Raw genomic sequence first — 227,270 nt, 5'->3', positions numbered from 1 at the left:
ATGCAATGTTCTCCGGGTTCGCGGCGTTATTGGTGCTGCGTTTGATCTGGGGCTTGTGCTTCGCCGCGCTCAACCTCTCGACCCAAGTCTTGGCGACTGCTGATGCTGGCGGAGCAGCCCACCGCGCCGGGCGCTCACGTGCGCTGATTGCGCTGGGCCCGATGTTGGCATTGCCACTGGGAGCGTTCGCCAGTCAGGAGCTTGGTCCGCGTTCAGTTTTTTGGGTGCTGGCAGTCAGTTGTGCCGTCGGCTTATTGATCGCCCGGGGCCTTCCTGCGTCCGGTCATGACTTGCCCGTGAATAAGCGCCGGTTTCGTCTTCCCGACAGCGTAGCCGCCTGGTCATTCGTAGAGGGTGTGGGACTGGATGGTCTTTTCATCTTCGGTTTATCACTGCAAGCGCAGAAGATGCTGGGCGAAGATGCGTTGCTGGTTGCCGGTACGCTAATGGCGCTGCGTTACCTCTCGGAAGTGCTGCTCAGCCCGCTTGGTGGGCGCGCCGCGCAGGCGTTCGGTGCCACCCCCATGCTTTTGCTGTTTTCCGTACTGAGTGCGCTAGCCTTGACTGCTTTTGGCATGCACTGGGTGGTGGCTGGCGCGGCGTGTGTATTGATACTGCGTGCCCTGCAGTTACCGCTGGTCACGACCCTAGTTGCCGAACGCAATCCGGGGCCAGCTCGGGTCACCGCTCTGGCCTCGAATGCTGTCTGGCGGGATATCGGCGCGGGTCTGGGACCGTTATTAGCAGGCTTGCTTTTGCCTGTGGCCTCGGCGCCTTGGGTTTTCACTGTTGCTGGACTGGCGATTGCTGCCAGCGCGGTGGTCTGCTACTTACGCCGTTAGTGCATTTCCCCCCTGGTTCCAGCTGCGACCGCCCGTATCGGCAGCGTACTGGCTGCATGCCCGGTGCGTCATTGGACCTAGGCTGCATCGGCTTGGGCTATCAGGATCAAAATCACTGCAAATGACTTCGTGCATTTGCCTAGCCAAGTGTTCCAACCCGGAATGCTTTGGCCCGCGATTTCAACCTTAAGTCAGCCTTTGCGTCGGAAGGCTTGGTACCTCTCACCCTGCAAATGGAGGAAAACATGAACTACCATCAACCAACCTGCTTGCAAGCAGCGATACTCGATTGGGCCGGTACCGTCGTTGATTTCGGTTCGTTCGCACCCACGCAGATCTTTGTCGAAGCGTTCGCTGAGTTCGATGTGCAGGTCTCCCTAGAGGAAGCGCGCGGCCCAATGGGCATGGGTAAGTGGGATCACATCCGCACCCTGTGCAACCTGCCGGAAATTGCCGAGCGCTATCGAGCAGCTTTCGGCCGCACGCCGACGGACGCTGATGTGACGGCTATTTATGAGCGCTTTATGCCGCTGCAGATCGAGAAAATTGCCGAGCACTCGGCGTTGATCCCCGGTGCGCTCAAGGTTATCTCAGCGCTGCGCGACCAAGGTTTGAAGATCGGTACCTGCTCAGGTTACCCGGCAGTGGTGATGGCTCGGGTGGTCGAGTTGGCCCGTGACAATGGCTATGTTCCAGACCATGTGGTGGCCACCGATGAAGTGCCCAACGGCCGTCCGCATCCTGCTCAGTCTTTGGCGAATGTTATTGCTTTGGGCATCAGCGACGTAGCGGCTTGCGTGAAAATCGACGACACCTGGCCGGGCATTCTTGAAGGCCGCAGTGCCGGCATGTGGACAGTGGCGTTGACCTGTTCGGGTAACGCCCTGGGTTTGACCTATGAGCAGTTCAAGAACCTGTCCAAAGACAAACTCGAACAAGAGCGTGCCCGTATCGGCCAGATGTTTGAAGGTTCGCGTCCGCATTACTTGATCGACACCATCGCCGATCTGCCAGCGGTGATCGACGACATCAACGCCCGTTTAGCGCGAGGCGAGATGCCGCAGAGCAGTTGAACCGGGAACTCTTAGAGCACTCACTGGACAACGGTAAAGCTGTTTAGCATGCACCACAAAGCGCAACACCGACACAAGGCCGGTGTTGGGTTGGCAGCCAAGGTGGCAAGAAAAGCGCCACCTTGGTACAGCCTTAGAAGCGGTACTTCGCCGATGCGGTTAGGCTGCGTGGTGCGCCGTAAGTCAGCGCACCGTAGGCGTCGAAAATATCGAAGTACTTTTCATCGGTAATGTTATCGGCGTTTAACTGGGCCGAAAGGTTGTCGGTGAACTCGTACCGCGCCATCAGGTTGACCAGCGCGTAAGCATCTTGCTCGATCTTCTCTGAGTTGCCGGCCGGGTTGGTGGCGTAGGTGTAGATGCTGTCCTGCCAGTTCACGCCGCCGCCGATGGTCAATTTGTTGAACACGCCAGGCAGTCGGTAGGTAGTGAAGGTACGCAACAGTTTGGTCGGGTACAGCGTGTTGACGTCATCGCCCTCAGCATCTTCAGCAGTGAATTGAGTGTAGCCAATCGAGGCATTCCAGTCGGTCGCCAACTCGCCGGAAACCTCCAGCTCGAAGCCCTTGCTAGTGGCGCCTTCAGACGCCTCGAATGCGTAGCCACCAATTGGGTTTGTTGGGTCGATCAGATTTCCCGTGCTCTGGCCCAGGTTGTCCTGCTTGATCTGGAAAATGGCGACCGAGGTGTTCAAGCGACCGTCATAGAACTCGCCCTTGAGGCCGATCTCACTGCTCTCGCCGGTAATAGGTTCAAGCTGCTGACCGCGGCTGTCGCGCACAGACTGTGGCAAGAAGATTTCGGTGTAGCTGGCATAGGCTGAAAGGTATTGGTTGAGGTCGTAAACGATGCCCGCGTAAGGGGTCAGTTCATGGTCAACGTCGACCTTGCTGACTTCTGAGTAGATGTCATCACTGGTCTGCTCGTACCAGCTGTCGCGCCCGCCAAGTATTAACTTCAGGTCATCGGCCAGGTTTAAGCGGGTTGCTGCGTACAAGCCTTTTTGGCGGGTTTCGCTGTAGCCGTAGTCAGAGCGTGGGCCCCAAATTGGCTCGGGAAATTCACCGTTGTAGGCGTCAAAGTTCGGCACCCCGCCAAAGCCGGTTTGTGCGTTGAGTGAGTCGGCGTCGAATTCCTGCTTACTGTCGATATAACCGAAGGCCAGGTCGTGCTTACGCCCAAGCAGCGAGAACGGGCCATCAAAACGGATGCTGTAGTCGTCTTGGGTGGTTTCGGTTTTATAGGTCGCCGGGAACGAAGCCATAGGGCTGCTGCCATTGCGGCCTGGATTACCGGAAAGGTAGAGCAGGGCTGAATCACCGCTGCGCTCGCCACGGTTGTAGCTGAGCTGCATTTTCCAATCGTTGGCAAAGGTGTGGTCAAGATTAACGAAGTAGGTTTTGTAGGTCGTGTCCCACTTGCTCCAGTCAGCGGAGGTAGACTTCGAACGACTCCAATTGGTGCGGCTGCCATCGGCGTACCAAACCGGCAGACCGCCCCACATCGGTGAGTCTTCGGTATTTTCCTGATTGCTCAGACCAAACCACACTGTGGTGTCTGGCGTCAGGTCGATGTCCATGGTGCCGTAGACGGTTTCACTACGGGTCGAGTTATTGTCGATCCAGGTGTCGCCATCGGTGACCTCACCAACCAAGCGCGCACGAATAGTACCGGCCTCGTTGAGCGCGGTGGATACATCTGCTTCAGTGCCGAAGGTATCCCAGGTGCCGGCGCTAAACTTTACTGAGCCTTTCAGGTCGCGGCTATTGGCGCGCTTGCGGACAAGGTTAATTGACGCGGAAGGATCGCCAGCACCGGTCATCAGACCGTTGGCACCGCGGACGATTTCGACGCGGTCATACATGGCCAGACTGCTGAAGATCTCCCCCGAACTCCATGGCTGTTCATAAATGGTCGGCACCCCATCAATCATCAGCGAGTTGAGCTCAAAACCACGGGCGTTGAACTGCGCGCGGCTGGTCTCATACCGGTTGACCGATACCCCGGTGGCATTGTTGACCACGTCGAGGATGGTCTCCAAATCTTGGTCTTCGATGCGTTGTTGAGTGACTACGCTGACAGATTGCGGCGTTTCGCGCAGGGACATGCTCAGTGGCGTGGCCGTACGCGCGGCTTCGGTGGTGTAAGAACCCGTGTCCTCTGTCACAGCGCTGGGCACGTACTCGGCGGTGCCGGTGATTTCCATCGGCTTTAAGGTGACCGTGCTTGCCGATTCAGTTCGCTCAACAGGTTCTGCCGCATAGACCGCTGGGGTAACAAAGGCGGCGCCCACTGCCAGCATGTGCACGGCGAGCGCCAAGGGACGTATCGCTGCGTTGGACTGCAGGGCGGAGGTATTTTGTGAACACAGGGAAGGGTGGGCGGACATGTTGGACTCACGTTTAATTATAATGCGGATGAGAATCTATATCATACGCAGTTACGTTTAATTCTGGAATGGGTCCGAGCGTTATGTTTTGAGATTGGCGAGAGGATGGCGGCTTTTAGCAGCGTTTAGCCGCGAAATGGAGCGCAGACGCTTTATCAAGGCAAGTCTGCTGGACGCAACAGGGTGGAAGTCGCTCAGGCGTAGAGGGTGGGAAGAATCGGCAAAGCTACTGTGCTTTGCCGAAGCATCAGCGACCGACTGAGCGCTGCCTTTTGATCCGGTACATATCGCTATCTGCATGGCTGAGCAGGGTATCGGCATCATCACCGTCTGCGGGGTAACAGGCGACACCGATGCTGCAGGACGGCATCTTGATCTCGCCAAATTCAGCGCCCAATGGCTCGGCCATGACGGCCAGGATCTGCTCAACCTTTGCCGAAACGGCGTCCTGCGACTGGATGTCGGTTAACAGCACCGTGAATTCATCACCGCCGATGCGCGCCACGGTATCCGTCTCACGTACGCAGCCTTCCAAGCGCCGGGCAATGTTATAAAGCACGCGGTCGCCCGCTGAATGGCCATGGACATCATTGATGCCCTTGAAGTCATTGATATCCACAAATAGCAAGGCCACGGTGTTTTGACGGCGGTGCGCTGCTCGCAGGGCGGAGTCTAGCCGTTCATTGAACAGCGACCGGTTAGCCAGTTCGGTCAGCGAATCATGGTGGGCTAGGAATTGTAATTCTGCCTCGGCCTGCCACAGCGCTGTCACATTGCGCGCTACCCCGATCCGTGCTCCCACTTCCTCGGACCAAAAGGCTGCCCAGAGGATATGGACGACAGCCCCATCCTTGCGCACATAGCGGTTGCGGAAATCAATATGCGACTGACCATTCATCACGCGGGTGATAGAAGCATGAGTAATCGCAAGGTCGTCAGGGTGCATATAATTGGTGATCAAGGTGCCGGTCAGCTCACTGGCACGGTAGCCAAGCAGAGCCTCACAGGCATCACTGACAAATACAATCTGATTGTCTTTGTCGACCACGAAGACTGTGTCGAGCATCAGATTGATCAGTTTTGGATAGAGTGCTTGCAGGTCGACGGGCATAATTCAGGGAGGTCCGCTTTATATCCCGTGATCATAGCCTGAATGTGACCGGCATCAAAGTTCCTGCCCGAGTCCTGAGAGTCGCTTATTCCCTGCTTGGGCGGCGAGCAGTCAGTCTCGGCAATAGCCTTCACCTGGCTTCACAATCAAGCAATTCTGCTTGTCCATCAGCCACTTTAAGCCCGTTGCTTCGCCATCGCCTGGGCGTAGCAATTGCTTGCCGTCGTCGCGCTCGAAGGCGATGCCATCTGCAGTCGATTCACCTTTGAATGTGCCGCTTTGATCTGCATCGAGGCCATATTGCATCTTCAGTAGGTAATGGCCTGGGCCTGCGGACTCATCTTGGCTTACCGTCAGGTTCAAGCCTTCCACGCCTATCCATCGGCCGACCCATTGATCTGTGAGCTCATGCTTGGCCTGATATTGCTCAATCGCTGCCGATGACACAGGTGCGGTGGGAGATGAAGGTGGCGCAGGTGCCGCGCTGTCGGTGTGGTGCACGCATCCGCTGAGCAGAACGCCTACGCTTAGTGCTAACGCTGTCTTGAGCATGAGCTGTTCTCCTTCGGGACGATGATTAGTGCTCTATTGGTATAGAACCCATGTAAAGAATATAGAGGAGGTGCGTGTGGAGTCGTTCAATGCGGGTTGCCTGTGCGGCAATGTTCGCGTGGTGGCGGTGGGGCAGCCTTACCGCGTCGGGATTTGCCATTGTATGGATTGTCGCAAGCACCATGGTGCTCTGTTTCATGCGTCGGCCATATTCCCTGAGGACGCTGTGACCATCAGCGGTGAAACGGGTGACTACGCCGGGCGATATTTCTGTCCTCGTTGCGGCTCAGCAGTATTTTCCCGCAGCGATGACGAGGTAGAACTTAACCTGGGATCGCTGGATGAGCCCGATCAACTGCGGCCCACCTATGAGTTGTGGATGCTGCGCCGCGAGTCTTGGCTGCCGCCATTTCCCCTTGTGCGCCGCTACCTGCGTGATCGTGACGGGGAGGGGCGTTTTGAGTAAATACCCGGATTCGTCTAAATCACGGCTGCAGACCTGTAACAGCGGCGCGTCATGCAGCCATCTGGTGATGTCTTTTGCTTGTAACTAAATTGTCATCTTTGGCTGGCAACGTGCTCGCGCATACGTCTACGGCTTGGGCCTGGATAAACATGTCCGTTGCAGTGCTGCCACTTTATCCGCGACGGACGCAACAATAAGGTTGCTGCATAAGATGATCGTCGGTTCCGCGCGTAAGCAAATAATAATCAGGTCGGATCAAATGGTCTCCGAAGAATTTGGAGACGTATTTTCGAGAATGTTTGGCAATCTTTATTCAAACCTACCCTCGCTGGACAAGACGACCCACATCGCCGGTGTATATGGTCGCTACGAGGGTGTAAGTTTTCGGCGCATGCGCTATGGGGGCAACTTTACGCTCGCTCTCCCACATTTTGCGGACGAAATCACCTTTGTGATTCCCCTCGCGGGCAGGATCATCTTCAATCAAGGGTCGGGAATCGCCGGTGGGCTGCAGGTGGGGATTGCAGTCGATAAGGTAGACCTGAACTCAGTGAGTTTTATTGATGATCATGAGCAATACGGCTTTTCTATTCGCCATGACTTGTTTGCTGCACGGCTTTCAATCCTGTTGGGCAAGCCGATCATGAGCAGAGTTAAATTCGCCCCGCAGGTGGATTTGAACAATGCGGCGCTCAAGAGCATCAGCGCGCTGCTGGGGTTTTTCACTGGCGCTGAGTCCGACCAGTTGATTAATTCCAGTGCATTGATGCCTGCGCGTTTACAGGAAATGCTAGTGGATGCGGTGCTGGAATCATGGCCGCACAATTACACCCAGGCACTTCAACATCGCACGCCGCTCATAGCCCCGCGTCATGTGAAGCTGGCAATTGACTACATTCAGGCCCATCCGGATATTTTAGTGAGCGGTGCAGAGCTGGCGCAATTGACTAATGTCAGCTTGCGCGCATTGCAGGAAGGGTTTCGTCGTTTTGTCGGCAGCTCAATTGTGACCTACCAACGACAAGTACGCTTGGAGTGGGCACGCAACGCCTTGCGCCAGGATCCTTCGTATTCGATTTCTGAAGTCGCCTTGCGCTTGGGCTTCACCAATGTGGGGAGGTTTAGTCACTATTTCAAAAGCGCGTTCGGGGTCAGTCCGCTTGAGGTGAAAAAGGGCTCGCGGCGTTGATACAGGGCCCAGTTGCTCGGTGCAGATCAAAGAGGCGATCTTGAGATGCGGGCAGGCGCTTGAAGTTCCTGGACCCAGCCCGCGCATAAAAGGGCTGGGTCTGACTGACTGGAGGTTGCGGTTCGCCTAGAAGGCGATGCTCGCACTTAGTTGCCCGGCCAGACCGCTGCTTTCGCCACCGTTTAATAGATTAACATCGGCGCCCAGGGTCAGCGCATGATGCACCGCGCTGATATTCATCCCGGCGTTGAACAGATCGCGGGAGCTGAAGGCCGATACTTGATCAATGCCCAGCCCTAGAACGGTTGCGCTACTGGTAACAGACGGGTCATTGAACATATGTTCATAACCCACGGAAAGCCCTGGTGTTATCAGCCAGTCTGCTGCTGTACGTGATTCAAAACCGAGTTTCACGCCACTTACCAAGCTGTTCAGGGTCTGGTCGATATGGTCGACATTCAGCGCCAACTCACTGCCTTTTTCTTGGAATCCGTCGAGGTTCAGCTGGCTGGTGCGCAGGCCGATTTCAGGCTCGATGCTCAGCGGGCCGCGGCTCAGGCGGTAACCTAAGCTCCCTTTGGCGCCATAGAAGCTACCGTGAGTGTCACCACGTGCCGTTCCCAGATTAGCGTTGAGGTCGCGCTTGCTGCTGTAGTCGATATAACCCGCTTCAACTTGCAAAGCCAGATAGGCACCGCTTTCAAGGCTGTCGAAGGCATATCGGCCGCCAGCGCTTAGGAAGGTCGAATCGGATTTAGCTTCTGCGTCAGCGCTGCGCACGGTGCCTTTGTTGTAGCCGAAGGCAACATTAGCGCTGGTGCGCTCATTGAGGCGGTGGACGCCGCCAACCATTGAGCCTGCGCTGTGTTCGTTGCTGCTGGCAGCCTTGCTGGAGCTATCGGTCCCGAGGTAACCGGCCAAGGCGGTGATCCAGAGTGAGGATTCGCCGGTTTTCAGATTGCTGCCAACTGCATAGGGGCTGAGCGCATCATCGATTTGCGCAGACTGGCGGAGCAAGTAGGCACCAGCGTCTGCATGTACCTGGCCACCCACTTGCGATTGCAGGCCACCGAGGGAACCCGCATCAATAGCGCTTTGCAGGTAGTAGTTGTAGGCGCTGTAGGTGCCTGAAAGACTGGAGTCCTGCAGGGCATTCAAGAGCCCCGCACCTGCGGCGTCGTTGCCGCTCAGGTCTTGCTGGCCGGGGAGAATCGAATAACGGACCAGTTTGCCACGCAGCACATAGATGGTTTCTTGATCCAGGCCTAGGCCCTGCTTGAGGTAGTTGTCCATGCTGCCGTAACTGGCCACGACCTGATCGAGCCCGGCCTGCAAGAAACTCGCCTGTACCCCGAGCAGTGGTTGGTAGGCCGCGGCCATTTCTGGCGACAAGGCGTTGAGTTGGGCGTAGGTGGCCGCGACGCGCTCGGCGGTGTAGGTGTTGGTTGCTAAATAGTCCGCCATTACGGTTGCCTGATCGACGCCCGCCAGCGTCTGCAGAATGGCTGCGGTCCAACCTGTGCGGTCTTTGCCAGCGGTGCAGTGAAACAGGGCAGCGTTTTCACTGCTGGCCAGTTCACGCATCAGCAAGCCAAATTCAGAGCGTATGCCGGGGTCAGTGACGAAGGCACGTTCACCGCCTTCCATCAAGGCAATGCTGGCGGCTGCGGTGGTGAGGCTGAAGTCCGCGTAGGCTGTGCCGGCGACGTTGATATTGGTGTATGCGGCGCCTGTTGGCAGGATATCCGGCGCAGTGGCAATCTCGTCGGGTGTGCGCAGGTCAAAGACATTACTGATGTTCAGCGTGTTGAGCGTAGCCAGATCTCCAGGCGTCACCGTCAACGCATTGGAACGGTAGAGCACCCCGCTGCGAAGTGTCCCGTTGTGGGACGTGGTATAGGCCGTTTGGGTGCCGGCTAGATCACGGAAATTATCTGCATTGGTTAAGCGCGGGGTGTTAAGCGCGTTGGTTTCTGCGGCCTGCGCAGCAGAAATGGACAAACCAAGAAGTGATAGAGAAAACAGGATGCGGTGAAACACGTAGTAGCCTCATTGAGCACGAATTAGGCTGGCTACTATGTGAAATCAAGGATTAAGAATTATGACAAAACAGGTGCAAAGCAAAATGCTCGCGCAATCTGTCCACTGCCTTCGCAATTTGTCCTTTTTTGCTAAAAATCAGCCCGAAAAAGCTCGCCGGATGGCGATCAGAAGCACGCTATCCAGATAGAAATGAGTACAAATTTAGGCAATTGTTTGAGGCACCTCGGCCGAAAGCAGCAGAAGAACTTGGAGCGCTCGAGTGATTGGCAATGACCCTGGAAAAAGTTTGATTGAAAAGGGCCTTGCAGCTATCTCTCGCAGGGTTATTAACAATGCAATGGCGACGAGGCGCAGTGACGCCACTTTTTTTCGGGCATAAAAAAGGCCTTGATAATCAAGGCCTTTCTTCGAGTTTGTGGTGCCCCGGGGGAGACTCGAACTCCCACTTCTTTCGAAAACGGATTTTGAATCCGCCGCGTCTACCGGTTCCGCCACCGGGGCACAATGGCGGCGAAGTATAGGGACGAGTTTCGAGTTGGTCAATGCTCTTTCGTGGTCATTTTAAATATTTTCCGCTAAACTTTGCCGCCCTGCTAGATGACCCTTCTTGTCATGCGTGTTGCCGATTTTCATTTTGATCTACCTGAAACCCTGATTGCTCGTCATCCATTGACCGAGCGGCGCGCGAGTCGCCTGCTGACTGTCGATGGGCCGAGCGGTGCATTGGGCCATCGCCAGTTCAGCGACTTGCTTGAGTTTCTGCGTCCGGGCGACTTGATGGTGTTTAACAACACGCGGGTAATCCCTGCGCGCTTGTTTGGCCAGAAGGCGTCGGGGGGCAAACTTGAAGTGCTGGTTGAGCGTGTGCTCGATACGCATCGGGTGCTGGCACATGTGCGCTCAAGTAAATCGCCAAAGCCGGGCTCGATGATCCTGCTTGAGGGCGGGGGCGAGGCGCAGATGGTTGCCCGTCACGATGCCTTGTTCGAACTGCGCTTTGCTGAAGAAGTGTTGCCGCTGCTTGAGCGCGTCGGCCATATGCCGTTGCCGCCTTATATTGATCGCCCGGATGAAGAAGCCGATCGCGAGCGCTATCAGACGGTTTACGCGCAGCGTGCAGGTGCTGTGGCAGCGCCAACGGCGGGTTTGCATTTCGATCAAGAATTGATGACGGCAATCGCCGAAAAGGGCGTTGAGTCTGCGTTTGTCACCCTGCATGTCGGCGCGGGTACCTTTCAGCCGGTGCGCGTTGAGCGCATCGAAGAGCACCACATGCACAGCGAGTGGCTGGAAGTCGGTCAGGATGTGGTTGATGCCGTAGCAGCCTGCCGGGCGCGCGGAGGTCGGGTGATTGCGGTGGGCACCACCAGCGTGCGTTCGCTGGAGACGGCAGCGCGGGATGGCGAGCTCAAGCCCTTTAGTGGCGACACGGATATTTTTATTTACCCTGGCCGGCCATTTCATGTGGTCGATGCCTTGGTCACCAATTTTCACCTGCCTGAGTCGACCTTGCTGATGCTGGTGTCGGCGTTTGCAGGTTACCCGGAAACCATGGCGGCTTATCAAAGTGCTGTCGCCGAAGGTTACCGCTTTTTTAGTTATGGTGATGCCATGTTCATCACCCGTAATCCCGCGGCGCGCGGGCCTGAGGATCACGTATGACGCGTAATTGCCGTATGTCTTTTGAGTTATTGGCGACCGATGGCAAAGCGCGTCGTGGACGTCTGACCTTTCCGCGTGGCGTTGTCGAAACACCTGCATTCATGCCGGTCGGTACATACGGCACGGTGAAGGGCATGTTGCCGCGTGACATCGAGGCGATTGGTGCGCAGATGATTCTGGGCAACACCTTCCACCTGTGGCTGCGGCCGGGTACCACGGTGATCAAGGAGCACGGCGACCTGCATGACTTTATGCAGTGGAAAGGGCCGATCCTTACCGATTCCGGCGGTTTCCAGGTGTTTAGCCTGGGTGCCATGCGCAAAATCAAGGAGGAGGGCGTGACCTTCGCTTCTCCGGTTGATGGCGCAAAAGTATTCATGGGTCCGGAAGAGTCGATGCAAGTGCAGCGCGATCTGGGTTCTGATGTAGTGATGATATTTGACGAATGCACGCCATACCCGGCCGAGTTCGATGTGGCCAAGACCTCAATGGAACTGTCGTTGCGCTGGGCCAAGCGTTCCAAAGCGGCCCACGGCGACAACACTGCCGCGCTGTTTGGCATCGTTCAGGGCGGCATGCATAAAGAATTGCGCCAGCGCTCGCTCGAAGGCTTGAATGAGCTCGATTTCGATGGCTTGGCCATTGGCGGGCTTTCGGTGGGTGAGCCGAAAGAAGAAATGATCAAGGTGCTCGACTACCTGCCCGAAATGATGCCGGCTGAAAAACCGCGTTACCTCATGGGTGTAGGCAAGCCAGAGGATTTGGTCGAAGGTGTGCGCCGTGGCGTGGATATGTTCGATTGTGTGATGCCGACACGTAACGCGCGCAATGGCCATCTGTTCATCGATACGGGCGTATTGAAGATCCGTAATGCGGTGCATCGTCACGACAATTCACCGCTTGATGCCAACTGCGATTGCTACACCTGTCAGAATTTTTCTCGGGCGTATCTGCACCATTTAGACAAGTGCGGAGAAATGCTGGGCAGTATGCTCAATACAATCCACAACTTACGTCACTACCAGCGCCTCATGGCTGGTTTGCGCGGTGCTATCCAACAGGGTACATTGGCCGCCTTTGTCGATAGCTTCTACACCCAGCGTGGTTTGCCAACACCGCCGCTGGATTAAAAATGAGTTTGTTAAAAACTATTTCAACAGGAGTGATACATGAGCTTTTTTATCCCTGCGGCATTCGCAGACGCCGCTGCACCTGCGGCTGGTCCAGCTGGTAGCGGTTTTGAATGGGTATTTCTGGTCGGCTTTCTGGTCATCTTCTACCTGATGATCTGGCGCCCACAGTCTAAGCGTGCCAAAGAGCACAAGAGTCTGCTCGGCAACCTGCAGAAGGGTGATGAGGTGGTAACAACTGGCGGTATCGCTGGCAAGGTCAACAAAGTCAGTGATGACTTTGTGGTCATTGAAGTATCGGATACTGTTGAGTTGAAAATTCAGAAGGTAGCAATTGCAGCGACCTTGCCTAAAGGCACTCTGAAAGCCATCTAAGTTGCAAACCATTACCATTCGACGGGGCGCTAAATGCGCCCCGCGTTACAACGGGCGGCGTCATGCTCAATAAATTTCCAGTTTGGAAGTACCTGCTGATTGTGGCCGTATTGGCCGTCGGCTTTCTTTATTCTGCACCTAATCTGTACCCGGATGACCCGGCGATTCAGATCAGTGGCAACAGCACCGCCAAGCGCATTGAGCAGTCTGATCTTGATCGCGCAGACCGTGCGCTTAAAGAAGCGGGTATTGCGGTCAAGGGCCTTAGCGTCTCTGATCAAGGCAAGGCAGGCTTGCTGCGCTTGAGTAAGCAGGAAGATCAACTTCCAGCTAAAGACATCGTGCGTAAAGCGCTCGGTGAAGATTTCGTGGTGGCGTTGAACCTTGCGCAAACCACTCCAGACTGGCTGCGTAGCGTTGGTGCAACGCCGATGAAGCTGGGTCTCGACCTTTCCGGTGGTGTCCACTTCTTGCTTGAAGTGGACATGGAAAAAGCCCTGGATGCACGCCGCAAGGTTTACGAAGGTGAAGTGAAAACTTTGCTGCGTAAAGAGCGTGTACGTTATCGCAGCATGCCAGAGCAGGATGGCGCAATTCAGCTGGGCTTCGCCGATGAAGACACGCTGGATAAAGCCAGCAGCTTGGTGCGCAAAGATTTCACTGACTTTGAGCTGACTACCGCTGAGCGTAGCGGCATGCAAGTGCTGCGTTTGACCCTGACCAAGGCCAAGGTTGCCGAGATTCGCGAATACTCGATCAAGCAAAACTTGACCACCGTGCGTAACCGGGTGAACGAGTTGGGTGTGGCGGAGCCTTTGGTTCAGCGTCAGGGCGCCAACCGCATCGTGGTTGAGCTACCGGGTGTCCAGGACACGGCTGAAGCTAAGCGTATTCTGGGTAAGACCGCTAACCTTGAGTTCCGTCTTGAAGCAGCCCCGGATGCTGCAAAAGCTTCGACTGAAGCTTTTGAGTTCCGAGAGCCGGGTCGTCCACCTGTTGATCTTGAGCGTGAGCTGATCATTACCGGCGACCAGGTGACTGACGCTCAGGCCAGCTTCGATGAAAACGGCCGTCCACAAGTGAATATCCGTCTGGATAACCACGGCGGTGATCTGATGAGTCGCGCCACGCGCAGCAACGTCGGGCGCAGCATGGCGGTAATCTTCATCGAGCAAAAGCCAATCACCAAGTTCGTGCGCAAGACCGTCGATGGTGTTGAGCAAGACGTGGCTGTACCGAGCTTTGCCGAAGAAAAGAAGATCATCAGCCTGGCAACTATTCAGTCGCCGTTGGGCAGTCAGTTCCGGATTACCGGCCTGAATGGTCAAGGCGAGTCCTCTGAGCTGGCCTTGCTATTGCGCGCCGGTGGTCTGGCTGCGCCGATGTACTTCGCTGAAGAGCGTACCATCGGTCCTAGCTTGGGTGCCGACAACATCGCTAAGGGTGTAGATGCAGCGCTGTGGGGCATGCTGTTTGTGTCACTGTTTATCATCGCCATCTATCGCTTCTTTGGTGTGCTGGCGACCATCGCGCTGGGCTTCAACATGATCCTGCTGCTGGCATTGATGTCGTTGCTCAGTGCAACGCTGACCTTGCCAGGTATCGCCGGTATCGTATTGACCATGGGTATGGCGGTTGACGCCAACGTGCTGATCTTCTCGCGTATTCGTGAAGAGATCGCCAATGGCATGTCGATTCCGCGGGCTATTCATGAAGGTTTCGACCGTGCAACCTCAGCGATCATCGATGCCAACCTGACCACGTTGCTGGTTGGTGGCATCCTGTTCGCAATGGGCACCGGGCCGGTTAAAGGCTTCGCGGTGACACTGTCGCTTGGCATCCTGACGTCTATGTTCACTGCCATCTGGGTGACCCGCGCTATGGTCAACCTGATATTCGGCGGGCGTGACTTCAAGAAGTTGTGGATTTAAGGGGCTGACATGAATCGTACAATCAACTTCATGGGTGCGCGGAATCTCGCGTTTGCTGTGACTGTTTTCCTGACGCTATTGGCGTTGGGCAGCTGGGCGCTCAAGGGGCTGAACTTCGGTTTGGACTTCACCGGCGGTACCCAGATCGAACTAAGCTACGAGCAGCCTGCTGTTTTGGAGCAGGTGCGTGAGAAGCTTCAAGCTGCCGGTTTTACCGATGCAGTGGTGCAGAGCTTTGGTGCAACGACTGACGTCGTGGTGCGCATGCAAGGTGATGACTCGGACCTGGGTAACAAGGTCGCAGGTGCATTACGCGCCACGGGTGATCAGCTGCAGGTTAAGAAGGTTGAGTTCGTTGGCCCGCAAGTGGGTGAAGAACTGCGTGACCAGGGCGGTATTGGCATGTTGCTGGCGCTGGGTGGGGTGCTGTTGTATCTGGCCTTCCGCTTCCAGTGGAAGTTCGCAGTCGGCGCTATCGTCTCGCTGATCCATGACGTGATCGTGACGCTGGGTATCCTGTCGTTTTTCCAGGTGACCTTCGACCTGACCACGCTGGCTGCCATTCTGGCGATCATCGGTTACTCACTCAACGACACCATCGTTGTGTTTGACCGGGTGCGTGAGAACTTCCGGTTGCTGCGCAAGGCGACCTTGATTGAAAACATCAATATCTCGACCACGCAAACCTTGCTGCGTACCTTGGCCACGTCGATCTCGACCTTGTTAGCCATTGGCGCATTGTTGATTTTCGCGGGCGACAATCTGTTCTCCTTCTCGATCGCGCTGTTCATTGGTGTGTTTGCCGGTACGTATTCTTCGGTTTACATAGCCAACGTGGTGTTGATCTGGCTGAATCTGACGGTGGATGACCTTATTCCGCCGGTGGTTGCCGAGGAAGTCGACGAGCGCCCATAACGTCGCGTCGCAGTCATGCAAAGCCCCCATAAGTTGAACTTCTGGGGGCTTTTTGCTGTCTGATGATCAGGAAAAGGCGAGATTCGCCAGATAAAAGGTCAGGAGTCAGTTATGAATAAGTCTTTGCTTGTAGGTGCGGTATTAGGTGCGGTGGGCGTAACTGCTGGCGGTGCTGTGGCGACTTACAGCTTGGTCGGTGGCCCGGACTACGCTGATGTGGTGGCCGTAGAACCCATTAACAAAACCATTAAAACGCCACGTCAGGAATGCCGTGATGTGACCGTGACGCGTCAGCGTCCGGTACAGGATCAACACAAGATTGCCGGCACGGCTATCGGCGCTGTAGTCGGTGGTTTGCTGGGTAATCAGGTGGGTGGTGGTAACGGTAAGAAAATTGCGACTGCAGCAGGTGCTATTGGCGGTGGATACGCGGGTAACAAGGTGCAAGGCAATATGCAGGCCAATGATACCTACACCACCACTGAAAATCGCTGCAAGACGGTTAACGATACCCACGAGGAAGTGGTCGGTTACAACGTTAAGTACGAGTTGGATGGCAAGGTCAGCCAGGTGCGTATGGCTGAAGATCCAGGTAGTCGTATTCCGGTTAAGGACGGCAAGCTGCAGCTCTCCGAAGCGCAGTAATCCAGCCAGTCAAAGGAGCGCCCTGATTGGGCGCTTTTTTGTGGGCGCCTGATGAATGCGAATAGCGGGATATGTGACTAGCTATGGTCACGCGGCGCGAAGCGAGGCCAGCGCAGGTAGGCAAATAGCTTTGATCTGCGTGGAGAATGGGTGGGGATAAAAGAATCACCAATCCTTGAGGGCTATAGGCTCGCAAGATACGGCGGGCAATAAAAAAGCGCCCGAAGGCGCTTTTTCGCTGCAATAGAGCTTAACGCTTCAGGGATGCTGAAAGGTGAGGCTGAATCGCAGTCAGGACGGCTTTGAAGCACTTGGTGTTGCCTGCAACGATTTGGCCTTTGGCCAGGAAGTCGTGGCCACCGGTGAAGTCGCTGACCAAGCCGCCTGCTTCTTGAATCAGCAGTGCGCCTGCAGCCATGTCCCACTCGGACAGGCCAAACTCCCAGAATGCATCAAAGCGACCGGCTGCTACATAGGCCAAGTCGAGGCTGGCAGCGCCTGCCCGGCGTACGCCGGCAGTTTGACCGACCAGGCTGCGGAACATGCCCAGGTAATTTTCCAGGTTGTCGAGTTGGCTTTCACGGAACGGGAAGCCAGTTCCGAGAAGGGCGCCGTCGAGGCTCTTGCGGTTGCTTACACGCAGGCGACGACCATTTAGGGCAGCGCCACGGCCACGGCTGGCGGTGAATTCTTCCTGGCGAACCGGGTCGATGATCACGGCGTGCTCAAGGCGACCACGGTATTTGCATGCCAGGCTCACTGCGAAGTGCGGTACGCCGCGGATGAAGTTGGTGGTGCCGTCTAGTGGGTCGATAATCCACAGGTAGTCAGCGCCGTCGCCACTGCCTTCGGTCAAGCCACTTTCTTCGCCGTAAAAACCGTGTGTTGGGTAGGCTTTGCGCAGCGCCTGGATAATCAGCTGTTCGGCGGAGCGGTCAATCTCGGTCACATAATCGTTGGCATCTTTCTCGTCTACCGAGATGACGTCCAGGCGTTCAATAGAGCGGAAGATCATTTCACCGGCGCTACGGGCTGCGCGCAGCGCGATATTCAGCATAGGCTGCATGGATGGGTCACCTGGGTCGTTAAAGAAAGCCGAATATTCTATCAGAAAAGTTACATATATGAAGTGCCGCTTAGCCTTGCGTGGCGTAATCAAGGTGGGTTCTGTAAGATTTGCTCCTTTGTGCATTCAATGTGAGCGCTTTCGTTGCTGCAAAATATTCGAGTGGTCTTAGTCAACACCAGTCATCCCGGTAACATCGGTGGCGCGGCGCGGGCAATGAAAAACATGGGGTTGAGCCGGCTGGTGCTGGTCGATCCGGTTGATTTCCCGAGCCATGAAGCGGATGCGCGAGCATCTGGTGCCAGCGATATTCTTCAGGCGGCGCAAATTGTCGGCACTCTTGAGGAGGCGCTGGTGGGTTGCAACCTTGTGCTTGGCACCAGTGCCCGTGACCGGCGTATCCCTTGGCCTCTGCTGGATCCCCGTGAGTGCGGCGTGGCGGCGTGTGAGCAGGCGCTGGAAGGCGCTGATGTGGCATTGGTGTTTGGTCGTGAGTACGCCGGCCTGACCAATGAAGAGCTGCAGCGCTGCCAGTTCCATGTGCACATTCCGTCTGACCCTGAATTCAGCTCGCTGAATCTGGCGGCGGCGGTGCAGGTGCTGGCCTATGAGGTGCGTATGGCGTGGCTGGCTGCGCAAAATCAGCCGACCAAAGTCGCCAAGCTGGAAACCACCGCAATGCTCAATACGCAGATGGTCACGGCTGATGAGCTGGAGTCGTTCTATGCCCATCTGCAGAAGGCGTTGGAGGAAATCGGTTTTCTGGATCCGGAAAATCCGCGTCATTTGATGAGTCGGTTGCGGCGTTTATATGGTCGCAATAACATCAGTCGGGCGGAGATGAATATTTTACGCGGCATTTTGACCGAGACGCTCAAGGCGGCGCGCGGCGAACACCACAAGCAGGGGAAGTCAGATGTTTGAGCTCATCCGGGAAGACATTCGAAGCGTATTTCATCGCGACCCAGCGGCGCGTAATACCTTTGAGGTTGTCACCTGTTACCCCGGCCTGCACGCTGTTTGGTTGCATCGTGTGGCGCATGCCTTGTGGGCGAATGGCTGGAAATGGCTGGCGCGGGTGGTTTCAAACTTTGGTCGCTGGTTGACCGGCATTGAAATTCATCCGGGTGCGAAAATCGGTCGTCGTTTCTTTATTGATCACGGCATGGGCATCGTCATTGGTGAAACCGCTGAGATTGGTAATGACGTCACGCTTTATCAAGGTGTGACGCTTGGTGGCACCAGCTGGAATAAAGGCAAACGTCACCCGACCTTGGAAGATGGTGTGGTTGTCGGTGCTGGCGCCAAGGTTCTCGGTCCCTTTACCGTGGGTGCAGGCGCCAAGATTGGCTCCAATGCGGTGGTCACTAAGGCCGTGCCAGCGGGTGCGACTGCTGTAGGGATTCCGGGTCGAATCATTGTCAAAGACGACAGCGATCAAGAGGCTAAGCGCCAGGCCATGGCTGAGAAGCTCGGGTTTGATGCTTATGGCGTGAGTCAGGATATGCCGGATCCAGTCTCGCGGGCGATTGGTCAGCTGCTTGATCACTTGCAGGCGGTCGATGGTCGGCTTGAGGGCATGTGCCAGGCGCTGACCTCGCTGGGAAGCGATTACTGCGCGAAGGATCTGCCAGTGCTGCGCGATGAAGACTTCATCGGTGTCTGCAAAGAGCAGAGCGACAAGCCCGCACCGGATGCGCAGGCATAGTTAGTTTGCTATGCTTTGCGCCCCTCGCAAGCGCTAATCCCGAGTAAATTAATAGGTCTTATAGTTGACTTAAATACTCGGGAATTGCATAATTTGCAGCATATTGTAATCCCCGGTACCTCTTCGATGAGACTGACAACCAAAGGCCGCTATGCCGTCACCGCCATGCTTGACTTGGCGTTGCATGCGCAGAATGGTCCCGTGTCCCTTGCTGATATTTCTGAGCGTCAGGGAATTTCCCTTTCCTACTTAGAGCAACTATTCGCCAAGTTGCGTCGCGGAAGTCTGGTCTCCAGTGTTCGCGGGCCGGGCGGTGGCTACCAGTTGGCGCGTGAAATGGCCGGTATCCAAGTTGCAGAAGTGATTGATGCGGTGAATGAGTCAGTTGATGCAACGCGCTGCCAGGGGCAGGGCGACTGTCATGCAGGTGACACCTGTCTGACGCATCACCTGTGGTGTGACCTGAGCCAGCAGATCCACACGTTTCTCAGTGGTATCAGCTTGGCGGATCTGGTTACACGTCGCGAAGTTCAAGAAGTTGCTCATCGCCAGGACCAGCGTCGCTGCAACGGTAAAGTGCCGCACTTAGATAAAATCCAAGCATCCGCCGTCGACTGAGTCCAGCCTGCAAAGCCTGATTCCTGATAGGAGAGAATCAATGAAATTGCCTATTTACCTCGATTATTCCGCAACCACGCCAGTTGACCCGCGTGTTGCGCAGAAAATGGTTGAGTGCCTGACAGCTGACGGTAACTTCGGTAACCCAGCTTCGCGCTCCCACTTCTTTGGCTGGAAAGCTGAAGAGGCAGTTGAGAACGCGCGTCGTCAGGTTGCTGAGTTGGTTGGCGCGGACCCGCGTGAAATCGTTTGGACCTCCGGTGCAACCGAGTCCGATAACTTGGCCATCAAAGGCATTGCTGACTTCTATAAGAGCAAGGGCAAGCACCTTGTTACTTCGAAGATCGAGCACAAAGCGGTTCTCGACACCATGCGCCAACTTGAGCGCGAAGGTTTCGAGGTCACTTATATCGAGCCAGGCGAAGATGGTTTGATCACCCCGGCCATGGTTGAAGCCGCGCTGCGTGAAGACACTATTCTGGTGTCGATCATGCACGTGAACAACGAAATTGGCACGGTCAACGACATTGCGGCTATCGGTGAACTGACCCGTTCGCGTGGGGTTATCTTCCACGTTGATGCGGCGCAGTCGACCGGCAAGGTTGAAATCGACCTTGAGAACCTCAAGGTTGATCTTATGTCCTTCTCGGCACACAAGACCTACGGCCCTAAAGGTGTTGGCGCGCTTTATGTACGCCGCAAGCCACGTATTCGTCTGGAAGCTCAGACCCACGGTGGCGGGCATGAGCGCGGTATGCGTTCCGGTACCTTGGCAACGCATCAGTGCGTCGGCATGGGTGAAGCCTTTCGTATTGCCAAAGAAGAAATGGTCGCCGAAAACAAGCGTCTGTTGGCATTGCGCGATCGTTTCTACTCGCACCTTGAGGATATGGAAGAGCTGTACATCAACGGCAGCATGATTGCCCGTGTACCGCACAACCTCAACCTCAGCTTCAACTATGTTGAGGGCGAGTCGCTGATTATGGCGCTTAAAGATCTGGCTGTTTCGTCGGGCTCTGCCTGTACGTCAGCATCGCTTGAGCCTTCATACGTTCTGCGCGCCCTGGGCCGCAACGATGAACTGGCACACAGCTCGATTCGTTTCACCTTCGGCCGTTTCAGCACCGAAGAAGAAATTGATTACGCAGCAGCGAAAGTTCGCGATGCAGTGACCAAACTGCGTGAACTGTCGCCACTGTGGGATATGTTCAAAGAAGGTGTCGATCTGTCCCAGGTTGAATGGGCGGCACACTAAAGCTGCCGATGAGCGGCGCCTGATGATTGAGGATTAAGAGCATGGCTTACAGCGAAAAGGTCATTGACCACTACGAAAACCCGCGCAACGTCGGCAAGATGGATGCGCAGGACCCTGATGTTGGCACCGGCATGGTGGGTGCTCCAGCGTGCGGCGACGTAATGCGCCTGCAGATCAAGGTTAACGGCGAAGGCGTGATTGAAGACGCCAAGTTCAAAACCTACGGTTGCGGTTCAGCTATCGCTTCCAGCTCCCTTGCCACTGAGTGGATGAAGGGTAAGACGCTGGATGAAGCTGAGACGATTAAAAACACTCAGCTCGCTGAAGAGCTGGCGTTGCCGCCGGTTAAAATTCACTGCTCAGTACTCGCCGAGGACGCCATCAAGGCTGCCGTGCGTGACTACAAGCAGAAGAAAGGTTTGCTCTAAGGAGGTTTGTCGATGGCTATCAGCATGACCGAAGCCGCCGCCCGGCACGTACAGCGCTCCCTTGATGGGCGCGGTAAAGGTGAGGGCATTCGTTTGGCTGTTCGCACGACTGGCTGCTCAGGTTTGGCTTATGTGCTGGAGTTTGTCGATGAAACGGCGGGCGAAGACCAAGTCTTTGAGAGTCATGGGGTCAAAGTAATCATTGACCCTAAAAGCCTAGTCTACCTTGACGGCACTGAGCTGGATTTCGTCAAGGAAGGTCTGAACGAAGGTTTCAAGTTCAATAACCCTAACGTGCGCGGTGAATGTGGCTGCGGCGAAAGCTTCAACATCTGAGGCTATTGTGGGTACTCCTTGTCACTTCGCTTTATTTGACCTGCAGCCGAGCTTTCGGTTGGACCTTGATCAGCTGGCTACGCGCTATCGTGAGTTGGCGCGTGCGGTGCATCCGGATCGCTTTGCCGATGCCGAGGCGCGTGAGCAGCGTGTTGCACTGGAGAAGTCTGCGAGCCTTAATGAGGCGTATCAGACGCTGAAAAATGCGCCGCAGCGTGCCCGTTACTTGCTGGCATTGAGTGGCCCAGAGCTGCCGCTGGAAGTAACCGTGCATGACCCCGACTTCCTGATGCAGCAGATTCAGTTGCGTGAAGAGCTGGAAGACCTGCAGGACGCCGCCGATGTTGCCGGCGTGCTGCACTTCAAGCGTCAGCTGAAAATTGCCTCAGATGAGCTGAACGAAAGCTTTGCGGTTTGTTGGGATGACCCTGCCCGACGTGATGAGGCCGAGCGCCTGATGCGTCGCATGCAGTTTCTCGACAAGCTTTCCCACGAGGTTCGCCAGTTGGAAGAGCGCCTCGACGATTAACGCTCGCGCACCTGACCGGGTGCGCCTGATATACAGATAAGCACATATAAACCATGGCCTTACTGCAGATCGCTGAGCCCGGACAGAGCCCCCAGCCACACCAGCGTCGGCTGGCAGTGGGGATCGACCTGGGTACCACCAATTCCCTCGTTGCTGCACTGCGCAGTGGTATTTCCGAGTCATTAGCTGATGCTACCGGCCAGGTCATCCTGCCGTCAGCTGTGCGCTATCACGCCGACCATGTTGAAGTGGGTGAGGGGGCCAAGGCGTCTGCTTCAAGTGACCCGCTCAATACCATTGTCTCGGTTAAGCGTCTGATGGGGCGCGGCCTGGCTGACGTCAAGCAATTGGGCGATCAATTGCCTTATCGCTTTGTCGGCGGCGAGTCGCAGATGCCTTCAATTGAAACCGTGCAGGGTGCGAAAAGCCCAGTCGAAGTGTCTGCTGAAATTCTTAAAGTGTTGCGCGAGCGCGCCGAGTTGACGCTCGGTGGTGAGCTTGTTGGGGCGGTTATTACCGTGCCGGCGTACTTTGATGATGCCCAGCGTCAAGCGACCAAAGATGCCGCACGCCTTGCCGGTTTGAATGTGCTGCGATTGCTCAACGAGCCGACTGCTGCGGCTGTGGCGTATGGCCTTGATCAGAAGGCTGAAGGCATTGTGGCGATTTATGACCTTGGGGGCGGTACCTTCGATATTTCGATACTGCGCCTGACCAGTGGTGTATTCGAGGTCATGGCTACCGGCGGCGACAGTGCGCTGGGCGGCGATGATTTTGATCACGCAATTGCCAGTTGGATTATCGAGCAAGCCGGTTTGTCGGCGGATATCGATCCAAGTGCTCAGCGCAGCTTGCTTGAAGCGGCGTGCGCCGCTAAAGAAGCGCTGACCAGCAGTGAATCGGTTGAAGTGGTCTACCAGCAGTGGCGCGGTGAACTGACCCGCGAGCTGTTTGAATCGCTGATCGAACCCATGGTGGCGCGCAGCCTCAAGGCCTGTCGCCGTGCTGTGCGTGATTCGGGTATTGAGTTGGAAGAAGTCGGCGCCGTGGTGATGGTTGGCGGTTCCACGCGGGTGCCGCGTGTCCGTCAGGCGGTTGCTGACATGTTTGGGCGTCAACCGCTGACGGATATCGATCCGGATCAGGTAGTTGCCATCGGTGCGGCGATTCAAGCTGACACCTTGGCTGGCAATAAGCGGGAAGACGGCGAAGAACTGCTGTTGCTGGATGTGATTCCACTGTCCTTGGGGCTGGAGACCATGGGCGGCCTGATGGAAAAAGTCATCCCGCGCAACACCACGATTCCTGTGGCGCGTGCCCAGGACTTCACTACCTATAAAGATGGCCAGAGCGCGATGATGGTTCACGTGCTGCAAGGCGAGCGTGAATTGATCAGCGACTGCCGCTCACTGGCACGCTTTGAATTGCGCGGCATTCCACCGATGGTGGCGGGCGCTGCAAAAATTCGCGTGACCTTCCAGGTGGACGCGGACGGCCTGCTCAGTGTTGCCGCGCGTGAACTGGGCTCTGGGGTTGAAGCAAGCATTCAGGTGAAGCCGTCTTACGGTTTGACCGATGATCAAGTGGCGAAAATGCTTCAAGACTCATTCAGCAATGCGAGTGGAGACAAGCAGGCGCGCGTCCTGCGCGAGCAGCAAGTTGATGCCCAGCGTTTGCTGGAAGCGGTTGAGGCAGCGCTCGCTGTTGATGGTGAGCGCTTGTTGGATAGCGAAGAGCGGATAGCCATCGATGCACAGGTTGAGCTTTTGCGTGAGCTGATGAATGGCACCGACGGCTTAGCCCTTGAGCAGCAAACTAAACGATTGACCCAAGTGACCGATGCATTTGCCGCGCGCCGCTTGGATTCAACGGTCAAAGCCGCCTTGGCGGGCCGTAGTCTTAATGAGATTGAGGAATAAGCATGACCCAGTTGATTTTCCTGCCGCACGCCGAGCATTGCCCAGAGGGTGCGGTTTTTGAGGCTCAGCCTGGTGAAACTGTGTTGAATGCTGCGCTGCGCAACGGCATCCACATTGAGCATGCCTGCGAGAAATCATGTGCCTGCACCACTTGCCATGTTGTGGTTCGTGAGGGATTTGATTCCCTTGAGGCTTCCGACGAACTGGAAGATGACATGCTCGACAAAGCCTGGGGTTTAGAGCCTAATTCGCGCCTGTCGTGCCAAGTGGTGGTGGGTGAAGAAGACATGGTCATTGAAATCCCGAAATACACCATCAATCAGGTTTCCGAAGGCCATTAAGGAGCGTCACGATGAGCATTAAATGGTCTGATGTGCTGGAAATTGCCATTCAGTTGGCAGACAGCAAGCCTGATGTTGATCCGCGCTACGTTAACTTCGTCGATCTGCACCGTTGGGTCATCGAACTGCCGGAATTTTCGGATGACAGTCAACGTGGCGGCGAGAAGGTGCTTGAAGCCATTCAAGCGGCCTGGATCGAAGAAGCCGATTGATCTGTGACCCAAGGCAGCGCGCCTTCAGGCGCGAGCCCTACGCATTTCCCAAGAACCCGCGTATAATTCGCGGGTTTAATTTTTCGCTTTAATCCTTGTTTTTGGAGTTTCACATGGCTGTTGAACGTACTTTCTCTATTATCAAACCTGACGCAGTAGCTAAAAACGTCGTTGGCGAGATCGTTACCCGCTTTGAAAAAGCCGGTCTGCGCGTTGTTGCATCGAAAATGGTTCAGTTGTCCGAGCGCGAAGCTGGCGGTTTCTACGCTGAGCACAGCGAGCGTGGCTTCTTCAAGGATCTGGTTGCATTTATGACTTCTGGTCCAGTTATCGTTCAGGTTCTGGAAGGCGAAGGCGCCATCCTGAAAAACCGTGAACTGATGGGCGCAACTAACCCTAAAGAAGCTGCTGCCGGCACTATTCGTGCTGATTTCGCTGTTTCTATCGACGAAAACGCTGTGCACGGTTCGGATTCCGAAGCGTCGGCTGCTCGCGAAATCGCTTATTTCTTCGCTTCTACCGAGGTGTGTGCTCGCATTCGCTAAGCGAACCGAGTGAAGGTGAAACCATGACTATTGCGACCGGTAAAACTAATCTTCTGGGTCTGACCCAGCAGGAAATGGAACAATTCTTCGACAGTATCGGGGAGAAGCGTTTCCGTGCCGGTCAGATAATGAAGTGGATTCACCACTTTGGTATCGATGATTTCGACGCCATGAGTAACGTCAGCAAGGTCTTGCGCGAAAAGCTCAAGACCTGTGCTGAAATTCGCGGGCCAGAAGTGGTCACTGAAGATATTTCCACCGATGGCACCCGTAAGTGGGTGGTTCGTGTGGCGTCGGGTAGCTGTGTTGAAACCGTGTATATCCCGCAGGGTTCGCGTGGCACCTTGTGTGTATCGTCGCAAGCCGGCTGTGCGCTGGATTGCAGTTTCTGCTCCACCGGTAAACAAGGCTTCAACAGCGATCTTACTGCCGCTGAAATCATCGGTCAGGTATGGATTGCTAATAAATCATTCGGCACTCAGCCCGCGAAAATTGATCGCGCCGTCACCAACGTGGTGATGATGGGCATGGGTGAGCCGTTACTGAATTTCGACAATGTCGTCGCCTCGATGAAAATCATGATGGACGACCTTGGTTATGGCATCTCCAAGCGGAAGGTGACGTTGTCCACCTCGGGCGTGGTGCCAATGATCGACAAGCTGGGCGAGGTGATCGACGTATCCCTCGCGCTGTCGTTGCACGCACCCAACGATGCGCTGCGCAACACCTTGGTTCCGATCAACAAGAAGTACCCGCTGGAAATGCTACTCGCCGCGTGCAAGCGTTATGTATCGCGTTTGGGTGAGAAGCGGGTGCTGACGATCGAGTACACCTTGCTTAAAGATGTGAACGATAAGACTGAGCACGCTGAAGAAATGATCGCGCTGCTTCAAGATGTGCCATGCAAGATCAACCTGATCCCGTTTAATCCCTTTCCTTTTTCCGGATATGAGCGGCCGAGCAACAATGCGATACGTCGATTCCAAGACCTGCTGCACAAAGCAGGGCACAATGTCACTGTGCGTACAACGCGCGGTGAGGACATTGATGCTGCTTGTGGCCAGTTAGTGGGTCAAGTAATGGACCGTACTCGTCGCAGTGAGCGTTATATCGCCGTGCGTGAATTGAGCAGCGAGGCAGAGTCGCCACGTTCCACCGCTAACCGAAACTAAGAGAGGAAATTCATGACCCTGCGCCCCGCGCTGTTCTTGTTGCTCATCAGCCTGCTTGCTGGCTGTGTTACAACCGGTGATGTTGATCCGATGAGAACCGAGAAGGGTCGTGAAGAGGCTCGTGATGCCTACATTCAATTGGGGCTTGGTTACATTCAGCAGGGCGCCAGTGAGCGCGCCAAGGTGCCACTGAAGAAGGCCCTTGAGCTTGACTCCTCCAGTGCCGATGCCCATGCCGCGTTGGCGCTGGTGTTTCAGCTCGAGATGGAGCCAAAGCTGGCAGATGAACATTACCGCAAAGCCATCTCTGAGCGTCCTACCGACGCACGGCTGCTAAATAACTACGGCAGCTTTCTGTATGAACAGAAGCGATATGACGAAGCACTGGAACAGTACAAGAAAGCCGCGCAAGATAACCTCTATCAAGAGCGTTCAAGGGTCTTCGAGAACCTTGGGGTCACCGCTTTAGCGCTTAACCAGCCAGCGCAGGCCAAAAGCTACTTCGAGCGCACCCTGCGTTTGAATAGTCGCCAACCTCGTGCGCTGCTGGAGATGGCTGAGATTTCGTATAAAGAGTTGGATTATGTGTCGGCAAGGCGCTACTACGATAGCTTTAGTCTGATTAGTGAGCAAAACGCTGCGAGCCTGTTACTGGGTGCGCGTCTTGCCAAGATATTTGACGACCGTGACAAGTCAGCAAGCCTCGGTCTGCAATTAAAACGTTTGTATCCTGGTACGCCGGAATATAAGCAATACCTGTCGGAGCAATGATGAAATCGGCGCCACCTGAAGCTATAGCAGCAAATCGCATCAATCCCGGTGAAACTCTGCGTCTAGCGCGAGAGGCCAAGAGCTGGTCGATTGCTGAAGCTGCGGCACAGCTCAACCTTACCCCCGAACGTCTCGGTCAGATTGAAGCGGGCGAGTTCGATAAACTGCCGGGCACGACATTTGCCCGGGGTTACTTGCGCACCTATGCAAAATTGCTGGGTGTTGATCAGGCCGAGATTGTTAAAGAATTCGATCAATTTACCGGCAGCAGCGTAGCGGCCAGCAATGTTCAGAGCCTGGGGCGCATCGAAGAGCCGGTTAACTACTCGCAGAAAGTTTTACGTTTTGTCAGCTTTGCCATGCTGGTGGTTTTGGGGACCGTAGGTTTCTTCTGGTGGCAAGAGCAAGCTAAGCGTCAATCTGACGAAGCCTCGATGGCTGGCATTGAACACGTTGAAGTTGAGGGCGCCGATGGCTCAACTCAGATTCATGCTTTGGATGAGCCAGAAGATCAGGCCGTGATTGCGGCTCAAAACGAAACGCAGCTGGATTTGCCTGGCACTGGCGACTCACTTACCGAGTCTCCCGAGCCGGAAAGTGACGACGCTACACTTGATCCCGCCAATACTGAGGCTGCGGCCCCTGAGATTGCGGAGTCCACGCCTCCAGCGACGCCAACTGAGGCACCTGCTGCTGCGGCTCAAACGCAACCTGCCGCTACAGAGGCTGCGCCTGCGGCAGTTGCTGGCGAAGGAAACGTCAGCATCAACTTCACCGCTAACTGCTGGCTGCAATTGACAGATGCGAACGGCAAAGTGGTTTACAGCGGTTTGAAGAAAGCAGGCGAGAGCCTCAACGTCAGCGGTAAAGCGCCTTTGCAACTGCGTTTGGGTTTTGCCAGCGGTGCGCAGGTTACTTACAACGGTCAGGCTGTCGATGTCGCTCCCTATACATCTGGCGAAACAGCACGCGTGAAACTGGGGCTTTAACTCATGCATGGCGAATCACCGATCAAACGTCGCTTGTCGCGTAAAATCTGGGTTGGCTCAGTACCGGTAGGTGGAGACGCGCCTATCTCGGTGCAGAGCATGACCAATACCGATACCAATGACGTGGCGGCCACTGTGGCTCAGATCCGTCGGCTGGAAGAAGCCGGTGCCGATATCGTGCGCGTGTCTGTGCCCGATATGGACGCCGCAGAGGCATTTGGCAAGATCAAGAAATTGGTCAATTTACCCTTGGTTGCCGATATTCACTTCGATTACCAGATCGCCCTGCGTGTGGCCGAATTGGGTGTTGATTGCTTGCGGATCAACCCGGGTAATATCGGGCGTGAAGACCGCGTGCGTGCGGTGGTTGAAGCGGCGCGAGACAAAGGCATCCCGATCCGTATCGGCGTGAACGCCGGCTCGCTGGAAAAAGACCTGCAAAAGAAATACGGTGAACCGACCCCGGAAGCATTGGTTGAGTCGGCATTGCGCCACGTTGAACACCTTGATCGACTGAATTTTCCAGACTTCAAAGTCAGTGTTAAAGCATCCGACGTGTTTATGGCGGTAGCGGCATACCGCTTGCTGGCCAAACAAATCGAGCAGCCTTTGCACTTGGGTATTACTGAGGCAGGTGGTTTGCGCTCGGGTACGGTAAAATCAGCCGTGGGCTTAGGCATGCTGCTTGCCGACGGGATTGGCGATACTATCCGCATCTCGTTGGCGGCTGATCCGGTTGAAGAAATCAAAGTCGGTTTTGATATCCTCAAATCATTGCGTCTGCGTTCGCGTGGCATCAACTTCATTGCCTGTCCGAGTTGTTCACGGCAGAACTTTGATGTGGTCAAAACCATGAACGACCTTGAAGGGCGCTTGGATGATCTGCTGGTGCCGCTGGATGTCGCGGTCATTGGCTGTGTGGTCAATGGTCCAGGCGAGGCAAAAGAGGCTCACATCGGTTTGACCGGTGGCTCGCCAAATAACCTGATTTACATTGATGGCAAGCCTGCACAAAAACTGAATAACGAAAACCTTGTGGATAATCTGGAAAGATTGATTCGTGAGAAAGCCGCTGAAAAGCTCGCAGCAGATGCCGCTGTGATTGTTCGCAGCTAAGCGCTTTGAGCCTAAGGAATTGAATTGAGTAAGCCCCTGCAAGCCATTCGTGGCATGAACGACATCCTGCCAGAGCAAACCCCATTGTGGCGCTATTTTGAAGCCACGGTTGCAGGTTTGCTGGATGGCTACGGCTATCGCCAGATTCGCATGCCGATTGTCGAGTTCACCGAACTGTTCAAACGCTCGATTGGTGAAGTCACCGATATCGTCGAAAAAGAGATGTACACCTTCGAAGACCGTAACGGCGACTCGCTGACCTTGCGCCCTGAAGGCACGGCTGCCTGCGTGCGTGCGGTGCTCGAACATGGCTTGGCGGGTGGTGGTCAGACTCAGAAACTGTGGTACATCGGCCCCATGTTTCGCCATGAGCGCCCGCAGAAGGGCCGTTATCGTCAGTTTCACCAGATCGGTCTTGAGGTGTTCAATCTGCCCGGCCCGGATATCGATGCTGAGCTGATCATGCTCACTTGGCGGCTGTGGAAGCTGCTCGGTATTGGTGAGGCGGTCACCCTTGAACTCAATAGCCTTGGTACCAGCGAAGCGCGTGCGGTTTATCGGGGCGAGCTGGTTGAGTACCTGACGGCACGCATTGATCAGTTGGATGAAGACAGCCGTCGCCGTCTGTCGAGTAATCCGTTGCGCATCCTCGATAGCAAATCGCCAGAAACCCAGGCTTTGCTGGTTGATGCGCCGAAGCTTGAAGACTATCTCGATGAAGAGTCTAAGGTGCATTTTGCCGGACTCAAGGCGCGTTTGGACGCGGCTGGCATTTCATATGTCATCAACCCAAAGCTGGTTCGTGGCCTCGATTACTACAGCAAAACTGTATTTGAGTGGGTCACCGATAAACTCGGTGCTCAAGGTACAGTTTGTGCTGGCGGCCGGTATGATGGTCTGGTTGAGCAGATGGGCGGTAAGCCGACCACTGGCGTTGGCTTTGCCATGGGCATCGAACGCCTGTTACTGCTGATTGAGACACTCGACAAAGTACCGGCCGAGATCGCCCGCACTGTTGATGTTTATCTCTGCGCTTTCGGTGAGGCCGCTGAACTCGCAGCGATCCCCCTGGCCGAGCAATTACGTGACAAAATCCCAGGTTTGCGTCTGCAAGTTAATGCTGGTGCTGGCAGTTTCAAAAGCCAGCTGAAGAAGGCAGACAAGAGTGGCGCGTTATACGCGCTGGTCCTGGGGGAAGACGAACTGGGCCAGCAAGTGGTAGGTTGCAAGCCGCTGCGTGGTCAAGGTGAACAAAACAGCATTGCTTGGGATGTCCTTGCCGGACATCTGGCAACCAGCCTCAAACAGGCTTAAGCGAATTAGCGGATAAGGAGTATTGGGGTGGTTTCGCGTAACGACGAAGAAGAATTAGCGGTAATCAAGGACTGGTGGCAGCACAATGGCAAGCCGCTGATGGCGGGCTGTGCGTTGGCGTTGATCGCCGTGCTGGGCTGGCAGGGCTGGCAGAAGTATCAAGCCAATCAGTCGCAAGGCGCCTCAATGCTTTACCAGCAATTGCTGGAAACTGCCCTTGATCCAAGTGGTAAGCCGGATACCGGTAAAGTCGCTGAATTGGCAGGTAAACTGAGCAGTGAGTACGGTGGCACCTATTACGCTCAGTACGGCAGCCTCTTTGTAGCTAAGGTCGCAGTTGAAGCGGGTGAGCTGAAAGATGCGGCCACTCAACTGCAATCAGTGGTTGATAAGCCCGCGGATGACACTCTGGAAGAGTTGGCGCGTCAGCGCCTGGCCCGTGTGCTGGCTGCCCAAGATAAGACTGAAGACGCTTTGAAACTGCTGGATGGCGATGCAGACAAAGCATTTCTGGCGAGCCGTGAAGAGCTTAAAGGTGACTTGCTGGTTAAGTTGGGTCGTGCCGATGATGCTCACGCTGCCTATGAGAAAGCCAAGTCTGCACTGTCTGAAGATGCAGCGGTTGGTGGCTTGCAAATCAAGCTGGATGACCTAGCGAAAGGGGATGCGTGACGTGATTCGGTGGAAGAATATCGCACTACTGAGCCTGGCCTTACTGGCCGTTGGTTGCAGTAGCAACAGCAAGAAGGAACTGCCGCCAGCAGAGTTGCCTGACTTCACTGCAGAAGTTGAGCTCGATGAGCAGTGGGATCGTTCGATTGGCGATGGCCAAGGCGAAACGTTCAACATGCTTCAGCCGGCGATCGAAGGCGAAAAAATCATTGCTGCTGACGTGACCGGTGTGGTCATCGCAATGGACCGTATGACGGGCGATGTTATCTGGAAAGACGACCTCGAACTGCCTGTCTCGGGCGCAGTAGGCGCGGGTTACGGTTTGGTTTTGCTGGGCACTGAGAAAGGCGAAATCATCGCGCTGGACTCTACCAACGGCGAAGAAAAATGGCGTGCTCGTGTCAACAGTGAAGTGTTGGCCGCGCCTGCGACCAATGGTGATATCGTGCTGGTACAAACCCAGGATGACCGTTTGGTAGCCTTTGACGCCGATACCGGTAATCAGCGCTGGAGTTTCGATAACACTCCTGCCGTTCTGACGTTGCGCGGCACAAGCGCGCCGTTGCTTACTAACAAGCTGGCCGTTGCTGCGTTATCCAGCGGTAAAGTGATTGCCCTTGACGCACAGCGCGGTATCCCAGTGTGGGAGCAGCGAGTGGCTGTTCCACAAGGTCGTTCTGAGCTGGACCGTGTGGTTGATATCGACGGTGGCTTGCTGCTCTCCGGCGGCAAACTCTATGTCGTCAGCTATCAAGGTCGTGTTGCCTCTTTGGATCTTGAGTCAGGTCGCGTGCTTTGGCAGCGTGAAGCCTCAAGCTCAGTGGGTGTAGCGCAGGGCTTCGGCACGGTGTATGTCTGCTTGGCCAACGGCACTGTTGAAGGGATCGATGAGCGTTCTTCATCGGCACTGTGGAGCAATGACGCACTGGCTCGTCGCCAGTTGTCGGCTCCGGAAGTATTTTCCAGCTATATCGCCTTTGGTGATTTTGAAGGTTACCTGCACTTGATCAGCCAGGTTGACGGACGCTTTGTCGGCCGTGAGCATGTTGACAGTGATGGCTTGCGGGCACGCCCACTGGTTGATGGTGACTGGCTGTACGCCTTTGGTAATAGCGGCAAATTGGTCGCTTACACCATCAAATAGTTGAGGCTTGGCTAAGCTGCTTTATAGCGTTTAAGCCTGCTGCAAATTCCGGCCGCTGCTTGTGCAGCGGCCTTTGTATTTTCTGAAATAACGAAGTGGAGAGCCTAATGGTTCCCGTAATTGCCCTGGTGGGCCGACCGAACGTCGGTAAGTCCACGCTATTTAACCGCTTGACCAGGACCCGCGATGCCATCGTTGGTGACCTGTCGGGTCTAACCCGTGATCGTCAGTATGGCGAGGCCAAGTGGCAGGGACGCACCTATATTGTCGTCGACACCGGTGGTATTTCCGGCGACGAGGAAGGTATTGACGCAAAGATGGCTGAGCAGTCGCTGCAGGCTATCGAAGAAGCTGATGTGGTGTTGTTCCTGGTCGATGCGCGGGCTGGTTTGTCTGCCTCTGATCAGATGATTGGCGAGCACCTGCGTAAGCGCAACAAGGACAGCCACCTGATCATCAACAAGGTCGATAACCTCGACCCAGACCTGGCCCGTGCCGAATTTTCCTCGATGGGTATGGGCGAGTCCCTGGCCATTGCCGGCGCCCATGGGCGTGGCATTTCGCAGATGCTTGAAGCTGTACTTTCCCGCTTCCCTAAAGATGCTGGCGAGCTGGAAGAAGGCGAAGAAGCAGAAGAGGTTGCCGAAGGCGAAGAAGCTAAACGCATCCCTGGCCCGAGCGAGAAAGACGGCATCAAGCTGGCGATTATCGGTCGACCTAACGTGGGTAAGTCGACACTGGTTAACCGCATGCTCGGTGAAGACCGGGTCATCGTTTATGACCAGGCGGGCACTACGCGTGACAGTATCTACATCCCATTCGAACGTGATGATGAGAAGTACACGCTGATCGACACCGCCGGTGTACGTCGCCGCGGCAAGATTTTCGAGGCTGTCGAGAAGTTTTCGGTGGTTAAAACTCTGCAGGCGATTCAAGACTCCAACGTCGTCGTGTTCGTTATGGATGCGCGTGAAGGGGTGGTCGATCACGACCTGAACTTGCTCGGATTTGTGCTTGAAAGCGGCCGCGCGCTGGTGATAGCACTGAACAAATGGGACGGCATGGAGCCAAGCGAGCGCGACTATGTGAAAACAGAGTTGCAACGTCGCTTGTTCTTCGTTGACTTCGCCGACATTCACTTTATCTCGGCATTGCACGGCACTGGTGTTGGCCATCTGTACAAGTCGGTGCAGGCGTCGTTCCAGTCGGCAATTACCCGCTGGCCAACCAACCGCCTGACTCAGATCCTTGAAGATGCGGTGCGTGAACACCAACCGCCGCTGGTTAACGGTCGCCGGATCAAGCTGCGTTACGCGCACTTGGGTGGGGCTAACCCGCCGTTGATCGTCATCCACGGTAACCAGGTTGAGTCGGTACCGCGTGCCTATTCGCGCTACCTCGAAAACACCTATCGTCGAGTGTTGAAGTTGGTTGGTACGCCAATCCGCATTGAGTACAAAGGCGGTGAGAACCCGTACGAGGGCAATAAAAACACCCTCACGGATCGTCAGGTGAACAAGAAGCGTCGCTTGATGAGTCACCATAAAAAAGCTGAGAAGAAGCGCAAAGACAAACGCTAGACCGGCTATTTTGTTGGTGTTGAAAAAGCCGCTCCTGAGGCGGCTTTTTCATGTCCGGATGATCCGTTATCCTGCAGTTATAAATCGCCAAGTCAGGCGTGTGCAGCAGGAATCTGTGATGATCATCAGCAAATTGCCAAACGTTGGTACCACTATCTTTACCCGCATGTCCCAACTCGCCATGGAAACCGGTGCGCTGAACCTGTCGCAGGGTTTTCCTGACTTCGATGGCCCGCCGGCGCTGCGTGATGCGGTCGGTCGACATATTGCCGCAGGGCACAACCAATACACCGCCATGACCGGTTTGCCGGCCTTACGTGAACAGGTCGCGGCCAAGATTGCGCGTTGCTATGGCAGCACAGTGAATGCTGACACCGAAGTGACCATCACACCTGGCGCCACACAGGGGATCTTCTGCGCGATTCAGGCATTGATCCACCCCGGTGATGAAGTAATAGTCTTTGATCCGAGCTATGACAGCTATGAGCCTTCAGTCGAACTGGCGGGCGGGCGCTGTATCCATGTGCCCTTGGCCTTGCCGGATTTCGCCATCGATTGGCAGGGCTTCACCGATGCGCTGAGTGATAAAACCCGCCTGATCATTATCAACAGCCCGCACAACCCCAGTGGCGCCCTTATCAGTAGGGGTGAGCTGGATCAACTGGCCGCGCTGATTCGCGATCGTGATATTTACCTGATCAGCGATGAAGTTTATGAGCATCTGGTGTTCGACGGCGTTGCCCACACCAGCGTCTTGTCTCATGAAGAGCTGTATCAGCGTGCATTCGTGGTCAGCTCCTTCGGCAAGACCTATCACGTGACGGGGTGGAAAACGGGCTATGTAATTGCACCGCCGGCGCTGACCGCTGAGCTGCGCAAGGTCCACCAATATGTCAGCTTCTGTGGCGTCACTCCACTGCAATGGGCTTTGGCGGATTTTATGGCTGAGCAACCCCAGCACATCGAAGAGTTACCGGGTTTTTATCAAGCAAAGCGGGATTTGTTCTGTGACTTGCTCAAAGACTCGCGATTCAAATTTAGCCCAACCCCGGGTACTTACTTTCAGTTGGCGGATTACTCGGCCATTCGTGAAGACCTTGATGATGTGGCGATGTCGGAGTGGCTGACGCGTGAGCACGGAGTGGCAACTATTCCTGTGTCGGTTTTTTATCAACAGGCACCGAAGGATTTGCGCTTGGTCAGGTTCTGTTTTGCCAAGCGCGAAGATACTTTGCGTCAAGCTGCGGAGAAGTTATGCGCGATCTAAGCACATTGCCAGACCTCAATATTGCTCTGGTCCAAAGCGACTTGGCTTGGCAAGACCCCGCTGCCAACCGTGAGCACTTCGAGCAGTTGCTGGAATCAGTGAAGGGGGCTGATCTGGTTGTACTGCCGGAGATGTTCAGCACTGGATTCTCCATGGAGTCAGCCAAGCTGGCAGAACCTGAAGAGGGTCCAACTAGTCAGTGGATGATCGCGCAGGCTTCGCGTATGAATGCTGTGGTGACGGGTAGCCTGATCATCCAGGCTGCCGATGGCACTTATCGCAATCGCTTGATCTGGGCGCGTCCTGATGGTTCTGTTGCCCATTACGACAAGCGTCATTTATTCCGTATGGCCGGGGAGCATAAGTACTTTGCTGCTGGGGAACAGCAGGCGTTGTTTAATCTTAACGGTTGGAATATTCGGCCGTTGATCTGTTACGACCTGCGCTTCCCGGTATGGAGCCGTGATTCTGCAGAAACCGACTTACTGCTCTACACCGCAAACTGGCCAGCCGCGCGGCGCAACCATTGGAACCGTTTGTTGCCCGCGCGGGCGATTGAAAACTTGTGCTATGTCGCAGCGGTTAACCGTACCGGCAGCGATGGCAAGGGCCATGCCTACAGTGGGGATTCCAAGGTTATTGACTTCCAAGGTGATGTAACACTTGATTGCAAGGACGTAACAGGGGTTCAGTGCGCCACTCTAAAAGGCATTGACCTGGCGGAGTATCGTCAGCGTTTCCCGGCTGACCGCGACGCGGATGGTTTCACGCTTATATGAGGTAAAGGACTGCCATGGATGCCCTCGCGACCGCCAGCAATTCACGACATACACCGCATCGCGCGGGCACCCTTGAGGTCGCTGAGGCCAGGTTGTATTCAGTCACAGCCATTGTCATCGCCACGCTATTGGGCACCTCGCTGGCCGGTGCCTTCCTGTGCCATCACAACCTTAGCGTGCTGGGGCGCGCCAATGAGTTATTCAGGCTTTGGGCTATTGCGATCAGCCTGTTTGCTGCGACCTTTGCTTTAGCCGCGCTGTTGCCTGAGGCGTACGGGAGGCAGTTGCTGGTAGTGCCGGAGGCGTTGGCCATGCTGATGTATGCCAAGTTGAGCTTTGCCGGCTCAGCCCAGCTACACGCCAAGGGGTTTTATTCAAACTGGCGCACTGTGGGTATTTGCTTGCTGCTGTTGTTGGCCATGTTGGCGGCAATCATGGAGCTGGCGTTTTTCTTGAGCCTGTTTTAAGGCTTTCCAGATACAAACAACCCCGCTATTTGGCGGGGTTGTTGGTTACAGCGTGAGGCTGATCAGGCTGCTTCTTGTTCCTGAATCAGCGCTCGGTTCAGGGCGCTAAACAGGGCGCGGAAACTCGCAGTCGTCAGGTTCTCGTCGATGCCTGCGCCGTGCAACGCACGACCGCCATTTACGCGCAGCTCAATGTAAGCAGCTGCTTTGGCGTTAGTACCTGCGCCAATCGCGTGTTCCGAGTAATCCATGATTTCGACATCAAATGGCAGGCCCGCAACCAAGGCTTCTAATGGGCCTTTGCCGATACCACTCCAGTGTTTGCTTTCGCCGCCACTGATCACTTCGACGTCTACCGCGCTGGTGCCGTTTTCTTCCTGCAAGCGGTGGCTCTTGAGTGAATAAGGCGATGCGGCTTGGAGGAACTCGTTTTTGAACAGGCTGTAAATCTGCTCGGCCGTCATCTCAAGGCCCAGACGATCGGTTTCCTTCTGTACGACCTGGCTGAATTCGATCTGCATGCGTCGTGGCAAGCAAACACCGTATTCCTGTTCGAGCAAGAAGGTGATACCGCCTTTGCCAGACTGGCTGTTGACGCGAATCACTGCTTCATAGCTGCGGCCAATGTCAGCCGGGTCAATCGGCAAGTAAGGCACTTCCCAGATAGCATCGGCTTTTTGTTGGGTCAGGCCCTTGCGGATAGCATCTTGGTGCGAGCCAGAGAACGCGGTATGCACCAGATCGCCAACGTAAGGGTGACGAGGGTGAACCGGCAGTTGGTTACATTCTTCGACCACTTTGCGCACGGCATCAATGTCGGAGAAGTCCAAGCCCGGGTGAATGCCTTGGGTGTAGAGGTTCAAAGCGAGGTTGACCAAGTCGACGTTACCGGTACGTTCGCCGTTACCGAACAAGCAACCTTCAACCCGGTCAGCGCCCGCCATCAAGCCCAACTCACTGGCAGCAACACCCGTGCCACGGTCGTTATGGGTGTGCAAGCTGATCAACACACTGTCGCGACGGCTGATGTTGCGGCCAAACCATTCAATCTGGTCGGCATAGACGTTTGGCGTCGCCACTTCAACGGTGGTCGGCAAGTTGAGGATGACTTTGTTGTCTGGGGTGGGCTGCCAGACATCCAGCACTGCGTCGCAGACTTCGACGGCGAAATCCAGCTCGGTTGAGGAGAAGATTTCAGGCGAGTATTGGAAAGTCCACTGTGTATCAGGCTGCTCATCAGCCAGGCGCTTGATGACTTTGGCGGCGTTGGTGGCGATATCCACAACGCCTGCCTTGTCGAGGTTAAACACGATGCGGCGAAACGATGGCGCAGTCGCGTTATACACGTGAACGATGGCTTTCTTGGCGCCCTTGAGTGATTCAAAGGTGCGGGTGATCAAGTCTTCTCGGGCCTGGGTCAACACTTGAATAGTGGTGTCGTCAGGGATATGCCCATCAGTGATCAAGGTACGCACGAAGTCAAAGTCAGTCTGCGAGGCCGAAGGAAAGCCCACTTCAATCTGCTTGACCCCAACCTGAACGAGGGTCTTGAAGAACCGCATCTTCTTCTCGGCATCCATCGGTTCGATCAGCGACTGATTGCCATCACGCAGGTCAGAGCTGCACCAGATCGGCACTTCGGTAATGGTCTTTGACGGCCAAGTGCGGTCAGGCAAATTAATCGGCGTGAACGCACGGTATTTACGTGATGGGTCTTTAAGCATGCTCATGATAAATCCTTGGAAGCGGCGACCTGACAGGTGCAGGTGAAATCAATGGGTAGGGCGGGCGAGGCGAAGCGGTATTAGCTACGCAGTCGCTGGCTTACCAGGCAAAGATTGGCGTGTTGCCGCTGAAGAAACAGGGTGTGAGAAGTATTCATGGGTCTACACTACTGCCCTAGGTTAAAGCTGGCAAGCATGCGTGAAAAATTGGTGATTTTGGTTTCTGTAGAAGATAAGTCGCGAATTAATTGCGCGTTTTGGTGGATTGTTATTTAAATATTGCGTGGTGTTGCCCTCGGTCGGATATTGCACCTAACCAAGGGCTCTTCAGCCCGTTCAGTCTGCTTGGCTGAACGGGAACTGCTGGCGCAGTTCGCGCATATCTGCGCCACTCGGGTGTTGATAAACCCGCAGGCCAAACTCCGGCAGAATTGCCAGCATGTGATCAAAGATATCCGACTGAATGCTCTCGTATCGGCCCCAGGATATGGTCGTGGTAAAGCAATAGATCTCAATCGGAAGTCCTTCAGCAGTAGGCGCCAGTTGGCGGACCAGTTGGGTCATCTGCTGATGGATATCTTGATGATGCTTGAGGTAATTCTCAATGTAGGCGCGCAATGTACCGATATTGGTCAAGCGTCGGGTATTGGCCTGAACCTCTGCGCTACCTGCCAGTTCTTTGTTCCACTTACTGACTTCTGCGGTTTTATCGCTCAGGTACTGACTCAGCAGGGTCATTTGCTGCAAGCGTTCAAGCTGTTCGCTGCTGAGAAAGTGAATGCTCGACTGATCGAGGTAGAGGCTACGTTTGATCCGCCGACCACCGCACTCCTGCATGCCACGCCAGTTCTTGAACGGGTCGGTAATAAAGCGCCGGGTCGGAATGCTGGTGATGGTTTTATCCCAGTTCTGCACCTTAACCATGTGCAATGCGATATCGATAACGTCGCCATCGGCGTTGAGCTGCGGCATCTCGATCCAGTCACCCACACGGACGATATCGTTGGATGAGATCTGAATGCTGGCCACCAGTGACAGGATGGTGTCCTGAAAGATCAGCATCAGCACGGCCGCCATGGCGCCCAAACCCGACAAGAGAATCACCGGTGAGCGGTCGATCAATGCGGCGACAATCAGAATCAGTGCAATCAAGGAAATAATGATTTGCACGACCTGCAGGTAGCCCTTGATCGGACGCAGGTGCGCATCAGGTCGGCGCTGGTACAGGGTATTGATGATGTCGAGCACGGCGTTAATCGCAAGGGCCATGGTCAACACAATAAAGGCACTGCAAACGTTGGTAACAATAGTCACCAGGGTTTCTGGCATGCCTTCAATCACGCGTATGCCATTCGACATAATAAGCGCAGGAACAATATTCGACAGGCGCTTGATTACACCACTTTCTTTGATATTCGATTCGCGCCACAGCCGGGTATTCGATGCAGCTGCGTGCATGCCGCGGATCAGTACGCGCTTAACTAGCCAGTTGCAAACCGCAGCAACAAATACCAATGCCAGGAGGGCAATCGGTGTGTAAAGGTCGGGGTGTTGCTGCAGCCATTCCAGCCCGTTGGCTAGCTCTTGTTGCATAAAAAACTCCAGCTTCCTTGATTAAAAGCCGGAGCACCTTACCAAAGCCCCAAGACGCGTGCAGGGGTTTACTGTTACTCAAGGTTTGAATGCGCCAATGAAAATCGCCGGATCAACCCGGTTGGCGTTAAGACTGACATTCCAGTGCAAATGCGGTCCTGTAGCTCGGCCGGTTGCCCCGACCTTGCCGATAACCCCGCCACGCGGCACTTCATCACCGACTTTTACGCCGATCACCGAGAGGTGACAAAACATACTGATCAAGCCTTGGCCATGATCGATAAACACGGTGTTGCCATTAAAGAACAGGTTGCCGGTGAGCAGCACTTTACCGGCCGCAGGTGCCTTGATCGGCGTGCCGCTGCGGGCGGCAAAGTCGAGCCCTGAGTGCGGGTTGCGCTCCTCGCCATTAAAGAAACGGCGCAGGCCGAACGGGCTTGAAAGCGGGCCGCTGACAGGACGGTCAAACAGCAAGTTACTAGGCTGGCGGGGGCTGAATTGATCGTATGCGGCATTCTGTTCAGCCAGTTCGCGGTTAATACGCTTGAGGTTGGCCGCGTTGGGATTGACCTGCTGAGTGTTCTTGATGGTGATGCGCTGTTCTTTGTACTTCTTCGCATTGACCTTGAATGTCAGGGTTTTATCACCGGCGTCACTGCTGACTTGCAGGCTTTCAGTACCGGCTTTGGTGGTCAACGCGATGCCAACAATTGCGATCCAGCGTTGTTGGTCCTCATGCACCACCAGCACCGGTTTATCGCGATAGCTAGCGCGTGGTGCATTGGCGCCATTGCCCAAATCAACCACAGCAACCCCGCCAGGCACTGGCTGGTTGAGCAGGCGCGTGATAAAGCCTTCAGCATTGGCCGGCAACGCGGCAAAGGCTATGCACAAAAACAAAACAAAACGCAGGCGAGACATAAAAAACTCAATCCAGTGAATACAGCGGCAATGCTTGCATTAAAGCTTGGCTGCTGTGAAGGGCGGAGTGTTATTCCATACCTGTCGCAAGCCCAGCAAGACGGATGCTTAATCCAGCAGCGACAAAGTGGTTGGCGCGATGTGGTTGTCCTCGACGCGGATGGCCAGTTCACCTTCGCCAAGTTTCGCTTTCAAGCGTTGGCCGGGCTGGGTGTCGGCGGCTTTGCTGATCACGCGGTTATGTTCATCGAGCAAGATACTGTAGCCGCGCCCCAGCGTTTCCAGCGGGCTGACGGCGTTGAGGGTTTTCATCTGGCTTTGCAGCTGAAAACGACGCTGTTTAAGCGCATCGTTAATCGCTCGGGGTAGACGCTCAGCAAAGCTATCGAGGCGTTGCCGGAGAAGTTGCAGGTTGCGCCCGGGGTGTTGGGTGATGAGGCGTTTATCGAGATACGCGAGACGATCTTTGCGGCTGTTGAACTGCTGCTGAAATGCGCGCTGCATGCGCATGTCCAGGTCGTCCAGTTGTTGCGCTTGTTGACGTAAACGCTCACCCGGGTGACGCAGGCGGCGGCTGACGCTCTCGAGACGTAGGCGTTCACGCTCCAAGCGGCTTTGCAGGCGTAGCACTAAACGCCGATGCAGGTTGCTCAGGCGTTGCACCAGTTCTGAGCTGTCCGGGGCGAGTAATTCGGCAGCGGCGGAGGGGGTTGGCGCACGAACATCGGCAACAAAATCACTGATCGACACGTCTGTTTCATGGCCAACTGCGCTGACCAGCGGCGTGATGCAAGCATCAATCGCTCGCGCCACAACCTCTTCGTTAAAGCACCAAAGGTCTTCCAGTGAGCCGCCGCCACGGGCCAGGATCAGCGCGTCGAACCCTCGCTTATCGGCAAGCTGCAAGGCGCGGACGATTTGCCCCGTGGCTTCACGACCTTGAACGGCGGTTGGAATCAGTACCAATTCGACCTGCGGCGCACGACGGCGGAACACGCTGATAATGTCGCGAATTACCGCGCCAGTGGGGGAGCTGATAATGCCGATCCGTTTTGGGTGGCTAGGCAGAGCGACTTTGCGCTCTGCTGCAAATAAACCTTCAGCGCTGAGTTTTTCCTTGAGGGCGTCGAATGCTGCGCGTAACGCGCCGTCACCGGCTGGCTCTACGGTGTCGAGAATTAACTGGTAGTCACCACGGCCCTCAAACAGTGACACCTTGCCGCGTACTTTTACCGCCAAGCCATCACGCAGTTCTTGGCGAACCCGCGCCGCACTTTGGCGAAACAACGCGCAGCGCACCTGAGCCTGACGGTCTTTAAGGGTAAAGTAGACGTGGCCCGAGGCAGGCTTGGCCAAGTTGGAGATTTCACCCTCAACCCAAATGCCGCCAAATACGTCCTCAAGCAACAGACGCGCGCGGTTATTCAGCTGGCTGACGCTCAGCACCTCACGGTCAAGGCCCAAACGCTGAAACGGATCTTTAATCATGGGCGCATGATAAAGGCTTTAACGTCTGCGCCATAGCGCGGCATAAATAGATTGTCTTGACCCAGAGGCTGGCGCGATTAAGCTGCGCGGCTTTTACTTAAAGATAACCTCAGCAGAGCTCGTCAGATGAATGATCAAGCCATCATAGTCCCGCAAATATCCAGCTTCCCCGGCCACGAGGGGCGGGCGCGCCTGATTGTGCGGTGGTTGGTGCAGCAGAAGATTATTGAGCAGCAATTAACCACCTGCGGGCGCACCTTCCAAAAGATGGCCTACGGTATTGCTGCCGGTGCGAGTCGAGTCGTGGAGCAACCGGAGTTGCTGCCTTTCGGCCAGCCGGTCAACGGTTTGGAGATTGTCACCCGGCGCTGTATTTTTACCCCACAAAAAGACTTCAAAGAAGAAGCCGGTTGCCCTGAGTGTCGGCAGGAAATTGGCGAGGCACTCTTCGACAGCCTTGAGGGCTGGATGCCCGGGCACACCGATAACTTTATTTGCCCTGAATGTCGTCATGAAGATGACATCAACGGTTTTCTTTATCTGCAGCCCTGCGGCTTTTCCAACCTTGGGTTTATTTTCAACAACTGGGCGGATGCAATTTTCAAACAGAGCTTTGTTGCTGAGTTCGCTGAGCGTTTGGGCTATGAGGTGGCAGTGGTGCGGGTCGATCTTTAGGCAGGTGGCGCTGCACAGTCAGATTAAGCGCTGTGCAGCCTGGCATTAGATTGTCGCTTGCTCGGTTTTTGGCAGCCAGGGCTCGGCCAGCGTCAGGCTGCCATGACCATTGCGCTTGAGGCATTTGATGACCTCCAGCCAAGTCAATTCGGTCAGATGTACATGGGCAGAAGGAACGATTTGTACGGCGCCAGCAGTCAGGCCAGCCGAGCCACCGTCCGGCAGGAATATCGAGGACCAGTCGCGGCCGCTTTCGACAATCAAACAGAACTGCACAATATCGCCATCCAGGTACAAACCAACCTGGGTATTGCTTTCCTCTTCCACCCCAGCCATGCGCGCCATGGTGTCTTTAAGCAGGCGATAGCCCGGCACATTATCGAGCAGTTTGTCCTCAATTGAGTTACGCACGCGTTTTGCTGCACTGGTTTTGGCCAGCAAGCCCGCGAGAAAGCACAGCAGCAGCAATGCAAACAGTGCCGCAAAGGATAATGCAGTGATACCCGCCACGCTGTGGTGATCGAAAACCGGCAGCATTTTACTGATCGGGCCACGCAACAGGTGCACGGCTTTTTGGATCAACACGATGACCAGCACCAGCGGTAAAATGAACAGCACCCCACCCAGGGCCGTGGTTTTCAGAAACTTAAACATTGGACGCTCCATTGTGCCAATTACGCGTTGTCACTAAAGCTAGTTGAAATCCCGGAATCGGGGTTGAAAATTGCGGGTCAATCCGGCAAATAGCGCGTTGGTTTGGCGCAGGCTTTCCCAGCACGTAAGATAACGCTATGGCTGATTATCTAACAGGGTACTCCCTCGACTCCACCGATCTTCTCGATTCATTGGTTGCAACCGAGCGCCTGCTGATCATTCAAGATCTAGATGGCGTCTGCATGGGGCTGGTCCGTGATCCGCTGACTCGCGTGATTGAGCGTCGTTATATTGCAGCGGCTGCACGCCTTGCAGGACGTTTTTATGTGCTTACCAATGGTGAGCACATTGGTCGGCGCGGTGTGAATAGCCTTATTGAAAATGCTTTGGTTGACCCCAGCCATGCGCGTGAGCAGGGCCTGTATTTACCTGGTTTGGCGGCAGGCGGTGTGCAGTTGCAGGACCGTTATGCTGAAGTTTCACATCCCGGCGTGAGTGACGCCGAGTTGCAGTTCCTGTTAGAGGTACCGGCACAAGCTGAGACTTTCTTGCGTCGCAGACTGGCCGCTGCGCCCTATGAGATTGATGAACCCTTGCTCAGCACGCTAGTGTCTTCCGCGGTGCTGGACAACCGGGTTTCGCCCACCCTAAATCTCAATGTGTTTTATCAGCAATTTAAGGCTAGTCCGAGCATCTATTGCCGTTTGCAGCAGGATGTCGCTGAGTTTATGGCGGCTCTGCATCTGCAGGCAGCCGACCGAGCATTGGATGCCAGTTTCTTTACTCACCTTGCACCAAATTCAGGTCGCGATGAGCACGGCCACGAGCGCCTCAAACTCGCTGATGAGAACAATGCCGGCACCACCGATTTTCAATTTATGCTCAGCGGCGCAATCAAAGAAGTAGGCTTGCTGGTGCTACTTAATCACTACTACTTTGGCCAAACCGGAGCCTATCCATTGGGCGCGGATTTCAATCCGCGTCAAGCACCTCATACCCAGGCAGAACTGCTCAAGCTGGCGAGCGATAAGTTTGATCCACAATTTATGCCGCGCATTGTCGGCGTCGGCGATACCCTTAGCTCACATGTGCAACAAGGCTCGGGTGAGGTATTGCGCGGTGGCAGTGATCGTGGTTTTTTGCAGTTGATTCAAGCCTTGGGTGAGTTGTTTGAGCAGGACAATAAGCTGATCTACATCGACAGCAGCGCAGGAGAAGTACGCCGCCCCGGTGTTGATGCCACGTTCTTGCAGCGGCGAAAAGCTGAACCGGCGCTTGAGCCTTGGGCCGCGTTAACAGGGATTACCGATGCCGCCGACCCGTTACGCCTGGACCTGATTTTTAGCGGTGGTCATCAGCAGTACGTCGAGTTCTTCTGCGCGCTGGCGGAGCGGATAGGGAACCCTCGCTAACAGTGCCCTATACCTTTGCCGCCAATAGCCCGGTGGCACCTTGGATTTTTTGCGTGTACCAGAAAACGCGGCTCACCCCGCGTGTTATGGCCACGTAACCGAGGCGTAAGCTTTCGTCACGCATGGTTTGGTCGTAGCTGTTCACAAAGTAACCCGAGTACGCATAGAGCGCATTGCGCAGTGGGTGGCTTTCAGTTGCTTTGCAATCGTCGAGAATAATCGCAACTTGCGCTTGCAGGCCCTTGGCGCGGTGGATGGTGTAGCTTTTGACGGGCAGTTTTTTGTCGAGTTGAGCCTGAATGGTTTGCAGGCTGTGGTTAGCCCTGCTCAGTAATAGAACGGCCGTTTTTTCGGGTTTATCTTGCTCGGCTGCATAGCGGCATTGTTCGCTGATTTGCTTGATTAGTTCAGGCATGCGTTTGTTCAGATCAAAACGGCTGATGACCTTCACCCCGTGCTCAAAGGGCTGTGTCTCACGGGATGCACGGCTGGTTTTGCTCTGCTTGAGGTTGACGCCACTTAACACCTGCTCGCCATCGCGGATGATGGGCTCAATCGAGCGGTAATTGGTGGTCATCAACAAGACCCTGCTTTTATTGGCTTTGCCCTTGCTTGGGAAGTGTTTATCGAAATTCATAAAAAGCTCTGGCGAACTGCCGCGCCACGCATAGATTGACTGCCAGTCATCACCGATGGCCATCAGGCTGACGGGTTGTTTTTGCTTGGCCAGTGAGCGTTGGACTGCCTGCAGCCACTCAACAATCTGCGGTGAGATGTCTTGGAATTCGTCGATCATCAAGTGGGTAAAGGGCTGCAGTGCAGCGTGCGTGGAGGCAGCGCTATCGCTGTTGAAACGTTGAGTAAGCTGCTCGAACGCGAGGTTGAAGGTCAGCAGGCTGTGTTCCTTTAACGTCGCTTCAAAATAACCATTGAATGCCACCAGTGCCTGAATGAACAGGCGCTCGCTGGCGCTGCATTGCAGTTTGCTTGGGTCCAACTGCGCGATGCGGATGCCGATGCTTTGGATAAAATTGGTTTGTGCATAAAAGACCTCAAACAGCGGCGCGGGATTGAACTCGCCATTGAGTTTGAAACCGTCCAGCGGCGCTTTGCCTGCGGATTTTGCTTTTGCGTTGTCGCCTGGCGCTGCGGGCGCCGGCAGATTAAGCAGTTGGTGAACCTGCTGGCGAAACTCGGGCTCGGCGCTGTAGCAGCTTTGATAGGCTTGCTTCAGTAGGCGCTGCTGAGCTGCACCCAACCGAGAGGCAGTCAGTGGGTTATCCAGCTCATTGGGATTGGCGGATTTCTCGTTGAGTTGCTCGAACCAGCTTGGCTTGCCCAACAGTTCTGTGGCCAGCGTGCCCATTGCTGAGTGGAAGGTACGCACGCATTGGCGCGCTTGAGTCTGGTCGAAGGGGTATTGCCAGAAACTCAGCAGGTTTAGCAGTTGCTTGCGCAGTTGCTCGCACGAGGCGCTGGTGAATGAGATCACCGTGAGCTGCTCGGGCTTGACCTGCAAGTGACACAGCATAAACACCACCCGCAGCAGCAAAGTGGTCGATTTGCCCGAGCCCGCACCGGCAAATACGCGGGTGAGGGGGGCGTCGCTGAGAATCATTGCCCACTGCTCGGCAGACGGTTGGCTAACTACACCAGCGCTGGCTGCTTTATTGACCAACTCGCGCATGGCTTGAATGTGCTGCTCGGCAATTGCCATCGGAGTCGGGCCATAAATACCTTCGATGGTTTTCTTCGGTCGATTGCTGGCCGGTTTGCGCGCTGGATTAGCGGCAGCTTTGCGCGCTTGGGTTGCAGTTTTAGTCTGAGGTTTTTGGCGTGCGACGGCTGAAGGGTGGCGGAGCAGTTGGCCATCTTCTGCGCGTAAATAGGCACTGGTGCGGGGGAAATAACGGCTCAGCGCCCCGGATAACAGTAGTTTGTAGCGTTTAACAGTGGACAGCATTCAACGTTTCCAGCGATCGGATCCTATACAGCGCTGAATGATAAGGGTTTTGCGCGCTGGCAGGGGGCCAAGCGCGCAGATTGCCGAGGGTTTTAAAAGTCGACGCTGGCTTGCAGACGAACCTCGCGTGGCGCACCGACATTGACCCGCAGATTACCCCCGCTCGATGGATAGTAGTGTTGGTCAAAAAGATTGCGCACGTTAAGTTGTACCCGGGTTTTCTCACCCAGTAGGGCGCTGTCCCACGCGATGAAGGCATCTGCAACTGTGTAGCTGTCGAGCCAGAAAGAGTTGCTGTTGTCCCCCGCGCGTTCACCGACATATCGGGCACCGCCGCCGATGCGCCAGTTTCCGGTTTGCGGGTTGATATCGAGGTCATGGGACAGGTACAAACTGGCGATGTTCTTGGCTGCGTTGACCAGTTCGTTACCTTGGTTGACCGGGTCATCCTTGATTTCAGTGTCGGTGTAGGCATAGGTGCCGAGTAGATTCCAGCGTTCAGCGATGCGCCCGTTAATGTCCACTTCGACCCCGCGAGAACCCACCTTGCCAGCGGCTTCTGAGCTGCCGTTATTGCTCACCACGACGTTTTCTTTTTCGATATCGAACAAGGCAACGCTACCTGTCAGGCCTTGGTTAAGATCAAATTTTGCACCCACCTCATAGCTGCGGCCTTCTTCTGGGTCGAACGACTCTCCAGTATCAGCATCCGATGAGTTAGGCACGAACGAGCGGCTGTAGTTTGCGTACAAGGAGACCTGCTGGTTGAGCTGATACACCAGTCCGGCGAATGGCAGGAAGGTGTTGTCAGTTCGGTCAGTGGTTTTGACATAGTCATCCCCTCTGCCTTGATCTGCGTATTGGTCAAAGCGCTGAAAGCGGCCACCCAACACCGCAATCCATTGATCGTTCAGGTGCCAGTTGTCTTTGAAGTAAAGCGATTGAGAGTGCAGTTCATCGCGGCGATCGCTTTGTGCGTCGTTGAGTAGTGATGGCTCATCCAGGTTGCCATATTGCGGGTCATAAATATTGAAGCCCGTGCTGTTGCGGCCGCGGTAGGTATCGCCGCGGAAGTTGTCGACGCGCTCTGTGTCAGCGCCGATCAGCAGATCGTGCTGTTGATTGAACAGCTGCGATTGGCCAATCCAGTCCCATGAAAGGTACTGGGTCTGGTTGTTGTGCTCGCTGCCGTCCGCGCGCCGGGTCAGGTCGCCAGTGTTTTCATTGAGCGAGGCCGGGCGCGCCTCGTTGTAATCGTAATCCTCGCGGTTCCAGCCGTAAGTCAGGCGGGTCAGCCAATTCGGGTTGAGTTGGTACTCGGCTTTGGCGGTGACTAATTCATCGGTGCCTTGCGCCTTTGACCAGGACTCACTGAAACGCTTGTTGTAATCCACGTGGGCGGGCTTGCCGTTGACTATTACCGTGCCACGATCGAGAGGGGTTGAATATTCCTTGCGCTCGTACGCCAAACTTAGCGTCAGGTCATTGCCGGTCCAGCTAACAGATGGAGCAATCAAGGTGTGGGTGTCATCACCGGAGTTGCGCCAATAATCCTCGTGCTGACGCTCGGCAATGAAGCGAAAAGCCAAGCCACTGTCGGCTAAGGGACCCGTGACATCGACCATCGCGCTGCCGCCGCCAAAGCTGGAGGTTTCGCCACTGACTTGGCTACTCCAGATATATTCAGGCTGTTTGCTGATGACGTTGATCAGACCGCCGGGTTCGAGGGCGCCATATAGCAGCGAGGCAGGGCCTTTAAGCACCTCGACCCGCTCAGTGGTGGCGCTGAAGTTGCGCGATAAGCTAGAGCGGATGCCGTCGCGTAATATGGATCCGTCGGCATTAGTGCCAAAACCGCGTTTAATAAAGCCATCCTGACTGCCTGCCAGTGTGTTGCTCTGGCTGATGCCGCTGACGAAGTTCATCGCATCATCGAGGCTATTCACTTGGAAATCTTCAATCACCTGCTCAGTCACCACCTGCACTGACTGGGCTTCTTGCATGATCGGAACTGCGCTTTTGCTGGCCGTGCTGGCAGTGTCGCTGGTGTATTGGCGGCTTTGTTGCTGGCCGGTGATCTGCTGACCCGGTAGCTCCAGTGCATCGTTAGCTTTGGCGGCGAGCGGATTGAGGGTGAGCGCTGCGATAGCGGTAATTTTGCTTATGCGAAACAAATGCATTGGTGGTTAATTCTTTGGTGCTATTGATAATCATTATTGTATGTGTTTTTAAGCGTCAAGCGCCATGCTTTGCGATGTTTTAAATTCCGTTGCTAGTTTGCATTGAGTGCAAGGCCAGTGCTGGGTATAATGGCGCGCTTCCTATTTTCCCGTCTGGGAGCCCCCGCCATGCTGCGTATTAGTCAAGAAGCTCTTACCTTCGACGACGTTCTACTTATTCCCGGTTATTCCGATGTTCTGCCGAAGGACGTCAGCCTCAAGACTCGCCTTACCCGTGGTATCGAGCTGAATATTCCTTTGCTTTCAGCTGCGATGGACACTGTTACTGAAGCGCGGTTGGCGATTGCCATGGCGCAAGAAGGCGGCATCGGTATCATCCACAAGAACATGACCATCGAGCAGCAAGCTGCCGAAGTGCGCAAGGTCAAGAAGTTCGAAGCGGGTGTGGTCAAAGACCCCATCACCATCGAGGCTGATGCTACGGTGCGTGATCTGTTCGAACTGACGCGTCAGAACAACATTTCCGGTGTGCCTGTGCTGTCTAACGGCGACCTGGTTGGCATTGTTACTTCACGTGATGTGCGCTTCGAAACCCGCATGGACGCTAAAGTCCATGAAGTGATGACGCCGAAAGAGCGTTTGGTCACGGTTAAAGAAGGCGCCGACAAGAATGTTGTGCGTGATTTGCTGCACAAGCATCGCATCGAAAAAGTCCTGATCGTCAATGATGCCTTCCAACTGAAGGGCATGATGACCGTTAAAGACATCGAAAAAGCTAAAGCTTACCCGCTGGCTAGCAAAGACGATCAAGCGCGTCTGCGTGTTGGTGCGGCAGTCGGTACAGGCCCGGAAACCGGCGATCGGGTTGCTGCATTGGCGGCGGCTGGCGTCGATGTGATTATCGTCGACACCGCTCACGGCCACTCCAAAGGGGTGATCGATCGTGTGCGTTGGGTTAAGCAGACTTTCCCTGATATTCAGGTTATCGGTGGCAACATTGCTACCGGTGCTGCGGCCAAGGCGTTGGTTGAAGCGGGCGCTGACGCGGTTAAAGTCGGTATCGGCCCAGGCTCGATCTGCACCACGCGTATCGTTGCCGGCGTCGGCGTACCGCAAATTTCGGCGGTGGCCAATGTTGCGGCAGCCCTTGAAGGCACTGGCGTTCCATTGATCGCTGACGGCGGCATTCGTTTTTCCGGTGATTTGTCGAAAGCGATCGTGGCCGGTGCATCCTGCGTGATGATTGGTTCGATGCTTGCCGGTACTGAAGAAGCGCCAGGCGAAGTTGAACTGTTCCAGGGCCGTTCTTACAAAGCGTATCGCGGCATGGGTTCGCTGGGCGCTATGTCCCAAGCTCAAGGCTCGTCCGACCGCTACTTCCAGGACTCCTCGGCTGGCGCTGAGAAGCTGGTCCCGGAAGGGATTGAAGGTCGCGTACCTTATAAAGGCTCGATGGCGGCAATCGTTCATCAATTGATGGGCGGCCTGCGTGCTTCGATGGGCTACACCGGTTGCGCAACGGTTGAAGACATGCGCACCAAGCCTGAGTTTGTCCGCATCACTGGCGCCGGTATGGCTGAGTCGCACGTGCATGACGTGCAGATCACCAAGGAAGCACCGAACTATCGCGTCGGCTAAAAATCAGTTTGAAGCAAATTGATTTTTATACAGGTTAAGAAGTACGGGGCCGAATTGATCGGCCCCTTGTCATTTGTGAATTCCGCTACGAGAGACGGCTATGGCTCATCCTGATATTCACGCCCATCGCATCCTTATTTTGGACTTTGGCTCCCAGTACACTCAATTGATCGCCCGCCGCGTGCGTGAGATCGGGGTCTATTGCGAACTGCATCCGTTCGACATGAGCGATGATGAAATTCGCGCATTCGCGCCTCGCGGCATCATTCTCGCGGGCGGTCCTGAGTCGGTTCACGAGCTTAATAGCCCGCGCGCCCCGCAAGCCGTATTCGAGCTGGGTGTGCCGGTTCTGGGTATCTGCTACGGCATGCAAACCATGGCTGAGCAGATGGGCGGTAAAGTGCTCGGCTCTGATGTGCGTGAGTTTGGTTATGCGCGCGTTGATGTAGTCGGCAAGGGCCGCTTGCTCGATGGCATCGAAGACCATGTTGATGACGACGGTGTGTTCGGCCTCGATGTGTGGATGAGCCACGGTGACAAAGTCACCACCATGCCGGAAGGCTTCAGCGTTCTGGCGAGCACGCCGAGCTGCCCGATTGCCGGCATGTTCGATGATGCACGTGGCTACTACGGCGTGCAGTTCCACCCCGAAGTGACGCACACCAAGCAGGGCGGTCGTATCCTCTCGCGCTTCGTGCTCGACATTGCGGGCTGTGAAGCGCTGTGGACCCCGTCCAACATCGTCGATGACGCCATTGCTCAAGTGCGTCAGCAAGTGGGCGATGCCAATGTTCTGCTGGGGTTGTCTGGCGGCGTTGACTCCTCGGTTGTGGCAGCGTTGCTGCACAAGGCAATCGGCGATCAGCTGACCTGCGTATTCGTCGATAACGGCCTGCTGCGCCTGCACGAAGGCGAGCAAGTCATGGCCATGTTTGCGGAAAACATGGGCGTTAAAGTGATTCGCGCCAATGCTGAGAGCCAGTTCCTCGACAATCTGGCTGGCGAAGCCGATCCAGAGAAAAAGCGCAAAATCATCGGTCGCACCTTTATCGACGTGTTCGATGCACAAGCCTCGAAACTGGATAACATCCAGTTCCTCGCCCAGGGCACCATTTACCCCGACGTGATCGAGTCTGCTGGTGCGAAAACTGGCAAGGCCCACGTGATCAAGTCGCACCACAACGTTGGCGGCCTGCCAGAGGAAATGAACCTCAAGCTGGTTGAGCCCCTGCGTGAGCTGTTCAAAGACGAAGTGCGCAAAATCGGCCTTGAGCTGGGCTTGCCGTTCGACATGGTTTACCGCCACCCATTCCCAGGCCCAGGCCTAGGCGTGCGTATCCTTGGTGAAGTGAAAAAGGAATACGCCGACATACTGCGTCGTGCGGATCACATCTTCATTGAAGAGCTGCGTAATTTTGACTGGTACCACAAGACCAGCCAAGCATTCGTGGTGTTCCAGCCCGTTAAATCGGTGGGTGTGGTCGGTGATGGCCGTCGCTACGCATGGGTTGTTGCCTTGCGCGCCGTTGAAACCATCGACTTTATGACCGCACGTTGGGCGCACCTGCCTTACGAGCTGCTGGAAAAAGTCAGCAACCGCATAATCAATGAGATCGAAGGCATCTCACGCGTCACCTACGACGTGTCGAGCAAGCCACCGGCAACCATTGAGTGGGAGTGATCCCGCATCCGGCCTAGGCTGGAGATAGCGACAGAAACAACCAAAAAGCCCGCTTAATTGCGGGTTTTTCTATGCTGTTTTTTGCGTGCTGCCGTACAAAAGCAGGCGATAACATGAACGGAAACTTGATGCTGATATAGCGTCAAAGCGCTTTGACTGCGTGGCTTCTGAAGCCATCCCAAAGCGGGGTATACCGTTTCCACAATCAAATTTCAGGCTTTGTGGCCGCTCTTGCGCTTAGTGGTTTGCGCGTGGCTATGTCAGCTGACGTTGTATATCTTGGCGGCCATGCAATACACGGATGATTTCAACCCTGTTGGCGATTACCCGGTAAAACAGGGTGTGGCTTTCTACAGGAAAGCTTCTGGTGTCAGGCATGAGTTCGGGGCGTTCGGTACCCATAAGGGGCTGTTGGGTTCGTAGGCAGAACTGTTTCTTGACCTTAGCCAGATAGCTTTCGCAATGGGGCCGCCCCCATTGGCGAAGACCGTATTGGTTAATGTCTTTGAGGTCATTTTGGGCGGCAGGCGCGATGACAAGCAGATGAGAGGTCATGCGATTCAGCGTTTGATCTCGTCAAAAAAAGCCTCAAGCGCCACTTTTGATTCGATCGCGATACCGTTGCCATTATCTAGCTGGTTTGTACCGACTTTCAGTTGCTCACGCAGGCGAGCCAGCTTGATCTCGTGAACCCAGTCTTCGTGGGTCTCCATGAACCGTAATGCTTCGCGGATGACTTCGCTGGCGTTGTTGTACATGCCAGTTTTCACCTTGGCTTTAATGCGAGACTCCAGTTCGGGAGTAAGTGATACATGCATAATGACCTCCAAAGAAAAACATTTCCCTAAAGAACCCTGGGTTGGCTTACAAAGATCGTCAATCATTGTACTCGCTCCAGGGGGCGTATCCCGGGCTGAAAAATAGGCATGGGATTTTCAGGTTTAAGATTTCATTTGAATATTTTTTCTATTGATTGTTGCTACGCGTGACACAAGTCCTTTTCAGGCTGCCGGCCTGGCAGTGATTAACCCTTGGGAAAATAATTTATAAACACAGCCTAAGACGAACCGCTTAGGCATTTACTTATAATCTTTCGGTTGATTGCCATATACGGTTAGGGCATTAACCCGGCCCATCGCTGGCGGCGGCCAACAGCGTCACGATCACGTCGCCGATTGGCGTAGCGATGCCATGTGAGCGGGCGCAGCGCTGCAGGACCCCGTTACGGCAATCCCATTCCAGTGGCTGGCCAGCTTGCCGGTCAGCGAGGATAGACGTGCCTTGGTCGGCTGGGTAGCGGCAAAAGACATCGACAATATCTTGCGGCACTTCGTCGCTCAGTACAGCACCTTCCGCGCGAGCAACTTCAAGGCATTCGCGTAAGTAGGCGCGCGCCAGTTCGCTGATGTCGTCACGGATAAACATACCGGCCCTTCGTCCGGTTAGCACCATCAAGCCTGCGGCTGCGTTTTGCAGCAGCTTGCGCCAGGCAACCGAGGTGAAGTCGGGCGCCACTTCGACTGAGCAGAGTGTGTCCGATAACGCATTGACCACTAAGGCAGTCGCCTCGGTGTCCGGCAAGGTGAGGCGGGCCTTGGCGCGCAGCCACACCGAGTTGTCCGGCTCGCGCTGTGCGGGGAACCACACCACTGAAGGCAGCACCGGGCCACCGGAGACATGGGGTGTGATCAGCGCTTTTTGCTCTACGCCGTTTTGCAGTGCACAGACAACAGTCTGCTCGCTGCATAAGGCCGAGAGCCAAGGCGCTATCGCATCGATCTGAGTTGACTTAACCGCGACGAAAACCAAGTCATAGGTCTTTTTGATCGCTGACGGGTCCGCCAGCACAGGAGCCGGCACCACGATATTGCCGCCGTCGTAGCGCAATTCAAGATGCTCGTAGGCTGTTCGACCGCAAATCAATGGTGTGCGCCCGACCGCATGCAGCGCCGCCGCGATGGTCGTGCCTATAGCTCCGGGGCCAATGAGGGCAATGGTTGGATTTTCAGGCGTCATCATTACCATCCTGTCTTGATCGTTATTTTCTGTTCTGACAACCATGCGGTACAGGGCAGGGCTAGATCAAGTCTTTCGATGTTGGGAGCATAGATGTGACTCGAATGGATATGAAAGCCAATCCGATCCAATCCTTTGTTTTGCGGGTGTGACCTTATGTTCACTCGGCTGCGGGGTTGGTGCCGTGATAAAATCAGCGGATTGCCGACTGAAGTGATTTGTGGCAACACCGCATGTTGTTGTAACCGTTAGGGCAAGAGTCGTTTTCCGTAGAGAAAATGCTGTTGCCCGCCGCCTGATGGGCTCGAATTGATTGGCTAATAGGAGCCCATTTGTATGTCGTTTACGCGTAGACAAGTGCTCGCCGGGCTTGCGGGTTTGAGTGTCATTGGCCTTGGCGCCGGTGGTGCGCGGCTGTGGTTGGGTCGTCCGTTCGATCAGAAAACCCACGATTACGAATTGATCGCCGCGCCGGTTGATCTAGAGCTGGTGCCGGGCCATATGACCACTGCATGGGGCTACGGCGGTTTGGCGCCGGGCCAGGAAATCCGCTGTCGGCAGGGCGACCTGTTGCGTGTGCGCTTTATCAACAAGCTGCCTGAGCAGACCACTATCCACTGGCATGGCATTCGGTTGCCACTGGAGATGGACGGCGTGCCTTACGTTTCGCAGATGCCGGTGCTGCCCGGTGAATACTTCGACTATCAGTTTGTGCCGCCAGATGCGGGTAGTTTTTGGTATCACCCCCATCTGTTCAGCTCCGAGCAGATGGGGCAGGGTTTGGTTGGGCCGCTGGTCATTGAAGAGCGTGAGCCTAGCGAGTTCAAACATGAGCGCACGCTGAGCATTAAAAATTGGCACGTTGATGAACAAGGTCAGTACACACCGTTCAGTATTGCGCGCCAAGCTGCGCGTGAAGGCACGCGCGGGCGTTTGTCGACCATCAATGCAGTGCATGTACCGACGCTTGAATTGCCGGCAGGGCAGGTGGTGCGGCTGCGGCTGATCAATCTCGACAACACAGTTACCTACCGTTTGAACTTGCCTGGCGTCGAGTCGCGTATTTATGCCATTGATGGCAATCCGATTGTGCCGCGTGATTTGGGTAAAGAGTATTGGCTGGGTGCTGGCATGCGCCTTGATCTGGCTGTACGTGTGCCTGAGGCCGGTAAAGAGTTGTCGCTGCGAAATGGCTCTGTACGCTTGGCAACGCTCAAGAGTGTGGCCTCAACTGACGCTGCGGCTGATTGGCCTGCGGCATTGCCGGCCAACCCCGTCGCTGAGCCTGACTTGGCCAAGGCCGAAACCATCAAGTTCAACTTTGAATGGGCGGCGTCGCTGGCAGATCCTAATCAGAAAGGGCCAGCCAAGTACTGGCAGATTAATGGTCAGGCTTGGGATATCAACGATAAAACCTGTGCTGATCGGCCCATTGCTACGCTAAAGTTGAATAACAGCTATATTTTTGAACTGCGCAACATGGCGCAGTACCTGCACCCGATTCATTTGCATGGTATGACCTTTAAAGTCCTCAGCTCGAACCGGAAAAAGATTATTCCGTACTTCACCGACACCTATTTGCTGGGCAAAAATGAAACCGCAAAAATCGCCTTGGTTGCCGATAATCCTGGGGTGTGGATGTTCCATTGCCATGTGATTGATCACATGGAAACCGGTCTTATGGCCGCGATTGCGGTGGTCTGATGCGACAGCCGAAAATCATTGATCGCAGTCAGGATCAACACTTTATGCGCGAGGCGCTGCTATTGGCTGAGCACGGCGCCGTGCTGGGTGAAGTGCCGGTAGGCGCGGTGCTGGTGCAGGACGGCAAGATCATTGGGCGTGGCTTTAATTGCCCAATCTCAACCCATGACCCAAGCGCCCATGCCGAGATGATGGCGATTCGGGATGCAGCCCGGCAGCTGGATAATTACCGCCTGCCGGGCAGTACCCTGTATGTGACCTTGGAGCCTTGCAGCATGTGTGCAGGGTTGATCGTCCACGCGCGGGTTGAGCGTGTGGTGTTCGGTGCGACGGAGCCCAAGGCTGGGGTTGCCCTGAGTCGTGGTGAGTTTTTCAATCAGGCATTTCTTAATCATCGGGTGATGATTGAGGGCGGGGTTTTGGCGCAAGAATGCAGTGAAGTGCTGAGTGCTTTTTTTAAAGCGCGCCGCGCCAATCAATCGCGCTAGGCTGGCAGTGGGCGTTTATAAAGGCGGTGATTCAGCTTCGATCGACTCTTTGCTGACGCCCGGCAGGTGCATGCTGCTTTCGACAACCTGATTGCTCTCAAGCTGTGGCTGAGTCACCCAGGTAAGGATGTCGTAGTAGCGGCGAATGTTACGCACGAAGTGCACAGGCTCGCCGCCACGGGCATAACCATAACGGGTTTTGCTGTACCACTTCTTTTGCGCCAGGCGCGGCAGAATCGATTGCACGTCGAGCCACTTGTTTGGGTCCAGCCCTTCGGCTTCGGTGAGTTTGCGCGCATCTTCAAGGTGGCCGCCGCCGACATTGTAGGCGGCGAGAGCGAACCAGGTTCGGTCCGGCTCTGGGATGCTATCGGGCAACAACTCTTTGACGTGAATAATGTACTTGGCACCGCCATCGATACTTTGCTTGGGGTCGAGTCGATTCGAAACGCCCATTGCTTGTGCCGTGCGCAAGGTCAGCATCATAAGTCCGCGGACCCCGGTTTTGGAGGTGGCGGTGGGTTGCCAGAGTGATTCCTGGTAACCCATTGCGGCGAGCAGCCGCCAGTCCATATTATTGCTGCGCCCAGCCTGACGGAAGAATTGCTCGTAGCGCGGCAGGCGTTTTTGCAGGTGTTGGGCAAAGGTGTAAGCCCCCACATAACCGAGTACGTCAACGTGACCGTAATAGCGGTCGGTCAGGCGTTTAAGGCTGCCGTTCTCCTTGGCGCGCCCAATAAAGGTGTTGACCTCATCGAGCAGGCTATGGTCTTCGCCCGGCTTTACTGCCCAGGCGAGATTGAGTGAGTCGCCAAGATCAAATGCAACCCGCACATTGGGAAAGTACACCTGATTCATGGCCAGCTCGTTGGAGTCAACCAGGGTGAGGTCGATCTGGTCTTCATCAACCATGCGCAGCAGGTCGACGATTTCAACGTCGGAGGACTCTTCATACTCAAGTGTCGGCATTTGCACTTTTAGCTGGGCCAGCTGTTCGGCGTGACTGCTGCCTTTAAGCACGACGATGCGTTTGCCGAGCAAGTCTTCCGGGCGAGTAGGGCGGCGCTCGCCGTTGCGGTAGATAACTTGCGGGGTGACTTCGAGATAGGGCTTGGAAAACAGCGCTTGTTGTTTGCGTCCGGCGCTATCGACCAGACCAGCGGCAGCCAATACCGGACCATCAGCCGCATTTAAACGGTTAAATAGATCATCGAGGTTGTCGGCCGTTTCGATTTTTAGCTCGACTTTAAGGTCGGCGGCAAATCGTTTGACCAGTTCATACTCAAAACCGGTCTCACCGTTGCGGTCCTGAAAGTAGGTCGCGGGGCTGTTCCTGGTGATCACCCGCAGTACTCCCTCCGCCTGCACTTGCTCAAGGGTTGTGGGTACTTTTTCTTCGGCACCACAGCCATTTAGCAGCAGAAGGATTCCGATCGCTGACAGCCATTTGGCGTAGCGCGTGCGGATCGCTGATTGGGAATACATCGATGCAGTATACGCAAAGGATTCGCCTTGCAATATCTCGACAGACAGGCGCATCTCTGCTAGCACACAGACTGTCGTTTTGGCGGTGGCAAACGGGTGATGTGTTCGGCGCTTTAGGCTAGAATGCACGGCCTCAAAGCACACCCCCTTCCCAGAGGCTGTCATCGATGTTGATCCTGCGCGGTGCCCCCGCTCTTTCTGCTTTTCGCCACGGCAAGTTGCTTGAGCAACTTACCCGCAAAATACCGGCTGTTACTGGGCTGTACGCCGAATTTGCACACTTCGCCGATGTGGTCGGTGTTCTGACCGCCGACGAAGAGCAAGTTTTGGCTCGTTTGCTGAAATACGGGCCGAGTGTAGAAGTGCAGGAGCCAAGCGGTCGCTTGTTTCTGACGATTCCACGTTTCGGCACGATTTCGCCTTGGTCGAGCAAGGCCAGTGATATCGCCCGTAACTGTGGTTTGGCGAAAATTCAACGCATCGAGCGCGGTATTTCCTACTACGTCAGTGGTGAGCTGGATGCGGCGGCGCGCGAGCAGGTTGCCGTATTGTTGCATGACCGCATGACGCAGCTGGTGTTGGAAGACTTTGCCGGCGCTGCTGCACTGTTCAGCCATGCCACACCTAAACCATTGACCGTGGTTGACGTGCTCGGTGGCGGTCGTGCTGCTTTGGAAAAGGCCAACGTCGAGCTGGGCTTGGCGCTGGCTGAAGATGAAATCGATTATTTGGTCAGCAGTTTTGGCGCCATGGGCCGTAATCCCCATGACATCGAACTGATGATGTTTGCTCAGGCTAACTCTGAGCATTGCCGCCACAAGATTTTCAATGCCAGCTGGGATATCGACGGCCAGTCGCAAGACAAATCCCTGTTCGGCATGATCAAAAACACCTACCAGATGCACAGCGAAGGCGTTCTGTCGGCTTATAAAGACAATGCCGCAGTGATCGTCGGTAGCACCGCTGGACGTTTTTTCCCGAATTCGCAAACCCGTGAGTACGGCGCTGTTACTGAGCCTGTGCACATTTTGATGAAGGTCGAAACCCACAACCACCCAACTGCGATTGCCCCGTTTCCGGGCGCATCGACCGGTTCCGGCGGTGAGATTCGTGATGAAGGCGCAACCGGCCGTGGCGCCAAGCCGAAAGCGGGCCTGACCGGTTTCACCGTGTCCAACCTGCAGATTCCTGGCTTTGAACAGCCGTGGGAAGTGCCATACGGCAAGCCTGAACGCATCGTGACGGCACTGGACATCATGATCGAAGGCCCGCTGGGCGGCGCCGCGTTTAACAACGAATTTGGTCGTCCGGCCCTGACCGGTTATTTCCGTACCTTCGAGCAATTGATCAGCACCCCGCATGGCGATGAAGTGCGCGGCTACCACAAGCCGATCATGCTGGCCGGCGGTATGGGCAACATCCGTGAAGATCATGTACAAAAAGCCGAAATCACCGTCGGCTCCAAGCTCATCGTGCTCGGTGGCCCGGCCATGCTTATTGGCTTGGGTGGCGGGGCGGCTTCTTCGATGGCCACAGGTGCCAGCTCTGCTGATCTCGACTTCGCCTCTGTGCAGCGCGAAAACCCGGAAATGGAGCGCCGCTGTCAGGAGGTTATCGACCGGTGCTGGCAGTTGGGTGACGACAACCCGATCAGCTTTATCCATGACGTCGGCGCGGGCGGTTTGTCCAACGCATTCCCTGAGCTGGTCAATGATGCCGATCGCGGTGGCCGGTTTGATCTGCGTGCAGTGCCGAATGACGAGCCCGGCATGGCGCCACTGGAAATCTGGTGCAACGAATCCCAGGAACGCTATGTAATGGCGGTTGATGCGGCCGACTTCGAGCGTTTCAAGGCAATTTGTGAGCGTGAGCGCTGCCCGTTTGCCGTGGTCGGTGAGGCTACTGCCGAGCAGCACTTGACCGTTGCGGATAGCCATTTTGGCAACAACGCGGTTGATATGCCGCTTAACGTGTTGCTTGGTAAGGCGCCGCGCATGCACCGCAGCGCTGATCGTGAGGCTGAGCTGGGGGATGATTTCGATCCTGCTGGCGTTGATATTAAGGAGGCGGTCACCCGCGTCCTGCATCACCCGGCCGTGGCCAGCAAGAATTTCCTGATCACCATTGGCGACCGCACCATCACCGGTATGGTGGCGCGTGATCAGATGGTCGGTCCATGGCAGGTGCCAGTTGCCGACTGTGCGGTAACCGCCGCCAGCTTCGATACCTACAACGGTGAAGCCATGGCCATGGGTGAGCGTACACCCCTGGCCTTGCTGGACTCCCCGGCCTCGGGTCGTATGGCCGTTGGCGAGACCCTGACCAATATGGCATGCGCACGCATCGACAAAATTTCCGACATTAAACTGTCGGCAAACTGGATGGCGGCTGCTGGCCACCCCGGTGAAGATGCCCGCCTGTTTGACACGGTTAAAGCCGTCGGCATGGAGTTGTGCCCTGAGCTGGGTATCACCATTCCGGTGGGTAAAGACTCGATGTCAATGAAAACCCGGTGGCAAGACGGTGACGCTGACAAGAGCGTGACCTCGCCCATGTCGTTGATTGTCACTGGCTTCGCCCCGGTTAAAGACATTCGTCGCACGCTTACTCCAGAGCTGCGTATGGACAAAGGCGAGACCGACCTGATCCTGATCGATCTTGGCCGTGGCCAGAATCGCATGGGGGCGTCTATTTTGGCGCAGGTTTACGGCAAGCTGGGTAAGCAGGCCCCAGATGTCGATGATGCTGAAGACCTGAAAGCGTTCTTCGCGGTGATTCAGGGCCTGAACGCCGATGGCCGTTTGCTGGCTTACCACGACCGTTCCGACGGCGGCCTGTTGGCGACTGTGGTCGAGATGGCGTTTGCCGGTCACTGCGGCCTTAGCTTGCAACTTGATACCTTGGCCCTAAGCCACGATGAGCTGGCTGGCGTGTTGTTCAACGAAGAGCTGGGCGCGGTGATTCAGGTTAACCAGGACTTCACCGCCGAGGTGCTCTCGCAGTTCTCTGCGGCGGGCTTGGATGACTGCGTTGCCGTGATCGGTAAGCCGGTTAATAACGGTCACGTCGAGATCAGCTATAAAGAGGTGTCTGTGTTCTCTGCAGAGCGCCGTATCCTGCAGCGTCAGTGGTCTGAAACCAGTTACCAGATTCAACGCCTGCGTGATAACGCGCAGTGTGCCGATCAAGAATTCGACGCGCTCCTCGAAGAAGACAACCCAGGCCTGAGCGCCAAGCTCGGCTTCGATGTCAACGAAGACATCGCGGCGCCGTATATCAAAAAAGGTCTGCGTCCTCAGATCGCTGTCCTGCGTGAGCAGGGCGTAAACGGTCAGGTGGAAATGGCTGCAGCCTTCGACCGTGCCGGTTTCAGCGCTGTCGATGTGCACATGAGCGACATCCTTGCAGGTCGAGTTGATCTCGATACCTTCAAAGGTCTGGTTGCGTGTGGCGGCTTCTCCTATGGCGATGTGCTCGGCGCGGGCGAAGGTTGGGCCAAGTCGATTCTGTTCAACAGCCGTGCGCGTGATGCGTTCAGCCGCTTCTTTGAACGTGAAGACAGCTTCTCGCTGGGCGTATGCAATGGTTGCCAGATGCTCTCCAATCTCCATGAGCTGATTCCGGGCAGCGAGTTCTGGCCGCACTTTGTGCGTAACCGTTCTGAGCAGTTCGAAGCGCGCGTGGCGATGGTGCAGGTGCAGGAGTCGGAATCGATATTCTTGCGCGGCATGGCCGGTTCACGTATGCCAATCGCCATTGCACACGGTGAAGGTCATGCCGAGTTCAAGAGCGATCAAGCACTGGTCGAGGCTGACTTGTCAGGCTGTGTGGCGATGCGCTTTGTCGATAACCACGGCAAGGTCAGCGAAACCTATCCAGCTAACCCGAACGGCTCGCCGCGAGGTATCACTGGCCTGACCAGCCGTGATGGCCGTGTGACAATCATGATGCCGCACCCTGAGCGGGTATTCCGTACGGTGCAGAACTCATGGGCACCGGATGAGTGGAATGAAGACGGCGCATGGCTGCGCATGTTCCGCAACGCCCGCGTTTGGGTTGATTGATGGTTTGGCGGGCTCCTAACCGAGCCTGCCAAACGAGTACTGGAGTCTCGTCAGGTAACCCTGGCGAGGCTCACGTGCTGTGCAGTTGTGGGCATTCGTCCACGCTTCCAGATTGAGCAAATTCATGCTCACAAGCGGTTCAGTTTCAGGCACTGCGTCAGCAATGGCTGCTGCCATGTTGCTGTGGGCGCTCGGCACGATTGCCATAATGTGATGGCAGTCATACTTCGTCGATTTCAGGCGTTAGACAGCAATGGCGGCGGTTCTGGGGTTGAACATTATCGCGGTTCTCTAGTCTCTAGTTAGGCATATTCAACCTGTGGCTGGATACATTGATGGCTAAGTGACATTATTGGGTCGCCTGCCGAGATTGCGGAGATCTTGATGTACAAACTGTGCTTTTACGTACCTGAAAGTCACCTTGAAACAGTTAAAACAGCACTTTTTGCCGCCGGTGCCGGGCAGATTGGCAACTACGACAGTTGTTGCTGGCAGGTACCGGGGCAGGGTCAGTTCCGGCCGTTGCCTGGCAGTCAGCCCTACCTGGGTAATGAGGGGGTTGTCGAGCGTCTGTCTGAGTGGAAGGTCGAGTTAGTGGTCGCCGATGAGTTGATCCACGAGACGGTTAAAGCCTTGAAAACCAGTCATCCTTACGAAGCGCCTGCCTATCAAGTGTGGCGGCTTTCGGATTTGCAGTTTTGAGTCAAATTGTTTAACTCGGTCATCAAGGGGCCGCAAATTAGCTCTGTTTCGGTGGCGCAAATGGTGGCCGAAAAAGGCGTCGATCACCCTACGGGCGAATCTCGATTAGGGTGCCGTCTTTTACCAGCGACCAGATCTCGCGCATGTCGGTGTTCTTCATGGCGATGCAGCCATTTGTCCAGTCTAAGCCGCTGAAATACCACTCCGGGTAATCTTCATCGATTGGCGTGCCATGAATCATGATCATGCCGCCCGGTGACAGACCCTTGCTGCGCGCAGTGGCTTGGTCGCGTGCGTTGGGGTAAGAGATGTGCATCGACAACTGATAGTTGTCGCTGGTTTTGCGCCAGTCAATCCAGTAGATGCCTTCAGGTGTGCGCTGATCGCCTTCAAATTCTTTGTGGCCTTTGGGTTTTTTGCCCAGAGAGACGCGGTAGCTTTTGAAGGGCTGACCCTTGCTGATCAGTTGCAGCTTGCGCTCGGACTTCAGAATCAGGATTTTATCGACGCGGTGGAACTGGCTGCTTTTCTGGACGGGAGGTGGGGCGGGTGTATTTGCATACACATTGGTTATCACAGAGAAGCAGATTAAACACAGCAACCAACGCATCAGAACGATATCCATATGATCAAAAAGCTACTTTGTAGTGCGCGCGCAAGGCCGCCAGGGACTCATTGCGAACCGGAAACTGAGCGGTTATACGGTCGGCAAAGTAGCATTCTAAAGTACGGCCGATGGTCGGGAAAGCCAGCTCTGACCAAGGGACGCTCGCTTCATCGAAGAGCGCTACTTCAAGGCTCTCTTCGCCCACCGCAAAATCAAGGTCAGACAACTCGGCGCGGAAGAATACATGCACCTGATTGATATGCGGTAAATCAATCAGGTTGTACAGTGCAAGGTCATGGACGCGGGCACAAGCTTCCTCGGCAGTTTCTCGCGCCGCCGCTTGTTCGATGGTTTCACCGTTTTCCATAAAGCCGGCAGGCAAGGTCCAGAAGCCCTTACGTGGCTCGATTGCCCGGCGGCAAAGAAGAATTTGCTGGTTCCAAACCGGTATGCAGCCCGCAACAATGCGCGGATTTTCGTAATGAATGGTGCTGCACAGCTCGCAGACAAAGCGTAAACGGCTGTCCCCTTCGGGGATGCGATGGCTTACCGGATTGCCACACTGACTGCAGAATTTCATGCCGTTCCCTCACTGCTTATGGCGTATCTTGGCTTGATACACCTGTTTGAATCAATCCTGGCGTCCTCAATAAGGCAATTTCGCCATTGTCTCAAGCTTGGGTGTCGTCGGCTTTCATGCCATTATCCCAGTAAGAAATAGAACACTGAGATTGCCCATGCTCGATGAGCTACTCCAACGTGTACGGTCTCATCAGCCGTTAATTCTGGGAACCGACCATGCTTTCCCTGAAGCTGCGGTGTTGGTTCCTATTACCCGCAGTGATGAACCCGAGGTCGTACTCACATTGCGAGCCAGTGGTTTGTCCACCCATGGCGGTGAAGTCGCGTTTCCGGGTGGTCGGCGCGATCCTGAAGATCAGGATCTGGTGCAAACAGCATTGCGCGAGGCTGAGGAGGAGATTGCCTTACCCCCAGGATTGGTCGAGGTGATTGGGCCGCTCAGCACCTTGGTTTCGCGCCACGGTATTCAAGTCACGCCTTACGTGGGTGTGGTCCCCGACTTTGTTGATTACCGGGCCAATGATGGTGAGATTGCGGCGGTGTTCAGTGTGCCGCTGAAGTTTTTCCGTGAGGATCCGCGCGAGACCACTCACCGGATCGACTACCTTGGCCAGAGTTGGTACGTGCCAAGTTATCGCTACGGCGAATATAAAATATGGGGGTTGACGGCAATCATGTTGGTCGAGCTGATTAATCTGATCTATGACGAGTCGCCGATTGATTTGCACACGCCGCCAAAGCACTTCATTAGCCTGTCGTGAGGAATACCTATTTATGAAATACCGTCTTGGACAATCTGCAGTCGATGCTCACCCTGAAAGCTGGGCCGCGCCGAATGCGACCTTAGTGGGCAAGATTAAACTGGAGCCGGGGGCGAGTGTCTGGTTTAACGCTGTGCTGCGCGGCGACAACGAACTGATTCTGATTGGTGAAAACAGCAACGTGCAGGACGGCACTGTCATGCATACCGACATGGGCTTTCCGCTGACGCTTGGTAAGGGCGTAACCATCGGCCATAACGCTATGTTGCATGGTTGTACCGTGGGTGATTACAGCCTGATTGGCATCAATGCCGTGGTGCTCAATGGTGCCAAAATTGGTAAATACTGCATCATCGGTGCGAACTCGCTGATTGGCGAAGGCAAGGAAATCCCTGATGGATCGCTGGTCATGGGCTCGCCGGGCAAGGTTGTGCGTGAGTTGACCGATGCGCAGAAGAAAATGCTTGAAGCCAGTGCTGCGCACTATGTTCACAACGCCCAACGCTATGCGCGTGATTTAACCGAGCAAGATGATTAAATGAGTGATGAGCGTCCAGTCGCTTCACCCTGCGTACACGTCTGCGCCTTGGATGAAGAAGATATTTGCATTGGCTGTCAGCGCAATGTAGCTGAAATTACCCACTGGAGCCGCATGGATAACCAGGAGCGACGTGCGGTGCTGGTGCAGTGCCATCAGCGAGCCGTGAGCAAAGGTATTATCCTCTGACGCTGCGCTAGCTTGGTGTGGTGCTGTGCGTACCGATGGCCCTGACGCATTCTGCTCGGGCTGTCTTCCTCCATAGTTCTTAGTTTGCCCAAGGAAATGTTATGCCTCGTATTGGAACTCCGTTGTCGCCAAGTGCGACCCGCGTATTGCTGTGTGGCTCGGGCGAGTTGGGCAAAGAAGTGGTGATCGAGTTGCAGCGCCTCGGGGTTGAGGTCATTGCCGTTGATCGCTATGCCGATGCGCCCGCAATGCAGGTCGCGCACCGCAGTCACGTGGTCAATATGCTCGATGGCGCCGAGTTGCGTGCGGTTATCGAGCAGGAAAAGCCGGATTACATCGTCCCCGAAATCGAGGCAATTGCCACTGCAACCCTGGCTGAGCTTGAAGACGAAGGTTACACCGTGATTCCGAGTGCACGCGCCGCTCAATTGACCATGAGTCGTGAAGGTATCCGCCGTTTAGCCGCCGAAGAGCTTGGCTTGCCGACCTCGCCCTATGAATTTGCTGACTCCTTTGAAGCCTTTCAGGCTGCGGTTGAGAAGATCGGTTTTCCATGCGTGGTCAAGCCGATCATGAGCTCTTCTGGCAAAGGCCAGTCGGTACTCAAGACTCAGGCAGATGTGCAGCAGGCCTGGGATTACGCCCAGGACGGTGGGCGTGCTGGCAAAGGCCGGGTGATTGTCGAAGGCTTTATCGACTTTGATTACGAGATTGCGTTGCTGACGGTGCGCCATATCAATGGCACTACCTTCTGCGCCCCTGTAGGTCATCGTCAGGAGCGCGGTGATTACCAGGAGTCATGGCAGCCGCAACCGATGAGTCCAAAGGCCATGGCTGAGGCTGAGCGGATCGCCTTGGCGGTAACTGATTCTCTGGGCGGGCGCGGCCTGTTCGGTGTTGAATTGTTTGTTAAGGGCGATCAGGTCTGGTTCTGTGAAATTTCACCGCGTCCGCACGACACCGGCATGGTCACCTTGATCTCCCAAGACCTTTCCGAGTTTGCGTTGCACGCGCGGGCCATTCTTGGCCTGCCGATTCCGGTGATTCGCCAGTTCGGTCCTTCGGCCTCGGCTGTTGTGCTGGTGGAGGGCGAGTCGAAACAGGTTAGTTTCGGCAATTTAGCGGCGGCGCTGGCTGAGCCCGATACCCTGTTGCGCTTGTTCGGCAAGCCGCAAGTAAGCGGGCAGCGACGCATGGGCGTGGCGCTGGCGCGTGACGAGTCGCTGGAACTGGCACGGGCCAAAGCCACGCGTGCGGCCAAGGCGGTTGACGTCGAGCTGTAAACGATCAGAGCGGGCGGGCGCGGCACTTGATGGTTATCGCGTTGGAGCAAGCCGATTACTCGCTGGCGTCGTCTTCCGATTCGCGGTTGTCCGCTTGCCAGGCTTTAACGCTTTTCACCCGGTTATCAGAGGATTGCAGGATTTCCAGGTGGTAGTCGCCGATTTTTAGGCAGACCGGGCTGTCGGGAATGCTTTCCAGCGCTTCGGTGATCAAGCCGTTCAGGGTTTTGGGTCCTTCACTTGGTAGCTCCCAACCCAGTGCTTTATTGATTTCACGAACGTAGGCGGCGCCGTCAATCACTTGGGTGCCGTCGTCTTGCGGGTGAATGTCGGGGTTGCGCAGGGCGTTTTGGTTGCTGAAGTCGCCCACGATTTCTTCCAGAATATCTTCCAGTGTCACCACGCCAATAACGTCACCGTATTCGTCGACGACGATGCCGATGCGGTGTTTTTGCTTCTGAAAGTTGATCAGTTGGGTCGAAAGCGGTGTGCTTTCAGGCACGAAATAGGGCTCCATGCAGGCGCCCAACAGGCTTTCCTTGGTCAACTGGTTGCTGGTTAACAGGCGGGCAATCTGGCGGATGTGCACCACGCCTTCGATCTGGTTGATGTCTGAGCGAAACACCGGCAAGCGTGTGTGAGTGGTGCTGACCAGCTGGGTAATGATGATTTCGATGTCGTCTTCGAGGTTGATCCCGGTCACCTCGTTGCGCGGAATCATGATGTCGTTGACCGTAACTTTTTCAAGATCAAGGATACCCAGCAGCATGCTCTGCCGGTTTTTCGGCAGTTCATGGCCCGACTCACGCACCACGCTGCGCAGCTCCTCGGTGGTCAGGCTGTCGCTGTTCTTGCTGGTCGGATCAACCCCGACCAGACGCAGAATGCCGTTGCTGATCCAGCCCAGCATGATCACCAGTGGGTAAAACAGCTTGAGCAGTATGCTAAGGGGCATGCTGAACGGGTACGCAACACGCTCTGGATGCAGGGCCGCCAAGGTTTTTGGGGTGATTTCACCGAAAATCAGCAGCGCGATAGTCAGCCCGATGGTGGCAATGGCAATACCGGCTTCGCCCCACAGCTTGATTGCCAGTACCGTGGCGATCGAGGACGCAAGAATATTGACGAAGTTGTTACCAATCAGAATCGTGCCCAGCAGTCGATCAGGACGGCTGAGCAGGGCGCTGACGCGCTTGGCGCCGCGATGGCCTTCTTTGGTCAGATGGCGCAGGCGGTAGCGGTTAAGGCTGAGAATGCCCGTTTCGGAGCTAGAGAAGAATGCTGAGCAAGCCAGCAGGAAAATCAGAACGCCAAGCAGAAAGCCGGGGGGCAATGTGTCCACAGGGTGCGGGCCTACCTATATGTGCAGAATGAATTCGCGAACCAGCTTGCTGCCAAAGTAGGCAAGCATCAGCAGGCAAAAGCCCGCCAAGGTCCAGCGAATTGCCTTGTGTCCGCGCCAGCCAAGTTGATGGCGACCCCAAAGGAGTACGGCGAAGACGATCCAGGCGAAGCAAGAAAGGATGGTTTTGTGCACTAAATGCTGTGCAAACAAGTCATCAATGAACAGTGCGCCCGATAACAGCGACAACGAGAGCATGATCCAGCCAGCCCACAGGAAGCCGAACAGCAAGCTTTCCATGGTCTGCAACGGCGGGAAGTTTTTGGTCAGGCCAGATGGGTGCTTGTGCTTGAGCTGGTAATCCTGCATCGACACAAGCAGGGCCTGAAAGACCGCAATCGTCAGCATGCCATAGGCAATAATCGACAGCAGGATGTGGGCAATGATGCCGGGTGCTTCATTAATGGGGTCGATGGTGCCGACGGGCATAAATTCTGCGAGTAATACCGTTATGCAGCCCAGCGGAAATAAAAACAGCAGCAGGTTTTCAACTGGAATGCGCAAGCAGGCCAGTAATGTGATGGTGATCACGGCGAAGGTAATCAGGCTGGCTGCATTGAAGAAATCCAGCTGCATGCCAATATCGTGATGCATTTGCACGAAAAGACTGCCGCCGTGAAATAGCAGCGCGAGCACGCCAAGCAGGCCTAGCAGGCGTTTGTCAGGGTTGCTGCGCGTGGAAAGGCGCAGGCCTTGGTAGATTGCAGCGCCGCCGTAAAGGCAGGCAGCCGCTAAGCTGGGCAGCAATGGGTGCATAAATCCTAGTAGGGAAAGCCCGAAAGGCGCTGAGTTTGGCACATAAAGCATAAATCACGAAAGACCACTATAGCGGTGTCGGTGTGGCAAACAGTTAGTTATAATCGCGGGCCAGGCCAGTTTTAGCGCGATACTGCGTTTCTCGACACTCATTTGGAACAACCAAATTTCGTGTCTCATGCCTTGCCTCGCACTAAAGCAGACTCCGGCACGGCCGTGAACGAAGCCTCAACAGACCCTAGTTGGTTCAGCTGGACCTGAAAGGAACGAGCATGTTCGAAAATTTAACAGACCGCCTCTCGCAATCGCTGCGAAATGTCACTGGCAAAGCCAAGATGACAGAGGAAAACATCCAGGACACCCTGCGTGAAGTGCGCATGGCTTTGCTCGAGGCCGACGTTGCGTTGCCGGTAGTCAAAGAGTTCGTAAACCGGGTTAAAGATCGCGCGGTGGGTACTGAGGTGTCCAAAAGTCTGACCCCAGGTCAGGCGTTTGTGAAGATCGTACGCGCCGAGCTCGAAGAGCTGATGGGTGCGGCCAACGAAGATTTGGCATTGAACGTCACACCGCCTGCAGTGGTGTTGATGGCAGGTTTGCAGGGCGCGGGTAAAACCACCACCGTCGGCAAACTGGCTAAGTTTTTAAAAGAGCGTAAAAAGAAAACCGTTTTGGTGGTTTCGGCTGACGTATATCGCCCTGCGGCGATCAAGCAGTTGGAAACCCTGGCCAACGATATTGGCGTGACCTTCTTCCCGTCCGACATTACGCAAAAGCCCGTTGCGATCGCACAGGCGGCGATCCAGGAAGCCAAGCTCAAATATATCGATGTAGTGCTGGTCGATACCGCCGGTCGTTTGGCAATTGATGCCGAAATGATGGCTGAGATTCAGGCCCTGCATGCGGCCGTCAATCCGGCGGAAACCCTGTTCGTGGTTGACGCCATGACCGGTCAGGATGCGGCGAACACCGCCAAGGCCTTTGCTGATGCGCTGCCATTGACCGGTGTGGTGCTAACCAAGGTTGACGGCGATGCGCGGGGTGGTGCGGCTCTGTCGGTGCGGCATATCACGGGCAAGCCGATCAAGTTTATCGGTATGGGCGAGAAGAGCGATGCGCTTGAGCCCTTCCACCCGGACCGTATCGCATCACGCATCTTGGGCATGGGTGACGTACTCAGCCTGATCGAGCAAGCGGAACAAACCCTTGACCGTGATAAGGCCGACAAGCTCACCAAGAAACTGAAGAAGGGCAAGGGCTTCGATCTCGAAGACTTCCGTGATCAGTTGCTGCAGATGAAAAACATGGGTGGCTTGGGCGGCCTTATGGATAAGCTGCCGCAAATGGGCGGCATGAACCCTGCCCAGATGGGCAATGCCCAAGGTGCAGCAGAAAAGCAGTTCAAACAAATGGAGGCCATCATTAACTCGATGACTCCAGGCGAGCGCCGTGACCCTGAAGTGATCAGTGGTTCGCGCAAGCGCCGTATTGCCATGGGTTCTGGAACTCAGGTTCAAGACATCGGCCGGCTGATTAAACAGCACAAGCAGATGCAGAAAATGATGAAGAAATTCACCGCCAAGGGCGGCATGGCAAAAATGATGCGCGGTATGGGTGGAATGTTGCCAGGTGGCGGCGGAATGCCCAAGATGTAATTCAGTGCCTCGATTTGCTGCTGCAGCCCACTAAAACGGGCGTTTCAGCGGTTTGATCGAGGCAGTTTGAATGGCTTGGCAGGCATGTTGAGCCGCGACCTCGACCGGCGGGGTCAAAAAGTTATTTGCAAAAAACCGGATTATCCTTAGAATATGCGGCCTTTCGGGCCTAGTGCCCGATGCTTGCATTATCAGTTTTGCAGCACCGACTACAGGAACGAAGTTTAATGGTAACCATCCGTCTAGCCCGTGGCGGCTCTAAAAAGCGCCCATTTTACCACCTCACCGTGACCAACAGCCGCAATGCGCGCGATGGTCGTTTCGTTGAGCGTGTTGGTTTCTTCAACCCAGTTGCATCGGGTAACGAAATCAAGCTGTCCGTTAACGAAGAACGCGTTACTTACTGGCTTGGCCAGGGTGCGCAGCCGTCTGAGCGTGTTGCTCAGCTGCTGAAGGAAAATGCTAAGGCTGCAGCCTAAGTATTTATGAGCACAACGCCAGCTCCCGCTGAAGACTTGGTTGTCCTCGGCAAGATCGTATCGGTGCATGGCGTGAAAGGCGATGTGAAGGTGTATTCCTTTACGGACCCAATCGATAACGTGCTCGATTATCCGCGTTGGACGCTTAGGCGTGACAACGAGGTGAAGCAAGTTGAAGTGGCTAGTGGGCGCTTGCAAGGCAAGGTCCTGGTAGCGAAGTTGAAAGGTCTCGACGATCGCGAAGTTGCGCGTACTTACGCCGGCTTTGAGATTTGCGTGCCTCGCAACCAATTACCGGAACTAACCGATGGCGAGTTCTACTGGTATCAGTTGGAAGGTCTTAAGGTGATTGATCAGGCAGGGCAGTTGCTCGGCAAGATTGACCATCTGTTTGAGACCGGTGCCAACGATGTGATGGTGGTCAAAGCCTGCGCCGACAGCCTTGATGATCGCGAACGCCTGTTGCCCTATACAGAGCAATGTGTGTTGTCGATTGATTTGAGTGCTGGCGAAATGCGGGTTGACTGGGATGCGGACTTCTAAGCGCTATGCCTAGCTTGCGCGTTGAAGTGATTACGTTGTTCCCGGAAATGTTTGCTGCCATCAGCGAATATGGCATTACCAGTCGTGCGGTGAAACAAGCGCTGTTGCAGCTTACTTGTTGGAATCCGCGGAGCTACACCAGCGATCGACATCACACTGTTGATGATCGACCTTTTGGTGGCGGTCCTGGCATGGTGATGAAGATCAAGCCGCTTGAGGATGCTTTGCTCGACGCCAAGCACGCCGCAGGTGAAAAAGCGAAGGTGATTTACCTTTCGCCGCAAGGTCGCCAGCTGACTCAGTCAGCAGTACGCGAACTGGCAAACGAAGAGGCTTTTATCCTCATCGCAGGTCGCTACGAAGGCATCGATGAGCGCTTTATTGAAGCGCATGTAGATGAAGAATGGTCGATTGGGGATTACGTCCTGTCTGGCGGTGAGCTGCCAGCCATGGTTCTGATCGATGCGGTAACGCGCCTTTTGCCTGGAGCATTAGGTCATGCAGGTTCGGCCGAGGAAGACTCCTTTACGGATGGCTTACTTGACTGCCCGCACTACACCCGCCCGGAGGTGTATGCGGATAAGCGTGTTCCTGAGGTGCTGCTTAGCGGCAACCATGAACATATCCGGCGCTGGCGTTTGCAGCAGTCCCTTGGTAGGACGCACGAACGACGCGCTGATCTTCTGGATAGCCGCTCGCTTTCTGGGGAAGAGAACAAGCTGCTGGAGGAATACATCCGCCAGCGGGACGATAGTTAATGTATCGATGACAAGCCAGACCGCTTGTCTTAGGAGCGCAGCATGACCAACAAAATCATTCAGCAGATCGAAGCTGAGCAGATGAGCAAAGAAGTCCCTCCTTTTGCACCGGGCGACACCATTGTCGTTCAGGTAAAAGTTAAGGAAGGCGACCGTCAGCGTCTGCAGGCTTTCGAAGGCGTCGTAATCGCCAAGCGTAACCGTGGTCTGAACAGTGCTTTCACTGTTCGCAAGATCTCCAACGGTGTAGGTGTTGAGCGTACTTTCCAGACTTACAGCCCGCTGGTTGACAGCCTGGCCGTTAAGCGTCGCGGTGACGTTCGTAAAGCTAAGCTTTACTACCTCCGTGACCTGTCGGGTAAAGCAGCACGCATCAAGGAAAAACTGTCGTAAGACGTTTTTCTTTGAAAAAAGGCAGCCTACGGGCTGCCTTTTTCGTTTCAGGATTGCTTATAAGTTGAATGGCGCTTTTACCCCTCAAACTGTTTGAGAGTGAGTATTCGCGCCGAGCCACGGTGCACACGCGTCATGTTGTCTCACCAAGGTCCTATGCTTAATCATGCAACTATTCCCTCAGCACCTAACCACAGGCCGTATTACATGACTGCTCGTGAGCAAGAAATTCAGCGTCGCACCGAACTCTCTACGACTCGCGTCGCCAAAGCCGTGTTTCCGCCGACCACCAATCACCACAACACGCTGTTTGGCGGCACTGCATTGGCGTGGATGGATGAGGTGTCTTTTATTGCTGCGACACGCTTTTGCCGGCGTTCACTGGTTACGGTGTCTACCGATCGCATCGACTTTAATCATGCGATTCCTGCGGGATCGATCGTTGAGTTGGTCGGCCGCGTGATCAAAGTCGGTAATACCAGCCTCAAGGTTGAGGTCGAAGTCTTCGTCGAAAATATGTACCAAGATGGCGTCGAGCGCGCGATCAGTGGCGTGTTCAGCTTCGTTGCGATCGATGACGATAAGCGTCCAGTGCCCGTGTTGCCGGGCTTCCCCCAAGACGCATAAGCGTTGGCTCGACACGAAAAAGGCGCCTGAGTTGGCGCCCTTTTCGTGCCTCCAGACGCGTTAACTGGCGCCGTCGATGGCAATTTCGCTGACGATTTTTTCTGCTTTCTCAGCTCTGGCTGCAGCCGCCTCTGGCGATTCTTCATCAATCAGTGACACCAGCGTCCAGCCTGCTTCAGGTTCAAAGTCCAGCGGGTGCGTGGCGACGTGGATCCAGCCTTTAGGGTCCCTGGCCATCAGCAGCAAGGCGCTGTCGCCGTGTAGCTCTTGATATTCCTGCCAGCCAAATGCTGCTTTCAATGTGGTCGTGCGGATCTCTGCGCCTTTGCTCAGGCGGCTGGCGAACTGCGGAAAGCTGATGGCTTCACTGCCGAGGCAGCGGCCACGCACACCGTCACTGCTGCGGTGCTTGTCTGAGCGTCGACTGTCATTGCCGGAGGGTAGGGTGAAGCGATTCTTCGCCGCAAAGTCGTGGCGGAAATGCATGCAGGCCAGGGCGTTGAGTTCGCTGGATGGCGACAGAGCAATCAAGTGGCCCAATCCGACCAAGTCCATATTGGCTTCGGCATGCTGCGAGGTGGGGTTGCCGAAGTAGGCGGGCAGGTTGGCCATGCGTGCGGCACGGGTGTTTTCCCAGCTGGAATCGGTCAGCAAAACTCTATTGCCAAGGCTCTGCAGGGCTTTACCCATGGCGCGGGCAACAGGGTTGGCACCTACAATCAAGAAGCCGCTTGGCGCGGGTTCAGCGACCTTCAGCAAGCGTGCCAGTGGTCGCGCCGTGGCGCTTTGCAGCACCACGGTGCCGATAATCACTAGAAAGGTCAGGGGGACGAGTAACACTGCTTGTTGATCGCCAGCCTCTTGCAGGCGCAGGGCGAAGATTGCTGAAACCGCTGCCGCCACAATGCCGCGCGGTGCGATCCAGGCGAGCAAGCTGCGTTCACGCCAATTCAGGTTCGAGCCCAGGGTGCAGGCAAATACACTCAGTGGGCGGGCGATAAATTGGATAATCGCCAGCAGCACCAAGGTTACCGGGCCAAGTGCGATCAGAGCTTTGAGGTCCAAGCGCGCCGCGAGCAGGATAAATAGCCCGGAGATCAGCAAGACGCTGAGGTTTTCCTTGAAGTGAAGGATTTGCCGAACATCCACACCGCGCATGTTGGCCAGCCACATACCCATGACCGTCACGGCGAGCAGGCCAGACTCGTGCATTAGTTGGTTGGAGGTAATGAAAATGCCCAGCACTGCGGCCAAAGAGGCGAGGTTGTGCAGGTATTCCGGCAGCCAGTGACGCTTGAGCACTTGGCCAAAAAGCCAGCCACCTATGACGCCGAGCAGAGCGCCGGTTCCTATCACCGCGCCAAATGTTGAGAGGCTGTGGCCCCAAGGGCTGCCATCCTTGACGCTAACGATAAAGCTGAACACCACAACGGCAAGGAGCGCGCCAATGGGGTCAATGGCAATGCCTTCCCAGCGCAGGATGTTGGCAATCGAGGCTTTAGGCCGCACCACGCGCAGCATGGGCACAATAACCGTGGGGCCGGTGACCAGCGTCAGGGTGCCGAACAGCAGCGCCAACTCCCAGCTAAAACCGAGCAGGTAATGAGTGGCGCAGGCGATCACTGCCCAAGTGATAAGCGCGCCCCATGTCACCAGCCGATGAACCACGGTGCCGATCTCTTTCCACTCGGACATGTGCAGGGTCAGGCTGCCTTCAAACAGGATCAGCGCGACCGCCAGTGATACCAGCGGGAAGAGCAGGTCGCCGAACAGGGCTTCAGGGTCAAGAATCCCGGTAATAGGGCCTGCCAGTAGACCACTGAGCAGCAGAAATAGAATTGCCGGCAAGCGCAGGCGCCAGGCTAGCCATTGGCTGGCCAAAGCGGCTGCACCTATGCCTCCGATGGCAAATAAAATTTGTGTTTCGTTCATCAGGACTCCTTGTCACTGGTATAGCGTTACCGGCTATGGAAAACTAAGGAACCTCTGAAAAACTACTGCGCTCGATAGGCTCTCGTCGCTCGCTACTTTTTTCAGGAGATCCCTAAAGCGCCGCCACATTAAAGCAGTTGCATATGTCCACGCTAGAACATCCGCTGATTGATCGATTCCTTGAAGCATTATGGTTCGAAAAAGGCCTTTCCGTGCACACGCGTGACGCTTATCACAGTGATTTGACTCACTTGAATGGCTGGCTTGAGGCGCGTGGCTTGACCCTGGAAGCTGCTGGTCGTGATGTGATTCTAGATCACTTGGCCTGGCGCTTGAATGAAGGTTACAAGGCGCGCTCAACGGCCAGGTTTTTATCCGGCCTGCGGGGGTTTTATCGGTACTTATTGCGCGAGGGCCTGATCACTCAAGACCCGACTCTGCAGATTGACTTGCCGCAGTTGGGCCGCCCGCTGCCCAAGTCGCTGTCTGAGGCCGATGTCGAGGCGTTGTTGGCGGCACCCGAGTTGGATGACCCTATTGGCTTGCGCGACCGTGCCATGCTTGAGGTGCTCTACGCCTGTGGTTTGCGGGTGACCGAATTGATTAGCTTGACGCGTGAGCAGGTTAATCTGCGCCAAGGTGTGATTCGGGTATTTGGTAAAGGCAGCAAAGAGCGCTTGGTGCCGCTCGGCGAAGAAGCGATTGTGTGGATCGAGCGTTACAGCAAGGAAGCGCGACCGTTCTTACTCGATGGCAAGCCCAGTGACGTACTGTTCCCCAGCTCTCGGGGCGAGCAAATGACCCGCCAGACCTTTTGGCACCGAATCAAGCATCAGGCCAAGGTCGCAGGCATCGCCAAGTCGTTGTCGCCACATACCTTGCGCCACGCATTTGCCACCCACTTGCTTAACCATGGCGCTGATCTTCGCGTGGTACAGATGCTCCTGGGTCACAGTGATCTGTCGACTACGCAAATTTACACGCACATCGCTCGTGCTCGTCTGCAAGAGCTGCACGCGGTTCACCATCCCCGTGGATAAGCGCTTATGGCACGGTCCCGCAACCGCTGAATTATGGTAGTCTCCAGCCTCCGAAATTCGCGCTGCTCTGTAGGAGAACACATGCGCTTAACCCGAATTATTGCGACTGCTGCGCTGGCATTATTGAGCAGCATGGCGTTTGCCGACGAAGCTGAACAGGCTATCCGCAAAACCCTAGATACCTTGCAGATTGACGTGCCGGTAGAAAGCATTGCCGCAAGTCCGCTTAAAGGCCTGTATGAAGTCAAGCTGGAAGGCGGCCGGATCATCTATGCCAGCGCCGACGGTCAGTTCGTTATGCAGGGCTATTTGTTCCAGATGCAGAATGGCGCCCCGGTTAACTTGACCGAAAAAGCGGAAAGCCAAGGCATCGCCAAGGTCATCAACGGTATTCCACAAGCGGAAATGGTGGTTTACCCAGCTGTTGGCAAGGCCAAGACCCATGTCACCGTGTTCACCGACACCACCTGCCCGTATTGCCACAAGTTGCACGGCGAAGTGGCAGAGCTGAACAAGCAAGGTATCGAGGTGCGCTACGTTGCTTTCCCACGTCAGGGGCTCGGCTCGGCGGGAGATAAGCAGCTGCAAGCGGTGTGGTGTTCCAAAGATCGCCGCGAGGCCATGGATAAAATGGTTGAAGGCGACAATATTTCGGCTGCAGCCTGCGCCAACCCTGTCTCCAAACAATTCGCGTTGGGGCAGTCCATTGGTGTACGTGGTACGCCAGCCGTGGTGCTTGCCAATGGTCAGTTGATCCCAGGTTATCAGCCTGCTGCTCAGCTGGGTCCGCAGGCACTTGCCGCCCAGTAATTACTGTGGCGGGGCAGATTGACTAATACTCAGCCGCTTCGTAATGTGCGGCTGTCTTTTTTGCGACCGACTTATGAGTCGGTCGTTTTGTGCAGTACAGATGGGAGTTCAGTGTGAAACCGGTCAAAGTAGGCATTTGTGGTTTAGGTACTGTCGGTGGCGGTACATTCAACGTGCTCAAGCGTAACGCCGAAGAAATCGCGCGACGTGCAGGGCGTGGTATTGAAGTGGCGCAAATTGCGCAGCGTTCAGCTAACCCGCAATGCGATACAACCGGCACTGCAATTACCAACGATGTCTTCGAGTTGGTCAGCAACCCCGAAATTGAAGTGGTGGTTGAGCTGATTGGTGGTAGCACTATCGCCCGTGAAGTGGTGCTCAAGGCCATTGAAAACGGCAAGCATGTGGTCACCGCCAACAAGGCGCTGATTGCCGTGCATGGCAATGAGATTTTTGCCAAGGCCCGTGAGAAGGGTGTGATCGTCGCGTTTGAAGCGGCTGTTGCCGGTGGCATTCCGGTAATCAAAGCGATCCGTGAGGGCTTGGCAGCCAATCGTATCAACTGGCTGGCGGGCATTATCAATGGCACTGGCAATTTCATTCTCAGCGAGATGCGTGAGAAGGGCCGTGCATTTGCTGATGTGCTGGCCGAAGCTCAGGAGCTGGGTTATGCCGAAGCCGACCCGACCTTTGACGTTGAAGGCATCGATGCGGCGCACAAACTGACCATTCTGGCGTCGATTGCCTTTGGCATTCCGCTGCAGTTCGACAAGGCGTACACCGAAGGCATCACCAAGCTGACCACGGCTGACGTCAACTACGCAGACGCCTTGGGCTATCGCATCAAGCACCTGGGCGTGGCGCGTCGTACCGAGGCGGGCATCGAACTGCGCGTGCACCCAACGCTGATCCCGGCTGATCGTCTGATCGCCAATGTTAATGGCGTGATGAACGCTGTTATGGTGAATGGCGATGCAGTAGGTTCAACCCTATACTACGGTGCCGGTGCGGGTATGGAGCCTACGGCTTCGTCAGTGGTTGCAGATCTGGTTGACGTGGTTCGCGCTCTGACCACTGATCCGACCAACCATGTACCGCATCTGGCTTTCCAGCCGGACTCGCTGTCTGATCATCCGATCCTGCCGATCAATGCCTGCGAGAGCGCGTATTACCTGCGCATTCAGGCCAAAGACCGTCCGGGTGTCCTGGCGCAAGTGGCCAGTATCCTCTCGGCTCGCGGTATTAATATCGAATCGATCATGCAGAAAGAAGTCGAAGAGCATGACGGTCTGGTGCCCATGATTCTGGTCACCCACCGTGTCGTTGAGTCGCAAATTGATGAAGCCATCACCGCGCTTGAAGCGCTGGATGACATTGCTGGCAACGTTGTGCGTATCCGCGTCGAACAACTGGTCTAAGGGAAATCGTTATGCGTTATATCAGCACCCGTGGCCAGGCACCGGCCTTGAATTTTGAAGATGTATTGCTGGCCGGTCTGGCCAGTGATGGCGGCCTGTATGTGCCGGAGAATCTACCGCGCTTTACTCAGGAAGAAATTGCCTCCTGGGCGGGTTTGCCTTACCACGAACTGGCCTTCCGCGTGATGCGTCCGTTCGTGACGGGCAGCATTCCAGATACAGACTTCAAGAAAATCCTTGAAGAGACTTACGGCGTCTTCGCCCACAATGCCGTTGCACCCCTGCGTCAACTGAACGGCAATGAGTGGGTGTTGGAGCTGTTCCACGGCCCAACCTTGGCATTCAAGGACTTCGCCTTGCAGCTGCTCGGTCGCTTGCTTGATTACGTGCTGGAAAAGCGCGGCGAGCGTGTGGTTATCATGGGGGCAACCTCCGGCGACACAGGCTCTGCAGCGATCGAGGGTTGCCGTCGGTGTGAAAACGTCGATATTTTCATTCTGCACCCGCACAAGCGTGTCTCCGAAGTGCAGCGTCGGCAAATGACCACCATCGCCGGCGATAATATTCACAACATCGCCGTCGAAGGTAACTTCGATGACTGCCAGGAGATGATCAAGGACAGCTTTGCTGACCAGAGCTTTCTCAAAGGCACGCGTCTGGTCGCGGTTAACTCGATCAACTGGGCGCGGATCATGGCGCAGATCGTTTACTACTTCCATGCGTCGCTGCAGCTCGGTGGTCCAGCGCGTTCGGTGGCCTTCTCGGTGCCAACCGGCAACTTCGGGGACATCTTTGCCGGTTACTTGGCGCGCAATATGGGCTTGCCAATCAGCCAGCTGATTGTTGCAACCAACCGCAATGACATCCTGCACCGCTTTATGAGCGGCAATCAGTACGTCAAAGACACTCTGCACCCAACGCTGTCGCCGTCCATGGACATCATGGTGTCGTCGAACTTCGAGCGCCTTTTGTTTGATATGCACGGGCGTAATGGCGCTGCCATTGCCGAGCTAATGGCCAATTTCAAGAAGGGCGGTGGTTTCAGCGTTGAGCAAGACCGCTGGACTGAAACCCGAAAGTTGTTTGATTCACTGGCAGTGGATGATACCGCGACCTGCGAGACCATCGCCGAGGTCTACAAGGAATGCGGTGAGTTGCTTGATCCGCACACGGCAATTGGGGTCAGGGCCGCACGTGAGTGCCGTCGCAGCCTGAGCGTGCCCATGGTTATTCTCGGTACTGCACATCCGGTTAAATTCCCGGAGGCGGTCGAGAAGGCCAATGTTGGCCAGGCTCCGGCATTGCCGCCTCACTTGCTTGATCTGTTTGAGCGTGAAGAGCGCTGCACTGTGCTTGCCAATGACTTGAAAGCGGTGCAGGACTTCGTGACTGCTCACGGCAATCGCGGTAAACCACTGTAAGCGATTTGCACTTTAGCGTTTAAACAAGGTCGGAAACCTTAGGGTCCCGGCCTTTTTTGTGGTCGTCATTTACATTCTTACCCAATTTTTTATCAACTGTCTGGGCGATACTTGCTAGGGTAGAAGACATCGCATCGAAAGCCGTCGCCTGGGGGCGTTTTCGTGTACTGCCCGGAAGGGCTGAACTGGAAGGGGGCTGCCATGTCGCTGCGTAATGCTGTCCAGCTAATTTGTTATCCCAATCGTTTGGGCAACAACCTCGCTGACCTCTACACCGTTATCGATCGCTATGTGGGCGATGCCATTGGCGGTGTGCATATTCTGCCGCTGTATCCATCCAATGCCGACAGCGGTTTCTCTCCGCTGACGCACGCCGAAGTTGATCCTGCATTTGGTACCTGGGCTGATGTTGAACGCATCACCGCGCGCTATGACCTGTGCCTGGACCTGACCATCAACCACATTTCCGATGAGTCGGTCGAGTTCAAGGACTTCCTGAAAAACGGGGCGGCCTCTGCCTATGCAGATTTGTTCGTTCAAGTTGACCGGATGGGCCCTATCAGCGCGGAAGATCTGTCGCTGATCCATATTCGTAAAGAAAAAGAGCCATTTCGCGAGGTGCAATTTGCCAACGGTGAGCGCGGTCGCGTCTGGTGTACCTTCACCGAACAACAAATTGATCTGGATTACACGGCTGCCCACACCTACCAACTGATGGAAGGTTACATTGCCTTTCTCGCCGCACGCGGGGTCAAGTTGTTCCGGCTTGATGCATTCGGCTACACCACCAAGCGCATCGGTAGCAGCTGCTTTTTGGTGGAGCCTGAGGTCTATCGGATTCTCGAATGGTTCCGCGATACCACGCAGAAATACGGCGCCGAAACCCTGCCTGAAGTGCATGATCACACCAGCTATCAGTACGCAATCTCCCGGCGTGGCATGCGCCCTTACGCCTTTGCTTTACCGCCCTTGATGCTGCATTGCCTGCTTGAGGGCAGCAGTCGATACCTAAAGAACTGGCTACGCATGTGTCCGCGTAATCAGGTGACGGTGCTCGACACACACGACGGTATTTGTATTCCCGATGTGGAAGGCGTGCTGCCGGATGATCAGATCAAGGCATTGATCGCCAATGTGTCTGAGCGCAGTGCCGATCCGATCATGCGTCGCTCGGCGGTGAATGTGCACAGCGTCGGCGCCATCTATCAACTGACTTGCACCTTCTATGAAGCCCTGCAATGTGATGACGACGCCTATATCGTCGCCCGTGCCATCCAGTTCTTCACCCCGGGAATCCCGCAGGTGTATTACGTCGGGCTGCTGGCTGGCGCCAATGACTATGAGTTGCTGGAAAGTGAAGGGGAGGCGCGTGATATCAACCGCCACTACTACAGCTTTGCTGAAATCGAGGAGCAGATGCAGCGGCCAGTGGTTCAACGGCTGCTCGAACTGATGCGGTTTCGCAGCCACTATCCGGCATTCGAAGGTCGCTTCGAGCTCAATTCATCAATCGATAGCAGGGTCTTGATGGGCTGGCGCCATGGCGAGTTTTATTGCCGGTTGGACATCGACTTGAAAGCCAAGACAGCAGTGATCAACTACCGCGATGTCGAAGGTTGTTGTGAGATGGAAATGCAGTGCTAAAACAAAAAGGGCTCACTGAATGAGCCCTTTTTGTATGTGCGTGTAGTGAGCTAGGAGAGCATCGATACCACGACGAATGTGCCGCCAATCGCAATGCCAGAAATACCCAGCCAAATGATCAGATACCCCATGATGTCGCGAGCGGAGAGCCCGGCAACACCGAGCAGTGGCAGCGCCCAGAATGGTTGAATTTGGTTGGTCCAACCGTCACCCCAGGTAAAGGCCATAATGGTTTGCGCCGGGTCGGCGCCCAAGGCGTGGGCAGCGTTCATCATAATCGGGCCTTGAATGGCCCACTGACCACCACCGGATGGAATAAAGAAATTGACGATGCCTGCGCAGAGGAATGTCAGCAGCGGAAAGGTTTCCGGCGTGGCGATGTGGATGATCGCCTCTGAGAACTCAGTGACCAAACCAGAGCCCGTCATCATGCCAGCGATGCCGGCGTAGAGCGGAAATTGCACGATAATGCCACTGCCGGCCGTAACGGCCTTGCTTGCCGCCTTCATGTAGGAGGCTGAGTTCTTATGCAAGACTAAACCCGCGGTGAGAAAGATCAGGATGACGGTATTGAGGTTTACGCTGAAGCCTTTTTCGATGCTGTGTCCAACCAGGTACGCCGCCGCGATACAACCCAATAGAAACAAGGGCCAGCGACTGTGTTCAAGACGGTCCGAGGGCACCATGTCCTTTTTACTTGCTGGCATATCGTCTTGCGTTTCTTCGTCAGTATCGTGCAAACGGATGATGTCCTTCGGCTGCTTTTGCAGCAAAAAGAACCCGATCAGCAAGACCAGCAACAACAGGGTGAGAATGATATTCCAGGTCGAATACAGGGTCTGTGAGACCGGAATAATGCCGATTGCATCCTCCATGAAATGGCCCGGCGTCGCGATGACCAGCGGAATCGACGAGGATGGACCGCGCACCAGTTCTCCGCCGTAAGCGGCTGCCACCAGTAGCGGAAAATGAATCGCCACGCGCTTGCCCATCTCCCGGGCAAGAATAGCGCCGACCACCATGCCAAACCCCCAGTTGAGGTAATAGCAAACAAAGCTGACCACAATGGTCAGAACCAGGGCTTGCTTGGGGGTGCTGGCATGCTTGGTCAGCCCACTGAGCATTGCCTGAACCGCGGGGCTCAAGGCAAGCACGTAGCCTGTCATGAGCACCAAGACCATTTGCATGCCGAAGTTGAACAGCTTGGAGAAGCCGTCGCCCCAGTAACGCGCCATCGCCATTGGCGATTGGCTGGTGAGGCCCACGCCCATTAACAGCACAATAAAGGTCAGCAGTACGGCCAGTAGAAAAGCACTGGGTAAGTAGCGTTGTACGATTCTTACAAAAAAATTGGTTATCGCTTCCATCGAGGAGCCCTTTTGTTTTTATTAATGCGCAGTGTATAAGTTCTTGGCTTCAGCCTCCGCTGCCGAGCAGCGGTGGCGGGCAGCGCTGATACCACTGGGTGGCTTGCTCATAGGCATGGGCCAATTGCAGAACTGCCATATCGGCTTGATGCTTGCCGATAATCTGCATGCCCATTGGCAAGCCTTGTTCACTGAAGCCAACCGGCACATTGGCCACTGGGCAGCCGGAGAGCGTTCCGGGGATCACCACCTCCATCCAGCGGTGATAGGTATCCATTGCAACGCCTGCGATATCTTTCGGCCAATCCAGTGTTTTGTCGAATGGGAACACTTGCGCGCTAGGCAGCAGCAGATAGTCGTACGTCTCGAACAGTTTGCTGATTGCGCGGAACCAGTCGGTTCTTGCCGCTGATGCCTGATACACGTCCATAGCCGAAAGTGCCAGCCCGCCTTCAATTTCCCAGCAGGCTTCGGGCTTCAATTGCTCGCGCTGTCTGGGGTCGGCATAACGACCGCTGAGCGAGCCGGCTACCAGCCAATGGCGCAGGGTGCACCATGTTTTCCAGAGTTTCTCAGGTGCATAGTCGGTGCGGGCATCTTCGACATGGCAGCCCAACGCCTCAAAGTCGCCAAGGGCGCGCTTGCACAAATCAAGCACCCCAGCCTGCATTGGCAAATAGCCGTTGAAGTCGCCTAGCCAGCCCAGCCTTGCGCCTTTGAAATCGCATTCAAGTGAGCCAGCGAACTGGGCCCCTGACTCGCTGATTGACAGCGGCGAACGTGGATCGCTGCCAGCCTGTGTTGAAAGCAGCATGGCAACATCGCGCACGCTGCGGCCCATCGGGCCTTCGTAGCCAAGCTGATCGACAAAGTAGTCGGCACTGTCATCGAAGGGCACGCGGCCTTGGGAGGGCCGAAAACCTATGACGTTGTTGAACGCGGCCGGGTTGCGCAGCGAGCCCATCATGTCACTGCCGTCGGCCACAGGCACCAGTTGCAGAGCCAGCGCTGCACCGGCACCGCCACTGCTACCACCGGCAGTGAGGCTCGGGTCATAGGCGCACCCCGTTACCCCGAATACAGTGTTATAGCTGTGTGAGCCGAGGCCAAATTCTGGGGTGTTGGTCTTGCCGATGATAATGGCACCGGCACCACGAATACGCTCGACCATGATGCCGTCGCGTTCAGGAATAAAGTCGCGCAACAAGGGTGAGCCCGCCGTCGTGCGGATGCCCTTGGTCAGTGACAAATCTTTGATCGCATGGGGCAAGCCATGCATCCAGCCGCGGTATTCACCGCGCGCCAGTTCGGCGTCGCATTCATCTGCCTGAGCCAGCAACACATCGGCCGGTTGCAAGCTGATAATGGCATTTACCGCCGGATTAAAACGCTCAATATGCGCCAGGTAATCACTCATCACTTCACGACAGGACACCTGGCGCAAGCGGATACGTTCAGCCAGTTCATGGGCCTGAAGTTGGACGAGTTCGCTGATATTGGGGTTATTGCTCATTAAGGCTCGCTCAAGAAAGTCGTTATGAAGGAGAGCATTCTCACTCAAGCGCGGCGCAGGCCTGAACGGCAGCGCGCCTGAGTGCTTACCCCGGAGTGTCGCCACATTGCAGTTGAGGGAAAAGCTCAATTTGGTTACTGTTGCTGTTAATAAAACTAATAGCTAATCAAAGGCCGTTATGACTACAACCCGCCTGCCACCGCTTAACGCAGTACGTGCTTTTGAGGCGGCGGGGCGCCTGGGTAGCTATGTTGCCGCTTCTAAATCACTGCATGTGACTCAACCAGCAATCGGCCGCCATGTGCGCTTGCTGGAAGATTGGCTTGGCGTGCAATTGCTTGAACGCACATCACGCGGGGTTAGCTTGACCCCTGCTGGGCAGCGTTATTTCGACAAAGTGTCGATCGCCTTGCAGCAAATTGCCGAGGCCAGCCTGGAGCTCACACCTGGAGGTTCTGCGCGTTGGCTGAAGATTTTGGTGGTTCCAGCATTTGCCAAGCGTTGGTTGATGCCGCATTTGGAGTCGTTGCGCCAGGAGCGGCCAGGGCTAAAGGTGGCCATTGAACCGAACCCTACCTTCACTGAAGTCGATGCCAATGTGTTTAGCCTGGGTATTGTCTACGGCATGCCCGGAGAGTTTTCTCAGAGCGAAGTGATGTTGCTGCGACCACAGGTGTTCCCAGTGTGCTCACCTGAATACTTGGACTCCCATGGACCTCTGCGCAGTATTGATGATCTGGTGCAGCATGAATTGATTCACGTCGACGAGGGTGAGTGGTGGAACGCTTGGCTAGAGGCGAATAATCATCAATTGCGAGTCAGTTCGGAGGTGGGTTACGTGAGTAATGACCATGCTTTGTCGATGGCCGAGGCGGGCGCGGGTGTTGCCTTGGCCAATGACGTTCTAGTGCGCAAAGAGCTTGAGTCAGGCCAATTAGTTCGTCCGTTGCCCCAGCAGGTGCGGTTAGAAAGTTATCAGTTATTGATTCCGGCAGGACCCCGCAGCGCGGATATGGAGTGGTTTGAGGGTTGGCTGCAGTCTATCCTGGCCAGAGAATTCCCCGCGGCCGTTCCCAAGGCTTCTGTCTAATCAGGAGGGGCAGCCGGCGACATCGATTTAGCGCCCATGTCGCCGGCATATTGCCGCGCCCAATCAAGAGCCCAGCATTGCGACCAGCGCGGGTACTGTGAGTACGGCGGTGTAAAACCCCATAAACTGCACACCGATATTAAAGCCCAGAAAGCGCGACAGAAATCCGCCGAGCAGGCCGATGGTGACAATCACCAATAACCCCAGCAGGCCGCCTTCCCAAATGCCAATGACCAGAATCAGGCCGACAAAGGTTGCGATCACCGCCTCGTGGCTGATTTTGCGTGACACGTAGGAGGCGGCTTTATGGGCGTAATTCATGGTGAATGGGTAGGCGATCAGGATCGCGATCACCACGGCCAGCATGCCGTAGCCGAGAAATTCCCAAGTCGTCAGCAGGGTGTGCAGGTTTTCCACCTGGCCGCTGGCGTTTTCAACGGTGAAGCGCGGCGGTGCATTAAACAGGGGGGCGGCAGGGCCAGCCGCTACCGGGCTCAGTGGCAGGCCAAAGGCGATCAGCGGGATCAGTGCTTCGGCAATGTAAGTGGCCTCGGTGACACCGTTTCTCGCCGTGATGACTGTGGTTAAGCGGTGGTAAACATGCTTGACGCGTGCGCCGACCACTTCGCCAAGAATGACCGTCATTGCCACGGGGCTGAAGACAAAAGTGGCGCTGGATATTGTCGCGGTCGCGGCGGTCCACCAGCTTTGTTTTTTATCCAGCACCTTGAGTGGATTGGGGAAAAAACCGCCCCAGCTTTTCACATCGGGTGAGAGGGAAAAGGTCCGCACTTCATCGCGGCGCATTTTGTCTCTTTCAGCCGGCGCAAGCATGGAAAACAGCGCGGCGATCAACGGGCCAATGGCGATGCCGAGAAAATAACTGACGCTCAGTTTTACCCCGTATTGCGCGGTAAGCGTTTGCAAGCCGACGATGATCATGACGAACGGAATCAGGGTCAGGACTGCTGCAAGGCGACCTTTCGAAAACCAGGCAATGGCGATTGCGGCAGCCAGAAACACCCAAGGTGCGGCGTGTTTGATGATGTCGCCAAATGGGGTCAGCAACACCGCAAAGAGCACGGCCATGGGCACAGCGAGCAATGCCGCAATCACAGCGCCAGAGATCATTTTGCGCAAAGCAATGTGAGGCACACCCAAGTTGCGCAGAAAATTGGCCTCGCGCATTAACGGGGTTGCCATGGTGTCACCCGGAATGCCCAGCAATGCTGTGGGTACAGCGTGGGTCATGTGCTTGGCTACCGCGCCCGCTAAAAAGAAGGTGAGGACGCCGGGAGCAGGTACACCGAGCAATACAACGAGCAAGGTCAAGGGGGCGAGGGTGGTGGTTTCGTCACTGCCAGAGATCAGTCCGATGCCAGCAAAAATGATGGCGCCGAGAATGCCCATGCCCAGTGCAATCATGATTTGATCGAGTAAAGGCATTATTGTGTCGCTCCAGTGTGGGGCTCGGCGGCGTTTGGCGTGTGCTCTGAAGTGGAAGGCATTGGCGCTGCGCTTGTCAGCGATTTTTCATAGTCGGCGAACAGCTCATAGAGGTCGAGCTCATGCAGCTCCGCCACTGTTTCAGCGGGCAGGTCGCTGATTCGGCCAAGATCACCGAATTCGCTTTGCAGCTCTTTGAGTACTTCCGCTCGCCAGGCAGGATCGGCTTCGTGTTCGACGACATGCCGTTTAGGTTTGAACAGCTTCGCACTGATGGCGCCCCCCACGAGGCAGCCAACAATCCCGATTAGCATGGCGTACGCGCGGGCCATTTGCGGCGAGTCGACCCAGTTGACGAGCAGCGACTGGGCAACAAAGAACGCGCTTAAGCTAACGACCGCGCCAATGGCAATGGCATAGGTCAGGTGGCGACCGTTTACTGTGTCGCCCCAGACTTCGTATAGATCCGGCTTCAATGGAATTCTCCTGTGCCCTTGCGGGCTCTTATTGTTATTAATCAACAGCTGCGGCTGAACTCAGACCCCCATTATCTTTTTAGTGAGTAATGCGCGAGCAACACTGGAGCTTGTTTTGCGGTTTAACGCAGCGTTTATAAAAACGCCGGTTTCAATCAGTGACTCAAGGTTTACACCGTGCTTGAGGCCCAAGCCATCGAGCAGGTAGATCAGGTCTTCGGTGGCGACATTACCGGTTGCACCCGGCGAGTAAGGGCAGCCGCCCAGCCCGGAGACCGAGCTGTCGAAGACCCGAACCCCCGCCTCGATAGCCGCGTAAATATTGGCGATTGCCATGCCATAAGTGTCATGGAAGTGTCCTGCAAGGGCATGCAGCGGAATCTGCTGGCTGCAGGTCGAGATAAGGACTTTGGTTGCTGTCGGAGTGCCGGTGCCAATGGTGTCGCCGAGGCTGATCTCATAGCAGCCCATCTCATAGAGGGATGCGCTAATCGCTGCGACATCTTCGGGCTTTACTTGGCCGGTGAACGGGCAGCCCAATACACAGGAGACATAGCCGCGCACTTGAATCCCGGCTTCGCGCGCACGAACCATGACCGCCTGCACGCGATCCAGGCTCTCGGCAATTGAGCAGTTGGTGTTCTTTTGCGAAAACGCCTCCGAGGCCGCGACGAACACCGCGACCTCTCGGCAACCTGCATCAAGGGCCGCTTCCAGACCTTGCAGATTAGGTACCAAAGCCGTCCACGTGACGCTTGGACGCTCGGGCAGTCGCTTGAACACTTGATCGGAGCCCGCCATCTGCGGCACCCAGCGGGGCGATACAAATGCCCCGGCTTCCAGCGTGCGCAGGCCAGCATCCGCCAAGCGGGTCAGCAGTTGCACGCGCATATCTGCCGAGAGGGTGAGTGCTTCGTTCTGTAAACCGTCCCGCGCACCGACTTCTACCACGCGAACCGAATTGGCCTCGGCCATTGCCATTACTGCGCTCGCTTCTGTTTCAACAGTTCGCTGGCATTATCTGAGCGCACATCCCGCGCCTCGACCATCTGCTTGACCAGCCAGCTGACTTCTTCACCACGGGCACCGGCAGACAGTGCGATATTGCGCGCATGCAGGGCCATGTGACCGCGCTGAATGCCCTCGGTAGACAGCGCGCGTAATGCCCCTAAGTTCTGCGCCAAACCCACTGCGACGGCAATTTCGGCCAGTTCCTGGGCGGTTTTGACGCCGAGGATTTTCAGCGATAACTGGGCCAGCGGATGGGTTTTGGTTGCGCCACCGACCAGGCCAACCGGCATTGGCATTTCCAAGGTGCCGACTAGATGGCCCTTGGCGTCCTTCTCCCACGTGGTTAACGAGCCGTAATGCCCGTTACGACAGGCATAGGCATGTGCGCCAGCCTCAACCGCGCGCCAATCATTGCCGGTGGCCACAATCAGCGGGTCGATGCCATTCATGATGCCTTTGTTGTGTGTGGCGGCGCGGTAAGGGTCAACCACGGCGAAATTGTAGGCATCGAGAATGCCTTCAATCACGTCCTCACCCTTGTACTCCGCTGTTGTCAGCACTTCAGGGGCGATACGGATTTGAGCGCGGGCTAAGCGCAGGTCGGCCAGATTGGAGAGAATCCTCAGGCGAACTTTACCGCCGGTGATTTCTTCCATCAGCGGGGCGACTGCCTCGGCCATGGTATTGACGGTGTTAGCCCCCATGGCATCGCGCACATCGACGATCAGGTGCGCAACCAGCATCGGGCCACGCGGGCTCTGGGCAAAGGTATGCACTTCGATATCGCGGCAACCGCCGCCCAGGCTATTGAGCAGTTGGTCCTTGCGGTTGGCCAGTTCAATAATCTCGTCTTTGCGGCGCATCAGGCTGAGGCGGGCATTGAACGGGTCGGAAATTTCGACGATCTGCACCTGCGCGCGCATCAGCGGCAAGCTGCTTGAGGTCATGAAACCGCCCGCTTCACGGGCCAGCTTTGCCATAAAAGAGGCGGCAGCCACGACCGAGGGCTCCTCAACCACTAGTGGCACGATAATGTCTTTGCCATTGAGTTGAAAGTTGCTTGCCAAGGCATAAGGCAGTTCGAACTTGCCTATTACGTTCTCGATCATGCCGTCGGCGATCTCCAGCGGCAGAGCGCCTGCTTCGCTTAACAGCGCAACATCTTCGTTTGGCAGTTGCAGTAATGCTTGCAGGTTGGCCAAGCGCTCGGCCGGGCTCATGTTGCGGAATTTTGGAAGGCGAGAATCAATACGCATGGTCAATCCTGTTGCAGTTATTATTTTCGATTGAATTCACCTTAATTCGGACTGTAACCATAAAAAAGGTACAGTAAGCGCAAACAGTGCATAGCTGTACTCCCGGCGGTAATTTGTGCAGGAACCTACCCCATGCTGCGTCTGACCTTGGCCCAGAAGCTCGCTAACACACTGGCTGAGCAGATCACCAATGGCACCTATCGCGAAGGCGACCGTTTACCCTCGCTGCGTGAAAGCATCAGCCTGTTTGGTTATTCAAAAAACACGGTGATCAACGCCTATGAACAGTTGGCGTCACAGGGCCTGGTTGAAGCGCGCCATGGCCTGGGGTTTTTCGTCAAGCAAGCGCCCGTCAGCAATGAGCCGGAAGAACCGCAGCCCTACGCACGGGCCATGGACACCATTTGGTTGATGCGTCAGCAGTTTGTGCGTGAGCCGAGTCAGTCGCCACTCGGTGAGGGATTCCCGCCTGTCGACTGGCTGATGGATATGCGGCTGGACAAGTTCACCCGGCAAGTCATGCGCACTGAGGTAACGACTCTGTTTCGCTACGGCAACCGCTTGGGCAATGCAAGTTTGCGCCAGCATTTGGCGCAGAAACTGGCAAGCTATTCGATTGCGGTCAAACCGCGGCAGATCGTAACCACCCACGGGGCCAATCACGCACTGGATTTGATCATCCGCCGCTTCATTGCCGCGGGGGACAGTGTGCTGGTTGAAGACCCGGGCTATTACCCTTTGTTTGGCAAATTACAATTGCAAGGCGCGCGGATGTTGCCTGTGCCCCGGCTGCCAGACGGGCCGGATCTTGAAGTGCTGGAACGCTTTCTGCGGCTTGAAAGGCCCAAGTTGTTCTTTCTTCAGTCAGTGGGGCATAACCCGACAGGGTCGGACATCTCACCGAGCAAGGCGCACCGGTTGGTTCAGTTGGCGCAAGAGCACAACTTCATCCTGGTCGATGATGACGCCATGGCTGATTTTAAGCCTGCATCGGCAATAAAGGTTTCCGCTCTGGACCAGCTCGAAAACTCGCTGTATGTCGGCAGTTTTTCCAAGTCAATCTCGGCAGCCTTGCGCGTCGGTTTTATCGCCGGTAGCAAAGAGGTCATTGATGAGTTGGGCGATTTAAAGATGCTGCTGCACACCAGCTCGTCTGAGTTTAGTGAGCGCATTGTCGATGTGATTTTGGCTGAAGGCCACTTTCTAAGGCACTTGATTCGCTTGCAAGAACGGCTCAAAACCGCAACAGAGGCTGGTCTGCAGATGCTCGATGAGATAGGCGCGCAAGTGTTTTTTCGTCCTGAGCAGAGCCTGTACCTTTGGGCCAGAATAGGCCGCATCGATGATGCCCGTGAATTGACCCGTCAATTGCTGCCCAAAGGCTTTATGATCGCCCCCGGGCATATTTTTTCACCTGAGCAGTCAGGGGTTAACCCTTGGACCCGACTCAACGTGGCTTATCTGAATGACCCCTTGCTTAAGGCCGTACTCAGCAATCCATGAGTCAGAGCTGAATCAGGCCAGCCGAACATTGCTTGGGGTTGTAGTTGCCGACATAGGGGTTGCTCCAGCCCATTACGCAGCCGAGTAACTGGTTGCGTTGGCGCTCCCAGTTTTTAACCGGGTAGGTGCGATTCCAGACGTTGTAGAGTTGCCGGTTCTTTTTCGATAAACGCAGTTTGTAGCGGTCGCTCATGTACAGGTAGGTGCGGGCGATCATGCCGCGAACTGATTTGCGCGGCATCGCGACCCGGGCTTTGAAGTCCACCACCATCTGGCAGGCGCCATATTGGCTCGGCGCTTGTGGCAGCCAGCCATAGCGGTAGTTGCTGCGATCACCGTTGATCTCTCCGATGCCGGGAACCAGATTGAACAGGTCAGCCTCCGCGCGCTTGTAGACAGCGTCGCTTTTTGAGCAATTCTTGCGTCCGCCTTTTTGCCAGCATTGGCGCTGGTGGCCGATTTCCCATGCGGGGACAATGTGTTCCCATTCAATGCGTGAAGCGCGGTTGCGGTTTTTCCGTGGGATATAGCCGCAACTCTTCAAGTCGATCTGCTTGCCGCTGAATTTACAGCCGCAATAGAACTCGGTCGATTGCTTGGCGTAGAGCTTCCAGCCGATCTTCTTTGCTTCGCTAAATGTGCGCGGCGGGTTGGCCCAAAGGCTGCTGCACACGAGCAGGCAGGCCAGGCTGATAATCAAGCGAACAAACATACAACGGCGTCCAAATGCGTCGCATCATAACAACCGTTGAGTATTTGCCAAGGCTGGATAAGTATTTGTATCTACTGAAAAAATATTTTTTTGGAGGTGGCTGCCAATGAGGGCTGCGGGTGATTCTGAGCTTCCACCCATCAGCCATTGCTCATGGCCCTAACGTGCGCAGCCTGCATCGGGTAGACTTGCCGCCTATTTGATCAGCCAAGAAGCTCGCCCATGGCCCTGCCTTCCACAACGTACAAAATCGAGTTGAACCTTACCGATATCGATCGCGGGGTTTACCAGAACTTGCGCTTCACGGTTGCCCGGCACCCATCGGAGACAGAAGAACGTTTGGCTGTGCGCCTGATTGCCTATGCCCTGTTTTATGACGAGAAGTTGGCCTTTGGTCGTGGTTTATCAGATGTTGATGAGCCGGCCTTGCGGGAAAAAAGCCTGGATGACCGTGTACTGCACTGGATCGAAGTCGGCCAGCCAGATAGCGATCGCATGACCTGGTGCTCACGACGCACCGAGAAATTCAGTCTGGTGGCTTATGGCAGCTTGCGCGTATGGCAAACCAAGGTGCTGGCGCCAGTGCTGAACTTGAAGAACATCAATGTGGTCGCGCTGGGGCAGGAAGCGTTGGCCGATTTGGCGCTGGATATGCCACGTGCGTTGAACTGGAGCGTGATGATCAGCGACGGTGAGCTGTTTGTCACCGATGAGCGCGGTCAGCACGAGATCCCAATGGAATGGCTCAAAGGCGAGCGCTAACCCATACGTAATGCTGAGGGAGAACAGCGCCTGTTCTCCCTCAGGTGTTTCACCGCTTAGTCACCATGGCGCAATCAAGACATCCAGAACTTGATAAACGAATCAAACGACAGCACCACGCCGACGCAGGTCGCAACGACCGCCAGAATGCCGAAACCGAGCATCCAGTTGGGGTGGTGGTAGTCCTTGCCGACAATATTCGGCTTCTTCGCTGCAATCAGAATGCAACCCAGCGCCAGTGGCAGCACCAAGGCGTTAAGCGTGCCGGCCACCACCAACACTTTCACTGGTTGGCCAACCAAGCTGTAAATCAGGGTTGAGCAGACGATAAAGGCGATCACCACGCGTTGGTTATGACGCTTGATGCCTTCATGCAGGGAGTACATAAAGCTAACGCTGGTGTAGGCCGCACCAATCACCGAGGTGATCGAGGCTGCGAGCAACACAATGCCGAATACTTTATAGCCGATGGTGCCCATTGAGTGAGAGAACACCGAAGCAGCGGGGTTGCCCGGGTCCAGAATCAAGCCCTGACTGACCACGCCCAGTGCGGCAAGGAACAGGCAAACCCGAACCACACCGGTGGTGGCAATACCGATAACGGCCGCGCGGGTGACTGCCTTGACGTTTTCGATACCGGTGATTCCAGCGTCCACCAGACGGTGGCCGCCAGAGAAGGAGATATAACCGCCGACAGTACCGCCGACCAAGGTCACGATGGGCAGCAGCAAGAGCATTGGATCATCCGGGTTGATGCTCTGGGACAAGGCCTCAAGCAACGGCGGATTGGACTGCAGCATGGCGTAGCCGATCATGCACAGCATCACCAGCCCCAGCAGTTGCATGACTTTATCCATGACTCGCGCGGCGTTGCGCATCATGAAAATACCGATAATGGCGACGGCGGCGATGATTGAGCCCAGCACGGGTGGCACGCCAAACAGCACATTCATGGCCAAGCCTGCGCCACCGATGTTGCCGATGTTGAAGGCAATACCGCCGAGCACGATAAACCCGGAAACCAGATGGCCAATGCCTGGCAATACTTTGTTAGCGACGTCCTGGCCACGCAAGTTGGACACGCTGAGCACGCGCCAGATATTCAGTTGGGCGCCGATATCGATCAGCAAGGAAATGAGAATGGCAAACGCAAAGCTGGCCATATATTTGGCGGTAAACAACGAGGTCTGGGTGAGGAATGCTGGCCCAATCGATGAAGTCGCCATGATGAAGATCGCGCCGCGCATAACGCTACGCTGGTGCCCGGGGGCGGTGTCGAGGGTGCTTGCCGTAGGTTGCATGATTACCTTCTTTTTTTTGGAGTTTGGCAGGGCGTTGTTAGAAAACGGGTGCAGTAAAAATTGTTGTTATGCGTCGCTGTACATTTTTTATTGGTTAGATCACACCCAATTGCTCGTTGCGCAGATCGCAAATAAGCATGTGCCCGGGGGCGTGAGTGATTGCCAGCGCCGGTTTGCTGTGCATGGCAACGGCTTGAGGGGTAACGCCACAGGCCCAGAACACCGGCACTTCGCCATTACTCATGCGTGAGGCGTTACCGAAGTCAGGTTGGGCCAGATCGCTGATGCCTAATGCCGCCGGATCACCGATGTGCACGGGGGCACCATGCACACCGGGGAAGCGCGACGTCACTTGCACTGCGCGCACGATTTTGTCCGCTGGCATCGGGCGCATGCTAACCACCATCGGCCCGCTGAACTGGCCCGCAGGGCGGCATTGGCGGTTACTGATGTACATGGGCACGTTGTGGTTATCTTCGATATGCCTGACGGGCACATCATTGGCCAGCAGCGCGCTTTCAAAGCTGAAGCTGCAGCCAATCAAAAAGGCCACCATGTCGTCTTGCCAGTGCTCAGATATATCGCAGACTTCCTCTTCGAGAACGCCGTGGCGATAGATCCGGTATTTAGGCAAGTCCGTGCGAATGTCGGCGCCGGGTGCGGCATAGCGCGAAACAGCTGAGCCAACATCCGTGACATCCAGCAGTGGACAGGCTTGCGGGTTGCGCTGGCAGAACAGCAGAAAGTCATAAGCCTGAGCTTGGTTAACAATCAACAGGTTGGCTTGAGCAAAGCCTGACGCGAGCCCGGCCGTTGGCCCGGTGAATTCCCGCCTGCGGATCAGTTGGCGCAGCTGCTCGGGGCTCAATGCGTTTAATGGCTGCATGTTGGAATATCCTTGAGGCATTAAACCCACTGGGCCAATTGACGCCTATGTAAACGCTGAGCGGACTCTAGCGCTATGGGTTTGAGCTGCAGTTCGGTACCGGGCAAACACTGGGCTAATTGGGCCACCGCTGTGGGTGTTAGCGCGCCAAGGCGCGGATAGCCACCAATGGTTTGACGGTCGTTGAGCAAGACAATTGGCTGGCCGTCGCTGGGGACTTGAATCGCGCCAAGCGGCACGCCCTCAGAGACCATCTGCTGACGCTCACAACGTAATGCCGGGCCAAGCAAGCGCACACCCATGCGGTCAGCGCGTTGATCCACCTGCCAGGTGCTGTTGAAGGCATCGAACAAGCTTTGCCCAGTGAAGTCAGCAATCTGCGCGCCCAGAATTACCGGCAGAATGAGTTGCCCTGAGCGTTGCGGGATATTATCGGCGCTCATTTCCCGGGGTTGCGGCGCATCCCGGCTGTTACGCCATTGCAGCAGGTCATTGCTTTTCAGCGGTTGGCCATCACCTTGCAAGCCGCCGAGTTGATCCCGCTTGACGCTTGAACAACTGCCCAGTACGTGCGGCGCGACAAACCCTCCATGTGCGGCCAGGTAGGCTCGCACACCATCAACCGGGGTTTGGAAGCGCAGGCGCTGCCCCTTGCGAATGTTAAAGCTACGCCACGGGCTGATGGCTTGGTCATCGAGTTGAGCGCCAAGGTCTGCACCGCAAAGCGCCAGGCAGGTATCGGCTTGCGCAACTAACTCAAGATTGCCGAGGGTGATTTCGATCACCGCAGCATCGAGCGAATTGCCGAGCAGCCAATTGGCCCAATTCTGTGCGATCCAGTCTGCGCCACCGCCTTGGGTGACGCCCAAATGGCGTACACCAACACGGCCGCTGTCCTGCAGGTTTGCCAGAGCGCCACTGCGTTCAATTAACAGGCTCATGGTTTAACCTCGAATGCTGTGTCGTCACCGCCCAGCTTGATGAATTCGGCATGATCAATGGCTACAAAGCGCACGCGGTCACCGGGCTGGAGCAAGCTGTAGCCATCCAACTCGCGGTCAAATAAACGTGCAGGGCTGCGCCCGATCAGGTTCCAGCCGCCCGGTGATTGCAGCGGATAAATTGCCGTTTGCCGATCAGCGATACCTAAGCTGCCCGCGGGTACTTGCTGGCGCGGGGTGCTCAGGCGTGGGCTGGTGAGTATTTCATCGACCAATCCCATAAATGCATAGCCAGGGGCAAATCCCAAGGCGAAAACCTGATAGGTGTGTTCACTGTGCAGCTTGATAACACCCGCATCACCGAGGCCTGTGCGCTCGCCGATAATTAGCAGTTCAGGGCCGACTTTGCGGTCATACCAAACGGGAATCTGCAATTCACGCCCGGCGCTGGCAGTTTGAGGTTGCAAGTCAGTCAATGCTTGCTGAATCAGTGCGCGCGCTTGGCGGTCATCGATTTGCTTCAAGTCATATTGCAGTAAGACGGTGGTGTAGGAGGGCACAAGCTCCAGCAGCGCACCGGCGAACGTTTCGCGCAGGCGCTCTGTTGCGGCCAGTAACCACGGCATGTTGTCTTCTGCGATTTCATCAAACAGGCGCAGCATCAAGCTGTCGATGGCCACGACTTCAATGCGTAGCTTCATCCTTGAAGTGCCTTCAATGCGACGCGGATCTGCTGCACGGCAGCGATTGACCCGGCGTTATCGCCATGCACGCAAAGGGTGTCTGCGCGTAGCTGCAAGGCGCTACCATCTTCAGCGATCAGCGCGGTGTTGGTGGCCAGATCGGTGGCTTGCCTGATGATGGTTTCAGCGTCGTGATGAACTGAACCGGGCTTCGATCGAGAGACCAGCATGCCGGCGGCGTCATAGGCACGATCGGCGAAGACTTCGAACCACAGCTTGATTCCAAGCTCATCGGCCAGTTGTTGGCTGGCGCTGTTATCGCGGGTGGACATCAACATCAGCGGCAACTCAGGGTTGTAACGCGCCACCGCCTGCATGACTGCTCGCAGCGAGGCGGGGTTGCGCATCATGTCGTTATACATCGCACCATGGGGTTTGACGTAGCTGACCTGAGTGCCTTCCGCTCGGCACATGCCTTCGAGTGCGCCAATCTGATAGAGCAGCATGTCTTCGATTTCTTGCGGGCTGCAAGCCATCGACCGACGACCAAAACCCACAAGGTCGGGGTAGGCCGGGTGCGCCCCAATTTTCACCTGATGACTGACTGCCAAGGCCACGGTACGACGCATGATGCTCGGGTCTGAGGCGTGAAAGCCGCAGGCGATATTGGCGCAGTCGATAAACGGCATGACCTCGGCATCAAGGCCCATGCGCCATGCGCCGAAGCTCTCACCGATATCACAATTGAGGAGTAAACCACTCATTGAAATCCCCTGGTTATTATTGGTGTTCGGAAAGCGAACTAGAATTTCTTTGACAAAACGATGATATTTTATCGATAAAACGTCAACGTATTTTTTCCAAAGGCACATCCGATCAGCCGGCGGCCAGACAAACGGCTTTGTTGTATGCTTGCCGCCATCCACGCCTTAAAGCCCATAAGAAACACTAGCTCAGTAATGGATTTCAGATGACCGACGGCAACGTTTCACGCACTTCGCGCAGCTCTATTGTGGCCTCCAGCCACCTTGCCGAGCAGTCGCAAGAGCTTTCGCAGATGGAGTTCGGCATGATCATCGCGGGCAACGCTTTTATGCGCTGGATGGAGCGCTGCATGAAGGCCGCAGGCGGCGTTGAAATGAATGCACTCGATGTGATGGTGCTGCACAATCTGGTCAGTCGCGGACGTGCCAAGCGTCAGGCCGATATCTGCCTGCTACTCAACATTGAAGACACCCACACCGTTACCTATGCCCTGAAAAAGCTGAGCAAGCTGGGGTTGGTGATTGGCCAAAAGCAGGGTAAGGAAATGTTCTATCAGGCCACAGCTAAAGGCCTTGAGCTCTGTGCTGAGTACACTGAGATCCGGCAGGAATGCCTGATCTCAGCCTTTGAAAATTTAAATATCAATCCCGAGGACATTCACCGTCTTGCGGGCATGCTGCGGGCGATGTCCGGGCTATACGATCAGGCCGCACGCGCAGCCACCTCGCTGTAACTTTTAATTTTCTGTAAAGCCGCAAATGCCCTTGGTGTTGCGGCCATTTTGGATACTGATTAATGCGTATTGAACCCCGCCCACTGCCAGACACCTTGCCGGATCTGGGCAGCTTGCCCCCTTTGTTGACGCGCCTTTATGCCGCGCGGGGTGTGCAGTCCATCGCTGAATTGGATAAAGGCTTGGCCCGGCTGATTCCTTACCAGCAACTTAAAGGAATGGAGGCCGCGGTTGATTTGTTGGTGACGGGGCTTGAACAACGCCAGCGGATGTTGATTGTCGGTGACTTCGATGCTGATGGCGCGACGGCCAGCACCGTTGGCGTGCTGGGTTTGCGCATGCTGGGTGCGGCGCATGTCGATTATTTGGTGCCGAATCGCTTTGAGTATGGCTACGGCCTGACCCCGGAAATCGTCGCGGTGGCGCTCGAGCGTGAACCGCAATTGTTGATTACCGTCGACAATGGCATCTCCAGCGTTGAGGGCGTGGCAGCAGCTAAAGCGGCAGATTTGAGCGTACTGGTCACCGACCACCACTTGCCTGGCCCTGAGTTGCCAGCGGCGGATGCCATCGTTAACCCCAACCAGCCCGGTTGTGAGTTTCCGAGCAAGGCCTTGGCCGGTGTGGGTGTAATGTTTTATGTATTGCTGGCCTTGCGTGCGCGCTTGCGAGTGATTGGCTGGTTTACCCAGCGCGGCATTCAGGAACCGAATTTAGCTGAACTGCTGGATCTGGTTGCCCTGGGCAGTGTCGCCGACGTAGTGCCTCTGGATGCCAATAATCGCATCCTGGTTCACCAGGGCCTGGCGCGGATTCGTGCAGGGCGGGCACGGCCGGGCTTGCGTGCAGTGCTTGAAGTCGCAGGGCGTCAGCACGGGCGGATTACCTCAACTGATTTGGGTTTTATCCTTGGTCCACGCTTGAATGCAGCCGGGCGCCTGGATGATATGAGTCTCGGCATTGAGTGCTTGCTGTGTGAAGACGAGGCACTTGCCCGCGATATGGCGGTGGCGCTTGATCAACTCAATCAGGACCGCAAAAGCATTGAGCAGGGCATGCAGCGCGAAGCGCTGGCGCAACTCAAGGATTTACCGATTGCAGACATGCCATTTGGCTTGTGCCTGTTCGAACCGGACTGGCACCAAGGCGTAATAGGCATTCTTGCCTCGCGCCTCAAAGAACGTTATCACCGGCCGACCATTGCTTTTGCAAATGCGGGTGATGGCGTGCTCAAGGGCTCGGCGCGTTCGGTGCCAGGTTTTCATATTCGCGATGCGCTGGATGCTGTTGCCGCTAAGCACCCTGGGTTGATCAGCAAGTTCGGCGGCCATGCGATGGCGGCAGGCTTGTCGTTAGCGGAGGCTAATTTCCCGGCGTTTGCCGAGGCGTTTGATAGCGAGGTGCGTCGCCAGTTGGTTGAGGATGACCTGACCGGCCGCTTGTTGTCAGATGGCATCTTGTCGCTCGAGGAATATAACCTTGAACTGGCGCGGGCACTGCGTAATGCAGGGCCTTGGGGCCAGCATTTCCCTGAGCCGCTTTTCCATGGGGCGTTTCAGTTGGTGCAACAACGTCTGGTCGGAGACAAACACCTGAAAATGGTGTTGAAAACTGAGTGTGGCGGCCAAACCTTGGATGCCATTGCCTTTAATATCGACCGTGACCAATGGCCAAACCCTACCGTGCGCTGGGTCGAGCTGGCTTATAAGCTTGATGTCAATGAGTATCGCGGCAATGAGACGGTGCAGTTGCTGGTGGCCCATCTGGCAGCGCGCTAAACAAGCTTGGTGGCGCAAACAAAACGGGGCTGCGCAGGGGTCGACAACGCGAAGCTTGGCCACCATGGGTAAACCAATCTCCCAGGTATCTGCACCGGCTAAGGGTGGATGAAAAAAGCGTCATCCAGCCTACGGACCTGTTCGCGACCTGCTCCGTTGTACTGGCTGTTAGGTCTTTTTTAGCAATATTTCGATGCACTCTGTTTGTAGGCTCGGCGCAACTGATGCGCTTAAATCAGGTCAATTTACTAGACCTTATGATTTATGACGCCTGCAGATCTGGCGCGGAGAATGCAATGAACACACGTGGATTGCTCGATCAATTACTTAAGTCCGGCCAGGACATGATGCAGAAAAAAACATCAGGCCAGCAGGGCGGCTCATCTGCTTCTGGCGGTGGTGGCCTGGGTGACGTTCTCGGCAGCGTTCTGGGCAAGTCGGGTTCATCATCTGGCGGTTTAGGCGGCATGCTCTCTGGCGCTGGAGGTGGGGCGTTGGCCGCAGGCGCAATGGGCTTGTTACTGGGCAATAAGAAAGCCCGTAAGTTTGGTGGCAAAGCGCTGACTTACGGCGGTCTTGCTGCCCTTGGCGTGATTGCTTACAAGGCTTACGGTAACTGGCAGTCGCAGCAGGCAGGTGGTGCTCAGCAAGAGCCGCAAACCATTGACCGCTTGCCCGCACCCGAAGTCGAGATACACAGCCAAGGCATTCTTAAAGCACTGGTCGCAGCGGCCAAGGCCGACGGCCATGTCGATGCCCGTGAACGTCAGTTGATTGAAGGCGAGCTAAGCAAACTGGCTGATGATCAAAGCACACAGCGCTGGCTTGAGGCTGAACTGAACAAACCGCTAGATCCGGCGGATGTGGCTCGCGCTGCAACCACTCCGGAGATGGCCGCAGAAATGTATATCGCCAGCGTGCTTATGGTCGATGAGGAGCACTTTATGGAGCGCGCCTATCTAGAAGAACTGGCGCGCCAACTGAAACTGGATCCTGCCTTGAAGCTGGAGCTGGAAACGCAGGTCAGAGCTGAGTTAGTGGTCGCCTAACCACTGCTCCTCGCCCAACCATTTAAGTTGGAGGAGGAGCAGCTACAAGCTATTTACTCGCTTCAGGCCTGGCTGCTTCATCTGCCACATAAGATGTTTTGCCCTGGGCCAGGAAGACGCGCGACCAGACGCTCATCAGGATCGCGCAATTGGTTATTTCTTCTTTTTCCACAGCGCTGTAACCGACTTTATCCAGTTGCGCGTAGGCCGCTGGCATGGCTGAATTGTCCAGCTTAGCCAGGGCCTCGGCATAGGCCAGTGCCGCCCGCTCCTTGTCGCTGAACAGTTCGCTGCTGCGCCATGTGGCGAGCGCATAGACCTTAGCGGGTGCAATCCCAGACTCCAGCGCATCACGGGTATGAAACACCGTACAGTAATTGCAGTTATCCACTTGGCTCACGCGCAAGCGAACCATTTCTGCAATCTGTGGCGCGAGTTTTAATGAGGTGTTGTTAGAGCCGTAAGCCTTGGCCCATTGAGTAGGCAGTTCAAGAAACTTCGACTCGTTAGTCGTGAGGCGGGTGGTCTTGAACGCGATATCCCCAAAACTTTGGTGAACGATGTCGGCGGCATTGGTAGTGCCTGCGATGCTGGCAAGGACACAGGTGGCCAGGGCCATAATTTTGCTGTTCATTTTTCACAATTCCTTTGTTTAATTTAAGCGCAAAGCGCGACCGCACTAACGTCCATGATGCGGTGCGCCATCATACCCCATGCGCAAAACCGGGTTCCAGACTCAGTAGCCATTGCAAACTGGTGCGTACTCTGTCGCTGGTCTATCGTTGATAGCCTCATATCGTGTTTATCAAGGCAATGGAGGCAAAAATGAACACTAGCGGTTTGCTTGAGCAGTTATTGCGCGCTGGTTTGTCTGGGCAAGGAGGTTCCAGCAGGGGCGCGGGCGGCATGGCAGGGGGGCTTGGCGATGCTTTAGGGGGCGCACTTGGCGGCATGCTGGGTGGGTCGAACAACACATCGGTAGGTGCAGGAGGCTTGGGCGGTCTTGGCGGGTTGCTCGGTGGCTTACTGGGCGGTTCCGGGCAGACGGGCCAGACCTCGCAGCCAGGCAGTACCCAAAGTACCAGCCGCGGTGGTTTGAGTATGAGCGCCTTGGCCAGTCTGGGTATGCTGGCTTATCAAGCTTATAGCGCCTGGCAGAAAAATCAGGCGCAAAATCCCCAAGCCTCTGCGCCAGCTGCTGCGATGGCCATGCCGCAAACGGTAGACATGCTCGCGGGGCCTGAGGTTGAAGCACACAGCCACGCAATATTGCGTGCGCTGATTGCAGCATCCAAGGCCGATGGGCGCATGGATGAGCAAGAGAAAACACTGATATACGCAGAAATAGCCAAGCTGACCTCAGACCCTGAGTTGCAAGACTGGTTGGATCAGGAAGTGCGCACGCCTCTGGATGCCACAGCGGTTGCCGGGGCGGCGAATAGCCCAGAAATGGCGGCTGAAATGTATTTGGCCAGTGCCCTGTTGATTGGTAATCAAGAGGGCGGTGAGCGCCAGTATCTGAATGATTTGGCCGCTGCACTGCAGTTGGAGCCTGGCTTGCAGGCGCAGCTTGAGGCGCACGCCAGCCCACAGGGGTGATTGGTCTCTGCCAGCCCTCAGGCAAATGCCAGCCGCACTCTGCGGCTGGCAACCACCCCGACCAATAGATCATTCTGTTAGCCGCCCCGAGCGGTTAGGCTGGGCCGTGAGCGTATAAGAATTAGAAAGTGAGGCGTCGATGCAGCAATTTCTCGAAAGCTATGACTACCTGATCGTCGGGGCAGGGCCTGCAGGGTGCCTGCTGGCTAATCGCTTGTCTGCTGACCCCAGTGTGCACGTTCTGCTGCTTGAAGCGGGCGGGCGAGATAATTACCCATGGATTCATATTCCAGTCGGTTACCTCTATTGCATTGGCAACCCGCGCACGGACTGGTGTTACGACACCGTCGCCGAAGCGGGCCTTAATGGGCGTTCGCTTAAATACCCGCGGGGGCGCGTGCTCGGTGGCAGCTCCTCAATCAATGGCATGATTTATATGCGAGGTCAGCGTCAGGACTACGATGGCTGGGCGGCCGCAGGTAATTCAGGCTGGGCTTGGGATGATGTATTGCCGATCTTCAAACGCAGTGAAAACCATTACGGTGGCGACACTGAGTTGCACGGCGGCAAGGGTGAGTGGCGTGTCGAGCAGCAGCGTTTGAAGTGGGATGTGCTGGAGTCGTTCAGGCAGGCCGCAGCGCAAACCGGCATCGCCAGCATCGAGGATTTCAACGGGGGCGATAACGAGGGCTGCAGTTATTTCCAGGTTAATCAGCGCCGGGGTGTGCGCTGGAATGCCTCAAAAGCATTTCTGCGTGGCATAGAGCAGCGCGCAAACTTGCATATTGCGACGAATGCAGATGTGCAGCGGCTGACGTTGGCCGATGGCCGCGCCCAAGGCTTGAAGGTACAGGTTCAGGGGCGTGAGCAGACGATCAAGGCACGCCGCGAAGTTATCCTGTGTGCTGGTGCCATTGGCTCACCGGCGTTGTTGCAGCGCTCCGGTATTGGCCCGCGTCCGTTATTGGAGCGCCTGGGCATTGCGGTGCAACATGAATTGCCAGGGGTGGGCGAGAACCTGCAAGACCATCTGCAATTACGCCTTATATATAAAGTCAGCGGGGTCAAAACCCTCAATCAAATTGCCTCCAGGCTGTCGGGCAAAATGGCCATGGGCATTGAGTATTTGCTCAACCGCAGCGGCCCGCTCGCAATGGCACCGAGCCAGTTAGGTGCCTTTGCTCGTTCGAATGCCGAGCAAACCAGCGCTAACTTGCAATATCACGTGCAGCCCTTGTCGCTGGAGCGCTTTGGCGAACCCTTGCATGGTTTTCCAGCCTTCACCGCCTCGGTGTGTAACTTGCGACCCTTTAGTCGCGGCAAGGTCGCGATAAACTCGCTCGATAGCAGTGCAATGCCATTGATTCAGCCTAACTATTTGAGCGATGAACGCGACCTGCAAGTCGCTGCCGATGCCATCCGTCTAACCCGCCGAATCGTTGCCGCACCGGGGTTGGCTGCTTTCAAACCGGAAGAATATAAACCAGGGCCGAGTTATCAGACTGACGAGGATCTGTACCGTGCAGCCGCAGAGATTGGCACCACCATCTTTCATCCGGTCGGCACCTGCAAAATGGGCCAAGGCGCAGATGCCGTGGTTGATGCCCAGTTGCGAGTGCATGGGGTTGCGGGCCTGAGAGTCGCGGATGCCTCTATTATGCCAAGCATCGTTTCGGGGAATACCTGCTCGCCCGTGCTGATGATCGCTGAAAAAGCTGCGCAGATGATAATGCAGAGTCACTCAGCAGCTATGGTTAATGAAGTGCTTACAGATTCGCTGGGGCGAAGTGTTCGTGAGCCGGTTAATAGCGGCTAACTTTCTTCAAAAGTGCGAGCTTGCTTTAGATAAGTCGCTTGCGGCCGATAGGGTGAGTCACTAGAGTCGCCTCATAGCCGCACCTTTGTCGCTGCGGGTCTGTATTGAATCAGGTAATTTAAACCGGGGTAAACTGTGAAGAACTGGACTGTTCGGCTGCGCATTATTGCAAGTTTTGCGGTTGTCATTGCCATTTTGCTGTTACTTGCAGTCTATACATATACCCGACTGACGAGTGTCGACGAGGAAGCAAGGTCCGTACAGGGCGACGCGGTACCGGGCCTGTATCAGATATCCAAGATACGCAGCGTTTGGGTCGACCATATGCTGATGACGCAGCAGGGCTTGCTGGTTGCATTGGTGCAACAGAAAAGTACTGAGTTGATTGAGCAAAATGACTACGCAAAAAACTTTGAGACCAGCGAAAAGCAGCTCGACAAAGAAATTGCGCTTTACAAAACCACCGTGTTCGACAGCGATGACCGCGAGCTTCTTGCCGGTTTTGAACAAGACCGGGTCGACTACCTGAAGCTTCATGCCGAGTATAAGGCGTTTTTGAGTCAAGGTCAGTTGGACCAAGCCTCTGAATTGGTCCGTGGGGCGCTTGCCAGCAAATGGCTGCAGGGGCGCGACCAACTCAACCAGTTGGTTGACCTTAACCGCAGTAACGCAGCATTGGCAGTGGATGGAATTTCTGCTTCAGTACATGCGTTGGAAGTGAGTACCGGTATTGCCGTATTGTTGGCTGTGCTGATTGCAGCCATTTGTGGTTTCTTGCTGCTGCGCGCCATTACTACGCCGATCAAAGCGATAGTGCGCACATTGCGGGTGATGGGCGAGGGCGACTTGTCTGTACGCCTTAATTTGCAGCGCAATGATGAATTCAATGCGATTGAAGTCGGCTTCAACGATATGAGTGAGGCATTGAAGGCGCTGGTTACTCAAGCTCAGCGCTCATCTGTGCAGATGACGACGGCCGTGACTGAAATTGCTGCGACCTCCAAGCAGCAACAAGCCACCGTCACTGAAACCGCGGCAACCACCACCGAAATCGGCGCGACGTCGCGCGAAATTACCGCTACGGCGCGCGACTTGGTGCGGACCATGGATGAAGTCTCCGGCACGGCTGAGCATACTTCAGTTCTGGCAGGGTCCGGTCAGCTGGGTTTGACGCGCATGGAAGACACCATGCATCAGGTAATGGGTGCGGCTGATCTGGTTAATGCCAAGCTGGCGATTCTCAATGAAAAGGCCGGCAATATTAATCACGTAGTGACCACCATCGTTAAGTTTGCAGATCAAACTAACTTGTTATCCCTGAACGCGGCGATCGAGGCTGAAAAAGCGGGTGAATATGGCCGTGGGTTTGCGGTGGTAGCGACTGAAGTGCGTCGCCTTGCCGACCAGACCGCCGTGGCGACTTACGACATCGAACAAATGGTTCGTGAAATACAATCCGCTGTTTCTGCCGGGGTCATGGGCATGGACAAGTTCTCGGAAGAGGTGCGTCGCGGTATTGCCGAAGTTGGCCAAATGGGTGAGCAGCTGTCGCAGATCATTCATCAGGTTCAGGCGTTGGCGCCCCGGGTGCAGATGGTCAATGAGGGCATGCAAGCCCAGGCCACCGGTGCCGAGCAGATCAACCAGGCCTTGGTTCAATTGGGCGAGGCCAGTGGCCAGACCGTCGAATCGCTGCGCCAAACGGGTTCAGCTATTGATGAGTTAAATAAGGTGGCCAGCAGCCTGCGTTCCGGCGTTAGTCGCTTTAAGGTTTAAGGCGCAATGAGCCTGCGCAGTCATCATCAGCAAAGTCTCCGCCAGCGCGGCGAGCTGCATTTGCTCTTTTCGCTGGGCAAGGATCGCTATGCGCTCGATGTGCACGCCATTAGTGCCGTGCTGCCGTTGCAGCGGCTCAAGTCAATTCCTGATGCGCCGAGCTGGGTATCGGGTTTGTTTGTGTTTCGCGGTGAGCCGGTGCCGGTGATTGATCTGAGCCAATTGGCCTTCGCCACGCCTGCGCAGGCAAGGGCCAGCACCCGTTTGGTGGTGGTTAAGTATTTAACCGCCAATGCAGCAACGGTGCAGTTGGGCTTGATCCTTGAACAAGCCACTGACACCCAGCGTCTGCTCGATGAAGCATTTAGCCCAAATCCACTGCAAAACCCAGCGACGCCTTACCTGGGCATGGTTCAACAAACCGCGCAGGGCATGGTCCAGCGGATCAGTGTTGAACAATTATTAACGGATGAGGTGCGGGCGCTGTTGGTGCACGGTGCAGTGGATGATGCGGCTCATGGATAATCGCTTTGAGCAGCTACTCAAGCGCAAAATTGGCTTGGATGTCGAGTCCGTTGGTCAAGTGGTCTTGGAGCGTGCTGTGCGTCAACGCATCAAGGCAACTGCCAGCGCCGATGAGCATGCCTACTGGCAGCACCTGCATCTATCAGCAGCAGAGCAGCATGCACTGGTTGAAGCTGTGGTGGTGCCTGAGACCTGGTTTTTTCGCTATCCAGAATCATTTACCGTGCTTGCCAAATTGGCGCAGGCCCGGCTCAAAGAGTTGGAACATTCCCGGCCTTTGCGAATTATCAGTTTGCCCTGTTCAACGGGTGAAGAACCTTATTCGATTGTTATGGCCTTGCTCGATGCGGGCTTTGCACTGCAGTCATTTGAGGTTGAAGCGCTGGATGTCAGCGAACGCGTGCTGGAAATCGCCAGTGAGGGGTTGTACGGGCGAAATTCATTTCGCGGCGACAACCTGAGCTTTCGTGACCGCCACTTCAGCGCTGAGGGTGATCGTTATCGGCTGGATCAAGCTGTGCGTGAAAAAGTGATTTTGAAGTGCGCCAATTTGCTCGACGCTAATTTGCATAGCCCCCGACAGCCTTTTGATTTTGTGTTTTGTCGCAATTTGCTCATCTATTTTGACCGGCCCACTCAGTTACAAGCCTTGCAGGCATTGAAACGCTTGTTGGCGCAAGGCGGTGCGATGTTTACCGGGCCTGCTGAAACCGGCTTGTTCAGCCAGAACGGCTTGCAGGCGCTGGGTGTGCCATTGAGCTTTGTGTTTAAAACGGCCGCTGCCGGCACGAAGCCAGGCAGCGGTCTCGGGTTTGAGATGCAACCTCTGGCTGCACGAATCAGAACCCCGATGGCACCGCTTGCCAAGATTAAACCGGCGCACGCTCAGCCTGCTGTGATCAGGCCGCGACTGTCTTCGTTAAGCGCGTTGGTAGAAAAAAATGCACCCGCAGCGATCAATGAGGTCGGGGCGCAGTTGGGTGAGATTGAGTCGCTGGCGAACAGTGGGCGTACCCTGGAAGCGCTCCAGGCCTGTGAAGCCCTATTGAAAACCCAAGGGCCGAGCGCCGGACTGTTTTATTGGTTTGGATTGCTCAGTGATGCTGCTGGCGACAGTGACGCCGCGCAAACCTATTACCGCAAAGTGCTGTATCTCGAACCTGAACATATTGAGGCGTTATCCCATTTGGCCATGTTACTGGAAGCGCGGGGTGATAAGGCTGGCGCGCTAAGGCTGCGGCAACGTGCCAGTCGTGGAGTAAATAACAGTGACCGATAGTTCGCCTACGATCATCACCGATGACAGCCTGCCGGTGCTCGACGACTGTTGGAAGCGGATCGGCGTCTACGGCGATAAAACCTGCCCTCGCCTGGTTGAGCACATACACTGCCGTAACTGCGAGGTCTATGCGCAGGCGGCTATCAGTTTGCTTGATCGTTACGGCTCGCAGCAGCTGGATCGGGACGACAGTGTGCAGGACGTCGAGGAAGATCTTGGCGAGTGTCGTTCCACCCTGATTTTTCGCCTTGGCGAGCAGTGGCTAGGTCTCGCCACAACAGGCTTGGTTTCGGTGGTCGGGCAGTCCGCTATTCATTCGTTACCCCATCAGCGCTCACCCAGCTTGCTGGGTGTAACCAATGTCAATGGGGCGCTGGTTGCCTGTATTTCTCTGCAGAGCCTGCTCGGCCTGGAATCTTCTGCACCTGTCAGTTCTGAGCGCAGGGTTGTGCCACGCATGTTGATTCTCGGCAGTGGCAATGGTGTCTTTGTGGCGCCGGTTGATGAGGTGGAAGGTATTCATGCCATCGCGCTGCGCGACATTAGAGAGCCTGCGCGTGGTGCGGGTCAGGCTGCTGGTCAATACGCCAACGGTGTGGTGCGCTGGCGTCAGCACAGCATCACCTTGCTGGATGAGCAATTGCTGGCGCAGGCGATGATCAGGAGTTTGTCATGACCCCCGATCAAATGCGTGATGCCTCACTGCTTGAGCTGTTTCGTATGGAGGCTGAAGCCCAAACCCAGGTACTGGATGCCGGGCTGTTGGTGCTGGAGCGTGATCCGACACATGCCGGGCAACTTGAAGCCTGCATGCGCGCTGCACATTCGCTAAAGGGTGCCGCTCGAATTGTCGGTCTCGATGAGGGCGTTAATGTTGCACACGTCATGGAGGATTTGCTGGTCGCCGCCCAAGAGGGCTCGTTGCGCTTGCAGTCGGATCATGTCGATGCACTATTGCAAGGTTCCGATGCGCTCCTGCGCATCGGTCAGGTTGGCTTGAGTGCCGAGCAGCAAGCCCAACTCAGCGAGCACGTGGTCGCTGTCGTCACGCGGTTGCAGACCGTATTTGGCGCCACTGTTTCGTCACAGGCTAAAGTGCCGACCGTGCCGCCGCCTAAACCTCCAGCGCCAAGCGTTGAAGCCCCATTGCCGGTCACGGAACGATCCCCAACTCATGAGCCTGCTCAGGACATGAATGCCGAGCCGGCTAATGAAGGGCGCGGGCGGGTGTTGCGCGTGTCAGCTCAGCGTCTTGATCATCTGCTGGATATGTCGGGCAAGTCACTGGTTGAATTTCAGCGTATCAAACCCTTGAGTGAGTCATTGGCCCGACTCAAGCGTATGCAGGCTACTACCAGGCGCGCATTGGATGGCCTGCGTGAGGCAACGCTTGAGTCATCCATGGATGTGCAAGCCCAGGCACTTCTGGGTGAAAGCAGGGGGTTGCTGGCTGAGTGTCAACAGATGCTGATGCAACACATGGAAGCCTTCGATGAGTTTGCCTGGCAGGGTGAGAAGCGAACTCAAGCGCTGTACGACGCGGCTCTGACCTCACGCATGCGTCCCTTTGCCGATGTGTTGTCAGGGCAGGTGCGAATGGTGCGCGACCTTGCCCGCTCGCTGGGTAAGCAAGTCCGCCTTGAGGTTGAGGGCGACAGCACCCAAGTCGACCGTTATGTACTGGAGCGCCTTGAGTCACCGCTGACCCACTTACTGCGCAACGCTGTTGATCATGGGATTGAAAACCCTGAGCAACGTATTAATGGGGGTAAGGCCGCCGAAGGCAGCATCAGGCTGAGTGCGCGCCATCATGCCGGAATGCTGGTCCTCGAGTTACGCGACAACGGTGGCGGTGTTGACTTAGAACGACTGAAGCGGAGTGTTCGCGAGCGTAAGCTGTCGACCCCGGAAACCATCGCTCAATTGAGTGAAGAAGAACTTCTGGCATTTTTGTTTTTGCCCGGTTTTAGCATGCGCGAGCAAGTCACCGAGGTCTCAGGTCGAGGCGTCGGGCTCGATGCCGTCATGCATGAGATTCGTCAGTTGCGCGGCAGCGTGCGCATGCAGCAACAGGCCGGGCAGGGCAGCGTATTCATTATCGAAGTGCCGCTGACCTTATCGGTTGTTCGCAGTCTGGTGGTTGAAATTGGCGCCGAGGCTTACGCAATCCCCCTGGCCCACATCGAACGCATGGTGCGCCTTGAGCAAGAGCAAATTGTTCAGCTTGAGGGGCGTCAGCACTTCTGGCATGAAAACCGGCACGTCGGCTTGATCGCCGCCAGCCAGCTACTGCAAAAAGCGGTGGGCAACGACCAGCAAGACGGCATACCTGTGGTGCTAATCAACGACCGTGACATGCTCTATGGGCTGACGGTTGAGCGGTTTGTCGGCGAGCGGACCTTGGTGGTCATGCCGCTCGATTCGCGCCTCGGCAAGGTGCGCGATGTGTCAGCTGGGGCATTACTGGATGACGGAACGCCGGTATTGATTCTCGATGTGGAAGACATCTGCAGCTCAATCGGCAAGCTCCTCGGCAGTGGCAATCTGCAGCGTGTAGACAGTCGTGAAAAGCAAGCGCGCGGGCGAGCGCGCAAGCGGGTGCTGGTGGTCGATGACTCGCTGACCGTACGCGAACTTGAACGTAAGTTATTACTCAGCCGCGGCTATGATGTTGCAGTGGCCGTGGATGGCATGGATGGTTGGAACATGCTGCGGGCTGAGTCCTTTGACCTGCTGATCACCGATATCGATATGCCGCGTATGGACGGTATTGAACTGGTCAGCCTGGTCCGCCGCGACAGTCGCTTGCAATCACTGCCGGTAATGGTGGTGTCATACAAAGACCGTGAAGAAGATCGTCAGCGTGGCCTGGACGCGGGCGCCGATTACTATTTGGCTAAAGCCAGTTTCCATGATGAAGCTTTGCTTGATGCGGTGCAGGTATTGATTGGGGATGCGCAGGAATGAGGATAGGGATTGTCAACGATTTGCCGCTAGCGGTTGAAGCGTTGCGCCGTGTTATTAGTCACGAGCCAGCCCATCAGGTCATCTGGACCGCCAGTGACGGCCTTGAGGCGTTGAAGTTATGCGGCGAACAACGCCCAGATGTGGTGTTGATGGATATGTTGATGCCGCGCATGAGTGGTGTGGAGGCCACCCAACGGATTATGGCCGAGTACCCTTGCGCGATCTTGATCGTCACCTCTGACATCGAGCGCAACATGAATCTGGTTTTTGAGGCCATGGGACATGGCGCTCTGGATGTGGTCAACACACCATCACTGGGCGAGTCGAAGTCTGTCGATGCCGCTGCACTGCTGCGCAAGTTGCATAATATCGGCTGGATGATTGGCCAGCATGGCGTCAAAACAGTCGCCGCGCCCCCACAAACGGAAACCACGCGCAAGCGTGAGCGAATCGTTGCAATTGGCGCATCGGCCGGCGGCCCTGCATCCTTGGTCAGTCTGCTCAATCAGTTGCCAGAAGATTTCAGTGCGGCGGTGGTGTTGGTGCAGCATGTGGACGAGGTATTTGCCTTGGGCATGGCGCAGTGGCTGGCCAGCGAGACAAAATTGCCAGTGCGCCTGGCCCAGCAGGATGACCGACCGCAACCGGGTGAAATACTGCTGGCAGGAACCAACAACCACTTATGTATGCAGGCCAATGGGCTTCTGAGTTATTGCAAGGAACCTGCTGAGCAAATATACCGGCCGTCAATCGATGTGTTTTTTGACAGCTTGGTACGCCATTGGCAAGGCGATGCGGTGGGCGTCTTGCTGACGGGAATGGGACGCGACGGTGCACAAGGATTAAAACATATGCGCGAGCGTGGCTTTTTGACTATTGCCCAGGACCAAGCCTCTTGCGCGGTATACGGCATGCCGAAGGCTGCTGCGGCAATAGAGGCGGCGGTGGAGATTTTGCCGCTCAACCGAATCGCGCCTAAATTGGTTAAATATTATGCGTAACAGTTTGACAGTTGGCTGAGTCGAGTCGTTAAAGGCACAATGCTGTGAGTAGTCTGGAGACTGTATGCACGATTCCACGCAAATAGATGCGCAAGGCTTTGCCGCTGCGGCAAGTGCTGTCATGGTTTTGTTGGTTGATGATCAAGCCATGATTGGCGAGGCGGTACGCCGTGCGCTGGCAGAGGCGGAGGGTATCGACTTTCATTTTTGCTCGGACCCGTTCAAGGCGGTTGATATTGCTCGGCAAATCAAACCCACGGTTATCTTGCAGGACTTGGTCATGCCGGGAGTCGACGGCTTGAGCTTGTTGGGGGATTACCGCGGCGATCCAGCTTTGCAAGATATTCCAATAATCGTGCTCTCGACCAAAGAAGACCCGCAGGTCAAAAGCGCCGCATTCGCCAATGGTGCCAATGACTACCTGGTGAAGCTGCCCGATAGCATCGAGCTGATCGCCCGTATTCGTTACCACTCACGTTCCTATATTGCCCTGCAACAGCGGGACGAAGCGTTTCGCGCCTTACGAGAAAGTCAGCAGCAACTGCTGGAAGCTAATCTGGTGCTGCAACGCATGATGAAATCCGACGGCTTGACCGGTTTGGCCAATCGTCGACATTTCGATGAGTACCTTGAAATTGAATGGAATCGGGCACTGCGCGAACAGAGTCAGCTGTCGCTGGTCATGATCGATGTCGACTATTTCAAGGTGTATAACGACCAGTTCGGCCACGTTGCCGGGGATGATGTGTTGCGCCGCGTGGGTACTGCACTGGCTGAGTCTTGTACTCGCTCATCGGATTTGGCCGCCCGTTACGGCGGAGAAGAGTTCGCCATGGTCTTGCCGGGCACCTCGCCGGGTGGTGCGCGCCTGCAAGCTGAGAAGGTCCGCCGCGCCGTCGAGGCATTGGATATTCCCCATTGTCGGCCCGAGGCAGGATCGCCCGTAACCGTCAGCATTGGTGTGGCAACTATAGTGCCGGCAGCTGGCGGTAATTTATTGGCCTTGGTGGAAAAAGCCGACAACGGGTTATACCTGGCTAAAAACAACGGTCGCAATCAGGTTGGTGTCGAGCAATAAGGCCCGAAAAACTCTGGGCTGTCGATGGCGCGCTACAGCAGGTATAATCGTCGGCTTTTCCAACGTTTTACCTGTGAGTGCCCGCCAGCTATGGAAATCAACCCGATCGTTAACAGCATCAAGGACCTCTCCGAGCGCACCCTGACTATTCGGGGGTATCTTTGACTACGATCAAAAACATGATCGTCTAGTTGAAGTTAACCGTGAGCTTGAAGACCCGAATGTCTGGAACGACCCTGAGTACGCCCAGAATTTGGGGCGCGAACGCGCATCCCTTGCCTTAATCGTCGAGACCTTGGACGATCTTCATAGCGGCTTGGCCGACAGCAGTGACCTGCTGGAAATGGCCGCTGAAGAAGACGACCAGAACGCAGTTGATGACGTAGCCGCCGAAATCGAGCGCCTGCGCGGAATCCTTGAGAAACTTGAATTTCGCCGCATGTTCAGCGGTGAAATGGACCCCAACAACGCTTACTTGGATATCCAGGCCGGCTCCGGTGGCACTGAGGCTCAGGATTGGGCCAACATGCTGCTGCGTATGTACCTGCGTTGGGCTGATAAGCGCGGCTTCGATGCCACGATTATGGAGCTGTCCGCCGGTGAAGTCGCCGGTATCAAAGGCGCGACTGTGCATATCAAGGGCGAATACGCCTTTGGCTGGCTGCGTACTGAAATCGGTGTTCATCGCCTGGTGCGCAAGAGCCCGTTCGACTCAGGCAATCGCCGTCATACGTCGTTCACTGCGGTGTTTGTGTCCCCTGAGATCGATGACAACATCGAAATCGAGATCAACCCAGCCGACTTGCGCATTGATACCTACCGCTCTTCGGGGGCGGGTGGTCAGCACGTAAACACCACCGACTCGGCGGTACGTATTACTCACGTACCGACCAATACGGTGGTGAGCTGTCAGAACGAACGCTCCCAGCACGCCAACAAAGACACCGCCATGAAAATGCTGCGGGCCAGGCTGTACGAGCAGGAAGTGCAAAAACGCAACGCCGCCTCGCAAGAGCTTGAAGATTCCAAGTCCGACATCGGCTGGGGTCATCAGATCCGCTCTTATGTACTCGATCAGTCGCGAATCAAGGATTTGCGTACCAACGTCGAGAACAGCAACTGCGATGCGGTGCTTGATGGTGACCTTGATGGCTTTATTGAGGCCAGTCTCAAGCAAGGGCTGTAAAACAGCGGCGCCTCGCGTGGCTGTGCAACACAACGCAATGTAGGTTGAGCTCAGCTAAGCTGGGCGCAACGAGCGGCGCTGCATTTGCGTAGGATCCCGGCTAAACAGGCCGGATGTTGAGCATCGCTGCGCTCAGCAACACCCTACGAATACAGGAACATACGGAAGACCATGAGCGACGAACAACTCGACCAGCACGATCTGCAACAGGAAGAAAACAAGCTAATTGCCCTGCGCAAAGAAAAGCTTGCCGCCGTGCGTGAGCAGGGCAATGCCTTCCCCAATGATTTCCGTCGCGACAGCTACTGCGCGGACTTGCAGAAACAGTACGTCGATAAGACCAAGGAAGAACTGGCTGAAGCCGCGATTCCAGTCAAAGTTGCCGGTCGCATTATGCTCAACCGTGGCTCGTTCATGGTGCTGCAAGACATGACCGGGCGCATTCAGGTCTACGTCAACCGTAAAACCCTGCCTGAAGAAACCCTCGCCGCAGTTAAAACCTGGGACCTGGGCGATATTATCGCTGCTGAAGGCACCCTGGCGCGTTCGGGCAAAGGCGATCTCTATGTCGAGATGAGCAACGTGCGTTTGCTGACCAAGTCGCTGCGACCGCTGCCGGACAAGCACCACGGCCTGACAGACACTGAGCAGCGTTATCGTCAACGCTATGTTGATCTGATTGTTAATGAAGAAGTGCGTCAGGACTTCCGCGTGCGTTCCCAGGTGATCAGCCACATTCGTAAGTTCCTTGCTGAACGAGACTTCCTCGAAGTTGAAACGCCGATGTTGCAGACTATTCCCGGTGGTGCTGCGGCCAAGCCGTTTGAAACCCACCACAATGCACTGGACATGCCGATGTTCCTGCGTATTGCGCCTGAGCTGTATCTCAAGCGCCTAGTGGTTGGCGGCTTTGAGCGGGTATTCGAGATCAACCGCAACTTCCGTAACGAAGGCGTCTCGACCCGTCACAACCCCGAATTCACCATGCTTGAGTTCTACCAGGCGTACGCCGACTACGAAGACAACATGGACCTCACCGAAGAGCTGTTCCGTGAGTTGGCCCAGTTGGTGTTGGGCACCACTGATGTGCCGTACCAAGGCAAGGTCTTCCACTTTGGCCAGCCATTTATTCGTTTGTCGGTATTTGACTCCATTCTCAAGTACACCGATGTGACTGCCGAGCAACTGCGCAACATTGACACCGCTCGTGATATTGCCAAGAAAGCGGGCGCCAAGGTGCTGGGCTTTGAAGGCTTGGGCAAGTTGCAGGTGATGATTTTCGAGGAGCTGGTTGAGCCAAAACTGGAGCAGCCGCACTTCATCACCCAATACCCGTTTGAAGTGTCACCCCTGGCCCGTCGCAATGATCAGGACCCAACCGTCACCGATCGTTTTGAGCTGTTTATCGGCGGTCGCGAGATTGCCAACGCTTATTCCGAGCTTAATGATGCGGAAGATCAAGCCGAGCGATTTATGGCTCAGGTTGCCGATAAAGACGCAGGCGACGATGAAGCCATGCATTACGATGCAGACTTTGTTCGTGCGCTGGAATATGGCATGCCGCCGACTGCAGGTGAAGGCATCGGGATTGACCGTTTGGTTATGCTGTTGACTGATGCCCCTTCAATTCGCGACGTGATTCTGTTTCCCCATATGCGCCCGCAAGCCTAAGCTGCTCAGCCGAAGCCGCCTTCGGGCGGTTTTTTGTTTCTGGGTGAAGTGTCGCAAGGTGCCATCACTTCGTCGTAACAATGAATCTCAATGGTCTGCGATACTGTGCAGTATGACGTTGTGCCGCGCGCAGCGGTAATTCGCTCAGTTTGATGGACGTCGCAGCAAGCAGTGGTCAAGCTGTTTGCCGCGCAAATCTGAAGGGTTAAGGAGTTTCAAGGAAGATTGTTTATCGGTGTGTTAGAGGGTGTTCTGCTTGTGAAACAACTAAGTACTCAAGACGGTGCTAGCCTTGCGGCCACTGATGTAACCGACACTATTCAGTATCAAGGGCGCAAAGCCAGTCGTGCTGGCAGTGAAAGGCGTCGCCAAGCCATTCTCGAAGCTGCATTGCGTCTTATTGTGCGCGATGGTGTGCGTGCCGTGCGCCACCGAGCGGTGGCGGCTGAAGCGCAGGTGCCGCTTTCCGCGACCACCTATTATTTCAAAGACATTAATGACCTGATAAGCGACAGCTTCACGCTGTTTGTCGAGCACTGCGCGGCTAATCAGAGCCAGCTTTGGGGCAACAACGCCGAAATGCTGCAAGCGCGTGTCAGTAGTTTCGATGGGTCTCCAGCCAAGATGCGCGCCTTTGCCGATGAGGTCGCACAAATCGCGGTGGCTTTCGTTAGGACTCAACTGGTTGATCGTCGCGATCACTTGTTGGCTGAGCAAGCATTTCGCCATGAAGCATTGCTTAATCCACGTCTGCATGATCTGGTACGTGCGCAACAGCAAATCCTTTTGCATGGTGCGACACGTTTCTTCACGCTGATCGGCTCAAAACATCCCCTTGAAGACGCAACACTCTTGACGACTGTGGTCGAGCGCATGGAGTATCAGGGTCTGATCGAAGGTGTTGATGCGCTGGACATTGAAGCAATGTTAGCCATTCTTAAACGCTACATGTATTTGGTTTTGGGCGTCTAACGCGGCCCGTAACCAATAGATTGATGTCGGCCGTACAGTCACATTGTCTAGGCAACAACCGGCAGCGGTCGGTGCAGTACAACAACCTAATTTCACAAGGAGAGCTGAATGAAAGCTTGGCGCGCGCTGGTCGCCTTGTCCTTCCTGTTGTTGAGTGGCTGCCTGGTTACCTTTAAAGATCCGATCCCAGCTAACGAAGCTGCACCGATTCCCCTTCTGGGAGAATGGTCGCGCAAGAATGAATGGGGCGAGTTGCAGTACCTTGATATCACCCGCTCAGGTTCAAATACCTACAAAGCGAGGAGTTTTGAAGGCAGCCCGGATAATATTGAGCAAGCCGAAGAGTACGGTTTCACCGTCGCCCATCACGGCAGTCGCTGGTATTTATCGACGGGCTTACCCAAGCGTTTGGGGGCCAATTTTGTAATCGTTGGTTTTGAGCTGACGCACAATAATGAATTGGTGCTTTACAGTCTTGACGTTGAGCGCATGCTGCAAGAGCTTGAAGACGGCATGTGGCAGGGCAAAATGGTTGAAATGCCGGTGGGCGAGGGCGTATTGATTACCTCACCCATGGAAAAAGTGTTTGATTATTTAAATGACCCGGCCAACTCGGACGTATTTATCGAGGTTGCGCGTTATCAGCGTGAAGCTGAGTAAATCTGGGCTTATGGCCACGAGGGCGTGATGAACAGTCATGTAGGTTTGGATGATTACCAATTAATCGTCCGTGCGTTATCAGACAGGATCGTCGAGGCGCAAACGCCCATCCGCGTTTTGGATGCGGTGAAATGGGATGAGAGCGTGCGCAATGAGTTCCTCAAGCACAAAGGAACCATGCTGCCCAAAGTCGACCGGGCTTATTACGATAGTCGCCCATTGGCCTTTGACGCGACGGCTAAAAAACTCGAATTCCAGAACATCGAGCGTGATATCACCCGCCAACTTGGTCAGTTCAACCCGGTTGGGCAGATCATGCGCCGCATGTGTCGCGAGTACCGCATGGTCATTCGCATGCTTGAGGCGCGGGGCACCGAAGATTTCGGCTTGATCTCGCAAGACTTGTACGGCGCTGCCTCGGATGCATTTCATGCTGGTGATCCAACCCTGGCGGATCTGGGCGTTATGTTCTCCGGCTTCCTCAATAACATCGACAGCCGTGGCGACTTGAAGGATGAGGTCAAGGACCTCAACGCCAAGACCGCCGTAGATATGTTGCAGCATCGGCTGAACAAGGTATTCGGTGAGCATGAGGACACCATTCGCGTGTTCGAGTCTGACGGCATCCTGGCCGATGCCGCCGCAGGTGCTGATTACATCAAGATCCGTACCGACGCGATGTTCAACGAGCGTGATGTCAAAGCCCTTGAAGTCCATGAGGGGCTGGTTCACGTCGCCACCACCTTGAATGGCCAGAACCAGCCGATTTGCACCTTCCTAGCCAAGGGACCACCATCTTCCACCGTCACCCAAGAAGGGCTGGCCATTCTGATGGAAGTGATCAGTTTTGCTTCCTATCCAACCCGCCTACGCAAGCTGACCAACCGTACGCGCGCCATTCACATGGCCGAAGAGGGCGCCGATTTCCTGCAAGTGTTCGAGTTTTACCGTGAGCAGGGCTTCAGCATGGCGGACAGCTACAGCAACGCCAATCGTGCCTTTCGCGGTTCGACACCAACGGGGTTGCCTTTCACCAAGGACCTGTCCTATTTGAAAGGCTTTATCATGATCTACAACTACATCCAGCTCGCAGTGCGTAAAGGCAAGTTGGAGCAGATCCCCCTGCTGTTTTGTGGCAAAACCACCTTGGAAGACATGCGCACGCTGCGCCAGTTGGTCGACGAAGGCCTGGTGGTGCCGCCAAAGTACCTGCCACCGCAGTTCAGTGATTTGAACTCGTTGTCGGCGTGGATGTGTTTCTCTAACTTCCTCAATAACCTGAGTCTGGATCGCATAGAGGCCGACTACGCCAACATTTTGTAGTATTTCTGGACGGGCTACTGCGCTTGGCGATACTGCGTTGCAGCCCTTCTGAAAACTGCTCATTTGCTGGAGTAAACGCCGCTTTGGTATGTTTGACGGACGGGCTACTGCGCTTGGCGATACTGCGTTGCAGCCCTTCTGAAAACTGCTCATTTACTGGAGTAAACTCCGCTTTTTCAGAATGACTGCGCCTTGTCTGGCCTGCGCTCGCTACGCCCTCGATTTGTGGTGTTATTGCTAATGGAACAAGAGCATGTGTAATTGTTTACGTGCATATGGACCTTGTGATTATCGTTTAGCCTTGTTCTTCGTTCTCCCGCCTAAGGATTTTTCATGAACAGCCACGAACTTGAGTACGAAATTCTCGGCAACTCGGCGCAGAGTGTTGAGGTGATTCTAGACCCAGGCGAAACAGTGATTGCCGAGGCGGGGGCGCTCAATTACATGACCGAAGATGTACGCTTTGAAACGCGGATGGGCGATGGCTCATCCTCGGGCGTGCTGGGTAAGTTGTGGAGTGTGGGCAAGCGCATGGTTACCGGTGAGTCGATGTTTATGACTCATTTCTCCAACGGTGGAAAGAAGCAGGCAAGGGTGGCTTTCGCTGCACCGTATCCGGGCAGTGTGGTGCCGGTATCGCTGCCACAGGTGGGTGGCTCGTTGGTCTGCCAGCGTGATGCATTTTTGTGTGCGGCGCATGGAACCTCCATTGGCATTAGTTTTAATAAGCGTCTGGGCGCCGGTTTTTTTGGTGGAGAGGGCTTTATTCTGCAAAAGCTTGAAGGCGATGGTCTGGTGTTCCTGCATGCCGGTGGCACGGTGATTCGCAAAGAACTGAACAATGAAACCCTGCGCCTCGACACAGGCTGTTTGGTCGGTTTCAGTTCGGGCATCGATTACGACATCAAGTTGGCTGGTGGCCTGAAAAGCATGCTCTTTGGCGGCGAAGGTATATTTCTCGCCACCCTCAAGGGCACTGGCACTGTTTGGATTCAAAGCTTGCCGTTCTCACGGCTGGCAGAGCGCATCTACGAAGCCACCTTCAAGGCCCGTGAGGAAGTCCGTGGGGGCGGCGATTAATGCGTTGTCTACTGGTGCTGGCAATTGCCTTGCTGCAAGGCTGCAGTTCGTTGTTGTTTTATCCCGAGAAAGGCTTGCGATTCACGCCGACGCGCGCCGGGCTTGAATTTGGTGATAAATACCTGACCGCCGCCGATGGCACCCAGTTGAATGCATGGTGGTTACCCGCGCAGGCGGGGACCGAGGTCAAAGGTACAATCCTTTATTTGCACGGTAACGGCGGGAACATGGCCATGCATTTGGGGGCGCCGTGGTGGCTACCAGAGCAGGGGTATCAGGTGCTGATGCTTGATTACCGTGGCTATGGGCTTTCGCAAGGCGAGCCGAGCTTGCCGGCCCTGTACCAAGACATTGATGCGGCGTTCACTGAGCTTGATGATAACCCTGACGTGCGCGGAAAACCGCTGTTTGTGCTGGCCCAAAGCTTGGGGGGCGCACTGGCGGTGCATTACTTGGCTGAGCACCCGCAACAAGCCGACAAGCTCGATGCACTGATTATCGATGGCACGCCGGCCAGCTACCGTGATGTCGCTCAATACGTGCTCAGCACGTCATGGTTAACCTGGTTGTTTCAAGTGCCATTAAGCGAGTTTGTGCCGGACAGTGATAGCGCAATTGCTGCAATTCCCAAGCTCAAAGGCTTACCATTACTGATGTATCACAGCATTGATGACGCTGTGGTGCCGGTCGCCAACGCCATAAGCTTGTATCAGGCCGCTCCGGCGCCAAGGGTGTTGCAACTTACCCGTGGCCCGCATGTGCAGACCTTTAATGATCCAACATGGCGGCAAGTGTTGTTGATGTTTATGAGCGATCCGCAGGGTTTTACTGGCCTGCGCCGCTTAGCTGAAGTTCCTAACTCTGAGAGTCCGCAATGACTGAACGTGATCCTGCAATTCCAATGATTCTGACTGCTGTTGCCACTGTCTGCGCCACCGTGGCGATCCTGACTTATTACGGTTATATCCAATTTTCAAAGCCGCAGGATGCCTTGCTCTTGTCTGAGTTCACGATGCTTAAGACGGTACCGGGCGAAGACTATAAAATCTCCCTGCAACCGGCCTCAGAAGTGGCCCAGTGCGTCGACGGTGTAGTGGTGATGTTTGATACCGAGCAAAAAGGCTTAAGTGGCGTTTTGGTCAACAAGCACAAGCAGGCTGTGCACTGCATCGGTGAGAAAACGCCGCAGAAGATCGAGCAATGAGCCAGCGGCTCAAGCTCGCGCAACAGGTATAGAACGACAGCAACTGGCACGCCGGTGTTGCACCAGCGTGCGACTAAATCGATGGGGCTAAGCGCGACGAGGCTCAGTGATCGGTGCTTTGCCGTTGCTGGGTCAGGTCATGCAGGTATTTACGCGACAGCGCTAAAAAGCGCGGTGTTGGGCCGATGTCTTCAAACAAGGGGTCGCCGAGCTCATCGGTGGCTACCACATGGCTGCCTTTGACATAGGGCAGGCTGGCTTCCAGCTCTTCAAGTGCAGCGCCAATCAACTCACCCAGAAGTTCTTCGGGGCTGCGCTTGGGGTACATCTCAGCGAGTGCGGCAACACGTGCGGCGGCTTCGACATCCAAGTGAATATTGTAAGGGCTGCGGGTCAGGCGGCCTTTAGCGTTCTCTTCCCAATGGCCTACAAGTTCGCGAATTCTCATTGTTACCTCATCCTTTGCCCGCTCGTGGCAGGCTTCAGTGCGATCTTGGCTCGGCGTGATTTTCTGAAACACGCCTACTACACAAGACTAGACCCCAATTTGGCCTAATGAGTTCGATGTCGTGCGCTTGTAAGATATTGCCGCAATGGGGCACTCTTGGGTCATGCATCACTCTGTTTTACCCAATGGGGAGCACGGATATGGCTGAAATTGACGCGCGTTTGCGTGAAAACGTCCACCAACTCGGTGAGTTGCTTGGGCAAACCATTTGTTCGCAGTACGGCGATGATTTTCTCGAGAAAATCGAACGGATTCGCAAAGGTGCAAAAGCGGCGCGACGTGGTTCCAAGGAGGGTGCGCAGCAGCTTAGCGAGACCCTTAACGGCCTCAATGACGATGAGCTGTTGCCAGTGGCGCGAGCCTTTAACCAGTTTCTCAATTTGGCCAATATAGCCGAGCAATATCACCGTATTCGTCGGCGCACCCTTGCTGAACCAGAGCCTTTTGAATCGCGGGTGTTGGGCGAATTATTGCAGCGCTTGCTCGGCAGTGGTCACAGCGGCGAGGAACTGGCCCGGCAGCTCAGCCGTCTGGATATTGAATTGGTGCTCACCGCTCACCCCACCGAAGTGGCGCGGCGTACCTTGATTCAAAAGTATGATGCCATTGCTGCTGAATTGGCGTTTCAGGACCACAGTGACTTGACCGACAATGAGCGTAAGCAGGTCACTGATCGCCTGCGCCGGTTGGTTGCCGAAGCTTGGCATACCGAAGAAATTCGCCGTACCCGGCCAACCCCGGTTGATGAAGCCAAATGGGGCTTCGCTGTTATTGAACACTCGCTGTGGCAGGCTGTACCGAATTTTATGCGTCAGGCGGACATTGCCCTGCACGCCGCAACAGGTTTGCACTTGCCGTTAACGGCGGCGCCGGTGCGCTTCGCTTCCTGGATGGGCGGCGACCGTGATGGCAACCCCAATGTCACAGCGCCGGTAACCCGCGAAGTGCTATTGCTCTCGCGTTGGATGGCGGCGGATTTGTACTTGCGTGATATTGATCAGCTCGCTGCCGAGTTATCCATGCAAGCGGCCAGCCCGGAGTTATGTGCCGCAGTGGGTAAAACCGCGGAACCTTATCGGGCACTCCTCAAGCAGTTGCGCGAACGCCTGCGTGCGACTCGTAGCTGGGCGCAAGACGCGCTGCACTGTGATGCGCAAGCCAGTGACGCGGTGTTGGGGGATAATGCTGAGCTGCTAGAGCCACTGCAGCTGTGTTATCGCTCATTGCATGAATGCGGTATGGGCGTGATTGCTGATGGCCCCTTGCTTGATTGCCTGCGTCGTTCGGCTACATTCGGCCTGTTTCTCGTGCGCCTGGATGTGCGTCAAGACGCTTCCCGCCACGCGGCTGCGCTTAACGAAATCACCGATTATCTCGGTGTAGGCAGTTATGCCGAGTGGGATGAAGATCAGCGTCTGCAGTTTCTGCTGACCGAGCTGGAAAATCGTCGCCCATTGTTGCCCGAGCATTTCAAGCCCAGTGCCGACACTGCAGAAGTGCTGGCTACCTGCCGCGAAGTAGCGCGTGCGCCAGCGGCATCCCTGGGCTCTTACGTGATCTCCATGGCTGGCGCCTGTTCGGATGTGTTGGCGGTGCAGCTGCTGCTTAAAGAGTCTGGGTTGCAACGTCCTATGCGCGTGGTTCCCCTGTTTGAGACCTTGGCTGATCTGGACAATGCGGGGCCAGTGATTGGCCGGCTGCTGGGTATTAAAGGTTACCGGGCCCGGTTACATGGCCCGCAAGAAGTCATGATCGGTTATTCCGATTCGTCAAAAGATGCAGGTACTACTGCCGCCGCATGGGCGCAATATCGCGCTCAGGAAGCCTTGGTTGAAATCTGCAAGGCCCATGACGTCGAGTTGTTGTTGTTCCATGGCCGTGGCGGCACGGTCGGTCGTGGCGGTGGTCCAGCCCACGCAGCCATTCTGTCGCAACCGCCGGGCTCGGTTGCCGGGCGTTTCCGCACCACTGAACAGGGCGAGATGATCCGCTTCAAGTTCGGCCTGCCGGACATCGCCGAGCAGAACCTGAATCTGTATCTGGCGGCAGTGCTTGAGGCCACACTATTACCGCCGCCAGCCCCGCAGCCTTCATGGCGCGAGATGATGGATAAACTTGCCGCCGATGGGGTGGCCGGTTATCGCGCAGTGGTACGTGAGACGCCAGAGTTTGTTGAGTATTTCCGCCAAGCAACGCCGGAACAGGAGCTGGGTCGCTTGCCCTTGGGCAGTCGTCCTGCCAAGCGCCGGGCGGGTGGGGTCGAGAGTCTAAGGGCCATTCCGTGGATTTTTGCCTGGACTCAAACACGCCTGATGCTTCCCGCGTGGCTCGGTTGGGACAGTGCTCTGAATAACGCGCTGCAACGTGATGAAGGCGATTTACTGGAGCAGATGCGCGAGCAGTGGCCATTCTTTCGCACCCGTATCGATATGCTTGAAATGGTGCTCAGCAAGGCCGATGAGGCAATTGCCGGGCTTTACGATGAGCGGTTGGTCGACCCGGCGCTTCAGCCCTTAGGGGCACATTTACGCGACCTATTGTCGCAGGCTTGTACGTGCGTGCTAGGTCTGACTCAGCAGTCGCAACTGCTCGGTCACAGCCCTGAGACCTTAGAGTCAATTGCTGTGCGAAATACCTATCTAGACCCGCTTCACTTGTTGCAGGCCGAGTTATTGGCGCGCTCCAGGTTGCGTGAGAATCAGGCAGACAGCCCTCTGGAACAGGCTTTATTGGTGAGTGTGGCGGGTATTGCGGCCGGTTTGCGCAATACCGGTTAACGCGGGCACTTTTTACGAGCTGCCATATCCCTGCGAACAGCGCTGCAGCCCTGTTTCCACTGGGTTGTAGCGCTGGACTGCAGAGTGGCTGTGGCCGGCGCCCGGGTGCGTATCCGACTTTCGGTGGCTTGTGTAGGGGTGGACTGCTGTGTATCTTGATCGGCCTTTGGCAGTTTGTTGCGCGACTGTGCCGCTGCCCTGAATATTCTGAGATTGGCCCCAAGAGGCGAGTCCACTGATTTAATACTTATAAGTTGAGGAGCACATCGATGCGCGTGATTTTGCTAGGGGCGCCCGGTGCCGGAAAAGGTACCCAAGCGGGCTTTATTACCAAGAAGTTCGCTATTCCACAGATTTCGACTGGCGATATGCTGCGTGCAGCAGTCAAAGCTGGCAGTCCACTTGGTCTTAAGGTCAAGGGTGTTATGGACAGCGGTGGTCTGGTCTCTGATGAGATCATCATCGACCTGATCAAAGAACGCATCACCCAACAAGATTGCGCCAATGGCTTTTTGTTTGACGGCTTTCCGCGCACCATTCCGCAAGCTGAAGCACTTCAGCAAGCGGGTGTGACTATCGATTACGTGGTTGAGATCGCTGTTGCCGACGAAGAAATCGTCAGCCGTATCGCTGGCCGTCGTGTTCACCCAGCCTCGGGCCGCGTATACCACACCGAGCACAATCCGCCGAAAGTTGCGGGTGTTGACGATGAAACCGGTGAAGAACTGATTCAGCGTGAAGACGACAAAGAAGAAACCGTGCGTCATCGCCTGTCGGTTTATCATTCGCAAACCAAGCCGCTGGTAGATTTTTACCAGAAGCTGGCCGCAGCCAATGGCACGCCAAAGTACAGCGCCATTGCCGGTGTTGGCTCGGTTGATGAGATCACCACCAAGGTTTTGGCGGCGCTGTCTTAAGGCATCAAGCTAGGTTCGATTTCTCCAGAACCTGATTTAGCATCACGCAACGGCTCGCTTAGGCGGGCCGTTGTTGTTTTTGCAGTAAAGCGCTGAAGCCACCGCCGATTGACAACGCCTACAGCTTCTTGGCTGCAGCGTTTATACTGCGCGGCCATCTGCTTGCTGGAATCTGTCATGACCACCCTGTTGGCCCTCGATACCGCCACTGAAGCCTGTTCGGTTGCTCTGCTGCACGACGGCAAGGTGCTTAGCCATTACGAAGTGATTCCGCGTCAGCATGCGCAACGCTTGTTGCCGATGATCAAAACCCTAATGGCTGAAGCGGGTTTGCCGCTTTCAGCACTCGAGGCAATTGCATTTGGTCGGGGCCCGGGTGCATTTACCGGCATCCGTATCGCTATCGGGGTGGTGCAGGGGCTTGCATTTGCCTTGGATCGCCCAGTGATTCCTGTCTCGAATCTAGCGGTGTTGGCACAACGTGCTTTGCGTGAGCATGGCGCTGAGCAAGTGGCTGCGGCGATTGATGCGCGCATGGATGAGGTCTACTGGGGTTGTTATCAGGCGCAGCAGGGTGAAATGCGTTTGCTCGGACGCGAAGCGGTACTTGCGCCAGAGTTGGCCGCATTGCCCGAAGGCGCGACCGGTGATTGGTTTGCTGCCGGAACAGGGTGGGGCACCTTTGCTGAGCGTATTGCGGTTAAGCCATGCGCCCAAGATCCATCGATGCTGCCCCATGCCCAGGACCTGCTGGCGCTGGCGCAATTTGCCTGGGCCCGTGGTGAGTCGCTGGTCGCAGATGAGGCGCAACCGGTGTACCTGCGAGATCAAGTAGCGACGCCAAAAGCGCCCGCTAATAAGTAGTTCTATAGCCGTTGGTGCAAAAAAGCCTAACGGCTGATCAGTTGTTGATTGCCAAGTGGCCTAGGCACCGCTAAATTGCAGCTGCAAGCACCGTGCTTACTGGATTTCAGAGCTTAATTGATGCGCATTGACGGCTCCATACCCTCATACTCGCCAGATCGTGGCCCTCGCTCGGGGACTGCGGTCACCCCGTATCGCGACGCCCAACGCGAGGTCGAGACGCGCCGTGAACAACCGGCTGCGGTTGGTGCTAGCCAAGGTTTTGAACCCGCCCCGCAGATTCGTCGGGTGCAGGCCTCTAGCGAAGGTGGGCAGAGCCGCGCTGTGCAGGCGCAGGATTTTACCTACCAACAGCCCGCCATCAGTAATCGTGCCTCTCAAGCGATTGCCAGCTATAGCAGCACCGCTGAGTTTATTACCGAGTCTGATGCGCAGCAGGTGCTGGGTCTCGACCTTTACGCCTAGTGCTGCCGTATTTTCTCGGCTGTCCATCGTGGAGCGAGCCGGCTTGGCGCGGCGCGATTTATCCTTCAGGCAGCACCTCCAGCGATTTCCTCAAGCATTATTGCCAACTGTTTAACGCCGTTGAAGGCAACACCACCTTCTATGCGCGCCCAGCGCCTGAGACCATCGCCAAGTGGTCACTGGCAATGCCCGAGCATTTTCGTTTTTGCGCCAAGCTGCCCCGGGATATCAGCCATGCCGGTGATTTACGCGAGCAGCTGCATGCAGTGGATGATTTTCGTAAGTTGCTGGCGCCGCTCGGCCCGCGTGTGGCGCCATACTGGCTGCAGTTACCGGCAAGCTTTGGTCCGCAACGTCTGGGTGAATTGGCGATGTTTATCCAGCACTGGGGCGCTAGTTCGGAGCATTTGGGCGGCCGGGCATTGGCTGTAGAAGTGCGTAACCCGGGTTTTTTTGCCAAAGGCGAGGCCGAGCGAGCGCTAAATCGGTTATTGCTTGACCAAGGCGTAGAGCGCGTTTGTCTGGATTCCCGAGCGCTGTTTAGTTGTCACTCGGCTGACCCTGCGGTTATCCATGCGCAAGATAAAAAACCGCGCCTGCCAACGCGACCGACTGCGTTCAGTAACGCGCCGCAGCTGCGTTTTATTGGTCATCCCGAGCTGCTGGAGAATGACGCCTTTATGACGCCGTGGCTGGATAAGGTCGCCAGTTGGATTGAGCAAGGCTTGAGCCCCTATGTGTTTTTGCACACTTCAGACAACCGCCTGGCGCCGCAACTGGCTCGACGTTTTCATCAGCAGCTCATTGTGCGTCTTCCAGGCATGCCAGTCTTGCCTGAGCTTAACCTAGAAGCCCCAGCTGAGCAGTTGGGGCTTCTATAGTCGGTTTAGGCGTTGATCAGCTCCGCTTCTTTCTATGCATCAACAAATACGCGGCTGGCAGCACGAATAACGACAACAGTGGCGCGGTAATCATGCCGCCCACCATGGGCGCAGCGATTCGGCTCATGACTTCGCTGCCGGTGCCGCTGCCCCACATGATTGGCAGTAATCCGGCGATAATCACCGCCACCGTCATTGCTTTGGGCCGCACGCGCTGCACAGCGCCTTCGCGAATCGCATCAAGCAAGGCCTGTTGGCTGTTGTGACCTCGCTCAAGACGCTCCAGCCAGGCGTTTTTCAGGTACAGCAACATGATCACGCCAAACTCGGCGGCAACTCCAGCCAGTGCGATAAAGCCAACGCCGGTGGCAACCGACAGGTTGTAATCGAGCAGATACAGGAACCAGATGCCGCCCGTCAGGGCGAAGGGCAGCGTTGCCATGATCAGCAGCGCTTCGCTAAAGCGCGAGAAGGTTAAGTAGAGCAGCACCAAGATGATCATCAGGGTTGCTGGTACCACCAACTTCAAGCGCGCATTGGCCCGTTGCAAAAACTCGAACTGCCCGGCATAACTCAAGCTCATGCCGGGTTGCAGGGTGACCTGTTGCTCAATTGCGCTGCGCAGATCAGTCACCACCGATGCCAGATCTCGCCCCCTTACATCCACGTAAACCCAGCCGGAGGGGCGTGCGTTCTCGCTTTTGAGCATAGGTGGGCCATCACTTATCTTCACCTCGGCAACGCTGCCCAAGGTGATTTGACTGCCCTGCGCGGTATAGATGGGCAGGGTTTTCAGGCGGCTTAATGAATCGCGCCATTCACGGGGATAGCGCACGCTGATGGGATAGCGGGCAAGCCCTTCAATGGTCTGGCCAATATTAGCGCCGCCAATAGCGCTGGCGACTATGGCCTGTACGTCAGCGATATTCAGCCCGTAGCGAGCCGCAGCCTCGCGTTTAATGTCAACGTCAATATAGCGCCCTCCGGTGAGTCGTTCAGCCAGTGCTGAGCTGACGCCATCGACCTGTTTTGCGACTTTTTCAACTGCTTGGGTAACCTCATCTATTTGCAGCAAATCAGGCCCAGCAACTTTGACCCCAATCGGACTTTTAATGCCAGTAGCGAGCATGTCGATGCGGTTGCGTATTGGGGCAATCCAAATATTGCTGAGCCCAGGCACCTTCACCACACGGTCGAGTTCTTCGATCAGCTTTTCCGCCGTCATCGCCTTGCGCCACTGATCGCGGGGCTTGAACTGAATGGTGGTTTCAAACATCTCCAACGGCGCCGGGTCGGTGGCACTTTCAGCGCGCCCAGCCTTACCAAATACCCGTGCGACCTCAGGCACGGTTTTGATCAGTCGGTCGGTTTGTTGCAGCAATTCCCCGGCTTTTTGCACAGACAGCCCCGGCAGCGCCGATGGCATGTAGAGCAAGTCACCTTCATCCAACGGCGGTAAAAACTCACCGCCGAGTTGCGACACCGGCCACGCAGCACTGATAAATACCAACACAGCTACCGCTAAGGTGAATTTGGGTTTGCGCAACACTGCGTCCAGTGCCGGTTGGTAGATGTTGATCAGCCAACGATTGATTGGGTTTTTTTGCTCACTGGGAATTTGCCCACGAATCCAATAGCCCATCAACACTGGAATCAAGGTGATCGACAAACCTGCCGCGGCTGCCATGGAATAGGTTTTGGTATATGCCAAAGGGGCAAACAAGCGACCTTCTTGCGCCTGCAGGGTGAACACAGGAATAAACGACAGGGTGATAATCAACAAGCTGAAAAACAGCGCTGGACCAACCTCGACTGCCGCATCACTGATGACCTGCCAATGCTGTTCACCGCGCAACTCCTGATTGGGATGCTTGACATGCCAGGCTTCAATTTTCTTGTGGGCATTTTCGATCATCACCACAGCGGCATCCACCATGGCTCCAATGGCGATGGCGATACCGCCCAACGACATGATATTGGCGTTGATTCCCTGCTGCTGCATGATGATAAAGGCGGTCAAAATCCCCACCGGAAGGGAAACGATGGCGACCATTGAAGAGCGCAAATGCCAAAGAAATATCAAACACACCAGTGCGACCACAAAGAACTCTTCGAGCAGCTTGAAACTGAGATTGTCGATTGCTCGGTCGATCAACTGACTGCGGTCGTAGGTGGTGACTATTTCTACCCCGGGCGGCAGGCTGGCCTTGAGCGAGTCAAGCTTGTTCTGCACCGCCGTCAGGGTTTCGCGGGCATTCTTGCCGCTGCGTAAAATCACCACGCCGCCGGCCACTTCACCTTCACCGTCCAGTTCGGCAATACCGCGGCGCATTTCCGGGCCGATTTGAATGCTGGCAATATCGCCCAGAGTCACCGGGACCGAGTTGGCATCAAGGCGTAACGGGATGGTACGAAAATCATTGAGGTTTTGCAGATAACCCGAGGCTCTGACCATAAACTCGGTTTCAGCCATGTTCATCACTGCGCCGCCGGTTTCCTGGTTCGCCGCGCTAATAGCCTCTGTAACCTGGCGTTGAGTAATGCCCAAGCTGGCCATTTTTACCGGATCTAGCTGGACTTGGTATTGCTTGACCATGCCGCCGATACTGGCCACTTCGGCGACGTTGGCCAGAGTTTTCAACTCGAACTTTAGAAACCAATCCTGCAGCGAGCGCAGTTGATTGAGGTCATGTCTGCCGCTGCGGTCGACCAGCGCGTATTGGTAGATCCAGCCGACGCCTGTGGCATCCGGGCCTAGAGATGGCTTGGCACCCTCAGGCAATTTGCTCTGAACCTGGCTGAGGTATTCAAGGACGCGTGAGCGTGCCCAATACAGGTCTGTGCCATCCTCGAACAGCACATAGACATAGCTGTCACCGAAAAAAGAATACCCCCGCACAGTCTTGGCACCGGGCACAGACAGCATGGTTGTGGTCAGCGGATAGGTGACCTGATTTTCGACGATTTGCGGTGCTTGCCCGAGGTACGGCGTGCGGATAATAACTTGCACATCAGACAGGTCGGGCAGGGCGTCGATTGCGGTGTTCTGTACCGCCCAAACGCCCCAGACAGTAGCAAATACAGTGGCCAGCAATACCAGAAAACGGTTGCCGACGGACCAACGAATCAGAGATGCGATCACGGTTGCGCCTCCATTTTCACTGGTTCTATTTGTTCAATCTGCAGGCCGTGATCGCCTTCGCTGACAGAAACGCGCACGCGCTCCCCAACACGTAAGCCTTCTAGCAGTTGCGGGCTGGCGACGGGGAATTGCATGGTCATGCCTGGCATCGACAAGGTTTTAAATGGACCGTGGGCGAGGGTAATACTGTTGGAGTCAAGGTTAAGGATTTTGCCTTCAGCTGGGTGTAAGGCAGGTTGAAGCAGGGGGCGTGCGGAATCGCCAAGCGCTGTTATTTCGATACCCCGCAGGCTGGCTTCTGAGTCGAGCAGGAACTGTCCCGACGCGACAATTTGTTGGCCTGACTCTAAGCCTTGGATGATCTGGATCTGATCGCCAGACTCTTGGCCGAGCACGACCTCAGTGGCTTGATAGCGATTGTTTTCTGTTACCAACATCACCAATGCACGCCGGCCACTGCGGATCACCGCTTCACTCGGCACCAGTAATGCTGGCGCTGTTGCCGATTGCGCCAAGCGCACGCTGGCTGTTTGCCCCGGGCGAAGCTTGCCGTCACGGTTATCCAGCTCAACGCGTACGCGCACGGTGCGTGATTGCAGGTCAGCCTGGGGCAAAATTGCGCTGATACGGCCCTTGATGACCTTGCTTCCACCACCGGATAAACGTGCTTCGACAGCATGATCGATAGCCAAATCCATGGCTTGTGCTTCAGGTACCGCGATATCTAACCAGACGCTGCTTAAACCGTTGATCCGGGCGAGGGTCATGCCTGTTGTCAAGGTCATGCCCTGACGAACATCGAGTTGTTCAATGACCCCACTTATTGGGCTGGTAACTGTCCATACTGGCTGCAACTTGCCGCTGCGCTCGACCTTGTTAATGAGTGCAGCAGGCATGCCGACTAGGCGCATACGCTGTTTAGCGGCCTTGATAAGACTGCTCACGCCGCTGTTGCGCAGGGCCAAGTAATCTTCTTGGCTGCTGGCCCAATCCGGCACCAATATATCCGCCAAAGGGGTGCCGGCTGGGATGACATCTTGCGGCGCCTGTGCATAAACACGCTCGACGAAGCCTGGGCTGCGGGCTTGTACAATTGCCACATCGCGATCATTGAGGGTTAGAACACCCACCGCTTGAATCTCAGGGTTGAGTGAGCCCAATGTCACAGTCGCCAGGCGCATACCCAGGTTTTGGCTGACGCCTGAATCGATACTGATGCCAGTCGCATCACCACCGGCATCGCCATAGCGGGGTACCAGTTGCATGTCCATAAATGGCGATTTGCCGGGCTGGTCAAACTTTTGCTGCGGATACATCGGGTCATACCAGTACAGGGCTTTTTTCTCCGAGCTGGTGGCTGTACTGGGCATCTGTGCCGACATCGGACTGTTTGTGGATTGCAGAATTGCGAAGGCGTAGCCGCCTGCCGCACTGAGCGCAATCAGAACACTGATGATGATCATTCGATTTCTCACAGGCCAGCCTCCATGTCAGTGAAATACAGGCGTGCGCTGGTCAGTGCTCGCTGTTGTTGGATATCGATCTGTTTAAGCTGCGCCGCGATAAGTTCTTGCCGGGCATTGATCACGGTTGATAACGAATTACGAGCGGCGCGGTAGTCGGCCATCGACAGTTTTACTTTGTCCTTTGCCAGCGGAATCAATGTCTTTTGGTTGCGCGTTAGTGCGCGGTCCAGGCGTTGGTAGCTGGCAAGATCGTCTTCCAGTTGCTGGTTGTGCATGCGGACTTGGGCTTCTCGTTCAGCTTCGACCTGGCTTAATTCAGCGCGGCGGGCAGCAATTTTCGGGTCCTGGCGTGAGCCGCTGAAAACGGGCAAATCGATGCTCAGTTGCAGACTGACCATGTCACCGAACCCTTTTTCCCGGTTCTGGTAGGCGACCTCCCAGCTCCAATCGGATTTTTTCTCAGCTTGGGCTTCGCGCAGCAGTGCTTGCGCTTTGCTGGTCATGGATGTGTAGGCTGCCAGTTCGGGGTGTTGCTCTAGGTTGTGCTTGTAATGCTGGGCATCAACAGGCCAATCAGGCATTTGACCTGTCAGTTGCTCGTTAGCCCGCACCCCGACCCAGCGCCGCAATGCGGCACGTTGTTGTGCGAGTTCTTGGTGCAGCTGGTCTTGTTGCTCGTCCAGCTGTGCGGCTTCGATTTGCGGAACGATGCTGTCGCTGGTTTCTCCATCACCGCTGGCGAGACGAGCCTGGACAGCTTTATTGAACAAGTGGTTTTCGTGGTAAAGGGTTTTGAATAGGATCAGTTTTTGTTCAAGCGCTAGGGTCGAGATCCACGCCATAGCGGTTTCGCGGCGAACTCTTAAACGTTGTACCTGTTGTTCAATACGGGCTCTTTCGACGCTGGCTTGAGCGCTATCAACCCGTGCTCTGCGTTTGTCGCCATTGAGCATTTGCTGCATCACGCCAATTTTTGTTGAGGTCATTGGCATCGCATGCAACTGGCCGCGATCGGGGCCATTGATTGGGTAGTTTTGTAAGCCCAGAAGTAGTTTGGGATCAGGCAATTCACCGGCGGGAATTGCATTATTACGTGCAGCTTCAACCTGTGCCATTTGGGCTGCGAGTGAGGGGGCTTCCCGCTCAGCCACACGCATGGCATCTGCGAGTGATAACCCATAGGTACCTTGGCTGATGAACACAGTCAGCAATGCCGTCGCCGGTAGGCGCAAGCGTAAGTATCGAAATTTCATTGTGGCGATTCCAATCATGTGGAAGATGCGCCGCACACTGAGCCAATGCTGATGGCACAGACAGGCAGCGCTCAACCGCGATCGCTAAGGACCCGGCTGGAGCTCAATACATGGAGAGGGAATCAGACCCGCGGAGGGCGCCAAACGCTGTCGGGAGCCGTTGCTGCTATGAATTCGGATTGCGCAGATACAACGGGTTGTTGAGCAAAGGGGGTAGCGGGTTTAATCCTGAGGACTTGAACCATGACACTGTTTGCCTGGCAGTCGAGGCCGCTTTTGCATAGCTTTTGGGCCATGTCCATTTGCTCTGCGCAGCACTCCATTGCGGCGTGCTGCACTGTGCTGGCTTCGTTCATCGGGCAGGGGAGGCGCACCTCTGCTTGCACCAAGCCGTTAAAGGCTAGCGTCAGGCAAATCATGATGCGCAATGCATGCCGAATAAACAGGTCCATTAAACTACTCTAACCGCTTTTTAGGGTTTGTAGCCATACCGGCGCGCGATCAGGTGGTCCAGCGACAGCATGCCAGGGCCTTTACTCATCAACATCAACAGTACGGCAGCCCAAACCCCATGAGTTGGGTATGCGCCCGGATAGACAAGCAGTTGAATCACTAACGTCATGCCCAGCAAGCCCATCGCTGAGAAGCGCGTGGCAAAACCGAACAGAATCAGTATCGGTAGAAAGTGCTCGGCGCAGGCAGAAAGCGTCGCAGCAAATTCAGGGGATAAAAAAGGCAATTTATATTCCTCCGCAAATAGCGGAATTGCCGAAGGGGAGAGAGACGGGAAACCTAAGTTGAATGTGCCGGAGACAATGTCGACTTCAAACCCTGAAACCTTTGTCTGTCCGGATTTCCAGAAAATGGCGGCGATGGCGAAACGGCCGATAAAGGCAATCAAGCTGTAAGGGATTGCCTTGAGCACATCAATCGCTTTAGTGATGATGCGCACCGGCGCTGAGACATTTAGGTTAGCAGGGTCAATCATGATGCATCCTTGTTAGGCGGCAGAGTTGGAAACGCTGTAACTGCTGATCACACCTGTTTGAATCAGGTGAGCCAGGTAGGGGGTTAAGTCAAAATCGGGTTGTAAATCAGTGGCGTATTCAGCGGCAGCAGCAAGGGTTTTCCGGTCCATCAGCGCACCGATAAACAGGGCAGCCGCAGCCGATATTTGCATCACTTCAACGTCCAGTTGGTTGCGCAATATCAGGGCATTTTCGGCGTTACTCGGGTTTACCCGCTCTATCTCAATATGGCCTTGATGCGCGCCCCACAGCGAGACGATCCCATAGGCTGAATTAAGCACTGTGAGCGAGGGATGCAGGCTGAATGTCATCTGCACGAGCGCTTCAGGGTTGGCCAATGCTTGGGCAATCTGCTCGGCGCCTAGCCCCGCAACATCGGCGCTGTGATACGCCTGAATACGGGCAAACTCAAGGCGCGCCACATCAGCGAGGTAAGGCAGGCTTTGGGCGGGTGGGAATGCCTCGATAAAGCGGGCGAAGCCTGCGCCGTAATAGCTCAAGATACGTGTCTGTGGCGGGAACTCACGAACAAACACCGTGGCCATTGCCCGAAAAAAATCATCGCCGACCAGCTGCACTATGACCGGAAAGTTATCGGCAAGTGCGTTGATAAGCGAGCTGACAACGTTGTTGCGATAGACCGCAAAGCGACTGCTGCTGTCAGAACCATTCCAGGTTTTTAGTCGAGCCGAGCAGGGTTGCTGGCCATTGAGCAATGCACGAGAGAACTCGGATTGATAGCCCATGCTTATGCTCGCTCCGGCAGGTGTGAATGTTCGGCCAATAAATCATTAGCCTGTTGCGCCTCAGCAAGCAGCACTTCAAGTGCGGGAATATCGTTGTCACGTTCGATTAATGTAGGCAGCGGGCCGCTGCGCCTAAGCACATCGTTGTAGAGCGACCAGACGGCGCTGTCGATGGGCGTGCCATGGGCGTCGATCAACAGGCGATCACCTGCGCTGTCCTGATCTTCGGCGAAACCAGCCAGATGTATTTCGCCAACAGCTGCAAGTGGCAGGCTGTCAATGTAGTGCTGCGGGTTCCAATTATGATTAACGCAGGATACGTAGACATTATTGACGTCTAGCAGCAAGCCGCAGCCGGTGCGTTTGATGACTTCGCGGATAAAGTCGGTTTCACTCATGCTGGAATCGGCGAACTCAACATAAGTCGAAGGATTTTCCAACAGCATGCGCCGCTGCAAGCGTTCCTGAATGCGATCTATATGTTCACAAACCCGATTCAGGGTGGCCTGATCATAGGGGATCGGCAACAGATCGTTGTAGAAATTCTCACCGTGGCTGGACCACGCCAAATGCTCTGAAAACGAGTGAGGCTGATAGCGATTGAGTAGCTCAGCCAGCCGGTCTAAATGGTCTTCATCGATGGCTTGCTCAGCACCAATGGATAAACCCACACCGTGGATTGAGAGCGCATAGCGTTGACGAATCTGGGTCAGCTGATGGTGAAATGGTCCGCCGGCGACCATGTAGTTTTCGGCGTGCACTTCAAAAAAACCAATCTCGGTCTTTTCACTCAAAATTTGTGGGATATGTTGCGTTTTAAGGCCCAACCCCGCCTGAACAGGCAAGGTTGGACGCCTATCGAGCGCGCCGCTGGCATGAGTTACATCAGTTGATACCATGTGCGGCGCTCCCAAACGTCAGTGCTTACGCTTTTGGCTTGTACTCAGTCAGTTGACCGAAACCAGTTGGTGAAGTGGCTGATTCGGTTTTTTCGCAGGTGCCAGTTGGAACGTATTTCCAGGCGTTGGCTTGGTAATCAGTTTTTGCAGTACCAGCGCACGTGGTGCCAGCACCTGCGGCGCAGTCGTTTTTGCCTTTCATGGAGATACCGAAGCATTTCTCGTTATCGGCGGCGTGGGCTGAAGTGACAACAGCCGAAGACAGAGCAACAGCAGCGCCCAGAGCGATTGCGAGGCTGGCAGCGGAAACAGTACGAGTTTTGCCGTTCATAAAGGTGAATCTCCGTTCGTTGGATGCATACAGTTAAATTCGGGGTATCGATAAGCGTGGTTATCTTCAAGCGCACTGCATTAGCAACTTGCTGGTCAACAGAGGTTCAGGGAACGATCTATTAGGGTCAGCGCGCTTGCTAATAGAGAGAATCGACACTTTGCTTTGTTACAGGGTTGGCGAAAAAAAATAAAAACTTCGGGCGCAATAATCCGCTTGGGCATGCGCTACCTTATTAAGATGAATCCCCTTTAATGTGTTGGCTCTGGCAAAATAGTGCGCCGGTCAGCGCTTGGTATATTTCGCGCCACCCTGCCCAAATTAGCTGCAGACGAGCAGATGTAGATGAGTGAAGACAAACACAGCCCGGCGGTGCGTATGGACGCATTGGTTCCCCATTTAGCCGCTGAGGCTGCCCGGTGGGCAACGCGGCTGGGATTACCGCAGGGCGGTGAGGCTGGGTTTGCTCTGCAATTAACGGACAGTGGTTTGCAACTGGCTGAACTGGGGCCACAGGCTCCCGGGCCGGTGCGGGTCGACTTCGTTGAAGGTGCGGTTGCGCACCGGCGCTTATTTGGCGGAGGCAGTGGGCAGATGATCGCCAAGGCCGTCGGTATTCAGCCGGGCGTGCGGCCATGGGTCTTAGATGCCACTGCGGGCCTGGGCAGAGACGCATTCGTGTTGGCAAGCTTGGGGTGTAGCCTGAGCATGATCGAACGCCAGCCTTTAATTGCTGCGTTGCTTGAAGATGGTTTAGCCCGCGCTGAGCGCGACCCTGATGTGGCGCCTATTACCGCCCGCATGCAGTTGCTTGTCGGCAACGCGATTAGCCTGATGGCTGATTGGCAAGGTGAACGCCCTCAAGTGATCTACCTCGACCCGATGTTTCCGCATCGCGATAAAAGCGCCTTGGTCAAAAAGGAAATGCGCGTGTTCCGCCCGCTGGTGGGTGATGACATGGATGCGCCTGCCTTGTTGGCGGCTGCGCTGCAACTGGCTACCCATCGGGTGGTGGTAAAGCGGCCTCGCAAAGCGCCAATCGTTGAAGGCGCAAAGCCCAGCTACGCGCTTGAGGGCAAGTCCAGCCGGTACGATATTTATCCGTTGAAGAAACTGGCTGCGGCGGATAAATAGCCGGCCAGAGTCGATCTACTCAATCTACTTGGTAGGCGCGGATAAACATTGCGACGTGTTGCTGGATTTGCGCCAGCGCAGCCTCGCCCTCAAGGGCTTCTTCCAGGCCGATCAATACGCAAAAGTTGGCGCCGCCCTTGATCAGGCAAAAGAACTGATCCGCTGCGATATACGGATTGTCGATTTTCAGCTTGCCGCTGGCGTTGGCACGTTCCAGCAGGCGCTGCATGTCATCGAGCAAACGCTGCGGGCCTGCCTCAAAAAACAGTTTAGAGAGTTTGGTGTCTTGTCCGCTCAGGCTGACCATCACCCGGTGCAACTCAATGGATTCACGGCTGTTGATCAGGGTGTGAAAGGCCATTGCCACATTGAGCAATATGGTCTCGATCGGGGTGTCGTCGGGTAGCTCGAATAATAATTCGGGTATTTGTGCTTCGCATTTGGCCTTGACCGCTGCGGAGAACAGCGTCTCTTTGTCGGTGAAGTGGTTGTACACCGTGAGCTTGGAAACCCCTGCCTCTGCGGCGATTGCGTCCATGCTGCTGCCGTCGTAGCCGTTGCGAAGGAAGAGGGTTTTCGCTGCTTCCAGAATGGCGCTGCGCTTTGCAAGATCCTTGGGTCGACCGGGGCCGTTCGATTGAAACAACTTGTTTGGCATTGGTGATTTTAATACTGGACTGGTGAGTTTGGTATTTATACTATACCCATCAGTATAAATATTCTAAAACTTTCCTCAAAGGCCACCGGTCATGTTCCAAGCCGTCTTGCGAGCTGCGCTTCCTTTAAGTCTCATTGCCGTTCTGGCTGCGTGTGGTAATGGTGAAAAACCTGAGCCGATCGTGCGCCCGGCACTGGTGGTACAGCCTGTGCCTTCAACAGCGCTTCAAGACACCTATCCGGGTGAAGTGCGTGCGCGCTACGAACCTGACCTGGCATTCCGTATTGGCGGCAAAGTGGTCAAGCGCCATGTCGATGTGGGTGACCGAGTCAAGAAAGGCCAGGCACTGGCTGAGCTTGACCCCCAGGATGTGCGTTTGCAGCTCGAGTCGGCCCGCGCCCAAGTGGCCTCTGCCCAAGCAAATCTGCAATTGGTCAAAGCCGAACGCGACCGCTACAAGACCCTGCAGGGTCGTCAATTGGTCAGCCGCTCGCAATACGACAATGCCGAGAATCTGTATCGCTCAGGTTTGGCGCGGCTAAAGCAGGCTCAAGCCGAATTCAATGTTGCCAATAACCAGAGTGACTACGCCGTATTAGCCGCCTCACAAGATGGCGTTATCGCGCAGCGTGAAGTCGAGGTTGGTCAGGTCGTTGCGGCGGGTCAGACGGTTTTTTCATTGGCTATCGACGGTGAGCGTGAAGTGCGCATCGACCTGCCTGAGCAGGCTTACGAGCATTATCGTGTAGGCCAGCAGGTCGAGGTTGAATTGTGGTCGCAGCCGGGAAAACGCTTTAAAGGTCAGATTCGCGAGATGTCGCCGGCGGCGGATGCGCAATCACGCACTTTCGCCACACGGGTGGCGTTTAGCGCAGGCCAAGTGCCGGCCGAATTGGGGCAGAGCGCGCGTGTGTTTATTGCCCGTGAGGGTGAAGTTGCCTTGGGTATTCCGCTCTCCGCATTAACCGCCGATGCAGGCGAACCTTATGTCTGGGTGGTCGATCCGCAGCACTCCACCCTAAAGCGCACCCCGGTGCGTGTGGGGCCCTATAGCGATAATTCGGTGCCCGTGCTGGCAGGGTTGAAAGCTGATGATTGGGTTGTTGCGGCGGGCACGCAAGTGCTGCAAGAGGGTCAGCAGGTCAAGCCATTGGATCGCGACAATCGCGCGGTCAAGCTGACGGCGAAGGACTAATCACGATGGATTTCAATCTTTCGCGCTGGGCTCTGAGCAACCGTCAGATCGTCCTCTACATCATGATTTTATTGAGTGTTATCGGGGCGATTTCCTACACCAAGCTTGGGCAGAGTGAAGACCCGCCCTTCACCTTCAAAGCCATGGTTATTCGCACCAACTGGCCAGGCGCTTCGGCTGAGGAAGTTTCGCGGCAGGTGACTGACCGCATCGAAAAGAAGCTGATGGAAACCGGCGAGTACGAGAAGTTGATCTCATACTCGCGTCCGGGTGAGTCCCAGGTGACGTTCCTGGCCAGCGACTACCTCAAGCCTGCTGAAGTGAAAGAGCTGTATTACCAGGTCCGTAAGAAGGTCGGCGATATCCGCCACACCTTGCCTCAGGGCATTCAAGGGCCGTTCTTTAACGATGAGTTCGGCGATACCTTTGGCAACATCTATGCGTTAACCGGCAAAGGCTTTGACTATCCCATTCTGAAAGATTATGCCGACCGCATTCAACTGCAACTGCAGCGGGTGCAAGACGTGGGCAAGATAGAACTGCTTGGTCTGCAGGATGAAAAAATCTGGATCGAGCTGTCAAATACCAAAGCGGCGACACTGGGGCTATCCCTTGCCGCCGTGCAGCAAGCGCTTAATCAGCAAAACGCGGTGACCAATGCGGGCTTCTTTGAAACCCCAACTGATCGCGTGCAGGTTCGGGTTGAGGGCCGTTTCAAAACCCCTGAAGAGATACGCAACTTCCCGATTCGGGTTGATGGCCGGACCTTTCGCCTGGGCGATGTGGCTGAGGTCAAGCGCGGCTTTAATGATCCCGCCGCACCGCGCATGCGCTTTATGGGTGAAGAGGCCCTGGGAATTGCGGTGTCGATGAAGGCCGGTGGCGACATTCTGCAACTCGGTGCCTCACTGCAGAAAGAATTCGCGCGCATTCAGCAAACCTTGCCGGCAGGTATGCAGTTGCACAAGGTCTCTGATCAGCCCGCAGCAGTAAAAACGGGTGTCGGAGAGTTTGTTCAGGTGCTTGCCGAGGCCTTGATTATCGTCTTGCTGGTGAGTTTTTTCTCGCTGGGTTTGCGCACCGGCCTGGTGGTGGCGCTGTCGATTCCGTTGGTGCTGGCCATGACCTTTGCGAGCATGTACTTCTTGGGGATTGGCCTGCACAAAATCTCCTTGGGAGCGCTGGTGCTCGCGCTTGGCTTGTTGGTGGATGACGCGATCATTGCGGTTGAAATGATGGCGATCAAGATGGAGCAAGGCTACGACCGCATGAAGGCCGCCAGCTTCGCCTGGACCAGTACTGCGTTCCCAATGCTCACCGGCACCCTGATAACTGCGGCAGGTTTTCTGCCTATTGCGACTGCCCAGTCAGGGACGGGTGAGTACACACGCTCAATCTTTCAGGTAGTGTCCATTGCGCTGTTGGTTTCATGGATTGCGGCCGTGGTTTTCGTGCCATATTTGGGTGCCAAGTTCTTGCCTGATATGGCCAAGCTCTATGCGGCAAAGCACGGAGGCAGTGCTGAAGGACACGACCCTTACTCCACCCCGTTTTATAACCGTGTACGGCGCATAATTACCTGGTGTGTACGCCACCGCAAAACCGTGATCGTCGTAACGGTGATGATGTTTGTCGTGTCATTGGGTCTCTTCAAGCTTGTGCCGCAACAGTTCTTTCCTGCCTCCAATCGCCTTGAACTTATGGTTGATTTGAAATTGGCTGAAGGCGCTTCCTTGCGGGCCACGGAAGAGCAAGCTCAACGCTTGGAAGCGTTGCTCAAAACCCATGAAGGCATTGATAACTATGTGGCATACGTGGGCACGGGGTCACCTCGGTTCTACTTGCCACTCGATCAACAGTTGCCCTCTGCCAGCTTTGCCCAGTTTGTAGTGCTGACTAAAAACATTGAGCAGCGTGAGGAAATCCGCAACTGGTTGATTAAAACCATGCGCGAGCAATTCCCGACTTTGCGCACACGTATTTCGCGATTGGAGAATGGCCCTCCTGTGGGGTATCCGATTCAGCTACGTGTTTCCGGCGAACATATTGATACCGTGCGTGCGCTGGCGCGCAAGGTGGCGGTCAAGGTGCGGGAAAATCCGTATGTAACCAACGTGCATCTCGATTGGGAAGAGCCAAGCAAAGTCGTGCGGGTCAATATCGATCAGGATCGGGCGCGGGCACTGGGCGTCACCTCTGAAGATGTGGCCAACTTCCTGCGCGGGACCTTGATCGGTAGCAGTGTTAGTCAATTCCGTGATGATGATGAGTTGATCGAAATACTTCTGCGTGGCACCGATCAGGAGCGGCGGAGCTTGAATCTGCTGCCGAGCTTGGCGATCCAGACCAGCAGCGGTAAAAGTGTGGCGCTGTCGCAGGTTGCAACCCTGGAATATGGCTTTGAAGAAGGCATTATCTGGCACCGCGAACGTCTGCCAACGGTTACCGTGCGTGCGGACGTTTACGGCAAAGAGCAGCCTTCAGGCATCATTGCTCAAATATTGCCGACCCTAGACTCCGTGCGTGCTGAATTGCCTTCAGGGTACTTATTGAATGTGGGCGGCACAGTTGAGGATGCATCTAAAGGCCAGAAGTCGGTGAACGCCGGTATGCCACTGTTTGTGGTGGTGGTACTGACCTTGTTGATGTTGCAGTTGAAAAGCTTCTCACGGGCGGCGATGGTGTTTATCACCGCACCGCTGGGGCTGATCGGCGTGACTCTGTTCTTGCTGTTGTTTAATCAACCTTTCGGCTTCGTTGCCATGCTCGGCACTATCGCGCTGTCCGGGATGATTATGCGTAACTCGGTGATTCTGGTTGACCAGATCGAGCAGGATATCAGCGCCGGGCATGACCGTTGGAGCGCAATTATCGATGCCACTGTACGTCGATTCCGGCCGATTGCCTTGACCGCCTTGGCTGCCGTGCTGGCAATGATTCCGCTGTCGCGCAGCATTTTCTTCGGGCCCATGGCGGTGGCAATTATGGGTGGATTGATTGTCGCTACCGCGCTGACGCTGCTGTTCTTGCCTGCGCTTTATGCCGCCTGGTTTAGGGTCAAGGAACAGCCTCAAAGCTAATCGCATTGGCTCCCTTTTACTCACTAGGGGAGCTATTTGCTGATCTCGCTTGTCTATCTACTGTTGCGGCCTGTGCTGCAGAACCTGCTTGGGGCGTTATTCGACAGCTTCTTGCCACGCTTGCCAATACACCGTCTGGGCAAAATTCACGCTTTTTTCACAGGCTCGCGCGCACAGTGCAACGGTGTTCATTTGTAGAGGACGTCATTTTGAAGTTGAAACGACTAGCAGTATCAATTCTCGCACTGGGCCTGGCTGGCCCTGTACTCGCAAACCAGTCTGACAAGGTTTTTGGCTGGGTCGAAGAAGGCTCAATTCAACCTGAAGGCATCTCGGTCAAGATCAAGCTCGACACGGGTGCCAAGACCTCATCGATGGACGCCAAGGATCTTGAACGGTTCAGCAAAGATGGCGACAAATGGGTGCGCTTTAATGTCGAGCTTGAAGACACCGATACCGGCAAGATGAAGTCGATGAAGGTTGAGCGCAAAATTGTGCGCAATATTAAAGTGCGTGGTGCTGGCGGGGCGGAGAGCCGTCCGGTTGTGATGATGAGCATGTGCATCGGTGATCAGGTTTACAAAGAGCAGTTCTCCCTGAAAAACCGCAGCAAAATGAATTACCCGGTGCTGATCGGTCGCAGCACAATCAAGGATCTGGGCCTGGTTGATGTGTCGAAGACATTCACCAGCGAGCCAAATTGTAAAAAATAATCGCGTTTGGCGAGCGCCGGCGATATCTCAATCGCAGGGTGTGACAAGGCGAAGCTTGTCCACCCTGGCGCATCAAACAACTCGAAAGTTTGCTGCCCATGATGAAATAGCCATCATCCACCGACGTCCACAGTAGGGTGTGGTGATGGGCGGCTTAAACCAGCTCAGCCCACATGTCGTATTCATCCGCATCGACAATTACCACGCGCACTTTATCGCCTGGTTTAACGTCTGTACTGGCGATGAATACGCTGCCGTCGATTTCCGGTGCATCGGCGTAGCAGCGCGCTACAGCACCTTGCTCGTCGACCTCATCAATCAACACTTCCATCTCTTTACCGACCTTTAACTGCAGGCGGGCAGTGCTGATGGCTTGTTGATGGGCCATAAAGCGATTCCAGCGATCTTGCTTGATGTCATCGGGCACCAGATCGTCGAGCAAGTTAGCCGATGCGCCCTCAACCGGTGAGTACTGGAAGCAGCCCACGCGATCGAGCTGAGCTTCAGTCAGCCAGTTGAGCAGGTATTGGAAATCTTCTTCGGTTTCACCGGGGAAGCCAACAATAAAGGTCGAGCGGATAGTCAGTTCTGGGCAGATTTCCCGCCAGTTCTTGATCCGTGCCAGGGTTTTGTCTTCAAATGCCGGGCGCTTCATCGCCTTAAGTACTTTAGGGCTGGCATGCTGGAACGGGATATCCAAGTACGGCAGGATCTTGCCTGCGGCCATCAATGGGATCAGCTCGTCTACGTGCGGATAAGGGTACACATAGTGCAAACGTACCCAAACGCCCATGCTGGCAAGTGCCTCGCACATTTGAGTCATGCGGGTTTTGACCGGCTGGCCGTTCCAGAAGTCAGTTTTGTACTTGACGTCCACGCCATAGGCGCTGGTGTCCTGAGATATGACCAGCAGCTCTTTAACCCCAGACTTAACCAGGCGTTCTGCTTCACTCAATACTTCACCCACAGGGCGGCTGACCAGCTTGCCGCGCATCGACGGGATGATGCAGAAGCTGCAACTGTGGTTGCAGCCTTCAGATATTTTCAAATAGGCGTAGTGACGAGGTGTCAGCTTGATGCCTTGGGGCGGTACCAGATCGATCAGTGGGTTGTGATCTTTGCGGGGTGGGACCACTTCGTGTACAGCGTTGACCACTTGTTCGTATTGCTGTGGGCCGGTGACCGAAAGCACGCTCGGGTGAACGTCTCGGATTGAGCCTTCTTCAACGCCCATGCAGCCGGTGACTATGACCTTGCCGTTTTCAGCAATGGCCTCGCCAATCACCTCAAGCGATTCCGCCTTGGCGCTGTCGATAAAGCCGCAGGTGTTAACCACCACTACATCGGCATCTTCGTAGGTCGGCACAACCTCGTAACCTTCCATACGCAACTGGGTCAGAATGCGCTCGGAGTCCACCAGCGCCTTGGGGCAACCCAGTGAAACGAATCCGACTTTAGGAGCGGTGGTGGACATGCGGCAAACCTCTGGCTACGAGCGGCGGGCACGAAGGTGGCCCGTTGATCAAAAAGTGCGCAATTCTAGCGGCGCTTGTTGCAGTTTTCCAGTGTATTCGCTGGCAATCATCAGCTTCGGTCCAGCATAGACACTGTTGCGCTGGCTGTTGGCCTGCCGCGCCGGTGTTAACGCCTTCTGTTGTGGGCGTAAACCGGTTATCGCATTGTCCTGCTTTAGGGCGGCTGATTAACCACCTTTGGCTAGAATTGATGCCTCAGGCATCAGTGGGAGAGCCAAGATGATAAGTAAAAATACCTTGTGTATCTGGTACGACAGCGCCGCGCTCGAAGCTGCAACTTTCTATGCTCAAACGTTCGCCGATAGCAGCGTAGGCACTGTTTGGCGTGCGCCCGGGGATTATCCGGCTGGTAAGCAGGGCGACATTCTGACCGTCGAGTTCAAGGTGATGGGCATTCCCTGTCTGGGCCTCAATGGCGGCCCGGGGATGAAGCACAGCGAGGCGTTTTCGTTTCAGGTTGCCACTGAAGATCAGGCTGAAACTGACCGTCTATGGAACGCAATAGTCAGTAATGGCGGCCATGAAAGCCAATGTGGCTGGTGCAAGGATAAATGGGGTATTTCCTGGCAAATCACCCCTCGTGCATTGTCCGCCGCCATAGCTAGCCCAGATCCAGCTGCCGCAAAGCGCGCATTCGAAGCCATGATGACCATGGCAAAAATCGATATCGCCAGGATCGAACAGGCGTTGGCTGGGGATCAGCTGGAGCCGTTTTGATCATCAGCCGCTCAGCTATCAGTGTCCAGTCCGCCGCCGAGCAATTGCGTTGGACTGGATGCAGGTTATGTTAGGACTGATTGCGCTGCGGCAGCATGCGGGTCAGGGTGTTGTCACGGACTAGATAGTGGTGAGCGATACCGGCCACAGCATGTAAGCCAATCAGCCAATAACCCGTGGTGCCCGCCAGCTCGTGCCAGTATTTAATCTGCTTACCCAGCTCCTGGTTTTTATCCAGTAAGTGGGGCAGTTCTAGTCCATAAAAGGGTACGGGATTGTCAAAGGCACTGAACATCAACCAGCCTGCCAAAGGTGTGCCGATCATCAGCGCATACAGCGCGAAATGCATGAGGTGGGCGGGGATGGCTTGCCATTTCGGTACTGCCGGCACGATTTTCGGTGTTGGTGCAATCAACCTTGCCAGCAAGCGTAGCCAGACCAGAAAAAACACGGTTAGGCCAAGCATAAAGTGCCAGTGCTTCAGCAGGTCGCGCATCTCGCTACCCTTCGGGAAATTACCGTGCAATTCGATACAGGCGTAAACCCCAATCAACAACAGCACCATCAACCAATGCAGGCTGATGGAGAGGCTTCCGTAGCGGTGTTCAGTGTTTTTCCAGGTCATGGTCAGGGCTCATCGGGGCTAGATAGTTTTTAATAGTAAAAATTGAATCTTAATCATGGCTGAATACATAGCGTGCTTATGATCCTAGAATAAGTTTAAGTACAGCGCATGACTCATGTCAGCTAAATCTTCGATAAACGGGCTGCGCAAGAGTTCCTCTGTGCCCGGCCTTCAGTCATGATGTCGAGGTAGTGCCCGCAGCCAATCGCCAGTGCACGGAATTGCACGCGCACGTTTTCGGTAGTCGCTATAGTTATCCTGTAGTCTGGGTTTATTCGCCGACACCCCATGTAACCCATGGACGCGGTTTTGCAAGCGCTCAGTTTGGATATAGATAGAAGGAGCAGACATGCACAGTAACTTGCAGGATGGATTCGGTCGTCGTATCGATTACCTGCGTATGTCAGTGACCGATCGCTGCGATTTTCGCTGTGTGTACTGCATGGCCGAAGAAATGACCTTTCTGCCGCGTCAGCAGATCCTTTCCCTTGAAGAGCTCTATCGTCTGGCCGCGCTGTTCGTTGGCCAGGGCGTGAAGAAAATTCGCCTCACTGGCGGTGAACCATTGGTGCGAAAGGGCATTGTTGACTTGTGCGGGCAAATCGCCGCATTGCCGGGGTTACGTGAACTGGTGATGACCACCAATGGTTCACAACTGGTCAAGTTGGCCAAGCCGCTTGCGGACGCTGGAGTCAAGCGCCTGAACATCAGCCTCGATAGCTTGCAGGCTGAAAAATTCAAAGCCATCACCCGCACCGGCGAGCTCAGACAGGTACTCGATGGCATTGAGGCTGCGCGTGAGGCCGGCTTTGAGAACATTAAACTCAACACCGTGGCGATGGCGGGGCGCAATGCCGACGAAGTCCTGGATCTGGTCGATTACGCCATGGCCCGTGAGCTGGATATTACCTTTATCGAAGAGATGCCACTGGGCGATGTAGGGCGCTCGCGAGGTGAGAGCTTCTTCTCCAGCGATCAAGTGCGTGCACGGATTGCTGAGCGTTACTCGATTATTGACAGTGCCGAACAAAGTGGCGGTCCGGCGCGGTATATTCGTTTGGAAGGTCACGCCAACAGCCGCGTCGGTTTTATCTCACCGCATTCGCATAACTTCTGCGCCACCTGCAATCGCGTTCGCTTAACGGTAGAAGGACGTTTGCTGCTGTGCCTGGGGCATGAGAACTCAGTGGACTTACGCGCGCTGTTGCGCCGTTACCCTGAAACCGACCAGCCATTGTTGGATGCGGTGGGCGGCGGATTGCAGCGCAAACCCGAACGCCACGAGTTCAGCCACGATGATCAGATTCAAGTGGTTCGATTTATGAATGCAACGGGCGGTTGAACCCAGCGCTGCTTACTCAAAAGGCCGCTGATGCGGCCTTTGGTTTTTATCGCTGCTTGATTGCCGCAATTAGACGTTCGGCAAGTGCCGGGTAATTACCATCGTAATGATGGCCGCCCGGTAGCTTAACCACTTCTCCGGGCAAGCCGGGCAGGGTGCAGCCGCTGGTTGCGGCTTCTTCTACGCCATATACGCAGAGTACCTTGGCGGCGGGTAGTTTGAGCAACTCCGGGCCAGTTTCCGCCTCAGTGCCCGCAGTGCCCAGCCAACCTTGAACCTCAATTTCGAAACTTCCACTGCGGGCGCTGGCCAGAAGAATAATCGCATCGACTTGTTGTTGATCTTCGACAGGCAGGCGGTTGTAAAAGGCCGGAAGCGTGTCGGCACCGAATGAAAAACCAATCAACACAAAGCGTTTTGCGCCCCATTTCTGCCGGTACTGTTGCATCAGTTGACTCAGGTCTTTGGCGCCTTGCTCCGGGCTTTTATGCTGCCAGAAGTAACGCAATGCATCGACACCCACGACTGGATAGCCGCGCTGCGCCATTTGCGCGGCAACATCCCGATCAAGGTCGCGCCAACCGCCGTCGCCCGAGTAGAACAGACTAACGCTTGCATTGGGTTTATCCGCGGCGACTTCTATCGTCGGCATTGCTTCGGCTTGTCCCGCCAACACGCTTTGCAATTGCTGGTTCAGCAGTTGCGGTAGGGTTACCGCGTAATCGCTGATTTGGGTATGGCTGTTTGTTTGGCGACGGGCAAACGCTGCGCTGCTGTCATCTGGGTTGTTATTCCAGGCCACATGCCATTGACCCTGTGCGCCATGGTCAGGCAGGGGCTGCGAGCAGTCGGGTTTCTGCAGATTAAAGTCGATGGAAACGGCTTGCGCGCGACTATTGCTTTGGCCAGCTAGCCAGCGCCATGCCATCGCAGCGCCTGGCCCCATACCGGCCACTATTAGCGGTTGATCACCCAGCACTTTGCTGGCCAATTGCAGGCGCTGTTGCTGGACGCTGCAATCATTTTCACTGAACTCAATTTGCATGATCTGCGTGTGATGCGCTTCCGCCAACGTATTTAAAGCGGCGGCAGCGAGCCACTGCCGGTGGGGCAGGGCCAAGATCAGTGCGGTTGAGGGGGCAGCTGTTGTAGTCATCAGCGCCGGGCTGCCATCACTAAGCGCAACTGTGTGCGTTTCGGTGGTTGGACCCCTGTCGCGATAAATAAGGATCAGCGCGCCGATAACCAGCAACAGCAAGCTAAAGCCAAGCAACCTGTAACCTTTGCGCATGGTGATTCTCAGTGTTTGATCAGGCCAGAGTAGCCGCCAGCGATCAGAGCGGCAGTGTCAGCTAAGGCAATATAGGGATCAATTCCAGTGGGTACCGCCATGTAGCGCGGCTCCCATGTGGGTTGGAATTTTTCCTTGAAACGGCGCAGACCTTGGAAATTGTACAAACCTTCGCCGCGTTGGAATACCAGTGCCCCAAGCCGCTGGGTCATAGGCGCACCCCGACGGGGTTGCATGCCTGCTAACGGCACCATGCCAAGGCTGAATTGTGCCAAACCCTGTTCCTTGAAGTGCATCAGCAGCGCAAGCATCAGAAACTCCATGGTCAGCTTGGGTGCGTCAGGGCTGACCCGCATTAGGTCAAGGCTTGCCAGTTGGCGGGTTTGGGTTTCCAGCAGGTTGCAGAAGGCTACTGGACGTTCACCGTCATAGACCACGGCAATCCGAAAGAAGCTCAAGTAGTCGCGATCGAACCGGCCCAATGAGAAGCCTTTCTCACGACCGCTTTTTCCCTGCAACCACGTGTCGCTGATGGTTTGAAGTTGTTCAAATGGGGCTTGGCCCGGTTGATAAAACTCAACTTTCAAGCCGTCCCGCTGACTACGATTCCAGGTATAGCGCAGGTCTTTCATGGCTTTGCCCTGGTTCTCCAAGTCGAAGCGCTGCAGATCTACCCGGGCTTCCTCGCCAAGCTTGATCGCACTCAGGCCAATATCCATATAGAAGGGTAAGTTTTCTGCCCTGACTTGATAGAACACGGGGCGTGAGTTATGCCGGTCACACAGGTCGCGGAACTGCCATATCAGTTCGGCGCGCTCTCGGGCAGGCCCGATCGGGTCGAACAGGGCAATCAGGCTGCGCGAGCGTTGCGCGTACATTACAAAGGCGTTGCCACTGGCGTGAAAGAGCAGGGCTTTATCGCCGGTGAGGGCTAAACCGCCGTCGGCTTGATTAGACTGCGCAATAATCTGTGCGGCTTTCTCAAGTTGCTCGCGGTTGGGTTTGAGCACTTCATGGGGCGATGCGCGCAACAGCCACGTCAAGCTCAGACCCGTGAGCAGTAGTGCACTGCCTAGTGCAGAGCGCAATGCCCGCGGGGCCTTGGCGTCCAGTGCGAATTGCCACCACAATTCATGGTCGTAAGGCACATCCTGATAGGCGAACAGCATCAGCCAAATCGACGCGAGCAGGGCGCACAGGGCTGCCGCCAAATAAAGACCGGAAAAGGGCATTTCAAGCAGCCGGCTCGGGCGATAAAACGAGATCCGAAACACGCCAAGCAAGCAGGCCGTGATGGTCAGGAGCAATGCTTCTTCCCAGTCAAACCCTTTCAATAACGAGAGCAATGCCCCCGCCAATAGCAGGGTCATGGTCAGGGTCCAGGCTGCCGACAGTCGCCGCCGCAGGCCTTGAGCCAGTAGCAGGCAAAGCACGCCAATCAAGCTGGCGCCGAAGTGGGATGCGTCGATCAAATGATGGGGGATTAAGAAACCGAGGTGGATTAAGCGATTATCGAGCGCCGGAGTGGCGCCGGAAAACAGAAGCACCATGCCCGCTAAGAAAACCAGCAAAGCCAGGACGGGAGCGGCGAGCCCTGAGGCTGCTTCAGTTGCTGCGCGCAAGGTTTTGCGGCTGGGTAGCACTATTAATGCTTCGTTGAGCAGGAGCAGTAAGCAAGCGATGACTAGCGGAGTGACGATATAAATAAGGCGATAGAGCAGCAGTGCAGCGGCTAACGGTGCTGCACCCAGTGAATCGGCAAAGGCTGTGAGCATAACCGCTTCAAAGACGCCTGCGCCGCCCGGTACATGGCTGAGGACGCCTGCGGCCAATGCCAATAAGTAAATCAGCAGGAAACTGCTAAAAGGCGGTGCTTCTGGCAGTAGTAGATAGAGCACCGTTGCTGCCGCTGTAACGTCGAGCAGGCTAATCAGTAACTGCAGCGCTGACAGCCGCGCGCCGGGTAAGCGGAGGATCTGCTTGCGCACGCGCACTAACAGGCTGTCGCTAAAGGGCTGTTCATCCATCCGCTGGCGGCTCAGCCAGATCACTGCATAAGTGCTCATCGCCAAAACAGCCAAGGCACAGCCTGCAACAAAAGATGCTGGTAAATGCACGGCCTGGGTGGCTGCAGGCAAATTAGCAAGTGCCGCCAGTGCTGCGAGAATCGGTAAGCTACAGCCCAAAGAGAGGCTCGCAAAAAGACTCATTCGGGTGATTTCAGCTGCGCTGGCACCAATGCGTGAATACAAGCGATAGCGCACAGAGCCGCCCGACAAAAGCGAAATGCCAACGGCATTGCCAATTGCAAAAGCGCTAAAGCCGCCCAGCAATAAGGCTGGTGTAGGAATTTTTACCGCCGCATAGCGCTGGGCTGACCATTCATAGCCGAGCAGGGCGATAAAGCCTGCGACGGTTGCGCCTACCGCGCCAATCATGTGCCAGGGGCTGATTTCCAGTAAGGCCGCGTGGAGTGAGCCAGGGTCGAGCTCATCGAGCAGGTGCCGGCACGCAATTAGCGCTGCTGTAAATAGCAGGAGCATTAAGGTCAGGCTGAGTGGGCGCTTGTAGCGATTGAATCGCTGGCGCCAAATTGAGGTTTCCGGCGTACTGGATGGCGGGGGAGCGGAGTGGATTTGCATCGCTTACCTCGAACTCGGGTACCTGCAATACTACGGCGTATGCAGGGGATGCACCGCCTAATTGCGGGTACAAAAAAGCCCACTCGAAAGAGTGGGCTTTAGATGTTTGGTTGCGGGAGCCGGATTTGAACCGACGACCTTCGGGTTATGAGCCCGACGAGCTACCAGACTGCTCCATCCCGCGGTCGCCATTCTATCCATTTGAGCCTCGGTGTCAAACTTAATCTGTAATAAAACTGTTTTCTGCTCAATTGCTTAGGAGAAAGAGTGGGTTCTGGATTGGGGTGGTCGGAGGAGGCTGATCGGAAGAAGGTGGGCGAAGATTGCCCGTGACGCCGCAAGGAATAAAAAAACACGCACACAGCAAAAGGCCCCGACAATTTTCACTGTCGAGGCCTTATGCATGAATCTGGTTGCGGGAGCCGGATTTGAACCGACGACCTTCGGGTTATGAGCCCGACGAGCTACCAGACTGCTCCATCCCGCGCCGGCAATTCTACTCAGATGCGAGATGTTGTCAATCGATTTCTGCTTTTTAATCAAATACTTAAATCATAAATAGCGCAGAAACAAAAAAGGCCACTCAATTGAGTGACCTTTAAATGTTTGGTTGCGGGAGCCGGATTTGAACCGACGACCTTCGGGTTATGAGCCCGACGAGCTACCAGACTGCTCCATCCCGCGGCGGCTATTCTATCGTCTGAAACGCTGCGGTCAACCGTCAAATCCAGAAAAACTGTTGTTTGTTCAATTGCTTAGCGGTGATGGATGGGTTATCTCGACGTCTAGCCCTTGCCTGATGGGGCTTTGCGGTGTGCACTGACTGTTCATCGGATTGAAATAAAAATAGAGAGTTATCGGCTTATTGCAATGATCTAGCCGTTGAGAGGGCTGTTGCGTTAGAGTCCGTGACAATTTCAGCGAGGGTCCCATGGCACATAAATGTAAATCCTGCGGTGTTGCGGTCGAAGCAACCGACAAAAAATGTTCGGCATGCGGTGCTGAGTTGGCCGCTAAACCTAAGCTGCTACCAATCGCCGCTTTTATGCTGATAGTTATTTTGGTGATTCAGGCCTATATGGATAAACCTGAAGATAAAGACGCAGCGCCAACCGAGCCTGTCAAAGCGGCGGCTCAATAGCGGCTGCAGCCAGGGCTCAGGAAATCTCTATTTGATAGCGAAAGGTGTCGGCGCGGCCTTTGGATAGGCGGTATTCCAGCGGGGTGCTGTCGTAGCTCAACGCAATGCGCTCAATAACCACCACCGGCGTGCCTGACTCAACATCCAGCGCTGCACTGGTTTGTAAGTCAGCGGGCTCGACCGTGAGTGTCTCCTTCGCCGAAGCCACCAACTGCCCGCATTGCGCCTCATAAAAGGGGTAGAGCAAATTGCCGAAATCCTTCGGGTCTACCTCAAGGAGCTTGGCGAAGCGTGAGGCAGGCAGCCAGATATCCTCACTGAAGATTGTTCGCTCATTGGCCATTCTGATGCGTTGCATGCGGATGACCGCATCCGTAGCGCCAAGCTGTAATGCATCGATTACAGCTTGTGGAGCCTGTTCGATCCCGAGCGAGTCAATTCGGCTTTGCGGAACCTGATGTTCCCCCGAACTGTTGACCTGACGGAAAAAGCGAAAGAACGACGAATTAAAATCGGGCCGGCGCACATAAGTGCCTCGCCCTTGGCTGCGCGTTAGCAACCCATCGGCAACTAGTGTATCGACGGCTTTTCTGACTGTACCAATTGCCAGGCTATAGGTTTTGGTGAGTTCTGCCTCAGTCGGAATGGGCTCGCCAGGGCGCCATTCACCCGATGATATTTTTGCCAGCATCTCGTCGCGAAGGCGTTGATAAAGCGGTAAGCGCAGATCGGAACCAAGGGTTGAGGCATTCATATACACGTCCATACAACTGTTCTGCGCCTACTTTAGCACTGACCAGTGGCAGGTGAGCTGTATTGACAGCTTGTCAGGCTGAATATATGGTCATGCAGTCATATATATGAATATATGAATAAGAAATATGTCCTACGAAGGCGTATTGACAATAATCGGCCAAGGTAACGTCCTATGACCACTTCGCAACTGCCTATCACCGGCATCGACACGCACGCGCATATTTTCAATCGCGAGTTGGCGCTGGCGCCCGGACGACGCTATAGCCCTGATTACGATGCGCTTGCTGAGCAGTACCTGCGCATGCTTGACAGCTGTGAGTTGTCGCACGGCGTGTTGGTACAACCGAGCTTTTTGGGCACTGATAACAGCTTTTTGCTCGACGCATTGCGTAAGTATCCAGAGCGCCTGCGTGGCATAGCCGTCGTAGCGCCGAGCATTTGCGAGGACGAATTGGAGCAGTTGGCCGTCGCCGGGGTTGTTGGGATTCGTTTGAATTTGGTTGGCCAGGCGCTTGAGGATTACTCAGGCGACCTATGGCAGGCTTTTTTTCAGCGGATTGCCGGGCGGCAGTGGTTGGTTGAGATCCAGCGCAGCATTGACGACTTGGCGCAGATTCTCCCGGCGATTCTCAGTGCTGGCGTCAATGTGGTGATTGATCACTTTGGCTTGCCCGAGGACGGAATTGACCCGCAGCAGCCTGGGCACAAAGCCTTTCTTGAATTGCTCGCCAATCAACAGCTTTGGCTCAAGTTATCGGCGCCTTACCGTAGCCGATCCAGCGCTGAGAAAGCGCACCGCATGCTTGAAGTGCTGCGTGCTGCCAGCGGCGGGGTTGATCGCATGCTCTGGGGCAGCGATTGGCCGCATACCCAATTTGAAGACAAAACCGGTTACGCCGAGCAGTTTAAGCGGATTCAGGCGCTGTTGCCTGATCCGCATGACTGGCGAAAAGTCTTGCGCGACAACCCCGCACGACTGTTCAAGTTTGCCAACAGCATTTAACGCATTACAAAAATAATAGGCGGGACAGAACATGATGAGTTTGATTGTTATCGCGGCTATCGTGATTTCCATAGCCCTGGGCTACAAAACCAAGATCAATATTGGTTTGTTTGCCATTGCCTTTTCCTACCTGATTGGTTGCTTTGTGATGGGCCTGAGCCCCTCTGATGTGATCAAAATGTGGCCGCTCAAGATGTTTTTTATCATCTTCTCAGTGTGCCTGTTTTACAGTTTTGCGATTGTGAACGGTACCCTCGAAAAGCTTGCAGAACACTTGCTCTACAGCTGCCGCAAATTCCCGCATTTATTGCCTTATGCGGTATTTCTGACCTCGGCGCTGATTGCTGGCTTGGGGGCAGGTTATTACACCGTTCTGGCATTTATGGCGCCACTGACCTTGATGCTATGTGAGCGCACACGCATGAGCTTGATTCTCGGGGCGATGGCGGTGAACTACGGCGCGCTGGGCGGGGCCAACTTTGTTTCCAGTCAGAGCGGGATTATCTTCCGCAGCTTGATGACCAACTCCGGTATTGCCGAGAACACAGCCTTCATTAACAGCTTCGGTATTTTTATCAGCACCTTTGTCATTCCGTTGATTGTGATCACCGGTTTTATGCTGTTTACCGGGCATAAGAAGCAGATGCAAAGCTCGACGTACACGATCAGCGAACCAAGCCCGTTGAACAAGCAGCAGAAAACCACGCTCTGGCTGACCCTGGTAATGATGGCGCTGGTATTGATTGCACCCATTGCTCAGATTCTGCTGCCGGATAATCACACGGTGGGTTTTATCAACTCGAAAATGGACATTGGCTTGATTGCCAGTGTGTTCGCCGTTATTGCTTTGCTGCTCAAGCTCGGTGATGAGCGTAAGGCTATGGCGACCGTGCCTTGGGGCACGCTGGTGATGATTTGTGGTGTGGGTATGTTGATCGCCATTGCCATCAAGGTTGGCACCATTGATCTGCTGGCTTCATGGATTGGCACCTCTATTCCGCCGGTTATGGTGCCGGTGGCCTTCGGTATTGTTGCGGCGTTGATGTCGTTGTTCGCCAGCACATTGGGCGTGGTAACGCCGGCGTTATTCCCGATAGTGCCGCCCATTGCGGCATCATTGGGCATTGATCCTCTGGTGATATTTGTGTGTATTGTCGTGGGTGCACAAGCCACTTCAATTTCGCCATTTTCCTCTGGCGGCAGCCTGTTGCTGGGTTCATGTCCAACCGAGCAGAGCCGTGCCGAGTTTTTTCCTAAATTGTTATTCCGTGCAGCCCCGCTGGGCTTTGTGGTGGCGTTGATCTTCAATATCGTCCTCACGCTGGTGTATTAAAGGACCCACGCCGGGCTTTATCGAGTATTCGATTGGCTGATTGCACAACAACCCGTACCGACTCCTGTGGTTCTCGGGTGATAATGCTGGCCAGTCGAATTTCAGTAAGGAGCCCGCTGGTGGCGTTCATAATCAAACCCCTTGATCCACAGCTTTACCGCCAGCAAACCCGGCGCAGTACACTGCTGGTAGCGGGGTGTTTTGTGCTCTTGACCCTGCTTTGTTCAACGCTTGCGGTACAGCTCATGGGTCAGCCTGATGGTGATAACTTCCGGTTAAATGTTGCCGGGGTGGTGGTTGCGCTGGGGCTGACTATTTTGTTGGTGCGCGGGGTATTCTGGTCGCAGCCGTGGATGGCTGCTGCGGTGTATGGCTGGCAGCTAAAGCGCACCCTGATGCGTATTACCAATGTCATGCACAAGGTCAAGGACGGGGTTAAGGTAGAAGACCCGCTGAGCATGAAAATCCTGCGTTTCTATCACCTTGGCGTGAGCCAGATGCACCAGTTGGACGGCAACTCCAGCGAGCAGGTGCAAATGCTCGCTGAAATCGATCAGCATCAACAGAAAATGCAGGCGCTGGGGCTGGCTGTGGAGCAGTCAAGCTTTGACCCGGAGTGGATCAAGCAGCTTGAACTGCGGGCTTGAACGCCATGCTTGATGCATGACTAAATAGCCTAAAGCTGCCCTCAGCGGATGCATGAATTGGCCACCACTAACCGAAAAATTATCCATGTCGACTGTGACTGCTTCTATGCAGCCATTGAGATGCGTGATGATCCAAGTTTGGCTGGCAAGCCGCTGGCGGTGGGTGGGACTGCTGATCGGCGTGGGGTGATTGCGACCTGTAATTATGAGGCGCGTGCCTACGGGGTACGGTCGGCCATGGCGTCTGGTCATGCGCAAAAGCTATGCCCTGATCTGCTAATTGTCAGGCCGCGGATGGATGCTTACAAAGCCGTTTCCCGCGAAATTCACGCCATATTTCGCGACTATACCGACCAGATTGAGCCCTTGTCGCTAGATGAGGCCTTTCTTGATGTCAGCGACAGTCCGCACTTTGCCGGCAGCGCCACGCGCATTGCCCAGGATATTCGCCGAAGGGTCTCGTCTGAATTGCATATCACTGTCTCGGCAGGGGTTGCGCCCAACAAATTTTTGGCCAAGATCGCCAGTGACTGGAAAAAACCCAACGGCTTGTTTGTGATCACCCCGGATCAAGTCGATGACTTTGTGGCCGACCTTGCGGTGGACAAGCTGCATGGTGTGGGCAAAGTCACCGCGGCGAAGCTGGCTCGCCTGGGAATTCAAAAGTGCAATGAGTTGCGCGAATGGGACAAGCTTGGATTGATCCGCGAGTTTGGTAGTTTTGGTGAGCGTTTGTGGGGGTTGGCGCGCGGTATTGATGATCGCGCAGTGCAGACTGACAGTCGTCGGCAGTCGGTCAGCGTGGAAAATACCTACAATCAGGATCTGGCGGATTTAGGTGAGTGCCTTGAGCAGCTCCCGGATTTGCTCCTAGAGCTTGACCGGCGTATGGCGCGCCTTGATAGCAGCTACAGGGCAGATAAACCCTTCGTTAAAATCAAGTTCCATGACTTTACCCAAACCACGCTGGAACAGGCGGGTGCCCGGCACGACTTGGACAGCTACAAACTGCTGATGAGCGCAGCATTTGCTCGCGGTAACAAGGCTGTACGGCTTTTGGGGGTGGGGGTGCGCTTGCACGACTTGCGGGGTCGCCATGAACAACTTGAGCTGTTTGAGCGCTAAGCCTCAAACAACCCACGTCATTCGCTTCCTATTAGTTTGTGATCGGCCACAAACGCAGGGGTTTGCCTTGGTTAGGCCATAAGCGCAGTTGGTCAGTCTCTGAGAAGTCCCAGCGGGTGATGGTCGGCAGGCTCTGCAGAAAGCGAGTTTCCTGTTCCATCAGGGCTGGCGGGCACATTTTGCGGGTGCTGCCGGGCTGCTCAAAGCGGATATTGTCGCCGTCGAGCGTATAACTGGCAAACCAATGGTTGCAGCCGGCGGTGCCATAGGCCCGGCCGTCACTGCCGAGGGTAATGGTCAAGTGACTGTTGTCGATCAGTGGACGTTCACCTATCCATTCCACTTGATAGCTTTGGTCGGTTTCAATCTGCATGGCACTGGACGCACAGCCGACGAGGCTGGCACTGATCAGGCTGATGGCGAGTAATGCTTTCATCGTCATTCCTTTTGACATTGCGGGCAAGTGTGGCGCTCGTTTTCACTGCGCCACCCTAATTCATTGACCCGCTGATGCGCCGCAAGTGCCTGAGCTTTTTTGCCAAGTGCGCTATCAACCGCAAATTCAAGGTCCAGTTGCTTGCCGCAGCTGTCACACTTGACCTGCCATTGATGAATTGCCAACTCTTTAAACGCGGGGCCGTGAGCAACAGCAACCCACTGGCCTGGCGGGTTGATCAGGTGGCGCACCTTCTCGACCTGGAGGCGCATGCTTAGATCGCGACTGCCCTTGAGGGTTACGATCAGGGTGTCGGCGCTTTTGATTGAGCCGCCGTTGCCAGTGACTTGATAGCGCCCAGGCGCCATCGCCCGGCATTCAATCAAGGTGTGTTCAGGGTTGAGTAAGCTGTAGCGAAAATCGTGTTCGGCCATGGTTCCTCCAGATTCGCGCGAATGCTATCACGCAGCGCCTTAAACCTGACGGGTATCTCGTTCTGTTTGTAGCATAGGCGCCGGGCAAGATTAACGCGCGCGGCGCGCATCAAGCCCTGATTTGAGTCTCGGCCATTAAGTGCTCTATGGCAGTTTCAAGCTGGTCGAGTGCTTGCTTGGCCGTCGGGTCATTTTGTTTAAGCAAGGTCTCGCTGCGCAGACAGGTCGCCCGTAACTGGGGTACACCGCAGTAGCGCGTCGCGCCGTGCAGGCGGTGAACGCGCTCAATTAGCAGTGTGTCGTTGGCCGACTCACGGGCCTGGCGTATGGCGTGTAGGTCGGTGGGTAGTCCTGCCAACAGCATGTTGAGCATGTCGGCGGCCAAATCGGCTTTACCCGCCGCCAGACGCAAACCTTCTTCGGCATCCAGGGTGCTGATCTGATTGAGGTCTATATCGGGACGCATGCTGTGTTCAACAGGTTCAGGCATCAATGCGCGCAGTGACAGCCCCGTCCATTTCAGCACGACTTGCGCCAGTTGCCGTTCGCTGATCGGTTTAGTCAGGTAATCATCCATGCCACTTTGCAGCAGGGTCCGTTTTTCGTTGGACAGTGCGTGGGCGGTAAGGGCGACAATCGGCACAGGGCTTTTATTGCGCTCGGTTTCCCAGATGCGAATCGCTTCGGTGGTTTCACGGCCGTCCATGCCAGGCATTTGGACATCCATGAAAATCATGTCGAAACGCTCATTTTCCGTTATTTTCAGCGCCTCGTGACCGTCTTTGGCGATGCTGACCTTGGCCCCCATGTCTTCCAGCAGCGTTTGCACCAGGAGCAAGTTGGCGGGATTGTCGTCCACACACATAATTTTCGGTGGCCGCGCCAGTTGTGGACTCTCGGCGATTAAACGTTGCTGGCGTGGGCTGATCATCTCACTCAAGGTACGTTGCAGTTTGCGCGTACAGGCGGGCTTTGCATGCAGCTGGGTATAAGCATCGGGGAGCGAGCCGTGATAGAGCATTTGCTCGGTGGTCGGGCACAGTACGATGCATATGCAGGACATTTGCTCAAGTTGGCGCAGGTATTGGTCGAGCGTTTCCGGCGGGAGCTCGCGGGCGGTTACACCCAAGACCGCAATACCAATGGGCGCCGGGGTTTCCTGTGAGCTTTTAATCGCCTCAATCAGGCTCCCTGGCTCACTGAAGGGGCTGACAATCAGGCCGCAATCTTCGAGTTGGTGCTGCAAGGCCTGGCGCGATAATTCGTGGCTTTCCAAAATGGCGACACGTCGGCCAACGAGCGGGGGGCGTGGCAGGTCTTCGAAGTCTGCCCGGGCTTTCGGCAGGCTCAGGCTAATCCAGAATTCCGAGCCTTCCCCCGGGGTGCTGTCCACGCCAATTTCGCCACCCATCTGCTCGATCAAACGCTTCGATATCGCCAGCCCCAGGCCAGTGCCGCCCGCTTGACGCGACAGTGAATTGTCAGCTTGATTAAAGGCTTGGAAAAGCAAACGCAGGTCATCGTCCGACAGCCCAACGCCGCTGTCCTGAACGCTAATGCGTATTTGTGCGCGAGCGTCGTTTTCATCTTCGAGCATCACCCGTACGACGATGCTGCCTTCGCGGGTGAATTTGATCGCGTTATTGACTAAGTTGGTCAGAATTTGCTTAAGGCGCAGCGGATCGCCGAGTAACGCCAGCGGCGTGTCGCGATAAACCAGGCTCAGCAGCTCAAGATGTTTTTCATGGGCTGTGGGTGCCAGAATTGTCAGGGTGTCCTGGATCAGCTCCCGCAGATTGAATGGGATGTTTTCCAGGACCAGCTTGCCGGCCTCGATCTTCGAGAAATCAAGAATCTCATTGATGATGCCGAGCAAGTTGTCTGCTGATTTTTCAATGGTGCTGAGGTAGTCCTGCTGGCGAGGGGTCAGCTCGCTTTTTTGCAGTAAGTTGGTAAAGCCAAGGATGCCGTTGAGCGGCGTGCGAATTTCATGGCTCATATTGGCCAGAAACTCGGACTTGATGCGGCTGGCCTCAAGCGCCTCCTTGCGGGCGAAATCCAGTTCGATGTTCTGGATCTCAATGGTTTCGAGGTTTTGCCGTACGTCTTCGGTGGCCTGATCAATACTGTGCTGCAGTTCTTCCTGGGCATTTTGCAAGGCTTCGGCCATGCGGTTGATGCCTGATGCCAGTTCATCCAGTTCTTGGCTGCCGAGCGGTGGCAAGCGGGTCTCGAGTTTGCCTTCCTTGAGCTGTGATACACCCACTTTGACCCGGCGCAGGGGTTCGTTAATGGAGTAGCTCATGCGCAGGGCGAGCAATGCGGTGACCGCCAAACCCGCCGCAACCAGCAATAAACTGGTGAGCAAACTGTGATAACCACTGAGCAAGGTGGCGTGATGGGAGAGTTCAAGCTCCACCCAGCCCACCAACTCGTCGCTGCTTTGGTGCGGCGGCTCGCCCGTGAGGCCTAAATGGTGTTCAAACACCGGAAGCAAAAAGCGAGTGGCATCGTCGTTCGAACGTTTGGCGGTGAGTTTCTCGGTGCCACTGCCAACCGTGGGCATGGGGTTGAGCATACGTGGCCCGGCGTGGGCGAGTAGCACCTTGTTTTTGTCGAGCAGGCTGACGGCTCGAACATCAGGCTGCTCAAGGGATTGACTGGCAATGCGTTGAAGAACACTGAGGTCGCCGCGCAAAAAGGCTGGGGCGCTAAGCGGTGCCAGCTGTTCAGCTATCATCTCGCCGCGTTGCAGTAGTTGGCTCTGGAGGTTTGAGAATTGCGCCCAGATAAAGTATCCGCCGAGCAGGAATGCCAGCAGGCTGGTCGGCAACAGCGTCAATATCAACACGCGGCCTTTGATGCCTAGGTCCTTGAACACGCACATCCTCCACTGATTAGTACTACGCAGTGTACCGCCTGCACTCTATCCAACAATAGGCTAGCCCAGCTTCTTATAACAAAGCAGGCTAGGCTTTATTGTGGGTGCGCAGTGGTTTGCCGTTATCATAGGCACCCCTCAAGTCGATTGGACCTGATTGACGTCATGACCTTGCAATTTCCGACCATAGCCGAGTGCATCGGCAACACGCCTCTGGTGCGCCTGCAGCGGCTGCCCGGCAACACCTCCAATACCCTGTTGGTAAAGCTTGAGGGAAACAATCCGGCCGGTTCGGTCAAGGACCGGCCAGCGTTGTCGATGATCAGCCGTGCCGAGTTGCGTGGTGATATCCAACCAGGTGACACGCTGATTGAGGCCACCTCGGGCAATACCGGGATTGCCTTGGCGATGGCTGCAGCGATCAAGGGATACAAAATGATCCTGATCATGCCCGATAACTCGACTGCTGAACGCAAGGCCGCCATGACCGCTTACGGCGCCGAATTGATCCTGGTGTCCCGTGAAGAGGGCATGGAAGGCGCTCGTGATCTGGCAGAGAGCCTGCAACGTGGCGGGCGTGGCAAAGTGCTCGATCAGTTCGCCAATGGTGATAACCCACAGGCCCACTACGACACAACGGGTCCGGAAATTTGGCAGCAGACCCAAGGCACCATTACCCATTTTGTCAGTTCTATGGGCACCACAGGCACCATCATGGGGGTTTCGCGTTACCTCAAAGAGCAAAGCCCTCTGGTGCAGATCGTTGGGTTGCAGCCCCAGGAAGGGGCTTCGATTCCGGGGATCCGTCGCTGGCCCCATGAATACCTGCCGAAAATCTTTGATGCAGCCCGGGTTGATCAGGTCGTGGATATGGGGCAGGACCAGGCGGAGCAGGTCATGCGTCGGTTGGCGCGTGAGGAGGGGATCTTTTGCGGGGTGTCTTCGGGTGGTGCGGTTGCGGCTATGTTGCAGTTGTCTGAGCAGGTCGAAAATGCGGTCATGGTGGCGATCATCTGTGATCGTGGCGACCGCTATCTGTCGACCGGCATCTATGATGCGCCGCAGCATTAATGGCCAAGAAGAACGGCGGTTTACGCTTCCAGCCTAGCGGGGGCTCGCGAGCACCTCAGGTACCGGTTGGCAAAAAACAGAAGCTCAGCATTGAACGCTTGGCTAACGATGGGCGTGGTATCGCCTTTAACGAAGGGCGGACATGGTTCGTGTCTGGTGCGCTGCCGGGTGAGCAGGTCGAAGCGCGTGTTCAGTCTGCTCGTAGCCAAATTGTTGAGGCGCGCACTGAACGCATTGTGCTGGCCAGCCCTGAGCGTCGTCCGGAACCCTGTGAATATGCTCGGACTTGTGGTGGATGCAGCGTGCAACACATGCCTCACAGCGATCAATTGGCGCTCAAGCAGGCCATGCTTGCAGAGCAATTGAGTCGCTTGGCAAATGTTCAACCTGAACAATGGCAGACGCCATTGACCGGGCCTGAGTTTGGCTATCGACGCCGTGCCCGGGTGGCTGTGCGTTGGGACTCGAAGCTGAAGCAGCTGGCGGTAGGCTTTCGCGCAGCAGCGAGCCAGGAGATTATTGCGATCAGTGATTGCCCGGTACTGGTACAGCCCTTGCAGCCAATTCTGCGCGGTTTGCCAGAGACCTTGCGCCAGCTTGAAAAGCCGCAGGCTATCGGTCACGTGGAGCTCTTTAACGGTACAGCGAGTGCGGTATTGGTGCGTCATACTGCGCCATTGTCAGGCGCGGACCTTGAACGCCTGCAGCAGTTTTGCCTTGAGCACGACGCGCAACTTTGGCTGCAAGGCGTGTCAGAGCCCGCGCCATTTATCCCCGGGCAACACTTGGGGTATGGCTTGGCTGAATGGGGGTTGGAGCTAAAGTACCGACCTGGCGACTTTATTCAGGTTAATGCGCTCGTGAACCAGTCGATGATCGCCCAAGCGCTTGAATGGCTGGCGCCGCAAAGCCACGAGCGGGTGCTTGATCTGTTTTGTGGCCTGGGTAATTTTGCCCTGCCTCTGGCGCTTCGCGCGCAGGAAGTAGTTGCGGTTGAGGGTGTGCAGGCAATGGTTGAGCGAGCTGCACAGAATGCGTTGGAAAATTCGCTGAATAATGTGCACTTTTATCATGCTGACTTGTCCGAACCGCTGGCTGAAAAAAACTGGGCCAAAGGCGGGTTCGCTGCAGTTTTACTTGACCCGCCGCGTGATGGTGCTTATCAAGTGGTAAAGCAACTTGCCGCGTTAGGTGCGCAGCGAGTGGTGTATGTTTCCTGTAATCCAGCAACGCTTGCACGTGATACTGAGCTATTGATTGCCCAGGGTTACCGTTTAAAAAAGGCCGGCATACTCGACATGTTTCCGCAGACAGCACACGTCGAGGCCATGGCTTTATTTGAGTTAACCAGCGTTTGACCGGGAAACTATATTGTTTGGCTCTTGCGGGTCGCGAGGCGTTAACACGCCTCATGCAGTTCGGAGGTTGCAGGTCGGGACAGTGTGCATAGCTGTGTCCTGGTTTGCCCATGCAGGGGTGTGAAGGATTTGCGCCTTACAGCAGTTTAACCGACCCCTCTATCAGGCCGTCGGTGTCGATTCGTAGCGCAGTACGCGCTGCGTAGGGAAGGTATGCAAAATGGTTCAGGTCAGAGCGCATCAGCCGATCAATGATGACGGTAGCATCAACCTTGAGGCCTGGCTGGATCACGTAATGGGTGTCGATCCGGCACTGGATCGTGATGCATTGCGTGGCGCCTGTGAGTTCGCCCGTGAGGCTGAGCAGCAAGCCAATGCCGCGCAGAATCTGTGGAGTGAAGGCGCCTCCAGTTTTCGTGTAGGGCTGGAAATCGCTGAGATCCTGGCCGACCTTAAACTTGACCAAGACTCTTTGGTCGCGGCAGTCCTGTACCGCGGCGTGCGTGAAGGCACTGTAGAGCTGGCGGCCGTGCATCAGCGCTTTGGTCCGGTGGTGGCCAAGCTGATTGAGGGCGTGCTGCGAATGGCCGCTATCAGCGCCAGCATGAATCCGCGCGATTCGTTGGTGCTTGGTTCCCAGGCCCAGGTCGATAACCTGCGCAAAATGCTGGTGGCCATGGTTGATGACGTGCGTGTTGCACTGATCAAGCTGGCTGAGCGCACCTGCGCGATTCGTGCCGTCAAGCTCGCAGACGATGAAAAGCGCCAGCGCGTTGCCCGCGAAGTCTTTGATATTTATGCGCCACTGGCTCACCGCCTAGGCATCGGTCATATCAAGTGGGAGCTTGAGGACTTGTCCTTTCGCTACCTGGAGCCGGAGCAATACAAACAGATCGCCACTTTATTGCACGAGCGTCGGCTTGATCGTGAGCACTACATCAATGAAGTAATGGATCAACTGCGTACCGAGCTTGAAGCCACGGGCATTGAGGCGGATATCAGCGGCCGGGCTAAACACATTTATTCCATCTGGCGGAAAATGCAGCGTAAAGGCCTGCAATTCAGTCAGATTTATGACGTGCGGGCGGTGCGAGTGCTGGTTCCGCAAATGCGCGACTGCTACACCGCACTGGGCATCGTTCACACCCTGTGGCGGCACATTCCCAAGGAGTTTGACGATTACATCGCCAACCCCAAGGAGAACGGCTACCGCTCGCTTCACACTGCAGTTCTAGGCCCTGAAGGCAAGGTGCTTGAGGTGCAAATACGCACCGCCGCCATGCACGAAGAGGCCGAGCTGGGTGTCTGTGCGCATTGGCGCTATAAAGGCACCGATGTTAAATCGGGTTCGAATCACTACGAAGAAAAAATCTCGTGGTTGCGTCAGGTGCTCGAATGGCATGAGGAGCTGGGCGATATTGGCGGTCTGGCCGAACAGCTGCGCGTCGATATCGAGCCCGACCGGGTTTATGTTTTTACCCCTGATGGTCACGCGGTAGATTTGCCCAAAGATTCAACCCCCCTGGACTTCGCCTACCGGGTGCACACCGAAATCGGCCACAACTGCCGGGGCGCCAAGGTCAATGGGCGCATCGTGCCCCTGAGCTATAGCCTGCAAACCGGTGAGCAAGTCGAGATCATCACCAGTAAGCAGGGCACGCCGAGTCGTGACTGGCTGAACTCCAACCTGGGGTACATCACCACCTCGCGTGCGCGGGCGAAAATCGTTCACTGGTTCAAGCTGCAAGATCGTGATCAGAATGTGGTGGCCGGTAAGGGCTTGCTTGAGCGCGAACTGGGGCGTTTGGCGCTGTCCCATGTCGACTTTGAAAAGCTGGCTGAAAAAGCCAATTTGAAATCATCTGAAGACCTGTTTGCCGCTTTAGGGGCGGCCGATGTGCGCCTGGCTCATGTGGTCAACCTGGCTCAGCAATTAATCGAACCTGAGCGTAACAACGAGCAGCTCGAGCTTATTCCACGCAAGGCGCTGGGCTTCAAGCCGGGCAAGCGCGGCGACATTCAAATTCAAGGTGTTGGCAATTTGCTCACACAAATGGCTGGCTGCTGCCAACCCTTGCCGGGTGATCCGATTGTGGGCTACATCACCTTGGGCCGAGGTGTCAGTATTCACCGTCAGGATTGCGCAGCCGTGTTGCAGTTGGCGGGTCGTGAACCAGAGCGCATGATCCAGGTCAGTTGGGGGCCGGTGCCGGTGCAGACCTATCCAGTCGATGTGGTTATTCGTGCCTATGACCGTTCGGGCCTGCTGCGTGACGTGACTCAGATTCTGCTCAATGAAAAGCTCAATGTGCTGGCGGTTAATACCCAGTCCAATAAGGAAGACAATACGGCGACCATGTCGATCACCATTGAAATCCCCGGCCTGGAAGCCCTTGGGCGCTTACTGGGGCGGATTTCGCAGTTGCCTAACATCATTGAAGCTCGGCGGTTGCGTAGCACGTCTTGAGGATTTATGTACCAGTTAACTGACTTGCTCCACCTTATGGCGCGCTTGCGGGACCCACAGCATGGCTGTCCTTGGGACTTGCAACAGTCATACGCGACAATAGTGCCTTACACGCTGGAGGAGGCCTATGAAGTTGCCGACGTGATTGAACGCGGGGACTTCGATGAGCTGCCCGGTGAGTTGGGCGACTTGCTGTTTCAAGTGGTGTATTACAGCCAGCTGGCAGCCGAAGAGGGCCGTTTTGGCTTTGCCGAGGTGGTCGATTCGATTACCCGCAAGCTGGTGCGCCGCCATCCCCACGTGTTTCCGGATGGTGATCTGTACGGCGCAGTCGAATTGCCCAAACTTGATGAGACTGCAGTCAAACAGCGTTGGGATGAGATCAAGGCCGAAGAGCGTGCACATAAGGCTCAGGCGCCCGAGCAGCTTTCTCTACTCGATGATGTGCCCAGCACATTGCCTTCGATGGCGCGTGCGGTAAAACTGCAAAAACGCGCCGCGCAGGTTGGGTTTGATTGGCCGGAGGCACTGCCGGTTGTGGACAAAGTCCGCGAAGAGCTTGATGAAGTGCTTGAGGCAATGAGTGAAAACGATGCGCAGGCAACCGCTGAAGAGCTTGGTGATTTGTTGTTCGTAGTGACAAATCTGGCTCGGCACTTGAAGGTTGACCCCGAGATGGCGCTGCGCGCGGCTAATACCAAGTTCGAGCGGCGCTTTCGCTTTATCGAGCAATCACTACGAGAATCTGGACGCGATATCGCTCAGTGTGACCTGGAGGTGCTCGATGCCTTGTGGGGGGAGGCCAAGAAGCTGGAAAAGCAGCAAACACTTGGCTGCTAGGCCATAAGCAATCAATATGCGCAGCAGGTTGTGATGCGGCATGCTGGCGCACAATTACATCAATAGAACTGGCAACAAGATCTACGGGGATCGAGGTTGCTGTCGTTGAACACTGAGGTAAGTAATGGCTTTATCACTACGCGATCAACTACTGAAGGCAGGGTTGGTTAACGAGAAGCAGGCCAAGCAGGCTGGTAAGCAAAAGCAAAAGCAGCAGCGTCTGGAGCATAAAGGCCAGGTTGAGAAAGACAACTCGCAACAGCAGGCTGCTCAGCAGGCGAAGGCAGAGAAAGTCGCGCGTGACCAAGAGCTGAACCGTCAGCAGCAAGAAAAGGCTGAGCAAAAAGCCAAAACTGCTCAGGTCAAACAGCTGATCGAGGCCTCGCGTCTGCCGAAGATGACGACCGAGGATTACTACAACTTTGTTGATGACAAGAAGGTTAAGCGCCTGCCTGTAAATGACTTGATGCGGAACAAGCTAAGCAGTGGTTCGCTGGCAATTGTGCGTCACGGCGGTGGTTATGAAGTGATTCCTCGTGAGGCCGCGCTGAAGATTCAAGAACGCGATCCGCGACGTGTGCTGCTGCTAAACACGCCAACCGAAGCGCCAGATGCTGATGACCCTTATGCGGCCTATCAAGTACCAGATGATTTGATGTGGTGATTCAGTTTTGTGAGTAATCAAAAGCCGGGTTTATTCCCGGCTTTTTAATGGCTGTAAATCCGTGCGTAGTGCGTTTGCAGGACTGGGCAGCGGGCGCTTGTTTGTGACCTTGATGACAGCCCACATCTGGCTGATGGTCGCGAGGCTAGGGCGCTGTTTTTGGGCTATTGAGTTCGAGGCGTTTAAAGCTCGCGCCCGACGTAACAGCGGTAATTGCCTGCAACTGGTCGAGACGCAGGCGCATTTTCTCATTAGCAGTTCTTACGACTAGAAACTCTTGCTTGTCTGCGGTGGTTTCAGTCGTCAGCGCTTGTGCCTCGAGTGTTGCGCCATCAATCAGTTCAATGACCAATTGATAACGGTGCAAGCAGGCGACTTCCAAGGCGTCGTAAAGATCACAGGCTAAGGGTTGATAAGGCGTCTGCTGTAATACGCAACGATCTATTGGTTCGCCCATCAGATGCCCTCGCAGATCAATGTAACTAAAAAGAAATAATTGCTTGGACGGATGATGGCCAAGTGCTATCTTCGCGCCCCCTTCCGGTGCGCCCGTCTTTTGCTAGGTATGAGGCCCATTCTAGACGTGTTAGATAGGTTTTGGAGAGGGAATTCTAACCAATTGTATGGATGCATAATGAACGCCAGTCTGAGTCATAATCCAGAATCTAAAAACAACGATGAAATCGATCTAATTGCCCTGATACATAGCCTGTGGCTGCAGCGTTGGCTTATCGCTGCCGTGATACTGCTGATTGGAATTGCTGCTGGCGCCTATGCAATGCTGGCCACGCCTTACTATCAGGCGCAAAGCGTGCTCAGGCCTGCATCGCTGAAAAGCTTTGACCAGCTCAACCTAACTGGGGTTTATAAGGTTGATAGAGATCAGGTGCTTAAGCGTATCGGTATCTCACTTGAGTCTTACTCAACGCGCTACGCTTTTTTCCAAGAGCGTCCCGAGCTTTTTCAAGCACTAGAGCAGCCGAACGTGGATATTGAACAAGCCTTTGCCCGTCTGAATGAAAAGGCTTTTACCCTGATTAAACCCGATGCCAAGAAAGCAGATTCCTTGTCCAACTATGTCGGCTTGAGCTTTGTCTATCCTGCAGGCGTTGATGGCCCGGCTGTGGTCAATGGCTTGATCAGCTACGCCGTCGATCAAGAGCGCACACGGATTGCCGCTGAGGTTAATACGCTGGTGTCAAACCGGTTACAGAAGCTGCAAAGCCAGATTGCAGCGGCGCGTATTGGTTATGAAGCCGATAAGCAATCGAAAATAGCCAAGCTTCTTGAGACGGACAGCGTTAAGCGTGCAGATCTTATCGATGAGCTTTCCAGCTTGCGTCAGCAGCTAACATTACGCCGCAAGAACCGTATCGCTCAGCTGACAGAGGCCATCATGATTGCCGAGCAACTGGGGATCAAGAAACCGGCAACGCCTTCTTCGATGCGCGACAGTGGCCAGCAAAACTCTAGTAATCTAATTCGCACCGAAGTCACCAATCAACAGATCCCGCTTTATTTTATGGGGACTGAAGCCTTAAGTGCCGAACGTCGGGCTTTGAGGGCGCGTACTTCTGACGACTTTACCGATGCCCACGTAGGCGATATCGAAAAGCAACTTCGTATGTTGCGCAGTAATCGTGAAGTCGAAGCGCTGCGAAAACGCGACAACGATGACCTGTTTTTGGCAAAACTGGCCAATTGGGAAGAAGAGTCATCCTATTTGAAGTCGTTAAAGCCTGAGCTATTGCTGCAAGATCTGGTCGATGTCGATCAGCCAGCAGTTAGCCCGCTATCACCGATCAAGCCGAAGAAGCTGTTAATAGTTGTTTTAGGCTTGGTGCTGGGTTTGATGCTGGGCGTGTTTTTGGCGTTGGTCAGGTCGATGATGACGCGCATGCAGCCTGTTCCGTTCACCCTGTTGAATCCATTAAGTGTCGAGCAGGCAGCACCAGCGGCCATGCTTAAAGGCTAAATTCGATAGGCCTAAAAAAACCGAGCAATGCTCGGTTTTTTTGGTCTCAACTATTAGCGACCTTTAACGGGTTTACCGCTTACAGTGCCTTCTTCAAGCATGATCTGGTATTCCTTGCCGTCTTTCTCTATCTGGTTCAGAGCAACCAGCAAATAGTCCCAGTCTTTGGCAAACCACAGGGTGGTTTTACGTTTGCTTTGGGTGGGATCACGCACCCGCTCTACTTTGATTGCATCTATCTTGCCGACCTTGGTGGTTACGGCTTCTTCACCCAGGACACGGAAGTCGTAGGTTTCAATGTCGTCACCGTCGACCACTTGGTAGCTCATGCTTTTCTTGCCAGCGGCTACGTCATGCTGCAACACCATTTGGTAAGTGGATTTATCCAGCAGGCCGCGATTCAGTGGTATGCGCACCGCGGTTCCGCGGTCATCACCAATAACCTGCTTGGCCGACCAGTCAAAGTCTTGTTCAACTGATTTGCCTTTGCCCAAGCCGCCACGCTCGTATTTGTAGCTCAGGGGCATAAAGGCATTGTCTTCAATGCGAAAGGTGCTGGTTTCGGTGAGGCTGGCGACCAGCATTGACGCTTCGAAATTCAACTCCCAGCGCCCATCACCCAAATCAGTAAGGTTGCGTTCTGCAGAGCCGCTTACCGGGAGCTGTTTCCAGTCTGCGGTGTAGCTTGCAGTAAAGGGTTTGATCTCGTCTGCAAAGACGGGAGCGCTAATCAGCGCAAGTGCGAACAGTAAGGCGCGACGCATGTTCTCTCCTAAGTTCGGAAAATATAGCCAGTACTCGCGAGTGGCTTGCCATCAAGCATTGCGCCTTGCGAGCCAAGGTGCAAGCGTTGATCGGCAAACCAGCGAACTGCCAGTGGATAGATCTGGTGTTCCAGGCGGTGAACCCGCTCAGCCAGACTTGCCGCTGAGTCATCTGCATTCACTGGCACTACTGCTTGTACGACCAGTGGTCCGCCGTCGAGTTCCTCCGTCACGAAGTGCACGCTACAGCCGTGCTCCATGTCTTTGGCGTCCAACGCCCGTTGGTGCGTGTGCAGACCTTTGTATTTCGGCAGCAGAGACGGGTGAATATTGAGCAGGCGTCCTGCATAGTGCCGCACAAAGTCGGCGCTGAGAATGCGCATAAAACCTGCCAGTACCACCAAGTCAGGCGCATGGGCGTCGATGCATTCGATTAACGCTGCATCAAACAACTCACGGCTGTCGTACTGGCGATGGTCAAGCACATCGGTGGCAATCCCAGCGGCTTTGGCGCGCTCAAGCCCGTAGGCGTCTGCGCGATTTGAAACCACCGCACAAATGCGCGCTGAACTGGTTGAGTCGAGGCTGTCGATCAGTGCTTGCAAGTTGCTCCCAGAACCTGAGAGCAACACAACTACATTGCAAGGCGTCGCCATTAATGGCTTTTCAGGTTGTTGAGAACAACAGGCTCTGCGTTCTCTGCAGCATCCGCGATCTGACCGATCACCCAAGGCTGTTCGCCCGACGCTTTCAGGTTATTGAGGGTTGCTTCAACCTGATCCTGAGCGACACAGATAACCATGCCAACACCGCAGTTGAGCACCCGGTGCATCTCGGTTTCTTCAACATTGCCCTGAGCTTGCAGCCAGTCGAACACGGCCGGGCGCTGCCAACTGGCAACATCAACAATGGCCTGAGCGCCTTTTGGCAGAACGCGAGGAATGTTGTCGAGCAGGCCACCGCCGGTGATGTGCGCCATGGCCTTAACCGCGCCGGTGTCTTTGATCAGCTTGAGCAACGGCTTCACGTAGATGCGCGTCGGTGCCATCAGTAGGTCGGTAAGCGCCTTGCCATCAAGTTGGGTGTTTTCGATGTCTGCGCCCGATACTTCGATGATCTTGCGAATCAGTGAGTAGCCGTTCGAATGAGGACCAGAAGACGGCAGGGCGATGAGCGCATCACCGGCGCAGACTTTGCTGCCGTCGATGATTTCAGCTTTCTCCACCACACCTACGCAGAAACCGGCCAGGTCATAGTCTTCGCCTTCGTACATGCCTGGCATTTCAGCGGTTTCACCGCCAACCAGTGAGCAACCGGCCAATTCACAGCCTGCGCCGATGCCGGTAACCACTTGAGTGGCGACATCGACGTTGAGCTTGCCGGTGGCATAGTAATCAAGGAAAAACAGCGGTTCTGCACCGCACACGATCAGGTCGTTTACGCACATGGCAACCAGGTCTTGGCCAATGCTGTCATGCTTGTTCAGGTTAAGGGCCAGACGCAGTTTGGTGCCGACGCCATCGGTGCCCGAAACCAGCACAGGTTGCTTGTAGCCCGCAGGTATTTCGCAAAGCGCGCCAAAGCCGCCCAAGCCACCCATGACTTCCGGACGAGCGGTGCGCTTGGCGACACCTTTGATGCGTTCAACCAGGGCTTCGCCTGCGTCGATGTCTACACCTGCGTCCTTGTAGCTGATGGAGGGTTGCTTGCTCATAGATACAGGCCTTTAAGGAAAATTCGGATGTGTACCGGCATTGCATGGGCCGGGCTGCGAGGCGCGCGATTTTATCAGGCTTGCTAAGCAGCGACCACCCACGAAGCGCTATGGTTGCCGGGCGACTGGCGGCTGTTTAAGGTATAGCCTGTTTAATGAAGCGTTTTAACCGCTCCCAGCCCGTCGAGAACCTAATTAATGCGCCTGATCGCTCGTATGCTCGCCCTGTCATTACCCCTGCTATATAGCTTGCCGAGCTTGGCAGCCACGGTTTCTGACCTCTATGAAGTACGTGAAGCAGGGGCTAGTCAGCAGCCTGATCAGCGAAATACTGAATTGGGTCGTGCGCTGGATACCTTGGTTTTACGCCTGACCGGCAAGGCCGATGGCTCTAAAAATCCGGATTTGGCCGAGATTTACAAAGATCCGCAACAAATTGTTACTCAGTATGGTTTTGAGAGCGACAGCATCGTGGTCAGTTTCGATCCGAGCAGTGTCGATCGGGCGTTGCGCCAAGCAGGGTTGCCGATTTGGAGCGCTAATCGTCCGGCCGTCATGACGTGGTGGCTGAATGACGACGTAAATGGCACCAGCTTGGTCGGCGATGGCCTTGCCAGCGCTGAGCCACTGAATCGTGCCGCGCAGCATCGTGGCCTGCCGCTGCGATTGCCTTTGGCTGATCTCAGTGAGCAATTGGTCGGGACGGCCGAAAACCTGAATGCCACGTCGCCAGATGAATTACGCACGGCCTCTGAGCGTTATGCAGCAGATGCACTCCTGGCTGTGCAGGCGCATGAAGCGGACGGCCAATGGAGTGCAGATTGGCGTCTTTGGGTGGGTGACGACGACTTCAAAGGCAGTGCGCAAGGGGCTGACCAAGCAGCCGTCGCGGATTCGGTGATGAAGGCGGTGAGTGAGTTACTGGCAAAGCGCTTTGTTGCGGCGGCAGGTTCTTCGACAGACCTGACCCTTGAAATCGAAGGGGCGAGCCTGGCCCGGTATGCTGAAATCCAGCGGATGCTTGAGCCGTTTGACTCCAGCTTCAGCAAAGTCGACAACGGTCGCTTGGTATTCAAGGTTAACGCTAACGCCGAACAACTGCGTTCGCAGTTGGCCTTGGCGCAGTTGCAAGAAGTACCCGCCACCCCAGACCCTGAACCCGCAACTCAAAACAGCCCGAATACGCCGGTGACCGATGGTCAGACACCGACTGCTGCAGAGGGCAGCACACCTGACGCTGCGGCTAATAACCCAGTGGCGCCAGCCCCGGCGCCACAAAGCAATGTGCCTAAAGCAAACGTATTGCGTTTTCGTTGGTAAGCATTGCTGTAATTGATTGTCCTAACAACCGCTGACAGTTTCAGCGGTTGTTTTATGACAGCACCTATTGAAGATTAACTGAGGATTTAGGATGAAGGCTCTGCCGCGCTGGTATTGGATCGTCGGCTTTGCACTGCTGGCGTGGCTGCTGTATCTGCTTGGGCCGATGCTGTCTCCGTTTATCATTGCAATCGTGTTGGCCTATATGGGCGATCCACTGGTGGACCGCCTTGAGCGCCTGAAGATCTCACGCACATGGGGCGTGATCATTGTCTTCGCTATTTTCAGCCTGGTCTTGACCATCTTGCTGGTGGTATTGGTGCCTCTACTCGGCAAACAGTTGGTGCGTTTGTACGAACTGGCCCCGCAAATGATCGACTGGACCCAGCACGTTGCCTTGCCTTGGGTGCAGGCCAAGTTTGGTCTCAATGACAATTTCTGGCGCCTTGACCAGCTCAAAGGAGCACTTTCGGACAACTTGGGCAAAACCACTGACATCGCCAGCATGGTGCTTAAGAAAGTCACTGCATCGGGCATGGCATTGGTGGGCCTAGTGGCGAATCTGTTGTTGATCCCGGTGGTCAGCTTCTATCTGATGCGCGACTGGGACTTGATGGTGGCGAAAGTTCGGTCAATGCTGCCCCGTGATAAAGAGACGACCATCGTCGAACTAATGGCGGAATGTCATGAGGTGATTGGCGCCTTTATGCGTGGGCAACTTTTGGTAATGCTGGCGCTGGGAGTCATGTACGCCACTGGCTTGATGGTGATCGGGCTGGAACTGGGCCTGTTGATCGGCGTATTTGCCGGTTTGGCCAGTATCGTTCCTTACCTCGGTGTCTTCGTTGGTATTTCTTCAGCATTGATCGCCGGCTTGTTCCAGTTTGGTCTTGAGCCCTATCCGCTGATGGCGATTGCCGCCGTGTTTATTGTCGGGCAAATGCTTGAAGGCATGCTGTTAACCCCATGGCTGGTCGGTGATCGTATCGGCTTGCATCCCGTCGCGGTGATCTTTGCAATCATGGCCGGCGGCCAGCTATTTGGTTTTTCGGGCATTCTTCTGGCTTTGCCGGTTGCCGCTGTGATCATGGTTTTGCTGCGTCATGCTCATGATTTCTATAAACTTTCATCACTTTATGGAGAATCTCCAGTTCGCGCTTTAGAAGAGCCGCAAAAGCCAGTATGAAACCGATCCAGCTGCCCTTAGGTGTGCGTCTGCGTGATGACGCCACATTTGCCAATTTCTACCCCGGAGCCAATGCTGCGGCGCTGGGCTATGTCGAGCGCTTATGTGAAGCCGATGCTGGCTGGACTGAGAGTTTGATATACCTGTGGGGCGCCCACGGCGTTGGGCGCAGCCACTTGATGCAAGCGGCTTGCCTCAAGTTTGAACAGCGTGATGAACTGGCAGTGTATTTGCCGTTGGCCGATGTTGCTATTCACGGTATTGCGTTGCTCGACAACCTAGAACGCTGTGAACTGGTGTGCCTTGATGATTTGGAGGCGGTTGCCGGCCAGCCCATTTGGGAAGAGGCGCTATTTCATTTGTTCAATCGGCTGCGCGACAGCGGGCGTAAATTGTTGCTGTCGGCCAATACCTCGCCCCGTGAATTGAAAATCAAATTGCCTGATTTGAAATCACGCCTGACCCTGGCGCTGGTATTTCAGCTACAGGGCTTATCCGATGAGGACAAACTGCGAGCCTTGCAACTGCGTGCGTCGCGCCGTGGCTTGCACATGAGTGAAGAAGTCGGGCGGTTTATTCTGACTCGTGGCGAGCGGAGCATGAATGCGCTGTTTGATTTGCTGGAGCAGTTGGATCAAGCGTCGCTGCAAGCCCAGCGCAAGCTAACCATTCCCTTTCTCAAAGAAACACTCGGCTGGTAAAAATCTGTTTTGAAGCGACTGCGCTCGGTGATACTGCGTTGAAGGACCACCTGAAAATGCTCACTTACAAGAGTAAGCTCCGCGTTTCAGGCAGTCCTTCGCCTTGTCTGACCCACGCTCGTTGCGCTTCAAAATCAGATTTTGGGTTTGGTTTTAAGAGCACCTATCAGAGGCAAGAGCACAATGCGGCTTGAAGCGACTGCGCTCGGTGATACTGCGTTGAAGGACCACCTGAAAATGCTCACTTACAAGAGTAAGCTCCGCGTTTCAGGCAGTCCTTCGCCTTGTCTGACCCACGCTCGTTGCGCTTCAAAATCAGATTTTGGGTTTGGTTTTAAGAGCACCTATCAGAGGCAAGAGCACAATGCGGCTTGAAGCGACTGCGCTCGGTGATACTGCGTTGAAGGACTACCTGAAAATGCTCACTTACAAGAGTAAGCTCCGCGTTTCAGGCAGTCCTTCGCCTTGTCTGACCTTCGCTCGTTGCGCTTCAAAATCAGATTTTAGGTTTGGGTTTTAAGAGGGAAAGGATCAAGAGCACAACGCGGCTTGAAGCGACTGCGCTCGGTGATACTGCGTTGAAGGACCACCTGAAAATACTCACTTACAAGAGTAAGCTCCGCGTTTCAGGCAGTCCTTCGCCTTGTCTGACCTTCGCTCGTTGCGCTTCAAAATCAGATTTTAGGTTTGGGTTTTAAGAGCGAAAGGATCAAGAGCACAACGAGGCTTGAAGCGACTGCGCTCGGTGATACTGCGTTGAAGGACCACCTGAAAATGCTCACTTACAAGAGTAAGCTCCGCGTTTCAGGCAGTCCTTCGCCTTGTCTGACCGTCACTCGTTGCGCTTCAAAATCAGATTTTGGGTTTGGGTTGTAAAAGCGGAACTCAAGATTAAGCGCTCAACATAGTTCAGCGACTGCAGGCACTTAAAGGTGTGGTGCCTGTTTGAGCGCTTAAGGGGTAGGGTGGATGACGCCTTTTTCATCCACCATCGTTCGTTGCAAATAGCGCAAATCAATTGCGCATGATTGAGCATTTTGCTGCTTGATCCATGGTGGACAAGCTTCGCGTTGTCGCACCCTACGACGCCCATGCCACTTGCTATTTCCTTAGGGGACAACGCTTATAGTTATTGCTCGCCTGCCAGTTTGCGGTCGTACTGGAAGCGCCAGCGGGTGTAGAGCAGAGCGCTGCAGAACAGGGCAAAGCTGATAATGGTTTCTAGTGCGCCGTAGACCGCCCTTGCCGGGTCGATGGCGGCGAGAATGCCTTGAATAAAATACAGGTTGATAACAAAGCACAGCCAAGCGTGGGCGCGGGCGTTGCCAAGTGCCATACCCGGAGCAAGCAACAGCAGCGGTACAAGCTGAATGGTCAATACAACCCAGTTACGGGCGCCATGCAGGTCGGCAAACCCTAGATTCCATACGGTAATCAGCACCAGTAGGGCGATATAGTTAAACAGGCTTAACGCGCGGCTGAGTTTGACGCGGGGTTCTAACCACTGCAGCTCTGGCAATGGCTTCTTTTCTTTAGCCACGTGGCTTCTCCAGTTTCTGTGCGGTTTCAGCCAAGCGTTGGCCAAGTGCTTTGCACAAGGTCTTTTCGTGTTCATCCAGCGTGCGCTTGCCGTCCGCTCCTGCGTGGTGACTAGGGCCATACGGCGTGCCGCCGCCACGGGTTTCCAGCAGTGCTGACTCGCTGTAGGGCAGGCCGGTAATCAACATGCCGTGGTGCAGCAGCGGCATTATCATCGACAGCAGGGTGGTTTCCTGGCCGCCGTGCAGGCTGGCGGTCGAGGTGAATACGCCAGCAGGTTTGCCGACTAGTGCGCCGGTCAGCCAGAGGTTGCTGGTGCCATCAAGAAAGTATTTCAAAGCCGCAGCCATATTGCCGAAGCGGGTCGGGCTGCCAAGCGCTAACGCACTGCAGTTCTTCAAGTCATCCAAGGTTGCGTACAGTGCACCTTGTTCCGGAATCTCTGGGGCAGTGGCTTCGCAGTCAGCTGAAACGCTCGGTACGGTGCGCAAGCGCGCCTCTAAGCCGACACTCTCGATGCCGCGGGCAATTTGCTTGGCCATTTCCGAGGTCGCACCGTGGCGGCTGTAATACAGCACTAGGATGTAGGCTGAACTCACGGCAGAATCTCCAGAACGCGCTCAGGCGGGCGTCCTACTATGGCGCGGTTGCCCGCGATCAAAATAGGCCGTTCAATCAGTTTCGGTTGGGCAACCATTGCCGCAATAAGCTGCGTTTCGCTTAGCCCTGGTTCGCTCAGATTCAGTGTTTTGTAGTCGTCTTCGCCGGTCCGTAACAGTGCCCGTGCAGGCATGCCGAGTTTGCTTAGCACCTCGCTGAGTTGCTCTGCGGTGGGCGGTGTATCGAGGTAGCGCACAATCTCTGGTGCCAGACCTCGGTCTTCTAACAGCTGCAACGCAGCACGGGATTTTGAACAGCGCGGATTGTGGTAGAGCGTTAAATCAGTCATGTGCGGTTCGCATCTTGCGTCAGGTGGCGACTATTCTAACCGTGTCGAGCGACGATGTGCGTAACGCCGTGTGCAGTAAAGCCTTGCTTTCAGTTGTCAATTAGGGGCACATCTTGGTCGCATATAAGGAAAATGGCGTAGCGTTACCGCTTCAGCTAAGGAGAAGGCATGCTTCAACGGTTAAGAGAATGGTTCGAGTTTTGGCGCTTTCTGTTTCAGCGGTTCTTTGCTGATCAAGGCATCAACAATGCGGCTGCGCTGACGTACACCACGCTGTTTGCTGTGGTGCCGATGATGACAGTGACCTTCACCATGCTCTCGGCGATTCCTGCCTTTCAGGGCACTGATGAGCAGATTCAGCACTTTGTATTTCGCAATTTTGTGCCTTCAGCGGGTGAGACGGTTCAGGAATATTTGCGCAACTTCACTGTTCAAGCGCGACAGTTAACCTGGATTGGGGTGATTATCTTGGCGGTAACCGCATTTTTAATGCTGGTGACCATCGAGAAAACCTTTAACACCATCTGGCGGGTGCGTCAGGCGCGGCGAGGCGTATCAAGCTTTCTGCTGTATTGGGCGATTCTCAGCCTTGGGCCGATCCTGCTGGGGGCAGGTTTTGCTATCAGCACCTATATTGCCTCTTTGTCACTGATGTCCGGCCCTGATGCACTTATTGGGGCAAAAACATTACTGCGCTTTATGCCGCTGTTTTTCAGTGTGGCGGCTTTTACCTTGCTCTACGCAACGGTCCCCAATGCCCGGGTACCCTTTAAGCATGCGCTGCTCGGTGGCTTGTTTACGGCGGTTTTATTTGAGGTGGCCAAAAATATATTCGGCCTCTATGTGCGTTTTTTCCCCGGTTACCAGCTGATCTATGGGGCCTTTGCCACGGTGCCGTTGTTCTTGCTGTGGATTTACCTGTCCTGGTTGATTGTGCTGTTTGGCGCCGAATTGGTGTGTAATTTGTCTTCCTCTTATCAGTGGCGGCGTTTGGATATTCCGCGAATATTGCTGGTGATGGCTGTTTTGCGCGTGTTCTATGAGCGCCAGCAGTCGGGGCTGAAGGTCCGTTATCGCGATGTGCGGCGCAAGGGGTGGCAGTTGCCGGAGCATGAATGGGAAGAGGTACTCGGCTATCTTGAAAGCCAGCGACTGGTGACCTCCAGTGGCGCCGGTGCTTGGGTCGTGAGCCGCGATTTGAATAGCTTTGCCCTGCAGCGCTTGATCAGCCAAAGTCCGTGGCCGATGCCTCAGTTGGAGCAATTGCCTGAAACGATGGATGAACCCTGGTATCCCGCTTTTCGTCAGGTTCTGCAACGCTTTCATGAGCAGCAAGCTGATTTGTTTCATGGCAGTTTGGCGCAGTGGCTGCAGCCGCCAACTGACAAATAATGTCAGTTTACGGCGAACTGCCGCTTAGTCTGAGTGGCATTTGCTGCTGCTCACCGTTAATCGCGGGGGGCTCTTGGTCTGGCATGCTTCTGGCACAGGCCTTCACAGCTCTATTGAACTGAGCGCAGCACAGAACACTCAAACTGCCATGAGAATAGCGAGTGATGGAGCGTAATGCGGTTATGAGTCATAAACAGGGTAAGGTCGTAGCGCTGTGTGAACAGGGCTCAGATGAGGCGCTTGAGCGACTTAATCGGCTGACGGGGCTGCGCTTTGCGCGGTGGCCTGAATCGTTGGTCGCGGGTACCCAACAGTCTACAGGGGAGGTTGCGCCGGTGTTGCTGGATGCTGAGCCTAAGCCTTGCAAGTGCATAGGTTAGAGCATTGTCGGCGCTTTAAGTGTTAGGCCAGTGCTTGCTGTGCACTCTGTTCGAGTTCGGCGGCTTGGACAAACATCTCTTCAACCGTTATTGCATGAAAGCTCACGGCGGTACGCAGTTGTAGTTGCATGTCTTCAATTTGCTGCTTGAATGGCACGCGCGCAACGCCCGATAACATGATCTTGTTGTGGCTATTGACCTGACCATGATCGACTGCGACTTCGCGCCGTTTGCCGGCGTCGGTGAAGGTCACAAACAGCGAAACAGGCAAATTGGCCAGCCCTGGCACCTGAAGCCATACGGCCACATTGTACTCAGCGACACGCCCTTCAAAAGCGGTCACCTGTTGGCGTGCGCTTTTGACGATTCTTGAGGGAACGGGGCCGATTAAGGTGTCATGTGGCTGAGGCATTTGGGCATCCAGGCTGAGAACCAGTCCGCGCAAGTATAAACCTCGTCGCGCCCTTCAAACTGTGCGCTCAACCCTTGTGTCGCGTGATCAGTCTCGCAGATTTTGCTATTGGCAAAAGCCTCATTAGCCCAGACCCATTGGGTGACGACTGACAATGGGCGTGCTGAGATTGGAAGCCGGTAGCGGTAGGATTTTTTGGCTGTTGGCGTTGGCTAGTTGCAGCCACAAACTCTCACCCTCCACAAATTGGCCAATGGGTAGCCACACCCCATGATGCCAACCACTGCCGGGCGCAGGTGTGCTTTGCAGTATGCCAGGATGGGTTTGTGCAACAGGTGCCCGGCGCAACCAGACTGGGCGTGGCAAGCCTTTCAGGTAGCGCAGGCCAATATGTAACCCCGCAATGCTCAAGTGGCGCCAGCGTATCAATGCCAGCGTTGGCGTTTCACTGCTGTTGATGATCAGCACCAACTGACCGACCAACAATGCTTTGGAACGGTCTGAATCACAGAGTAAGCGTGCACCGCCTGCGCTGGCGTCCATAATTTGCGATTCGGTGCGGGTAGGGCGCTGACCCAGGAGCTGGCTGTGCACTGCATTCAGTCCGACCACTAAATCACAGGTCGATGGCATTTCCAGTCGCTCGTGGCGGCGCTGTTGTCGCCCCATCCAGTGCTGCTGAACATGATTGAGCACTTTGCCTTCGGCAATCGTTTGCAGGGGGGCTGGATCATGCAGTGCAACCAATAAGGGGCCGAGTTCAAAACGACGTAAGTACTGGGGATCGCCTTTGACTGATTGGGCAAAACTCAAGCAGGGTTGCGATTCACTGAGATCGACGATTGGCCCTTCGCTGTCATCATCCTCTTCCCACGGCAAAAGCCGGGCTAAGCCGCTGAGCGGTGCAAGCGCGCTGAATAACAGCAGGCATTCACCTTCGTGTAGATGAAATGGGTTGCTCAGGGCCATGATCAGCATCTGCTGGTATACACCGCGCAGGGTCGGCGCTGTTGCAGGTTTGAATGCCGCGGCCACGGGCTCGTCCAGGCACTTCTGGTGCTCGCCAATCCAGTACAGCAGGTGGCTGTCACGCCACAGGCTCGGCGGAGGCTCTTGATAGACCTGATAATGGCGTAGCTGGGTCTGCGCCAGAAAGTGCTGCGCCATATACAGGCACCACGCCAGATGTGGGGGCGATGGGTTACGACCCTGGAGGATCTGCAGTAATAGGCGTTTAAAGCCAATCGCCAGCTCGCTGCACAGGTGAATGTATAGCGCCGGAGGCGGTTCATGGCTTTGCTGGGCAAGCGAGTAGTAACGATATTCATCGCTGAAGTTTTGCAGCGCACGTTGTCTTTCGAGTAAGGTCTTAGGGCTGCGGTTAAGCCGAAACAACAGGCTGACGACTTGCTGTAATGCAGTCGCTAAAGGCTCGCTGCGGGCTTTGCTGAACAGCTCAACTAACTCAGACTGTGATGCAGACGGGTCATCAATGATGTCAGGCACTTCCAGGCGCAAGGCATCAAGTGTCATCTCAACCCTGCCAGCAAGAGGATCGAATACATGGGCGCACAACTCCAGTGGGTCATTCGTATAGTTATAGGCGCATTTGCTGTGCTCGTCCTTACAGCATGCTCCGACGCGGCTGGTGTTGACCAGTATGGACGCAAGGTACCGTCTGAACGGATCGAAGGCCAGTGGTTAGTTATCAATTATTGGGCCGAGTGGTGTGGCCCGTGCCGAACTGAGATTCCACAGCTAAATGCGCTGGATAAACAGCTGGCCGGTCAAGGTGTCAGTGTTCTTGGGGTGAACTTTGATAACGTCCAGGGCGCCGAGCTTAAACGAGTCAGTGAGGCGTTGGGTATCCGCTTCACGGTGTTGGCCAGCGACCCCGCCGAGCGGTTTAAATTACCGCGCAGTGAAGCGCTGCCAGTGACTTACATTATTGATAACACCGGGCGTGTGCGCGAGCGCTTGCTGGGTGAGCAAACCGCCGCAGGCATTCAGGCCAAACTTGCAGCGCTTAAGGCAGAGGGCTAGAGGTCAATGAACAGTGAGCATGAAGCAGTAGTCAGCCTGCACGGGTACATCAGTGGGCGCGTGCAGGGTGTCAGCTTTCGACAGTCCACCGCAGAGCAGGCGGAGCAGTTGGGGATTGATGGTTGGGTGAGAAACCTGCCGGACGGCCGGGTTGAGGTGATGTGTGAAGGGAATCGTCAGGCCATTGAAGTGATGCGAAAATGGCTGGCTCGTGGACCAAAAAGTGCCAAGGTCGAGGCTGTTGAACTGACCGAGCAAGGGATTCAAGGTATTGCCGGTTTTATCATTCGCTGAGTCGCCCTAAATAAACCTGTAGCCTGCTCTGATAACCCAGAGCAGTCTCGATTACAGGCGGTGTTCAGCGGTTGCCGGGGTCGGCGACCAAGCGGCCAGCATCTTTGGTCAGTGAGTGTAGAAAGGCTTCTTGCAGCTCTGGATCATTGCGCGTCAGCTCAATCAGGCTTTGTTCGAGTTCGCTTGCTTCTTCCTCTAGGCCTAACTCGGAAAGACGCTTGACGCGATGCACCCACTGGTTGGTGTCATCGCCCTCAAGGTCATCGTAGATCAGGCCATGGGCTTCGTTGAGCTTGCCGCGCAGGGTGCGGCTGACCAGTAGGCTAGCATCCGCCCGAACCTCGTTTTCCGGGTCCTCCACACTGATGTGCAATGAGCTCACACGGCTAATGTCTTGCTCGGCAAAGGGGCTGTCGAGCAAGTTGATGCGCAACACGCCGCTGCGGTCGGTGGACAATTCATGTTGCTGATCACCCGCCTTGACGATGACCGGCCGTTCCGCCCAAGGCAGGCTTGAGTACTCCATGCGCGCATCCTGACGTTGTTCGTCAATGCTGGCCAGGTTCTGCTGCGATCGGCCGTTGGATTGCACGTTCATAAAGGGATTCAACCCGGCAAAACCATAGCTGATCCAGCCTTTGGTCGCGGTGTCCGGCAAGCTGCCCAGCAGCACCACGTTCAATATGTTTGCCCCCACACCTGCGACCACAGCTACCGCACCTAGCGGCACTTCGTATAGCTCACGCCATGGCTGGTACGGCGTGTAGCGGTCATATTTGCGCGTAACCTCGAAAGCGGTAACTTCAAAGGTCTTTTGCTCATTAACCCGAACACGACGCTGCGGCAGTTCAAGGACGCCGGGTTGACCGGCATCTATCTGCAGGCTGTGATCAAGCAATTTGCGCTCAATGCGTTCCTCGTGTTCGCTGCGTTGAGGAAGTTGGTTTGCGCAGCCGCTCAGAAAAACGGCGCCGCAAATTGCGGCGCCGCCAAGGCGTAAGGTGTTTCTATTGAACATGATGACTCTTGCTAAAGGCTGAAATCAGCGGCTGATACGTGTTTTGATAAAAGACAGGATGTCAGCTGCTGGAACGGCTTGAGCTTCAGTTTCCACTCGGCTCTTGTATTCCAGATTGCCTTCGGCAAGGCCGCGGTCACTGACCACGATGCGGTGCGGGATGCCTATCAGTTCCATGTCGGCGAATTTGATGCCCGGACTGGTCTTTTTGTCACGGTCATCAAGCAATACTTCATAACCGGCAGTGGTTAATTCTGCGTAGAGCTTGTCTGTTGCTTCGCGGACAACGTCGGTTTCGTAGCGCAGTGGCACCAGCGCGATCTGGAATGGCGCCAAGGCATCATTCCAGATAATCCCGCGCTCGTCCGAGTTCTGCTCGATGGCTGCTGCGACAACCCGCGATACACCAATGCCGTAGCAACCCATGCTTAGCGTGACCGGCTTGCCGTTTTCGCCAAGCACCTGGCAGTTCATAGCTTCGCTGTATTTGGTGCCCAGCTGGAAGATATGGCCGACTTCGATGCCGCGCTTGATTACCAGCGTGCCATTGCCATCTGGGCTTGGGTCACCTTCGACAACATTGCGTAGGTCAGCCACTGCTGGCAGTGGTAAATCGCGCTCCCAGTTAACCCCGAAGTAGTGTTTTTCTTCGATGTTGGCGCCTGCGGCAAAGTCGCTCATCATCGCTACAGAGCGGTCAATGATGCAGGTAACAGGCATATTCAAAGGGCCGAGCGAGCCTGGGCCGGCACCCACCACATTGCGAATTTCATCTTCTGTGGCAAAAACCAGTGGGTTGGCGACCTGTTCAAGATTGGCTGCCTTGATCTCGTTCAGTTCGTGGTCGCCTCGGATAACCAGGGCGACCAGGCTGCCTTCTTCGCTGCCGTGGGCGATTAGGGTCTTGATGGTTTTTTCGATAGGTAGCGCAAAGCCGGTGATCAAGTCATTGATGGTTTTGGTGTTTGGCGTATCCACCAACCGCAGTTCTTCACGTGCAGCGCCACGCTCGGTTTCACGCGGTACCGCTTCGGCTTTTTCGATATTGGCGGCGTAATCAGATGAGTCGCTGAAGGCGATATCATCTTCGCCGGATTCGGCCAGCACATGGAACTCGTGGGAGCCGGTGCCGCCAATCGAGCCGGTGTCAGCTTGAACTGGGCGGAAATCAAGACCCAGGCGGCTGAACACGTTGCAGTACGCCTGGTGCATGCGGTCATAGGTTTCTTGCAGCGACTCCGGGCTCGCATGGAAGGAGTAGGCATCCTTCATAATGAACTCACGGCCGCGCATCAGGCCAAAGCGTGGACGAATTTCGTCACGGAACTTGGTCTGGATCTGGTACATATTGATGGGCAGCTGCTTGTAGCTGTTCAGCTCGTTGCGCGCCATATCAGTGATGACTTCTTCGTGCGTCGGGCCTGCGCAGAAATCACGACCATGGCGGTCTTTCATGCGCAGCAATTCTGGGCCGTATTGTTCCCAGCGGCCAGATTCCTGCCACAGTTCTGCGGGCTGGATGCCTGGCATTAGCACTTCGAGTGCGCCCGCGGCGTCCATTTCTTCACGGACTACGCGTTCAACCTTGCGCAAGGTGCGCAGGCCCATCGGCAGCCAGGTGTAGAGGCCAGAGGCAAGTTTGCGGATCATCCCGGCGCGCAGCATTAGCTGATGGCTGATAACGACGGCATCGGATGGCGTTTCTTTTTGTGTGGCGAGCAGGAACTGACTAGTACGCATGGTTGACCGTTCTGTCTGTTGCAAGGGCAATAAATTGACCGGCATTGTACGGTGCCTGCACTGAGACGTATAGGATGCAGCTACGCACAATAAGAGGAGAGTAGGATGTCGGGACTGACGGCTGAGCAAGTACAAGCACTTATCTGGTCCGGATTACCGCAAGCTGAAGAGATGCAGCTGACCATTGATCGACTTGATTCAGAAGGTGTCTTGGCCCGTGTACCCTTCTGCGCAAGGTTGGTGCGCCCCGGCGGCACCATTTCAGGGCCGACCATTATGGCACTGGCTGATGCGGCGATGTATGCCGTGGTGTTGGGGCGGTTGGGGCGGGTAGAGATGGCGGTGACTTCAAACTTAAATATTAACTTCCTGGTCAAACCAAAGGCGGTTGACTTAATTGCACAGGCCAAGATATTGCGTTTAAGTCGACGCCAGGCTGTATGTGAAGTTGCCCTGTATTCGGCGGGCAATGAGGATGAGTTGGTGGCGCATGTGACCGGAACTTATGCATTGCCTATTTGAGACCATGGTGCTGTTTATATCGCTAGGCGATGGTTAATTAAGGTAATAAAAAACCCGGCCGAAGCCGGGTTTTTATAACACTTGCAAACTAACCGAGGATTACAGCACGTCCAGCGGATAGTCCATGATCAGACGGAAATCGTTTAGATCGCCACCGTTAGCATCGGCATAGCTATTGCTGTTGCGGTAGAAGGCACTACGCACACGGAAAGACAAGTCCTTCGCTGCGCCATCTTGAATTACATATTTGGCTTCAACATCGATCTCGCGCTCTTGAGCGTCAGTACCAGTGCCAACATCAATGTTGTCACCGACGATGTAGCGGGTCATGAAGCTCAGACCTGGTACGCCATAAGTGGCCATGTTGATGTCGTAACGGGCCTGCCAAGAGTTTTCGTCTTTGCCGTTGAAGTCGGAGTATTGAACCGAGTTCGCCAGGAAGATGGTGCCGCCACCGTCTACGCCGTAGACATAGCCAGCATCACCGGTAGAACGCTGATGGCCAACAGTGAAGGTGTGTGCGCCGATGTTATAAGCGCCTGCCAAGCTCCAGATGTTGTTGTCTGCTTCGCCCGAAAGTTCCTGGCCATCACCTTTGGTGTGGTAGCCGTTCAGGTCAAAGTTCAGGCTCTGGTCTTCTGCAATCGGTAGATTCCAGTTGACGTTCAGGTAAGTTTTCTTGAAGTGATCTTCAACGTCGGAGTACGCCACGCCAGCGCTGAGGTTATCAGTGAAGCTGTAGTTGGCGCCGAAGATGTTGGCTGACTTCAGGCCGAACGTATCACGGTCTGTAGAAACCTGGCTGCTGATTGCAGTAAAGCGACCAGCGCTCAGTTCCAGGCCTTCGATCTCGTTGCTAACCAAGTAAGTGCCGGTTGCAGACTCAGGCAGGATACGGCTGTCGTCAGTGCTGAATACTGGGCTACCAACAAACTGATCGCCGTATTTCAGACCGGTGTTGGATACACGGAATTTGATCGCGCCACCAGCTTGGGACTGAGTTTTCTCGAAGTCGCCTTCGCTATCAACGTCAAACAGGCCGTTGCCGCCGTGACCGCTGCCGCCGTCCAGCTTCAGGCTGCTCAGGGTGAAGGCGTCGAAGCCAACACCGATGGTGCCTTGGGTGAAGCCCGATTCAAACAGGGTACGCAGACCCCAGCCAGTTTCTTCACGATAGCTCTGGGCATTCCGGCTTTCGGGGTTTCCACTACGGAAATCACGGTTCATGTAAAGAACGCGGTTGAAGATATCGAAGCTGCTGTCTTCAAGAAAGCCGTTAGATTCGGATTGGCTAGAGGCGAAAGCCATTTGAGTGCTACCCGCGGCTACTGCCAGGGCCATTACGCTCCACTTCATCACTTGCATCGTGACTGCTCCTTTGGTTTTTTTAGAAGAGTTGTGCTGCCCAATTAATTATTGTATGGGCGGCTCTTTCTTTTTGTGTCGGCGCTAAACTTATAACACGCAGCCTATATTGGCGATAGTTGCCATCTGCTCCTTGCTAGTTCTTCTCAGCGATGTCGCAAATACTGATGGAACATGTCGCAATTTTGTAGATTTCACTTGTGTCCTGAATAACGCCAACGGATCTTGTAATTGTTTGGTTAATAAGCCTGGTTTGCTGGCTTGCATCGCCGCATTCCGAGCTTTGTCGTAGCACAAAGCAAAAGTCGTGCTCAAAACGCAATCTTTGCTAAATTCCTTGATCATCGACCCCGCTCTTGTTGGCGGCTGGGTGATCTGGGGCCATGTTATAGCTAGTCTTTGCGGGCCTCACAAGCATTTTTTCGTGGAATTTCAATGCTTGAGACGCTGGTTCAATTTTGTATCCGCGCTTTACCCAGTGTTTATCGGGGTGTTGTCCCGGTGCTGTTTTAAACCGGTATTGATTACCGAAGGGAACAAAATGGTGCATCCAAACGCCTGTTTGGAAATGCTCGTGCGAGGTCTTGGTGCGTGCGCTTTAGGCCGCGTTTTGCGGGAGGGGTGGGCTTTTCCTACGGGAATAGGTGACAAGGCCGTCAAGGGGGTATCCTTAGCGGATACGGTCTCACCTGAGTTATGAGGATATCTATGTTCGTATTGGATTCACGTCTGCAGATGGATACGCGGGTCATCGGCGACTTTACACTCTGCCGTCTGCTACTAATGAATGATGCCAATTACCCATGGTTTATCTTGGTGCCGCGGCGTGAGGCGGTGTCTGAGGTGTTCGATCTGGATGCACCTGAACAGCTTTTGTTATGGCAGGAAACGGCGCAGCTCGCGGCGTTTTTAAAGCAGGAATTTGTCGCGGATAAAATGAATATCGCGACCTTGGGCAATATGGTGCCCCAACTGCATATGCATGTTGTCGTGCGCCGTACCTCGGACATTGCCTGGCCTGCACCTGTCTGGGGTAAGGCTCCGGCACGCGCTTATGCTGAGGCAGAAATTGACAATTTGCGTCAACGTCTCGGTTCGGCCAATTTTGCGGGTTTCAGCGTGGCTGAGGTATGAGCATGGACATGGAACGTCGAGTTGTAGAACTGGAGATGCGTTTGGCGTTTCAGGATGACACCATTCAGTCGCTTAATGATGTGTTGGTTGAGCAGCAGCGGCACGTCGAGCAGCTGCAGCTGCAGGTGGCGGCGCTGGCCAAGCGTCAGCAGGAGATAAACGGACAGTTTGAGATTGCAGAGGACGATGCGCCGCCTCCGCACTATTGATAGTGATTCGCGCTGACAAAAAAGCCCGCTAAATGCGGGCTTTCTTTTGTGCGACTGCTTAGCGCCTTGCAGGCGATGCGGCAATTACATCTTCGGCTTGCAGGCCTTTGTCGCGCTGCATGACCGAAAACTCAACGCGCTGACCTTCGACCAATACGCGGTGGCCTTCACCCCGAATTGCCCGGAAGTGGACAAAAATGTCATCACCGGAATCGCGGGAAATAAAGCCAAATCCTTTGGACGTATTGAACCACTTGACCGTACCGTTTTCGCGATTAGCGTCGGTAGGTACAGCGTGGGAACGACGTGATTGCAGACGCAGGTTGATGCACAAATGCAGGAGCACGCCAGCAGCCAATACCGCCAGGCTGATCAGAATGGCCGGCAGGTTCGCAATTACAGGCAGCGGCGCAAGTAGCACCAGGGCCTGGAGTACGGTGGCGGTGAGTAAAAGTACAGAAACCAGATTTTGCAGATAGCTGCGTTGTCCGGCGTGCCAGATTGGCAATTGTGGCGCTAAGGTAAGGTTGAGGAGGCCAAACAAAGCAAGGCATAGCGCATCGGCGTGTTGCAGGAATGCCGGGGCGTTATTTGTAAGGCTGGGCACAAAAGATAGAAGCAGGGCCGCTAGACCCGTCAGTAGGTGGACAATTTTTAACATGTTCAATGAGCTCACTTAATTTAACGAATCGCTAGGAAACTGACTGCCTATGCGTTGCCGTGGATATAAAAGGCGTGGATAGCGTAAGCAGGCAGGCGTGCTAAAAAAGCCAAAAACAGGAGTCGCTAGCACGGAGGCGTATTTAACAGTAAAGGACGGGGCGACTCAATGCCGCAGGCGCCGCTGCGGGCACCTTTGTTGCTCGGGTAAATTTTCAGCTAGAAATGACAAGGCCCGAGCATGTCGGGCCTTGTGGCAAAGCAGTGCGCGGCTTTATTCGCCAGCGAGCAGGCTGCGCAGCATCCATGCGGTCTTTTCATGGACTTGCATGCGCTGAGTCAGCAGGTCTGCAGTGGGTTCGTCGTTGACTTTTTCCAGCAGCGGGAAAATACCGCGTGCAGTGCGGGTTACGGCTTCCTGGCCTTGAACCAACAGCTTGATCATTTCCTGCGCGTTTGGAATGCCTTCCTCTTCTTTTATGGAAGACAGGCGGGCGTAGGCCGCGTAGGTGCCCGGTGCCGGGAAGCCAATGGCACGAATACGCTCTGCGATGTCGTCCACGGCAACTGCTAGTTCAGTGTACTGACCTTCAAACATCAGGTGCAGGGTGTTGAACATCGGGCCGGTGACATTCCAATGGAAGTTGTGTGTTTTCAAATACAGGGTGTAGGTGTCTGCCAGAAGGCGAGAAAGGCCTTCAGCGATTGCGGCGCGATCCTGCTCGGCGATTCCGATGTTGATTTCCATACCCTTTATCCTCTCAGGTTGTGCATGAGGTTATGTGCCCCATAATGGCCAGATTCTAGCATTGCCAGTATGGCACTTTGACTTTGGATGTCTCAATGAGCGTGATTGATTGAGCCTATCTAGAGCCCTTAGGTTCAATAATATTACAGCCTGCGTTGGCGATGGATTGCCGGGTTGCTGCCAAATTGCCGTCGGCGGCCGGGTCTGTGATCGAATAGCCGTAGCGGGGCGGCTGCATGTGGCGGCTTAAACATATATAATCTCGCGCTTTGCCGAGATTTATGCCTGTGCAGGGCGATTGCCTGATACAGCTAGTGCATGATCTACCCAGATTAGTGCATGCATCGATACGGCCAGATTTGCCTGAAGCTAAATGCTGCCAGCCGCACGCCTGAGCGTTAACGCTGCAGCCTTACGAATTCAAGACTCAAGAGAAGCGATTACTACCATGATGCGCAGCCACTATTGCGGCCAGTTGAACGAGAGCCTGGACGGTCAGGAAATTACCCTTTGCGGCTGGGTTCACCGTCGCCGTGACCACGGCGGGGTTATCTTCCTCGATATTCGTGATCGTGAAGGCCTGGCTCAGGTAGTGTTTGATCCGGATCGTGCTGAAACCTTTGCTGCAGCCGATAAGGTGCGCAGTGAATTTGTGGTCAAGATCACCGGCAAGGTGCGTTTGCGTCCAGCAGGGGCGGGCAACTCGAACATGGCCTCCGGCGCGATCGAGGTGCTGGGCTATGACCTTGAAGTGCTTAACGAAGCTGAAACGCCGCCATTCCCGCTCAATGAATACTCCGACGTGGGTGAAGAAACTCGTCTGCGCTATCGCTTTATCGACCTGCGTCGTCCAGAGATGGCGGCCAAGCTGAAGCTGCGTTCGAGCATCACCACCAGCATCCGTCGTTACCTAGACGAAAACGGTTTCCTTGACGTTGAAACGCCGATCCTGACCCGTGCAACGCCAGAAGGCGCACGTGACTATCTGGTGCCTAGCCGTACTCACCCAGGTAGCTTCTTCGCCTTGCCGCAATCACCCCAGCTGTTCAAGCAGTTGTTGATGGTTGCCGGTTTTGACCGTTACTACCAGATCGCCAAGTGCTTCCGCGACGAAGACCTGCGTGCCGACCGTCAGCCGGAATTCACCCAGATCGACATCGAGACCAGCTTTCTTGATGAAGCTGACATCATGGGCATCACCGAGAAAATGGTGCGTCAGCTGTTTAAAGAAGTGCTCGACGTCGAGTTCGGTGATTTTCCGCACATGACGTTTGAAGAGGCCATGCGTCGTTATGGCTCAGACAAGCCAGACCTGCGTAACCCGATGGAGCTGGTCGATGTTGCTGACCAGCTCAAAGAAGTCGATTTCAAAGTCTTCAGTGGTCCGGCCAATGATCCTAAGTGCCGCGTTGCTGCCCTGCGTGTTCCAGGCGGTGCGAGCATGCCGCGTAAGCAGATCGACGATTACACCAAGTTTGTTGGCATCTACGGTGCCCGCGGCTTGGCGTACATCAAAGTCAATGATCGCGCCAGCGGTGTTGAAGGCCTGCAGTCACCAATCGTTAAAAACATCCCGCTGGATAACCTCAATGTGATCCTTGATCGCGTGGGTGCGGTTGATGGCGATATCGTCTTCTTCGGCGCCGACAAAGCCAAGATCGTTAGCGAAGCCTTGGGTGCTCTGCGCTTGAAGCTGGGTACCGATCTGGACCTGCTGACCTGTGAGTGGGCGCCGATGTGGGTGGTCGACTTCCCGATGTTCGAAGAGAACGACGACGGCAGCTTCAGCGCGCTTCACCATCCGTTCACTGCGCCAAAGTGCAGCCCGCAAGAGCTGGAAGCCAATCCGGCTACCGCCCTGTCGCGCGCTTACGACATGGTGCTTAACGGCACTGAGCTGGGTGGCGGTTCGATCCGTATCCACCGCAAGGAGATGCAGCAAGCGGTGTTCCGTCTGCTCGGTATCGAGCCGGCTGAACAGGAAGAGAAATTTGGCTTCTTGCTGGACGCTCTGAAGTTTGGCGCGCCGCCGCACGGTGGCTTGGCATTTGGTCTCGATCGCCTGGTGATGTTGATGACCGGTGCGCAGTCGATCCGTGAAGTGATTGCCTTCCCGAAAACCCAAAGTGCTGCCTGCGTGATGACGCAAGCACCGGGCCTGGTTGATAACAAAGCGCTACGTGAATTGCATATTCGCCTGCGTGAGCAGCCAAAGGCTGAGTAATAAGTGTTGGGGCGCCCCGATAAAAAGGGGCGCCATAAGTAATAGAAAGCGGAGTTGTTATGGCGGGCCATTCCAAGTGGGCAAACATCAAGCATCGCAAAGGGCGTCAAGATGCCAAGCGCGGCAAGATATTTACCAAGCTGATTCGTGAACTAACAGTCGCTGCAGGTCAGGGCGGTGGGATTCCGGCGGATAACCCTCGCTTGCGCTTGGCCGTCGATAAAGCCCTCACGGCGAACATGACCCGTGACACCATCGATCGCGCTATTGCCCGTGGTGTGGGTTCGGCCGATGGCGAGAAAGTTGAAGAGCTCAGCTACGAAGGTTACGCCCCAAATGGGGTGGCAATCATCGTTGAAACCATGACCGACAACCGCAATCGCACAGCCGCTGAGGTGCGTCACGCCTTTACCAAGTGCGGTGGCAACCTCGGGACTGACGGCTCAGTCGCCTATATGTTCGAGCGCAAGGGTCAAATCAGCTTTGCCCCCGGCCTCGATGAGGAGGCGCTGATGGAGGCGGCTCTAGAAGCAGGCGCTGATGATATCGTCACCAATGATGACGGCTCGATTGACGTATTTACTGCGTTTGTCGACTTTATTGCGGTGAGTGAAGCGCTGACAGCGGCAGGCTATAAGGCGGATGAGTCAGAGGTGGTGATGCTGCCGTCCACCTATGCCGCGTTAGAGGATGTCGATACCGCACAGAAAGTGCTCAAGTTGATCGATATGCTGGAAGATCTGGACGATGTGCAAAATGTCCACTCAAACGCTGAGATCCCTGACGATGTCATGGCCCAGCTAGGGTAGTGAAAGCCGGAGCTAGCTCCGGCTTTTTTAATTCAGCTGTTGCGCCATGGTGGTAGGGTGGATAACGCTTTTATATCCACCATCAACGTTGTATTGAGTAGACACGCGGCGCGTTGTCACAGCCTACGGGTTTTACGACGACTTTTATTTTACCGAGAGCCTGCTGTTATGACACTGATTCTAGGGATAGACCCAGGTTCACGGATCACCGGGTACGGCGTGGTGCGCGATACCGGCCGCACCTGTGAGTATGTAGCCTCTGGCTGTATACGCACCGGTAATGGCCCGCTGCCTGAGCGCCTGCAAATCGTGTTTCGTGGCGTGCGTGAGGTGATCGAAACCTACGGTCCGGTAACCATGGGCATTGAGCAGGTCTTTATGGCCCGCAACGCCGATTCGGCGCTCAAGTTGGGTCAGGCCCGTGGCGCGGCAATCGTGGCGGGCGTCGAGGCTGGTCTGGACGTTTCGGAGTACACTGCCACCCAAGTCAAGCAGGCTATCACCGGCACCGGAGGCGCGGATAAAGAGCAAGTGCAAATGATGGTCATGCACCTGCTCAAACTGGTTAAAAAGCCTCAGATTGACGCGTCCGACGCCTTGGCCATTGCCTTGTGTCATGCCCATCATCGGCAAAGTCTTATTCCCCATGGCCTGGCCGGCGCCAAGCGGCGCGGTGGTCGTCTTCGTTTGTAGTTTGAATTTTTAAGGATGTAGCGGTGATCGGACGTTTGCGCGGCACCTTGGCGGAAAAACAACCGCCGCATTTGATTCTGGATGTGAATGGCCTGGGTTATGAGTTGGAAGTGCCCATGACTACGTTGTACCGTTTGCCATCGGTGGGCGAACCCTTGACGCTGCACACACATTTGGTCGTGCGTGAAGATGCCCAGTTGCTGTACGGCTTCTTTGAAAAGCGCGAGCGTGAGCTGTTTCGTGAGCTAATCCGGCTTAATGGCGTTGGGCCCAAGTTGGCCCTGGCCTTGATGTCCGGTTTGGAAGTGGACGAGTTGGTGCGCTGCGTTCAGGCGCAAGACACGTCGGCCCTAGTGAAAATTCCGGGCGTCGGCAAGAAAACGGCAGAGCGCTTGCTGGTGGAATTGAAAGACCGCTTCAAGGCTTGGGAAACCTTGCCGGGCATGACGTCTTTGGTGGTGGCGCCGGTTGTGGGTGCAGGTGCGCCAAGTGCTGAGAATGATGCGGTGAGCGCATTGATCTCGCTGGGCTACAAGCCGCAAGAGGCAAGTCGTGCAGTTTCCGCTGTTAAAGAAGATGGTTTGAGCAGTGAAGATTTGATCCGTCGCGCTCTGAAAGGAATGGTTTAAATGATCGAGGCTGACCGCCTAATTACCGCCAGCACGCGTGACCGCGATGAGCAGGTTGACCGCGCGATTCGCCCGCTTACGCTTGCCGAATACATCGGGCAGCCGAGCGTGCGTGAGCAGATGGAGCTGTTTATTCAGGCGGCAAGAGGGCGCCAGGAGTCGCTTGATCACACGCTGATCTTTGGCCCGCCGGGCCTGGGTAAAACCACCTTGGCCAATATCATTGCGCAAGAGATGGGTGTGTCGATCAAAAGCACTTCAGGTCCAGTGCTGGAGCGTCCCGGTGATCTGGCTGCGCTGTTGACCAATCTAGAGCCGGGCGATGTGTTGTTTATTGATGAGATTCACCGACTTTCGCCCATTGTCGAAGAAGTTCTGTATCCGGCGATGGAGGATTTTCAGCTCGATATCATGATTGGTGAGGGCCCTGCTGCACGCTCAATCAAGCTGGATTTGCCGCCTTTTACCTTGGTGGGTGCGACCACTCGCGCGGGCATGTTGACTAACCCGCTGCGTGACCGCTTCGGTATTGTCCAGCGTCTAGAGTTCTACAACACCGATGATCTGGCGACTATCGTAAGCCGCTCTGCCGGGATTTTGAACTTGCCGATAGAGGCCCAGGGCGCTTTTGAGATTGCCCGCCGGGCGCGGGGGACGCCACGTATAGCCAACCGTTTGCTGCGTCGGGTGCGTGATTTCGCCGAGGTGCGTGGCAATGGCGATATCAGTCGGCAGATTGCGGATTTGGCGCTTAACTTGCTGGATGTGGATGAGAGGGGGTTTGATCATCAAGACCGTCGTCTGCTGTTGACCATGATCGAGAAATTTGACGGTGGTCCGGTGGGTGTCGATAGCTTGGCTGCCGCGATCAGTGAAGAGCGTCATACCATTGAAGACGTGTTAGAGCCGTATTTGATCCAGCAGGGCTACATCATGCGTACCCCGCGGGGTCGCGTGGTGACCCGCCACGCTTATTTGCATTTTGGGCTCAATGTGCCCAAGCGTATGGGGGAACTTCCAGGCGCAGATCTGTTCAGTGTTGACGGGGATTCAATTGTATAACCCGGTCAGTCGTCGGGTTATTGATTGGCAAGTGGTGGGGAAGTGAAATAGATGAAAAATAGTTGCTCTACCCAATTGGCAAGACCAGGAGCTAGCACTAAAGTATGCGCGCGCAAAACGGAGTTCAGCCGTTCGCTCATCATTGTCGGGTTTATTACGAAGACACTGATGCCGGCGGTATCGTCTACTACGTCAATTACCTCAAATTTATGGAACGGGCTCGCACCGAACAGCTGAGGGACCTGGGTTTTTCCCAGTCCAAGCTGGCACGTGAGGGCCTGTTATTCGTCGTGCATTCGACTGAAGTGCGCTATCACGCACCAGCGAAGCTCGACGATGAACTATTAGTGAGTGCGCAAGTAACTGAATTAAACCGTGTCAGCCTGAAATTTCGTCAACAAGTCAGGCGGGCTGCGGATGATGTGCTGCTCTGTGAAGGGCAGTTTTTGGTGGCCTGTGTGCGCGCCGACAATTTGAAACCCCGGGCCATTCCCGAAGCTTTGCGCACAGCCTTTGCTGAGCAGAGCGGCGCGGGTACATCTACAGCAGGAGAGTAAGCGTGGAAGCCAACGCCGTTGACCACATGTCGATGTGGAGTTTGATCAGCAATGCCAGTCTGGTTGTTCAGTTGGTAATGTTGACCCTGGTGGCCGCATCGGTCACTTCCTGGATCATGATTTTTCAGCGCACCACCATGCTTCGCGCTGCCAAGCGTTCCCTTGATTCGTTTGAAGAGCGTTTCTGGTCGGGCATCGATCTGTCCAAGCTTTACCGTCAGGCGGGCAGCAACCCTGACCCGGATTCAGGCTTGGAGCAGATCTTCCGTGCCGGCTTCAAAGAATTCTCGCGCATGCGTCAGCAGCCGAACGTTCACCCCGACGCGGTCATGGATGGCGTCGCCCGGGCCATGCGCGTTGCGATCTCCCGTGAAGAAGAGAAACTGGAAACCAGCTTGCCATTCCTCGCGACCGTAGGGTCGACCAGCCCCTACATCGGTCTGTTCGGTACCGTCTGGGGCATCATGAACTCCTTCCGTGGTCTGGCCCAGGTGCAGCAAGCGACCTTGGCTACCGTTGCACCGGGTATCGCTGAGGCCTTGATTGCCACTGCAATCGGCCTGTTTGCTGCGATTCCTGCGGTAATTGCCTACAACCGTTTCGCTTCGCGCGGTGAGATGTTCATTGCCCGTTACTACACCTTTGCCGACGAATTCCATGCAATCCTGCACCGCAAAGTGCACACAACCGAAGACTGACCGCCAGTCGACTTAATAGCGGGCGTCGGGGCCTTGGTAGCGTCAGGCGGGCAGTGCACAGGCACTGTTCGCCGACCACTAACGACCGACGCGGTATTCTGCCAAGGGCTGGTTTAGCTGTTGGCTCACTCGATAGGTTTTTTTAGCGATGGCCAGAATTCGTAACAGACGCAAGCCGGTCGCCGAGATGAACGTGGTGCCCTACATCGACGTGATGTTGGTGCTGCTGGTTATCTTTATGGTGACTGCGCCGATGCTCAATCAAGGGGTCAAGGTCGATCTGCCGCAAGTCAGCAGTCAGACCTTGCCGCAAGACAACGACGCCAAGGTGCTGACGATCTCGATCAAGGCTGACAAGTCGTATTACTGGAACATGGGTTCAGAAGTCGACACCGACACCGTGCAGGATGAAGCGGTATCGCTCGACGGCATGACCAAGGCGGTGACTGCGATTATCAACGAGAGTCGTCGTCAGGGTAAGCAGGTTCAGGTGTTTGTGCGCGGTGATAAATCGGTCGACTACGGCACGGTAATGGCTGCCATGGGTGGTTTGCAGCAGGCTGACGTGGGTAACGTCGGGCTGATTACCGAGGCCCCGTGATGCGCGAGCAACGTGAGCGCTCCACCTCGGAAAACCTTTTCTGGCCGATTGTCTGGGCTGTAGCCCTGCATACGCTGATGTTCGGCATGTTGTTTGTCAGTTTTGCCTTTGCGCCTGATCTGCCGCCTGCCAAACCGATTGTTCAGGCTACCTTGTACCAGCTCAAGTCGCAGAGTCAGGCGACCACGCAGACCAATCAGAAAATTGCCGGTGAAAAGAAGAAAACCGCTGCTCCGCAGTACGAAACCGAGCAGTTGGAACAGAAAAAAGCGGAAGAGCAGAAAGTAGCGGCGGCCAAGGCTGCGGAACAAAAGAAAGCGGATGAGGCTCAAAAAGCCGAAGTCGCCAAGAAGGCTGATGAAACCGCCAAAGCTGAAGCCGCCAAAAAGGCCGAAGCTGAAAAGGCAGACGCAGCCAAAAAAGCTGACATAGCCAAGAAGGCCGATGAGGCTGCTAAAAAGAAAGCAGCTGATGATGCGGCCAAAAAGAAAAAGGCGGCTGAGGACGCGAAAAAGAAAGCGGCCGAAGACGCCAAGAAAAAGAAGGCAGCGGAAGACGCCAAGAAAAAGGCGGCGGATGACGCCAAGAAGAAAAAGGCCGCTGAAGAGGCCCGTCGTAAAGCTGTAGAAGATAAAAAAGCCGCTGCGTTGGCTGAGTTGCTCTCTGATGATGTGGGCCACCAGCAAGCATTGGCAGATGAAGTAGGCGATAAAGTTGCTGGTAGTCTTGATGACTTAATCATCAAGCTGGTCAGTGAGCAGTGGCGTCGTCCGCCTTCGGCACGTAATGGAATGAGTGTTGAAGTGCTGATAGAGATGTTGCCTGATGGCACCATTACCAATGCCAGTGTGTCGCGCTCAAGTGGCGACGCACCTTTTGATAATTCAGCGATACAAGCCGTGCGTAACGTCGGCCGTATTTCTGAGATGCAACAACTCGATCGTGCAACGTTTGATAGTCAGTACCGTAAGCGTCGCGCCATCTTTAAACCGGAGGATTTAGATCTGTGAATACCCTGATGCGTATCGTTCTACTGAGTTTGACCATGATGGTCGGCGCAGTACAGGCGGCTGATCCACTGGTTATCAGTACTGGTACTGATCGTGCTACGCCAATTGCGGTCGTGCCTTTTGGTTGGCAGGGCGGCAATGTACTGCCTGATGATATTGCTGAGATTGTTGGTAATGACCTGCGCAACTCGGGTGTTTTCGAGCCAATTCCACGGCAGAACATGATCAGCCAGCCGACCCAGGCCAGCGAAGTTATCTATCGCGACTGGAAAGCGGTAAACGCCCAGTACGTGTTGGTCGGCAACATGGTTCCGGCGGGTGGTAAAATCCAGGTGCAGTACGCACTGTTTAATGTTGCCACTGAGCAGCAAGTGTTGACCGGCTCTGTGGGTGGCACACCCGACCAGATACGCGACATGGCGCATTACATTTCCGACCAGTCCTATGAAAAACTGACGGGTGTTAAAGGGGCATTCTCCACCCGTTTGCTTTATGTCACAGCCGAGCGGTTCTCGGTGGACAACACCCGCTATACCTTGCAGCGTTCGGACTATGACGGCGCTCGCGCCGTTACCTTGTTGCAATCGCGCGAGCCAATTCTTTCGCCTTCATTTGCTCCAGACGGCAAACGTATTTCTTACGTGTCGTTTGAGCAGCGCCGTCCGCGCATATTTGTTCAACATGTCGATACCGGGCGTCGCGAGCAGATCACCAATTTCGAAGGCCTCAACGGTGCTCCAGCCTGGTCCCCAGATGGCAAGCGCTTGGCTTTTGTATTGTCGAAAGATGGTAACCCGGAAATTTACGTGATGGAGCTGGCCTCAAAGTCGCTGCGTCGCGTGACCAATCAGTTAGGTATTGATACCGAACCGTTCTGGGGTAAAGATGGTCAAACTATCTACTTCACCTCGGATCGCGGCGGTAAGCCACAGATCTATAAAACCAATATCAATAGCGGTTCAGTTGAACGTGTAACGTTTGTGGGTAACTACAACGCCAATCCGAAACTGTCTGCTGATGAGAAAACCTTGGTCATGATTCATCGCCAAGAGGGCTTCACCAACTTCAAAGTAGCGGCTCAAGACCTGCAGCGCGGAAACGTGCGGATACTTTCATCTACAAATTTGGATGAATCACCCACTGTTGCGCCTAATGGCACCATGATAATCTTCGCAACCCGCCAGCAGGGTCGGGGAGTCTTGATGTTAGCGTCCGTAAATGGTCGCGTCAGGCTCCCTCTTCCTACCGCTCAAGGCGAAGTTCGAGAGCCTTCCTGGTCCCCCTACCTGAACTGATGCGGCGTTGTACCTTTGCTACTTTGCAATTTTGCTTAACACACTGGGGTTCATTAGGAGCTATATGATGGAAATGCTGAAATTTGGTAAGTTTGCTGCACTGAGCTTGGCTTTGGCTGTTGCTGTTGGTTGTTCTTCGAAAGGCGGCGACACTGCCGGTGAAGGCGCTGTAGACCCTAACGCTGGTTACGGTGCTGACGCAGGTTCGGTTGATGGCAACATGAGCGAAGAAGCTGCTCTGCGTGCTATCACCACCTTCTACTTCGAATACGACAGTTCAGACCTGAAGCCAGAAGCCATGCGCGCTCTGGACGTTCACGCTAAAGACTTGAAAGGCAACGGTTCGCGCGTTGTTCTGGAAGGCAATACCGACGAGCGCGGTACTCGTGAATACAACATGGCCCTGGGCGAGCGTCGTGCTAAAGCCGTTCAACGCTACCTGGTTCTGCAGGGCGTTTCTCCTGCACAGCTGGAACTGGTTTCCTACGGCGAAGAGCGTCCAGTTTCGACTGGCAACGACGAACAGTCGTGGGCTCAGAACCGTCGCGTAGAACTGCGTAAGTAATTCGATATGCAAACGTGCCGACGCCTCGTAAGCCTACTCGCGCTCAGCCTGCCACTCGTGGCTTGGGCTGAGTTTTCAGTTGCTGACACTAACTCGGGTAGCTATCCAGCACCGAGTTATGAGGCGTCCGGCGCCTATGCGGGAGGCGGAGCGCAAGCTCCTGCCTCTGCGCAGAGCATGCTATTCAATCAGTTGCAGCAGATGCAGGATGAAATCGGCCGGCTGCGCGGCATGCTTGAAGAGCAGCAGAATGATATTCGGCAGATGAAACAAGAAAACCTTGAGCGTTATAAGGATCTTGATCAGCGGCTGAGCAGTGGAGCAGCAGGTGCTGCAGCCACCCAGAATTCGTCAGCGAATGGTGCCAACACCACCAGCGCGACCCAAAGCACAGATAACACCCAAGCTGCAGCGGGAGCCAGTGAGGCTGATCCCGAGAAGGAAAAGTTGTTTTATGACGCTGCCTTCGACCTGATCAAAGCCAAGGACTTCGACAAAGCCAATCAAGCGTTCACCGCTTTTTTGCGCAAATACCCTAAGAGCCAATATGCCGGCAATGCCCAGTACTGGTTAGGTGAGGTCAATCTGGCTCAAGGCAACCTGCAAGGTGCCTCTCAGGCATTTGCTGATGTTGCACAGAAGTATCCGCAGCACAGCAAAGTCCCTGACTCGATGTTCAAGTTGGGCGATGTTGAGCAACGCATGGGCGATACAGACAAGGCCAAGAGCACCTTCCAGCAAGTGATTGCGCAATTCCCGAACTCTTCGGCTGCGCAGTTGGCTCAGCGCAACTTGCAGCGGATGTAACCCGAGTCGTTATAGTTTGTTAGAATTGTAAAAAGAGCGCCGTGCCCTGATTGAGCACGGCGTTTTCATTGGTGGACAGGCTAACTGTGCTTGTCCTGGGTGTGAATAGCGCCTTTCTTTCCCGCAACGGAGGCGGACAGCCTGTTTAGCTGTTACGCCCGTGGCTTATATGCAAAAGACCCTGCGAATCACCGAGATATTCTTCTCGTTGCAGGGGGAGACGCGTACTGCAGGTTTACCCACAGTATTCGTGCGCCTGACCGGCTGCCCCCTGCGTTGTCAGTACTGCGACACCGCTTACGCCTTTAGTGGCGGCGAGTTGATGTCGCTTGACGCCATCATCGAACAAATCGCCAGTTATTCACCCCGTTATGTCTGCGTGACGGGTGGCGAGCCCTTGGCCCAGCCGAATTGCATTGCCCTGCTTGAGCGCCTCTGTGACGCCGGCTTTGAGGTGTCGCTGGAAACCAGCGGTGCGCTTGATGTATCGGCCGTTGACGCGCGTGTGAGCAAGGTCCTCGACCTTAAAACGCCAGGTTCTGCTGAGGTGGCGCGCAATCGCTACGAGAATATAGACCTGCTGACCCGCAATGATCAGGTCAAGTTTGTCATTTGCTCCCGTGAAGACTACGACTGGGCGACGACTAAACTGATTCAGTATCGACTCAATGAGCGTGCCGGTGAGGTATTGCTGTCGCCAAGCCATCAGCAAGTCTCAGCGCGAGACCTCGCAGACTGGATAGTCGCTGACAACTTGCCGGTTCGGCTGCAGTTGCAGCTGCACAAAATTCTCTGGAATGACGAGCAAGGCCGTTAACGGTCGTTCAGTCTTCAATCTACGTAGAGCGTCGACTGCTAAAAGGCGCGAGGGTTAATTATGAGCACTAAACGAGCGGTTATCTTGCTGTCTGGCGGCCTGGACTCGGCCACCGTAGTTGCACTGGCGAAAGCCGAAGGCTATGCCTGCTATACCATGAGCTTTGATTATGGTCAGCGGCATCGCTCCGAGCTTGAGGCAGCAGAGCGGGTTGCTGAGCAGTTGGGTGTGGTTGAGCACAAGGTGATTGGCCTAAACCTCAACGGCATGGGCGGCTCGGCATTGACCGACAGCAGCATCAATGTGCCAGAGGCGCCCTCCGAGGGCATTCCGGTCACTTATGTGCCAGCACGTAATACGGTGTTCTTATCCTTGGCGCTGGGCTGGGCTGAGGTCTTGGAGGCTCGTGACATATTCATCGGCGTTAATGCTGTCGATTACTCGGGCTATCCGGATTGTCGTCCTGAATTCGTCGAAGCCTTTGAGCGCATGGCGAATTTGGCGACCAAGGCTGGGGTTGAAGGCAATGGTTTTCGGATCCAGGCACCGCTGCAAAACATGAGCAAGGGACAAATTGTTCAAGCCGGCATTGCCCATGGCGTTGACTATGCTTTAACGGTCTCCTGTTATCAGGCAGATGACCGTGGTAGAGCCTGCGGCAAGTGTGACAGCTGCCGTCTGCGCAGTGAGGGTTTCAAGGCGGCTGGCATTGCTGATCCAACCCGATATGCCTAAAAAAACCATAAAAGGTTGAAATGCTGAGTTAAATCAGTATTATGCGCCTCCGCAACGGGTCGTTAGCTCAGTTGGTAGAGCAGTTGGCTTTTAACCAATTGGTCGTAGGTTCGAATCCCACACGACCCACCATATTGCCTTCATCGCCAGATTAACGGGTGCTGAAGCAAAGAAACCCGAGTGTTCTTATCCAGAACCTCGGGTTTTTTTATGCCTGCTCGACGGGGTCGGTTAATCGGGTTGCAGGCCGCGCCGTTGAAGTGGTTTGGCCTGCATGAGCTGATCGCGATATTATGTGTGCCGCTAAAAAGCGCAGAGGCTTGAAGATAACAGGCCCGTTCCAGTCAAATCCTTATGTACCGCTGTTTGTTCGGCGTTTTTACTGCCAGCAGCAGGGGTATACTTGATTCCCGTGCTGATAGACCGTTACAGGGCCTGATTACATGACGCAGATTTCCGAACGCTTGCTGGTTCAGGCGCACTTAGATGCCAAGCAGCCAATGCCACTCACCGCTGAGCAGGAAGCGTTTTATCGCGCTGAAATTGCCGCTGAGCTGAAAAAGCAAAACGCCGTGCTGGTCGCTCACTATTACTGTGACCCGGTGCTGCAAGCGCTGGCAGAAGAAACCGGCGGTTGCGTATCTGATTCCTTGGAGATGGCGCGCTTTGGTAACGAGCACGAGGCGCAAACCGTGCTGGTGGCTGGCGTTAAGTTCATGGGTGAGACGGCGAAAATTCTCAACCCGGAAAAACGCGTGCTGATGCCTACGCTGGAGGCCACGTGCTCCCTGGACCTGGGGTGCCCGATCAATGAGTTTGCCGCGTTCTGTGATCAGCACCCTGAGCGCACGGTGGTGGTCTACGCCAATACGTCTGCTGCGGTTAAAGCCCGCGCCGATTGGGTGGTCACATCGAGCTGCGCGGTCGAAATCGTTGAGCACCTGATGGACAACGGTGAAAGCATTATCTGGGCGCCGGACCAGCACCTGGGCCGTTTTATCCAAAACAAGACGGGTGCCGACATGCTGCTGTGGGACGGTGCCTGCATTGTCCACGAAGAATTTAAAGCCAAGCAGCTTGAAGACATGAAGGCGCTGTATCCAGATGCAGCCGTGCTGGTTCACCCTGAGTCACCGACGGCCGTGATTGAACTGGCCGATGCTGTGGGCTCGACCAGCCAACTGATTGCTGCCGCACAAAGCCTGCCGAACAAAAAACTGATTGTTGCCACCGATAGCGGCATTTTCTACAAAATGCAGCAGTTGTGCCCGGACAAAGAATTTATTGCGGCCCCGACAGCAGGCAATGGTGCCGCTTGCCGCAGTTGCGCCCATTGCCCATGGATGGCAATGAACACCCTTGAACGTACGCTCAATTGCTTGCGTGAAGGCAGCAATGAAATCTTTGTTGATTCGGCGTTGATCCCCAAGGCAATCAAACCCCTGACGCGCATGCTTGATTTCACCAAGGCCGCACGGATGAGATTATCCGGCAACGCATAATTGCGGTAGGGCGCACGACCCTGTTTTCGCCCGCCAGTTGCTAGGCGGGCCATTCAGCTTATGTTCTGCGCCGCTGGGCCAGCCTCGTCATACCCTGCAAGGCAGGGTAAACCCGCGTCAGTTAAGCATTTCGTCGATGATGCGCTTCTCTTCGATGAGTTCACGCTGGCGGGCGTCAATCCGTGACGCCAGCTGGAAGTTGTTAGCAGCGCGGCGTTTGGCATAGTCGAGCTGTTCAATCGCTTGCTTGTAGTCGCCGACCAGGGCGAAGAACTCGGCGCGGGCTTGGTGCAGGCCGATCCTGTCGCCGCTGAGGCCGCGGACTTCGGCAACCTGATACCAGACGTCAGGATCTTTCGGTCGCGACTTGAGAAGGGCATTGAGCTTGCCTTCAGCGTCTTGAGTGCGGCCTTGGCGGATCATCAGGTCAACCCGAGCCTGATTAAGCGGATAATTGTCGGGCGAGTCGCGCAGCAAACGCTCAAGACGGCTTTGTGCGTCATTCAAGCGACTGGCCGCGGTATCCAAATCAACCTGGGCAAGGTTGTAGGGGATCGATTTAGGCGCCTTGCTCAGCAACTGATCAAGAATCTCACCGGCTTCTTTCTGACGGCCGCCTTTAATCAGCGCAATGGCCAATCCATAACGGGCCGCATCGTTTTTCGGGTTTTCGGTTAGCTCGGCGCGAAAGCGTTTTGCGGCCAGGCCGGGGGTGCCTTCATAAAACAGCTGAACCCGGGCTCGCATTATCTGGTATTCCAGACTGTCTTCCTTGCCGCCCTTGGGCAGCTGTGCCGCGCGGTTGCGGGTGTCGGCGATCCGTGATTCAGACACCGGGTGAGTCAGCAGGAACTCCGGCGGCATGCGGTCATAACGGTATTGGCGCATCAAATGCTCAAACATCGTCGGCATGGCCGTGGGGTCGTAACCGGCTTTCTCCAGGTTGATAATACCGATCCGGTCCGCCTCGGCTTCGTTTTGCCGGGAAAAGCGTCGTTGTTCCTGAATCGCTGCCGCCTGAGTTGATGCGATAGCTGCAATGCCCGCATCACCGGCGCCTGCGGCTGCCGCGACAATCCCGGCCAGCATCGCCGCCATCACAGGCAGTTGCATGCGTTGTTGGGCTTCCAGGCCGCGAGCAAAGTGGCGTTGCGATAAGTGAGCAAGTTCGTGCGCCAGTACCGAGGCATATTCAGCTTCGGTTTCGGCATATAAGAACAAACCGCCGTTAACCCCGATGATCCCGCCAGGCGCCGCAAATGCGTTGATCTGTGGGCTGTTAAGCAGCACAAACTCAAGGCGTCGGTCATTCAATTGGCTGCTCTCGCTAAGCCGGTAAACGCTGGTTTCGACGAAGTCTTTGAGCTGGGGGTCGGATAACTGGCTGACCTGTCCGCGCAGCAAGCTCAGCCATGCACGGCCCAACTGATGTTCTTGTTGGGGCGATACAATTGCCGAGCTGGCATCTCCCAGTGACGGCAAGTCGTTGGCGGCCTGAGCAGAGGCAGACAGGCAGGCGAGCGTCAAAAGGGCGGGGCGCAGAAAATTCATTCAAGGTGCTCTTGGTTTTCAAGTGCCTCTACTGTAGCTGTGATGAGGTTGTGCTGACCAGTGTCCCGCACACATGGCAAGCTGGGGTCACATCGCGTATGTTGCGCCTCCTGCAGTTCTACCAAGGTGTGCCTCTGTGGAGGCCGTGAAACAACCGGTAATGATATTCGCGATATTTTGCGGCGCAATTTTGGAGATAGTTTGATGAGTGATGTACAAGATGCGTCGCCAGCCTTCGATGCTGAGGTCGATGCCAGCGGTTTGAATTGCCCGATGCCGCTGCTTAAAGCCAAGCTTGAGTTGAATAAACTGGCGAGTGGAAATGTACTTAAAGTAACCGCAACGGATGCTGGCTCACAGCGTGACTTCCGTGCTTTCGCTACGCTGGCGGGCCATAGCCTGCTGCATGAAGAAGTGCAGGACGGGGTTTATCGTTACTGGTTACGTAAAGCATAAAGAGCCCGATCTTTAGTGCGGCTTCTTATCGGTTGATCAAGGATTTTTAATGCTTAAGGTTTTGCGCGATTGGCTGCACCGTTATTTCTCTGACGAGCAAGCGGTGGTACTGGCTGTTTTGCTGGTTGTTGGCTTTGCCTTGATCCTGACGTTGGGAGGCATGCTTGCGCCTGTGCTCACGGGTTTGGTCTTGGCTTTTTTGATGCAGGGTCTGGTCAGTGGGCTCGAGCGTATCCGTGTACCGCATATCATCGCGGTATGGCTGGTCTTCGCCTTGTTCATCAGTGGCCTTACCTTAATTCTTCTGGGGCTGATGCCCTTGCTTTGGCATCAGCTAAGCACCTTGTTCAATGAACTGCCGCGCATGCTGGGCGAGTGGCAATCACTGTTTCTGATGTTGCCTGAGCGCTACCCGGGCTTGGTGACCGAAGACCAGGTGATGCAGTCGATTGAGTCGTTGCGTGGCGGTGCAGGCAAGTTTGGACAGTGGGCTTTGTCGTTCTCGCTGTCGAGTTTGCCGGTGTTGGTCAGCGTCATGATCTACCTGGTGCTGGTGCCGATTCTGGTGTTCTTCTTCCTTAAGGACCGTGAAGTCATCGGTCAGTGGTTTCGCGGTTACCTGCCGAAAGAGCGCACCCTGATCACCCAGGTCGCCGCTGAAATGAACAAGCAGATTGCCAACTACATTCGCGGCAAGGTGATTGAAATCATCATTTGCGGCGTGGTCACTTACATTGCCTTTGCGGCGCTGGGCCTTAACTATCCAGCCTTGCTCGCGTTGGCTGTAGGCTTGTCAGTTGTGGTGCCTTATATCGGCGCAGTGGTGGTGACGGTGCCGGTGGCGTTGATTGGCTTGTTCCAATGGGGCTTCGGCGATCAGTTCCTGTACCTGATGCTGGTCTACTCGATCATCCAAGCGCTCGATGGCAACGTGCTGGTACCGCTGCTGTTCTCTGAGGCGGTCAATTTGCATCCGGTGGCGATTATCTGTGCGGTGCTGCTGTTCGGCGGTCTCTGGGGCTTCTGGGGCGTGTTTTTCGCGATTCCCCTGGCAACTCTGTTCAAAGCGCTGCTGGATGCATGGCCGCGCGTTGAGAGTAGGAAACCCGTGCTGCAGCCTTGCGCATAATGATGTTTTTGTAGGGTGCGGCAACGCGAAGCTTGCCGACCAAAACCTAAGTCACGGCGCACTACAAACGGAGCCACTTTAGAAGTGGCTTTTGCTTATCTGATGCAATTATAAAGATCGGTGTTATAGGGCAAATAGCTTGTTTCACTGGGGTTCTGCTAATCGCAGAAGCATCGCAAGCGTCTGTATCGAATTAAGGTTCGTGATACATTGAATGCATGTATCACAGCGAGGTGCAGAGATGGCTACTTCAATCCGATTGGCTCCTGAAATTGAGCAGCGTTTAGCATTTTTGGCGGCTAATACCGGGCGCACCAAGGCGTATTATTTGCGGGAAATCATCGATCAAGGGCTTACAGAGATGGAAGATTATTACCTCGCAGCGGAAGTTCTGGAGCGCGTGCGCAAAGGCCAAGAGTCGGTGCATTCGCCAGCAGAGGTGAGGAAAGAACTTGGTTTGGACGATTGAGTACACGCAGACGGCCAAAACTCAATTACGTAAGCTTGATAAACAGTCAGCCAAGCGCATTCTCGATTATCTGGATGAACGGATCATTGGCAGAGATGATCCGCGCAGCACAGGCAGGGCACTCAGTGGTCCTTTGGGTGGCCTATGGCGTTATCGGGTTGGAGGTTTTCGGGTGATTTGCGATATTCAGGACGGCGCGCTACGCATCTTGGTTGTGCAGCTCGCCAATCGCAGGGATGTGTACCGCTAAATCAGGCTTTATTCAGAGCCTGAGCGGCGGCCAGCACGGCATCAACGTGGCCTGGGACTTTGACGCCACGCCATTCCTGACGCAGTACACCCTCTTTGTCGATCAAAAAGGTGCTGCGGTCTACGCCCATGTATTCCTTGCCGTAGAGCTTTTTCAGCTTGATCACCGCAAACAGATTGCACACTGCCTCGTCTTTGTCGCTGATCAGCTCAAATGGAAAGCTTTGTTTGGCTTTGAAGTTTTCATGGGACTTCAGCCCGTCGCGTGATACACCGAAGATCAGGGTATTGGCTGCTTGAAATGCGGCAAACTGGTCGCGGAAGCCTTGGCCTTCTGTGGTGCAGCCAGGCGTGCTGTCTTTTGGATAGAAGTAGATCACCACTTGCTGGCCCTTGAGCGCGGAAAGCTGCACCTGTTGCTCGCCGGTGGCAGGGGCTTGAAAATCGGCTACTGGGGCGTCAATCGATACGCTCATACAAACTCCTGCATATGGGTTTAAAGATGTTCGCAGCGCCCGCTGAGTAAGGTTGGGCGCTGGGGCTCTAAGGCGTCTGTGGGCGCCAAGGTTCAATCAGGGCATCCAGATTGAGCGCATCGGCAAAATCGAGGAACTGGTCGCGCAGCCAACTGATCTGTGTGCCCGCGGGCAGGGTAACGGTCAGCGTGGCATTGAGCATGGTGCCGCCCGTCTGCGGTGCTTGATAGGTGTCGCACGTCAGGTTCTCTAATTCAACGTTATGGTCGATAAAGAACTGGCACAGCTCATTGAGGATGTCCGGGCGGTACACCGAACTGACATACGCCACGTACGGCAAAGCTTGTGGGCGGTGCTCTGTAGCAGCGCTGCGAATCACATTGGCGGTAAAGCTGTGTTTTTTAGACAGCGCCGGCAAACTCGCTTCCAGGCGGGCGAGGGCATCCCAACTGCCGGTGATCTGCAATACCAGGGCGCTGAACTCTCCGTGTCGACTTAAGCGTGTGCTAATCACCGCACAGCGGTTTTCGTGGCTCGTGCGGCACAGGACATTGGTCAGCTCCATGGCGTTAGGGCCAAGCGCGCTGATAACCAGGAATTGTTCGCGTACTGAGGGGGGTGACATGCAGCCTTCCTAAAACAATGAGCGAGCGACCTTGCCTTCACAAAGCCGTTCAAAGCAGGAAGGGTAGCGAAAAGCGCAGCTAAGGGGAATCACCGGCCAAATAACCCGCTGATTATTTCCCGAAAAGTCACGGTGGTTGGATTCTACGGCATGTATTAATGCATCAAACCTCAGTTTGGCGCCGGTTTTGGCGATTTTTCTTAACCCTGTGAGCAGATTAATTAGCTCCGGGTTCGAGGCCTATCAGCCGTTTCAAGCCCGGAATACCTAGCCTACTGCCTTAAAAATGTCCGCCAGGGTGCATCCGCTTGCCGGTAACCCTAGCGCTTCGCTTGTGCAAGGCTCATAGCGCCAGTACCATTACGGCTCTCTTTTTTTCGGCAGGAGCGGTTGCATGATTGCGGGCAGTATGGTGGCACTGGTCACTCCTATGGATGCGCAAGGTAATCTCGATTGGGATAGCCTGAGCAAACTGGTGGATTTCCATCTGCAAGAAGGCACCAATGCCATCGTCGCGGTCGGCACCACGGGTGAGTCGGCGACGTTGGAAGTGTCTGAGCACATTGAGGCGATCCGTCGCGTTGTTGATCAGGTGGCAGGGCGCATCCCAGTGATCGCCGGCACTGGCGGCAACTCCACGCGCGAGTCGGTAGAGCTCACGCGCGCCGCTAAAGACGTTGGCGCAGATGCCTGTCTGCTGGTAACGCCTTACTACAACAAACCGACCCAGGAAGGTTTGTACCTGCATTTCCGCCATATCGCTGAAGCGGTTGCGATCCCGCAGATCCTTTATAACGTGCCGGGCCGTACTGTCTGCGACATGCTGCCTGAGACCGTTGAGCGTCTGTCCAAGATCGACAACATCATCGGCATCAAAGAAGCCACAGGCGACCTGCAGCGTGCCAAAGAAGTCATTGATCTGGTCAGCAAAGATTTCCTGGTCTACTCCGGTGACGATGCCACTGCGGTTGAACTGATGCTGCTGGGTGGCAAAGGCAATATCTCGGTTACAGCCAACGTTGCACCGCGGGCCATGAGCGACCTGTGCGCTGCGGCAATGCGTGGCGAGGCGGCAATTGCACGTGCCATCAATGATCGTTTGATGCCACTGCACAAGAATCTGTTCATTGAATCCAACCCGATTCCAGTCAAATGGGCACTGCACGAGATGGGCATGATGCCAGACGGTATCCGTCTGCCTCTGACCTGGCTCAGCCCGCGCTGTCATGAACCGCTGCGTCAGGCCCTGCGCCAGTGCGGCGTATTGGTTTAATTGAGGAATTACTACGCATGAAGCGACTGGCCGGACTTACAACACTTGCCTTGATCATCACCAGTACCAGCGGTTGCGGCTGGATCTGGGGTGAAGACGGTTATTTCCGTGATCGTGGCAGCGATTACCTGACGTCTCGCCAGACTGCGCCTATGCAGCTGCCGGCCGATGTCCACAGCAAGCCGCTTGATCCACTGCTGCCGATTCCTGAGCAAGTGGCTACGGAAAATATTGAAGGCGAATACGATGTACCGCGTCCACAAGCATTAGCCGTTCAAGCTGATGCCAGCGAGTTCAGCTTGCAGAAGAGCGGTGCGTCGCGTTGGATCGTTGCCCAGCGTGTACCGGCAGAAGTGTGGCCAGTGGCGCGTCAGTTCTATGAGTCGAACGGTTTCCGGATTGCGGATGATCGCCCGCAAACAGGTGAATTCACCACTGACTGGCAGCGTTTTGAAGACCTCTCTGCACCTATGGCGCGTCGTCTGAGCACACGTGTTGCAGGTTCAACTCCAGATGCAGAAACCCGCGTGCGGGTGCGTATCGAGCCAGGTGTGCAGCGCAACACCAGTGAAATCTACGTGGTCAGCGCAGAGCGCCCAGCGGGCAGCACTGCTGATGTAGCCTTCACCGACAAGAGCATTAACGAAAGCCTCGATGCCGCCTTGCTTGATGAAATGCTGGTGAGCATGGCGCGTAGCACTGAGCAGGGCGGTTCGGTCTCATTGCTGGCCGCACGTGATTACGATGCACCAAGCCGCGTGAGCCTGTCGCAGGATGGTAACGGCAACCCAATCCTCAACCTGAGCTCTGACTTCGATCGGGCCTGGTCCGGTGTGGGTCGTTCGCTGGATTCGGCTGACGTGCGGGTTGACGACCTTAACCGCACCTTGGGTGTCTACTACATCAATCTTGCGGAAGGCTCCAAGGCCAAGGAAGAGAAGCCGGGCTTCTTCGGCAGCTTGTTTGGCAGCGAACCTGACCAGGAAGAAATCGATGCACGCGCCGAGCGTTATCAGGTGCGCCTGACAACAGTGGGTGACAGTGTTCAGGTCTCGGTAGAGAAAGATATCAACACCGTGGCCCCTGAAGATGTATCGCGCAAAATCCTCGGCCTGATTCAGGACAACCTGGGTTAAACCGATGATCGCCTGGCCACCGCCAAGTGATCTGGATACCGCGCAGGGTTGCAATCGCAGCCCGCATGAAACCGATAGGCGAAACCCCGTGTTTCGCCTGTTTCGTTTGTTCAAGACGGAAATTCTGACATGACCACGCCAGTGACCCTCAGCCTGAAAAAAATCTACTCAGGCAAAGTCCGCGATCTCTATGAAATTGATGACAAACGCATGCTGATGGTCGCCACTGACCGTCTTTCAGCGTTTGATGTCATTCTTGATGAGCCGATTCCAGAGAAGGGCAAGATCCTGACCTCGATTTCCAATTTCTGGTTCGACAAACTCGCAGGCCTGGTGCCTAACCACTTTACTGGCGACAAGGTTGAGGATGTGGTCAGTGCCGCTGAGTTGCCGCTGGTTGAAGGGCGTGCTGTGGTCGCCAAGCGTCTCAAGCCTGTTGCCGTAGAAGCCATCGTCCGCGGTTATATCGCCGGTTCAGGCTGGAAGGAATACCAAAAGAGCGGAACCGTCTGCGGTATCCAGCTGCCTGCAGGCCTGAAAGAAGCCTCCAAGCTGCCTGCACCGATCTTCACCCCATCGACCAAGGCTGCTGTTGGCGACCACGACGAGAATATTTCGTTTGAGCAGTGCCAAGCCATCATTGGCGACGAACTGGCGCTTAAAGTGCGTGACACCGCCATTGGCTTGTACAGCGCTGCGGTTGAGTATGCGGCCACGCGCGGCATTATCATCGCCGATACCAAGTTTGAATTTGGCCTCGATGAAGACGGCACGCTGACTCTGATGGACGAAGTGCTGACCCCGGATTCAAGCCGCTTCTGGCCAGCCGAAAGTTATGTCGAAGGCAGTAATCCGCCGAGCTTCGATAAGCAGTTTGTGCGCGACTGGTTGGAGTCAACCGGCTGGAACAAGCAAGCTCCGGCGCCGGCAGTGCCAGCGGATGTAGCGCAGAAAACCGCCGACAAATACCGTGAAGCGCTAACCAAGCTGACGGCTTAGTCGAATGATGTAAGAGAAAGGCGCTTAGGCGCCTTTTTTGTGGGTCATCCATCCTTGGATCAAACCCCTTAACCCAGTCATTTTCCCGCTACAGTTTTCAATGAATCGAGTGAGTGGGTGCCGTGGTTTTGTTTTATCTCATGCAGCAGGAGACCCTATGTTGATCGTGCTAGTGATTGCGACCCTGTTTATTGCAACCGTTACCGTGCTGCCGCTTTTAAGGTGTACGCATTGGACGGTCAGGGTGATGGATTTTCCGCGGGTACAAATAGCCTTTTGCGCCGCAATCCTGTTGGTCACGCAGTGTGTATTTCTGGCGTCGCAAATGACAGTTGTAGGCCTGTGTATTCTAGTCACGGCGCTGTGCCTTATCTGGCAGTTATGGTGGGTGTTGCCCTATACGCGCCTCTGGCCTATCGAAGCCAAAGCGTCGAGAGCAGATGACGCCGATAACCAGCTCAGCATTATGACCTCCAATGTGCTGCAAGATAATCGCAACAGCGGCGCGCTGATTGATCTGGTTGCCGAACACCAACCGGATATCCTGGTTACGCTCGAGACCAACAGCTGGTGGGAAAATCAACTTGGCGTGTTAGACGCTGAGATGCCGTACAGCGTTAAGTGCCCTCTGGAAAACCTGTATGGCATGCATGTTTACTCGAGATTGCCGTTTAGCAAACCGGTGATTTCTTATCTGGTTGAGCATGACGTTCCATCGATACATTTACTGCTTGAGCTGCGCACCGGTCATCAGGTGCAGATGCATTTTGTTCATCCTGCGCCACCCAGTCCGACTGAGAACGCGGAGTCCGCCGAGCGGGATGCTGAGCTTATCGTCATTGCCAAGCGCGTTGCAGAAACCAGGGGGGCTGCGGTTGTGACAGGTGACCTGAATGATGTGGCTTGGTCTGCATCAACGCGGCTGTTTCGTAAAATCAGTGGCTTGCTCGACCCGCGGATAGGGCGCGGCATGTTCAACACCTTTCACGCCGACTATCCATTTTTACGCTGGCCGCTCGATCACCTGTTCCACAGTTCACACTTTCGGGTGAAGAATATTAAACGCCTGCCTTCAATTGGCTCAGACCATTTTCCGCTGTTTACCGTGCTTGTATATGATCCGGCTGGACGTGCAGAGCAAGAAGGCTTGGACGCTGATGCAGAGGATCATGCTCAGGCGAAAGAGGTGGCTGAAGAACAAAATGTCAGTAAGCGCGATGTCCCCAAGCTGGAGGGGTAGAGGGTGAAATACTCGCAGGCTTATCTGCTTTGAGCCGGTAGCGAACAACGCAAGCCAGTCCTGCTTATTCAGGCCAAAACGGTGGATGACTCCGTGCGCCATCCACCGTGCGTAACTTCAATTATTGACGCTTGAGTACCAAGGTCAGAATGTCGTAGCTGGCAACCAGTTCCCCATCCTGATTGGTCACTTCAACATCCCAGGCAACCACGCCTTGCGGCTCGCCTTTAGGGCTGACTTTGCCTTGGTCAATTTTGCGCTTGCAGGTCAGGCGTGCCTGAATGGTGTCGCCAATCCCCACCGGGCTGACAAAACGCAAGGTATCCAGACCGTAGTTAGCCAGCACCGGGCCAACGCCAGGTGAGACAAACAAGCCTGCGGCGGCCGACAACACAAAATAGCCATGGGCAATGCGCTTGCCAAACTGCGACTCTTTGGCCGCAATGTCATCGAAGTGCATATAGAAATGATCACCGGACAAGCAGCCAAAGTTGACCAGGTCAGCCTCGGTAACGGTGCGTCTGTGGGTCAGCAAGGATTCGCCGATTTTCAGCTCATTAAAGTAACGGCGGAACGGATGTACCTCGGTCTCATACAGCTTGGCGCCGCGCACGTATTCACCCGTCACGGCCATCAGCATGCTCGGCGACCCCTGTACCGCAGCGCGTTGCAGATAATGCTTAACTGCACGCAGCCCCCCTAGCTCTTCGCCGCCACCAGCGCGGCCGGGGCCGCCGTGCTTGAGCACGGGCAGAGGCGAGCCGTGGCCGGTGGATTCTGCTGCTGATTCACGGTCGAGAATGTGCAGGCGGCCGTGCAGGGCCGCGGCTGCGGGCACAACGCGCGCAGCAACCTGCGGATCTTTGGTGATCAAACTGGCAACCAGGCTGCCTTTGCCACGCGCCGCCAGCGCAATGGCTTCGTCAATGTCGTCATAGGCCATCAGGGTGCTGACCGGACCAAAGGCCTCGATGTCGTGGGCACCGCCTTCGGCATGCGGATCGCGAGCCATTAGCAAAGTCGGTGCGCAGAAGGCGCCTTCTGCCACCCCTTCACCCAAGGGTGAAAAGCCATCGCCAGCACCTAGCAGCATGTCACTGCTATTGAGCAGGGCCTGAATGCGCTCAGCCACATCGGCCTGTTGGGCGTGGGAGGCCAGTGGGCCCATGCGTACACCTTCTACCGCTGGGTCGCCGGCAACCACTTTGGCAAGGCGTGCGCGCAAGCGCTCGGCCACGGCGTCAATGTGCTTGGCCGGGACGATAGCGCGGCGTATTGCAGTGCATTTCTGCCCGGATTTAACCGTCATCTCCCGCGCAACTTCTTTGACGAACAGGTCAAACTCAGGATCGTCCGGGGTGATCTCGGGCGCCAGGATCGCGCAGTTCAGCGAGTCAGCTTCGGCGTTTAAGGGCACCGAGTTTCGAATCAGGTTTGGATTGACCCGCAGTTTGGCTGCGGTATCGGCTGAGCCGGTAAAGGTCACCACATCCTGCCCTTGCATGCGGTCGAGCAAGTCGCCGGTGCTGCCGATAATCAACTGCAGGCTGCCGGCTGGAAGCAAGCCGGAGTCGTGCATCATGCGCACTGTGGCTGCAGTGAGGTAGCTGGTCGCCGTGGCCGGTTTGATAATGCACGGCATGCCCGCGAGGAAGCTGGGTGCAAATTTTTCCAGCATGCCCCAGATCGGGAAGTTAAACGCATTGATGTGTACCGCCACTCCGCCGCGTGGCACCAGAATATGGGTGCCGGCGAAGGAGTTGAGTTTGCCTAGCGCCATGGCCGGGCCTTCGTGAACGACATTGCCAGAAGGCATCTCGCGCGAGCCGATTCCAGCGTAAGTGAATAGGGTGCCGGCGCCGCCTTCAATATCAATCCAGCTATCGGCACGGGTTGCGCCACTGTGATGGGCCAGTGAATAAAGTTGTTCTTTGTGTTCCAGCAGGTATTTGGCCAGCGCCTTGAGGCGCTGTGCCCGCTGCTGGAAGTCCATTGCCATTAACTCACTGATACCGCGCTGGCGGGCATGGGCCACGGCTTCGGCGAAGTCCAGGGTTTCTTCATGGGTGTAGGCGATGTTCTGACCATTAATCGCGCTGCGTAATGATTGCGCGGCATGTTGGCCGATCCAGCGTTCACCAATAAAGCTTTGCAAGACAGTCTGTTGCGACATTTGAATTCTCCGAAATAGGCGGGCCTGAGCGCTCAGGCGAATGCACGGCGCAGCCGGTTGGTGTCTGCGCGGGCGTTTAAGGCGCAGTCATCCTGCGCAGCGCTATGGGTTTAAAGTTCGTCGAAGTCGAGCACCACTTTGTCGCTCAATGGGTAACTCTGGCAGGACAAGACGTAACCCGCGGCGACCTCGTAGTCCTCAAGGGCAAAATTGCTGTCCATCTCAACTTCGCCTTCAAGCACTTTGCATTTGCAGGTTGAGCAAACACCGGCCTTGCACGAAAAAGGCAGCTCGGCACCCTGGGCGTTTCCGGCATCAAGAATGCTCAAGCTGTTGCGGGCCAGCTCGAAGCTTTTGCTGTGGCCATCGCTGGTCACGGTGATCTGACACAATGCGCTATCAACCACCGCCGCGGCTTGGCGTGCTGCCCGTTTAAGGTCGCTGCCGACGGCGGCGAACAGCTCGAAATGAATACGCTCGGCCTTCATGCCGCTGACTTTGAGTTGGTCGCGCACGGTTTCGGTCATGGCTTGCGGGCCACAGATAAAAGCGGCTTCCAGGGTGGTCACATCGAGCCAGTTTTTAAACAATTGGCTGCACTTATCAGCATCGATATGGCCGTTGTACAGGTCGACATCTTGTTGTTCGCGGCTGAACAGATAAATGATGTTCAAGCGTTGCAGGTAAAGGTTCTTTAGGTCGCTGAGTTGGTCGCGAAACAGTGTTGAGTTGCTGGAACGGTTGCCATACAGCAGCGTAAAGCGGCTGTTTGGTTCGGTTTGCAAGGTGGTCTTGATGATCGAGAGGATTGGCGTGATGCCGCTGCCCGCTGCCACTGCTAGGTAATGGCCACGGCGCGCCGGGTCCAACTCAACGTGGAAGGATCCGCTGGGCGGCATCACTTCGACGCTGTGCCCGGCTTTGAGGGTTTCGTTGGCGTAGCACGAAAACAGGCCGCCGCCGACTCGTTTGATGGCAACACGCAGGTCATCATCGTGGACCCCGGTGCAGATCGAGTAGGAGCGGCGCACTTCTTCGCCATTGATCTGGGTGCGCATGACCAGATGCTGACCCTGAGTGAAGCGGAATTCTTCGCGCAGTTCGCTGGGGATCTCGAAAGCAACCGACACCGCATCACGGGTTTCAGCACGGACTTCCTTGATTTTCAGATTATGAAACTTGCTCATTGTTATTCTCCGGCGATGCTGCGCTCAGATGCATTTGAAATAGTCGAACGGCTCAAGACAGTCGCGGCAGCGGTACAACGCCTTGCAGGCGGTGGAGCCGAACTGGCTGAGCAGTTCTGTATGGGGGCTGTTGCACTGTGGGCAGCAAATGGTTGGGCTTTCGCCCAGTAAGCTGCGTTTACTGCTACTGCCCACTGGTGGGGCAATACCGTATGCACGCAGGCGCTCGCGGCCCTCATCGCTGATCCAGTCGGTGCTCCAGGCGGGCGTCAGGCGACGCTCCAGTTTGGGGGCGGAAAACCCCGCCTGCTCCAGTGCCAGGCGAATGTCATCCTCGATCACCTCGGTGGCGGGGCAGCCCGAGTAAGTCGGTGTGACTACAAGGTGTATGTGCCCATGCAGCCAATCGACTTCACGCACGATGCCCAGATCGACCACGCTGACCACCGGCACTTCGGGGTCCATCACCTCGTTCAGTACCTGCCAGGCGGCCGCAATATCGCTGGGCGAGCCAGGGCGGGCGCCATGATCGCTGGTGATCAGATCACCAGGTTGCATTGGGGTAAGTCCGTGGCAGGTATTGCATCTCGGCCAGGATCAAGCCTAGGTGCTCGGTGTGCAGCCCTTTGCGAGCGCTGAGGTAGAAGTAATTGGCCGGGCCCGGCACTGGCAGAGTCGCAAGCTCGAAAACCTGGGTAACCCTAGTTAGCCATTCTTGAGCCACGACTACTGGGTTTGCGCCCAGATTGGCGTCTGCTATACGTTGCTCGGCTTCATCGGCGGAGGTCAGCTCGACGGTAAAGCGCCAAAGCTGTTCGGTCGCGGCCAGCATACGATTGTGGCTTTCAGCGGTGCCATCACCCAGACGCTGCACCCACTCGCTGGAGCGGCGCAGGTGATAGGTGACTTCCTTGAGCGCCTTGGCTGCGATACCGGCGATGCGCTCATCCTCGACGTTGCACAGTTGCTGCAAGACTGCAAAGTGCCAGGCGTCATACAGAAATTGCTTGGTCATGGTGACCGCGTAGTCTCCATTGGGTTGTTCAACCAACAGCAGGTTGCGGTAGCCGCGCTCATCACGACCAAAGGCCAAGTCATCCGCGCTGCGGCCATCGTCAAGCAGCTCAGCGGCATATTCCAGCCAGTTGCGCGCCTGGCCAACCAGGTCGAGGCCGACATTCATCAGCGCCAGCTCTTCTTCAATGGCCGGCGCATTGCCGCACCATTCGCACAAGCGCTGGCCCTGGATCAGTGCAGTATCGCCAAGGCGCAGCAAGTATTGGATCAGATCATCGTTCATCTGCAACCTCACATGTGGCCGACTTCGGCCGGCAATTCATAAAAGCTGGCGTGGCGATAGATTTTGTCGTCGGATGGATCGAACAGCGGCTCTTTCTCGTCCGGGGAAGAGGCAGTGATCAGCGCCGAGGCCACAACCCACAGGCTCACGCCTTCATTGCGGCGGGTGTACAGCTCGCGAGCGTTTTCCAGGGCCATGGCTGCGTCGGCGGCATGTACGCTGCCCACGTGCTTGTGGTTAAGGCCGTGCTTGCTGCGCACGAAAACTTCAAAAAGGGTCCAGTCAGACATGGCAGTAATCTCCGTGGGTTGCGATCAGGCGAGGTCGCGTTTTAGTTGTTGTTTGCGGGCATAGGCGACGGCGGCTTCGCGAACCCATGCACCGCTTTCAATGGCATTGCGGCGTTTGCTTACGCGCTCCTGATTACAGGGGCCGTTGCCTTTGAGAACTTCATAAAACTCATCCCACTGGATTTCACCGAAATCGTAATGGCCGCGCTCCTCGTTCCATTTCAGGTCCGGGTCTGGCGCGGTGCAGCCGAGTAGTTCGAGCTGGGGAATGGTCTGGTCGACAAAGCGTTGGCGCAGTTCATCGTTGCTCTGGCGCTTGATTTTCCACGCCATCGATTGAGCACTGTTCGGCGAATGCTCATCACTTGGACCGAACATCATCAGCGATGGCCACCAGAGGCGGTTGATCGAATCCTGAACCATGTCTTTTTGCGCTTGAGTACCTTCTTGCATCATTGTCAGCAGCATTTGATAACCCTGGCGCTGGTGAAAGCTCTCTTCTTTGCAGATGCGCACCATTGCCCTTGAGTAGGGGCCATATGAGGTGCGTTGCAACACCACCTGATTAACGATGGCCGCGCCATCAACCAGCCAGCCCACTGCGCCCATGTCGGCCCAGCTCAGGGTTGGGTAGTTGAAGATGCTTGAGTACTTGGCTTTGCCGCTGTGCATCTTGGCGATTTCTGCATCGCGGTCAGCGCCCAGGGTTTCCATGGCGCTGTACAGGTACAGGCCATGGCCTGCTTCGTCCTGGATTTTGGCCATTAGCTGTAACTTGCGCTTGAGCGAAGGGGCGCGCGTGACCCAGTTGCCCTCGGGCAGCATGCCAACGATTTCTGAGTGGGCATGCTGAGAAATTTGGCGGATCAGGGTTTGCCGGTATGCCTCGGGCATCCAGTTCTTGGCTTCGATCTTGATCTCGGCGTCGATACGTTCCTGGAAGGCGCGCTCTTGTGGCTCCATTTCATCCAGGGATTTGAGACGTTTAACGCCAGTCTCAACGAGTTGTGCGTACATGCTGTGCCTCCAGCGATGGCTTTTATTAGAGGGCTGTAATCTTGGGTGTATTTTTAAATGATACAGAAATAAATATCAAATGATAATTGTTGTGTCGTAATTGTTTTTTGCGATTAACCCATAATCGCCGACCAGCGGTGTGATCGATGTGGAGACCCGGAAGTTTTCAGCAGGCAAAAAAAAGCCCCGCATAAGCGGGGCAAGGGAAGGCTTTATTAGTTGGCGTTACGTTTGTCTATCACGTGGCAAGCCTTGCCTTCAGAACGCTGGAGGCTATGAAAGGGCTGGATGAAGACCCGGGTGCTGATGCCCACATGGGTTTTGATTTGCTTGGCCAGTTCAAGGCCAATCAGCTTTTGCTGGCCTTCATCCATGCCTTCCAGGCCATGGCGCAATTCAACCCGCACGTCGACGCTATCCATATTGCCATTGCGATACAGATGCATCTCATAAAATTCGGAAAGTTGTTTTATTTTTAACACTTGTTCCTCAATCTGTGTGGGAAACACGTTCACCCCGCGGATGATCAGCATGTCGTCGCTACGCCCGGTGATTTTATCCATGCGCCGCATGGGCCGTGCCGAGCCAGGTAACAGGCGGGTGAGGTCGCGGGTGCGATAGCGGATCATTGGCAGGGCTTCTTTGCTCAATGAGGTGAAGACCAGCTCACCCAATTGGCCGTCCGGCAATACTGCGCCGGTGACGGGGTCAATGATTTCCGGATAAAAATGGTCCTCCCAAATAGTCGGACCATCTTTGGTTTCTGCGCACTCCATGGCAACGCCTGGTCCCATGATTTCGGAGAGGCCGTATATATCCAGCGCGGTGATGCCCAGCCGTTGCTCAATCGAACTGCGCAACTCGTCGGTCCAGGGTTCAGCGCCGAAGATGCCTAAACGCAGGGCCAACTTGTGCGGGTCTAAGCCTTGGCGCTCAATCTCATCGGCGAGATTGAGCATGTAAGATGGCGTGACCATGATGATATCTGGCTGAAAATCACGGATCAGCTGAACCTGCTTTTCAGTCTGTCCGCCAGACATTGGAATTACCGTGCAGCCCAAACGCTCGGCACCGTAATGGGCGCCGAGGCCGCCGGTGAACAGGCCATAACCGTAGGAAATATGCACCTTGTCGCCGCGCCTGCCACCTGCCGCTCGAATCGAGCGGGCGACCACGTTGGCCCAGGTATCGATGTCATTTTGGGTGTAGCCGACCACGGTTGGTTTGCCTGTGGTGCCGCTGGATGCATGCACTCGCACCACTTCGGATTGCGGCACGGCAAACATGCCGAAGGGGTAGTTGTCGCGTAGGTCACTTTTGCCGGTAAAGGGAAACTTGGCCAGATCTTCGAGACTTTTTAAATCGTCCGGATGCACGCCCAGTTCGTCGAAACGCTGACGATAAAGGGGCACGTTGTTGTAGGCGTGGTTCAGGCTCCAGCGCATACGGTCCAGTTGATGCTGACGCAGGGCATCAACACTGACGGTTTCCATCGGGTCCAGCAGGGCAGGTTGGGCGTTCATGTTCATGACATCACTCTATTTATTCTTGTGTGACAGCAGGCCAAGGCGCTGAAGCAGTCAGCAGCGTAGCCGCTCCCGGTTGTTGGGGGCTAGGGTTACCCGCTCAAAGGCGCTCAATCACCATGGCGATACCTTGGCCGACACCAATACACATGGTGCATAGGGCGTAGCGGGCTTGGCGGTGTTCCAATTCATGCAGGGCGGTGGTCACCAACCGTGCGCCGCTCATGCCCAGTGGATGGCCCAAGGCAATGGCGCCACCGTTGGGATTAACCCGGGCATCGTCATCAGCCAGACCCAATTCGCGTAACACCGCCAAGCCTTGTGCTGCGAAGGCTTCATTGAGTTCTATGACATCCATGTCGGCGAGCGACAAACCCGTCAGTTGCAGTACTTTGCGGGTCGCGGGAACCGGGCCGATACCCATGATGCGTGGCTCAACCCCGGCTGTGGCCATGCCGACAATACGGCCGCGAGCCTTGAGACCGAGACGCTGCGCGGCGTCGCTGCTTGCCAGAAGCAATGCGCAGGCGCCGTCGTTGACTCCGGAAGCATTGCCCGCGGTGATACTGCCACCTTGGCGAAAGGGCGTTCGCAGTTTGGCCAACTGCTCAAGGGTAGTATCGCCCCGTGGGTGCTCATCTTGCTCGACTACTTTTTCAGCGCCTTTGCGCTGGGCGATACGCACCGGGACGATTTCCTGGGCGAGGCGGCCGTTAAGTTGAGCGGCGCCAGCACGTTGTTGGCTGCGCAGCGCAAATGCATCTTGATCTTCGCGTGAGATGTCGAACTGTGCCGCGACGTTTTCTGCGGTCTCTGGCATCGAGTCGGTGCCGAACTGTGCTTGCAGTGCCGGGTTGATAAAGCGCCAACCGATGGTGGTGTCGAACAGGTCTGCCTGACGGCCAAAGGCTTGGTCCGATTTGCCCATGACAAAAGGCGCGCGTGACATTGATTCAACCCCGCCAGCGATCATCAGTCCGGCTTCATTGCAGCGCAGCGCACGCGCAGCATTGCCTATTGCATCCATGCCCGAGCCGCACAGGCGGTTGAGTGTGGTGCCCGGAACCGTCACGGGAATACCGGCGAGCAACGCAGACATGCGCGCCACATTGCGATTGTCTTCGCCTGCCTGGTTGGCGCAGCCATAAATCACATCGTCGACGCTCGACCAGTCAACCTGCGGATTGCGTTCAATCAGGGCGCGAATCGGGATCGCGCCAAGGTCGTCTGCGCGAATACTGGACAACGCACCGGCGTAGCGACCAATCGGCGTGCGCACGGCGTCAATAATCAAGGCATCAGTCATTTGCATTCTCCTGGGCGAGGACGGTGCCGCGCACTTTGTAAGACTTACCGTGGAACAGGGCGAGCAACTCGCCGCGCTGATTTTCAATGCGCACGTCATAATTCCCCGTGCGTCCGCCGCGGCTTTGCTCGGCTGCTACAGCTTTAAGGGTGTCGCCCTGGAACCCGGGGGCGATGTAATCAATGCTGCAACCAAGGGCCACGGTGGTTTCGTTATAGGTATTGCAGGCCATGGCGAATGCCGAATCGGCTAACGCAAATAAGTAGCCGCCATGACAGGTGCCGACGCCTTGAATCATGTCTTCACGCACAAGCATGCTGACTTCGGCGGTGCCCGGGCCGCTGGTCAGCACGTTGATGCCCATGCGTTGGCTGGCGATATCACGATTGAACAGCGCATCTGTGCAAGCCTGGGCTAATAAAGTTGCGCTGTGATCAGTCATGGAAACGACTCCCTTGTGCAACGTGGCGGCGCAGCAGAAGAGAAGGCCGGTAGCGCTCTTCGCCATAGGCGCCCTGTAGGTTAATCAGGGTTTTCAGCACGGCTGGCAGGCCGATTTGATCAGCCCAGGCCAGGGGGCCCAATGGATAGTTCAGCCCGGCACACATGGCCAGGTCGATATCTGCTGCGCTGCCGACGTTATGCAGTGCGGCGTCCGCGGCCTCATTGGCCAGCATGGCTACGGTGCGTAAAACAATCAGGCCGGGCGTATCCGCAAGCAGGCTGGCTTTGATCTCGCACTTGGCAAGCAGACTTACTACTTGATCAAGCGCCTCGCTGCTGGTGCCTTTGGCGTAACTAAGGCCCAAGCGCGAAGCGTTGGCGTAGTCTTTAGCCAAGTCGATCAGGATCAGGTTGGCCTGACCTTCTTCTTGGCTGCGCTGGCATGCCATGCGTCCATCACTGAGCGCGACTACAGCATCGCCAACGCGCAGCAAGCCCCTACCATCGCGCTGAATGACCGTGATGCCTGCTGCTTTTATTCGTTCAATCAAGCCATCGGCTACGCCTAAGGAACCCTCTACAACGCAGGTCTCAACCGGACTGTCAGCGCTCAGTTCATCGGCACGGGGCTTCTCTGCATCGGCGTCATAACGGTAAAAACCCTGGCCACTTTTGCGGCCTAGATGACCGGCATCGACCAACTCTTTTTGCATCAGCGATGGTTGAAAGCGCATGTCGTTGTAGTAGGCGTTGAATACCGAGTAGGTTACGGCGTAGTTCACGTCATGGCCGATCAGATCGGTCAGCTCAAATGCACCCATGCGAAATGCGCCTGCATCGCGCATCAGGGCGTCCAGTGTCGCGCAGTCTGCAACACCTTCTTGCAAGGCGCGCAGGCTTTCGGCGTAGAAGGGCCGCGCCACCCGGTTAACGATAAAGCCGGGTGTCGAGCGGGTATGCACCGGTTTTTTGCCCCAAGCCGCTGCGGTGCTGTGAATGCATCGAGCGGTAGCGCGCGAGGTGGCCAGGCCGCTGACCACTTCAACCAACGCCATCACGGGCGCTGGATTAAAGAAGTGCATGCCGACGACACGCTCCGGATGCTGCAGGCCCGCTGCAAGCGCAGTCACTGAAAGCGAAGAAGTATTGCTGGCAAGAATGCACTCGGCGCTGCACAGCGCTTCGAGCTGGGTGAGCAACCGGCGCTTGACGTCAAGGTCTTCGACTATGGCTTCAATCACCAGGCCCGAGTCTGCTAATGATTCAATCGAGTCTGCAGCCTTTAAGCGTGCAACGGTGGCGGTGCGCTTGTCAGCGTCCAGTTTGCCAGCCTCAACGCGCTTGCCTAGTTGCCGATCGATAGCGTCAATGGCTTGCGCGGCCGAGCCGTCACGCATGTCGTAAAGCGTGACGCTGTGGCCAGCCTGAGCGGCGACCTGAGCAATACCCGCGCCCATGGCGCCAGCGCCGATGACAGCAATCTTTGCCTCTGTGCTGAGTGCTCGCATGTTTATTGGCCTTTAAATTCCGGGGTGCGCTTGTTCATAAAGGCGCTGACGCCTTCGCGGTAATCTTCGCTGCGTCCCGCGAGGCGCTGCAGGTCACGTTCAAGTTCGAGCTGTTGATCGAAGCTGTTGTGCATGCTGGCGTTAAATGCGCGTTTGATCAGGGCCAACCCGTAGGTGGGCTGCGTAGCCAGATGGCGGGCAAGCTTGAGAGCTTCTTCGCGCAGGTCGGCGTCGTCCACTACCCGGTAAATCAGGCCGAGTTGTTCCGCGTGTTCAGCGCTAATGCGCTCGCCGAGCATGGCCATGGCTTTGGCCTTGGCCATGCCGACTAAACGCGGCAGGCTCCAGGTACCGCCGGAATCGGGGACTAGACCAATCTTGCAGAACGCCTGGATAAAGCTGGCCGAACGGGCGGCAATTGTCAGGTCGCAAACCAGTGGAATATTGGCCCCGGCTCCGGCGGCGACCCCATTGACCGCGCAAATAACCGGCATGGGCAGGTCGCGCAGGGTACGGATCATCGGGTTGTAGAAGGTTTCAATCGATACGCCCAGATCGGGCATTTCGGCGCCGGGCGCAACATTGCGGTCGCTCAAGTCCTGGCCTGCGCAAAAGCCACGGCCCTCGGCAGTAAGCAGCAAAACGCGGGCTTCGGCGCTGTTGCGCACCTGTTTCAAGGCTTCACGAACCTCAAGGTGCATCTGGGTGTTGAAGCTGTTTAGTTGCTCAGGACGATTAAGGCTGAGCAGGGCGACGCCATTGTCGATGGAAAACAGAATGTGTTCGAAGTTCATGGCAGTAACGCTCTCTTGATAAGCAAAGGGCGGGCGGCGCTTATTGGCCGGTAAAGTGTGCGGGGCGCTTTTCTTGAAAGGCAGCAATGCCTTCCTTGCGGTCCTGCGTTCCGGCCAGCACCGTGAAGGCGTGGCGCTCGAATCGCAGGCCGCTGGCCAAGTCAGTGTCTTGTGCTTTGAGCAGCGCTTCCTTGGCCAGACGCAAGGCCAGTGGCGCTTTCTGTGCAATCAGGCGGGCGAGGGCAATGGCACGCTCGACGGTTAACTCGGGTTGAGTCACCTCGCTGACCAAACCAGCGCGCTCAGCGTGGCGTGCATCGATGGCCACACCGGACAGCACCATCTGCATGGCCAATGATTTACCCACAGCGCGCAGCAAGCGTTGGGTGCCTCCTGCGCCGGGCATGATGCCCAAATTGATTTCCGGCTGGCCAAATTTCGCGTCTTCCCCGGCAATGATGATGTCTGCGTGCATAACGAGTTCGCAGCCGCCACCCAACGCGAAGCCATTTACGGCAGCAATCAGCGGCTTGCTGAATGCACTGATGTTCTGCCAATGGGCAACACGTGGGTCGTTAAGAATGCCTACCAAATCGCGCTCGGCCATTTCATTGATATCAGCGCCTGCTGCAAATGCTTTGCGGCTGCCGGTGAGCACAACAACGCGGGTATCGGGGTCTTGTTCAATCGCCGCGAGCGCTGCTGCCAGCTCACCTAATAACTCGGTATTCAAGGCGTTAAGCACATCCGGGCGATGCAGATTGATAAGTCTGACGCCCTGTTCGGCTGGCGAGACGTTGAGCATTTGAGGCATGGCAGGTGCCCTCGATACGGTCACTTTTTGTTTTGTGGGACAGCCCTGCCAGCGGCAGGCGTTGTCGGTGAGAGTGATTCGAGTATACGTATGAAGCGATACAAAACAATACGTTTAATTAATATTTTTGTGTCTTATATCGTTGATGTTGTTATGCCGGGATCTTGTATAAAGTCGCATGTCTATCGGTGATATAGCCGTTTCTTAGGGTTTATACAGGCCCTTATGCCTAGCGCTTGGGTAGTGAAATCCGATACACAATTATTGTGTTTTGAGTTGTATTTTGATTTGATACGCAAATGATAAATAATCTGCGAATGGCATGTCGCTTTCGTGTTCAGAGGTCTCGCTTATGTACCTTGTCGTGACAGAGGTCAGCCATGCCCTGCTATAGCCTTAATGGTCTGACGCCAGTGGTGCACCCAACGGCTTATGTGCACCCGACAGCAGTGCTGATTGGCGATGTGATTATTGGTCCCGCATGTTATGTGGGTCCGCTGGCGAGCCTGCGTGGCGATTTTGGCCGGATTGTTTTGCAGCAAGGAGCCAATATTCAGGACACCTGTGTGATGCATGGCTTTCCCGACAGTGACACCCTGGTCGAACGCAATGGTCATATCGGGCACGGCGCTGTGCTGCACGGCTGCCAGATTGGCGAAAACGCCTTGGTGGGCATGAATGCGGTGGTCATGGATGGCGCCAGGATTGGGGCCAACTCTTTTGTATCTGCTGCGGCCTTTGTTAAAGCCGGTTTCAGTTGTGACGCGCAGACATTGGTCATGGGTTCGCCCGCCATCAGTAAGCGCAAACTCACTGATGAAGAAGTAGCGTGGAAGCTGGCGGGCACCCGCGAGTACCAGCAATTGGCCCAGCGTTGCCTTGAACAGATGGTTGAGTGCCAGCCCCTGACGGAAGTCGAGAGCCACCGCGTGCGCCAGCAGGCCGGGGCATACCGGACCAAGGGCGAAAGTTTGTGAGTGCGCGTATGCCCCATGATCAATTGGCCAGCATCCTGGCCAAACGGGTATATTCGGCATCATTTTCCAAGGTCGGAACCCAATGACGTCATTAGTCCCACTGCAGCAGCTGATTACGCGCTTTCAGGAGCAGACGCCGATTCGTGCCAGTTCTCTGATCATCACCCTGTACGGTGATGCAGTTGAACCCCATGGCGGCACGGTCTGGCTGGGTAGCTTGATCCAGTTGCTCGAGCCAATGGGCATTAATGAACGGCTGATCCGTACCTCGATTTTCCGCTTGGCCAAAGATGGCTGGTTGTCGGCTGAGAAAGTCGGACGCCGCAGTTATTACAGCCTGACCGGCGCTGGGCGTCGCCGATTCGAAAAAGCTTTCAAGCGTGTCTATAGCGCGAGCCTCCCTGCTTGGGATGGCTCATGGTGCCTGCTTTTGCTGACGCAGCTTGACCCAGATAAGCGCAAGCAAGTACGCGAGGAATTTGAGTGGCAAGGTTTTGGTGCGATTTCGCCGTTGATGCTCGCCTGTCCAAGTTGTGATCGCGCTGATGTGGTGGCCACCTTGCAGGAGCTAGGCGTGCTGGAAGACACCATCATGTTCGAGACCACCGCCCAGGATGTACTGGCCTCCAAGGCCCTGCGCAAGCAGGTGCGCGAGAGTTGGGACATGGAAGAGCTGGCCGCGCATTACAGCGAATTTATTCAGATGTTCAGGCC

General features: G+C 55.3%; 215 protein-coding genes, 5 tRNA genes and 1 pseudogene (2 of these 221 cut by a window edge). 135 read left to right on the top strand and 86 right to left on the bottom strand.

What is annotated here, in order from left to right; genetic code table 11:
- Positions 1-842, top strand: partial view of an MFS transporter gene (locus AACY09_RS09670; protein WP_339487870.1) — the 3' portion only. The gene continues 265 nt to the left of window position 1, outside the view; the window shows 842 of its 1,107 coding nt (coding positions 266-1,107); the start codon falls outside the window, past its left edge; its stop codon occupies positions 840-842.
- A gap of 245 nt (positions 843-1,087) precedes the next feature.
- Positions 1,088-1,915: a phosphonoacetaldehyde hydrolase gene (gene phnX / locus AACY09_RS09665; protein WP_339487524.1), complete on the top strand. Its 828-nt coding sequence runs from the start codon at positions 1,088-1,090 to the stop codon at positions 1,913-1,915.
- Between the two features lie 133 nt (positions 1,916-2,048).
- Here the strand turns inward: phnX and AACY09_RS09660 are convergent, their stop codons facing one another.
- From AACY09_RS09660 to AACY09_RS09650, 3 genes are all read right to left on the bottom strand, one after another.
- On the bottom strand, positions 2,049-4,304 hold the full coding sequence (locus AACY09_RS09660) for a TonB-dependent siderophore receptor (RefSeq protein ID WP_339487523.1): 2,256 nt from the start codon (positions 4,302-4,304) through the stop codon (positions 2,049-2,051).
- 247 nt (positions 4,305-4,551) lie between these two features.
- Positions 4,552-5,415 carry a sensor domain-containing diguanylate cyclase gene (locus AACY09_RS09655; RefSeq protein WP_339487522.1) on the bottom strand — a complete coding sequence of 288 codons (864 nt, stop codon included), beginning with the start codon at positions 5,413-5,415 and terminating at the stop codon, positions 4,552-4,554.
- A 111-nt stretch (positions 5,416-5,526) separates the two neighbouring features.
- Complete coding sequence (locus AACY09_RS09650) at positions 5,527-5,967, bottom strand: hypothetical protein (protein WP_339487521.1); 441 nt, start codon at positions 5,965-5,967, stop codon at positions 5,527-5,529.
- 76 nt (positions 5,968-6,043) lie between these two features.
- Between AACY09_RS09650 and AACY09_RS09645 the strand changes: the two genes are divergently transcribed.
- Both AACY09_RS09645 and AACY09_RS09640 read left to right on the top strand, forming a co-directional pair.
- A complete protein-coding gene (locus AACY09_RS09645) occupies positions 6,044-6,433 on the top strand; it encodes a GFA family protein (RefSeq protein WP_339487520.1) in 390 nt (129 codons plus the stop codon).
- Positions 6,434-6,692: 259 nt separating this feature from the next.
- The gene (locus AACY09_RS09640; protein ID WP_339487519.1) at positions 6,693-7,622 is read left to right on the top strand and encodes an AraC family transcriptional regulator; all 930 of its coding nucleotides are present in this window, start codon (positions 6,693-6,695) and stop codon (positions 7,620-7,622) included.
- 126 nt (positions 7,623-7,748) lie between these two features.
- Here AACY09_RS09640 and AACY09_RS09635 read toward each other — a convergent pair whose 3' ends face one another.
- Together AACY09_RS09635 and AACY09_RS09630 are read right to left on the bottom strand one after the other, a co-directional pair.
- Positions 7,749-9,662 carry a tyrosine-protein phosphatase gene (locus tag AACY09_RS09635; RefSeq protein WP_339487518.1) on the bottom strand — a complete coding sequence of 638 codons (1,914 nt, stop codon included), beginning with the start codon at positions 9,660-9,662 and terminating at the stop codon, positions 7,749-7,751.
- A 419-nt stretch (positions 9,663-10,081) separates the two neighbouring features.
- Positions 10,082-10,166: transfer RNA gene (locus AACY09_RS09630), tRNA-Leu, on the bottom strand.
- A 111-nt stretch (positions 10,167-10,277) separates the two neighbouring features.
- On the opposite strand from AACY09_RS09630, the gene queA reads away from it, so the two are divergent.
- The 6 genes from queA (at position 10,278) to AACY09_RS09600 (ending at position 16,323) form a co-directional block, all read left to right on the top strand.
- A complete protein-coding gene (gene queA, locus AACY09_RS09625) occupies positions 10,278-11,327 on the top strand; it encodes a tRNA preQ1(34) S-adenosylmethionine ribosyltransferase-isomerase QueA (protein WP_339487517.1) in 1,050 nt (349 codons plus the stop codon).
- 14 nt (positions 11,328-11,341) lie between these two features.
- Positions 11,342-12,457, top strand: a complete 1,116-nt coding sequence (gene tgt / locus AACY09_RS09620) for a tRNA guanosine(34) transglycosylase Tgt (RefSeq protein ID WP_339487868.1) — start codon at positions 11,342-11,344, stop codon at positions 12,455-12,457.
- A 39-nt stretch (positions 12,458-12,496) separates the two neighbouring features.
- Positions 12,497-12,832 carry a preprotein translocase subunit YajC gene (gene yajC / locus AACY09_RS09615; RefSeq protein ID WP_339487516.1) on the top strand — a complete coding sequence of 112 codons (336 nt, stop codon included), beginning with the start codon at positions 12,497-12,499 and terminating at the stop codon, positions 12,830-12,832.
- 62 nt (positions 12,833-12,894) lie between these two features.
- Complete coding sequence (secD, locus tag AACY09_RS09610; RefSeq protein WP_339487515.1) at positions 12,895-14,763, top strand: protein translocase subunit SecD; 1,869 nt, start codon at positions 12,895-12,897, stop codon at positions 14,761-14,763.
- A gap of 9 nt (positions 14,764-14,772) precedes the next feature.
- Complete coding sequence (secF, locus tag AACY09_RS09605; protein WP_339487514.1) at positions 14,773-15,678, top strand: protein translocase subunit SecF; 906 nt, start codon at positions 14,773-14,775, stop codon at positions 15,676-15,678.
- A 111-nt stretch (positions 15,679-15,789) separates the two neighbouring features.
- Positions 15,790-16,323: a glycine zipper 2TM domain-containing protein gene (locus tag AACY09_RS09600; protein ID WP_339487513.1), complete on the top strand. Its 534-nt coding sequence runs from the start codon at positions 15,790-15,792 to the stop codon at positions 16,321-16,323.
- A 250-nt stretch (positions 16,324-16,573) separates the two neighbouring features.
- Here AACY09_RS09600 and suhB read toward each other — a convergent pair whose 3' ends face one another.
- Positions 16,574-17,389, bottom strand: a complete 816-nt coding sequence (gene suhB, locus AACY09_RS09595) for a type III secretion system regulator SuhB (RefSeq protein ID WP_339487512.1) — start codon at positions 17,387-17,389, stop codon at positions 16,574-16,576.
- Positions 17,390-17,533: 144 nt separating this feature from the next.
- Here suhB and trmJ point away from each other — a divergent pair, with 144 nt between their 5' ends.
- From trmJ to AACY09_RS09485, 22 genes are all read left to right on the top strand, one after another.
- Positions 17,534-18,313, top strand: a complete 780-nt coding sequence (trmJ, locus tag AACY09_RS09590; RefSeq protein ID WP_339487511.1) for a tRNA (cytosine(32)/uridine(32)-2'-O)-methyltransferase TrmJ — start codon at positions 17,534-17,536, stop codon at positions 18,311-18,313.
- On the top strand, positions 18,306-19,097 hold the full coding sequence (cysE, locus tag AACY09_RS09585) for a serine O-acetyltransferase (protein ID WP_339487510.1): 792 nt from the start codon (positions 18,306-18,308) through the stop codon (positions 19,095-19,097). Before trmJ ends, cysE begins: the two co-directional genes overlap by 8 nt.
- Before the next feature lie 126 nt (positions 19,098-19,223).
- A complete protein-coding gene (iscR, locus tag AACY09_RS09580; protein ID WP_339487509.1) occupies positions 19,224-19,715 on the top strand; it encodes a Fe-S cluster assembly transcriptional regulator IscR in 492 nt (163 codons plus the stop codon).
- Between the two features lie 40 nt (positions 19,716-19,755).
- Positions 19,756-20,970 carry an IscS subfamily cysteine desulfurase gene (locus AACY09_RS09575; protein WP_339487508.1) on the top strand — a complete coding sequence of 405 codons (1,215 nt, stop codon included), beginning with the start codon at positions 19,756-19,758 and terminating at the stop codon, positions 20,968-20,970.
- 41 nt (positions 20,971-21,011) lie between these two features.
- The gene (iscU, locus tag AACY09_RS09570) at positions 21,012-21,398 is read left to right on the top strand and encodes a Fe-S cluster assembly scaffold IscU (RefSeq protein ID WP_010484583.1); all 387 of its coding nucleotides are present in this window, start codon (positions 21,012-21,014) and stop codon (positions 21,396-21,398) included.
- Positions 21,399-21,410: 12 nt separating this feature from the next.
- Positions 21,411-21,734, top strand: coding sequence for an iron-sulfur cluster assembly protein IscA (iscA, locus tag AACY09_RS09565; RefSeq protein ID WP_087516039.1), 324 nt, complete (start codon positions 21,411-21,413; stop codon positions 21,732-21,734).
- Between the two features lie 7 nt (positions 21,735-21,741).
- Positions 21,742-22,263: a co-chaperone HscB gene (gene hscB / locus AACY09_RS09560; protein WP_339487507.1), complete on the top strand. Its 522-nt coding sequence runs from the start codon at positions 21,742-21,744 to the stop codon at positions 22,261-22,263.
- 53 nt (positions 22,264-22,316) lie between these two features.
- Positions 22,317-24,182 carry a Fe-S protein assembly chaperone HscA gene (gene hscA / locus AACY09_RS09555; protein ID WP_339487506.1) on the top strand — a complete coding sequence of 622 codons (1,866 nt, stop codon included), beginning with the start codon at positions 22,317-22,319 and terminating at the stop codon, positions 24,180-24,182.
- A 2-nt stretch (positions 24,183-24,184) separates the two neighbouring features.
- Positions 24,185-24,523 (top strand): ISC system 2Fe-2S type ferredoxin, encoded by a 339-nt coding sequence (gene fdx, locus AACY09_RS09550; protein ID WP_339487505.1) that lies wholly within the window; start codon positions 24,185-24,187, stop codon positions 24,521-24,523.
- A gap of 11 nt (positions 24,524-24,534) precedes the next feature.
- The gene (gene iscX, locus AACY09_RS09545; RefSeq protein WP_339487504.1) at positions 24,535-24,735 is read left to right on the top strand and encodes a Fe-S cluster assembly protein IscX; all 201 of its coding nucleotides are present in this window, start codon (positions 24,535-24,537) and stop codon (positions 24,733-24,735) included.
- 113 nt (positions 24,736-24,848) lie between these two features.
- Positions 24,849-25,280, top strand: a complete 432-nt coding sequence (ndk, locus tag AACY09_RS09540) for a nucleoside-diphosphate kinase (protein ID WP_087516044.1) — start codon at positions 24,849-24,851, stop codon at positions 25,278-25,280.
- A gap of 23 nt (positions 25,281-25,303) precedes the next feature.
- Entirely contained in the window at positions 25,304-26,452 is a 1,149-nt protein-coding gene (rlmN, locus tag AACY09_RS09535) for a 23S rRNA (adenine(2503)-C(2))-methyltransferase RlmN (protein WP_339487503.1), read from the top strand.
- Positions 26,453-26,464: 12 nt separating this feature from the next.
- Positions 26,465-27,223, top strand: a complete 759-nt coding sequence (gene pilW, locus AACY09_RS09530; RefSeq protein ID WP_339487501.1) for a type IV pilus biogenesis/stability protein PilW — start codon at positions 26,465-26,467, stop codon at positions 27,221-27,223.
- The gene (locus AACY09_RS09525) at positions 27,223-28,212 is read left to right on the top strand and encodes a RodZ family helix-turn-helix domain-containing protein (protein ID WP_339487500.1); all 990 of its coding nucleotides are present in this window, start codon (positions 27,223-27,225) and stop codon (positions 28,210-28,212) included. The genes pilW and AACY09_RS09525 overlap by 1 nt, the downstream gene beginning before the upstream one ends.
- Before the next feature lie 3 nt (positions 28,213-28,215).
- Entirely contained in the window at positions 28,216-29,328 is a 1,113-nt protein-coding gene (gene ispG / locus AACY09_RS09520; protein ID WP_339487499.1) for a flavodoxin-dependent (E)-4-hydroxy-3-methylbut-2-enyl-diphosphate synthase, read from the top strand.
- Between the two features lie 24 nt (positions 29,329-29,352).
- Positions 29,353-30,642: a histidine--tRNA ligase gene (gene hisS / locus AACY09_RS09515; protein WP_339487498.1), complete on the top strand. Its 1,290-nt coding sequence runs from the start codon at positions 29,353-29,355 to the stop codon at positions 30,640-30,642.
- A 27-nt stretch (positions 30,643-30,669) separates the two neighbouring features.
- Positions 30,670-31,314 carry a tetratricopeptide repeat protein gene (locus AACY09_RS09510; protein WP_339487497.1) on the top strand — a complete coding sequence of 215 codons (645 nt, stop codon included), beginning with the start codon at positions 30,670-30,672 and terminating at the stop codon, positions 31,312-31,314.
- Positions 31,307-32,458 (top strand): outer membrane protein assembly factor BamB, encoded by a 1,152-nt coding sequence (gene bamB / locus AACY09_RS09505; RefSeq protein WP_339487496.1) that lies wholly within the window; start codon positions 31,307-31,309, stop codon positions 32,456-32,458. The genes AACY09_RS09510 and bamB overlap by 8 nt, the downstream gene beginning before the upstream one ends.
- Before the next feature lie 107 nt (positions 32,459-32,565).
- On the top strand, positions 32,566-34,038 hold the full coding sequence (gene der, locus AACY09_RS09500) for a ribosome biogenesis GTPase Der (RefSeq protein ID WP_339487495.1): 1,473 nt from the start codon (positions 32,566-32,568) through the stop codon (positions 34,036-34,038).
- A gap of 118 nt (positions 34,039-34,156) precedes the next feature.
- On the top strand, positions 34,157-35,305 hold the full coding sequence (locus AACY09_RS09495) for a pyridoxal phosphate-dependent aminotransferase (RefSeq protein ID WP_339487494.1): 1,149 nt from the start codon (positions 34,157-34,159) through the stop codon (positions 35,303-35,305).
- Positions 35,293-36,084 (top strand): amidohydrolase, encoded by a 792-nt coding sequence (locus tag AACY09_RS09490; protein ID WP_339487493.1) that lies wholly within the window; start codon positions 35,293-35,295, stop codon positions 36,082-36,084. Before AACY09_RS09495 ends, AACY09_RS09490 begins: the two co-directional genes overlap by 13 nt.
- Positions 36,085-36,098: 14 nt before the next feature.
- Entirely contained in the window at positions 36,099-36,551 is a 453-nt protein-coding gene (locus AACY09_RS09485; protein ID WP_339487492.1) for a hypothetical protein, read from the top strand.
- A gap of 62 nt (positions 36,552-36,613) precedes the next feature.
- Here AACY09_RS09485 and leuA read toward each other — a convergent pair whose 3' ends face one another.
- The 4 genes from leuA to xseA form a co-directional block, all read right to left on the bottom strand.
- Positions 36,614-38,281, bottom strand: coding sequence for a 2-isopropylmalate synthase (gene leuA / locus AACY09_RS09480; RefSeq protein WP_339487491.1), 1,668 nt, complete (start codon positions 38,279-38,281; stop codon positions 36,614-36,616).
- Between the two features lie 330 nt (positions 38,282-38,611).
- On the bottom strand, positions 38,612-39,868 hold the full coding sequence (locus AACY09_RS09475) for a mechanosensitive ion channel family protein (protein ID WP_339487490.1): 1,257 nt from the start codon (positions 39,866-39,868) through the stop codon (positions 38,612-38,614).
- Positions 39,869-39,946: 78 nt separating this feature from the next.
- A complete protein-coding gene (locus AACY09_RS09470; RefSeq protein WP_339487489.1) occupies positions 39,947-40,789 on the bottom strand; it encodes a peptidoglycan DD-metalloendopeptidase family protein in 843 nt (280 codons plus the stop codon).
- A gap of 108 nt (positions 40,790-40,897) precedes the next feature.
- Complete coding sequence (gene xseA / locus AACY09_RS09465) at positions 40,898-42,277, bottom strand: exodeoxyribonuclease VII large subunit (protein ID WP_339487488.1); 1,380 nt, start codon at positions 42,275-42,277, stop codon at positions 40,898-40,900.
- A gap of 126 nt (positions 42,278-42,403) precedes the next feature.
- Between xseA and AACY09_RS09460 the strand changes: the two genes are divergently transcribed.
- A complete protein-coding gene (locus AACY09_RS09460) occupies positions 42,404-42,952 on the top strand; it encodes a sugar ABC transporter ATPase (RefSeq protein WP_339487487.1) in 549 nt (182 codons plus the stop codon).
- Positions 42,953-42,997: 45 nt separating this feature from the next.
- Here the strand turns inward: AACY09_RS09460 and AACY09_RS09455 are convergent, their stop codons facing one another.
- On the bottom strand, positions 42,998-43,606 hold the full coding sequence (locus AACY09_RS09455; RefSeq protein ID WP_339487486.1) for a hypothetical protein: 609 nt from the start codon (positions 43,604-43,606) through the stop codon (positions 42,998-43,000).
- A 137-nt stretch (positions 43,607-43,743) separates the two neighbouring features.
- Between AACY09_RS09455 and stpA the strand changes: the two genes are divergently transcribed.
- The gene (stpA, locus tag AACY09_RS09450) at positions 43,744-45,018 is read left to right on the top strand and encodes a glucosylglycerol 3-phosphatase (RefSeq protein ID WP_339487485.1); all 1,275 of its coding nucleotides are present in this window, start codon (positions 43,744-43,746) and stop codon (positions 45,016-45,018) included.
- A gap of 7 nt (positions 45,019-45,025) precedes the next feature.
- Here the strand turns inward: stpA and AACY09_RS09445 are convergent, their stop codons facing one another.
- Positions 45,026-46,981: a DEAD/DEAH box helicase gene (locus AACY09_RS09445; protein WP_339487484.1), complete on the bottom strand. Its 1,956-nt coding sequence runs from the start codon at positions 46,979-46,981 to the stop codon at positions 45,026-45,028.
- A gap of 92 nt (positions 46,982-47,073) precedes the next feature.
- Positions 47,074-49,161 carry a TonB-dependent siderophore receptor gene (locus tag AACY09_RS09440; protein ID WP_339487483.1) on the bottom strand — a complete coding sequence of 696 codons (2,088 nt, stop codon included), beginning with the start codon at positions 49,159-49,161 and terminating at the stop codon, positions 47,074-47,076.
- 168 nt (positions 49,162-49,329) lie between these two features.
- Between AACY09_RS09440 and guaB the strand changes: the two genes are divergently transcribed.
- Both guaB and guaA read left to right on the top strand, forming a co-directional pair.
- A complete protein-coding gene (guaB, locus tag AACY09_RS09435; RefSeq protein WP_339487482.1) occupies positions 49,330-50,799 on the top strand; it encodes an IMP dehydrogenase in 1,470 nt (489 codons plus the stop codon).
- Positions 50,800-50,899: 100 nt separating this feature from the next.
- The gene (gene guaA, locus AACY09_RS09430; protein WP_339487481.1) at positions 50,900-52,480 is read left to right on the top strand and encodes a glutamine-hydrolyzing GMP synthase; all 1,581 of its coding nucleotides are present in this window, start codon (positions 50,900-50,902) and stop codon (positions 52,478-52,480) included.
- A gap of 255 nt (positions 52,481-52,735) precedes the next feature.
- On the opposite strand, the gene AACY09_RS22030 is transcribed toward guaA, so the two are convergent.
- From AACY09_RS22030 to AACY09_RS09420, 3 genes are all read right to left on the bottom strand, one after another.
- On the bottom strand, positions 52,736-53,035 hold the full coding sequence (locus tag AACY09_RS22030) for a type II toxin-antitoxin system RelE/ParE family toxin (protein WP_445323801.1): 300 nt from the start codon (positions 53,033-53,035) through the stop codon (positions 52,736-52,738).
- Positions 53,036-53,040: 5 nt separating this feature from the next.
- Positions 53,041-53,364, bottom strand: a complete 324-nt coding sequence (locus AACY09_RS09425) for a type II toxin-antitoxin system ParD family antitoxin (RefSeq protein WP_339487480.1) — start codon at positions 53,362-53,364, stop codon at positions 53,041-53,043.
- A 238-nt stretch (positions 53,365-53,602) separates the two neighbouring features.
- Complete coding sequence (locus AACY09_RS09420) at positions 53,603-54,496, bottom strand: oxidoreductase (RefSeq protein WP_339487479.1); 894 nt, start codon at positions 54,494-54,496, stop codon at positions 53,603-53,605.
- A gap of 336 nt (positions 54,497-54,832) precedes the next feature.
- On the opposite strand from AACY09_RS09420, the gene AACY09_RS09415 reads away from it, so the two are divergent.
- Together AACY09_RS09415 and tadA are read left to right on the top strand one after the other, a co-directional pair.
- Positions 54,833-56,200 carry a multicopper oxidase family protein gene (locus AACY09_RS09415; protein ID WP_339487478.1) on the top strand — a complete coding sequence of 456 codons (1,368 nt, stop codon included), beginning with the start codon at positions 54,833-54,835 and terminating at the stop codon, positions 56,198-56,200.
- Entirely contained in the window at positions 56,200-56,688 is a 489-nt protein-coding gene (gene tadA / locus AACY09_RS09410; protein WP_339487477.1) for a tRNA adenosine(34) deaminase TadA, read from the top strand. The genes AACY09_RS09415 and tadA overlap by 1 nt, the downstream gene beginning before the upstream one ends.
- A gap of 15 nt (positions 56,689-56,703) precedes the next feature.
- On the opposite strand, the gene mltF is transcribed toward tadA, so the two are convergent.
- Positions 56,704-58,173: a membrane-bound lytic murein transglycosylase MltF gene (mltF, locus tag AACY09_RS09405; protein WP_339487475.1), complete on the bottom strand. Its 1,470-nt coding sequence runs from the start codon at positions 58,171-58,173 to the stop codon at positions 56,704-56,706.
- A 167-nt stretch (positions 58,174-58,340) separates the two neighbouring features.
- Between mltF and purL the strand changes: the two genes are divergently transcribed.
- Positions 58,341-62,237 carry a phosphoribosylformylglycinamidine synthase gene (gene purL, locus AACY09_RS09400; protein WP_339487474.1) on the top strand — a complete coding sequence of 1,299 codons (3,897 nt, stop codon included), beginning with the start codon at positions 58,341-58,343 and terminating at the stop codon, positions 62,235-62,237.
- A 384-nt stretch (positions 62,238-62,621) separates the two neighbouring features.
- Positions 62,622-62,939: a YqfO family protein gene (locus tag AACY09_RS09395; protein WP_339487473.1), complete on the top strand. Its 318-nt coding sequence runs from the start codon at positions 62,622-62,624 to the stop codon at positions 62,937-62,939.
- A gap of 88 nt (positions 62,940-63,027) precedes the next feature.
- Here AACY09_RS09395 and AACY09_RS09390 read toward each other — a convergent pair whose 3' ends face one another.
- Together AACY09_RS09390 and AACY09_RS09385 are read right to left on the bottom strand one after the other, a co-directional pair.
- Positions 63,028-63,549, bottom strand: a complete 522-nt coding sequence (locus AACY09_RS09390) for a L,D-transpeptidase family protein (protein ID WP_339487472.1) — start codon at positions 63,547-63,549, stop codon at positions 63,028-63,030.
- A 19-nt stretch (positions 63,550-63,568) separates the two neighbouring features.
- Positions 63,569-64,126 (bottom strand): NUDIX hydrolase, encoded by a 558-nt coding sequence (locus AACY09_RS09385; RefSeq protein ID WP_339487470.1) that lies wholly within the window; start codon positions 64,124-64,126, stop codon positions 63,569-63,571.
- A gap of 157 nt (positions 64,127-64,283) precedes the next feature.
- Between AACY09_RS09385 and AACY09_RS09380 the strand changes: the two genes are divergently transcribed.
- From AACY09_RS09380 to purT, 4 genes are all read left to right on the top strand, one after another.
- Positions 64,284-64,889 carry a CoA pyrophosphatase gene (locus AACY09_RS09380; RefSeq protein ID WP_339487469.1) on the top strand — a complete coding sequence of 202 codons (606 nt, stop codon included), beginning with the start codon at positions 64,284-64,286 and terminating at the stop codon, positions 64,887-64,889.
- Between the two features lie 13 nt (positions 64,890-64,902).
- A complete protein-coding gene (locus tag AACY09_RS09375) occupies positions 64,903-65,427 on the top strand; it encodes a gamma carbonic anhydrase family protein (RefSeq protein WP_339487467.1) in 525 nt (174 codons plus the stop codon).
- Positions 65,428-65,616 carry a DUF1289 domain-containing protein gene (locus AACY09_RS09370; RefSeq protein WP_339487466.1) on the top strand — a complete coding sequence of 63 codons (189 nt, stop codon included), beginning with the start codon at positions 65,428-65,430 and terminating at the stop codon, positions 65,614-65,616.
- A 101-nt stretch (positions 65,617-65,717) separates the two neighbouring features.
- A complete protein-coding gene (purT, locus tag AACY09_RS09365; RefSeq protein ID WP_339487465.1) occupies positions 65,718-66,899 on the top strand; it encodes a formate-dependent phosphoribosylglycinamide formyltransferase in 1,182 nt (393 codons plus the stop codon).
- Between the two features lie 55 nt (positions 66,900-66,954).
- Here the strand turns inward: purT and AACY09_RS09360 are convergent, their stop codons facing one another.
- Both AACY09_RS09360 and AACY09_RS09355 read right to left on the bottom strand, forming a co-directional pair.
- Positions 66,955-68,241: an HlyC/CorC family transporter gene (locus tag AACY09_RS09360; RefSeq protein WP_339487463.1), complete on the bottom strand. Its 1,287-nt coding sequence runs from the start codon at positions 68,239-68,241 to the stop codon at positions 66,955-66,957.
- Between the two features lie 15 nt (positions 68,242-68,256).
- Entirely contained in the window at positions 68,257-69,057 is an 801-nt protein-coding gene (locus AACY09_RS09355; protein ID WP_339487461.1) for a cytochrome C assembly family protein, read from the bottom strand.
- A 272-nt stretch (positions 69,058-69,329) separates the two neighbouring features.
- Between AACY09_RS09355 and ffh the strand changes: the two genes are divergently transcribed.
- The 6 genes from ffh to AACY09_RS09325 all read left to right on the top strand — a co-directional run bounded on the left by ffh (position 69,330) and on the right by AACY09_RS09325 (position 73,509).
- Entirely contained in the window at positions 69,330-70,709 is a 1,380-nt protein-coding gene (gene ffh, locus AACY09_RS09350) for a signal recognition particle protein (RefSeq protein WP_339487459.1), read from the top strand.
- 227 nt (positions 70,710-70,936) lie between these two features.
- Positions 70,937-71,188 carry a 30S ribosomal protein S16 gene (gene rpsP / locus AACY09_RS09345; protein WP_010484678.1) on the top strand — a complete coding sequence of 84 codons (252 nt, stop codon included), beginning with the start codon at positions 70,937-70,939 and terminating at the stop codon, positions 71,186-71,188.
- Between the two features lie 6 nt (positions 71,189-71,194).
- On the top strand, positions 71,195-71,731 hold the full coding sequence (gene rimM, locus AACY09_RS09340) for a ribosome maturation factor RimM (RefSeq protein ID WP_339487457.1): 537 nt from the start codon (positions 71,195-71,197) through the stop codon (positions 71,729-71,731).
- 5 nt (positions 71,732-71,736) lie between these two features.
- Positions 71,737-72,489, top strand: coding sequence for a tRNA (guanosine(37)-N1)-methyltransferase TrmD (trmD, locus tag AACY09_RS09335; protein ID WP_339487456.1), 753 nt, complete (start codon positions 71,737-71,739; stop codon positions 72,487-72,489).
- A 42-nt stretch (positions 72,490-72,531) separates the two neighbouring features.
- Positions 72,532-72,882, top strand: coding sequence for a 50S ribosomal protein L19 (gene rplS, locus AACY09_RS09330; protein ID WP_010484685.1), 351 nt, complete (start codon positions 72,532-72,534; stop codon positions 72,880-72,882).
- Positions 72,883-73,089: 207 nt separating this feature from the next.
- A complete protein-coding gene (locus AACY09_RS09325; RefSeq protein ID WP_339487454.1) occupies positions 73,090-73,509 on the top strand; it encodes an acyl-CoA thioesterase in 420 nt (139 codons plus the stop codon).
- A gap of 60 nt (positions 73,510-73,569) precedes the next feature.
- Here AACY09_RS09325 and AACY09_RS09320 read toward each other — a convergent pair whose 3' ends face one another.
- Positions 73,570-75,441, bottom strand: coding sequence for a cation:proton antiporter (locus AACY09_RS09320; RefSeq protein WP_339487453.1), 1,872 nt, complete (start codon positions 75,439-75,441; stop codon positions 73,570-73,572).
- Between the two features lie 143 nt (positions 75,442-75,584).
- Between AACY09_RS09320 and xerD the strand changes: the two genes are divergently transcribed.
- The 5 genes from xerD (at position 75,585) to gtfA (ending at position 81,774) form a co-directional block, all read left to right on the top strand.
- Positions 75,585-76,481, top strand: a complete 897-nt coding sequence (gene xerD, locus AACY09_RS09315) for a site-specific tyrosine recombinase XerD (protein ID WP_339487452.1) — start codon at positions 75,585-75,587, stop codon at positions 76,479-76,481.
- Between the two features lie 81 nt (positions 76,482-76,562).
- Positions 76,563-77,291, top strand: a complete 729-nt coding sequence (gene dsbC, locus AACY09_RS09310; RefSeq protein ID WP_339487451.1) for a bifunctional protein-disulfide isomerase/oxidoreductase DsbC — start codon at positions 76,563-76,565, stop codon at positions 77,289-77,291.
- 113 nt (positions 77,292-77,404) lie between these two features.
- Positions 77,405-78,709 carry a homoserine dehydrogenase gene (locus tag AACY09_RS09305; protein WP_339487450.1) on the top strand — a complete coding sequence of 435 codons (1,305 nt, stop codon included), beginning with the start codon at positions 77,405-77,407 and terminating at the stop codon, positions 78,707-78,709.
- A gap of 11 nt (positions 78,710-78,720) precedes the next feature.
- On the top strand, positions 78,721-80,130 hold the full coding sequence (thrC, locus tag AACY09_RS09300; RefSeq protein WP_339487449.1) for a threonine synthase: 1,410 nt from the start codon (positions 78,721-78,723) through the stop codon (positions 80,128-80,130).
- A gap of 201 nt (positions 80,131-80,331) precedes the next feature.
- Positions 80,332-81,774 (top strand): sucrose phosphorylase, encoded by a 1,443-nt coding sequence (gene gtfA / locus AACY09_RS09295; RefSeq protein WP_339487448.1) that lies wholly within the window; start codon positions 80,332-80,334, stop codon positions 81,772-81,774.
- A 50-nt stretch (positions 81,775-81,824) separates the two neighbouring features.
- Here the strand turns inward: gtfA and AACY09_RS09290 are convergent, their stop codons facing one another.
- Entirely contained in the window at positions 81,825-83,141 is a 1,317-nt protein-coding gene (locus AACY09_RS09290; protein WP_339487447.1) for a short-chain fatty acid transporter, read from the bottom strand.
- Positions 83,142-83,190: 49 nt separating this feature from the next.
- Entirely contained in the window at positions 83,191-84,654 is a 1,464-nt protein-coding gene (locus AACY09_RS09285; RefSeq protein ID WP_339487446.1) for an amidase, read from the bottom strand.
- A gap of 178 nt (positions 84,655-84,832) precedes the next feature.
- On the opposite strand from AACY09_RS09285, the gene AACY09_RS09280 reads away from it, so the two are divergent.
- Positions 84,833-85,744 carry a LysR substrate-binding domain-containing protein gene (locus tag AACY09_RS09280; RefSeq protein ID WP_339487445.1) on the top strand — a complete coding sequence of 304 codons (912 nt, stop codon included), beginning with the start codon at positions 84,833-84,835 and terminating at the stop codon, positions 85,742-85,744.
- A 63-nt stretch (positions 85,745-85,807) separates the two neighbouring features.
- On the opposite strand, the gene AACY09_RS09275 is transcribed toward AACY09_RS09280, so the two are convergent.
- From AACY09_RS09275 to AACY09_RS09260, 4 genes are read right to left on the bottom strand one after another with little or no spacing between them, the layout of a single operon-like run.
- The gene (locus AACY09_RS09275) at positions 85,808-87,190 is read right to left on the bottom strand and encodes a tripartite tricarboxylate transporter permease (RefSeq protein WP_339487444.1); all 1,383 of its coding nucleotides are present in this window, start codon (positions 87,188-87,190) and stop codon (positions 85,808-85,810) included.
- Positions 87,190-87,666 (bottom strand): hypothetical protein, encoded by a 477-nt coding sequence (locus tag AACY09_RS09270; protein WP_339487443.1) that lies wholly within the window; start codon positions 87,664-87,666, stop codon positions 87,190-87,192. The genes AACY09_RS09275 and AACY09_RS09270 overlap by 1 nt, the downstream gene beginning before the upstream one ends.
- 60 nt (positions 87,667-87,726) lie before the next feature.
- Positions 87,727-88,641, bottom strand: coding sequence for a hydroxymethylglutaryl-CoA lyase (locus tag AACY09_RS09265; RefSeq protein WP_339487867.1), 915 nt, complete (start codon positions 88,639-88,641; stop codon positions 87,727-87,729).
- Positions 88,642-88,646: 5 nt separating this feature from the next.
- Positions 88,647-89,933 (bottom strand): hydroxymethylglutaryl-CoA reductase, degradative, encoded by a 1,287-nt coding sequence (locus AACY09_RS09260; protein WP_339487441.1) that lies wholly within the window; start codon positions 89,931-89,933, stop codon positions 88,647-88,649.
- A gap of 132 nt (positions 89,934-90,065) precedes the next feature.
- Between AACY09_RS09260 and AACY09_RS09255 the strand changes: the two genes are divergently transcribed.
- Positions 90,066-91,436: an aminotransferase-like domain-containing protein gene (locus AACY09_RS09255; RefSeq protein WP_339487439.1), complete on the top strand. Its 1,371-nt coding sequence runs from the start codon at positions 90,066-90,068 to the stop codon at positions 91,434-91,436.
- A gap of 1 nt (position 91,437) precedes the next feature.
- Here the strand turns inward: AACY09_RS09255 and AACY09_RS09250 are convergent, their stop codons facing one another.
- Positions 91,438-92,148: an endonuclease I family protein gene (locus AACY09_RS09250; protein WP_339487438.1), complete on the bottom strand. Its 711-nt coding sequence runs from the start codon at positions 92,146-92,148 to the stop codon at positions 91,438-91,440.
- Positions 92,149-92,370: 222 nt separating this feature from the next.
- Here AACY09_RS09250 and AACY09_RS09245 point away from each other — a divergent pair, with 222 nt between their 5' ends.
- Positions 92,371-92,910, top strand: a complete 540-nt coding sequence (locus AACY09_RS09245; protein ID WP_339487437.1) for a YaeQ family protein — start codon at positions 92,371-92,373, stop codon at positions 92,908-92,910.
- A gap of 74 nt (positions 92,911-92,984) precedes the next feature.
- On the opposite strand, the gene AACY09_RS09240 is transcribed toward AACY09_RS09245, so the two are convergent.
- From AACY09_RS09240 to AACY09_RS09220, 5 genes are all read right to left on the bottom strand, one after another.
- On the bottom strand, positions 92,985-94,211 hold the full coding sequence (locus tag AACY09_RS09240; RefSeq protein ID WP_339487436.1) for an NRAMP family divalent metal transporter: 1,227 nt from the start codon (positions 94,209-94,211) through the stop codon (positions 92,985-92,987).
- A gap of 94 nt (positions 94,212-94,305) precedes the next feature.
- Positions 94,306-95,097, bottom strand: a complete 792-nt coding sequence (locus AACY09_RS09235; RefSeq protein ID WP_339487434.1) for a putative hydro-lyase — start codon at positions 95,095-95,097, stop codon at positions 94,306-94,308.
- 20 nt (positions 95,098-95,117) lie between these two features.
- On the bottom strand, positions 95,118-96,038 hold the full coding sequence (locus tag AACY09_RS09230; protein WP_339487432.1) for a 5-oxoprolinase subunit C family protein: 921 nt from the start codon (positions 96,036-96,038) through the stop codon (positions 95,118-95,120).
- Positions 96,035-96,739: a 5-oxoprolinase subunit PxpB gene (gene pxpB, locus AACY09_RS09225; protein ID WP_339487430.1), complete on the bottom strand. Its 705-nt coding sequence runs from the start codon at positions 96,737-96,739 to the stop codon at positions 96,035-96,037. The genes AACY09_RS09230 and pxpB overlap by 4 nt, the downstream gene beginning before the upstream one ends.
- On the bottom strand, positions 96,736-97,485 hold the full coding sequence (locus AACY09_RS09220) for a 5-oxoprolinase subunit PxpA (protein WP_339487428.1): 750 nt from the start codon (positions 97,483-97,485) through the stop codon (positions 96,736-96,738). Before AACY09_RS09220 ends, pxpB begins: the two co-directional genes overlap by 4 nt.
- A 206-nt stretch (positions 97,486-97,691) precedes the next feature.
- On the opposite strand from AACY09_RS09220, the gene AACY09_RS09215 reads away from it, so the two are divergent.
- From AACY09_RS09215 to AACY09_RS09205, 3 genes are all read left to right on the top strand, one after another.
- The gene (locus tag AACY09_RS09215) at positions 97,692-98,219 is read left to right on the top strand and encodes a winged helix DNA-binding protein (RefSeq protein ID WP_339487427.1); all 528 of its coding nucleotides are present in this window, start codon (positions 97,692-97,694) and stop codon (positions 98,217-98,219) included.
- Positions 98,220-98,281: 62 nt separating this feature from the next.
- Positions 98,282-99,997: a single-stranded-DNA-specific exonuclease RecJ gene (gene recJ / locus AACY09_RS09210; protein WP_339487426.1), complete on the top strand. Its 1,716-nt coding sequence runs from the start codon at positions 98,282-98,284 to the stop codon at positions 99,995-99,997.
- Positions 99,998-100,293: 296 nt separating this feature from the next.
- Positions 100,294-101,046: a tellurite resistance TerB family protein gene (locus AACY09_RS09205; RefSeq protein WP_339487424.1), complete on the top strand. Its 753-nt coding sequence runs from the start codon at positions 100,294-100,296 to the stop codon at positions 101,044-101,046.
- Positions 101,047-101,095: 49 nt separating this feature from the next.
- On the opposite strand, the gene AACY09_RS09200 is transcribed toward AACY09_RS09205, so the two are convergent.
- Positions 101,096-101,680: a carboxymuconolactone decarboxylase family protein gene (locus AACY09_RS09200; RefSeq protein ID WP_339487423.1), complete on the bottom strand. Its 585-nt coding sequence runs from the start codon at positions 101,678-101,680 to the stop codon at positions 101,096-101,098.
- Between the two features lie 191 nt (positions 101,681-101,871).
- Here AACY09_RS09200 and AACY09_RS09195 point away from each other — a divergent pair, with 191 nt between their 5' ends.
- The 17 genes from AACY09_RS09195 to AACY09_RS09115 all read left to right on the top strand — a co-directional run bounded on the left by AACY09_RS09195 (position 101,872) and on the right by AACY09_RS09115 (position 121,183).
- Positions 101,872-102,645, top strand: coding sequence for a tellurite resistance TerB family protein (locus AACY09_RS09195; RefSeq protein ID WP_339487421.1), 774 nt, complete (start codon positions 101,872-101,874; stop codon positions 102,643-102,645).
- 139 nt (positions 102,646-102,784) lie between these two features.
- A complete protein-coding gene (locus AACY09_RS09190; protein ID WP_339487419.1) occupies positions 102,785-104,461 on the top strand; it encodes a GMC family oxidoreductase in 1,677 nt (558 codons plus the stop codon).
- A 135-nt stretch (positions 104,462-104,596) separates the two neighbouring features.
- Positions 104,597-106,237, top strand: coding sequence for a methyl-accepting chemotaxis protein (locus AACY09_RS09185; protein ID WP_339487417.1), 1,641 nt, complete (start codon positions 104,597-104,599; stop codon positions 106,235-106,237).
- 6 nt (positions 106,238-106,243) lie between these two features.
- Complete coding sequence (locus AACY09_RS09180; protein WP_339487415.1) at positions 106,244-106,762, top strand: chemotaxis protein CheW; 519 nt, start codon at positions 106,244-106,246, stop codon at positions 106,760-106,762.
- On the top strand, positions 106,755-108,041 hold the full coding sequence (locus AACY09_RS09175) for a CheR family methyltransferase (RefSeq protein WP_339487413.1): 1,287 nt from the start codon (positions 106,755-106,757) through the stop codon (positions 108,039-108,041). The genes AACY09_RS09180 and AACY09_RS09175 overlap by 8 nt, the downstream gene beginning before the upstream one ends.
- Positions 108,031-108,717: a chemotaxis protein CheW gene (locus AACY09_RS09170; RefSeq protein ID WP_339487412.1), complete on the top strand. Its 687-nt coding sequence runs from the start codon at positions 108,031-108,033 to the stop codon at positions 108,715-108,717. Before AACY09_RS09175 ends, AACY09_RS09170 begins: the two co-directional genes overlap by 11 nt.
- On the top strand, positions 108,714-111,008 hold the full coding sequence (locus tag AACY09_RS09165) for a hybrid sensor histidine kinase/response regulator (protein WP_339487411.1): 2,295 nt from the start codon (positions 108,714-108,716) through the stop codon (positions 111,006-111,008). Before AACY09_RS09170 ends, AACY09_RS09165 begins: the two co-directional genes overlap by 4 nt.
- Positions 111,005-112,009, top strand: a complete 1,005-nt coding sequence (locus AACY09_RS09160) for a chemotaxis response regulator protein-glutamate methylesterase (RefSeq protein ID WP_339487410.1) — start codon at positions 111,005-111,007, stop codon at positions 112,007-112,009. The genes AACY09_RS09165 and AACY09_RS09160 overlap by 4 nt, the downstream gene beginning before the upstream one ends.
- Positions 112,010-112,073: 64 nt before the next feature.
- Positions 112,074-113,087, top strand: coding sequence for a PleD family two-component system response regulator (locus AACY09_RS09155; protein ID WP_339487409.1), 1,014 nt, complete (start codon positions 112,074-112,076; stop codon positions 113,085-113,087).
- 90 nt (positions 113,088-113,177) lie between these two features.
- Positions 113,178-114,273, top strand: a protein-coding gene (gene prfB, locus AACY09_RS09150) for a peptide chain release factor 2 (RefSeq protein ID WP_339487408.1) whose coding sequence is annotated in 2 segments (ribosomal slippage) — positions 113,178-113,249 and positions 113,251-114,273 — 1,095 coding nt in all. Because the reading frame shifts where the segments join, the coding sequence is not laid out codon by codon here.
- Between the two features lie 171 nt (positions 114,274-114,444).
- Positions 114,445-115,944, top strand: coding sequence for a lysine--tRNA ligase (gene lysS, locus AACY09_RS09145; RefSeq protein WP_339487407.1), 1,500 nt, complete (start codon positions 114,445-114,447; stop codon positions 115,942-115,944).
- Positions 115,945-116,202: 258 nt separating this feature from the next.
- A complete protein-coding gene (locus AACY09_RS09140) occupies positions 116,203-116,916 on the top strand; it encodes a TetR/AcrR family transcriptional regulator (RefSeq protein ID WP_339487406.1) in 714 nt (237 codons plus the stop codon).
- Between the two features lie 108 nt (positions 116,917-117,024).
- Complete coding sequence (locus AACY09_RS09135) at positions 117,025-117,576, top strand: hypothetical protein (RefSeq protein ID WP_339487405.1); 552 nt, start codon at positions 117,025-117,027, stop codon at positions 117,574-117,576.
- A gap of 27 nt (positions 117,577-117,603) precedes the next feature.
- On the top strand, positions 117,604-118,899 hold the full coding sequence (locus AACY09_RS09130) for a flavohemoglobin expression-modulating QEGLA motif protein (RefSeq protein WP_339487404.1): 1,296 nt from the start codon (positions 117,604-117,606) through the stop codon (positions 118,897-118,899).
- A gap of 333 nt (positions 118,900-119,232) precedes the next feature.
- A complete protein-coding gene (locus tag AACY09_RS09125; protein WP_339487403.1) occupies positions 119,233-119,979 on the top strand; it encodes a TIGR00266 family protein in 747 nt (248 codons plus the stop codon).
- Entirely contained in the window at positions 119,979-120,857 is an 879-nt protein-coding gene (locus tag AACY09_RS09120) for an alpha/beta hydrolase (RefSeq protein WP_339487402.1), read from the top strand. The genes AACY09_RS09125 and AACY09_RS09120 overlap by 1 nt, the downstream gene beginning before the upstream one ends.
- Positions 120,854-121,183 carry a hypothetical protein gene (locus AACY09_RS09115; RefSeq protein ID WP_339487401.1) on the top strand — a complete coding sequence of 110 codons (330 nt, stop codon included), beginning with the start codon at positions 120,854-120,856 and terminating at the stop codon, positions 121,181-121,183. Before AACY09_RS09120 ends, AACY09_RS09115 begins: the two co-directional genes overlap by 4 nt.
- Before the next feature lie 103 nt (positions 121,184-121,286).
- Here AACY09_RS09115 and AACY09_RS09110 read toward each other — a convergent pair whose 3' ends face one another.
- A complete protein-coding gene (locus AACY09_RS09110; RefSeq protein WP_339487400.1) occupies positions 121,287-121,631 on the bottom strand; it encodes a pilin assembly protein in 345 nt (114 codons plus the stop codon).
- Positions 121,632-121,831: 200 nt separating this feature from the next.
- Here AACY09_RS09110 and ppc point away from each other — a divergent pair, with 200 nt between their 5' ends.
- The 5 genes from ppc (at position 121,832) to AACY09_RS09085 (ending at position 127,595) form a co-directional block, all read left to right on the top strand.
- Complete coding sequence (gene ppc, locus AACY09_RS09105; protein ID WP_339487399.1) at positions 121,832-124,468, top strand: phosphoenolpyruvate carboxylase; 2,637 nt, start codon at positions 121,832-121,834, stop codon at positions 124,466-124,468.
- A 269-nt stretch (positions 124,469-124,737) separates the two neighbouring features.
- The gene (adk, locus tag AACY09_RS09100; protein WP_339487398.1) at positions 124,738-125,385 is read left to right on the top strand and encodes an adenylate kinase; all 648 of its coding nucleotides are present in this window, start codon (positions 124,738-124,740) and stop codon (positions 125,383-125,385) included.
- A gap of 177 nt (positions 125,386-125,562) precedes the next feature.
- Complete coding sequence (gene tsaB / locus AACY09_RS09095; RefSeq protein WP_339487396.1) at positions 125,563-126,249, top strand: tRNA (adenosine(37)-N6)-threonylcarbamoyltransferase complex dimerization subunit type 1 TsaB; 687 nt, start codon at positions 125,563-125,565, stop codon at positions 126,247-126,249.
- 120 nt (positions 126,250-126,369) lie between these two features.
- Complete coding sequence (locus AACY09_RS09090) at positions 126,370-126,714, top strand: hypothetical protein (RefSeq protein WP_339487395.1); 345 nt, start codon at positions 126,370-126,372, stop codon at positions 126,712-126,714.
- Positions 126,714-127,595 (top strand): DUF72 domain-containing protein, encoded by an 882-nt coding sequence (locus AACY09_RS09085; RefSeq protein WP_339487394.1) that lies wholly within the window; start codon positions 126,714-126,716, stop codon positions 127,593-127,595. The genes AACY09_RS09090 and AACY09_RS09085 overlap by 1 nt, the downstream gene beginning before the upstream one ends.
- A gap of 16 nt (positions 127,596-127,611) precedes the next feature.
- Here AACY09_RS09085 and AACY09_RS09080 read toward each other — a convergent pair whose 3' ends face one another.
- The 7 genes from AACY09_RS09080 to AACY09_RS09050 form a co-directional block, all read right to left on the bottom strand.
- Positions 127,612-130,737 (bottom strand): efflux RND transporter permease subunit, encoded by a 3,126-nt coding sequence (locus AACY09_RS09080; protein WP_339487393.1) that lies wholly within the window; start codon positions 130,735-130,737, stop codon positions 127,612-127,614.
- On the bottom strand, positions 130,734-132,200 hold the full coding sequence (locus AACY09_RS09075; RefSeq protein WP_339487865.1) for an efflux RND transporter periplasmic adaptor subunit: 1,467 nt from the start codon (positions 132,198-132,200) through the stop codon (positions 130,734-130,736). The genes AACY09_RS09080 and AACY09_RS09075 overlap by 4 nt, the downstream gene beginning before the upstream one ends.
- Positions 132,201-132,208: 8 nt before the next feature.
- On the bottom strand, positions 132,209-133,456 hold the full coding sequence (locus tag AACY09_RS09070) for a TolC family protein (RefSeq protein WP_339487392.1): 1,248 nt from the start codon (positions 133,454-133,456) through the stop codon (positions 132,209-132,211).
- Between the two features lie 472 nt (positions 133,457-133,928).
- Entirely contained in the window at positions 133,929-134,444 is a 516-nt protein-coding gene (locus AACY09_RS09065) for a DoxX family protein (RefSeq protein ID WP_339487391.1), read from the bottom strand.
- Positions 134,445-134,456: 12 nt separating this feature from the next.
- The gene (locus tag AACY09_RS09060) at positions 134,457-135,230 is read right to left on the bottom strand and encodes an HvfC/BufC N-terminal domain-containing protein (protein ID WP_339487390.1); all 774 of its coding nucleotides are present in this window, start codon (positions 135,228-135,230) and stop codon (positions 134,457-134,459) included.
- A gap of 2 nt (positions 135,231-135,232) precedes the next feature.
- Positions 135,233-136,129, bottom strand: a complete 897-nt coding sequence (gene bufB / locus AACY09_RS09055) for an MNIO family bufferin maturase (RefSeq protein WP_339487389.1) — start codon at positions 136,127-136,129, stop codon at positions 135,233-135,235.
- Between the two features lie 25 nt (positions 136,130-136,154).
- Complete coding sequence (locus AACY09_RS09050; RefSeq protein ID WP_339487388.1) at positions 136,155-136,460, bottom strand: BufA1 family periplasmic bufferin-type metallophore; 306 nt, start codon at positions 136,458-136,460, stop codon at positions 136,155-136,157.
- 378 nt (positions 136,461-136,838) lie between these two features.
- Here AACY09_RS09050 and AACY09_RS09045 point away from each other — a divergent pair, with 378 nt between their 5' ends.
- Positions 136,839-137,594 carry a class I SAM-dependent methyltransferase gene (locus AACY09_RS09045; protein ID WP_445323813.1) on the top strand — a complete coding sequence of 252 codons (756 nt, stop codon included), beginning with the start codon at positions 136,839-136,841 and terminating at the stop codon, positions 137,592-137,594.
- Between the two features lie 19 nt (positions 137,595-137,613).
- On the opposite strand, the gene AACY09_RS09040 is transcribed toward AACY09_RS09045, so the two are convergent.
- Positions 137,614-138,252: a TetR/AcrR family transcriptional regulator gene (locus tag AACY09_RS09040; protein WP_339487386.1), complete on the bottom strand. Its 639-nt coding sequence runs from the start codon at positions 138,250-138,252 to the stop codon at positions 137,614-137,616.
- A gap of 91 nt (positions 138,253-138,343) precedes the next feature.
- Here AACY09_RS09040 and AACY09_RS09035 point away from each other — a divergent pair, with 91 nt between their 5' ends.
- From AACY09_RS09035 to rloA3, 3 genes are all read left to right on the top strand, one after another.
- On the top strand, positions 138,344-139,447 hold the full coding sequence (locus tag AACY09_RS09035; RefSeq protein WP_339487385.1) for an efflux RND transporter periplasmic adaptor subunit: 1,104 nt from the start codon (positions 138,344-138,346) through the stop codon (positions 139,445-139,447).
- 5 nt (positions 139,448-139,452) lie between these two features.
- Positions 139,453-142,527, top strand: coding sequence for an efflux RND transporter permease subunit (locus AACY09_RS09030; RefSeq protein ID WP_339487383.1), 3,075 nt, complete (start codon positions 139,453-139,455; stop codon positions 142,525-142,527).
- A 209-nt stretch (positions 142,528-142,736) separates the two neighbouring features.
- Positions 142,737-143,240 (top strand): retropepsin-like aspartic peptidase RloA3, encoded by a 504-nt coding sequence (gene rloA3, locus AACY09_RS09025; RefSeq protein ID WP_339487382.1) that lies wholly within the window; start codon positions 142,737-142,739, stop codon positions 143,238-143,240.
- A 154-nt stretch (positions 143,241-143,394) separates the two neighbouring features.
- Here rloA3 and rimO read toward each other — a convergent pair whose 3' ends face one another.
- Positions 143,395-144,714 carry a 30S ribosomal protein S12 methylthiotransferase RimO gene (gene rimO, locus AACY09_RS09020; RefSeq protein WP_339487381.1) on the bottom strand — a complete coding sequence of 440 codons (1,320 nt, stop codon included), beginning with the start codon at positions 144,712-144,714 and terminating at the stop codon, positions 143,395-143,397.
- A gap of 280 nt (positions 144,715-144,994) precedes the next feature.
- On the opposite strand from rimO, the gene AACY09_RS09015 reads away from it, so the two are divergent.
- The gene (locus AACY09_RS09015; protein ID WP_339487380.1) at positions 144,995-145,492 is read left to right on the top strand and encodes a VOC family protein; all 498 of its coding nucleotides are present in this window, start codon (positions 144,995-144,997) and stop codon (positions 145,490-145,492) included.
- A 70-nt stretch (positions 145,493-145,562) separates the two neighbouring features.
- Here the strand turns inward: AACY09_RS09015 and AACY09_RS09010 are convergent, their stop codons facing one another.
- Positions 145,563-146,117: a cytochrome b gene (locus AACY09_RS09010; RefSeq protein WP_339487379.1), complete on the bottom strand. Its 555-nt coding sequence runs from the start codon at positions 146,115-146,117 to the stop codon at positions 145,563-145,565.
- Positions 146,118-146,466: 349 nt separating this feature from the next.
- Between AACY09_RS09010 and moaA the strand changes: the two genes are divergently transcribed.
- Positions 146,467-147,459 (top strand): GTP 3',8-cyclase MoaA, encoded by a 993-nt coding sequence (gene moaA / locus AACY09_RS09005; RefSeq protein ID WP_339487378.1) that lies wholly within the window; start codon positions 146,467-146,469, stop codon positions 147,457-147,459.
- A 46-nt stretch (positions 147,460-147,505) separates the two neighbouring features.
- Here moaA and AACY09_RS09000 read toward each other — a convergent pair whose 3' ends face one another.
- From AACY09_RS09000 to AACY09_RS08980, 5 genes are all read right to left on the bottom strand, one after another.
- Entirely contained in the window at positions 147,506-148,750 is a 1,245-nt protein-coding gene (locus tag AACY09_RS09000) for a virulence factor family protein (protein WP_339487377.1), read from the bottom strand.
- Between the two features lie 8 nt (positions 148,751-148,758).
- Complete coding sequence (gene mprF / locus AACY09_RS08995) at positions 148,759-151,392, bottom strand: bifunctional lysylphosphatidylglycerol flippase/synthetase MprF (RefSeq protein ID WP_339487376.1); 2,634 nt, start codon at positions 151,390-151,392, stop codon at positions 148,759-148,761.
- A gap of 107 nt (positions 151,393-151,499) precedes the next feature.
- A tRNA-Met gene (locus AACY09_RS08990) sits at positions 151,500-151,576 on the bottom strand.
- A gap of 226 nt (positions 151,577-151,802) precedes the next feature.
- A tRNA-Met gene (locus AACY09_RS08985) sits at positions 151,803-151,879 on the bottom strand.
- A 120-nt stretch (positions 151,880-151,999) separates the two neighbouring features.
- Positions 152,000-152,076: transfer RNA gene (locus AACY09_RS08980), tRNA-Met, on the bottom strand.
- Positions 152,077-152,323: 247 nt separating this feature from the next.
- Between AACY09_RS08980 and AACY09_RS08975 the strand changes: the two genes are divergently transcribed.
- The gene (locus AACY09_RS08975) at positions 152,324-152,533 is read left to right on the top strand and encodes a zinc-ribbon domain-containing protein (RefSeq protein WP_339487375.1); all 210 of its coding nucleotides are present in this window, start codon (positions 152,324-152,326) and stop codon (positions 152,531-152,533) included.
- Between the two features lie 16 nt (positions 152,534-152,549).
- Here the strand turns inward: AACY09_RS08975 and AACY09_RS08970 are convergent, their stop codons facing one another.
- Entirely contained in the window at positions 152,550-153,287 is a 738-nt protein-coding gene (locus tag AACY09_RS08970) for a GntR family transcriptional regulator (protein ID WP_339487373.1), read from the bottom strand.
- A gap of 174 nt (positions 153,288-153,461) precedes the next feature.
- Between AACY09_RS08970 and AACY09_RS08965 the strand changes: the two genes are divergently transcribed.
- The 4 genes from AACY09_RS08965 (at position 153,462) to dinB (ending at position 157,397) form a co-directional block, all read left to right on the top strand.
- A complete protein-coding gene (locus tag AACY09_RS08965) occupies positions 153,462-154,292 on the top strand; it encodes an amidohydrolase family protein (protein WP_339487372.1) in 831 nt (276 codons plus the stop codon).
- 31 nt (positions 154,293-154,323) lie between these two features.
- Positions 154,324-155,625 (top strand): SLC13 family permease, encoded by a 1,302-nt coding sequence (locus tag AACY09_RS08960; RefSeq protein WP_339487371.1) that lies wholly within the window; start codon positions 154,324-154,326, stop codon positions 155,623-155,625.
- 119 nt (positions 155,626-155,744) lie between these two features.
- The gene (locus AACY09_RS08955) at positions 155,745-156,272 is read left to right on the top strand and encodes a DUF3087 domain-containing protein (protein WP_339487370.1); all 528 of its coding nucleotides are present in this window, start codon (positions 155,745-155,747) and stop codon (positions 156,270-156,272) included.
- 57 nt (positions 156,273-156,329) lie between these two features.
- Positions 156,330-157,397: a DNA polymerase IV gene (dinB, locus tag AACY09_RS08950; protein WP_339487369.1), complete on the top strand. Its 1,068-nt coding sequence runs from the start codon at positions 156,330-156,332 to the stop codon at positions 157,395-157,397.
- Between the two features lie 31 nt (positions 157,398-157,428).
- Here dinB and AACY09_RS08945 read toward each other — a convergent pair whose 3' ends face one another.
- The 3 genes from AACY09_RS08945 to AACY09_RS08935 form a co-directional block, all read right to left on the bottom strand.
- Positions 157,429-157,833, bottom strand: coding sequence for an META domain-containing protein (locus tag AACY09_RS08945; protein WP_339487368.1), 405 nt, complete (start codon positions 157,831-157,833; stop codon positions 157,429-157,431).
- A gap of 2 nt (positions 157,834-157,835) precedes the next feature.
- Positions 157,836-158,267 carry a hypothetical protein gene (locus AACY09_RS08940; RefSeq protein ID WP_339487367.1) on the bottom strand — a complete coding sequence of 144 codons (432 nt, stop codon included), beginning with the start codon at positions 158,265-158,267 and terminating at the stop codon, positions 157,836-157,838.
- A gap of 109 nt (positions 158,268-158,376) precedes the next feature.
- Positions 158,377-161,148, bottom strand: a complete 2,772-nt coding sequence (locus tag AACY09_RS08935; RefSeq protein ID WP_339487366.1) for a response regulator — start codon at positions 161,146-161,148, stop codon at positions 158,377-158,379.
- Between the two features lie 165 nt (positions 161,149-161,313).
- Between AACY09_RS08935 and cysM the strand changes: the two genes are divergently transcribed.
- The 5 genes from cysM (at position 161,314) to AACY09_RS08910 (ending at position 167,548) form a co-directional block, all read left to right on the top strand.
- A complete protein-coding gene (gene cysM / locus AACY09_RS08930) occupies positions 161,314-162,219 on the top strand; it encodes a cysteine synthase CysM (protein WP_339487365.1) in 906 nt (301 codons plus the stop codon).
- The gene (gene rlmD, locus AACY09_RS08925) at positions 162,219-163,577 is read left to right on the top strand and encodes a 23S rRNA (uracil(1939)-C(5))-methyltransferase RlmD (RefSeq protein ID WP_339487364.1); all 1,359 of its coding nucleotides are present in this window, start codon (positions 162,219-162,221) and stop codon (positions 163,575-163,577) included. Before cysM ends, rlmD begins: the two co-directional genes overlap by 1 nt.
- Positions 163,578-163,797: 220 nt before the next feature.
- A complete protein-coding gene (gene relA / locus AACY09_RS08920) occupies positions 163,798-166,044 on the top strand; it encodes a GTP diphosphokinase (protein ID WP_339487363.1) in 2,247 nt (748 codons plus the stop codon).
- A 6-nt stretch (positions 166,045-166,050) separates the two neighbouring features.
- Complete coding sequence (gene mazG / locus AACY09_RS08915) at positions 166,051-166,884, top strand: nucleoside triphosphate pyrophosphohydrolase (RefSeq protein ID WP_339487362.1); 834 nt, start codon at positions 166,051-166,053, stop codon at positions 166,882-166,884.
- Between the two features lie 124 nt (positions 166,885-167,008).
- Complete coding sequence (locus AACY09_RS08910; RefSeq protein ID WP_339487360.1) at positions 167,009-167,548, top strand: DUF2058 domain-containing protein; 540 nt, start codon at positions 167,009-167,011, stop codon at positions 167,546-167,548.
- Positions 167,549-167,693: 145 nt separating this feature from the next.
- Here the strand turns inward: AACY09_RS08910 and AACY09_RS08905 are convergent, their stop codons facing one another.
- Positions 167,694-168,005: a Rho-binding antiterminator gene (locus AACY09_RS08905; RefSeq protein ID WP_339487359.1), complete on the bottom strand. Its 312-nt coding sequence runs from the start codon at positions 168,003-168,005 to the stop codon at positions 167,694-167,696.
- Between the two features lie 177 nt (positions 168,006-168,182).
- Here AACY09_RS08905 and AACY09_RS08900 point away from each other — a divergent pair, with 177 nt between their 5' ends.
- Complete coding sequence (locus AACY09_RS08900) at positions 168,183-169,523, top strand: Wzz/FepE/Etk N-terminal domain-containing protein (RefSeq protein ID WP_339487358.1); 1,341 nt, start codon at positions 168,183-168,185, stop codon at positions 169,521-169,523.
- A gap of 53 nt (positions 169,524-169,576) precedes the next feature.
- Here the strand turns inward: AACY09_RS08900 and AACY09_RS08895 are convergent, their stop codons facing one another.
- The 3 genes from AACY09_RS08895 to purM are packed head-to-tail and all read right to left on the bottom strand — an operon-like array spanning position 169,577 to position 172,001.
- The gene (locus AACY09_RS08895; protein WP_339487357.1) at positions 169,577-170,287 is read right to left on the bottom strand and encodes a DUF3108 domain-containing protein; all 711 of its coding nucleotides are present in this window, start codon (positions 170,285-170,287) and stop codon (positions 169,577-169,579) included.
- Between the two features lie 8 nt (positions 170,288-170,295).
- Positions 170,296-170,943 (bottom strand): phosphoribosylglycinamide formyltransferase, encoded by a 648-nt coding sequence (purN, locus tag AACY09_RS08890; protein WP_339487356.1) that lies wholly within the window; start codon positions 170,941-170,943, stop codon positions 170,296-170,298.
- Complete coding sequence (gene purM / locus AACY09_RS08885) at positions 170,943-172,001, bottom strand: phosphoribosylformylglycinamidine cyclo-ligase (RefSeq protein ID WP_339487355.1); 1,059 nt, start codon at positions 171,999-172,001, stop codon at positions 170,943-170,945. The genes purN and purM overlap by 1 nt, the downstream gene beginning before the upstream one ends.
- A 198-nt stretch (positions 172,002-172,199) precedes the next feature.
- Between purM and AACY09_RS08880 the strand changes: the two genes are divergently transcribed.
- The 3 genes from AACY09_RS08880 (at position 172,200) to hda (ending at position 175,208) form a co-directional block, all read left to right on the top strand.
- Positions 172,200-173,321, top strand: a complete 1,122-nt coding sequence (locus tag AACY09_RS08880) for a DUF2066 domain-containing protein (RefSeq protein WP_339487354.1) — start codon at positions 172,200-172,202, stop codon at positions 173,319-173,321.
- Between the two features lie 91 nt (positions 173,322-173,412).
- A complete protein-coding gene (locus AACY09_RS08875; RefSeq protein ID WP_339487353.1) occupies positions 173,413-174,507 on the top strand; it encodes an AI-2E family transporter in 1,095 nt (364 codons plus the stop codon).
- Positions 174,504-175,208, top strand: a complete 705-nt coding sequence (hda, locus tag AACY09_RS08870) for a DnaA regulatory inactivator Hda (protein WP_339487352.1) — start codon at positions 174,504-174,506, stop codon at positions 175,206-175,208. Before AACY09_RS08875 ends, hda begins: the two co-directional genes overlap by 4 nt.
- A 1,129-nt stretch (positions 175,209-176,337) precedes the next feature.
- Here the strand turns inward: hda and AACY09_RS08865 are convergent.
- The 3 genes from AACY09_RS08865 to arsC are packed head-to-tail and all read right to left on the bottom strand — an operon-like array spanning position 176,338 to position 177,696.
- Complete coding sequence (locus tag AACY09_RS08865; protein ID WP_339487351.1) at positions 176,338-176,748, bottom strand: DUF2069 domain-containing protein; 411 nt, start codon at positions 176,746-176,748, stop codon at positions 176,338-176,340.
- Positions 176,741-177,346 carry an NAD(P)H:quinone oxidoreductase gene (gene wrbA, locus AACY09_RS08860; RefSeq protein WP_339487350.1) on the bottom strand — a complete coding sequence of 202 codons (606 nt, stop codon included), beginning with the start codon at positions 177,344-177,346 and terminating at the stop codon, positions 176,741-176,743. Before wrbA ends, AACY09_RS08865 begins: the two co-directional genes overlap by 8 nt.
- Entirely contained in the window at positions 177,343-177,696 is a 354-nt protein-coding gene (arsC, locus tag AACY09_RS08855) for an arsenate reductase (glutaredoxin) (RefSeq protein ID WP_339487349.1), read from the bottom strand. Before arsC ends, wrbA begins: the two co-directional genes overlap by 4 nt.
- A 168-nt stretch (positions 177,697-177,864) precedes the next feature.
- Between arsC and AACY09_RS08850 the strand changes: the two genes are divergently transcribed.
- Positions 177,865-179,088, top strand: coding sequence for a virulence factor BrkB family protein (locus tag AACY09_RS08850; RefSeq protein ID WP_339487348.1), 1,224 nt, complete (start codon positions 177,865-177,867; stop codon positions 179,086-179,088).
- A gap of 402 nt (positions 179,089-179,490) precedes the next feature.
- Here the strand turns inward: AACY09_RS08850 and AACY09_RS08845 are convergent, their stop codons facing one another.
- Complete coding sequence (locus AACY09_RS08845) at positions 179,491-179,880, bottom strand: hypothetical protein (RefSeq protein WP_339487347.1); 390 nt, start codon at positions 179,878-179,880, stop codon at positions 179,491-179,493.
- A 123-nt stretch (positions 179,881-180,003) separates the two neighbouring features.
- Positions 180,004-181,413 (bottom strand): PilZ domain-containing protein, encoded by a 1,410-nt coding sequence (locus AACY09_RS08840; protein ID WP_339487346.1) that lies wholly within the window; start codon positions 181,411-181,413, stop codon positions 180,004-180,006.
- A 30-nt stretch (positions 181,414-181,443) separates the two neighbouring features.
- Between AACY09_RS08840 and AACY09_RS08835 the strand changes: the two genes are divergently transcribed.
- Positions 181,444-181,923, top strand: a complete 480-nt coding sequence (locus AACY09_RS08835; protein WP_339487345.1) for a TlpA disulfide reductase family protein — start codon at positions 181,444-181,446, stop codon at positions 181,921-181,923.
- A 6-nt stretch (positions 181,924-181,929) separates the two neighbouring features.
- A complete protein-coding gene (locus AACY09_RS08830) occupies positions 181,930-182,217 on the top strand; it encodes an acylphosphatase (RefSeq protein ID WP_339487344.1) in 288 nt (95 codons plus the stop codon).
- A gap of 64 nt (positions 182,218-182,281) precedes the next feature.
- Here AACY09_RS08830 and AACY09_RS08825 read toward each other — a convergent pair whose 3' ends face one another.
- Together AACY09_RS08825 and AACY09_RS08820 are read right to left on the bottom strand one after the other, a co-directional pair.
- Positions 182,282-183,235 (bottom strand): hypothetical protein, encoded by a 954-nt coding sequence (locus tag AACY09_RS08825; RefSeq protein ID WP_339487343.1) that lies wholly within the window; start codon positions 183,233-183,235, stop codon positions 182,282-182,284.
- A 24-nt stretch (positions 183,236-183,259) separates the two neighbouring features.
- Positions 183,260-184,975 carry a proline--tRNA ligase gene (locus AACY09_RS08820; RefSeq protein WP_339487342.1) on the bottom strand — a complete coding sequence of 572 codons (1,716 nt, stop codon included), beginning with the start codon at positions 184,973-184,975 and terminating at the stop codon, positions 183,260-183,262.
- A gap of 114 nt (positions 184,976-185,089) precedes the next feature.
- Here AACY09_RS08820 and AACY09_RS08815 point away from each other — a divergent pair, with 114 nt between their 5' ends.
- Positions 185,090-185,497 carry a PaaI family thioesterase gene (locus AACY09_RS08815; protein WP_339487863.1) on the top strand — a complete coding sequence of 136 codons (408 nt, stop codon included), beginning with the start codon at positions 185,090-185,092 and terminating at the stop codon, positions 185,495-185,497.
- A 99-nt stretch (positions 185,498-185,596) separates the two neighbouring features.
- On the opposite strand, the gene AACY09_RS08810 is transcribed toward AACY09_RS08815, so the two are convergent.
- Positions 185,597-186,862, bottom strand: a complete 1,266-nt coding sequence (locus AACY09_RS08810; RefSeq protein WP_339487341.1) for an OprD family porin — start codon at positions 186,860-186,862, stop codon at positions 185,597-185,599.
- 90 nt (positions 186,863-186,952) lie between these two features.
- Positions 186,953-187,207 carry a hypothetical protein gene (locus AACY09_RS08805; protein ID WP_339487340.1) on the bottom strand — a complete coding sequence of 85 codons (255 nt, stop codon included), beginning with the start codon at positions 187,205-187,207 and terminating at the stop codon, positions 186,953-186,955.
- 363 nt (positions 187,208-187,570) lie between these two features.
- On the opposite strand from AACY09_RS08805, the gene AACY09_RS08800 reads away from it, so the two are divergent.
- Both AACY09_RS08800 and AACY09_RS08795 read left to right on the top strand, forming a co-directional pair.
- Complete coding sequence (locus AACY09_RS08800; protein ID WP_339487339.1) at positions 187,571-187,996, top strand: HIT family protein; 426 nt, start codon at positions 187,571-187,573, stop codon at positions 187,994-187,996.
- Between the two features lie 2 nt (positions 187,997-187,998).
- Positions 187,999-188,205: a SlyX family protein gene (locus AACY09_RS08795; RefSeq protein WP_339487338.1), complete on the top strand. Its 207-nt coding sequence runs from the start codon at positions 187,999-188,001 to the stop codon at positions 188,203-188,205.
- A gap of 58 nt (positions 188,206-188,263) precedes the next feature.
- Here the strand turns inward: AACY09_RS08795 and AACY09_RS08790 are convergent, their stop codons facing one another.
- The 3 genes and pseudogenes from AACY09_RS08790 to AACY09_RS08780 all read right to left on the bottom strand — a co-directional run bounded on the left by AACY09_RS08790 (position 188,264) and on the right by AACY09_RS08780 (position 189,613).
- Positions 188,264-188,521 (bottom strand): cold-shock protein, encoded by a 258-nt coding sequence (locus AACY09_RS08790; RefSeq protein WP_339487860.1) that lies wholly within the window; start codon positions 188,519-188,521, stop codon positions 188,264-188,266.
- Positions 188,522-188,545: 24 nt separating this feature from the next.
- A pseudogene (locus tag AACY09_RS08785) lies at positions 188,546-188,866 on the bottom strand (cold shock domain-containing protein membrane protein); the annotation flags it as partial.
- Between the two features lie 273 nt (positions 188,867-189,139).
- Positions 189,140-189,613: a Dps family protein gene (locus AACY09_RS08780; RefSeq protein WP_339487337.1), complete on the bottom strand. Its 474-nt coding sequence runs from the start codon at positions 189,611-189,613 to the stop codon at positions 189,140-189,142.
- 448 nt (positions 189,614-190,061) lie between these two features.
- Here AACY09_RS08780 and aspS point away from each other — a divergent pair, with 448 nt between their 5' ends.
- The 16 genes from aspS to nadA all read left to right on the top strand — a co-directional run bounded on the left by aspS (position 190,062) and on the right by nadA (position 203,617).
- Positions 190,062-191,837 carry an aspartate--tRNA ligase gene (gene aspS / locus AACY09_RS08775; RefSeq protein ID WP_339487859.1) on the top strand — a complete coding sequence of 592 codons (1,776 nt, stop codon included), beginning with the start codon at positions 190,062-190,064 and terminating at the stop codon, positions 191,835-191,837.
- A gap of 59 nt (positions 191,838-191,896) precedes the next feature.
- A complete protein-coding gene (locus AACY09_RS08770) occupies positions 191,897-192,646 on the top strand; it encodes a YebC/PmpR family DNA-binding transcriptional regulator (protein ID WP_339487335.1) in 750 nt (249 codons plus the stop codon).
- A 168-nt stretch (positions 192,647-192,814) separates the two neighbouring features.
- Positions 192,815-193,339, top strand: coding sequence for a crossover junction endodeoxyribonuclease RuvC (ruvC, locus tag AACY09_RS08765; RefSeq protein ID WP_339487334.1), 525 nt, complete (start codon positions 192,815-192,817; stop codon positions 193,337-193,339).
- Positions 193,340-193,362: 23 nt separating this feature from the next.
- Positions 193,363-193,968, top strand: a complete 606-nt coding sequence (ruvA, locus tag AACY09_RS08760; protein WP_339487333.1) for a Holliday junction branch migration protein RuvA — start codon at positions 193,363-193,365, stop codon at positions 193,966-193,968.
- A complete protein-coding gene (gene ruvB, locus AACY09_RS08755; RefSeq protein WP_339487332.1) occupies positions 193,969-195,030 on the top strand; it encodes a Holliday junction branch migration DNA helicase RuvB in 1,062 nt (353 codons plus the stop codon).
- A gap of 104 nt (positions 195,031-195,134) precedes the next feature.
- Complete coding sequence (gene ybgC, locus AACY09_RS08750) at positions 195,135-195,587, top strand: tol-pal system-associated acyl-CoA thioesterase (RefSeq protein ID WP_445323799.1); 453 nt, start codon at positions 195,135-195,137, stop codon at positions 195,585-195,587.
- A gap of 2 nt (positions 195,588-195,589) precedes the next feature.
- Positions 195,590-196,285 carry a protein TolQ gene (tolQ, locus tag AACY09_RS08745; RefSeq protein WP_339487331.1) on the top strand — a complete coding sequence of 232 codons (696 nt, stop codon included), beginning with the start codon at positions 195,590-195,592 and terminating at the stop codon, positions 196,283-196,285.
- Positions 196,286-196,433: 148 nt separating this feature from the next.
- The gene (tolR, locus tag AACY09_RS08740; RefSeq protein WP_339487329.1) at positions 196,434-196,886 is read left to right on the top strand and encodes a protein TolR; all 453 of its coding nucleotides are present in this window, start codon (positions 196,434-196,436) and stop codon (positions 196,884-196,886) included.
- Complete coding sequence (gene tolA / locus AACY09_RS08735) at positions 196,886-197,896, top strand: cell envelope integrity protein TolA (protein WP_339487327.1); 1,011 nt, start codon at positions 196,886-196,888, stop codon at positions 197,894-197,896. Before tolR ends, tolA begins: the two co-directional genes overlap by 1 nt.
- Complete coding sequence (gene tolB, locus AACY09_RS08730; RefSeq protein ID WP_339487325.1) at positions 197,893-199,191, top strand: Tol-Pal system beta propeller repeat protein TolB; 1,299 nt, start codon at positions 197,893-197,895, stop codon at positions 199,189-199,191. Before tolA ends, tolB begins: the two co-directional genes overlap by 4 nt.
- A gap of 67 nt (positions 199,192-199,258) precedes the next feature.
- A complete protein-coding gene (pal, locus tag AACY09_RS08725; RefSeq protein ID WP_339487323.1) occupies positions 199,259-199,756 on the top strand; it encodes a peptidoglycan-associated lipoprotein Pal in 498 nt (165 codons plus the stop codon).
- Positions 199,757-199,762: 6 nt separating this feature from the next.
- Positions 199,763-200,563, top strand: a complete 801-nt coding sequence (ybgF, locus tag AACY09_RS08720) for a tol-pal system protein YbgF (protein WP_339487322.1) — start codon at positions 199,763-199,765, stop codon at positions 200,561-200,563.
- Positions 200,564-200,732: 169 nt separating this feature from the next.
- Complete coding sequence (gene queE, locus AACY09_RS08715) at positions 200,733-201,380, top strand: 7-carboxy-7-deazaguanine synthase QueE (RefSeq protein WP_339487321.1); 648 nt, start codon at positions 200,733-200,735, stop codon at positions 201,378-201,380.
- A 60-nt stretch (positions 201,381-201,440) separates the two neighbouring features.
- A complete protein-coding gene (gene queC, locus AACY09_RS08710; RefSeq protein WP_339487320.1) occupies positions 201,441-202,115 on the top strand; it encodes a 7-cyano-7-deazaguanine synthase QueC in 675 nt (224 codons plus the stop codon).
- A gap of 56 nt (positions 202,116-202,171) precedes the next feature.
- Positions 202,172-202,247, top strand: a tRNA-Lys gene (locus tag AACY09_RS08705).
- A gap of 311 nt (positions 202,248-202,558) precedes the next feature.
- Entirely contained in the window at positions 202,559-203,617 is a 1,059-nt protein-coding gene (gene nadA, locus AACY09_RS08700) for a quinolinate synthase NadA (RefSeq protein ID WP_339487319.1), read from the top strand.
- Positions 203,618-203,734: 117 nt separating this feature from the next.
- On the opposite strand, the gene AACY09_RS08695 is transcribed toward nadA, so the two are convergent.
- Positions 203,735-205,168, bottom strand: coding sequence for a M48 family metalloprotease (locus AACY09_RS08695; RefSeq protein WP_339487317.1), 1,434 nt, complete (start codon positions 205,166-205,168; stop codon positions 203,735-203,737).
- Positions 205,169-205,372: 204 nt separating this feature from the next.
- Between AACY09_RS08695 and AACY09_RS08690 the strand changes: the two genes are divergently transcribed.
- The 4 genes from AACY09_RS08690 to AACY09_RS08675 all read left to right on the top strand — a co-directional run bounded on the left by AACY09_RS08690 (position 205,373) and on the right by AACY09_RS08675 (position 207,472).
- A complete protein-coding gene (locus tag AACY09_RS08690) occupies positions 205,373-205,624 on the top strand; it encodes a sulfurtransferase TusA family protein (protein ID WP_339487315.1) in 252 nt (83 codons plus the stop codon).
- 49 nt (positions 205,625-205,673) lie between these two features.
- Positions 205,674-206,753 carry an AI-2E family transporter gene (locus AACY09_RS08685; RefSeq protein ID WP_339487314.1) on the top strand — a complete coding sequence of 360 codons (1,080 nt, stop codon included), beginning with the start codon at positions 205,674-205,676 and terminating at the stop codon, positions 206,751-206,753.
- A gap of 241 nt (positions 206,754-206,994) precedes the next feature.
- Entirely contained in the window at positions 206,995-207,222 is a 228-nt protein-coding gene (gene relB / locus AACY09_RS08680) for a type II toxin-antitoxin system RelB family antitoxin (RefSeq protein ID WP_339487313.1), read from the top strand.
- Positions 207,206-207,472, top strand: coding sequence for a type II toxin-antitoxin system RelE family toxin (locus AACY09_RS08675; protein WP_339487311.1), 267 nt, complete (start codon positions 207,206-207,208; stop codon positions 207,470-207,472). Before relB ends, AACY09_RS08675 begins: the two co-directional genes overlap by 17 nt.
- Position 207,473: 1 nt before the next feature.
- Here the strand turns inward: AACY09_RS08675 and AACY09_RS08670 are convergent, their stop codons facing one another.
- Complete coding sequence (locus AACY09_RS08670; protein WP_339487310.1) at positions 207,474-207,947, bottom strand: peroxiredoxin; 474 nt, start codon at positions 207,945-207,947, stop codon at positions 207,474-207,476.
- Positions 207,948-208,014: 67 nt separating this feature from the next.
- Positions 208,015-208,572: a glycine cleavage system protein R gene (locus AACY09_RS08665; protein WP_339487309.1), complete on the bottom strand. Its 558-nt coding sequence runs from the start codon at positions 208,570-208,572 to the stop codon at positions 208,015-208,017.
- Positions 208,573-208,966: 394 nt separating this feature from the next.
- On the opposite strand from AACY09_RS08665, the gene dapA reads away from it, so the two are divergent.
- From dapA to AACY09_RS08645, 4 genes are all read left to right on the top strand, one after another.
- Complete coding sequence (gene dapA, locus AACY09_RS08660; protein ID WP_339487308.1) at positions 208,967-209,845, top strand: 4-hydroxy-tetrahydrodipicolinate synthase; 879 nt, start codon at positions 208,967-208,969, stop codon at positions 209,843-209,845.
- A 17-nt stretch (positions 209,846-209,862) separates the two neighbouring features.
- On the top strand, positions 209,863-210,981 hold the full coding sequence (bamC, locus tag AACY09_RS08655) for an outer membrane protein assembly factor BamC (RefSeq protein WP_339487307.1): 1,119 nt from the start codon (positions 209,863-209,865) through the stop codon (positions 210,979-210,981).
- A 129-nt stretch (positions 210,982-211,110) separates the two neighbouring features.
- Positions 211,111-211,980 carry a phosphoribosylaminoimidazolesuccinocarboxamide synthase gene (locus tag AACY09_RS08650; protein ID WP_339487306.1) on the top strand — a complete coding sequence of 290 codons (870 nt, stop codon included), beginning with the start codon at positions 211,111-211,113 and terminating at the stop codon, positions 211,978-211,980.
- A 157-nt stretch (positions 211,981-212,137) separates the two neighbouring features.
- Positions 212,138-213,220 (top strand): endonuclease/exonuclease/phosphatase family protein, encoded by a 1,083-nt coding sequence (locus tag AACY09_RS08645; protein ID WP_339487305.1) that lies wholly within the window; start codon positions 212,138-212,140, stop codon positions 213,218-213,220.
- Between the two features lie 121 nt (positions 213,221-213,341).
- On the opposite strand, the gene paaZ is transcribed toward AACY09_RS08645, so the two are convergent.
- From paaZ to paaF, 12 genes are all read right to left on the bottom strand, one after another.
- Entirely contained in the window at positions 213,342-215,393 is a 2,052-nt protein-coding gene (gene paaZ / locus AACY09_RS08640; protein WP_339487304.1) for a phenylacetic acid degradation bifunctional protein PaaZ, read from the bottom strand.
- A 110-nt stretch (positions 215,394-215,503) separates the two neighbouring features.
- Complete coding sequence (gene paaE / locus AACY09_RS08635) at positions 215,504-216,580, bottom strand: 1,2-phenylacetyl-CoA epoxidase subunit PaaE (RefSeq protein WP_339487303.1); 1,077 nt, start codon at positions 216,578-216,580, stop codon at positions 215,504-215,506.
- A gap of 24 nt (positions 216,581-216,604) precedes the next feature.
- Entirely contained in the window at positions 216,605-217,138 is a 534-nt protein-coding gene (gene paaD, locus AACY09_RS08630) for a 1,2-phenylacetyl-CoA epoxidase subunit PaaD (RefSeq protein WP_339487302.1), read from the bottom strand.
- Positions 217,125-217,880, bottom strand: coding sequence for a 1,2-phenylacetyl-CoA epoxidase subunit PaaC (gene paaC, locus AACY09_RS08625; RefSeq protein WP_339487301.1), 756 nt, complete (start codon positions 217,878-217,880; stop codon positions 217,125-217,127). Before paaC ends, paaD begins: the two co-directional genes overlap by 14 nt.
- 8 nt (positions 217,881-217,888) lie before the next feature.
- The gene (paaB, locus tag AACY09_RS08620) at positions 217,889-218,170 is read right to left on the bottom strand and encodes a 1,2-phenylacetyl-CoA epoxidase subunit PaaB (protein WP_339487300.1); all 282 of its coding nucleotides are present in this window, start codon (positions 218,168-218,170) and stop codon (positions 217,889-217,891) included.
- A gap of 24 nt (positions 218,171-218,194) precedes the next feature.
- Positions 218,195-219,187 (bottom strand): 1,2-phenylacetyl-CoA epoxidase subunit PaaA, encoded by a 993-nt coding sequence (paaA, locus tag AACY09_RS08615; protein ID WP_339487299.1) that lies wholly within the window; start codon positions 219,185-219,187, stop codon positions 218,195-218,197.
- A gap of 215 nt (positions 219,188-219,402) precedes the next feature.
- Entirely contained in the window at positions 219,403-220,716 is a 1,314-nt protein-coding gene (paaK, locus tag AACY09_RS08610) for a phenylacetate--CoA ligase PaaK (protein ID WP_339487298.1), read from the bottom strand.
- A gap of 97 nt (positions 220,717-220,813) precedes the next feature.
- Positions 220,814-222,019, bottom strand: coding sequence for a 3-oxoadipyl-CoA thiolase (gene pcaF / locus AACY09_RS08605; RefSeq protein ID WP_339487297.1), 1,206 nt, complete (start codon positions 222,017-222,019; stop codon positions 220,814-220,816).
- Positions 222,012-222,461 (bottom strand): hydroxyphenylacetyl-CoA thioesterase PaaI, encoded by a 450-nt coding sequence (gene paaI / locus AACY09_RS08600; RefSeq protein ID WP_339487296.1) that lies wholly within the window; start codon positions 222,459-222,461, stop codon positions 222,012-222,014. The genes pcaF and paaI overlap by 8 nt, the downstream gene beginning before the upstream one ends.
- A complete protein-coding gene (gene paaH, locus AACY09_RS08595; RefSeq protein WP_339487295.1) occupies positions 222,454-223,971 on the bottom strand; it encodes a 3-hydroxyacyl-CoA dehydrogenase PaaH in 1,518 nt (505 codons plus the stop codon). The genes paaI and paaH overlap by 8 nt, the downstream gene beginning before the upstream one ends.
- Positions 223,972-223,973: 2 nt before the next feature.
- A complete protein-coding gene (gene paaG / locus AACY09_RS08590) occupies positions 223,974-224,765 on the bottom strand; it encodes a 2-(1,2-epoxy-1,2-dihydrophenyl)acetyl-CoA isomerase PaaG (protein WP_339487294.1) in 792 nt (263 codons plus the stop codon).
- Positions 224,766-224,805: 40 nt separating this feature from the next.
- On the bottom strand, positions 224,806-225,579 hold the full coding sequence (paaF, locus tag AACY09_RS08585; RefSeq protein WP_339487293.1) for a 2,3-dehydroadipyl-CoA hydratase PaaF: 774 nt from the start codon (positions 225,577-225,579) through the stop codon (positions 224,806-224,808).
- Between the two features lie 380 nt (positions 225,580-225,959).
- Between paaF and paaY the strand changes: the two genes are divergently transcribed.
- Both paaY and paaX read left to right on the top strand, forming a co-directional pair.
- On the top strand, positions 225,960-226,556 hold the full coding sequence (gene paaY / locus AACY09_RS08580; RefSeq protein ID WP_339487292.1) for a phenylacetic acid degradation protein PaaY: 597 nt from the start codon (positions 225,960-225,962) through the stop codon (positions 226,554-226,556).
- 82 nt (positions 226,557-226,638) lie between these two features.
- A protein-coding gene (paaX, locus tag AACY09_RS08575; RefSeq protein WP_339487291.1) for a phenylacetic acid degradation operon negative regulatory protein PaaX crosses the window boundary here: on the top strand, positions 226,639-227,270 show its 5' portion. 292 nt of this gene lie beyond the right edge of the window; 632 of the gene's 924 nt are visible here — the first part of the coding sequence; its start codon is at positions 226,639-226,641; its stop codon lies off the right edge, out of view.

This window comes from Pseudomonas sp. EL_65y_Pfl2_R95 (assembly GCF_963971045.1).
Taxonomy (GTDB): Bacteria; Pseudomonadota; Gammaproteobacteria; order Pseudomonadales; family Pseudomonadaceae; genus Aquipseudomonas.
The sequence above is the reverse complement of the archived record's forward strand: the minus strand, read 5'-3'. Positions and strand labels throughout refer to the sequence as shown.

What these genes read in the sequence shown, in the direction of transcription:
- bufB (WP_339487389.1), bottom strand. Translation starts at nt 136,129, where the DNA reads ATGGTATCAACTGATGTAACTCATGCCAGCGGCGCGCTCGATAGGCGT.
- AACY09_RS08965 (WP_339487372.1), top strand. Translation starts at nt 153,462, where the DNA reads ATGACCACTTCGCAACTGCCTATCACCGGCATCGACACGCACGCGCAT.
- AACY09_RS08805 (WP_339487340.1), bottom strand. Translation starts at nt 187,207, where the DNA reads ATGATCAAGGAATTTAGCAAAGATTGCGTTTTGAGCACGACTTTTGCT.
- AACY09_RS08685 (WP_339487314.1), top strand. Translation starts at nt 205,674, where the DNA reads ATGCTTAAGGTTTTGCGCGATTGGCTGCACCGTTATTTCTCTGACGAG.
- recJ (WP_339487426.1), top strand. Translation starts at nt 98,282, where the DNA reads ATGCGTATTGAACCCCGCCCACTGCCAGACACCTTGCCGGATCTGGGC.
- AACY09_RS09280 (WP_339487445.1), top strand. Translation starts at nt 84,833, where the DNA reads ATGACTACAACCCGCCTGCCACCGCTTAACGCAGTACGTGCTTTTGAG.
- AACY09_RS09130 (WP_339487404.1), top strand. Translation starts at nt 117,604, where the DNA reads ATGAACAGTCATGTAGGTTTGGATGATTACCAATTAATCGTCCGTGCG.
- queE (WP_339487321.1), top strand. Translation starts at nt 200,733, where the DNA reads ATGCAAAAGACCCTGCGAATCACCGAGATATTCTTCTCGTTGCAGGGG.
- paaC (WP_339487301.1), bottom strand. Translation starts at nt 217,880, where the DNA reads ATGAACGATGATCTGATCCAATACTTGCTGCGCCTTGGCGATACTGCA.
- AACY09_RS09320 (WP_339487453.1), bottom strand. Translation starts at nt 75,441, where the DNA reads ATGAACGAAACACAAATTTTATTTGCCATCGGAGGCATAGGTGCAGCC.
- AACY09_RS08770 (WP_339487335.1), top strand. Translation starts at nt 191,897, where the DNA reads ATGGCGGGCCATTCCAAGTGGGCAAACATCAAGCATCGCAAAGGGCGT.
- AACY09_RS09045 (WP_445323813.1), top strand. Translation starts at nt 136,839, where the DNA reads ATGGACGCATTGGTTCCCCATTTAGCCGCTGAGGCTGCCCGGTGGGCA.
- arsC (WP_339487349.1), bottom strand. Translation starts at nt 177,696, where the DNA reads ATGACTGATTTAACGCTCTACCACAATCCGCGCTGTTCAAAATCCCGT.
- rimO (WP_339487381.1), bottom strand. Translation starts at nt 144,714, where the DNA reads ATGTCCACCACCGCTCCTAAAGTCGGATTCGTTTCACTGGGTTGCCCC.
- purL (WP_339487474.1), top strand. Translation starts at nt 58,341, where the DNA reads ATGTTGATCCTGCGCGGTGCCCCCGCTCTTTCTGCTTTTCGCCACGGC.
- ybgC (WP_445323799.1), top strand. Translation starts at nt 195,135, where the DNA reads ATGCGCGCGCAAAACGGAGTTCAGCCGTTCGCTCATCATTGTCGGGTT.
- AACY09_RS09525 (WP_339487500.1), top strand. Translation starts at nt 27,223, where the DNA reads ATGAAATCGGCGCCACCTGAAGCTATAGCAGCAAATCGCATCAATCCC.
- mazG (WP_339487362.1), top strand. Translation starts at nt 166,051, where the DNA reads ATGTACCAGTTAACTGACTTGCTCCACCTTATGGCGCGCTTGCGGGAC.
- ruvC (WP_339487334.1), top strand. Translation starts at nt 192,815, where the DNA reads ATGACACTGATTCTAGGGATAGACCCAGGTTCACGGATCACCGGGTAC.
- AACY09_RS08940 (WP_339487367.1), bottom strand. Translation starts at nt 158,267, where the DNA reads ATGGCCGAACACGATTTTCGCTACAGCTTACTCAACCCTGAACACACC.
- tadA (WP_339487477.1), top strand. Translation starts at nt 56,200, where the DNA reads ATGCGACAGCCGAAAATCATTGATCGCAGTCAGGATCAACACTTTATG.
- AACY09_RS08650 (WP_339487306.1), top strand. Translation starts at nt 211,111, where the DNA reads ATGACCACGCCAGTGACCCTCAGCCTGAAAAAAATCTACTCAGGCAAA.
- AACY09_RS09495 (WP_339487494.1), top strand. Translation starts at nt 34,157, where the DNA reads ATGATCATCAGCAAATTGCCAAACGTTGGTACCACTATCTTTACCCGC.
- relB (WP_339487313.1), top strand. Translation starts at nt 206,995, where the DNA reads ATGGCTACTTCAATCCGATTGGCTCCTGAAATTGAGCAGCGTTTAGCA.
- AACY09_RS08800 (WP_339487339.1), top strand. Translation starts at nt 187,571, where the DNA reads ATGTTCGTATTGGATTCACGTCTGCAGATGGATACGCGGGTCATCGGC.
- ndk (WP_087516044.1), top strand. Translation starts at nt 24,849, where the DNA reads ATGGCTGTTGAACGTACTTTCTCTATTATCAAACCTGACGCAGTAGCT.
- AACY09_RS08910 (WP_339487360.1), top strand. Translation starts at nt 167,009, where the DNA reads ATGGCTTTATCACTACGCGATCAACTACTGAAGGCAGGGTTGGTTAAC.
- AACY09_RS08690 (WP_339487315.1), top strand. Translation starts at nt 205,373, where the DNA reads ATGAGTGATGTACAAGATGCGTCGCCAGCCTTCGATGCTGAGGTCGAT.
- secD (WP_339487515.1), top strand. Translation starts at nt 12,895, where the DNA reads ATGCTCAATAAATTTCCAGTTTGGAAGTACCTGCTGATTGTGGCCGTA.
- xerD (WP_339487452.1), top strand. Translation starts at nt 75,585, where the DNA reads ATGTCCACGCTAGAACATCCGCTGATTGATCGATTCCTTGAAGCATTA.
- AACY09_RS09415 (WP_339487478.1), top strand. Translation starts at nt 54,833, where the DNA reads ATGTCGTTTACGCGTAGACAAGTGCTCGCCGGGCTTGCGGGTTTGAGT.
- AACY09_RS09120 (WP_339487402.1), top strand. Translation starts at nt 119,979, where the DNA reads ATGCGTTGTCTACTGGTGCTGGCAATTGCCTTGCTGCAAGGCTGCAGT.
- dapA (WP_339487308.1), top strand. Translation starts at nt 208,967, where the DNA reads ATGATTGCGGGCAGTATGGTGGCACTGGTCACTCCTATGGATGCGCAA.
- AACY09_RS08830 (WP_339487344.1), top strand. Translation starts at nt 181,930, where the DNA reads ATGAACAGTGAGCATGAAGCAGTAGTCAGCCTGCACGGGTACATCAGT.
- AACY09_RS09065 (WP_339487391.1), bottom strand. Translation starts at nt 134,444, where the DNA reads ATGATTGACCCTGCTAACCTAAATGTCTCAGCGCCGGTGCGCATCATC.
- AACY09_RS08835 (WP_339487345.1), top strand. Translation starts at nt 181,444, where the DNA reads ATGGGCGCACAACTCCAGTGGGTCATTCGTATAGTTATAGGCGCATTT.
- tsaB (WP_339487396.1), top strand. Translation starts at nt 125,563, where the DNA reads ATGACCACCCTGTTGGCCCTCGATACCGCCACTGAAGCCTGTTCGGTT.
- gtfA (WP_339487448.1), top strand. Translation starts at nt 80,332, where the DNA reads ATGTCGCTGCGTAATGCTGTCCAGCTAATTTGTTATCCCAATCGTTTG.
- der (WP_339487495.1), top strand. Translation starts at nt 32,566, where the DNA reads ATGGTTCCCGTAATTGCCCTGGTGGGCCGACCGAACGTCGGTAAGTCC.
- AACY09_RS09060 (WP_339487390.1), bottom strand. Translation starts at nt 135,230, where the DNA reads ATGGGCTATCAATCCGAGTTCTCTCGTGCATTGCTCAATGGCCAGCAA.
- paaG (WP_339487294.1), bottom strand. Translation starts at nt 224,765, where the DNA reads ATGAACTTCGAACACATTCTGTTTTCCATCGACAATGGCGTCGCCCTG.
- AACY09_RS08905 (WP_339487359.1), bottom strand. Translation starts at nt 168,005, where the DNA reads ATGGGCGAACCAATAGATCGTTGCGTATTACAGCAGACGCCTTATCAA.
- rimM (WP_339487457.1), top strand. Translation starts at nt 71,195, where the DNA reads ATGAGCACAACGCCAGCTCCCGCTGAAGACTTGGTTGTCCTCGGCAAG.
- AACY09_RS08900 (WP_339487358.1), top strand. Translation starts at nt 168,183, where the DNA reads ATGAACGCCAGTCTGAGTCATAATCCAGAATCTAAAAACAACGATGAA.
- rplS (WP_010484685.1), top strand. Translation starts at nt 72,532, where the DNA reads ATGACCAACAAAATCATTCAGCAGATCGAAGCTGAGCAGATGAGCAAA.
- AACY09_RS09160 (WP_339487410.1), top strand. Translation starts at nt 111,005, where the DNA reads ATGAGGATAGGGATTGTCAACGATTTGCCGCTAGCGGTTGAAGCGTTG.
- mltF (WP_339487475.1), bottom strand. Translation starts at nt 58,173, where the DNA reads ATGTATTCCCAATCAGCGATCCGCACGCGCTACGCCAAATGGCTGTCA.
- AACY09_RS09460 (WP_339487487.1), top strand. Translation starts at nt 42,404, where the DNA reads ATGAATGATCAAGCCATCATAGTCCCGCAAATATCCAGCTTCCCCGGC.
- AACY09_RS08695 (WP_339487317.1), bottom strand. Translation starts at nt 205,168, where the DNA reads ATGAATTTTCTGCGCCCCGCCCTTTTGACGCTCGCCTGCCTGTCTGCC.
- AACY09_RS08645 (WP_339487305.1), top strand. Translation starts at nt 212,138, where the DNA reads ATGTTGATCGTGCTAGTGATTGCGACCCTGTTTATTGCAACCGTTACC.
- thrC (WP_339487449.1), top strand. Translation starts at nt 78,721, where the DNA reads ATGCGTTATATCAGCACCCGTGGCCAGGCACCGGCCTTGAATTTTGAA.
- secF (WP_339487514.1), top strand. Translation starts at nt 14,773, where the DNA reads ATGAATCGTACAATCAACTTCATGGGTGCGCGGAATCTCGCGTTTGCT.
- AACY09_RS09575 (WP_339487508.1), top strand. Translation starts at nt 19,756, where the DNA reads ATGAAATTGCCTATTTACCTCGATTATTCCGCAACCACGCCAGTTGAC.
- AACY09_RS09090 (WP_339487395.1), top strand. Translation starts at nt 126,370, where the DNA reads ATGCGCATTGACGGCTCCATACCCTCATACTCGCCAGATCGTGGCCCT.
- rlmN (WP_339487503.1), top strand. Translation starts at nt 25,304, where the DNA reads ATGACTATTGCGACCGGTAAAACTAATCTTCTGGGTCTGACCCAGCAG.
- AACY09_RS08665 (WP_339487309.1), bottom strand. Translation starts at nt 208,572, where the DNA reads ATGTCACCCCCCTCAGTACGCGAACAATTCCTGGTTATCAGCGCGCTT.
- AACY09_RS08850 (WP_339487348.1), top strand. Translation starts at nt 177,865, where the DNA reads ATGCTTCAACGGTTAAGAGAATGGTTCGAGTTTTGGCGCTTTCTGTTT.
- bamC (WP_339487307.1), top strand. Translation starts at nt 209,863, where the DNA reads ATGAAGCGACTGGCCGGACTTACAACACTTGCCTTGATCATCACCAGT.
- leuA (WP_339487491.1), bottom strand. Translation starts at nt 38,281, where the DNA reads ATGAGCATGCTTAAAGACCCATCACGTAAATACCGTGCGTTCACGCCG.
- AACY09_RS09035 (WP_339487385.1), top strand. Translation starts at nt 138,344, where the DNA reads ATGTTCCAAGCCGTCTTGCGAGCTGCGCTTCCTTTAAGTCTCATTGCC.
- cysM (WP_339487365.1), top strand. Translation starts at nt 161,314, where the DNA reads ATGACCTTGCAATTTCCGACCATAGCCGAGTGCATCGGCAACACGCCT.
- AACY09_RS08825 (WP_339487343.1), bottom strand. Translation starts at nt 183,235, where the DNA reads ATGTTCAATAGAAACACCTTACGCCTTGGCGGCGCCGCAATTTGCGGC.
- paaK (WP_339487298.1), bottom strand. Translation starts at nt 220,716, where the DNA reads ATGAACATGAACGCCCAACCTGCCCTGCTGGACCCGATGGAAACCGTC.
- stpA (WP_339487485.1), top strand. Translation starts at nt 43,744, where the DNA reads ATGGCTGATTATCTAACAGGGTACTCCCTCGACTCCACCGATCTTCTC.
- AACY09_RS09425 (WP_339487480.1), bottom strand. Translation starts at nt 53,364, where the DNA reads ATGATTGACGATCTTTGTAAGCCAACCCAGGGTTCTTTAGGGAAATGT.
- AACY09_RS09445 (WP_339487484.1), bottom strand. Translation starts at nt 46,981, where the DNA reads ATGCTGTCCACTGTTAAACGCTACAAACTACTGTTATCCGGGGCGCTG.
- AACY09_RS09250 (WP_339487438.1), bottom strand. Translation starts at nt 92,148, where the DNA reads ATGTTTGTTCGCTTGATTATCAGCCTGGCCTGCCTGCTCGTGTGCAGC.
- dsbC (WP_339487451.1), top strand. Translation starts at nt 76,563, where the DNA reads ATGCGCTTAACCCGAATTATTGCGACTGCTGCGCTGGCATTATTGAGC.
- ruvB (WP_339487332.1), top strand. Translation starts at nt 193,969, where the DNA reads ATGATCGAGGCTGACCGCCTAATTACCGCCAGCACGCGTGACCGCGAT.
- iscX (WP_339487504.1), top strand. Translation starts at nt 24,535, where the DNA reads ATGAGCATTAAATGGTCTGATGTGCTGGAAATTGCCATTCAGTTGGCA.
- guaB (WP_339487482.1), top strand. Translation starts at nt 49,330, where the DNA reads ATGCTGCGTATTAGTCAAGAAGCTCTTACCTTCGACGACGTTCTACTT.
- aspS (WP_339487859.1), top strand. Translation starts at nt 190,062, where the DNA reads ATGATGCGCAGCCACTATTGCGGCCAGTTGAACGAGAGCCTGGACGGT.
- AACY09_RS09485 (WP_339487492.1), top strand. Translation starts at nt 36,099, where the DNA reads ATGGATGCCCTCGCGACCGCCAGCAATTCACGACATACACCGCATCGC.
- AACY09_RS09355 (WP_339487461.1), bottom strand. Translation starts at nt 69,057, where the DNA reads ATGCACCCATTGCTGCCCAGCTTAGCGGCTGCCTGCCTTTACGGCGGC.
- AACY09_RS08945 (WP_339487368.1), bottom strand. Translation starts at nt 157,833, where the DNA reads ATGAAAGCATTACTCGCCATCAGCCTGATCAGTGCCAGCCTCGTCGGC.
- paaY (WP_339487292.1), top strand. Translation starts at nt 225,960, where the DNA reads ATGCCCTGCTATAGCCTTAATGGTCTGACGCCAGTGGTGCACCCAACG.
- AACY09_RS09040 (WP_339487386.1), bottom strand. Translation starts at nt 138,252, where the DNA reads ATGCCAAACAAGTTGTTTCAATCGAACGGCCCCGGTCGACCCAAGGAT.
- AACY09_RS09050 (WP_339487388.1), bottom strand. Translation starts at nt 136,460, where the DNA reads ATGAACGGCAAAACTCGTACTGTTTCCGCTGCCAGCCTCGCAATCGCT.
- purT (WP_339487465.1), top strand. Translation starts at nt 65,718, where the DNA reads ATGCCTCGTATTGGAACTCCGTTGTCGCCAAGTGCGACCCGCGTATTG.
- AACY09_RS08895 (WP_339487357.1), bottom strand. Translation starts at nt 170,287, where the DNA reads ATGCGTCGCGCCTTACTGTTCGCACTTGCGCTGATTAGCGCTCCCGTC.
- guaA (WP_339487481.1), top strand. Translation starts at nt 50,900, where the DNA reads ATGGCTCATCCTGATATTCACGCCCATCGCATCCTTATTTTGGACTTT.
- AACY09_RS09370 (WP_339487466.1), top strand. Translation starts at nt 65,428, where the DNA reads ATGAGTGATGAGCGTCCAGTCGCTTCACCCTGCGTACACGTCTGCGCC.
- AACY09_RS08670 (WP_339487310.1), bottom strand. Translation starts at nt 207,947, where the DNA reads ATGAGCGTATCGATTGACGCCCCAGTAGCCGATTTTCAAGCCCCTGCC.
- AACY09_RS08840 (WP_339487346.1), bottom strand. Translation starts at nt 181,413, where the DNA reads ATGACACTTGATGCCTTGCGCCTGGAAGTGCCTGACATCATTGATGAC.
- rlmD (WP_339487364.1), top strand. Translation starts at nt 162,219, where the DNA reads ATGGCCAAGAAGAACGGCGGTTTACGCTTCCAGCCTAGCGGGGGCTCG.
- AACY09_RS09285 (WP_339487446.1), bottom strand. Translation starts at nt 84,654, where the DNA reads ATGAGCAATAACCCCAATATCAGCGAACTCGTCCAACTTCAGGCCCAT.
- moaA (WP_339487378.1), top strand. Translation starts at nt 146,467, where the DNA reads ATGCACAGTAACTTGCAGGATGGATTCGGTCGTCGTATCGATTACCTG.
- AACY09_RS09470 (WP_339487489.1), bottom strand. Translation starts at nt 40,789, where the DNA reads ATGTCTCGCCTGCGTTTTGTTTTGTTTTTGTGCATAGCCTTTGCCGCG.
- AACY09_RS09015 (WP_339487380.1), top strand. Translation starts at nt 144,995, where the DNA reads ATGATAAGTAAAAATACCTTGTGTATCTGGTACGACAGCGCCGCGCTC.
- cysE (WP_339487510.1), top strand. Translation starts at nt 18,306, where the DNA reads ATGTTTGAGCTCATCCGGGAAGACATTCGAAGCGTATTTCATCGCGAC.
- AACY09_RS09125 (WP_339487403.1), top strand. Translation starts at nt 119,233, where the DNA reads ATGAACAGCCACGAACTTGAGTACGAAATTCTCGGCAACTCGGCGCAG.
- AACY09_RS09230 (WP_339487432.1), bottom strand. Translation starts at nt 96,038, where the DNA reads ATGAGCCTGTTAATTGAACGCAGTGGCGCTCTGGCAAACCTGCAGGAC.
- AACY09_RS09135 (WP_339487405.1), top strand. Translation starts at nt 117,025, where the DNA reads ATGAAAGCTTGGCGCGCGCTGGTCGCCTTGTCCTTCCTGTTGTTGAGT.
- AACY09_RS09660 (WP_339487523.1), bottom strand. Translation starts at nt 4,304, where the DNA reads ATGTCCGCCCACCCTTCCCTGTGTTCACAAAATACCTCCGCCCTGCAG.
- tgt (WP_339487868.1), top strand. Translation starts at nt 11,342, where the DNA reads ATGTCTTTTGAGTTATTGGCGACCGATGGCAAAGCGCGTCGTGGACGT.
- AACY09_RS09260 (WP_339487441.1), bottom strand. Translation starts at nt 89,933, where the DNA reads ATGCGTATTGATTCTCGCCTTCCAAAATTCCGCAACATGAGCCCGGCC.
- AACY09_RS09175 (WP_339487413.1), top strand. Translation starts at nt 106,755, where the DNA reads ATGGATAATCGCTTTGAGCAGCTACTCAAGCGCAAAATTGGCTTGGAT.
- AACY09_RS09235 (WP_339487434.1), bottom strand. Translation starts at nt 95,097, where the DNA reads ATGCAGCCATTAAACGCATTGAGCCCCGAGCAGCTGCGCCAACTGATC.
- tolA (WP_339487327.1), top strand. Translation starts at nt 196,886, where the DNA reads ATGCGCGAGCAACGTGAGCGCTCCACCTCGGAAAACCTTTTCTGGCCG.
- AACY09_RS09010 (WP_339487379.1), bottom strand. Translation starts at nt 146,117, where the DNA reads ATGACCTGGAAAAACACTGAACACCGCTACGGAAGCCTCTCCATCAGC.
- AACY09_RS22030 (WP_445323801.1), bottom strand. Translation starts at nt 53,035, where the DNA reads ATGACCTCTCATCTGCTTGTCATCGCGCCTGCCGCCCAAAATGACCTC.
- AACY09_RS08810 (WP_339487341.1), bottom strand. Translation starts at nt 186,862, where the DNA reads ATGCAAGTGATGAAGTGGAGCGTAATGGCCCTGGCAGTAGCCGCGGGT.
- AACY09_RS09265 (WP_339487867.1), bottom strand. Translation starts at nt 88,641, where the DNA reads ATGGCCGAGGCCAATTCGGTTCGCGTGGTAGAAGTCGGTGCGCGGGAC.
- hda (WP_339487352.1), top strand. Translation starts at nt 174,504, where the DNA reads ATGAAACCGATCCAGCTGCCCTTAGGTGTGCGTCTGCGTGATGACGCC.
- AACY09_RS09395 (WP_339487473.1), top strand. Translation starts at nt 62,622, where the DNA reads ATGTACAAACTGTGCTTTTACGTACCTGAAAGTCACCTTGAAACAGTT.
- AACY09_RS09240 (WP_339487436.1), bottom strand. Translation starts at nt 94,211, where the DNA reads ATGCAACCTACGGCAAGCACCCTCGACACCGCCCCCGGGCACCAGCGT.
- AACY09_RS08795 (WP_339487338.1), top strand. Translation starts at nt 187,999, where the DNA reads ATGGACATGGAACGTCGAGTTGTAGAACTGGAGATGCGTTTGGCGTTT.
- pxpB (WP_339487430.1), bottom strand. Translation starts at nt 96,739, where the DNA reads ATGAAGCTACGCATTGAAGTCGTGGCCATCGACAGCTTGATGCTGCGC.
- AACY09_RS09255 (WP_339487439.1), top strand. Translation starts at nt 90,066, where the DNA reads ATGCTGCGTCTGACCTTGGCCCAGAAGCTCGCTAACACACTGGCTGAG.
- ffh (WP_339487459.1), top strand. Translation starts at nt 69,330, where the DNA reads ATGTTCGAAAATTTAACAGACCGCCTCTCGCAATCGCTGCGAAATGTC.
- AACY09_RS09115 (WP_339487401.1), top strand. Translation starts at nt 120,854, where the DNA reads ATGACTGAACGTGATCCTGCAATTCCAATGATTCTGACTGCTGTTGCC.
- AACY09_RS09275 (WP_339487444.1), bottom strand. Translation starts at nt 87,190, where the DNA reads ATGCCTTTACTCGATCAAATCATGATTGCACTGGGCATGGGCATTCTC.
- AACY09_RS09600 (WP_339487513.1), top strand. Translation starts at nt 15,790, where the DNA reads ATGAATAAGTCTTTGCTTGTAGGTGCGGTATTAGGTGCGGTGGGCGTA.
- bamB (WP_339487496.1), top strand. Translation starts at nt 31,307, where the DNA reads ATGCGTGACGTGATTCGGTGGAAGAATATCGCACTACTGAGCCTGGCC.
- AACY09_RS09475 (WP_339487490.1), bottom strand. Translation starts at nt 39,868, where the DNA reads ATGCAACAAGAGCTAGCCAACGGGCTGGAATGGCTGCAGCAACACCCC.
- mprF (WP_339487376.1), bottom strand. Translation starts at nt 151,392, where the DNA reads ATGCAAATCCACTCCGCTCCCCCGCCATCCAGTACGCCGGAAACCTCA.
- AACY09_RS09245 (WP_339487437.1), top strand. Translation starts at nt 92,371, where the DNA reads ATGGCCCTGCCTTCCACAACGTACAAAATCGAGTTGAACCTTACCGAT.
- phnX (WP_339487524.1), top strand. Translation starts at nt 1,088, where the DNA reads ATGAACTACCATCAACCAACCTGCTTGCAAGCAGCGATACTCGATTGG.
- AACY09_RS08780 (WP_339487337.1), bottom strand. Translation starts at nt 189,613, where the DNA reads ATGGAAATCAACATCGGAATCGCCGAGCAGGATCGCGCCGCAATCGCT.
- AACY09_RS09195 (WP_339487421.1), top strand. Translation starts at nt 101,872, where the DNA reads ATGAACACTAGCGGTTTGCTTGAGCAGTTATTGCGCGCTGGTTTGTCT.
- trmD (WP_339487456.1), top strand. Translation starts at nt 71,737, where the DNA reads ATGCCTAGCTTGCGCGTTGAAGTGATTACGTTGTTCCCGGAAATGTTT.
- AACY09_RS09455 (WP_339487486.1), bottom strand. Translation starts at nt 43,606, where the DNA reads ATGTTTAAGTTTCTGAAAACCACGGCCCTGGGTGGGGTGCTGTTCATT.
- paaE (WP_339487303.1), bottom strand. Translation starts at nt 216,580, where the DNA reads ATGAGCAAGTTTCATAATCTGAAAATCAAGGAAGTCCGTGCTGAAACC.
- AACY09_RS09490 (WP_339487493.1), top strand. Translation starts at nt 35,293, where the DNA reads ATGCGCGATCTAAGCACATTGCCAGACCTCAATATTGCTCTGGTCCAA.
- paaA (WP_339487299.1), bottom strand. Translation starts at nt 219,187, where the DNA reads ATGTACGCACAACTCGTTGAGACTGGCGTTAAACGTCTCAAATCCCTG.
- paaH (WP_339487295.1), bottom strand. Translation starts at nt 223,971, where the DNA reads ATGCGAGCACTCAGCACAGAGGCAAAGATTGCTGTCATCGGCGCTGGC.
- AACY09_RS09215 (WP_339487427.1), top strand. Translation starts at nt 97,692, where the DNA reads ATGACCGACGGCAACGTTTCACGCACTTCGCGCAGCTCTATTGTGGCC.
- hscA (WP_339487506.1), top strand. Translation starts at nt 22,317, where the DNA reads ATGGCCTTACTGCAGATCGCTGAGCCCGGACAGAGCCCCCAGCCACAC.
- iscA (WP_087516039.1), top strand. Translation starts at nt 21,411, where the DNA reads ATGGCTATCAGCATGACCGAAGCCGCCGCCCGGCACGTACAGCGCTCC.
- AACY09_RS09385 (WP_339487470.1), bottom strand. Translation starts at nt 64,126, where the DNA reads ATGAAATTCTGCAGTCAGTGTGGCAATCCGGTAAGCCATCGCATCCCC.
- AACY09_RS08845 (WP_339487347.1), bottom strand. Translation starts at nt 179,880, where the DNA reads ATGCCTCAGCCACATGACACCTTAATCGGCCCCGTTCCCTCAAGAATC.
- AACY09_RS09390 (WP_339487472.1), bottom strand. Translation starts at nt 63,549, where the DNA reads ATGCGTTGGTTGCTGTGTTTAATCTGCTTCTCTGTGATAACCAATGTG.
- AACY09_RS09440 (WP_339487483.1), bottom strand. Translation starts at nt 49,161, where the DNA reads ATGCATTTGTTTCGCATAAGCAAAATTACCGCTATCGCAGCGCTCACC.
- pilW (WP_339487501.1), top strand. Translation starts at nt 26,465, where the DNA reads ATGACCCTGCGCCCCGCGCTGTTCTTGTTGCTCATCAGCCTGCTTGCT.
- suhB (WP_339487512.1), bottom strand. Translation starts at nt 17,389, where the DNA reads ATGCAGCCTATGCTGAATATCGCGCTGCGCGCAGCCCGTAGCGCCGGT.
- AACY09_RS09220 (WP_339487428.1), bottom strand. Translation starts at nt 97,485, where the DNA reads ATGAGTGGTTTACTCCTCAATTGTGATATCGGTGAGAGCTTCGGCGCA.
- purN (WP_339487356.1), bottom strand. Translation starts at nt 170,943, where the DNA reads ATGGCGACGCCTTGCAATGTAGTTGTGTTGCTCTCAGGTTCTGGGAGC.
- paaF (WP_339487293.1), bottom strand. Translation starts at nt 225,579, where the DNA reads ATGCCTCAAATGCTCAACGTCTCGCCAGCCGAACAGGGCGTCAGACTT.
- AACY09_RS09655 (WP_339487522.1), bottom strand. Translation starts at nt 5,415, where the DNA reads ATGCCCGTCGACCTGCAAGCACTCTATCCAAAACTGATCAATCTGATG.
- xseA (WP_339487488.1), bottom strand. Translation starts at nt 42,277, where the DNA reads ATGATTAAAGATCCGTTTCAGCGTTTGGGCCTTGACCGTGAGGTGCTG.
- AACY09_RS09325 (WP_339487454.1), top strand. Translation starts at nt 73,090, where the DNA reads ATGACTGCTCGTGAGCAAGAAATTCAGCGTCGCACCGAACTCTCTACG.
- AACY09_RS08820 (WP_339487342.1), bottom strand. Translation starts at nt 184,975, where the DNA reads ATGCGTACTAGTCAGTTCCTGCTCGCCACACAAAAAGAAACGCCATCC.
- AACY09_RS09650 (WP_339487521.1), bottom strand. Translation starts at nt 5,967, where the DNA reads ATGCTCAAGACAGCGTTAGCACTAAGCGTAGGCGTTCTGCTCAGCGGA.
- AACY09_RS08970 (WP_339487373.1), bottom strand. Translation starts at nt 153,287, where the DNA reads ATGAATGCCTCAACCCTTGGTTCCGATCTGCGCTTACCGCTTTATCAA.
- ppc (WP_339487399.1), top strand. Translation starts at nt 121,832, where the DNA reads ATGGCTGAAATTGACGCGCGTTTGCGTGAAAACGTCCACCAACTCGGT.
- lysS (WP_339487407.1), top strand. Translation starts at nt 114,445, where the DNA reads ATGAGCGACGAACAACTCGACCAGCACGATCTGCAACAGGAAGAAAAC.
- AACY09_RS08880 (WP_339487354.1), top strand. Translation starts at nt 172,200, where the DNA reads ATGCGCCTGATCGCTCGTATGCTCGCCCTGTCATTACCCCTGCTATAT.
- AACY09_RS09070 (WP_339487392.1), bottom strand. Translation starts at nt 133,456, where the DNA reads ATGAAATTTCGATACTTACGCTTGCGCCTACCGGCGACGGCATTGCTG.
- yajC (WP_339487516.1), top strand. Translation starts at nt 12,497, where the DNA reads ATGAGCTTTTTTATCCCTGCGGCATTCGCAGACGCCGCTGCACCTGCG.
- relA (WP_339487363.1), top strand. Translation starts at nt 163,798, where the DNA reads ATGGTTCAGGTCAGAGCGCATCAGCCGATCAATGATGACGGTAGCATC.
- pal (WP_339487323.1), top strand. Translation starts at nt 199,259, where the DNA reads ATGGAAATGCTGAAATTTGGTAAGTTTGCTGCACTGAGCTTGGCTTTG.
- rpsP (WP_010484678.1), top strand. Translation starts at nt 70,937, where the DNA reads ATGGTAACCATCCGTCTAGCCCGTGGCGGCTCTAAAAAGCGCCCATTT.
- AACY09_RS08975 (WP_339487375.1), top strand. Translation starts at nt 152,324, where the DNA reads ATGGCACATAAATGTAAATCCTGCGGTGTTGCGGTCGAAGCAACCGAC.
- AACY09_RS09640 (WP_339487519.1), top strand. Translation starts at nt 6,693, where the DNA reads ATGGTCTCCGAAGAATTTGGAGACGTATTTTCGAGAATGTTTGGCAAT.
- AACY09_RS09200 (WP_339487423.1), bottom strand. Translation starts at nt 101,680, where the DNA reads ATGAACAGCAAAATTATGGCCCTGGCCACCTGTGTCCTTGCCAGCATC.
- queA (WP_339487517.1), top strand. Translation starts at nt 10,278, where the DNA reads ATGCGTGTTGCCGATTTTCATTTTGATCTACCTGAAACCCTGATTGCT.
- queC (WP_339487320.1), top strand. Translation starts at nt 201,441, where the DNA reads ATGAGCACTAAACGAGCGGTTATCTTGCTGTCTGGCGGCCTGGACTCG.
- AACY09_RS09290 (WP_339487447.1), bottom strand. Translation starts at nt 83,141, where the DNA reads ATGGAAGCGATAACCAATTTTTTTGTAAGAATCGTACAACGCTACTTA.
- AACY09_RS09420 (WP_339487479.1), bottom strand. Translation starts at nt 54,496, where the DNA reads ATGACGCCTGAAAATCCAACCATTGCCCTCATTGGCCCCGGAGCTATA.
- tolR (WP_339487329.1), top strand. Translation starts at nt 196,434, where the DNA reads ATGGCCAGAATTCGTAACAGACGCAAGCCGGTCGCCGAGATGAACGTG.
- purM (WP_339487355.1), bottom strand. Translation starts at nt 172,001, where the DNA reads ATGAGCAAGCAACCCTCCATCAGCTACAAGGACGCAGGTGTAGACATC.
- AACY09_RS09000 (WP_339487377.1), bottom strand. Translation starts at nt 148,750, where the DNA reads ATGCGCAAAGGTTACAGGTTGCTTGGCTTTAGCTTGCTGTTGCTGGTT.
- AACY09_RS09375 (WP_339487467.1), top strand. Translation starts at nt 64,903, where the DNA reads ATGAAATACCGTCTTGGACAATCTGCAGTCGATGCTCACCCTGAAAGC.
- iscR (WP_339487509.1), top strand. Translation starts at nt 19,224, where the DNA reads ATGAGACTGACAACCAAAGGCCGCTATGCCGTCACCGCCATGCTTGAC.
- AACY09_RS09110 (WP_339487400.1), bottom strand. Translation starts at nt 121,631, where the DNA reads ATGAGAATTCGCGAACTTGTAGGCCATTGGGAAGAGAACGCTAAAGGC.
- AACY09_RS08875 (WP_339487353.1), top strand. Translation starts at nt 173,413, where the DNA reads ATGAAGGCTCTGCCGCGCTGGTATTGGATCGTCGGCTTTGCACTGCTG.
- AACY09_RS08960 (WP_339487371.1), top strand. Translation starts at nt 154,324, where the DNA reads ATGATGAGTTTGATTGTTATCGCGGCTATCGTGATTTCCATAGCCCTG.
- AACY09_RS09205 (WP_339487424.1), top strand. Translation starts at nt 100,294, where the DNA reads ATGAACACACGTGGATTGCTCGATCAATTACTTAAGTCCGGCCAGGAC.
- pcaF (WP_339487297.1), bottom strand. Translation starts at nt 222,019, where the DNA reads ATGACTGATGCCTTGATTATTGACGCCGTGCGCACGCCGATTGGTCGC.
- adk (WP_339487398.1), top strand. Translation starts at nt 124,738, where the DNA reads ATGCGCGTGATTTTGCTAGGGGCGCCCGGTGCCGGAAAAGGTACCCAA.
- AACY09_RS09190 (WP_339487419.1), top strand. Translation starts at nt 102,785, where the DNA reads ATGCAGCAATTTCTCGAAAGCTATGACTACCTGATCGTCGGGGCAGGG.
- paaD (WP_339487302.1), bottom strand. Translation starts at nt 217,138, where the DNA reads ATGCAACCTGGTGATCTGATCACCAGCGATCATGGCGCCCGCCCTGGC.
- AACY09_RS09155 (WP_339487409.1), top strand. Translation starts at nt 112,074, where the DNA reads ATGCACGATTCCACGCAAATAGATGCGCAAGGCTTTGCCGCTGCGGCA.
- ispG (WP_339487499.1), top strand. Translation starts at nt 28,216, where the DNA reads ATGCATGGCGAATCACCGATCAAACGTCGCTTGTCGCGTAAAATCTGG.
- fdx (WP_339487505.1), top strand. Translation starts at nt 24,185, where the DNA reads ATGACCCAGTTGATTTTCCTGCCGCACGCCGAGCATTGCCCAGAGGGT.
- AACY09_RS09075 (WP_339487865.1), bottom strand. Translation starts at nt 132,200, where the DNA reads ATGATCATCATCAGTGTTCTGATTGCGCTCAGTGCGGCAGGCGGCTAC.
- AACY09_RS09165 (WP_339487411.1), top strand. Translation starts at nt 108,714, where the DNA reads ATGACCCCCGATCAAATGCGTGATGCCTCACTGCTTGAGCTGTTTCGT.
- paaZ (WP_339487304.1), bottom strand. Translation starts at nt 215,393, where the DNA reads ATGTCGCAACAGACTGTCTTGCAAAGCTTTATTGGTGAACGCTGGATC.
- AACY09_RS09030 (WP_339487383.1), top strand. Translation starts at nt 139,453, where the DNA reads ATGGATTTCAATCTTTCGCGCTGGGCTCTGAGCAACCGTCAGATCGTC.
- AACY09_RS09380 (WP_339487469.1), top strand. Translation starts at nt 64,284, where the DNA reads ATGCTCGATGAGCTACTCCAACGTGTACGGTCTCATCAGCCGTTAATT.
- iscU (WP_010484583.1), top strand. Translation starts at nt 21,012, where the DNA reads ATGGCTTACAGCGAAAAGGTCATTGACCACTACGAAAACCCGCGCAAC.
- AACY09_RS09180 (WP_339487415.1), top strand. Translation starts at nt 106,244, where the DNA reads ATGAGCCTGCGCAGTCATCATCAGCAAAGTCTCCGCCAGCGCGGCGAG.
- paaI (WP_339487296.1), bottom strand. Translation starts at nt 222,461, where the DNA reads ATGACTGATCACAGCGCAACTTTATTAGCCCAGGCTTGCACAGATGCG.
- ybgF (WP_339487322.1), top strand. Translation starts at nt 199,763, where the DNA reads ATGCAAACGTGCCGACGCCTCGTAAGCCTACTCGCGCTCAGCCTGCCA.
- paaB (WP_339487300.1), bottom strand. Translation starts at nt 218,170, where the DNA reads ATGTCTGACTGGACCCTTTTTGAAGTTTTCGTGCGCAGCAAGCACGGC.
- nadA (WP_339487319.1), top strand. Translation starts at nt 202,559, where the DNA reads ATGACGCAGATTTCCGAACGCTTGCTGGTTCAGGCGCACTTAGATGCC.